General features: G+C 62.3%; 227 protein-coding genes, 5 tRNA genes and 1 riboswitch (1 of these 233 cut by a window edge). Of the genes, 167 read left to right on the top strand and 65 right to left on the bottom strand.

Annotated features, from left to right (window positions below):
- Positions 1-224 carry the start of a hypothetical protein gene (locus BN3266_RS05770; RefSeq protein WP_059004394.1) on the bottom strand. It extends 310 nt beyond the left edge of the window, so the window shows 224 of its 534 coding nt (coding positions 1-224); its start codon is at positions 222-224; the stop codon falls past the left edge of the window.
- 186 nt (positions 225-410) lie between these two features.
- On the opposite strand from BN3266_RS05770, the gene BN3266_RS05765 reads away from it, so the two are divergent.
- Together BN3266_RS05765 and BN3266_RS05760 are read left to right on the top strand one after the other, a co-directional pair.
- Positions 411-1,544: an aldo/keto reductase gene (locus tag BN3266_RS05765; protein ID WP_059004393.1), complete on the top strand. Its 1,134-nt coding sequence runs from the start codon at positions 411-413 to the stop codon at positions 1,542-1,544.
- Between the two features lie 29 nt (positions 1,545-1,573).
- Entirely contained in the window at positions 1,574-2,683 is a 1,110-nt protein-coding gene (locus tag BN3266_RS05760) for an aldo/keto reductase (protein WP_242861723.1), read from the top strand.
- Positions 2,684-2,752: 69 nt separating this feature from the next.
- Here the strand turns inward: BN3266_RS05760 and BN3266_RS05755 are convergent, their stop codons facing one another.
- From BN3266_RS05755 to argH, 7 genes are all read right to left on the bottom strand, one after another.
- Positions 2,753-3,595 (bottom strand): polysaccharide deacetylase family protein, encoded by an 843-nt coding sequence (locus BN3266_RS05755; RefSeq protein ID WP_059004391.1) that lies wholly within the window; start codon positions 3,593-3,595, stop codon positions 2,753-2,755.
- Positions 3,596-3,607: 12 nt separating this feature from the next.
- Entirely contained in the window at positions 3,608-4,459 is an 852-nt protein-coding gene (locus BN3266_RS05750) for a polysaccharide deacetylase family protein (protein ID WP_059004390.1), read from the bottom strand.
- A gap of 29 nt (positions 4,460-4,488) precedes the next feature.
- Positions 4,489-5,211, bottom strand: a complete 723-nt coding sequence (locus BN3266_RS05745; protein WP_021658129.1) for an amino acid ABC transporter ATP-binding protein — start codon at positions 5,209-5,211, stop codon at positions 4,489-4,491.
- Positions 5,198-5,863, bottom strand: coding sequence for an amino acid ABC transporter permease (locus BN3266_RS05740; RefSeq protein ID WP_059004389.1), 666 nt, complete (start codon positions 5,861-5,863; stop codon positions 5,198-5,200). The genes BN3266_RS05745 and BN3266_RS05740 overlap by 14 nt, the downstream gene beginning before the upstream one ends.
- A gap of 84 nt (positions 5,864-5,947) precedes the next feature.
- Positions 5,948-6,781 carry a transporter substrate-binding domain-containing protein gene (locus tag BN3266_RS05735; RefSeq protein ID WP_059004388.1) on the bottom strand — a complete coding sequence of 278 codons (834 nt, stop codon included), beginning with the start codon at positions 6,779-6,781 and terminating at the stop codon, positions 5,948-5,950.
- Between the two features lie 29 nt (positions 6,782-6,810).
- On the bottom strand, positions 6,811-7,548 hold the full coding sequence (locus tag BN3266_RS05730; protein WP_059004387.1) for an aspartate/glutamate racemase family protein: 738 nt from the start codon (positions 7,546-7,548) through the stop codon (positions 6,811-6,813).
- Positions 7,549-7,581: 33 nt separating this feature from the next.
- Positions 7,582-8,916 (bottom strand): argininosuccinate lyase, encoded by a 1,335-nt coding sequence (gene argH / locus BN3266_RS05725; RefSeq protein ID WP_059004386.1) that lies wholly within the window; start codon positions 8,914-8,916, stop codon positions 7,582-7,584.
- A gap of 348 nt (positions 8,917-9,264) precedes the next feature.
- Here argH and BN3266_RS05720 point away from each other — a divergent pair, with 348 nt between their 5' ends.
- The 5 genes from BN3266_RS05720 to BN3266_RS05700 are packed head-to-tail and all read left to right on the top strand — an operon-like array spanning position 9,265 to position 15,393.
- Positions 9,265-10,491, top strand: a complete 1,227-nt coding sequence (locus BN3266_RS05720) for a nucleoside hydrolase (protein WP_059004385.1) — start codon at positions 9,265-9,267, stop codon at positions 10,489-10,491.
- A gap of 24 nt (positions 10,492-10,515) precedes the next feature.
- Entirely contained in the window at positions 10,516-11,658 is a 1,143-nt protein-coding gene (locus BN3266_RS05715; RefSeq protein WP_059004384.1) for a nucleoside hydrolase, read from the top strand.
- Positions 11,659-11,682: 24 nt separating this feature from the next.
- Positions 11,683-12,972: a nucleoside hydrolase gene (locus tag BN3266_RS05710; RefSeq protein WP_059004383.1), complete on the top strand. Its 1,290-nt coding sequence runs from the start codon at positions 11,683-11,685 to the stop codon at positions 12,970-12,972.
- Positions 12,973-12,994: 22 nt separating this feature from the next.
- Entirely contained in the window at positions 12,995-14,128 is a 1,134-nt protein-coding gene (locus BN3266_RS05705) for a nucleoside hydrolase (RefSeq protein WP_059004382.1), read from the top strand.
- A 44-nt stretch (positions 14,129-14,172) separates the two neighbouring features.
- Positions 14,173-15,393, top strand: a complete 1,221-nt coding sequence (locus BN3266_RS05700) for a hypothetical protein (RefSeq protein ID WP_059004381.1) — start codon at positions 14,173-14,175, stop codon at positions 15,391-15,393.
- Positions 15,394-16,465: 1,072 nt separating this feature from the next.
- Here BN3266_RS05700 and BN3266_RS05690 read toward each other — a convergent pair.
- The 3 genes from BN3266_RS05690 to BN3266_RS05680 are packed head-to-tail and all read right to left on the bottom strand — an operon-like array spanning position 16,466 to position 21,374.
- Positions 16,466-19,177, bottom strand: coding sequence for a transglutaminase-like domain-containing protein (locus BN3266_RS05690; protein ID WP_059004379.1), 2,712 nt, complete (start codon positions 19,175-19,177; stop codon positions 16,466-16,468).
- A 16-nt stretch (positions 19,178-19,193) separates the two neighbouring features.
- Complete coding sequence (locus BN3266_RS05685) at positions 19,194-20,384, bottom strand: DUF58 domain-containing protein (protein ID WP_059004378.1); 1,191 nt, start codon at positions 20,382-20,384, stop codon at positions 19,194-19,196.
- Positions 20,385-20,408: 24 nt separating this feature from the next.
- Positions 20,409-21,374, bottom strand: coding sequence for an AAA family ATPase (locus tag BN3266_RS05680; protein ID WP_059004377.1), 966 nt, complete (start codon positions 21,372-21,374; stop codon positions 20,409-20,411).
- 277 nt (positions 21,375-21,651) lie between these two features.
- On the opposite strand from BN3266_RS05680, the gene BN3266_RS05675 reads away from it, so the two are divergent.
- From BN3266_RS05675 to BN3266_RS05630, 10 genes are all read left to right on the top strand, one after another.
- A tRNA-Pro gene (locus BN3266_RS05675) sits at positions 21,652-21,728 on the top strand.
- A 57-nt stretch (positions 21,729-21,785) separates the two neighbouring features.
- Positions 21,786-21,861 (top strand) — tRNA-Thr (locus BN3266_RS05670).
- 40 nt (positions 21,862-21,901) lie between these two features.
- A tRNA-Tyr gene (locus BN3266_RS05665) sits at positions 21,902-21,986 on the top strand.
- A 503-nt stretch (positions 21,987-22,489) separates the two neighbouring features.
- Positions 22,490-22,882: a Fur family transcriptional regulator gene (locus BN3266_RS05660; RefSeq protein WP_059004376.1), complete on the top strand. Its 393-nt coding sequence runs from the start codon at positions 22,490-22,492 to the stop codon at positions 22,880-22,882.
- 72 nt (positions 22,883-22,954) lie between these two features.
- Positions 22,955-23,527 carry a 6-carboxytetrahydropterin synthase gene (locus BN3266_RS05655; RefSeq protein WP_021658110.1) on the top strand — a complete coding sequence of 191 codons (573 nt, stop codon included), beginning with the start codon at positions 22,955-22,957 and terminating at the stop codon, positions 23,525-23,527.
- Positions 23,528-24,224: 697 nt separating this feature from the next.
- Positions 24,225-25,049, top strand: a complete 825-nt coding sequence (locus tag BN3266_RS05650; protein ID WP_044991752.1) for a tyrosine-type recombinase/integrase — start codon at positions 24,225-24,227, stop codon at positions 25,047-25,049.
- A gap of 354 nt (positions 25,050-25,403) precedes the next feature.
- Entirely contained in the window at positions 25,404-27,149 is a 1,746-nt protein-coding gene (locus BN3266_RS05645) for a hypothetical protein (RefSeq protein WP_059004375.1), read from the top strand.
- A 272-nt stretch (positions 27,150-27,421) separates the two neighbouring features.
- A complete protein-coding gene (locus BN3266_RS05640; RefSeq protein WP_059004374.1) occupies positions 27,422-28,369 on the top strand; it encodes a diguanylate cyclase domain-containing protein in 948 nt (315 codons plus the stop codon).
- Between the two features lie 137 nt (positions 28,370-28,506).
- A complete protein-coding gene (locus tag BN3266_RS05635; RefSeq protein WP_059004373.1) occupies positions 28,507-29,799 on the top strand; it encodes a sensor histidine kinase in 1,293 nt (430 codons plus the stop codon).
- Between the two features lie 87 nt (positions 29,800-29,886).
- Positions 29,887-30,666, top strand: coding sequence for a LytR/AlgR family response regulator transcription factor (locus BN3266_RS05630; RefSeq protein ID WP_059004372.1), 780 nt, complete (start codon positions 29,887-29,889; stop codon positions 30,664-30,666).
- Between the two features lie 98 nt (positions 30,667-30,764).
- Here the strand turns inward: BN3266_RS05630 and BN3266_RS05625 are convergent, their stop codons facing one another.
- The gene (locus BN3266_RS05625) at positions 30,765-32,126 is read right to left on the bottom strand and encodes a hypothetical protein (RefSeq protein ID WP_059004371.1); all 1,362 of its coding nucleotides are present in this window, start codon (positions 32,124-32,126) and stop codon (positions 30,765-30,767) included.
- Between the two features lie 278 nt (positions 32,127-32,404).
- Here BN3266_RS05625 and BN3266_RS05620 point away from each other — a divergent pair, with 278 nt between their 5' ends.
- The 14 genes from BN3266_RS05620 to hflX all read left to right on the top strand — a co-directional run bounded on the left by BN3266_RS05620 (position 32,405) and on the right by hflX (position 49,073).
- Complete coding sequence (locus tag BN3266_RS05620; RefSeq protein ID WP_059004370.1) at positions 32,405-33,784, top strand: glycine--tRNA ligase; 1,380 nt, start codon at positions 32,405-32,407, stop codon at positions 33,782-33,784.
- 416 nt (positions 33,785-34,200) lie between these two features.
- The gene (locus tag BN3266_RS05615) at positions 34,201-36,423 is read left to right on the top strand and encodes a bifunctional metallophosphatase/5'-nucleotidase (RefSeq protein WP_059004369.1); all 2,223 of its coding nucleotides are present in this window, start codon (positions 34,201-34,203) and stop codon (positions 36,421-36,423) included.
- A 258-nt stretch (positions 36,424-36,681) separates the two neighbouring features.
- A complete protein-coding gene (locus BN3266_RS05610) occupies positions 36,682-38,145 on the top strand; it encodes an amidohydrolase (RefSeq protein WP_021658094.1) in 1,464 nt (487 codons plus the stop codon).
- A 391-nt stretch (positions 38,146-38,536) separates the two neighbouring features.
- The gene (gene rsxC / locus BN3266_RS05605) at positions 38,537-39,871 is read left to right on the top strand and encodes an electron transport complex subunit RsxC (RefSeq protein WP_059004368.1); all 1,335 of its coding nucleotides are present in this window, start codon (positions 38,537-38,539) and stop codon (positions 39,869-39,871) included.
- Positions 39,872-39,889: 18 nt separating this feature from the next.
- Positions 39,890-40,855 carry an RnfABCDGE type electron transport complex subunit D gene (locus BN3266_RS05600; protein ID WP_044991745.1) on the top strand — a complete coding sequence of 322 codons (966 nt, stop codon included), beginning with the start codon at positions 39,890-39,892 and terminating at the stop codon, positions 40,853-40,855.
- Positions 40,856-40,857: 2 nt separating this feature from the next.
- On the top strand, positions 40,858-41,400 hold the full coding sequence (locus BN3266_RS05595) for an RnfABCDGE type electron transport complex subunit G (protein ID WP_021658090.1): 543 nt from the start codon (positions 40,858-40,860) through the stop codon (positions 41,398-41,400).
- On the top strand, positions 41,400-42,113 hold the full coding sequence (rsxE, locus tag BN3266_RS05590; RefSeq protein ID WP_021658089.1) for an electron transport complex subunit RsxE: 714 nt from the start codon (positions 41,400-41,402) through the stop codon (positions 42,111-42,113). Before BN3266_RS05595 ends, rsxE begins: the two co-directional genes overlap by 1 nt.
- Complete coding sequence (gene rsxA, locus BN3266_RS05585) at positions 42,113-42,703, top strand: electron transport complex subunit RsxA (protein WP_021658088.1); 591 nt, start codon at positions 42,113-42,115, stop codon at positions 42,701-42,703. Before rsxE ends, rsxA begins: the two co-directional genes overlap by 1 nt.
- A gap of 14 nt (positions 42,704-42,717) precedes the next feature.
- Positions 42,718-43,518 carry an RnfABCDGE type electron transport complex subunit B gene (locus BN3266_RS05580; protein WP_059004367.1) on the top strand — a complete coding sequence of 267 codons (801 nt, stop codon included), beginning with the start codon at positions 42,718-42,720 and terminating at the stop codon, positions 43,516-43,518.
- Between the two features lie 156 nt (positions 43,519-43,674).
- Positions 43,675-44,403 carry a helix-turn-helix domain-containing protein gene (locus BN3266_RS05575; RefSeq protein ID WP_059004366.1) on the top strand — a complete coding sequence of 243 codons (729 nt, stop codon included), beginning with the start codon at positions 43,675-43,677 and terminating at the stop codon, positions 44,401-44,403.
- Between the two features lie 157 nt (positions 44,404-44,560).
- Positions 44,561-45,208 (top strand): hypothetical protein, encoded by a 648-nt coding sequence (locus BN3266_RS05570; RefSeq protein WP_059004365.1) that lies wholly within the window; start codon positions 44,561-44,563, stop codon positions 45,206-45,208.
- A gap of 161 nt (positions 45,209-45,369) precedes the next feature.
- The gene (alr, locus tag BN3266_RS05565; RefSeq protein ID WP_242861722.1) at positions 45,370-46,530 is read left to right on the top strand and encodes an alanine racemase; all 1,161 of its coding nucleotides are present in this window, start codon (positions 45,370-45,372) and stop codon (positions 46,528-46,530) included.
- 52 nt (positions 46,531-46,582) lie between these two features.
- Positions 46,583-47,776: a M20 metallopeptidase family protein gene (locus tag BN3266_RS05560; RefSeq protein ID WP_059004363.1), complete on the top strand. Its 1,194-nt coding sequence runs from the start codon at positions 46,583-46,585 to the stop codon at positions 47,774-47,776.
- A 31-nt stretch (positions 47,777-47,807) separates the two neighbouring features.
- Positions 47,808-49,073, top strand: a complete 1,266-nt coding sequence (gene hflX, locus BN3266_RS05555) for a GTPase HflX (RefSeq protein ID WP_075109685.1) — start codon at positions 47,808-47,810, stop codon at positions 49,071-49,073.
- Between the two features lie 153 nt (positions 49,074-49,226).
- Here hflX and BN3266_RS05550 read toward each other — a convergent pair whose 3' ends face one another.
- Positions 49,227-49,622, bottom strand: coding sequence for a DUF2127 domain-containing protein (locus BN3266_RS05550; RefSeq protein ID WP_059004362.1), 396 nt, complete (start codon positions 49,620-49,622; stop codon positions 49,227-49,229).
- A gap of 263 nt (positions 49,623-49,885) precedes the next feature.
- On the opposite strand from BN3266_RS05550, the gene BN3266_RS05545 reads away from it, so the two are divergent.
- From BN3266_RS05545 to BN3266_RS13165, 3 genes are read left to right on the top strand one after another with little or no spacing between them, the layout of a single operon-like run.
- A complete protein-coding gene (locus BN3266_RS05545) occupies positions 49,886-51,031 on the top strand; it encodes a cysteine desulfurase family protein (RefSeq protein ID WP_059004361.1) in 1,146 nt (381 codons plus the stop codon).
- Between the two features lie 3 nt (positions 51,032-51,034).
- Positions 51,035-52,207: a tRNA uracil 4-sulfurtransferase ThiI gene (gene thiI / locus BN3266_RS05540; protein ID WP_059004360.1), complete on the top strand. Its 1,173-nt coding sequence runs from the start codon at positions 51,035-51,037 to the stop codon at positions 52,205-52,207.
- 33 nt (positions 52,208-52,240) lie between these two features.
- Complete coding sequence (locus BN3266_RS13165; protein ID WP_075109684.1) at positions 52,241-55,156, top strand: competence/damage-inducible protein A; 2,916 nt, start codon at positions 52,241-52,243, stop codon at positions 55,154-55,156.
- A gap of 295 nt (positions 55,157-55,451) precedes the next feature.
- On the opposite strand, the gene BN3266_RS05530 is transcribed toward BN3266_RS13165, so the two are convergent.
- Positions 55,452-55,769 carry a hypothetical protein gene (locus BN3266_RS05530; protein ID WP_059004359.1) on the bottom strand — a complete coding sequence of 106 codons (318 nt, stop codon included), beginning with the start codon at positions 55,767-55,769 and terminating at the stop codon, positions 55,452-55,454.
- Positions 55,770-55,892: 123 nt separating this feature from the next.
- Here BN3266_RS05530 and BN3266_RS05525 point away from each other — a divergent pair, with 123 nt between their 5' ends.
- Entirely contained in the window at positions 55,893-57,239 is a 1,347-nt protein-coding gene (locus tag BN3266_RS05525) for an amidohydrolase family protein (RefSeq protein WP_021660259.1), read from the top strand.
- Positions 57,240-57,311: 72 nt separating this feature from the next.
- Here BN3266_RS05525 and BN3266_RS05520 read toward each other — a convergent pair whose 3' ends face one another.
- Together BN3266_RS05520 and BN3266_RS05515 are read right to left on the bottom strand one after the other, a co-directional pair.
- On the bottom strand, positions 57,312-57,929 hold the full coding sequence (locus BN3266_RS05520; RefSeq protein ID WP_242861721.1) for an HD domain-containing protein: 618 nt from the start codon (positions 57,927-57,929) through the stop codon (positions 57,312-57,314).
- Entirely contained in the window at positions 57,926-58,471 is a 546-nt protein-coding gene (locus BN3266_RS05515; protein ID WP_059004358.1) for a DUF1836 domain-containing protein, read from the bottom strand. Before BN3266_RS05515 ends, BN3266_RS05520 begins: the two co-directional genes overlap by 4 nt.
- A 144-nt stretch (positions 58,472-58,615) precedes the next feature.
- Here BN3266_RS05515 and trhA point away from each other — a divergent pair, with 144 nt between their 5' ends.
- From trhA to BN3266_RS05495, 5 genes are all read left to right on the top strand, one after another.
- Entirely contained in the window at positions 58,616-59,269 is a 654-nt protein-coding gene (trhA, locus tag BN3266_RS05510) for a PAQR family membrane homeostasis protein TrhA (RefSeq protein ID WP_059004357.1), read from the top strand.
- Positions 59,270-59,494: 225 nt separating this feature from the next.
- A complete protein-coding gene (locus BN3266_RS05505) occupies positions 59,495-60,322 on the top strand; it encodes an undecaprenyl-diphosphate phosphatase (protein WP_059004356.1) in 828 nt (275 codons plus the stop codon).
- Positions 60,323-60,445: 123 nt separating this feature from the next.
- Entirely contained in the window at positions 60,446-60,568 is a 123-nt protein-coding gene (locus BN3266_RS14420) for a hypothetical protein (protein ID WP_278275373.1), read from the top strand.
- A 38-nt stretch (positions 60,569-60,606) separates the two neighbouring features.
- Entirely contained in the window at positions 60,607-61,125 is a 519-nt protein-coding gene (locus tag BN3266_RS05500; RefSeq protein WP_059004355.1) for an L-2-amino-thiazoline-4-carboxylic acid hydrolase, read from the top strand.
- A 102-nt stretch (positions 61,126-61,227) separates the two neighbouring features.
- Positions 61,228-62,565, top strand: a complete 1,338-nt coding sequence (locus BN3266_RS05495) for an amidohydrolase family protein (RefSeq protein WP_059004354.1) — start codon at positions 61,228-61,230, stop codon at positions 62,563-62,565.
- Between the two features lie 66 nt (positions 62,566-62,631).
- Here the strand turns inward: BN3266_RS05495 and BN3266_RS05490 are convergent, their stop codons facing one another.
- From BN3266_RS05490 to secA, 3 genes are all read right to left on the bottom strand, one after another.
- Positions 62,632-62,895: a metal-sensing transcriptional repressor gene (locus BN3266_RS05490; protein WP_059004353.1), complete on the bottom strand. Its 264-nt coding sequence runs from the start codon at positions 62,893-62,895 to the stop codon at positions 62,632-62,634.
- A 4-nt stretch (positions 62,896-62,899) separates the two neighbouring features.
- Entirely contained in the window at positions 62,900-65,506 is a 2,607-nt protein-coding gene (locus BN3266_RS05485) for a heavy metal translocating P-type ATPase (RefSeq protein WP_059004352.1), read from the bottom strand.
- Positions 65,507-65,722: 216 nt separating this feature from the next.
- Positions 65,723-68,458 (bottom strand): preprotein translocase subunit SecA, encoded by a 2,736-nt coding sequence (gene secA, locus BN3266_RS05480; protein ID WP_059004351.1) that lies wholly within the window; start codon positions 68,456-68,458, stop codon positions 65,723-65,725.
- A 458-nt stretch (positions 68,459-68,916) separates the two neighbouring features.
- Here secA and BN3266_RS05475 point away from each other — a divergent pair, with 458 nt between their 5' ends.
- Both BN3266_RS05475 and BN3266_RS05470 read left to right on the top strand, forming a co-directional pair.
- Positions 68,917-69,609, top strand: coding sequence for an iron-sulfur cluster assembly scaffold protein (locus BN3266_RS05475; RefSeq protein ID WP_021660272.1), 693 nt, complete (start codon positions 68,917-68,919; stop codon positions 69,607-69,609).
- A 30-nt stretch (positions 69,610-69,639) separates the two neighbouring features.
- Positions 69,640-70,638, top strand: a complete 999-nt coding sequence (locus BN3266_RS05470; protein WP_044992972.1) for a GGGtGRT protein — start codon at positions 69,640-69,642, stop codon at positions 70,636-70,638.
- A gap of 125 nt (positions 70,639-70,763) precedes the next feature.
- On the opposite strand, the gene BN3266_RS05465 is transcribed toward BN3266_RS05470, so the two are convergent.
- Positions 70,764-74,081, bottom strand: coding sequence for a hypothetical protein (locus BN3266_RS05465; protein WP_059004350.1), 3,318 nt, complete (start codon positions 74,079-74,081; stop codon positions 70,764-70,766).
- Between the two features lie 636 nt (positions 74,082-74,717).
- Here BN3266_RS05465 and BN3266_RS05455 point away from each other — a divergent pair.
- From BN3266_RS05455 to BN3266_RS05430, 7 genes are all read left to right on the top strand, one after another.
- Positions 74,718-75,911, top strand: coding sequence for an RNA polymerase sigma factor (locus tag BN3266_RS05455; RefSeq protein ID WP_082671671.1), 1,194 nt, complete (start codon positions 74,718-74,720; stop codon positions 75,909-75,911).
- Between the two features lie 614 nt (positions 75,912-76,525).
- A complete protein-coding gene (locus BN3266_RS13780; RefSeq protein ID WP_154668989.1) occupies positions 76,526-76,783 on the top strand; it encodes a hypothetical protein in 258 nt (85 codons plus the stop codon).
- Positions 76,784-76,903: 120 nt separating this feature from the next.
- Positions 76,904-77,746 carry a hydroxyethylthiazole kinase gene (gene thiM / locus BN3266_RS05450; RefSeq protein ID WP_059004347.1) on the top strand — a complete coding sequence of 281 codons (843 nt, stop codon included), beginning with the start codon at positions 76,904-76,906 and terminating at the stop codon, positions 77,744-77,746.
- Positions 77,721-78,371 carry a thiamine phosphate synthase gene (gene thiE, locus BN3266_RS05445; protein ID WP_242861720.1) on the top strand — a complete coding sequence of 217 codons (651 nt, stop codon included), beginning with the start codon at positions 77,721-77,723 and terminating at the stop codon, positions 78,369-78,371. Before thiM ends, thiE begins: the two co-directional genes overlap by 26 nt.
- Entirely contained in the window at positions 78,362-79,006 is a 645-nt protein-coding gene (locus BN3266_RS05440; RefSeq protein WP_154668988.1) for an HAD family hydrolase, read from the top strand. Before thiE ends, BN3266_RS05440 begins: the two co-directional genes overlap by 10 nt.
- Positions 79,007-79,478: 472 nt before the next feature.
- On the top strand, positions 79,479-80,645 hold the full coding sequence (locus BN3266_RS05435; protein WP_059004344.1) for a P-loop NTPase family protein: 1,167 nt from the start codon (positions 79,479-79,481) through the stop codon (positions 80,643-80,645).
- The gene (locus BN3266_RS05430) at positions 80,638-81,483 is read left to right on the top strand and encodes an ABC transporter substrate-binding protein (protein WP_059004343.1); all 846 of its coding nucleotides are present in this window, start codon (positions 80,638-80,640) and stop codon (positions 81,481-81,483) included. The genes BN3266_RS05435 and BN3266_RS05430 overlap by 8 nt, the downstream gene beginning before the upstream one ends.
- 75 nt (positions 81,484-81,558) lie before the next feature.
- Here the strand turns inward: BN3266_RS05430 and BN3266_RS05425 are convergent, their stop codons facing one another.
- Genes BN3266_RS05425 through BN3266_RS05415 form a run of 3 tightly spaced genes read right to left on the bottom strand, consistent with a single transcriptional unit; the run spans position 81,559 to position 84,370 of the window.
- Positions 81,559-82,233: a Crp/Fnr family transcriptional regulator gene (locus BN3266_RS05425; RefSeq protein ID WP_059004342.1), complete on the bottom strand. Its 675-nt coding sequence runs from the start codon at positions 82,231-82,233 to the stop codon at positions 81,559-81,561.
- Between the two features lie 25 nt (positions 82,234-82,258).
- Positions 82,259-83,890: a restriction endonuclease gene (locus BN3266_RS05420; RefSeq protein WP_195891606.1), complete on the bottom strand. Its 1,632-nt coding sequence runs from the start codon at positions 83,888-83,890 to the stop codon at positions 82,259-82,261.
- Between the two features lie 42 nt (positions 83,891-83,932).
- The gene (locus tag BN3266_RS05415; protein WP_059004340.1) at positions 83,933-84,370 is read right to left on the bottom strand and encodes a GNAT family N-acetyltransferase; all 438 of its coding nucleotides are present in this window, start codon (positions 84,368-84,370) and stop codon (positions 83,933-83,935) included.
- 129 nt (positions 84,371-84,499) lie between these two features.
- On the opposite strand from BN3266_RS05415, the gene BN3266_RS05410 reads away from it, so the two are divergent.
- Positions 84,500-85,681, top strand: a complete 1,182-nt coding sequence (locus BN3266_RS05410; protein ID WP_059004339.1) for an adenosylhomocysteinase — start codon at positions 84,500-84,502, stop codon at positions 85,679-85,681.
- Between the two features lie 61 nt (positions 85,682-85,742).
- Here BN3266_RS05410 and BN3266_RS05405 read toward each other — a convergent pair whose 3' ends face one another.
- A complete protein-coding gene (locus BN3266_RS05405) occupies positions 85,743-87,266 on the bottom strand; it encodes a phosphohexomutase domain-containing protein (protein WP_059004338.1) in 1,524 nt (507 codons plus the stop codon).
- 3 nt (positions 87,267-87,269) lie between these two features.
- Entirely contained in the window at positions 87,270-89,780 is a 2,511-nt protein-coding gene (locus BN3266_RS05400; RefSeq protein ID WP_242861738.1) for a YfhO family protein, read from the bottom strand.
- A gap of 269 nt (positions 89,781-90,049) precedes the next feature.
- Between BN3266_RS05400 and yfbR the strand changes: the two genes are divergently transcribed.
- From yfbR to BN3266_RS05385, 3 genes are read left to right on the top strand one after another with little or no spacing between them, the layout of a single operon-like run.
- Positions 90,050-90,634, top strand: coding sequence for a 5'-deoxynucleotidase (gene yfbR / locus BN3266_RS05395; RefSeq protein ID WP_059004336.1), 585 nt, complete (start codon positions 90,050-90,052; stop codon positions 90,632-90,634).
- A 10-nt stretch (positions 90,635-90,644) separates the two neighbouring features.
- Positions 90,645-91,121: a VOC family protein gene (locus BN3266_RS05390; protein ID WP_059004577.1), complete on the top strand. Its 477-nt coding sequence runs from the start codon at positions 90,645-90,647 to the stop codon at positions 91,119-91,121.
- 31 nt (positions 91,122-91,152) lie between these two features.
- The gene (locus BN3266_RS05385; RefSeq protein ID WP_059004335.1) at positions 91,153-91,947 is read left to right on the top strand and encodes a class I SAM-dependent methyltransferase; all 795 of its coding nucleotides are present in this window, start codon (positions 91,153-91,155) and stop codon (positions 91,945-91,947) included.
- Positions 91,948-92,168: 221 nt separating this feature from the next.
- Here the strand turns inward: BN3266_RS05385 and BN3266_RS05380 are convergent, their stop codons facing one another.
- On the bottom strand, positions 92,169-92,450 hold the full coding sequence (locus tag BN3266_RS05380; protein ID WP_059004334.1) for a hypothetical protein: 282 nt from the start codon (positions 92,448-92,450) through the stop codon (positions 92,169-92,171).
- Between the two features lie 207 nt (positions 92,451-92,657).
- Here BN3266_RS05380 and BN3266_RS05375 point away from each other — a divergent pair, with 207 nt between their 5' ends.
- Positions 92,658-92,846, top strand: coding sequence for a hypothetical protein (locus tag BN3266_RS05375; RefSeq protein ID WP_059004333.1), 189 nt, complete (start codon positions 92,658-92,660; stop codon positions 92,844-92,846).
- A gap of 279 nt (positions 92,847-93,125) precedes the next feature.
- Here the strand turns inward: BN3266_RS05375 and BN3266_RS14230 are convergent, their stop codons facing one another.
- Positions 93,126-93,290 carry a helix-turn-helix domain-containing protein gene (locus BN3266_RS14230; RefSeq protein ID WP_278275376.1) on the bottom strand — a complete coding sequence of 55 codons (165 nt, stop codon included), beginning with the start codon at positions 93,288-93,290 and terminating at the stop codon, positions 93,126-93,128.
- A gap of 393 nt (positions 93,291-93,683) precedes the next feature.
- On the bottom strand, positions 93,684-94,664 hold the full coding sequence (gene dusB / locus BN3266_RS05365; RefSeq protein ID WP_368013944.1) for a tRNA dihydrouridine synthase DusB: 981 nt from the start codon (positions 94,662-94,664) through the stop codon (positions 93,684-93,686).
- Between the two features lie 191 nt (positions 94,665-94,855).
- Here dusB and polA point away from each other — a divergent pair, with 191 nt between their 5' ends.
- The 9 genes from polA to BN3266_RS05325 all read left to right on the top strand — a co-directional run bounded on the left by polA (position 94,856) and on the right by BN3266_RS05325 (position 104,687).
- Positions 94,856-97,387, top strand: coding sequence for a DNA polymerase I (polA, locus tag BN3266_RS05360; protein WP_059004331.1), 2,532 nt, complete (start codon positions 94,856-94,858; stop codon positions 97,385-97,387).
- Positions 97,388-97,421: 34 nt separating this feature from the next.
- Positions 97,422-97,853: an arsenate reductase/protein-tyrosine-phosphatase family protein gene (locus tag BN3266_RS05355; RefSeq protein ID WP_021659654.1), complete on the top strand. Its 432-nt coding sequence runs from the start codon at positions 97,422-97,424 to the stop codon at positions 97,851-97,853.
- The gene (locus tag BN3266_RS14415; protein WP_278275372.1) at positions 97,843-97,968 is read left to right on the top strand and encodes a hypothetical protein; all 126 of its coding nucleotides are present in this window, start codon (positions 97,843-97,845) and stop codon (positions 97,966-97,968) included. The genes BN3266_RS05355 and BN3266_RS14415 overlap by 11 nt, the downstream gene beginning before the upstream one ends.
- Before the next feature lie 219 nt (positions 97,969-98,187).
- Positions 98,188-99,198, top strand: a complete 1,011-nt coding sequence (gene tsaD, locus BN3266_RS05350) for a tRNA (adenosine(37)-N6)-threonylcarbamoyltransferase complex transferase subunit TsaD (protein ID WP_059004330.1) — start codon at positions 98,188-98,190, stop codon at positions 99,196-99,198.
- A gap of 166 nt (positions 99,199-99,364) precedes the next feature.
- Positions 99,365-100,348 (top strand): nucleoside hydrolase, encoded by a 984-nt coding sequence (locus BN3266_RS05345; RefSeq protein WP_242861719.1) that lies wholly within the window; start codon positions 99,365-99,367, stop codon positions 100,346-100,348.
- 153 nt (positions 100,349-100,501) lie between these two features.
- A complete protein-coding gene (locus BN3266_RS05340; protein WP_059004329.1) occupies positions 100,502-101,074 on the top strand; it encodes a TetR/AcrR family transcriptional regulator in 573 nt (190 codons plus the stop codon).
- Positions 101,075-101,150: 76 nt separating this feature from the next.
- Complete coding sequence (locus BN3266_RS05335; RefSeq protein ID WP_059004328.1) at positions 101,151-102,650, top strand: phytoene desaturase family protein; 1,500 nt, start codon at positions 101,151-101,153, stop codon at positions 102,648-102,650.
- Between the two features lie 132 nt (positions 102,651-102,782).
- The gene (locus tag BN3266_RS05330) at positions 102,783-103,712 is read left to right on the top strand and encodes a nucleoside hydrolase (RefSeq protein WP_059004327.1); all 930 of its coding nucleotides are present in this window, start codon (positions 102,783-102,785) and stop codon (positions 103,710-103,712) included.
- A 15-nt stretch (positions 103,713-103,727) separates the two neighbouring features.
- Positions 103,728-104,687, top strand: coding sequence for a nucleoside hydrolase (locus tag BN3266_RS05325; RefSeq protein ID WP_059004326.1), 960 nt, complete (start codon positions 103,728-103,730; stop codon positions 104,685-104,687).
- A gap of 97 nt (positions 104,688-104,784) precedes the next feature.
- On the opposite strand, the gene BN3266_RS05320 is transcribed toward BN3266_RS05325, so the two are convergent.
- Positions 104,785-105,963, bottom strand: coding sequence for an SDR family NAD(P)-dependent oxidoreductase (locus tag BN3266_RS05320; RefSeq protein WP_082671668.1), 1,179 nt, complete (start codon positions 105,961-105,963; stop codon positions 104,785-104,787).
- On the bottom strand, positions 105,960-106,412 hold the full coding sequence (locus BN3266_RS05315) for a MarR family winged helix-turn-helix transcriptional regulator (protein ID WP_059004324.1): 453 nt from the start codon (positions 106,410-106,412) through the stop codon (positions 105,960-105,962). Before BN3266_RS05315 ends, BN3266_RS05320 begins: the two co-directional genes overlap by 4 nt.
- Positions 106,413-106,688: 276 nt before the next feature.
- Here BN3266_RS05315 and pepD point away from each other — a divergent pair, with 276 nt between their 5' ends.
- Positions 106,689-108,140, top strand: a complete 1,452-nt coding sequence (gene pepD / locus BN3266_RS05310) for a beta-Ala-His dipeptidase (protein ID WP_059004322.1) — start codon at positions 106,689-106,691, stop codon at positions 108,138-108,140.
- Positions 108,141-108,240: 100 nt separating this feature from the next.
- Here pepD and BN3266_RS05305 read toward each other — a convergent pair whose 3' ends face one another.
- Genes BN3266_RS05305 through BN3266_RS05290 form a run of 4 tightly spaced genes read right to left on the bottom strand, consistent with a single transcriptional unit; the run spans position 108,241 to position 110,925 of the window.
- Complete coding sequence (locus BN3266_RS05305) at positions 108,241-108,777, bottom strand: hypothetical protein (protein ID WP_059004321.1); 537 nt, start codon at positions 108,775-108,777, stop codon at positions 108,241-108,243.
- A 27-nt stretch (positions 108,778-108,804) separates the two neighbouring features.
- Positions 108,805-109,575 (bottom strand): class I SAM-dependent methyltransferase, encoded by a 771-nt coding sequence (locus tag BN3266_RS05300; protein WP_059004318.1) that lies wholly within the window; start codon positions 109,573-109,575, stop codon positions 108,805-108,807.
- Between the two features lie 29 nt (positions 109,576-109,604).
- Positions 109,605-110,108, bottom strand: coding sequence for a shikimate kinase (locus tag BN3266_RS05295; protein WP_021659667.1), 504 nt, complete (start codon positions 110,106-110,108; stop codon positions 109,605-109,607).
- Positions 110,098-110,925: a shikimate dehydrogenase family protein gene (locus BN3266_RS05290; protein WP_059004316.1), complete on the bottom strand. Its 828-nt coding sequence runs from the start codon at positions 110,923-110,925 to the stop codon at positions 110,098-110,100. Before BN3266_RS05290 ends, BN3266_RS05295 begins: the two co-directional genes overlap by 11 nt.
- Positions 110,926-111,277: 352 nt before the next feature.
- Between BN3266_RS05290 and acpP the strand changes: the two genes are divergently transcribed.
- The 35 genes from acpP (at position 111,278) to BN3266_RS05120 (ending at position 130,239) form a co-directional block, all read left to right on the top strand.
- On the top strand, positions 111,278-111,505 hold the full coding sequence (acpP, locus tag BN3266_RS05285; protein WP_021659671.1) for an acyl carrier protein: 228 nt from the start codon (positions 111,278-111,280) through the stop codon (positions 111,503-111,505).
- Between the two features lie 172 nt (positions 111,506-111,677).
- Entirely contained in the window at positions 111,678-112,808 is a 1,131-nt protein-coding gene (locus BN3266_RS05280) for an RCC1 domain-containing protein (protein ID WP_059004314.1), read from the top strand.
- A gap of 435 nt (positions 112,809-113,243) precedes the next feature.
- A complete protein-coding gene (rpsJ, locus tag BN3266_RS05275) occupies positions 113,244-113,555 on the top strand; it encodes a 30S ribosomal protein S10 (RefSeq protein ID WP_044992681.1) in 312 nt (103 codons plus the stop codon).
- 69 nt (positions 113,556-113,624) lie between these two features.
- Positions 113,625-114,254: a 50S ribosomal protein L3 gene (gene rplC, locus BN3266_RS05270; protein WP_021659675.1), complete on the top strand. Its 630-nt coding sequence runs from the start codon at positions 113,625-113,627 to the stop codon at positions 114,252-114,254.
- Between the two features lie 18 nt (positions 114,255-114,272).
- Positions 114,273-114,896 carry a 50S ribosomal protein L4 gene (gene rplD / locus BN3266_RS05265; RefSeq protein WP_021659676.1) on the top strand — a complete coding sequence of 208 codons (624 nt, stop codon included), beginning with the start codon at positions 114,273-114,275 and terminating at the stop codon, positions 114,894-114,896.
- Positions 114,896-115,189, top strand: coding sequence for a 50S ribosomal protein L23 (gene rplW / locus BN3266_RS05260; RefSeq protein ID WP_021659677.1), 294 nt, complete (start codon positions 114,896-114,898; stop codon positions 115,187-115,189). Before rplD ends, rplW begins: the two co-directional genes overlap by 1 nt.
- Before the next feature lie 87 nt (positions 115,190-115,276).
- Positions 115,277-116,110 carry a 50S ribosomal protein L2 gene (rplB, locus tag BN3266_RS05255; RefSeq protein ID WP_021659678.1) on the top strand — a complete coding sequence of 278 codons (834 nt, stop codon included), beginning with the start codon at positions 115,277-115,279 and terminating at the stop codon, positions 116,108-116,110.
- 31 nt (positions 116,111-116,141) lie between these two features.
- The gene (gene rpsS / locus BN3266_RS05250; protein ID WP_021659679.1) at positions 116,142-116,420 is read left to right on the top strand and encodes a 30S ribosomal protein S19; all 279 of its coding nucleotides are present in this window, start codon (positions 116,142-116,144) and stop codon (positions 116,418-116,420) included.
- Positions 116,421-116,440: 20 nt separating this feature from the next.
- Positions 116,441-116,776, top strand: coding sequence for a 50S ribosomal protein L22 (gene rplV / locus BN3266_RS05245; RefSeq protein WP_021659680.1), 336 nt, complete (start codon positions 116,441-116,443; stop codon positions 116,774-116,776).
- Between the two features lie 20 nt (positions 116,777-116,796).
- A complete protein-coding gene (rpsC, locus tag BN3266_RS05240; RefSeq protein ID WP_021659681.1) occupies positions 116,797-117,465 on the top strand; it encodes a 30S ribosomal protein S3 in 669 nt (222 codons plus the stop codon).
- Positions 117,465-117,890 carry a 50S ribosomal protein L16 gene (gene rplP / locus BN3266_RS05235; protein WP_059004312.1) on the top strand — a complete coding sequence of 142 codons (426 nt, stop codon included), beginning with the start codon at positions 117,465-117,467 and terminating at the stop codon, positions 117,888-117,890. Before rpsC ends, rplP begins: the two co-directional genes overlap by 1 nt.
- Positions 117,890-118,093: a 50S ribosomal protein L29 gene (gene rpmC / locus BN3266_RS05230; protein WP_021659683.1), complete on the top strand. Its 204-nt coding sequence runs from the start codon at positions 117,890-117,892 to the stop codon at positions 118,091-118,093. The genes rplP and rpmC overlap by 1 nt, the downstream gene beginning before the upstream one ends.
- Before the next feature lie 21 nt (positions 118,094-118,114).
- On the top strand, positions 118,115-118,372 hold the full coding sequence (gene rpsQ / locus BN3266_RS05225; protein ID WP_059004310.1) for a 30S ribosomal protein S17: 258 nt from the start codon (positions 118,115-118,117) through the stop codon (positions 118,370-118,372).
- A gap of 40 nt (positions 118,373-118,412) precedes the next feature.
- On the top strand, positions 118,413-118,772 hold the full coding sequence (gene rplN / locus BN3266_RS05220; protein ID WP_021659685.1) for a 50S ribosomal protein L14: 360 nt from the start codon (positions 118,413-118,415) through the stop codon (positions 118,770-118,772).
- Between the two features lie 15 nt (positions 118,773-118,787).
- The gene (rplX, locus tag BN3266_RS05215) at positions 118,788-119,102 is read left to right on the top strand and encodes a 50S ribosomal protein L24 (RefSeq protein WP_021659686.1); all 315 of its coding nucleotides are present in this window, start codon (positions 118,788-118,790) and stop codon (positions 119,100-119,102) included.
- A gap of 17 nt (positions 119,103-119,119) precedes the next feature.
- A complete protein-coding gene (gene rplE, locus BN3266_RS05210) occupies positions 119,120-119,659 on the top strand; it encodes a 50S ribosomal protein L5 (protein WP_021659687.1) in 540 nt (179 codons plus the stop codon).
- A 14-nt stretch (positions 119,660-119,673) separates the two neighbouring features.
- Entirely contained in the window at positions 119,674-119,859 is a 186-nt protein-coding gene (locus BN3266_RS05205; protein ID WP_044992686.1) for a type Z 30S ribosomal protein S14, read from the top strand.
- A 25-nt stretch (positions 119,860-119,884) separates the two neighbouring features.
- On the top strand, positions 119,885-120,283 hold the full coding sequence (gene rpsH, locus BN3266_RS05200) for a 30S ribosomal protein S8 (RefSeq protein ID WP_021659689.1): 399 nt from the start codon (positions 119,885-119,887) through the stop codon (positions 120,281-120,283).
- Positions 120,284-120,298: 15 nt separating this feature from the next.
- The gene (gene rplF / locus BN3266_RS05195) at positions 120,299-120,841 is read left to right on the top strand and encodes a 50S ribosomal protein L6 (protein ID WP_021659690.1); all 543 of its coding nucleotides are present in this window, start codon (positions 120,299-120,301) and stop codon (positions 120,839-120,841) included.
- Positions 120,842-120,861: 20 nt separating this feature from the next.
- A complete protein-coding gene (gene rplR, locus BN3266_RS05190; protein ID WP_021659691.1) occupies positions 120,862-121,221 on the top strand; it encodes a 50S ribosomal protein L18 in 360 nt (119 codons plus the stop codon).
- A gap of 15 nt (positions 121,222-121,236) precedes the next feature.
- Positions 121,237-121,737, top strand: a complete 501-nt coding sequence (gene rpsE, locus BN3266_RS05185; RefSeq protein WP_021659692.1) for a 30S ribosomal protein S5 — start codon at positions 121,237-121,239, stop codon at positions 121,735-121,737.
- A 15-nt stretch (positions 121,738-121,752) separates the two neighbouring features.
- Positions 121,753-121,932 (top strand): 50S ribosomal protein L30, encoded by a 180-nt coding sequence (gene rpmD / locus BN3266_RS05180; protein ID WP_021659693.1) that lies wholly within the window; start codon positions 121,753-121,755, stop codon positions 121,930-121,932.
- A gap of 19 nt (positions 121,933-121,951) precedes the next feature.
- Positions 121,952-122,395, top strand: a complete 444-nt coding sequence (gene rplO / locus BN3266_RS05175) for a 50S ribosomal protein L15 (protein WP_021659694.1) — start codon at positions 121,952-121,954, stop codon at positions 122,393-122,395.
- Between the two features lies 1 nt (position 122,396).
- Entirely contained in the window at positions 122,397-123,695 is a 1,299-nt protein-coding gene (gene secY, locus BN3266_RS05170; RefSeq protein WP_021659695.1) for a preprotein translocase subunit SecY, read from the top strand.
- A gap of 25 nt (positions 123,696-123,720) precedes the next feature.
- Complete coding sequence (locus BN3266_RS05165) at positions 123,721-124,353, top strand: adenylate kinase (RefSeq protein ID WP_021659696.1); 633 nt, start codon at positions 123,721-123,723, stop codon at positions 124,351-124,353.
- 3 nt (positions 124,354-124,356) lie between these two features.
- On the top strand, positions 124,357-125,103 hold the full coding sequence (map, locus tag BN3266_RS05160) for a type I methionyl aminopeptidase (RefSeq protein ID WP_059004308.1): 747 nt from the start codon (positions 124,357-124,359) through the stop codon (positions 125,101-125,103).
- Between the two features lie 12 nt (positions 125,104-125,115).
- Positions 125,116-125,382 carry a KOW domain-containing RNA-binding protein gene (locus BN3266_RS05155; RefSeq protein ID WP_059004306.1) on the top strand — a complete coding sequence of 89 codons (267 nt, stop codon included), beginning with the start codon at positions 125,116-125,118 and terminating at the stop codon, positions 125,380-125,382.
- 12 nt (positions 125,383-125,394) lie between these two features.
- Positions 125,395-125,613, top strand: a complete 219-nt coding sequence (gene infA / locus BN3266_RS05150; protein ID WP_021659699.1) for a translation initiation factor IF-1 — start codon at positions 125,395-125,397, stop codon at positions 125,611-125,613.
- A gap of 37 nt (positions 125,614-125,650) precedes the next feature.
- Complete coding sequence (rpmJ, locus tag BN3266_RS13160) at positions 125,651-125,764, top strand: 50S ribosomal protein L36 (protein ID WP_073261210.1); 114 nt, start codon at positions 125,651-125,653, stop codon at positions 125,762-125,764.
- A 39-nt stretch (positions 125,765-125,803) separates the two neighbouring features.
- Positions 125,804-126,172: a 30S ribosomal protein S13 gene (rpsM, locus tag BN3266_RS05145; RefSeq protein WP_021659701.1), complete on the top strand. Its 369-nt coding sequence runs from the start codon at positions 125,804-125,806 to the stop codon at positions 126,170-126,172.
- A 16-nt stretch (positions 126,173-126,188) separates the two neighbouring features.
- Positions 126,189-126,581 (top strand): 30S ribosomal protein S11, encoded by a 393-nt coding sequence (gene rpsK, locus BN3266_RS05140; RefSeq protein WP_021659702.1) that lies wholly within the window; start codon positions 126,189-126,191, stop codon positions 126,579-126,581.
- Between the two features lie 22 nt (positions 126,582-126,603).
- Positions 126,604-127,233: a 30S ribosomal protein S4 gene (rpsD, locus tag BN3266_RS05135; RefSeq protein ID WP_021659703.1), complete on the top strand. Its 630-nt coding sequence runs from the start codon at positions 126,604-126,606 to the stop codon at positions 127,231-127,233.
- Positions 127,234-127,304: 71 nt separating this feature from the next.
- The gene (locus BN3266_RS05130) at positions 127,305-128,255 is read left to right on the top strand and encodes a DNA-directed RNA polymerase subunit alpha (RefSeq protein ID WP_021659704.1); all 951 of its coding nucleotides are present in this window, start codon (positions 127,305-127,307) and stop codon (positions 128,253-128,255) included.
- Positions 128,256-128,298: 43 nt separating this feature from the next.
- A complete protein-coding gene (rplQ, locus tag BN3266_RS05125; protein WP_044992691.1) occupies positions 128,299-128,634 on the top strand; it encodes a 50S ribosomal protein L17 in 336 nt (111 codons plus the stop codon).
- A gap of 549 nt (positions 128,635-129,183) precedes the next feature.
- Complete coding sequence (locus BN3266_RS05120; RefSeq protein WP_059004304.1) at positions 129,184-130,239, top strand: NADH:flavin oxidoreductase; 1,056 nt, start codon at positions 129,184-129,186, stop codon at positions 130,237-130,239.
- A gap of 90 nt (positions 130,240-130,329) precedes the next feature.
- On the opposite strand, the gene BN3266_RS05115 is transcribed toward BN3266_RS05120, so the two are convergent.
- A complete protein-coding gene (locus BN3266_RS05115; protein WP_021659708.1) occupies positions 130,330-131,064 on the bottom strand; it encodes a DeoR/GlpR family DNA-binding transcription regulator in 735 nt (244 codons plus the stop codon).
- 258 nt (positions 131,065-131,322) lie between these two features.
- Here BN3266_RS05115 and deoD point away from each other — a divergent pair, with 258 nt between their 5' ends.
- Positions 131,323-132,039: a purine-nucleoside phosphorylase gene (deoD, locus tag BN3266_RS05110; RefSeq protein WP_044992692.1), complete on the top strand. Its 717-nt coding sequence runs from the start codon at positions 131,323-131,325 to the stop codon at positions 132,037-132,039.
- Between the two features lie 1,378 nt (positions 132,040-133,417).
- Positions 133,418-133,606 (top strand): hypothetical protein, encoded by a 189-nt coding sequence (locus BN3266_RS13775; RefSeq protein ID WP_154668986.1) that lies wholly within the window; start codon positions 133,418-133,420, stop codon positions 133,604-133,606.
- 65 nt (positions 133,607-133,671) lie between these two features.
- Here the strand turns inward: BN3266_RS13775 and BN3266_RS05105 are convergent, their stop codons facing one another.
- The 8 genes from BN3266_RS05105 to asnA form a co-directional block, all read right to left on the bottom strand.
- Positions 133,672-134,433, bottom strand: a complete 762-nt coding sequence (locus tag BN3266_RS05105) for a helix-turn-helix domain-containing protein (protein ID WP_059004302.1) — start codon at positions 134,431-134,433, stop codon at positions 133,672-133,674.
- A 403-nt stretch (positions 134,434-134,836) separates the two neighbouring features.
- Positions 134,837-135,307, bottom strand: a complete 471-nt coding sequence (locus BN3266_RS05100; RefSeq protein ID WP_059004300.1) for a hypothetical protein — start codon at positions 135,305-135,307, stop codon at positions 134,837-134,839.
- 30 nt (positions 135,308-135,337) lie between these two features.
- A complete protein-coding gene (locus BN3266_RS05095; protein WP_059004299.1) occupies positions 135,338-136,099 on the bottom strand; it encodes a hypothetical protein in 762 nt (253 codons plus the stop codon).
- Complete coding sequence (locus BN3266_RS05090) at positions 136,099-136,968, bottom strand: ABC transporter ATP-binding protein (protein WP_059004297.1); 870 nt, start codon at positions 136,966-136,968, stop codon at positions 136,099-136,101. The genes BN3266_RS05095 and BN3266_RS05090 overlap by 1 nt, the downstream gene beginning before the upstream one ends.
- A 23-nt stretch (positions 136,969-136,991) precedes the next feature.
- Positions 136,992-137,366 carry a GntR family transcriptional regulator gene (locus tag BN3266_RS05085; protein ID WP_021658427.1) on the bottom strand — a complete coding sequence of 125 codons (375 nt, stop codon included), beginning with the start codon at positions 137,364-137,366 and terminating at the stop codon, positions 136,992-136,994.
- Between the two features lie 160 nt (positions 137,367-137,526).
- A complete protein-coding gene (locus BN3266_RS05080; protein ID WP_059004295.1) occupies positions 137,527-138,162 on the bottom strand; it encodes a flavin reductase in 636 nt (211 codons plus the stop codon).
- A 213-nt stretch (positions 138,163-138,375) separates the two neighbouring features.
- Positions 138,376-139,980 (bottom strand): peptide ABC transporter substrate-binding protein, encoded by a 1,605-nt coding sequence (locus BN3266_RS05075; RefSeq protein ID WP_021658429.1) that lies wholly within the window; start codon positions 139,978-139,980, stop codon positions 138,376-138,378.
- Complete coding sequence (gene asnA / locus BN3266_RS05070; protein WP_044991981.1) at positions 139,977-140,990, bottom strand: aspartate--ammonia ligase; 1,014 nt, start codon at positions 140,988-140,990, stop codon at positions 139,977-139,979. Before asnA ends, BN3266_RS05075 begins: the two co-directional genes overlap by 4 nt.
- Positions 140,991-141,333: 343 nt before the next feature.
- On the opposite strand from asnA, the gene murD reads away from it, so the two are divergent.
- The 6 genes from murD (at position 141,334) to BN3266_RS05040 (ending at position 146,932) form a co-directional block, all read left to right on the top strand.
- The gene (gene murD / locus BN3266_RS05065; protein ID WP_021658432.1) at positions 141,334-142,722 is read left to right on the top strand and encodes a UDP-N-acetylmuramoyl-L-alanine--D-glutamate ligase; all 1,389 of its coding nucleotides are present in this window, start codon (positions 141,334-141,336) and stop codon (positions 142,720-142,722) included.
- 22 nt (positions 142,723-142,744) lie between these two features.
- Positions 142,745-143,779 carry a M42 family metallopeptidase gene (locus BN3266_RS05060; RefSeq protein ID WP_059004293.1) on the top strand — a complete coding sequence of 345 codons (1,035 nt, stop codon included), beginning with the start codon at positions 142,745-142,747 and terminating at the stop codon, positions 143,777-143,779.
- Positions 143,773-144,783 (top strand): M42 family metallopeptidase, encoded by a 1,011-nt coding sequence (locus BN3266_RS05055; protein ID WP_059004291.1) that lies wholly within the window; start codon positions 143,773-143,775, stop codon positions 144,781-144,783. The genes BN3266_RS05060 and BN3266_RS05055 overlap by 7 nt, the downstream gene beginning before the upstream one ends.
- A gap of 216 nt (positions 144,784-144,999) precedes the next feature.
- Entirely contained in the window at positions 145,000-145,464 is a 465-nt protein-coding gene (locus tag BN3266_RS05050) for a GNAT family N-acetyltransferase (protein ID WP_059004289.1), read from the top strand.
- Complete coding sequence (locus tag BN3266_RS05045; protein WP_242861718.1) at positions 145,461-146,726, top strand: methionine gamma-lyase family protein; 1,266 nt, start codon at positions 145,461-145,463, stop codon at positions 146,724-146,726. The genes BN3266_RS05050 and BN3266_RS05045 overlap by 4 nt, the downstream gene beginning before the upstream one ends.
- Positions 146,727-146,845: 119 nt before the next feature.
- Positions 146,846-146,932 (top strand) — tRNA-Leu (locus tag BN3266_RS05040).
- Positions 146,933-147,698: 766 nt separating this feature from the next.
- Here the strand turns inward: BN3266_RS05040 and BN3266_RS13770 are convergent.
- A complete protein-coding gene (locus BN3266_RS13770; RefSeq protein ID WP_059004285.1) occupies positions 147,699-151,178 on the bottom strand; it encodes an SEL1-like repeat protein in 3,480 nt (1,159 codons plus the stop codon).
- Between the two features lie 154 nt (positions 151,179-151,332).
- Positions 151,333-152,172, bottom strand: coding sequence for a LicD family protein (locus tag BN3266_RS05030; RefSeq protein WP_082671666.1), 840 nt, complete (start codon positions 152,170-152,172; stop codon positions 151,333-151,335).
- Between the two features lie 338 nt (positions 152,173-152,510).
- Here BN3266_RS05030 and BN3266_RS05025 point away from each other — a divergent pair, with 338 nt between their 5' ends.
- Positions 152,511-153,644: a hypothetical protein gene (locus BN3266_RS05025; protein WP_059004281.1), complete on the top strand. Its 1,134-nt coding sequence runs from the start codon at positions 152,511-152,513 to the stop codon at positions 153,642-153,644.
- Positions 153,645-153,724: 80 nt separating this feature from the next.
- On the opposite strand, the gene gluQRS is transcribed toward BN3266_RS05025, so the two are convergent.
- Positions 153,725-154,690, bottom strand: a complete 966-nt coding sequence (gluQRS, locus tag BN3266_RS05020) for a tRNA glutamyl-Q(34) synthetase GluQRS (RefSeq protein ID WP_059004278.1) — start codon at positions 154,688-154,690, stop codon at positions 153,725-153,727.
- An 88-nt stretch (positions 154,691-154,778) separates the two neighbouring features.
- Positions 154,779-155,735: an L-lactate dehydrogenase gene (locus BN3266_RS05015; RefSeq protein WP_075109683.1), complete on the bottom strand. Its 957-nt coding sequence runs from the start codon at positions 155,733-155,735 to the stop codon at positions 154,779-154,781.
- 250 nt (positions 155,736-155,985) lie between these two features.
- On the opposite strand from BN3266_RS05015, the gene BN3266_RS05010 reads away from it, so the two are divergent.
- From BN3266_RS05010 to BN3266_RS04985, 6 genes are all read left to right on the top strand, one after another.
- A complete protein-coding gene (locus BN3266_RS05010) occupies positions 155,986-158,073 on the top strand; it encodes an elongation factor G (RefSeq protein WP_059004276.1) in 2,088 nt (695 codons plus the stop codon).
- A gap of 825 nt (positions 158,074-158,898) precedes the next feature.
- Entirely contained in the window at positions 158,899-159,885 is a 987-nt protein-coding gene (locus tag BN3266_RS14225) for a nucleoside hydrolase (protein ID WP_059004274.1), read from the top strand.
- Between the two features lie 68 nt (positions 159,886-159,953).
- Positions 159,954-160,943 carry a nucleoside hydrolase gene (locus tag BN3266_RS05000; RefSeq protein ID WP_059004273.1) on the top strand — a complete coding sequence of 330 codons (990 nt, stop codon included), beginning with the start codon at positions 159,954-159,956 and terminating at the stop codon, positions 160,941-160,943.
- Positions 160,944-161,151: 208 nt separating this feature from the next.
- Complete coding sequence (locus BN3266_RS04995; RefSeq protein ID WP_059004271.1) at positions 161,152-161,856, top strand: Crp/Fnr family transcriptional regulator; 705 nt, start codon at positions 161,152-161,154, stop codon at positions 161,854-161,856.
- A 172-nt stretch (positions 161,857-162,028) separates the two neighbouring features.
- Entirely contained in the window at positions 162,029-162,514 is a 486-nt protein-coding gene (locus BN3266_RS04990; RefSeq protein WP_195891605.1) for a DUF4830 domain-containing protein, read from the top strand.
- 384 nt (positions 162,515-162,898) lie between these two features.
- The gene (locus BN3266_RS04985) at positions 162,899-163,744 is read left to right on the top strand and encodes a YitT family protein (protein WP_021660184.1); all 846 of its coding nucleotides are present in this window, start codon (positions 162,899-162,901) and stop codon (positions 163,742-163,744) included.
- A gap of 72 nt (positions 163,745-163,816) precedes the next feature.
- Here BN3266_RS04985 and BN3266_RS04980 read toward each other — a convergent pair whose 3' ends face one another.
- From BN3266_RS04980 to BN3266_RS04955, 6 genes are all read right to left on the bottom strand, one after another.
- Positions 163,817-165,535, bottom strand: a complete 1,719-nt coding sequence (locus BN3266_RS04980) for an ABC transporter ATP-binding protein (protein ID WP_059004268.1) — start codon at positions 165,533-165,535, stop codon at positions 163,817-163,819.
- A 191-nt stretch (positions 165,536-165,726) separates the two neighbouring features.
- Complete coding sequence (locus BN3266_RS04975; RefSeq protein WP_154668982.1) at positions 165,727-166,881, bottom strand: DUF4179 domain-containing protein; 1,155 nt, start codon at positions 166,879-166,881, stop codon at positions 165,727-165,729.
- On the bottom strand, positions 166,868-167,428 hold the full coding sequence (locus tag BN3266_RS04970) for an RNA polymerase sigma factor (RefSeq protein ID WP_059004264.1): 561 nt from the start codon (positions 167,426-167,428) through the stop codon (positions 166,868-166,870). Before BN3266_RS04970 ends, BN3266_RS04975 begins: the two co-directional genes overlap by 14 nt.
- Before the next feature lie 159 nt (positions 167,429-167,587).
- Positions 167,588-167,983, bottom strand: coding sequence for a D-ribose pyranase (rbsD, locus tag BN3266_RS04965; protein ID WP_059004262.1), 396 nt, complete (start codon positions 167,981-167,983; stop codon positions 167,588-167,590).
- Between the two features lie 325 nt (positions 167,984-168,308).
- Complete coding sequence (locus BN3266_RS04960; protein ID WP_059004260.1) at positions 168,309-169,871, bottom strand: sensor histidine kinase; 1,563 nt, start codon at positions 169,869-169,871, stop codon at positions 168,309-168,311.
- Complete coding sequence (locus BN3266_RS04955; protein ID WP_059004258.1) at positions 169,858-170,535, bottom strand: response regulator transcription factor; 678 nt, start codon at positions 170,533-170,535, stop codon at positions 169,858-169,860. Before BN3266_RS04955 ends, BN3266_RS04960 begins: the two co-directional genes overlap by 14 nt.
- Before the next feature lie 167 nt (positions 170,536-170,702).
- Between BN3266_RS04955 and BN3266_RS04950 the strand changes: the two genes are divergently transcribed.
- A tRNA-Leu gene (locus BN3266_RS04950) sits at positions 170,703-170,784 on the top strand.
- A 59-nt stretch (positions 170,785-170,843) separates the two neighbouring features.
- Here the strand turns inward: BN3266_RS04950 and BN3266_RS04945 are convergent.
- The 3 genes from BN3266_RS04945 to BN3266_RS04935 form a co-directional block, all read right to left on the bottom strand.
- Positions 170,844-171,950, bottom strand: coding sequence for a tyrosine-type recombinase/integrase (locus BN3266_RS04945; protein ID WP_059004257.1), 1,107 nt, complete (start codon positions 171,948-171,950; stop codon positions 170,844-170,846).
- 108 nt (positions 171,951-172,058) lie between these two features.
- On the bottom strand, positions 172,059-173,024 hold the full coding sequence (locus BN3266_RS04940; RefSeq protein WP_059004255.1) for a 3'-5' exonuclease: 966 nt from the start codon (positions 173,022-173,024) through the stop codon (positions 172,059-172,061).
- 526 nt (positions 173,025-173,550) lie between these two features.
- The gene (locus BN3266_RS04935) at positions 173,551-173,916 is read right to left on the bottom strand and encodes a helix-turn-helix domain-containing protein (RefSeq protein ID WP_059004253.1); all 366 of its coding nucleotides are present in this window, start codon (positions 173,914-173,916) and stop codon (positions 173,551-173,553) included.
- A 169-nt stretch (positions 173,917-174,085) separates the two neighbouring features.
- Between BN3266_RS04935 and BN3266_RS04930 the strand changes: the two genes are divergently transcribed.
- Positions 174,086-174,331, top strand: coding sequence for a helix-turn-helix domain-containing protein (locus BN3266_RS04930; RefSeq protein ID WP_059004250.1), 246 nt, complete (start codon positions 174,086-174,088; stop codon positions 174,329-174,331).
- Positions 174,332-174,524: 193 nt separating this feature from the next.
- On the opposite strand, the gene BN3266_RS04925 is transcribed toward BN3266_RS04930, so the two are convergent.
- On the bottom strand, positions 174,525-174,908 hold the full coding sequence (locus BN3266_RS04925) for a hypothetical protein (RefSeq protein WP_059004248.1): 384 nt from the start codon (positions 174,906-174,908) through the stop codon (positions 174,525-174,527).
- A gap of 296 nt (positions 174,909-175,204) precedes the next feature.
- Between BN3266_RS04925 and BN3266_RS13760 the strand changes: the two genes are divergently transcribed.
- From BN3266_RS13760 to BN3266_RS04825, 19 genes are all read left to right on the top strand, one after another.
- Positions 175,205-175,360, top strand: a complete 156-nt coding sequence (locus BN3266_RS13760; RefSeq protein WP_154668981.1) for a hypothetical protein — start codon at positions 175,205-175,207, stop codon at positions 175,358-175,360.
- A gap of 97 nt (positions 175,361-175,457) precedes the next feature.
- Positions 175,458-175,694 (top strand): hypothetical protein, encoded by a 237-nt coding sequence (locus BN3266_RS04920; RefSeq protein WP_059004246.1) that lies wholly within the window; start codon positions 175,458-175,460, stop codon positions 175,692-175,694.
- 46 nt (positions 175,695-175,740) lie between these two features.
- Positions 175,741-176,076, top strand: coding sequence for a hypothetical protein (locus tag BN3266_RS04915; RefSeq protein WP_059004245.1), 336 nt, complete (start codon positions 175,741-175,743; stop codon positions 176,074-176,076).
- 157 nt (positions 176,077-176,233) lie between these two features.
- Positions 176,234-176,428 (top strand): hypothetical protein, encoded by a 195-nt coding sequence (locus tag BN3266_RS14045; RefSeq protein ID WP_059004242.1) that lies wholly within the window; start codon positions 176,234-176,236, stop codon positions 176,426-176,428.
- A gap of 4 nt (positions 176,429-176,432) precedes the next feature.
- Complete coding sequence (locus BN3266_RS04905) at positions 176,433-176,942, top strand: helix-turn-helix domain-containing protein (protein WP_059004240.1); 510 nt, start codon at positions 176,433-176,435, stop codon at positions 176,940-176,942.
- A 372-nt stretch (positions 176,943-177,314) separates the two neighbouring features.
- Positions 177,315-177,941 carry a Sak single strand annealing protein gene (locus BN3266_RS13445; RefSeq protein WP_021661134.1) on the top strand — a complete coding sequence of 209 codons (627 nt, stop codon included), beginning with the start codon at positions 177,315-177,317 and terminating at the stop codon, positions 177,939-177,941.
- Positions 177,922-178,452, top strand: a complete 531-nt coding sequence (locus BN3266_RS04890) for a hypothetical protein (RefSeq protein ID WP_059004235.1) — start codon at positions 177,922-177,924, stop codon at positions 178,450-178,452. Before BN3266_RS13445 ends, BN3266_RS04890 begins: the two co-directional genes overlap by 20 nt.
- Positions 178,449-178,712 carry a hypothetical protein gene (locus tag BN3266_RS04885; protein WP_059004233.1) on the top strand — a complete coding sequence of 88 codons (264 nt, stop codon included), beginning with the start codon at positions 178,449-178,451 and terminating at the stop codon, positions 178,710-178,712. The genes BN3266_RS04890 and BN3266_RS04885 overlap by 4 nt, the downstream gene beginning before the upstream one ends.
- Before the next feature lie 13 nt (positions 178,713-178,725).
- Entirely contained in the window at positions 178,726-179,121 is a 396-nt protein-coding gene (locus BN3266_RS04880; protein WP_075109682.1) for a single-stranded DNA-binding protein, read from the top strand.
- Between the two features lie 12 nt (positions 179,122-179,133).
- On the top strand, positions 179,134-179,841 hold the full coding sequence (locus tag BN3266_RS13755) for a hypothetical protein (RefSeq protein WP_059004229.1): 708 nt from the start codon (positions 179,134-179,136) through the stop codon (positions 179,839-179,841).
- The gene (locus BN3266_RS04870; RefSeq protein ID WP_082671664.1) at positions 179,771-180,580 is read left to right on the top strand and encodes an ATP-binding protein; all 810 of its coding nucleotides are present in this window, start codon (positions 179,771-179,773) and stop codon (positions 180,578-180,580) included. The genes BN3266_RS13755 and BN3266_RS04870 overlap by 71 nt, the downstream gene beginning before the upstream one ends.
- A 9-nt stretch (positions 180,581-180,589) precedes the next feature.
- Positions 180,590-181,228, top strand: a complete 639-nt coding sequence (locus BN3266_RS04865) for a hypothetical protein (protein WP_059004226.1) — start codon at positions 180,590-180,592, stop codon at positions 181,226-181,228.
- Entirely contained in the window at positions 181,228-181,572 is a 345-nt protein-coding gene (locus tag BN3266_RS04860) for a RusA family crossover junction endodeoxyribonuclease (RefSeq protein WP_059004223.1), read from the top strand. The genes BN3266_RS04865 and BN3266_RS04860 overlap by 1 nt, the downstream gene beginning before the upstream one ends.
- Positions 181,573-181,574: 2 nt before the next feature.
- A complete protein-coding gene (locus BN3266_RS04855) occupies positions 181,575-181,943 on the top strand; it encodes a peptide chain release factor family protein (RefSeq protein WP_059004222.1) in 369 nt (122 codons plus the stop codon).
- A complete protein-coding gene (locus tag BN3266_RS04850) occupies positions 181,940-182,125 on the top strand; it encodes a hypothetical protein (protein WP_059004220.1) in 186 nt (61 codons plus the stop codon). Before BN3266_RS04855 ends, BN3266_RS04850 begins: the two co-directional genes overlap by 4 nt.
- Positions 182,122-182,541: a 3D domain-containing protein gene (locus BN3266_RS04845; RefSeq protein WP_059004218.1), complete on the top strand. Its 420-nt coding sequence runs from the start codon at positions 182,122-182,124 to the stop codon at positions 182,539-182,541. Before BN3266_RS04850 ends, BN3266_RS04845 begins: the two co-directional genes overlap by 4 nt.
- A complete protein-coding gene (locus BN3266_RS14220; RefSeq protein WP_059004214.1) occupies positions 182,529-183,596 on the top strand; it encodes a DNA cytosine methyltransferase in 1,068 nt (355 codons plus the stop codon). Before BN3266_RS04845 ends, BN3266_RS14220 begins: the two co-directional genes overlap by 13 nt.
- Positions 183,597-184,402: 806 nt before the next feature.
- The gene (locus BN3266_RS14525; protein WP_059004213.1) at positions 184,403-184,645 is read left to right on the top strand and encodes a DUF551 domain-containing protein; all 243 of its coding nucleotides are present in this window, start codon (positions 184,403-184,405) and stop codon (positions 184,643-184,645) included.
- A 173-nt stretch (positions 184,646-184,818) separates the two neighbouring features.
- The gene (locus BN3266_RS04825; RefSeq protein ID WP_059004211.1) at positions 184,819-185,289 is read left to right on the top strand and encodes a hypothetical protein; all 471 of its coding nucleotides are present in this window, start codon (positions 184,819-184,821) and stop codon (positions 185,287-185,289) included.
- A gap of 574 nt (positions 185,290-185,863) precedes the next feature.
- Here BN3266_RS04825 and BN3266_RS04820 read toward each other — a convergent pair.
- Positions 185,864-186,091 (bottom strand): helix-turn-helix domain-containing protein, encoded by a 228-nt coding sequence (locus tag BN3266_RS04820; RefSeq protein WP_059004209.1) that lies wholly within the window; start codon positions 186,089-186,091, stop codon positions 185,864-185,866.
- Positions 186,092-186,161: 70 nt separating this feature from the next.
- Here BN3266_RS04820 and BN3266_RS04815 point away from each other — a divergent pair, with 70 nt between their 5' ends.
- The 19 genes from BN3266_RS04815 (at position 186,162) to BN3266_RS04720 (ending at position 202,371) form a co-directional block, all read left to right on the top strand.
- Positions 186,162-186,464 carry an HNH endonuclease signature motif containing protein gene (locus BN3266_RS04815; RefSeq protein WP_059004206.1) on the top strand — a complete coding sequence of 101 codons (303 nt, stop codon included), beginning with the start codon at positions 186,162-186,164 and terminating at the stop codon, positions 186,462-186,464.
- A 115-nt stretch (positions 186,465-186,579) separates the two neighbouring features.
- Positions 186,580-186,918, top strand: coding sequence for a hypothetical protein (locus BN3266_RS04810; protein WP_059004205.1), 339 nt, complete (start codon positions 186,580-186,582; stop codon positions 186,916-186,918).
- Positions 186,911-188,557, top strand: coding sequence for a terminase large subunit (locus BN3266_RS04805; RefSeq protein WP_059004202.1), 1,647 nt, complete (start codon positions 186,911-186,913; stop codon positions 188,555-188,557). Before BN3266_RS04810 ends, BN3266_RS04805 begins: the two co-directional genes overlap by 8 nt.
- Positions 188,558-188,579: 22 nt before the next feature.
- Positions 188,580-189,761 (top strand): phage portal protein, encoded by a 1,182-nt coding sequence (locus tag BN3266_RS04800; protein WP_059004200.1) that lies wholly within the window; start codon positions 188,580-188,582, stop codon positions 189,759-189,761.
- On the top strand, positions 189,748-190,383 hold the full coding sequence (locus BN3266_RS04795; protein WP_059004197.1) for an HK97 family phage prohead protease: 636 nt from the start codon (positions 189,748-189,750) through the stop codon (positions 190,381-190,383). The genes BN3266_RS04800 and BN3266_RS04795 overlap by 14 nt, the downstream gene beginning before the upstream one ends.
- A 2-nt stretch (positions 190,384-190,385) precedes the next feature.
- Entirely contained in the window at positions 190,386-191,504 is a 1,119-nt protein-coding gene (locus tag BN3266_RS04790; protein WP_059004195.1) for a phage major capsid protein, read from the top strand.
- A gap of 157 nt (positions 191,505-191,661) precedes the next feature.
- Positions 191,662-191,934, top strand: a complete 273-nt coding sequence (locus tag BN3266_RS04785; RefSeq protein WP_059004193.1) for a head-tail connector protein — start codon at positions 191,662-191,664, stop codon at positions 191,932-191,934.
- A gap of 301 nt (positions 191,935-192,235) precedes the next feature.
- Positions 192,236-192,619, top strand: coding sequence for an HK97 gp10 family phage protein (locus tag BN3266_RS04775; RefSeq protein WP_059004188.1), 384 nt, complete (start codon positions 192,236-192,238; stop codon positions 192,617-192,619).
- The gene (locus BN3266_RS04770; protein WP_059004185.1) at positions 192,616-192,921 is read left to right on the top strand and encodes a hypothetical protein; all 306 of its coding nucleotides are present in this window, start codon (positions 192,616-192,618) and stop codon (positions 192,919-192,921) included. Before BN3266_RS04775 ends, BN3266_RS04770 begins: the two co-directional genes overlap by 4 nt.
- Positions 192,922-192,923: 2 nt before the next feature.
- Positions 192,924-193,484, top strand: a complete 561-nt coding sequence (locus tag BN3266_RS04765; protein ID WP_059004183.1) for a major tail protein — start codon at positions 192,924-192,926, stop codon at positions 193,482-193,484.
- On the top strand, positions 193,485-193,865 hold the full coding sequence (locus BN3266_RS04760) for a hypothetical protein (RefSeq protein WP_059004181.1): 381 nt from the start codon (positions 193,485-193,487) through the stop codon (positions 193,863-193,865).
- Positions 193,866-194,063: 198 nt separating this feature from the next.
- Positions 194,064-196,391, top strand: a complete 2,328-nt coding sequence (locus BN3266_RS04755; RefSeq protein WP_059004179.1) for a phage tail tape measure protein — start codon at positions 194,064-194,066, stop codon at positions 196,389-196,391.
- Positions 196,388-197,095, top strand: a complete 708-nt coding sequence (locus BN3266_RS04750) for a hypothetical protein (RefSeq protein ID WP_059004176.1) — start codon at positions 196,388-196,390, stop codon at positions 197,093-197,095. Before BN3266_RS04755 ends, BN3266_RS04750 begins: the two co-directional genes overlap by 4 nt.
- The gene (locus BN3266_RS04745; RefSeq protein ID WP_059004175.1) at positions 197,092-198,999 is read left to right on the top strand and encodes a phage tail spike protein; all 1,908 of its coding nucleotides are present in this window, start codon (positions 197,092-197,094) and stop codon (positions 198,997-198,999) included. Before BN3266_RS04750 ends, BN3266_RS04745 begins: the two co-directional genes overlap by 4 nt.
- Positions 199,000-199,011: 12 nt before the next feature.
- Positions 199,012-200,352, top strand: coding sequence for a pyocin knob domain-containing protein (locus tag BN3266_RS04740; protein ID WP_059004173.1), 1,341 nt, complete (start codon positions 199,012-199,014; stop codon positions 200,350-200,352).
- 15 nt (positions 200,353-200,367) lie between these two features.
- Positions 200,368-200,652 (top strand): hypothetical protein, encoded by a 285-nt coding sequence (locus BN3266_RS04735; RefSeq protein WP_059004170.1) that lies wholly within the window; start codon positions 200,368-200,370, stop codon positions 200,650-200,652.
- Between the two features lie 10 nt (positions 200,653-200,662).
- Positions 200,663-200,938, top strand: coding sequence for a hypothetical protein (locus BN3266_RS04730; protein WP_059004168.1), 276 nt, complete (start codon positions 200,663-200,665; stop codon positions 200,936-200,938).
- A 58-nt stretch (positions 200,939-200,996) separates the two neighbouring features.
- Positions 200,997-201,293, top strand: coding sequence for a phage holin family protein (locus BN3266_RS04725; protein ID WP_059004166.1), 297 nt, complete (start codon positions 200,997-200,999; stop codon positions 201,291-201,293).
- Position 201,294: 1 nt separating this feature from the next.
- Complete coding sequence (locus BN3266_RS04720) at positions 201,295-202,371, top strand: N-acetylmuramoyl-L-alanine amidase (protein ID WP_059004165.1); 1,077 nt, start codon at positions 201,295-201,297, stop codon at positions 202,369-202,371.
- 53 nt (positions 202,372-202,424) lie between these two features.
- On the opposite strand, the gene BN3266_RS04715 is transcribed toward BN3266_RS04720, so the two are convergent.
- The 4 genes from BN3266_RS04715 to BN3266_RS04705 form a co-directional block, all read right to left on the bottom strand.
- Positions 202,425-202,817 (bottom strand): type II toxin-antitoxin system HicB family antitoxin, encoded by a 393-nt coding sequence (locus tag BN3266_RS04715; protein ID WP_059004163.1) that lies wholly within the window; start codon positions 202,815-202,817, stop codon positions 202,425-202,427.
- A gap of 19 nt (positions 202,818-202,836) precedes the next feature.
- Entirely contained in the window at positions 202,837-203,025 is a 189-nt protein-coding gene (locus tag BN3266_RS04710) for a type II toxin-antitoxin system HicA family toxin (protein WP_059004161.1), read from the bottom strand.
- 335 nt (positions 203,026-203,360) lie between these two features.
- Positions 203,361-203,825 (bottom strand): type III toxin-antitoxin system CptIN family toxin, encoded by a 465-nt coding sequence (gene cptIN / locus BN3266_RS13750; protein WP_021660819.1) that lies wholly within the window; start codon positions 203,823-203,825, stop codon positions 203,361-203,363.
- A 686-nt stretch (positions 203,826-204,511) separates the two neighbouring features.
- Complete coding sequence (locus BN3266_RS04705) at positions 204,512-204,952, bottom strand: hypothetical protein (RefSeq protein ID WP_059004159.1); 441 nt, start codon at positions 204,950-204,952, stop codon at positions 204,512-204,514.
- Positions 204,953-205,080: 128 nt separating this feature from the next.
- Between BN3266_RS04705 and BN3266_RS04700 the strand changes: the two genes are divergently transcribed.
- The gene (locus BN3266_RS04700) at positions 205,081-206,211 is read left to right on the top strand and encodes a DUF4317 domain-containing protein (RefSeq protein ID WP_059004156.1); all 1,131 of its coding nucleotides are present in this window, start codon (positions 205,081-205,083) and stop codon (positions 206,209-206,211) included.
- 345 nt (positions 206,212-206,556) lie between these two features.
- Here the strand turns inward: BN3266_RS04700 and BN3266_RS04695 are convergent, their stop codons facing one another.
- On the bottom strand, positions 206,557-207,618 hold the full coding sequence (locus BN3266_RS04695) for a cation diffusion facilitator family transporter (RefSeq protein WP_075109681.1): 1,062 nt from the start codon (positions 207,616-207,618) through the stop codon (positions 206,557-206,559).
- Between the two features lie 324 nt (positions 207,619-207,942).
- Here BN3266_RS04695 and BN3266_RS04690 point away from each other — a divergent pair, with 324 nt between their 5' ends.
- The gene (locus BN3266_RS04690) at positions 207,943-209,253 is read left to right on the top strand and encodes an MFS transporter (protein ID WP_059004154.1); all 1,311 of its coding nucleotides are present in this window, start codon (positions 207,943-207,945) and stop codon (positions 209,251-209,253) included.
- Between the two features lie 57 nt (positions 209,254-209,310).
- On the opposite strand, the gene BN3266_RS04685 is transcribed toward BN3266_RS04690, so the two are convergent.
- Positions 209,311-211,245 (bottom strand): putative bifunctional diguanylate cyclase/phosphodiesterase, encoded by a 1,935-nt coding sequence (locus BN3266_RS04685; RefSeq protein WP_075109680.1) that lies wholly within the window; start codon positions 211,243-211,245, stop codon positions 209,311-209,313.
- A 253-nt stretch (positions 211,246-211,498) separates the two neighbouring features.
- Between BN3266_RS04685 and BN3266_RS04680 the strand changes: the two genes are divergently transcribed.
- The 9 genes from BN3266_RS04680 to BN3266_RS04640 all read left to right on the top strand — a co-directional run bounded on the left by BN3266_RS04680 (position 211,499) and on the right by BN3266_RS04640 (position 225,911).
- Positions 211,499-212,623, top strand: a complete 1,125-nt coding sequence (locus tag BN3266_RS04680; RefSeq protein ID WP_059004151.1) for an Mbeg1-like protein — start codon at positions 211,499-211,501, stop codon at positions 212,621-212,623.
- Between the two features lie 870 nt (positions 212,624-213,493).
- Positions 213,494-213,685, top strand: a riboswitch (cobalamin riboswitch).
- A gap of 139 nt (positions 213,686-213,824) precedes the next feature.
- The gene (locus BN3266_RS04675; protein ID WP_059004148.1) at positions 213,825-215,927 is read left to right on the top strand and encodes a ribonucleoside triphosphate reductase; all 2,103 of its coding nucleotides are present in this window, start codon (positions 213,825-213,827) and stop codon (positions 215,925-215,927) included.
- Complete coding sequence (locus tag BN3266_RS04670; RefSeq protein ID WP_021659857.1) at positions 215,924-216,613, top strand: anaerobic ribonucleoside-triphosphate reductase activating protein; 690 nt, start codon at positions 215,924-215,926, stop codon at positions 216,611-216,613. Before BN3266_RS04675 ends, BN3266_RS04670 begins: the two co-directional genes overlap by 4 nt.
- A gap of 346 nt (positions 216,614-216,959) precedes the next feature.
- Entirely contained in the window at positions 216,960-218,513 is a 1,554-nt protein-coding gene (locus tag BN3266_RS04665; protein WP_368013946.1) for a diguanylate cyclase, read from the top strand.
- Between the two features lie 162 nt (positions 218,514-218,675).
- Positions 218,676-218,816 carry a hypothetical protein gene (locus BN3266_RS13745; RefSeq protein WP_154668978.1) on the top strand — a complete coding sequence of 47 codons (141 nt, stop codon included), beginning with the start codon at positions 218,676-218,678 and terminating at the stop codon, positions 218,814-218,816.
- A 236-nt stretch (positions 218,817-219,052) separates the two neighbouring features.
- Positions 219,053-220,528 (top strand): extracellular solute-binding protein, encoded by a 1,476-nt coding sequence (locus BN3266_RS04655; RefSeq protein WP_242861717.1) that lies wholly within the window; start codon positions 219,053-219,055, stop codon positions 220,526-220,528.
- A gap of 39 nt (positions 220,529-220,567) precedes the next feature.
- Positions 220,568-223,576 carry an EAL domain-containing protein gene (locus BN3266_RS04650; RefSeq protein ID WP_059004143.1) on the top strand — a complete coding sequence of 1,003 codons (3,009 nt, stop codon included), beginning with the start codon at positions 220,568-220,570 and terminating at the stop codon, positions 223,574-223,576.
- A gap of 271 nt (positions 223,577-223,847) precedes the next feature.
- Positions 223,848-225,062: a glycoside hydrolase family 25 protein gene (locus tag BN3266_RS04645; protein WP_059004141.1), complete on the top strand. Its 1,215-nt coding sequence runs from the start codon at positions 223,848-223,850 to the stop codon at positions 225,060-225,062.
- A gap of 306 nt (positions 225,063-225,368) precedes the next feature.
- A complete protein-coding gene (locus BN3266_RS04640) occupies positions 225,369-225,911 on the top strand; it encodes a DUF1062 domain-containing protein (protein ID WP_059004139.1) in 543 nt (180 codons plus the stop codon).
- A 69-nt stretch (positions 225,912-225,980) separates the two neighbouring features.
- On the opposite strand, the gene BN3266_RS04635 is transcribed toward BN3266_RS04640, so the two are convergent.
- The gene (locus tag BN3266_RS04635) at positions 225,981-226,232 is read right to left on the bottom strand and encodes a hypothetical protein (RefSeq protein WP_021661325.1); all 252 of its coding nucleotides are present in this window, start codon (positions 226,230-226,232) and stop codon (positions 225,981-225,983) included.
- Positions 226,233-226,382: 150 nt separating this feature from the next.
- Between BN3266_RS04635 and BN3266_RS04630 the strand changes: the two genes are divergently transcribed.
- Together BN3266_RS04630 and BN3266_RS04625 are read left to right on the top strand one after the other, a co-directional pair.
- Positions 226,383-226,856, top strand: a complete 474-nt coding sequence (locus tag BN3266_RS04630; RefSeq protein ID WP_059004137.1) for a MarR family winged helix-turn-helix transcriptional regulator — start codon at positions 226,383-226,385, stop codon at positions 226,854-226,856.
- Between the two features lie 3 nt (positions 226,857-226,859).
- Positions 226,860-227,176 (top strand): MBL fold metallo-hydrolase (locus tag BN3266_RS04625; RefSeq protein ID WP_154669002.1); only part of this gene is annotated, 317 nt, incomplete at its 3' end.

Raw genomic sequence — 227,176 nt, 5'->3', positions numbered from 1 at the left:
GGGAAGTAGGCGGTGTCCTCTCCCTCCCCCACAGCGAGGATCAGGAGGGACATCCCCTCCCGGTTGGCCTGCCCCACCGCCCGCAGGGTGGTGGTCTCGTTCTCGGCAATGGGGAGGTGGGGGCGGGCCAGCGCCACCATCTCCTCCTGGGTGCTGGCGGTCTTGGTGCAGCCCGGCAGCGCCAGGCAGAGTAGGGCAATCAACAAAACGGCGGTCTTGCGCATCTCGTTTGCTCCTCTCGCGCCCAGAGGGGCGCTTTTTCTCACCATACCCCACACCGGGACAGCCTGTCAAGGCGCGGCGGAAAAAAAGGGGGGATCCCCCCTTGACTTGGAGTGGACTCCAGGGTGTAAGGTGAAAAAAAGCGGCCCGGCAGCGGCGGGCCGCCCTGTTGAGAGGAGAGAGAGACCGTGATCTACAAGGCATTTGGGGACCTGCAACTGTCGGCGCTGGGGATGGGCGCCATGCGCCTGCCGACCATCGGCGGGGAGGATGGAAAAATCGACGAGGCCCAGACCGGCCAGATGGTGGACTTTGCCATGGGACAGGGGGTCAACTACTACGACACCGCCTGGGGCTACCACGACGGCCAGTCGGAGATCGTGCTGGGCCGGGCACTGCAGAAGCACCCCCGGGAGCGCTTCTACCTGGCCGACAAGTTTCCCGGGTACGACCTGGCCAACATGGGCAGGGTGGAGGAGATCTTCGAGCGGCAGCTGGAGAAGTGCGGGGTGGAGTACTTTGACTTCTACCTCTTCCACAACGTCTGCGAGATGAACATCGACGCCTATCTGGACCGGCAGTACGGCATCTACGACTACCTGATGGCGCAGAAGCGCGCCGGGCGGATCCGGCACCTGGGCTTTTCGGCCCACGGCAGCAGCGCGGTGATGCGCCGCTTTTTGGAGGCCTACGGCGAGGGGATGGAGTTTTGCCAGCTTCAGCTCAACTACCTGGACTGGACCTTCCAGGATGCAAAGGGCAAGGTGGCGCTGCTGGCGGAGTACCAGATCCCCGTGTGGGTGATGGAGCCGCTGCGGGGCGGTCGGCTGGCCGCCCTGCCGGAGGAGAGCGCCGCGCGGCTGAGGGCCCTGCGCCCCGACGAGGGGGTCCCGGCCTGGGCCTTTCGCTTTTTGCAGACCCTCCCCGAGGTGGTGGTGACCCTGTCGGGGATGTCGAACCCCGCCCAGCTGGAGGAGAACATCCGCACCTTTTCTCAGGAGCGGCCCCTGGACGAGGGGGAGATGAAGGCCCTGCTGGAGGTGGCCGACGGCCTGCTCGAGCGCAAGGTCCTGCCCTGCACGGCCTGCCGCTACTGCACCAGCCACTGCCCCCAGGGGCTGGACATCCCCTCGCTGTTGTCCCTCTACAACGAGCACAGCTTTACCGAGGGCGGCTTTTTGGCCCCCATGGCCCTGTCGGCCCTGCCGGCGGGAAAGCAGCCGGGCGCCTGCATCGGCTGCAGGAGCTGCGAGGCGGTCTGCCCCCAGCAAATCAAAATTTCTGAGGCGATGGCCGATTTCGCCGCAAAGGTGCGGGCCTGACAGGCCCTTTGCACAGGGAGGAACAGAAGATGGCAACAATGCAGTACCGAGCGCTGCCCCACGGCGGCGAAAAAATCAGCGTCATCGGCCTGGGGATGGGCTCGATCCACGCCGGCAGCGAGGAGGAGATCGAGCGCACCGTCGACCGGGCCATTGAGGCGGGCATCAACTACTTTGACATGGCCGCCTCGGAGGGGAAGCCCTACCCCTGCTATGCCCGCGCCTTTGCCGGGCGAAGGGAGAAGCTCCTCTTGCAGATGCATTTCGGCGCGGTGTATGAGGGCGGCAGGTACGGCTGGACCCGGGAGCAGTCAAAGATCGAGGAGAGCTTTCGGGAACAGCTGCGGCTGTTGGGCACCGACTACACCGACATGGGGTTTGTCCACTGCATCGACGAGGAGGACGACTGCGACCAGGTGCTGAGCGGCGGCCTCTGGGATTATATGAAAGCCCTCAAGGCAGCCGGCGTGATCCGCCACCTGGGCCTCTCCTCCCACAACCCCGAGATCGTCCGCCGCTTTTTGGAGACGGGGCTGGTGGACATGGTGATGTTCAGCATCAACCCGGCCTACGACTACTCCACCGGCACCTACGGCATCGGCAGCGCCGAGAACCGGAGCCGCCTCTACCGGGAGTGCGAGCGGGAGGGGGTCGGCATCTCGGTGATGAAGCCCTTTGGCGGCGGGCAGCTGCTGGGGGAGAAGACCTCCCCCTTCCGCCGGGCCCTGAGCAAGACCCAGTGTATCCAGTACGCCCTGGACCGGCCGGGGGTGCTCACCGTCCTCCCCGGGGTGCGGGGGGAGGAGGACCTGCAGGCGGTGCTGGCCTACCTGGATGCCGGCGCGCAGGAGCGGGACTACTCGGCCATCAGCGCCTTTGCCCCGCCGAACGCCGAGGGGGTCTGCGTCTACTGCAACCACTGCCAGCCCTGTCCGGCGGGGCTCGACGTGGGGCTGATCAACAAGTACTACGACCTGGCCCGGGCGGGGGACGTGCTGGCGGCGGGGCACTACCAAAAGCTCTCGCTGAAGGCAGACGCCTGCCTGCGCTGCGGCCACTGCGAGGCCCGCTGTCCCTTCCACGTCAAGCAGGAGAGCCGGATGGAGGAGATCGCCGCCTATTTTCAGGGACAGCTGTAAAGGGGCAAAATGAGAGAGGGACCGGGGAAGAGACGTCTTCCCCGGCCCCTCTTCTCTTTGGGGGGAGCTCTATTGTTTGAGGGCCTCTTCGCAGTAGGCGTGCAGCTCGCTGCCGGTGGCAAACCAGACCCCCTCCATGGCGGTGGCGTAGTCGAAAAACTCCTCCAGCACGGCGGTGCGGCCGGGGTTGCCGATGGTCTGCGGATCCAGCTGCATCACGTAGCAGAGACCGTGGTTGTAGTGGCCGAGGAACTCGTCTTTCCAGTTGGAGAGCATGTTGGTGTAGTTTGACACCCGCCCCTGCCCAAAGGGGAAGGCCGGCCGGTAGTTGAAGGCCAGATAGGGGAAGTCGAAATTGGCCCACTGCATGGGGATCTCGAGGATCTCCTCCCCCGGCCGGGCCAGGGGGAGGTAGTAGGGCCGGTCGTCGTCAAAGAGGTCGCTGGAATAGACCATCCCCAACTCCTTGGCGATGGCGAGGGTCTCCAGGGTCAGGTCCCCCTCGGGGGCGCGAAAGCCCCGGCAGGGCCGGCCGCTGACGGCCTCGATGGCGGCCACCGCCCGCGCAAGCCGCCGGCGCTGCTCCTGGGCGGAGAAGAGGGAGAGGTTTTCGTGCTCGTACCCGTGGCAGCCGATCTCGTGGCCGGCCGCGGCGATCTGCCGCAGCTTGTCGGGGTACTCCTCCGCCACCTTGCCGGGGCAGAAGAAGGTGGCTTTGATTTGGTAGCGCGCCAGCACATCCAGCAGCCGGTCCACCCCCCGCAGCATGCCGTACTGGCCCATGGAGAGGGTCTTGGGCATCTCTTTGGCCGCCGGATCGAGCTGCAGCCAGAAGTACTCGGCGTCCAGGTTGACGGTGATGAGGGCGGCGCAGCGCTTGCCCTGGGGCCAGGTCATTGTCTCGGTGTACATCTGCCATTCCTCCTATTGTGGGTCGGTGGGGTAGGTGGCGCGCCACCAGTCGGCGATCTCTGCGCCGGTGGCGATCCAGACGTCGGGGTGGGAGGTGACTTCCTTCAAAATCTCCTCCAGGATCAGGTTGCGGCCGGGGGCGCCGGAAATCTGCGGGTGCATCAAAAAGGAGATGCAGAGGCCGTAGCGGTGGTAGCCGCGGAATTCCCGCAGGTAGGTGTCCTGCACGTTGCGGTAGCAGGAGATGCGGTCGAGGCCGGCGGGCTCGGCCGGGTAGATGCTGTAAGCCTGGGCCACGTAGTCGTCCAGCTCCCACTTGGAGGGGATCTCGATGAAGTCGGTCACCCGCCCGTCGAGAACGGTGTGGTAGGGGCGGTCGTCCCCCCGCATCGAGCTGGAGTAGGAGAAGCCCCGCTCCTCCAGCAGGTAGGGGGTCTCCACCGCCCAGTCGCCCGAGGGGGTGCGAAAGCCCACCGGGGCCTTGCCGGTGATCTCTTTGATGATTTTCTGGGTCTTTTCGATGATCTCGATCTGCTCCTCCCGACTCTTCTCCACAAACCGCTCGTGGGTGTAGCCGTGGTTGCCGATCTCGTGTCCGGCCGCGGCGATTTTTTGGATGACCGCCGGGTTGTGTTCGGCCACATAGCCGGGCACAAAAAAGGTGGCCTTGACCCCGTATTTGTCCAGCAGGTCCAAAATCATGTCGACGCAGCGGTTGGGGCCGTACTGGCCGATGGAGCGGGCGCGGATGAGCTGGTCGGCGTGGGGCTCGCCGGCGGACATGTTCTGCCAGATGATGTCGCCGTCCAGGTCAAAGGTGAACATGGCGGCGCTTTTGCAGCCGTTTGGCCATTTGATTTGCATAGATGGATCGTCCTTTCGTGCGGCGATTTTTACAGCACCTTCTCCAAAAATTCCTTGGCGCGGGGGGATTTGGGGCTGGAGAAGAAGCGCTCGGGCGGGGCGTCCTCGATCAGGCGGCCCTCGTCGAGAAAGCAGATGCGGTCGGCCAGCTCCCGGGCAAAGCCCATCTCGTGGGTGACCAGCACCATGGTGATGCCGGTATCGGCCAGCCCCTTGATGACCCCCAGCACCTCTTTGACCATCTCCGGGTCGAGGGCGGAGGTGGGCTCGTCGAAGAGGATGGCCTCCGGGTCCATGGCCAGGGCGCGGGCGATGGCCACCCGCTGTTTCTGCCCGCCCGAGAGGGTGGCGGGGTAGACCCCCGCCTTGTCGGCCAGGCCGACCCGCTCCAGCAGTTCCATCGCCTTTTTCTCGGCGGCCTTCTTGTCGGCCTTTTTCACCTTGCGGGGGGCGTAGGTCATGTTTTCCAGCACCGTCATGTGGGGAAAGAGGTTGAAGTGCTGAAAGACCATCCCCACCTTCTCCCGCACCGAGAGGATGTCGACTTTTTTCTGGGTGATGTCCACCCCGTCGATAAACACCTGGCCGGAGGTGGGGGTTTCCAGCAGGTTCATGCACCGCAGCAGGGTGGATTTGCCCGAGCCGGAGGGGCCGATGATGGCCACGATCTCCCCCTTTTGAATGTCCAGGGAGACGTCCTTGAGGACCCCCAGCTCACCGAAGTCCTTGCTGACATGCTTAACGCTGATCACTTTTGCGCACCTTCCTTTCAATGCGTTTGGCGATGAAGTTGAGGATGGTCACGATGACGTAGTAGATGAGGGCGGCCACCAAGAGGGGCTCAAATTGGCGAAAGGTGGCGCTCATCACCATTTGGGCGGTGCGCATGATGTCCACCATCCCGATGGTGGAGACCAGCGAGGTGCCTTTGAGGAGGTTGATGATTTCATTGATGATGCTGGGCAGCACGCTCTTGATGGCCTGGGGAAAGATGATGTCCCACATCATCCGCGGGTAGGAGACCCCCAGCGCCTGGGCGGCCTCCTTCTGGCCAACATCCACTCCAGCAAAGCCGCCCCGCAGGTTCTCCGAGAGGAAGGCCGCCGAGTTGAGCCCGAAGGCCAGCACCGCCGCTTGCAGGGAGGTGATTTTGTAGGCAAAGAGCTGGGGGACGGCGAAGTAGGCCATGGCGACTTGCACCAGCTGGGGCACCCCGCGGAAGATGGAGGTGTAAAACTGAGCAAAGCCCCGGAGGATGCGGCTGCGGGAGATTTTGCAGAGGGTGAGGGGGATGGCCAGCACAAAGCCCACCAGCAGCGAGAGCAGGGTCACCTGCATGGTGACGCCGATGGAGCGGAAAAACATGGGCAGGTACTTGGGGATGATCCCGAAGTCCAGATTCATGGGGATTCTCCTTTCGCGCAGGCAGACCACGGCGGCCGGCGCCGTAGTCTGCCTTTTTGGTGTAGGGGGGAAGAAGGGAAGGGGCTACTCGCCGATATAGGCCTCGCCCAGCCACTTGGTGACGATCTCGTCCATCTTGCCGCTGTCCTGCAGGGCCTTGATCTCGGTGTTGAAGGCCTCGATCAGGTCAGAGCCCTTGGGGAAGGCGATGGCGAACTCCTTGTCCACGTCCTTGTTGATCTCGCTGTCCTTGGGGATCATGAAGCCGTCCAGGTCGGGGTTGTCGTTGATGAAGCCCTGCAGCAGGGAGCCGTCGGTGCACATGGCGTCCACCCGGCCGCTCTTGAGTTCAGCCAACACGGCGGGCTGCCCGTCAAAGGTGGTGACGATGGCGCCGGGGACTTTATTGGCGGTGATTTCGTAAGAGGTGCCGGCAGAGCAGGCGACTTTCTTTCCACTCAAATCCTCCACCGTCTTGATGCCCGAGTCCTTGCTCACCAGAAAGGCGTCGCGGCTCTCGATGTAGCCGATGGAGAAGTCAACATTTTCGCGGCGATCGTCGGTGGCGGTCATCCCCGAGAGGACGAAGTCGGCCCGGCCGGACTGAAGGGCGCCGATGAGGCCGGAAAACTGCATGTTGGAAATTTCGTAGGTGAAGCCCATGTCCTCGGCCATCTGGTCGAGGAAGTCGATGTCCAGCCCCTCGTAGACCTCCTTGCCGCTGTCGTCCACGGTGACGGTCTCGAAGTTTTTGAAGGAGGCGCTCATGGCGACGGTGAAGTGTTTGCCCGCCAGGGGTTTGCCGCTGGTGTCGTTCCCGGTGTCGCCGCCGGCGCTCTTATCGGTGCCGCAGCCGCTGAGGGCCCCCAGGGTCAGGACGCCCGCCAGGGCGACAGCCAATACTTTTTTCAGTTTCATAGTCGATTCCTCTCTCTTTCTCTATTTATTTAATCAATTGTCCCGCCCGACCAGGCGCGAACTGCCCGGGGTGGGAGGGGATAGGCCAACTTGCTGTGGCAGAGGCCCTGGCGCACCAGCAGCTCCGCAGTGCCCACCAGGGTGAAGGCCGGGTCGATGACCGGCAGCCCCGCCAGGGCGGAGACCTGCGCCCCCAGTCCGGCAAAGCTCAGGCAGCCGAGGATCACCGTGTCGGCCCCGTCCTCCTCGGCGCATCTTCGGCAGGTCTGGGCCAGCTTCTTGACCAGGGCGCCGTCGGTGGCCGGGCTGCGCCCCTCGCTGGGGCCGTGCTCGGCGCTGCGCACCGAGGCCAGTGCATTCCCAAAGCCCAGGGCGCGGACAAAGGCGGCCTTTTGGGGGATGCGGCCGGCGGCGGTGGTGAGGACCGAGAAGCGGTGTCCCAGCTGCGCCGCCAGGGCCAGGGAGGCCTGGGCCCCGCCCACCACCGGGATCTGCAGCAGCTCCCGGCAGGCCGACAGGCCGGGGTCGGAGAAGCAGTAGAGGCAGACGGCGTCGAATCCGTCGGCCTGCGCCTGCAGGGCCATCTGCACGATCTCGGGCGCGGCCACCGCCACATCCAGGTCGGAGTCGATGCAGACCTGGGTGCGCTGGGGGCAGTCCATCGAGATGGCTGTGTCCGGGCCCGCCGCCCGGGAGAGAAGGGCCTCGCGGGCGGCGAGTTCGGCCCGGCTCATCCCCGAATCGGGGTTGATGAATTTCAGTTTCACCTGCGCTTCCTCCTTTCCGCCAGGGCGGCGGTTTTAGAGCATCTCCTTTTTGATGCCCTTGTGCAGGATGTTCTCGTAGTCGATATAGGGGTAGATGTCCTCCCCGATGGCGGGGCAGAACTGCTTGAGTTCTGAAAGGGTCAGCTCCTCGATGCTCGTCTGCCGGTCCTCGCAGTAGAGGACGATCTGCCCGACGATGCCGTGGGCATCCCGGAAGGGGACCCCCTTGGCCACCAGGTAGTCCGCCACCTCGGTGGCGTTGAGAAAGCCCTTGGAGACCGCCCGGCGCATCTTTTCGGGGTGGACGGTGAGGGTGGCCACCATCCGCTCCATCATGGTCAGGGAGAGGAGGACGGTCTCCAGCCCGTCGTGAAAGAGATCCTTGTCCTCCTGCATGTCCTTGTTGTAGGCCAGGGGCAGCCCCTTCATCACCGTGAGGAGGGCCAGCAGGTCGCCGTAGACCCGCCCGGTCTTGCCCCGGATCAGCTCGGCCCCGTCGGAGTTTTTCTTCTGCGGCATGATGCTGGAGCCGGTGGTGTAGCGGTCGTCCAGGGTGACAAAGCCAAATTCCTGGGTGCCCCAGAGGATCATCTCCTCGGCCAGCCGGGAGAGGTGCATCATCAAGATGGAGAAGGCGGCCAGGACCTCCAGCTGGTAGTCGCGGTCGCTGACCCCGTCCATAAAGTTGTCGTAGACCCCGGCAAAGCCCAGCTTCTCGGCGGTGAAGGCCCGGTCGATGGGGTGGGTGGTCCCGGCCAGGGCGCCGCACCCCAGGGGGGAGAGGTCCATGTTTTCCAGGGCGCTTTGCAGCCGGTGCCGGTCCCGCTGCAACATCCCGTGATAGGCCATGAGGTGGTACTTAAAGGTCACCACCTGGGCCCGCTGCAGGTGGGTGTAGCCGGGCATGATGTAGGGGTTTTCGTCCGCCTTTTTCCGCAGCGTCTGCAAAAACGCCTCCACCAGCTCGACGACGTGGGCGGTCTCCCTCTTGACGTAGAGCTTCATGTCGGTGTTGACCTGGTCGTTGCGGCTGCGGGCGGTGTGGAGTTTTTTCCCCACCTCCCCCAGCCGGTCGATCAGGTTGGCCTCGACAAAGGTGTGCACGTCCTCGTAGCGGTCGTCCAGGGGCAGGGCGCCGCTGTGCACGTCGGCCTGTATCCCCAGCAGCCCCTCGGTGAGCTGGGCGCCCTCCCCCTCGGTGAGGAGGCCGCACTCGACCTGCATGGCCACGTGGGCCAGGCTGCCCTCGATGTCGGGGTCGCAGAGCCAGTGGGTGTCTTTGAAATTGTTGTTGAACTGCTCCATCAGGTCCTCTTCGCCCGCGCGGAACCGGCCCCCCCAGAGCTTGTGAATGCCGTTAGCTGCCATCTGTCTGGCCCGCCTGCCTTTCTGCTGCAGATATTTGCAAGTTATTCATTCGATATGCATGATTATACCTCTTTGTGCGGGAGGATGCAAGGGGAAATTGCGTATAAAATATCGTTTTTACTCTGTATATACAGTATAAAACCCTAAAAATATTCAAAAACAGGAAAGTTTATAACTATTCAACAAAAAGAAAAAGCGGGGGTTTTTCAAAAGACAGCAAAGTTTAAAAAAGGATTACAATTGGTTACAAGTTTGCTAGAAAATTGCTACTGAAAAGCAATCATGTTAAAATGATTTTAGGAAAAATGCGAGATGGCCGCCGTCAGGCGGCAGAGGAGGGCGACGGCTGTGCGGGAGAGAACCAGAGCGCTCTGGCGCAAAAAGGCGGTGCGGCGGGGCCTGTTGGCGGCGGTGGCCGCTCTGGTGGGCCTGGGGCTTTTGTGGGGGGTGGCCCGCGCCATCCCCGGCGCGCCCATCGGCACCACCCTCACCGAGCGGGTGCCGGTGGTCATCGACAGCGACGGGGGGCTCGACGACCTGACGGCCCTGTTGCTGGCCCGGCAGGTGGACCGTCTCGAGGTGCGGGGCCTCACCGCCTCCTACGGCGCGGTCTCCCTGCCCCAGGCCGGGCGCAACCTGTTGGCGGCGGCCGAGTGGATGGGGGAGGACTGGCCGGTGGCCCTGGGGGCCAAGAGCGCCCTCGACGGTTCCCTGCCCGCCGGGATCCGCACCCTGGGGGAAAATGGGCTCTACGGCACGGTGCTGCCGCCGGCCACCCGACAGACCGACCCCCGTACCGCCAGCGACTTCCTCTACGACCTGGCAGTGGAGGAAGGGGGGCAGTTGCAGGTGATCTGCCTGGGGCCGGCGACCAACCTGGCCCGGGCGATCGAGGAGCACCCCGACCTGCCCGGCCTGTTGGCGGGGGTCACCCTGGGGAGCACCCGCCTCCCCATCTCCGAGGTGGAGGTGGAGCGGCTCAAGGGCGAGAGCGAGGAGGCCTGGCGCAAGCGCTGGGAAGAGGCCCAGTTAAAGCACGAGCAGGAGGAGGTGGGGGCCCACCCCGACTTGCTGTGGGAGGCCGACGGAGCCGCCCTGCAGGCGGTGGTGGAGAGCGGTGTCCCCCTGACGGTGGTGCCGGTCTCGGCCCTGGAGGGGATGGAGGCGGGCAAAAAAGACCGCTGGGACACCCTGACCCCCCTGCTGGAGGACACCGGCAAAGCCGCCCCTCTCTACGCAGGGGCCAAGGAATACTTGAATGAGGAGTACCGCAAGGGCAGCCCGAGCATTGCAATGGACTTTTCGGCGGTGGCGGTGCTGGCCGCCCTGGTGGACGAGAGCGCCTTCACGGTGGAAGAGGGGGGCATCGCCTGGGCGCGGTACGGGCCGGTGGTGGAGCCGGGCGGCGAGGGGGTCCGCTGCCGGGTGGCGAGCGAACTGGAAATGGTGACGGACGAGGACTACAAGTGGGCCAAGGACACCGGGCCCAGAACTGGGACCACGGCGGTGGCGACCGAGCGCATCCCCATCCCCAAGCTCTTTTTGGTGATGGAGAAGGCCTTTCGGCACTGGTGATTTCCCCGACGGGAGGGTTTTGAGATGGCACTGATCGGCACAGCGGGCCGCCGGCGCGGGCGGAAGATCGGAACGGCGGCAGCGGCGATCGCCCTGGCTGCGCTGATGGTGGTCGGCGGCGGGCGGCTGCTGCCGGGGAAGGCCATCGGCGCCACATTGACCGAGCGCACCCCGGTGCTCATCGACAGCGACGGGGGGCTCGACGACCTGACGGCCCTGCTGATGGCCCGGCAGATCGGCTGCCTGGACGTGCGGGGGATCACCGCCAGTTTCGGGGTGGTCCCCCTGCCCCAGGCGGCCCGCAACCTGCTGTCGGCGGCGGACTGGATGGAGCGGGACTGGCCGGTGGCCCTGGGGGCCGGGGCCTCGCTGGACGGCCGCCTGTTGACGCAGGAGAGCCGGTGGGGGAAGACCGGTCTCTGCGGGGCCGCCCTGCCCCCCAGCGGCCGCAGCTTTGACGCCCACACCGCCAGCGACCTCCTCTACGACCTGGCGGTGGAGGAGGGCGGGCGACTGCAGGTGGTCTGTCTGGGGCCCCTCACCAACCTGGCCGTCGCCCTGCGTGAACACCCCGACTTGGCGGGGAGGATCGCCGGGGTGACCCTGGGGGCGGGCCTCCCCCTCCCCGAGGAGGGGCTGGACGAAGAGGGGGAGAGCGCCTACTGGGCGGCCGTGGCCGAGGGTGATTACACCCTGCAGGCCGATCCCGCCGCCCTGCGGGAGGTGGTGGAGAGCGGCATCCCCCTGACGGTGGTGCCGGCCCCGGTGCAGGCGGAGATGGCGGCGGTTCGGCAGAGAGATAGGGACACCATCAGCCCCCTCTTTCAAGACCTGCGGGAGACAAAGCCCGTCTACGGGCAGATGCTCTCCTTCCTCAAGGAGCAGGGGAGCACCAGCGACCGGGTCTCGCTGGAGCTGGGCGGGGTGGCGGTGCTGGCCGCCCTCACCGACGAGAGCGCCTTCTCCTTTCTCCCGGCCGATCTGCAGTGGCGGCAGGGGGCGCTGGCATACGCCCCCGCCGAGGGAGAGGGGGAGTGCCGGGTGGCGGCGGCCCTGACGGCGGTGACCGACGAGAAGTACCGGCGGGTCTCGGCATCCGGCGCCGGTGAGTTGATCCCCGTTCCCCAGCTGTACGGGACTTTGGAGCAGACTTTCCGATACTGGTAGACCGGGCGCAAAGGGGGAAGCGAGATGGCAGGCGGGCAAACCGTTCGGCGGGGGCCGCGAAGGGCCCTGCGCCGGCATCTGATCGAGGGGCTGGCGGTGCTCTATGCGGCGCTCCTCCTCTTCTCTCCCCAGTGGGGCATCCCCACCGGGCTGACCGAGCGCACCCCGGTGGTCATCGACTGCGACCCGGGCAGCGACGACGTGTTGATGTTGGGCTATGCCGCCGGGGCCGACCTTCTGGACGTGCGGGGGATCACGGTGGTGGGGGGGACGGGCACCCTGGCCCAGACCGGGCGCAACGCCCTCACGGCGGCAGCCCACTTTGGCCTTCACTGCCCGGTGGCCCTGGGGGCCGCGCAGACGGTGCGGGGGGTCCCCTTCACCTGGGCGCAGGACGCGGGGGCCAACGGCGCCAACAACCTGACCCTCCCCTGGGAGGGCGGCCGCTCCTTTGACCCCCGCCCCGCCTGGGACCTGCTCTACGACCTGGCGGTGGAGGAGGGGGGGCAGTTGCAGCTGGTCTGCACCGGGCCTTTGACCAACCTGGCCCGGGCGCTGGAGGAACACCCCGACCTGCCCGGCTATTTGAAGCGGGTGGTGGTCTCGGCCGGCAGCGTCGATCTCTGGGCGGTGAACGCCGCCGGGGAGTACACGGCGGGCGGCGCGGGGAGCAGCCTGATCTTGACCACCCCCGATCCCAACGGCCAGGCGGACCCCGGCGCCCTGGAGGCGGTGCTGGCGAGCGGCCTCCCCCTCTACATTGTGGGCAACGACAGGTACACGGCGGGGGCTCTTTCGGTGTGCAAAGACAGCTGGACCACCTTTGCCAGCGAACCGCAGCTCTACGGGGCCATCTGGACCTACCCCATGAACATCTACAAAAGCGGGGGGGAGGATGGCGGGGTACCGCTGTACGGTCTCGCCGCCCTCTACGCGGTGCTCGACGAGGGCGCCTACCGCTTTGCACCGGCCCAGCTGTGCCCGGCGGAAGGGCTGCTGGAGCGGGCGGTGCCGGAGAGGAGCGTGGTCGTCTACGACCCCGCGGGGCAGATGCGGATGATGGACCCCACCAAGGAGCGGGAGACCAGGGAGCCGGTCGAGCCAAACCTCCCCAGCGGGATGTTTTTCTGGGAGGAGGCGGACTACCTGACCCCCGCCGATCTGGAAGGGCGGACCCTGGTGCGGCTCACGGGGGAGGAAGAGGCCAACTGTCACCTGGCGGTGGAGCAGCGGGTGGGGACATCGGGCGCTGGAGAATGTGCGGTATTGGGTCCCATTTTTGACTGCCGGAACCAACTTGGAAAAAAGAGCTGACCTGCCAGAGAGGAAGAGAGAGATGCAGATGTTTTGGGAGAGAGGACGCCGCCTGGCACAGGCGGGGCGGGCGCGGGCGGGGCGGGTTTTCTGCGGGGTCCTCGCCCTCTGGGTGGGGGTGATGGCCTTTTCGCCCCAGAGAAACATCCCCACCACCCTGACCGAGCGCACCCCGATCCTCATCGACTGCGACCCGGGGGGAGACGACGTTCTGGCCATCGGCCTGGCCGCCGGGACGGCGCTGCTGGACGTGCGGGGGATCACCCTCTGCAGCGGCGCGGGGACCCTTGCCCAGACCGGCCGCAGCGGGCTGACGGCAGCGACCTACTTTGCCCTTCACTGCCCGGTGGCCCTGGGTTCCACCCGCAATTCGGCGGGAGAGGCCGTCGTCTGGGGGGAGGACACCGGCCCCACCGGCGCCGGAAACCTGGTCCTCCCCTTTGGGGGGGAAGAAGACTTTGACCCTCGCCCCGCCTGGGAGTTGATGTACGAGACCGCTGTCCAGGAGGGGGGCGCGCTGCAGATCCTCTGCCTGGGCCCCCTGACCAACCTGGCCCGGGCGCTGGAGGAACACCCCGACCTGCCGCAGTACATCCAGCGGGTCGTCTTTTCGGCGGGGAGCGTCTCCCTGACCGAAAATGGGGCGGTGGCCGGGGTGGGGAGCGACGCCAACGGCCCGGCCGACCCGGCGGCCCTGCAGAAGGTGTTGGCCAGCGGCATCCCCTTGGTGATGATAGACGCGTCGATCTCTTTAGGCGATCACGGCACCCAGAAGGACCTGTGGACCCTCTTTGCCAGCCAGCCCAGGCTGTTTGACGCCCTCTGGAGCTATTGGGATGAAAAGGGGAAGCGCAACTTTGCCGCCGGCACCCTCCCGCTGGACGGTATTGCGGCGGTCTCCCTGCTGATCGATGAGACGACCCTGGTCCTCAAACCGGCCGACCTGGGCTATTGCGAGGGGCCGGTGACAGGGCTCGACGGGGAGCCCCTAGACGGGCGGGGGCGGGTGACGGTCATATCCGCGGCCGAGGGGGGGAGCCCCCACCGGGTGGCTGTGGCCTGCGCCATGTGGGACTGGCAGGGAAAGACCGCCCCGGCGCCGGTGGTGCTGCTCCACCAGTGCCGCAACCTTTTGGGCAGTGCAGCGGCGCTGTGACGGTGAACGGCAGACAGAAGAGAAGATAAAGACGGGGTGTTTGTATGAACCTGCTCAAGAAGGGAAAAAGCAAAAAACAGGTGCTGGCGGTCTGCGTGGCCACGGTGGCCTGTGCGGCCGCAGCGCTGGCGCTGACCGGCAAGGTGGCCGCCAAAAAGATCCAGGACATCCCCGAGGTGGCGGAGCGAAACGGCCTGACCCACATTGAGTCGGTCTTTCGCCGGCAGAACGGCGAGGGGTATGTCCTGTTGACCCGGGTGTTTCGCTGCCCCAACCCCAAGGGCCCGGGGCAGGCCTACAACTTGAGCGACGAGGAGATCAGCTACCTGCTCATCGACCTGCAGAGAAACATCCCCCAGGTGGCACTGGAGGTGGGCGGTCAGCGCGTCGAAAGCGACCCGGAGCAGGTGGACGTCCACTACAACTGGGTGGCCGATCAGTTCTTCGCCTACTACACGGTGCCGGTGGGGCAGATCGGGGAGGCCGAGAGCGCCTACCTCACCCTGAACGACAGCAGGCAGAAGGAGCGGCCGGTCATCGACCTCTCCGACCAGCCGGAGGCGGTGCAGACGGTGCAGTTAGAGGGGGGGCGTTCGGTGGAGATCCGGGTGCAGTCGGCCAGCGCGGATGGCCGCAACCTGCTGGTGGAGTGCCTGTCCGACGGCGAGACCCAGATGGTTTACCCCGCCCTGGCCGACCTGGGGATGGCCGGCACCAACTGGCGGGCCCAGGAGACGGTGGAGAGCGTGCTGGAGCAGAGCGAGGAGAGGAGCCTGTCCCTCTACACCCTCAAGCGGGTCCCCTCCCTCTACGAGCTCTTCTACCGCACCCCCAAGGTCTGGTACATGACCTTTGACAACCTGGCGGAGACCGTCTACGCCACCGCCGGCGAGGCGGTGTCCATCCCCAACCCGGCGGAGGGGGAGACCATCGAGCTGAACACCCCCTTCACCGTGGGCGGTCAGCGGTACCGCCTGAGCGCCGTCAAGCGCTCTAATGGGACGGTCTTCACCACGGTGGAGACCTACGGCGAGACCTCGTCCATCGTCACCCTCAAGGCCAATGTGGGCCCCGCCGGCAAGTGGGCGGAGTACCAGCAGCCCGCCATCACCTACGAGCTGCGGGGGGAGGCGGCCAAGGGCACCTCCAGCCAGCAGTTGGAAGTTCTCGCCTCCCAGCCGGAGGGGATCGCCCTGGAATTTATGCCCTATGAGGCGCAGATCAAGTGGGGGTGGCCCGGCATCGTCCTTCCCCCGGAAAAATAAGTTCCCATAAAGACAGCGGCCTGTCGCCCCACACCCCGGGCGACGGGCCGCTGTCTTTTGCGCCTGGAGATGATGGGGCTGCGGGGAGAAGGGGCTGCTCAGATGGAGGGGAAGCCACTCGATTGGGGAGAGAAGAGGGGGAGCCCCAATCGGCGGCTGGTTTTGCGTTTTTGGAGGCGAGAAGACGGCGGGGGGTGATCTCCCCGAACTCTGGCGGAATTGCCCCTTTTTCAATCAGCGGGTCAGTTCCCCTCTTGGTCTGGGGCATAATAAAGGGCTCGTCCGGCCAAAGGCGCTGAGGAAAGCGGAGGGTCGATGCTCCCGACAGTGGGAGGAGAGGTTGGCGAGGAGGGCGCTGCGGCGGCAGTGTCTGTGGGAGAGGGGAGGTTTCTCTCGGCCTCGGGGGGCGCTCGCCGCCCAGCGGCTGTCGTCCTGCCGATGGGGCCAATGGGGGCCAATTGAGAGCGCCGGGAGAGGAACAGACAGCATCCTGCTCCCGGCGAAGGGGCAAAAGGCTGGTCGGGAGGGGAGAAGATCCTCAGCAGCAGTTGAAGTGGGTCCGGCATTCGCCCAATCTGGGGCGATCCCGCTTCACCGGTGGGTCGCCTCTGTGGCGGTGGGGGACAGGCCGCTGGGAGGAGGCGGCCCGCCCGATGGAAGGGAGCGGTCCCTGCGGTGGCGGGAAAAAGCCCCTCTATTTTTTTGCCTGTGGGGTGGGGAAGGTTGTCCCTCTTGATATTGGGGGGCAGAAAATATGGAGCGGTCTCGGTTGTGTGCTGTGCAGCCAGGTGCACTCCATTAAATATGGGAGCCCTCTCCTTTGGGTGCTGGGCCGGCCGGCGCACCTGTCGAGAGGGGAGGGGGAAGCCGCTTTCCGGCCGCCGCTATTCTGAGCAGGGTGGCCCTCTGCGAGGGGGAGATGGGGATGCCCTCTCTCCCCTATGGCTGAAACGACCCGCCCCCCGCGGGGACGAAGGGAAAAACGCAGCAGCGGGCCCGGCGGCCTGCCGTGTGGCAGGTGCCGGGCCCGCTGTGTGAAAAAGGAGGAGGAAAGGCAACGGTAGGGGACGTCTCACCAGAGCGCGTGGAGGAAGCGGAAGGAGAGTTTCTTAAAGATGTTTTGGCCCTTGGACACCGAGCGGATGAACCGGTCGACAAAGACCAGAAATTCGCGGAACTGCTCCGGCGTCATCTGGTGTTGGCTGAAGCCGGCTTCCAGCACCAGCTCGATGATGGGCAGGGCCTCGCCGTGCTCCAGGTGGTCGCCAAAGGCCACCTCGATGCTGCTGGCCATCCCGTAGTAGGAGTGGGCGTGGGTGTAGCCGAAGGAGAAGAAGTCCAGCGCCTGCAGCAGGTAGCGGTAGAGGCGGATGATGTTGCGGCGGGGCTCGTCGGTCTCCAGGGAGCGCTTGAAGCGGTGGATGCGCACAAACCGGCGCAGGGCCAGAAAGACGGCGGCGACGGCGATCAGGCCGCCCAGCCAGACGATGCCGGTCCAGACGATGGTGGTCCAGGGGGCGTTTTTGAGGGGGCGCCGCCAGGTGTCGAAGATGGAGAGGGGATCGTCCACCCCGTCAAAGGTGACGCTGCCCCCGCCGATGCTGTCGCTGGGGTCGCCGCTGCCGGTCCCGCCCCCGCCCCCGCCGGAGATGATGGGGGGCGCCACCTCGCCGTCCACCACGGGCAGGGTGTCGTACTCGATAGAGCGGTAGGGGGTCATCTCCACCGGCACCCAGCCAAAGCCGTCCAGGTAGATTTCCACCCAGGCGTGCATGGTGCTGCCGCTGACCATGGTGCCCCGCCGCTCCACCAGGGCGGTGACCCCCAACAGAGGCTGTTCGATGGGGACCTTCTCGTCCTCCAGCCCGCGACCGCTCAAGGTCTGGGGGGTGAGGGCGTAGCCCTCCACATAGCGGGCGGGCACGCCGGCCGAGCGCAGCATCATGGCGCCCGCCGAGGCGAAGTGGGTGGCAAAGCCGCTGTCTCGCTGGGTGAGGAAGTACTCGACAAAGTCCTGCCCGTCGGGGGTGGAGCCGGGGGCGGGGTTGTAGTGGTAGTGTTCATTCAAATAGCTGCGGACCCAGTCGGTGTAGGTGGCCAGGTCGCCCGCCTCCGCCAGGGCCTGGGGGGTGAAGAGCTCGTCGGTGAGCACCTTCTGAATGTTCTCGGGCACCTGGGTGTAGGTCTGGTAGACAAAGCGGCGGTAGGCCGCCTCCCGCCGGGCGTAAGCCGCCGCGTCGCGGTCGCGCTGCGCCGCCTCCTGCAGGGGGGTGTCCATGTCCACCCCCAGCAGGTTGGGGGTGGTGTAAAAGTCAAAGTCGTAGGAGCCGGCCCAACGGTTGTTGTCGGTCCAGATGGTGCTGTCCAGGTCGGTCTGGGTGGTCTCCCGCTCGGGCAGCTCCTCCCCTTCGAGAAGGAGGGAGGGGTCGATCTCCTCCCCGATGTACCAGGGGTAGACCGCGCCGTAGGGCACGTAGGTGAACTGCTTGAGGGCGGTGTCCTTGAGCCCTTCCACCGAGATGGTGGCGTGGGAGAGGTAGACCCCTTTGAGCACCGGGTTGTCGATGGTGTCACAGAGGGCGATGTAGTCGCTGGGGAGGTTTTGGGGAGAGGTCTCCGCCTCGGAGAAGAGGGTGCCGAAGGCCTGCCGACCCGTCTGCTCGGCCTCCTCGTCCAGGGTGTCCCACCGGTCCCCCCGGTAGATCCCGCCCACATACCCCTTGAGGTAGATGGACTGGCCCAGGGTGGGGGTGCGGATCATCAGGTCGTTGGCGGCGTCGTAGTTGCGCCAGATGCCCAGGCGGCTCAACTGCCCGTGGTAGAGGTTGAGGATGCGGCTGGGCTCTTTCTCCATCGACACCTCGGAGAGCTTGTGTCCGGCGCCGTTGCGAAAGGAGGTAAAGGCCTGGCTGTTGTACAGCGGCGGCGAGATGATGAGCCCGCCCGCCGCCAGGCAGCAGAGGCAGAGGCCGATGAGGACACAGCCGCTCTTGAGGGCAGTGGCGTAGCGGTAGCTGTAATTTCGGTAGTCCACCCGAAAGGCGCGGGTCTTTTTTTCGATTTTTTCGGAGAAATCCCTCTTGGCGCGGGGGTGCCGGGTGGCTAGGTGCAAAGAGAGCACCAGCGCGTAGGAGGCGGCCAGCAGCAAGAAGGGGAGGTAGGAGGGGGTGAGGCCGTAGAAAAGCCCTGGGAGCAGCGGCAGGAAGGTGGCCGCCAGGTAGAGGAAGATGTTGGGCCGGTAGAGGATGGCCACCCCAATGACAAAGAGGATGCAGCAGAGGGCAAAGTTCACAAAGAAGCGTTCGCTGGACGGCTGGTCGTAGAGGGGCGGGATCCGGTAGGGGATCAAAAATTCAAAGGTGTGCCAGTTGAGCAGCTCGATGACCCGGTTGAAAAACATCTCAAAGCCGAAAAAGAGGGCGTCGCTTTTGAAGAGGCCGAAGGAGACGGCGGCAAAGAGGACCGCCCCCGTCCCCGCCAGGGGGTATTTAAAGAGGGTGTAGAGCAGGCAGACCCCCACCAGGCAGACCCCCAGCGCCACCGGGGAGACAAGGCTCACCGGCAGCTGGTAGAGGGTGAGGAAGCTGGCCAAAAAGGAGAGGGTGCAGAGCCCCAGCAAAAACAGCCGCACATACCACCTGGCCTGGGGGGCGCGCCGCTCCAGGGCGAGGGAGGTGTCCCGCAGAAGGACGATGTCGTCCCCCTCCAGCGGGGGGAGGGGCGCCGGGTGGCGCAGTTTGTAGAGGAGGGAGGGTTTCTTGCCGCGCTTTTTCTTCGCTTTCAAAGTCCAGTCCCCCCCTTCACAGGATCAGGGCCTGCAGGGCCCCTTCCGGGTGGTCGGAGTCCACGCAGATACAGCGGATGCCATACCGGTCCAGCACCGGCATGTCGCAGTGGTCGAAGTCGTGGATGTAGAAAAAGGTAAAGGGCTCCCGGTGCTCCATCCCCATCTGCTCGATGGGGCCGGTCTCGATGATGGGGGCCAGGTAGAGGACCTGGGCGCTCTTGGCCACGGTGAAGTTCTGGCAGTAGGCCTGCAGGGCGTAGATCTGTTCGGTGTAGCTGGCGGCGTCAAAGAGGTCGTCCAGGCAGCCAAACAGGTCGGCCTCATCGGTGATCCGGTGGGAGGCGAGCCCCCCATTTTGCAGGTCGTACCAGTAGACGGTGTGCTCGATCCCCTCCTGCAAAAAGAGGGGGGAGAGGACACAGAGGGTCTCCAAGATGGCGTCAAGGTAGTTCTTGTCCTCCCGCGAGCCGGAGACCCGGTAGAGCTCCAAGAAGATGCAGGTGGTGTCCTGCAGGGGGAAACTGGACTCCTTGACGATCATCTCGCCCACCTTGGCGGTGAGTTTCCAGTGGATGTGGTTGATCCGGTCGCCGGGCTGGTATTCCCGCAGCTTGAAGGTCTCGGAGGAGTCGTCCCCTCGCCGGTGGCGGGAGAAGGTGTTGCTGTCGGGCACGTGGCGGAAAAAGTCCACCCCGATGCGGGCGGCCGAGTCCACAAAGGCGGGCAGCACCGGCAGCACGAAGCGGCTGTTCGGCTCCAGCCGGATGCAGGTGATCCCCAAAAAGTCGTACAGCCGCACCTCGCCCAGGGAGAAGGTGATCTTCCCGGTGTGGCGGGGGGCCACCGAGTAGGAGATGGTCTGGGTGTTTTTGGAGAAGACGGGGGTCTCCACCACCGTTCGGTTGGGGTCGCCGTAGAACTGGTGGCGGGCCAACAGCTCCACCTGGCAGCGGGCGATGGGCAGCCGCCCCCGGTTTTTGATCTGCAGCTGCAGGGAGAACGACTCGCCCCGCCCCAGGGAGTGGGGGCCGGGCAGCAGCTCCACCTTGACTTTTTTGGCGCAGTGGCGCAGCAGCAGATAGAGCCCCAGAGGGAGCAGCAGCGCCATGGCGAAGGCCAGCATGGACAGGTACTCCCGGTAGGAGAAGGCGAACACCGCCATGGCGACGCAGAACGCCCCGTAGATGATGCGCGCTTTTTTCACGGGAACATCCCCTTTCGGCGTCTTCTACTGTTGGTCGAGCAGGCTTTCGGTGATCTGCGGGGCCGGGGTGTCGTTGAGGATCTCCTGCAGCAGGGTCTTGGCGGTGACCCCGCCGACCCGCGCCTTGGAGCCCAGCACCAGCCGGTGGGCGCCCACGTCGAAGAAGGTCTCCTGTACGTCGTCGGGCACCACGAAGTCGCGGCCGTAGAGGTAGGCCATGGCCTTGGCCATCCGGATATGGGCCAGGGCGCCGCGGGGGCTCATCCCCAGGGTGATCATGGCGTGGTTGCGGGTGGCCTCGGTCAACTGGGCCACATATTCGTAGATGGCCTTGTGTACGGTGACCAGCTGGGTCTCCCGCTGCATCTGCAAAATTTCCTCCCGGCTGGCCTGGGGGATGACCTCGTCCAGCGGGTTGCTGTCGTGGCGGCGCTCCATGATGGTGATGGTGCTCTCCACGTCGGGATAGCCCATAGAGAGGCAGATGAGGAACCGGTCCAGCTGCGACTCGGGCAGGATCTGGGTGCCCGCCGAGCCCACCGGGTTCTCGGTGGCGATGACGATGAAGGGCTTGGGAGTCTCGCGGGTGACCCCGTCGACGGTGATGCGGCCTTCCTCCATCACCTCCAGCAGGGCCGACTGGGTCTTGGAGGAGGTGCGGTTGATCTCGTCGGCCAAAAAGAGGTTGCAGACCGCCGCGCCGGGCTTGTACTCAAAATCGCCCAGCTGCTTGTTGTAGATGGTGAAGCCGGTGATGTCCGAAGGCATGACGTCGGGGGTAAACTGCATGCGGTGGTAGTCCAGCGAGAGGGCCTTGGAGAAGGCCATGGCCAGGGTGGTCTTGCCCACGCCGGGGATGTCGTCGAGGAGGACGTGACCCTGTGCCAGCAGGGCCATGAGGATCTTGGCGGCGATGTCGTCCTTGCCGACCACTGCTTTTTTGATTTCAGAAAGGATGCTTTGCGCCTTGGGGTTGTACGTGTGCTCCATGCTTTCACTCCCTTTTTGCTCTGTCCGCGCGGCCGCCTCCCCGCGGGGCGGGGCGGCAGGGCGGCCGTTTGCTATAACAACAGTATACATGAGCAAATTTTTTCATACAACCTGACGGAGGTTACAAAGTGTTACAGTTGGGTTACAGCGCGGACGGAGCAGGGAAAAGAGGGAGGCAGATCTGGTTGACAAACGGGCGCGGATGGGCTAAAATATAAAAGCTGTGTTACGAATATCCAGCAATTTTTGGTGTGCTGCGCTGTAACACAAAGGCTGACGAGGCGTAGCTCAGTTTGGTAGAGTGCCTGGTTTGGGACCAGGATGCCGCAGGTTCAAGTCCTGTCGCCTCGACCAATTTTTTTGTTGACAACGCAAAAAGAAGATGGTATAATCCATACCGTTGTCACATTTGCTGGTGTAGCTCAGTTGGTAGAGCAGCTGATTTGTAATCAGCAGGTCGGGGGTTCAAGTCCGTCCACCAGCTCCATTGAAAAGGGCCGGCCAATGTGGCTACTAAAATAAAATATGGTGGAGTTCCCGAGTGGCCAAAGGGGGCAGACTGTAAATCTGTTGCGTTTCGCTTCGATGGTTCGAATCCATCCTCCACCACCAAACCTGCGGTGAGCAATTCGCACTCCGTAGGTTTTTTCTTTTTGCAGCAATGCTCCCGCGCTCGGGCAACACCTAAAGTGTCCGCCCCTTTCAATAAATCAATCGCCGTATGGTTGCGTTTTGCAGCTGTATGGCGATTTCTTTTGTGTTTTTCTGCCGTGTGTATCCCAACAGAGCCGATCTGGCGGCCAACACAGTTTAGAAGGTCCTGGTGCAGGGATTTCAATCCTTCCTTCAGTTTCTCACGCGCCTTTTTGCGCCCTTGTGGCTGGGATATGGGCGGGCCTCTCGATCGTTTTTCCCACTCAAACGGGCCGGTCCCCCTGGGATGACCGGCCCGTTTTTAGTATTCGTGCGGACTTGCAGGCTTTTTATCAGTATGCGGAATATGGTCGGAAAAGAGGATTGTCAAAAATTTCATAGAAAGACTTGACATGCTGTTCTAATTGGATTATTATTCTAATTAGAAATAAATTCTAATTATAGATCAAGGGTCAAGTGAAATGATAAAGCGAAATACGATTCAGAGGGCTTTGGTCTTGAAGGCGGTCAATACCTTACAGTGCCATGCCACCGTTGAAGAAATTTACAATTTGGTTGTCAAAGAGTACCCCAATATCAGCAAGGTGACTGTCTATCGGAATTTAAATCAGCTTGCGGAGAACGGGGAGATCCGAAAGCTGGAGGTTCCGGGCGACGCCGATCGGTTCGATCACCTATGTCACGATCACTATCATGCGAGATGTTTAAAATGCGGTCGGGTTTTTGATGTGGATATGGACTACATTGAAGATTTGGAAAAACGGATCAAGGATGCCCACGGTTTTGAGTTTAGCGGCCATGACCTGATGTTTAAAGGCATCTGCCCGGATTGCAAAACCAAGTCTCAGTCATAGCCCTTTCGCAAATTCAATGTGCCATACGGGGTGTACGATCCCGTAAATAATAAATTAGGAGGATATCAGCATATGAGAAGCATTACAACATTGGACCTGCAATATGCGCACAGATTTTACGGCTTTAAGGGAGAAGCTCAGTACTTGCACGGGCACACCGGTGTTCTGACCATTGAGGTTGAGGATTCGGTGGAATCTGGTGTAAATATGGTTTTCCCTTGCAACGAGATCCAGAAAACCGCTTGGGGAGTTCTGAAGAATTTTGACCACGCGCTGATCCTCAGAGAGGATGACCCCCTCCTTCCCGCCGTTCTTGACGTGTACGAAAAGCAAGGCATCCGCAACGGCGCACCGCAGAATCAGATGAAAGGCCCGGCTTTCAAAACAGAGTTGGCCACCGCTTATCCGGACTGCCGGTTGGTTGTTACAAAAGAAACCATGACGGTAGAGGGCATGATCAAAATCGTCTATGATTTGCTGAAGGATAAACTCAATATTGCCAAGATCACCTTTACCAGTGGTGTCAATGCAGCTTCTGCTGAATTCCAGACGGACAACAAGATCGATCGCTGCCCCTTGTGCGGCATCGCCCTCGATGAGAACGGCGTATGCCCCAAGTGCGGATATAGAAAAGCCGACAAATAAGTGCCGTGATATGTACAACTGAATGGCATGGAAACCGGGGCAACGCAGAAGTTGCCCCGGTTTTCCTTTTGAGAAACACTTTTTGTTCTGGGTGGCTAAAGTGCCCGCCCCTTCAAACCTGCGGTGAGCAATTCGCGCTCCGCAGGTTTTTCTTTTTGTAGGATAGCGCCTGCGCGTGGGGCGGTGCCTCGCCTGTTCGCACCCAACATTGCTTTTTTGGGGTGCATTTCATATGGGGAGGATACTTATCTCTTTTCATTGCGTCTGTTTGCCGCAGGGGGGCAAGAGAGCGGGGAGGGACAGGGGCTGCTCTTGCTGGAAGTAGAGAAAGCTCTTTGAAGTGCCTGATGGGGAGGGCAGAACGTTTTTTAAGTCAAAGAGGCGGCCGCTTTTTCGAATCGGCCGCCTCTTTCTTTATATGGGTAGCAAAAATAAAGTTTGCCGGGCCGACGGGGGCCCGCTTGAGAAAAAAGCCGCTCACCCCGCAGGGGAGCAACTCCGACCATGTGGGGGAAAGATGGCCGGTTTTGCCCCTCCGGATCAGGCGCGCTTCCTGGAGATGAGGGAAAAACCGCTTTTCATAAAGAATTTTCCATCATTTACCTGTACGCAAAATTCGACAAAATCCCCTACAATCAAACAGGTGGACAAACGGGTCAAAAGGAAGGAATTTGCAGAGAGACAAGGGGATGGCGACATGTGGAAAGCAGTCGAAGGGTATATAGAGCATCTAGAGTGGGGGGAGAGAAGCCCTGCCACCCGCGGGCAGTACCGCCGGGACATCGAGGCATTCCTCCGCTGGCTGTCGGGGCGGGAGCTCACCAAGGAGCGGGTGATCGGCTACAAGAGGCACCTGCAGGAGGTGTATCAGCCAGCCAGCGTCAACGCAAAGCTGGCGGCGCTCAACGGCTTTTTCTCGTTTTTGGGCAGACACGACCTGCGGGTGAAACAGCTGAAAATCCAGCGACAGGCCTTTTGCTCCAGAGAAAGGGAGCTGTCAAAGGCCGAATACCTGCGCCTGGTCCGCGCGGCGGAGACCCGGCGTGGCGACAGGCTCTCGCTGCTGATGCAGACGATCTGCGCCACGGGTATCCGCGTGTCGGAACTGCACAGCATCACCGCCGAGGCGGTGGAGAGGGGGGAGGCGGTCCTCCAGCTCAAGGGGAAGACCCGGGTGATCTTGCTGACGGGAAAACTGCGGAGGAGGCTGCAGTGCTATCTGCGCCGGCAGGGGATCAAGAGCGGCCCGGTATTCATCACCCGCACGGGGCGGCCGCTGGACCGCTCGAGCATCTGGCGGATGATGAAATCGCTCTGTGCAGAGGCTGGGGTGGAGCGCAGCAAGGTCTTTCCGCACAACCTGCGGCACCTGTTTGCGCGCTGCTTTTATGCCGTCGACCGGGATCTGGCGAAACTGGCCGATATTTTGGGACACTCCAACATCAACACCACCCGCATCTACATCATCTCCTCCGGCAGAGAACACCGCCAGCGGATGGACGCCCTAAAACTGGTGCTTTAAAAACAAAAAAAACTACATAATCTGCATTATGTAGTGGGTGTCAACCGAAAACTTTTTTAACTTTTAATTCATATTACCATTCTCTTCCTGCCACAGTCAAGGGCCCCGTGGATATTTTACAGATACAGGCGTCAGAAAGAGACCTTCCGATCCTCTTTTTCGGGAGGTTTGATTTGCTGCGCGCAGATAGCTGTCGGTCCTGCTGCGAATGCCCTTTTGCGGGGCCGATGGGCAATGTCCATGCTCCCTATTTTCTCCAGGTGCGCACATAATGCAGATTATGTGGCAATTTGGTGGGGAATTCAATGGGAGCCGCCAACAGGTTCTCTTGAAGAATAAAAAGGAGGCATACATATGGGCAAAGTAAAGATGCCAAAGAAACTCTTGTCCCTGGCGCTGTGTGCGGCGCTGGCCATATCCATGGGCAGCGTCACCGCATTTGCGGCAGAGGCGACGGTTTCCACGGCGGACGAGCTAACCAGTGCTGTCCAGAGCGGCGGCACAGTCAAACTCGGGGCGGACATCGAGCAGAGCGTCGTCGTTCCGACGGGGGTCACTGTCACCCTGGACCTGAACGGCAAGACCCTGACCGCCAAGGACAAGGACGCCATCTACGTGAGCGCCGGTGCCACCCTCGAGGTGATCGACTCGGTGGGCGGCGGCAAGGTGCAGGCGGCGGTAAAGGGCTATGCCGCGGTGTTCAACAGCGGCAAGACCACCCTGTCCGGCGGGTACTACACCCGCAGCGCCAACCAGTGGTACACCATCTGCAACCACGGCGAGATGACCATCAACAAGGGCGTCACCGTAAAGACCACCGTCGACACCGTTTCCAGCTTGATTGAGAACGGCTACTCCTCTTATGCTGCGGCCAAGCCCAACGAGCGCAACAACTACGTGGAGGGCGCCAACAGCGCCAGCCCGACGCTGACCATCAACGGCGGTTCCTTTACCAGTGCCGGCTACAACCCCGTCAAAAACGACGAGGGCGGCGTTCTGAACATCTACGACGGCGCGTTCAGCTGCCCGACCTATGAGGGGGCTGTGGTGCAAAACTGGAACATCGCCAACATCTATGGCGGCACCTTCACCGCCAGCGGCGATGTCGCCTGCGTCGTCTCCAACGGCAGTTGGGGCGACCACGCCAAAGGCCAGTTGGCCATTTCGGGCGGCACCTTTGTGGTGGACGAGCAGGCCACCAGCGCCAAGCTGTTCTCCTACGGCCAGGGCTCTGGAGCGGGCGGTTCGGTCGCCATCAAGGGCGGCGACTACACCGGCGAATTTGATAGCGCCCTCATGGACGACTACTACGACACCAGCATTTCTGCCGGCACCTTCACCTCTCCCGACGCGGCGGACTACGCCGTGCAGAGCGCCGTTGCCGCCTCTCTGAACTCCACCGGCAAGACCTACATCGGCACCGCTGCCGAAATCAACGAGACCCTCAACGAAAAGGCCGCCAAGGGCGACAAGGTGACCGTTCTGTGCGGCGATGCGGACCTGACCGGCCTGGACCAGGTCGCCGTCACCAACACCGGCAGTGGCAATGTCACCGTCAATGACGTGCCGGTCACCGACACCCCTGTCACCACCCATGGGGCCGTCACTGCTGTTGCGGAAAAAGCGCCCACCTGTACCGAGGATGGCAATATCGCCTACTGGTACTGTGCTGACTGCGGGAAGTACTTTGGCGACAAAGAGCTGACCAAAGAGATCGCCCAGGCGGACACTGTGGTGAAGGCCGTCGGCCACTCCGCAGGTGCTGAGTGGGTCTCTGACGGCAACCAGCACTGGCACCTGTGCACCGTCTGCGGCGAAAAGGTCGAGGCGGCCGAGCACACCTTCAAATGGGTGGTCGAAAAGGAAGCCACCGCCACCGAGAAGGGGAGCAAGTACGAGGCGTGCACTGTCTGCGGCTTCAAGAAGGCGGCTGTGGAGATCCCGGCCACCGGTGAAGCGGGCGCCGAGGATGAAAAGTCCGACACGGCGCAGACCGGCGACTTTGGCAGCGTTGGGCTGTGGGTCACCCTCCTGCTGGTATCCACCGCAGGGCTGACCGGCGCCGCCGTCTACGGCAAGAAGAGAAAATACAACAAATAGCGCCATTTAAGGGAGCGCCCGCGGCCGGACCGCCGGGCGCCCCTTTTTTGTTTGGGCGGCGGAAGGGAGGTGCCGGGCTGGGCGGGGTGCCGAACAGCGCCCTGCGGCAGACGGGCGGCCGTTGTTTGACAGGCCTGCCCGATGGATGATTTTCCCCCATAAAAGGGCGCTGTAAATTTGCAGCGCCCCCTTTTAATGAGGGCGATTTCCTGATAAAATAAGGCAAATGACAAACGCCTGCCCGCGGTGGCGGCAGTGAAAGGAGGGCGAAGATGAACGGTCCCCAAACACCGGAGGAGTTTTGCCGGTTTCTCTGGCACCAGTATCTGGAGGAGCGCCGCTATGACTTTCTTGCAGAGGTCGTGGACCCCGCGCTCAGCGTCATCGGCACCGGGGCGCACGAGGTCAGCCGCAATGTCCAGGCATTTGAGGCGGCCATGGCGCGGGAGAGCGGGGAGTGGAACGGCACCTTCCTCATCAAGGACCAGTGGTATCAGACGACCGCCCTCTCGGACGGGTGCTGCCTGGTGATAGGGGAGCTGGTGGTGCGGGAGAGCACCGGCGACGGCATCCCCTACGACCTGCACTTTCGCTTTACCGTGGTGCTGCGCAAGGGGGATGGGGGCTGGAAGCTCGTCCACGTCCACCAGTCGGTCCCCGACCCCAACCAGACCCAGGACGAGTTCTTCCCCCACCGAATGGTGGAGCAGACCGGCCAGCAGATCATCTACAACCTGCGCCACGACTCGCTGACAGGGCTGCTCAACCGCCTGTATTTGACGGAGACGGCCAGCCGGCTCATCGGCAACGGCCCCCAGGGCTGGCTGCTGGTGCTGGACATCGACCACTTTAAGGACATCAACGACAGCCTTGGCCACCCCTTTGGGGACAAGGTGCTGATTTCGCTGGCGCAGAGCGTCAAGAGCGCCTTTTCACAGGCGGTGGCGGGCCGGGTGGGGGGAGACGAATTTGTCGTCTACCTGCCGGGCGAGATGCCGCAGGCGGCGCTCGAGAGGCTGTTGGCCCGCTTTAAAGGGGATTGGGAGGAGAGCCAGCAGGCGCTGCAGGCGGGCCGCCCCATCACCGTCAGCATCGGCATCTCCCAGTGTCCGCGGGACGGGGCGGATTACGAGACCCTCTGGCAGCGGGCGGACGAGGCCCTCTACACGGCCAAGAAGGGCGGCCGAAATCAGGTCTGCTTTCGCCGCGGCGGGGAGTGATGCCCCGGCGCGCAACTGAACAAACGGCCTGCACGCGGCGCAGGTCGTTTTTTCACCGGGCGGTGTGCGCCCGTTCCTTTGACCAAACAATCAGTGCCCCCACAGCGCCGCGGGCGGGGGGAGAAGGAGGCCCTTTTGTGAACCAGCCGGAACAGCTGTCCAACTGGCTGAACTATCTGATCATCGCCTTTTACATCTATCTGCTCGTGCCCAGCCGCTTTTCGGGAAAGCGGGCGGTGGCGGTGCTGACGGCGGGGAGTTTGGCGATTTTTTTGCTCAGCCTCTCCCTGTATCTCTACAAGGGCCGGGCCTTCGTCATGACCTTCAGCGCGCTGATCATCGTGTTGCCGGTGGTCCTGCTGTCCCTGTTTTACGCCAAATACCGGGACGCGCGAACCATTTTTACGGTGGTGACCATCTGCTCGATCATGATGGGGGTGGGGGTGATCGGGGAGATATGGAAGCGCTTTTTGAGCCCCTGGGTGGAGATACCGCTGGAACTGGCCCTGCACCTGGTCCTGCTGACGGCCATCGCCCGGGTGTTTCAGGAGCAGTTTTTCCTGATCCAGGAGCGGTTTCGCCGCCTCTGGCTCCTCCTCACCGCCATCCCCTTTCTCTACTGCGAGATTTTTGACCTGCTGGCGGATTCGGCGCGCCTCTCCCTCTACCGCGGGGAGGGCACGGCCGTTGTGCTGATGGTGGTCTGCGCCATGATGGCCACCTATGTGCTGCTGCTCCTCTTTTTCCGCCAGCTGCGGATGCAGTTGGAACAGGAGCGGGCCAACCAGATCTTGATGGCCCAGGTCGAGGTGATGAAGGCCCAGGAACAGGCCATTTTGAGCAGTGAGGACCGCATCCGCATCTACCGGCACGACCTGCGCCACTACCTGCAGATCGCCGACGAGCACCTGCGGGGCGGGCGCTATCAGGAGGCGCGGCAGATCGTAAACGACCTGGACGAACAGGTGTCAAAGAGCACGGCCGTGCACTGCTACTGCAAGAATCTCACCGTCAACGCCGCCCTTATGGGGTACCTGCGGCGGGCCGAGGAGGAGGGGATCGCCGTCCGCTCGGCGCTGGAGTTCCCCGACCCCCTGCCCGCAGAGGAGTTGGAGTTGGCGGTGGTGCTGGCCAACGCGGCGGAAAACGCCCTGCACGCCTGCCAGAAGATGCCCGAGGGGACCCAGCGCAGCATCGTGCTCAGCGGCCAGGTGGTGGGGGACAGCTTTTTGCTGGAGATCGCCAACACCTACCGGGGGGAGATCGCCATTGACCCCAAGACAGACCTCCCCCTCCCCGAGGGGGAGGAGCACGGCGTCGGCACCAAGAGCATGATCGCCTTTGCCCGCAAGTACGGCATCCTGCTCGACAGCAGCGCCGAGGGGGGCTGGTTCGTACTGCGGCTGCTCTTTCAGATGGGGGGGCGCTAGCGGGCGCATTTGTGCCGGTGCCCCGCTTGTGGTACAATGGCTGCAACCACCCGCGCATCGGCGCGGGCGAAAAGAGGGGGTGACAGGGTGAAGATCGCCATCTGCGACGACGACCAGGAGCAGTTGCGCGCGCTGGAAGAGAGCTTCTCTCAGTACCGGTGGGAGCGCGGCTGCGAGATGGAGCTGTGCCGGTACGGCTCCTCCGCCCAGCTGTTGGGCGAGATCCAGGGCGGGGCGCGCTACGACCTCTACCTCCTGGACGTGTTGATGCCGGAGGTGGACGGCATCCGTCTGGGGGAGGAGATCCGCCGGACCGACTGGGAGGCGGCGCTGGTCTACCTGACCTCCTCCCGCGACTTTGCGCTGGAGGCCTATGGGGTGAGCGCCTTTCAGTACCTGCTCAAACCGGTGGAGAGGCAGACCCTCTTTTCCCTGCTGGACGCCCTTCGCACCTGGCGGCAGACCGGCAGCGCCCCCCAGTTTGCCTTTAAGAGCAAGGCGGGGCTCACGGCGGTCTACCAGAGCGAGATCCTCTATGTGGAGTACCGCAACCACATCCTCTATTTTCACCTGGAAAACGGTGAGACGCTGCCCTCCCTGCACATCCGCGTCCCCTTTGAGCAGGCGGTGGCCGTCCTCCTGGAAAACGAGGACTTTCTCCACCCCCACAAGTCCTATGTGGTGAACATGAGCTGGGTGCGCCAGCTCACCTCCAACGCCTTTGTGATGGGCGACGGCTCGCTCATCCCCATCCCCAGAAAGAATTTCAGCGCGGTCAAGAGCAGCTATATCCGCTTTCTCGCGCAGAAGAGTCGCCGCCGGGGCCCCTTTGTCTTTGCGGGTCCCGCCGGAGAAGCGACGGTTTGACAGAGAAAAAAGGCCCGCGGGCGCAGCGCGCTCACGGGCCTTTTTTGCCTTTTGGCGGAGAGGGGGGCGATGGGGAAACCCGGCTTTTTGTCCGCTCCTCACCGGTAGAGGAGGCGGGCGCCGGTGTTGACGTGGATCATCTCCGGCGCGCTCCAGCCGCTGAAGCAGTAGATCCCCGCCCGGCGGCCGTTGTACCAGCTGCCGCCGAAGATGACCGCCCGCAGCCCCGGCCGCTGCCAGTAGAAGTCGCCGCAGTAGCGCTCCGGGCCGCCGTCCTCCCCCGAGCGGGTGGGGAAGCGGGCAAAGGGGAGGCGGGGGTCCTCCCCCCAGGCGACGATGGGGGACTCGTCGGTGGGGCTGTCGCAGTAGTTCACCATCCGGTAGGCGCCGGTGATGGAGCAGTCGCTGTAAGCGCCCGGGTCGGTGCAGACATAGGGGCGCAGGTCGAGGATGTTGACCCCGTCGATCCACTCCCAGATGTTGCCGTAGGGGTTTTCGATCCCCCGCCAGAGGATGGGGGCTTGCCCCTGCGCGTCGGCAAAGGCCGCGCCGGAGGAGGCGGCCACCCCGTCGGCGCCCCCGTTTATCCAGAGGGAGGAGTAGAGGAGCATCCCCGCCTCCAAGTCGGCGGGCGGGCCGTCAAAGGAGACGGCGGCCCGTCCCCCGCCCAGGGGGGTGACGCCGGTGACTGCGGCGTGGGGAACCACCCGGTTGTCCCCCAGCGCCCAGCCCAGGGCGATCCCCTGGCCGGGGCGAAACTGCCGGGCATACCCCTCCGCCACCACGGCGCGGTTGGCCGCCTGCTCGGACAGGAGCAGGGGGGATTCGGCGCTGTATGGCAGGTCGGTCAGCCCGGTCATCACCGACTGGGAGTTGAGGGTGGCAAACTCCACGGTGAAGAGCAGTTGCAGCACGTCGCAGAGGAAGACCGCGTCCATCATCCCCCAGCGGGGGCCCAGGTTGCGGCAGAGGCCCCGCCAGGTGGGGCGGTCGGTGCGGATGCGGCCGTACCGGCCCGCGGCACTGACCACCCCGCCCCGCCCGTCGGGGGCGCAGAGATAGGCGCCGATGTAGATGTGCTCCAGCGGCTGCCCCCGCGCGTCGAGAAAGGCCGGCGAGAGGCGAAACCCCTCCTGCCGGCAGGGGCTGACCAGCCAGTACTCCCAGCCCTCCCTCTCCAGGTGGAGCTGATAGAAGCGAGGGATCTCCACCATCACCTGGCCCCCCTCGCCGTCGCTTCGGTAGCCGGGCTCACCGAAATAGGCGCGCACCCGGCCGTCGGGGCCCAGGTTGCAGCGGCGAAAGCCGCCCCAGGGGAGGATCTGGTCAAAGTCGTTTTGCACCCGCTGTCCGCCCACGCCCACCCGGGCTGTGAGCCCGGCGCTGTCGCAGACGCGCTCCAGGGTGGGGGAGGGGTCGCCCACCCGCCGCCGAACGCCGTGAATACCGCTGTTTTTCAAGAGGATCGCCTGCCCTTTCCACTGCGATTTTTCTCTACTCTACCACGGAAACGGCGGCGGCGCAATCGGGGCCTTCAAACTTTGGCGAAAGGGCCTCGGCGGCGGGCTTTCCGCCTTGACTTCTGCGCGGCCAGACTTTACAATAGGAAGCGTACTGCCCCCGCTTCGCCGGGGGCTTTGTCGGATGGGCGCACCGCCGCCTGCGAGACCGACCGCGGCCGCAGGGCCGGCGAAACAAGAAGTCTGGCCCCAGGGGCTGGAAAATGGGAGGATTTGCAATGCTGCAAAACAGTGAAAAGAGCATGGACAAGGTGGTCTCTCTCTGCAAGAGCAGGGGCTTTGTCTACCCCGGGTCGGAGATCTACGGCGGCCTGGCCAACGCCTGGGACTACGGCCCTCTGGGGGTGGAGTTCAAAAACAACCTGAAGCGGGCCTGGTGGAAGAAGTTCGTGCAGGAGAGCCCCTACAACGTGGGGCTGGACTCGGCCATCCTCATGAACCCCGAGACCTGGGTCGCCTCCGGCCACGTGGGGGGCTTTTCTGACCCCCTGATGGACTGCAAGGACTGCAAGAGCCGCCACCGGGCGGACAAGCTCATCGAGGACTTCACCGGCGAGTCGGCCGACGGCTGGTCGGAGGAGAAGATGCTGCAGTTCATCGCCGACAACCACATCAAGTGCCCCAACTGCGGGGGGGAAAACTTCACCGACATCCGCAAGTTCAACCTGATGTACAAGACCTACCAGGGGGTCACCGAGGACTCGAAAAACGAGATCTACCTCCGCCCCGAGACCGCCCAGGGCATCTTTGTCAACTTCGCCAACATCGCCAGGACCACCCGCAAAAAGCTGCCCTTCGGCGTCTGCCAGGTGGGCAAGAGCTTCCGCAACGAGATCACCCCCGGCAACTTCATCTTCCGCATCCGGGAATTTGAGCAGATGGAGTGCGAGTTCTTCTGCAAGCCCGGCACCGATCTGGACTGGTTTTACTACTGGAAGGACTACTGCAAAAACTGGCTGCTGAACCTGGGGATGAGGGAGGAGAACATGCGGCTGCGCGACCACGAGCAGGAGGAGCTGTCCTTCTACTCCAAGGCCACCACCGACATCGAGTACCTCTTCCCCTTTGGCTGGGGCGAGCTGTGGGGGATCGCCGACCGCACCGACTACGACCTGACCCAGCACCAAAACCACAGCGGCAAGGATTTGAGCTACTTCGACCAGGAGGCGAATGAGCGCTACATCCCCTACGTGGTGGAGCCCTCCCTCGGCGCCGACCGGGTGGCCCTGGCCTTCCTCTGCGAGGCCTACGACGAGGAGCAGGTGGGGGAGAAGGACAGCCGGGTGGTCATGCACTTCCACCCCGCCCTGGCCCCCTTCAAGGCGGCCGTTCTGCCCCTGTCCAAAAAGCTGGGCGAGCAGGCCGGCAAGGTGCGCGAGCAGTTGGCCGGAAAGTTCATGGTGGACTACGACGACGCCGGCTCCATCGGCAAGCGCTACCGCCGCCAGGACGAGATCGGCACCCCCTTCTGCATCACCTACGACTTTGAGAGCGAGCAGGACGGCTGCGTCACTGTCCGCGACCGGGACACCATGGCCCAGGAGCGGATCGCCATCGACCAGCTGGAGCGATACATCGAGGAAAAGATCCAATTCTAGATCGCCGTCGCCCCCCGGGCGAAGGGATAGAGGCGGCCCCTCCCTTTTGGGAGAGGGGCCGCCTCTTTTTGCGAAAAAGGGAGATGGTTTTGGAAGGCCAAAAGGGAAATGTTCTGTCCATTTTGCCAAATATGCGAGAAAATACGTCTACAAACAGGCGAAAATTATACAGGGTGAATAATTTTGCGAGGGAAAGATTGTCATTTCGACTGCAACAAAAGAACACTTCTTCCATCCCTTTTGTGATAAAATACGTATAATTTTTCTTTCAGCAACGAAATATCCTATTTTTTTGAAAAAACTGGGCTGGTTTGCCAATGGCAGACCAGCTTTTTTGTGCGCAAATTACAAAATCATCTGCCGAAAGAAAATCTATAATTTATCATCGCTGCTTGCAGCGAAAAGGGGAGGAAGAAATGAACCGAACGCTCAAACGGGCACTGGCCTCGCTCCTGTCGGGGGCGCTGGTGCTGACCATGGCGGTGGGGGCGCCTGCCCTCGCGGCGGAGCCGGACACCGTCACCATCTACCACACCAACGACATGCACGCCTCGATGATCAGCGACGCCTTCAACCTGGCCCACGTCACGACCATCAAAAAGAGCACCCCCAACAGCCTGCTGCTGGACGCGGGCGACGCCACCCAAGGGCAACCCTTCTCCATGCTCACCAAGGGCAAGAGCGTCTTTGAGCTGATGAACGCCGCCGGGTACGACGCCATGGTGCTGGGCAACCACGAGTTTGACTACCCCCAGGAGACCCTGCTGGAAAATGTCAAGACCGCCAACTTCCCCGTTCTGGCGGGCAACCTGCAGTTTGGCAACGGCTCCAACCAGGAGCTCAAAAATGAGCTGGTGCGCGACTACATCGTCGAGCCGGTGGGGGGCCACAAGATCGCCATCTTCGGGATGATCTCCCCCGAGACCTCCAGTCTGGCCTCTCCCGACAAGCTCAAGGGGCTGGACTTCCTGGACGTCAAGGCCGAGACCACCCGCATCCTAAACCTCATCGACACCAAGGAGACGGACATCGACGCCATCGTCTGTCTGGCCCACTGCGGCTGGTCCACCGAGGAGAAATACTCCTCCAAGGCCATCGCCGAGGCGGGGGCCGGCAAGATCGACGTCATCATTGACGGTCACACCCACCAGGACATGCTGGAGGGAAAATCGGAGAAGGTCGGCGACACCCTCATCGTCTCCTCCGGCAGCACCCTGGCCAACCTGGGCAAGCTGACGTTGACCTTTAACGGCCACGACCTCACCGGCGTGAGCACCGGGCGGATCAACAAGGCCACCGTTGAGGCCGAGGGGATCCAGCCCGACCCCACCTGCCAGGCGGCCATCGACAAGGTCAAGGCCATGCAGGAGGCCAGCAAGACCCAGAAGGTGGGCAACACCCAGTCCACCCTCTACGCCAGCAAGATCCAGGCCCGCACCCTGGACGAGCAGGGCAATGTGGTGGACACCGAGTACAGCGTCTCCGGCACCACCGAGGCAAACCTCTACGACCTGGTGGCCGACAGCCGCCGGTGGGAGGCGAAGGAGGCCCTCTCGGCCAACGCCGCCTACAAGGACTACAACTATATCGGCTATATCTGCAGCGGCAACGTGCGGGCCACCATCCCCGCCGGGGAGATCACCATGGAGAACGTCTACCAGATCCTCCCCTGGAGCGACTCGCCGGTCATCTATGTGGCCATCAGCCCCAAGACCCTCTACGACATGGTGGAGGTCGGGGTCAGCAGCGTCACCTCGCAGGATGCCGCCACCGGGCAGATCAGCGGCGGCCACGGCCACTTTTTGATCCCCTCGGGCTTCACCTACACCTATGACCTCTCCAAGCCCGCCATCGCCTACCAGGAGTACACCAAGCCCGACGGCACCAAGGCCGGCCGCAAGACCCAGGAGGGTCAGCGGGTCACCGAAATCAAGCTGGAGGACGGCACCGTCCTCGACCGAAACGACGACGTGAAGTCGATCGTGGTCACCAGCGGCACCTACAACCTGGGCGGCGGCGACGGCTTCTGGGGCCTCACCGAGGACGACGCCTACACCAAGATCGGCAGCGGCGACGGGGAGAAGGGGATCTTCGTGCGCTATCTGGAGCACCTGAGCGCCCAGCCGGAAAATAAGGACGGCATCCGGGTGCCGGTCAACGGCGGCCGGATCCGGGCCATCGGCGGCGGCTACACCGCCGAGAGCTACCAGGTGTCCATCACCGCCCTCGGCGCGGGGGAGCGGGCGGCCGGCGCCACCTTCCAGGTGCGCATCGACGGCGGCGAGGCCAAGGCCTACAAGACCAACGACAAGGGCCAGTTCGCCCTCACCCTCTCCAACGGCCCCCACGAGGTGACCATCTTTAAGGAGGGCGCAGTGGAGGAGACCCTCTTCTACCTGGACAACTACGCGGGCATCCTCTCGGCCGTGGTGGAGAGCGAGAGCGCCATCCCCGCCGACAAGGACGAACCCTCTGGCGAGGAGGGCAGCCAGGGCGAACAGAACAACCAGGGCGAGGAGGAGAAGCCCGCCGGCGATCCCAGCGTCAACACCGGCGACGCCTTCCGCCCGGCGGCCGTGGCCGTCGCCCTCTCCGGGGCGGCCATCACCGCCTTCCTGCTGCGCAAAAAGCGCCGCTAGTTCTCGCAAGACCGGGCACACCTTTTAAAGGGGGCCGGCGATCCCCGCCAGTGGGCGGGGGCGTCGGTTCCCTTTGCCTTTGGGGGGGTATGCCTTGTGAAAAGCGCCAAAAAATAGCGCGGTTCCTGGTCATCCGTCCAAAGTTGGAAGAAAGGGGCCGCCGTCCCTTCCTCCCGGCGCCCCGGGGGTGATACAATGGGGGAAAGAGATCCATCTGCCCCGCCCGACGGGGCCGAATGCGCGAGGAGGTTTGCGAGAATGGAAGCGAAGAACATTGTCAAAGAGGCGGTGGCCAAGCGGGCGTCTGCCCTGCGGGAACTGCACAAAAGGATTTGGGAGAGCGCCGAGCTGGGCTACGAAGAGGTCCAGTCCGCCCTGGCCCTGCGGGACTTTATGGCGGCCGAAGGCTTTGCGGTGGAGACCGGGGTGGCCGGCATCCCCACCGCCTTTGTGGCCAGCTACGGCAGCGGAAAGCCGGTCATCGGCATCCTGGCCGAGTACGACGCCCTCTCCCAGCTCAGCCAGCAGCCCGGCTGCCCCACCAAAGACCCCATCCCCGGGCAGGAGGGCGGCCACGGCTGCGGCCACAGCGCCCTGGGCACCGGTTCCGCGGCGGCGGCCGTGGCGATCAAGGACTACCTGGACGCGACCGGGAAGAGCGGCACCGTCCGCCTCTACGGCTGCCCGGCCGAGGAAAACGGCTGGGGCAAGACCTTTATGGCCCGCGCCGGCCTGTACGACGATCTGGACTGCGCCCTCACCTGGCACCCCTTTGACAACAACGCCGCCTGGACCTTCAGCTCCCTGGCCAACGTCAGCGTAAAGTTCAAGTTCTTCGGCCGCACCGCCCACGCGGCGGCCGCCCCCCACGCGGGGAGAAGCGCCCTGGACAGCTGCGAGATCATGAACGTGGGGGTCAACTACCTGCGCGAGCACGTCATCCCCGAGGCGCGGATGCACTACGCCTACCTGGACGTGGGCGGCACCTCCCCCAACGTGGTGCAGGACCACGCCTGCGTCCACTACTTCCTGCGCGCCCCCAAGAGCGCCCAGGTCCAGGAGATCCTGGCGCGGGTGAAGGACATCGCCAAGGGCGCCGCCCTCATCTGCGGCACCGAGTGCGTCTGCGAGATCCAGTCGGGGATGAGCGATTACATCCCCAACCCCACCATGACCAAGCTCCTCTACGACTCCCTGGCGGAGCTGGGCGCCCCTGCATTCGACGGGGCAGACAGGGAGCTGGCAGCCAAGTTCTTTGCCTCCTTTGACGAGGGGAGCCGCCAGCAGGTGGTCAGTGGCCTGGTCAAGCGCTACGGCGAGGAGCGGGCCAAGGAGATCGTGGCCGCCCCGCTCAATGACACCGTCGACCCCCTGGACCTCAACGCCACCCCTGTCGCCGGTTCCACCGACGTGGGGGACGTGAGCTACGTGACCCCCACCGCCCAGGCCATGATCGCGGGCTTCTGCATCGGCACCACCCCCCACACCTGGCAGGTCACCGGGCAGACCGGCTCCTCCATCGGCGAGAAGGGGTACCTAAAGGCCGGCGAGGTGCTGGCCCTGACGGCGGCCAAGGTCATCGACTGCCCCGAGGTGACGGCCAAGGCCAGAGAAGAGCTGGTGGCCGAGACCGGCGGCGGCTACAACTGCCCCGCCCCCGACGACGTGCTGCCCCCCATCCCCGAAGGGGTGGCCCAGCGGGCAAAAGAGGCGGGCCTCTAAACCGACTGTCCCACAGAGCAGAGTTTTTGCGCCCCCGCCGGCCGGTGGGGGCGCTGTTCTCTGTTCAGAAGGGATGCTTGCCCGGGCGGAGCGAGTATCCATCCGTTTTTTATCGATAGGGAAAATTTATACACTCCGACAAACTTTTAACAAGAGTTCTGTGCACCTGCCACAAATTGCACAGAAACCCTTTGCACTTTTCGTGGTTTTCCCAATTCGACAGCAAATTGGTGTACAGCGGCGCGGGGAAATGCTATAATATCCAATTGTAAATAAACCGTGAAACCGGCGGGGAATGGGGCTTTGCCCCCTTTTTGCGCGCAGCCTGTCCGGCGTTTTTGCCGCCGGGGTCTGCGCGCGCCGACGCGGTCAGTACGGGAGGGTACAATCTGTGTTTTCGTTTGGTAAGAACGCGTTCAAAAAAACCAGGGGCGGCGTTTTGCCGGGGCACTTCAAGAACACCAGCGGGTGCGCCACCGAGGCAATGCCGGTCCCCAAAACCGTCCGCATCCACCTGGCGCAGCACGTGGGCAAACCCTGTGAGCCCGCGGTCAAGCCGGGGCAGGAGGTGTTTGTGGGCACCGTCATCGGGCGGACAGAAGGGGGACTTGCCTCCGTCGTCCACGCCAGCGTCTCGGGCAAGGTGAGCGCCATTGAGGAGTTCATCCTGCCCAACTCTATCCGCGCCAAGGCGGTGGTCATTCAGGCCGACGGGGCCCAGACCCCGGACCCCGCCATCGCCCCCCCGGAGGTGCGCGACCGGGAGAGCTTTTTGGCCGCCGTGCGGGAGTCGGGTCTCATCGGCCTGGGGGGTGCGGGCTTCCCCACCTATGTCAAACTCGCTCCCCCGAACCCCGAGGCCATCGACACCCTGATTGTCAACGGGGCCGAGTGCGAGCCCTTCCTCACCGCCGACTACCGCGAGTGCCTGGAGCACGGCGACGACGTGCTGGAGGGGGTGCGGCTGGTGCAGAAGTACCTGGGCATCCGCACCGCCCTCATCGGCATCGAGAGCAACAAGCCCGAGGCCATCGCCGCCCTGACCCAGAAGGCCGAGGGGGACGAGCGCATCCAGGTGCGCACCCTGGTCACCCGCTACCCCCAGGGGGCGGAGAAGGTGATCGTCAACGAGCTCACCGGCCGGGTCATCCCCAAGGGCAAGCTGCCGGCCGACGTGGGGGTGGTGGTGCTCAACATCTCCACCGTGGCCTTTATCGCCCGCTATTTAAAGACCGGCATGCCCCTGGTGGAGAAGCGGATCACCGTGGACGGCGACTGCATCAAGACCCCCAAAAACGTGCTGGCGCCGGTGGGCGCCTCCATCGCCGACGTGGCGGCCTTCTGCGGCGGCTATGTCGAGGAGCCCAAGAAGATCTTGCTGGGCGGCCCGATGATGGGGATGTGCGTCTACACCGACGCCTACAACGTGGCCAAAAACACCAACGGCCTCCTCTTTTTGGGGGACAAGTATGTCAAGAGCCAGGCGGTGCTGGCCTGCATGAAGTGCGGCCGCTGCGCCGACGCCTGCCCCATGGGGCTGATGCCCCCGCAGATCTACGAGGCCAACAAGGTAAACGACCTGGAAGAGGTGGCCCGGCTGCAGGTGGACGCCTGCATGGAGTGCGGCTGCTGCTCCTTTGTCTGCCCCTCCAAGCGGCCGGTGACCCAGGCCATGCGGGAGGCCAAGGCCAACCTGCGCGACTACCGCGCCGACAAGAAGAAATAGAGAGGGGGAGGAGACAACTTGAACACCCAAACAACCGAAAACAAACTCATCGTTTCCTCATCGCCCCACCTGCGGGACAAGCGCACCACCTCCTCGGTGATGCGGGACGTGGTCATCGCCCTGATCCCGGCAATCGTCGCCTCCGGCGTCCTCTTCGGCACCAAGGCGCTGATCCTGATCGCGGTCTGCATCGTCTCCTGCGTGGGCTTTGAGTATCTCTGGAACCTGCTGATGAAAAAACAGCAGACGGTGGGGGACTTCACCGCCGTCATCACCGGCATCCTGCTGGCCTTCAACCTGCCGGCCACCCTCCCCATCTGGATGGCGGTCATCGGCTGCTTCGTGGCCATCGTCGTGGTCAAGCAGCTCTTTGGCGGCCTGGGGCAGAACTTCGTCAACCCGGCCATCGGCGGGCGGATCGTCCTGGCCCTCTCCTTCACCTCGGCCATGACCGCCTACCCCAACGCCTTTTACTTTAAGGCCGGGGTGCAGACCATGGCCAGCGCCACCCCCCTGGTGGCCATCAAGAACATGTTTGCCAACGGCACCTGGGAGAAGCTGCCCAGCAACCTGGACCTCTTTTTGGGCAACCAGCCCGGCGTGCTGGGCGAGACCTGCGCCCTGGCGCTGATCCTGGGCGGGGTCTACCTGGTGGTCCGCCGGGTCATTAACCCCATCATCCCCCTGAGCTTCATCGGCACCGTCTTTGCCCTCACCGCTGTGGCCGGGGCCAACCCCCTGCAGCAGATCCTCTCCGGCGGGGTGATGCTGGGGGCCATCTTCATGGCCACCGACTACTCCACCAGCCCCATGACCAACGGGGGCAAGCTGATCTTCGGCATCGGCTGCGGGCTGATCACCGTGCTCATTCGCCTATTCGGCTCCAGCGCCGAGGGGGTCAGCTACTCCATCATCTTGATGAACATCCTCTCCCCCCAGATCGACCGGCTGACCCGGCACAGAGTGTTTGGAGGTGGCAAGTAGGAATGGAGAAGAAAAACACCTTTCGAGAGATCGTCTGGCCGATCCTCTCCCTGACCATCATCTGCCTGGTGGTCTCCCTGGCCCTGGGAGGGGTCAACATGCTGACGGAAAAGAAGATCCAGGACAACCTGGACGCGGTGGCCAACGCCGGCCGCCGGGAAGTGCTGCCCGACGCGGCCGACTTTGAGAAGATCGAACTCACCCCCGAGATGGAGGCCCTGGGCGTCACCGAGGTGTACAGCGCCGGCGACGCGGGCTTTGTGATCTCCGCCTCCCAGAAGGGCTACGCCGGCCAGGTGCCGGTGATGGTGGGCATCGGCGCGGACGGCGCCATCACCCGCATCAAGGTGATGGACAACGAAGAGACCCCGGGCCTTGGCAAGCGGGTCGAGGAGGAGAGCTTCTGGGGCAAGTTCTCCGGCAAACAGGGGAGCGTGGCCGACGTGGCCACCCTCACCGGGGCCACCTTCTCCTCCACCGCGGTGCGCGACAGCGTCCAAAACGCCCTGAGCGTCTACGAGATGGTGAAAGGAGGGGCAAACTGATGGCAGAACAGAAAAAGGGAGGCCACCTGAAAAACCTCACCAACGGCCTCTTAAAAGAAAATCCGGTCCTGCGGCTGGTGCTGGGCACCTGCCCGACCATGGCCGTCACCACCATGGCGGCCAACGGCCTGGGGATGGGCATTGCCGCCACCGTGGTCCTCATCGGCTCCAACCTGGTCATCTCCCTGCTGCGCAACTTCATCCCCAAACAGGTGCGCATCCCCGCCTACATCACCGTGATCGCCGGTTTCGTGACCATGGTACAGCTGATCGTCAAGGCCTTTGCCCCCGATTTGGACAAGGCGCTGGGCATCTTCCTGCCCCTGATCGTGGTCAACTGCATCATCCTCGGCAGGGCCGAGATGTTCGCCTCGAAACACGGGCCGCTGGACTCGGTTCTCGACGGCCTGGGAATGGGCGTCGGCTTTACGGTGGTGCTGGTGATCATGGGCTCTATCCGCGAAATCATCGGCAGCGGCACCTGGTTTGGCATCGCCCTCACCGCCGACCTCATCACCCCCATGGGGATCATGAAGCTGGCCCCGGGCGGTTTCTTCCTCTTCGGCTGCCTGATGGCCCTGGCCAACAAGATCACCGAGAAGAAGACCGGCAAGCCCGCCGTGGGCAAGATGGACGGCTGCGCCGGCTGTGCGGGCTGCGCCAACAAGGAGATCTGCGGTGAGATCGAGAAGAGAGAGGAGGGCGAGAACTGATGAAACAGATCTTTGTCATTTTGGTCAGCGCCATCCTGGTGGACAACTTCGTCCTCTCCAAATTCCTGGGCTGCTGCCCCTTCCTGGGGGTCTCCAAAAAGATGGATTCCGCCCTGGGGATGAGCGGCGCCGTCATCTTCGTCATGGGTCTGGCCTCGGCGGCCACCTGGCCCATCCAGCACTACCTGCTGGAGCAGATGAACCTGGAGTACATGAACACCCTGGTGTTCATCCTGGTCATCGCCGCCCTGGTGCAGCTGGTGGAGATCATCCTCAAGCGCTATATCCCCAGCCTGCACAAGGCCCTGGGCATCTACCTGCCCCTCATCACCACCAACTGCGCGGTGCTGGGGGTGACCATGCTCAACGTGGACAACAAGTACGGCTTTTGGGAGTCGGTGGTCAACGGCGTCGGCGCGGGCGTCGGCTTTATGCTGGCCCTGGTGCTCTTCGCCGGGGTCCGCCGCAAACTGGAGAGCTGCGATGTCCCCAAGGCCTTTCAGGGGCTCCCCATCACCCTGGTGGCCGCTTCGCTGGTCTCCCTGTCCTTCATGGGCTTCGCCGGTCTGGCGGAGAACATGTTTAAGTAAGGGGGGCTGAGAGAATGAATATCCTGCTCAACGGGGTCATGGTGGTCACCGGCCTGGGGCTGGCCGCCGCCATCATCCTGGTGGCCTTCTCCAAAATCATGGAGGTCAAGACCGACGAGACGGTGGAGCGCGTCCGCGAGGCCCTGCCGGGGGCCAACTGCGGCGCCTGCGGCTACGCCGGCTGCGATGAGTACGCCAAGGCGGTGGCCGCAGGTCAGGCCGAGGGCAATCTCTGTGTGCCCGGCGGGGCCAAGACCGCCGAGGAGATCGCCGGGATCACCGGCCGCTCCTCCGGCGCGGTCGCCAAGCGGGTGGCCATTGTCGCCTGCCGGGGCAACGCCCAGCACACCCGCACCAAGATGACCTATCAGGGCATCTCCACCTGCCACGCGGCCAACCGCTTCTTCGCCGGCGACTGGGTCTGCCCCGACGGCTGCCTGGGCCACGGGGACTGCGTCTCCGCCTGCATGTTCGGCGCCCTCTCGGTGCAGGACGGGGTCGCGGTGGTGGACAGGGAGCTCTGCACCGGCTGCGGGGCCTGCGTCAAGCGCTGCCCCAACCACCTGATTCAGCTGGTGGACGACTCCAAGGCCTCGGCCTATGTCCTCTGCCGCAACCACCAAAAGGGCGGCGTCACCCGCAAGGGCTGCGACGTGGGCTGCATCGGCTGCCAGAAGTGCGCCCGCACCTGCCCGGTGGAGGCCATCCACATGGAGGAGAACCTGGCGGTGGTGGACCCCGCCGTCTGCATCGACTGCGGCAAGTGCATCGGCGAGTGCCCCACCGGGGCCATCACCCGCATCCTGGCCGACTGATTTTTGATTGCCAAAAGAGGCGCTGCCCGCCGGGCGGCGCCTCTTTTCTGCCCTTTTCCAGGGGCGGAAGGCCGGGGAGAGTTCCCTCGACTGCCGGTCGATTGCCAGTTTGCCCCCGCCTGTGCTATGGTGGAGAAAAGGAAGGGAGCGGGGAAGATGGACAGTGTGCGCTTTGGACAGTTTGTGGCGCGGTGCCGCCGGGAGGCGGGCCTCACCCAACGGGAGCTGGGCGAGCGAGTGGGGGTCACCGACAAGGCGGTCTCCAAGTGGGAGCGGGGGCTGAGCCTGCCCGACGTGGCCCTGCTGGAACCCCTGGCGGGGCAACTGGGGGTGTCGGTGGCCGAACTGCTGCGGGGGGAGCGGCGGGAGTGCCCCGCCCCCGAGGTGGAGGAGGCGGTGGAGAGCGCCCTCGCCCTCTCCCAGCGGGAGCTGGCCCGCCGCCGCCGCCAGCGCCGGGCGCTGCTGCTGGCCAGCGGTCTGCTCCTGCTCGCCTCCCTCTGCCTGGCCGTCCTGTTTTACCGCACCTGCGTGGCCCCCTACCCCCAGGCGCTCCACTACTTCTCCCCGCCGGCAAGTTGGAGCGCGGGGGACACCAGCCGGTGGGAGGAGCGGTTCCCCCCTCACTCCGCCTACGCCATGGGGCTGGATGAGCGGGGACGGCCGGTCTTTCAAAACCCCTCCGCCGCCCTGAAAAAGGTCTCGTCCGACTGCAGCGACGCGGCGGCCTACCTCCGCAAGGAGTACCACCTGCTCCCCCTCTCCCGCTTCACCCTGCAGAGTTACGGCATCTACGGCTGGCAGATCGACACTGGGGAGGAGCGGGTGGCCGCCCAGGGGCGGATGCTCACCAGCTTTTGGGACATCTACCAAAACAGCTACGACTGAGAGGGGATGTCCACCCTGTGCAAGCTGCCTGTTTTTTGCCCCCCTCTTTGCCCATTTTGACACTAGGCATGTACTGCGCGATGCGCTATACTGTGTATAGAAAGGTATAATGCGCGGCAGTGTATGGCTGCCCTGTCCAGAGGGGAGGAAGACAGCGGTGAAACGGATGCGTTGGCCCATCTTTTTGTTGGCAGTGGGGATGGCGGTCGCCCTGACCGGCTGCAGAGGGGGCACAGGGGGAGAGGAGGGGGTGACCCCGGTCTCCTCCGCGCCGCCCTACCTGCGGGTGGAGGAGGCGGGACAGGAGCTGGCCCTGCCGCCCGAGGCCATTTTCCGCCACCAGTCCACCTGCAAGGAGGAGGGGGTCTTTCTCTGGAAGGTGATCGCCGCCCGGGATGTGGCCGACCCCACCTACCTGGCGGTGGAGATGGAGATCCCGGTGCTGGTCCACTCCTGCCGATCGGGCGAACACTTTGTCGTGACCGACGAAAAGCCCAGCTACCGGCTGTCGGGTCAGCTTCGGTTTGAGCAGACGGGGGAGCTGACGGTGGATTTCTGGAACAAAGACGGCAGATTGCAGCTCTTTTACGAGCTGCAGGCAGAGGTGGACTACGGCTATCCCAGCAAAAGGTCCTCCACCCAGGCCCAGCGCGACGCCCGGGACGCGGCGGCCGACCGGCTGGGACTGGGGCGAAACGCCCATGCCTTCCGGCGGCAGTTGCCGCTGGAACTGGAGGGGCTGCACTACTACGACAGCTCGCCCGACATCTATCCCCGCACCCTCTCCGGCGCGCTGGCGGGGTAACACCAGGTCTTGAATGGGCCGCCCGCCCCCCGCCGCCGCGGGGCCGGGCGGCCCGTTTTGCCGCGCTTTTTCGCCTTTACGAACCGGGGCAAAGGGGCTATAATAAAAGCGGCTTGCAAGCGTTTTGCCTGCTAGACGGCTGTGTGATGGGAGAAGATGCTGTGAAGAGACAGATCAAGCGCACCTGGGCCGAAATCGACCTGGATGCCATTGAAGAAAACTACCGCGCCATCCGGTCCCTGCTGGGGCCCCAGACCAAGCTGATGGCGGTGGTCAAGGCCGACGCCTACGGCCACGGCGACGCGGAGACGGCCGCAGCCCTGCAATCCCAGGGGGCCGACTGGTTCGCCGTCTCCACCCTGACCGAGGCCATCTCCCTGCGGGAGGGGGGGATCCACCGCCCCATCCTGATTTTGGGCTTCACCCCGGTGGAGTGCGTGGGCGACTTGGTGCGCCACCGCATCGCCCAGACGGTCTTCTCCCTGGACTACGCCAGGGAGTTGGAGCAGGCCCTGGCCGGCGGGGAGGAGCGGCTGGACATCCACATAAAGGTGGATTCGGGGATGAGCCGCCTGGGCTTTTTTGGCCCCCAGGCGGTGGAGGAGATCGCCCAGGTCACCGCCCTGCCCCACCTGCGGGCGGAGGGGATCTTCACCCACTTTTCGGTGGCGGACGAGGAGGGAACGGCCCCGGAGGAGCACACCCGGCTGCAGTACCGCCGCTTTATGGAGGTGGTCGAAGCCCTGGAAGGGCGGGGAATCACCTTCCCCCTGCGCCACTGCTGCAACTCGGCGGGCACCCTCAACTGGCCGGCGTTTCACCTGGACATGGTGCGCCCGGGGATCATCCTCTACGGCATCGCCCCCTGCAAAAACGAGCGCATCCCCCTGCGCCCGGCCATGCGCCTGAAAACGGTGGTGACCCTGGTCAAGACGGTGGCCCCGGGGGAGTTTGTCAGCTACGGCAACACCTATGAGACCCAGCGGCCCACCCGCATCGCCACCCTGGCGGTGGGGTATGCCGACGGCTACCAGCGGGCCCTCTCCTCCAAGGGATCGGTGGTCCTTCACGGCCAGATCGCGCCGGTGTTGGGCCGGGTCTGCATGGACCAGATGATGGTCGACGTCTCCCACATCCCCGGCGTCTGCCGGGGGGACGAGGCCATTTTGTTTGGCGCCGAGGAGGACGGTCTCACCGCCGCCCAGTTGGCCGAGACCTGCGGCACCATCCCCTACGAGCTGACCTGTATCCTGGGCCGCCGGGTCCAGCGCATCTACCTGCGGGGGGGACAGGTGGTCGACGTGTTGGACTACATCTGCTAAAAAAAGTATAATCGAATTAAAATACAACGGAATGTATAAAAGGAGGCCGCTTATGGAGCTGAAAACCGCTGTCAAGACCCTGGCCGAGGAGAACCTGCCCTTTGTCAAAGAGACCTTTTTGGACCTGCACCGCCACCCGGAGTTGAGCATGAAGACCGAGCGCACCTCGCGCTTTGTCCAGGCCGAGCTGGAGCGGCTGGGCTTTGCCTGGGAGCGGGTGGGGACGCACTCCATCGTCGCCTTTTGGGACACCGGCCGCCCGGGCAAGACCCTGCTGCTGCGGGCCGACATGGACGCCCTGCCCCTGGACGAGGAGCCCCAGAACGACCGCCGGCCCAAGGCGGCGGTGTCGGAAAATCCCGGCGTCTGCCACGCCTGCGGCCACGACGCCCACACCGCCATGCTGCTGGGGGCCTGCCGGGTCCTCAAGGGGATGGAGGAGGAGCTGTCGGGCAAACTCTATATTGTCTTTGAAGAGGCGGAGGAGAACGGCGGCGTCTGCGACGAGATGGAGGCCTACTTTGCCGACATCCACCTGGACGGGGCCTGGGCCATCCACGTCTACGCCAAGCTGGAGACCGGCAAGATCAGCGTCACCCCCGGCCAGCGGATGGCGGGCTTTGGCCAGTTTGCCTTCAAGGTGCACGGCAAGGGGGGCCACAGCTCCCGCCCCGACCTCTGCAAAAACCCCATCTTCGTCACCTCCGCCATCCTGCAAAACCTGCAGAGCGCCTGGGTCAACATGCGGGACGTGACCAAGGTGGTGCCCCTGTCCATCGGCATCATCCAGTCGGGCACCAAGCCCAACATCATCCCCGAGACCTGCGAGTTCTGGGGCAGCATCCGCTACTTTGAGGTGGAGACCGGCCGCCGCTGCCAGGAGATCATCAAGCAGGTCACCGAGGACACCGCCAAGGTCTTTGGCTGCGAGGTCGAGCGCTTTGGCTACATCTTCGGCGAGAACATCGCCGAGACCGACCCCGCCTGCTCGGCCCTGGCCACCAGGGCCCTGAGCGACCAGTTGGGGGCCGAGGCCCTGCAGGACACCGACCCCTGGTACGCCTCGGAGACCTTTGCCATCTACACCCGCCACTGCCCCGGGGTCTTTGCCTTTTTGGGCTGCAAAAACGAAGAGGCCGGCTACACCGCCGACCACCACCACCCCCGCTTTGAGGTGGACCCCGACTGCCTGCTCATGGGGGTCGAGGCCACCAGCCGCTACGCCCTCGACTTTCTGCGGGGCTAGGCGGCGGCGACTGCCACAGTAAGGAGAGCACATGTACGAGACTGAAGAAACCCGCCCCCGCGCCCTGGCCGTGGCCCTGGACACCGGCGCCTACGACGCGGAGGCGTCCCTCCACGAACTGGCCCAGCTGGCCGACACCGCCGGCATTGAGGTGATCTGCACCGCGGTGCAGAAGAAGGACACCCCCGACAACGCCACCTTTGTGGGCCCCGGCAAGCTGCGGGAAATCGCCCAGCTCTGCCAGGACGAGGAGATCGACGTCCTCCTCTTTGACGACGAGCTGTCCCCCATGCAAATTCGCAACATCGAGCAGGTGGCGGGGCTGGCCCCGGTGGACCGCACCATGCTGATTTTGGACATCTTCGCCCGCAACGCCCGCACCCGGGAGGGGGCGGTGCAGGTCGAGCTGGCCCAGCAGCGCTACCGGCTGCCCCGGCTGGCGGGGGCCGGCGTCGCCATGAGCCGGCTGGGCGCCGGCATCGGCACCCGCGGCCCCGGCGAGAGCAAGCTGGAGACCGACCGCCGCCACATCATGCGGCGGATCAAGTACCTGCAGCAGGACCTGCGCCAGATCGAGGCCCAGCGCCAGACCACCCACCGCACCCGCCAGAAGAGCGGGATCAAGACGGTGGCCCTGGTGGGCTACACCAACGTGGGCAAGTCCACCCTCCTCAACGCCCTCACCGGCGCCGAGGTGCTGGTGGAGAACAAGCTCTTTGCCACCCTGGACCCCACCGCCCGCAAGCTGCCCCTCCCCGATGGGACCACCGCCCTGCTGGTGGACACGGTGGGCTTTGTCTCCCGGCTGCCCCACCACCTGGTGCAGGCCTTCCGTTCCACCCTAAAGGAGAGCGCCTACGCCGACTTGATTTTGCAGGTCTGCGACGCCCAGGCGGACAACCTGGAACTGCAGTTGGCCACCACCCGCGAGACGCTGGAGAGCCTGGAAATCGGCGAGACGCCAATACTAACTGTATTTAACAAGTGTGACAACACAAAGTGTATAGAATCTCTCCCGGCCGGCATCAGTCGGGAGGGGGCGGTCTTTGTCAGCGCCAGGACCGGCTACAACCTGGACGGCCTGCTGCAAAAGATCGCCGAGCTGCTGCTGGCCGACTACCTGCCGGTGGACTGTCTGTTGCCCTTCTCCCAGGCGGTGTTGGAAAATACCCTGCGGGAAAAGGGGCAGCTTCGCCAGAGCGAATACCTGGCCGACGGCATCCACCTGGTGGGCAGCTGCCCGCAGGAGATCTTCTACCTCTTTGCGCCCTACCAGCGCGAAGGGGCGGGGGAGTAGCGGCCGCCTGTGCGCAAAAGGAGGGCCCGGCGCAGAGAGATCTCTCTGCGCCGGGCCCTCTGTCATCATCCGCCGGTGGGGCCTGCGCCCAGACATCCGGAGGGATCGTTGTCCGGAGAAAGGCGAGCGCTGTTGGCCCGGCCGGGGAGAAGCCTATTCTTCAACGATTTTTTTGTTCCCGAAATACTGTGTCAACATGATAATCAAAGCGCTGCAAGCGAGGATCCCGTCCAGTATCCCCGCCGGCAACATGAACATCATCAAAGCCATTGTGACAACGCAGTTTATGACTGACAAAACCAGTCCCCACAGTCGGTTTTTCCACAAGCCGACGGCGCCGATGACCCTCACTGTCCCGTAAAGCGCCCCCGTGACGAGCATCAAATGCATATTGTCTTTGAAATACGGGACAACAAACGAGAACGGTTGGCTGACATCCAATCGGCCATTTCCCAGAACAAGAATGGGGATCAGGGAGAGGCACCCCCCGATTTCCATAAAAAGCCCGTGGATCAGCATGAGGAGCGATGCGATTTTATATTTTTTCATAGAATTTCTTTTCTCCTTGCTGCCGATTGTGGGCATCCCCTTGCGCCGGGGTCGCGCGAATATCTTATTTTCATGCTACCACACAAAATCGTTTCCCGCAAGGCGGTTTGGCGGAGCGGACGGCGCCTTTCGACAGCCGCCGGCAAAGGGGAGACGCCGCCCGCCGGGGTTTGCGAAACCGATGAAAATAGAGTATACTAAAACCATCTGACGGCTGCCGGCAGCGGGCGGCAAAGAGAATTGGTGAGGAGGGCGATGCGGCTGTGCCGAGAGAACACTATTTGGACAACAGCGCCACCACCCAGGTCTGGCCCGAGGTGGCCGACCTGGTGCGGGAGGTGTTGGTGGAGCGGTATGGGAACCCCTCCTCCCTCCACTCCAAGGGGCTGGAGGCGGAGCTGCTTATGAAGTCGGCCGCCGCCGACCTGGCCCGCATCCTGAACTGCGCGCCGGAGGAGCTCTATTTCACCTCCGGCGGCACCGAGGCCAACAACTGGGCCATCCTCTCGGGGTATGAGAGCCGCCGACGGCGGGCGACCGGGGTCATCACCACCGCCTTTGAGCACTCCTCGGTGCTGGAGCCGGTGCAGTACCTGGCCGAGCGCCAGGGGGCCCAGGCGGTCTTTGTCGCCCCCGACGGCGAGGGGCACATCCGCCCGGCCGACGTGTTGGAGCGGGTGGACGGGAACACCGCCCTGGTCAGCCTGATGGCGGTCAACAACGAGATCGGCACCGTCCTGCCCATCCAGGCCCTGACCGCCGCCATCAAAAAAAAGGCCCCCAAGGCCCTGGTCCACTGCGACGGGGTGCAGGCCTTCGGCAAGCTGCCCATCAACCTAAAGGCCTGGGGGGTGGACCTCTTCACCTTCACCGGCCACAAGATCCACGCCCCCAAGGGGGTGGGCGCCCTTTACATCAAAAAGGGGGTGCACCTGCCCCCCCTGGTCCGGGGCGGCAAACAGCAGCGGGGGCTGCGCCCGGGGACCGAGAACGTGGCCTACGCCGCCGCCCTGGCCCTGGCGGCAAAGCGCTGCGCGAAGGACCGCGCCCGGAATATGGAGCGGGTCACCGCCCTGCGGGACCGGCTGCTGGCCTGGGCCGCGGCGGACGGCGGGGTGCAGATCAACTCCCCGCAGGACGCCCTGCCCTACATCGTCAACCTCTCGGTGCCGGGCTTTCGCAGCGAGACCCTGCTGCACTTCCTGGCCGAGCGGGGGGTCTATGTGTCCAGCGGGTCGGCCTGCGCCAAGGGCGGCCCCAGCCATGTGCTGGCGAGCATCGGCCTCTCGGGTCCCCGGGGGGACAGCGCCCTGCGGGTGAGCATGGATGCGGGGAACACAGAAGAAGACATCGACGCGCTCTGCGCCGGGCTCGAAGCGGCCCGACAGAGCCTGGTTGGGAGAAGATAGGGTTTGAAAGAGATCATTTTGTTAAAGTACGGGGAGATCGCCCTCAAGGGCCTCAACAAGCAGAGCTTTGAGTCGGTCCTCCTGAAAAACGTCCGCCACCGGCTGCGGCTGCTGGGGCGCTTTGAGACCCGGGCCGCCCAGTCCACCATCGTGGTGGAGCCGCTGGAGGAGTGCGACCTGGACCTGGTGGAGGAGCGGCTGAGCCACGTCTTCGGCATCTCCACCATCACCCGGGCCGCCGTCGCCCAAAAGGAGATGGGGGACATCGCCCGGGTGGCGCTGGAATACCTGGCCGACAGCCTGCCCCTGGTCTCCACCTTCAAGGTGGAGGCCAAGCGCTCGGACAAGACCTTCCCCCTCAAGACCCCCCAGATCTGCGAGGAGATCGGCGGCCTGCTGCTGGAGCGCTTTGACAACCTGTCGGTGGACCTGCACGACCCCGAGTACCGGGTGGTGGTGGAGGTGCGCGACTTCGGCGCCTACGTCCACGGGGTGGCCCACAAGGCCGCCGGGGGGATGCCGGTGGGCTCCTCGGGGATGGGGATGCTGATGCTCTCGGGCGGCATCGACTCCCCGGTGGCCGGCTACATGATGGCCAAGCGGGGGGTGCAGCTGTGCTGCATCCACTTCGAGAGCCCCCCCTACACCAGCGAGCGGGCCAAGCTGAAGGTGCTGACCCTGGCCGACAAGATGACCGAGTACTGCAACACCTTCGAGGTGCACGTGGTCCCCTTCACCCGCATTCAGGAGGAGATCAAGCGCGGCTGCAAGGAGGAGTACTTCACCGTCATCATGCGGCGGGTGATGATGATGGTGGCCAACCGGGTGGCAAAGGCCCGGGGCTGTGGGGCCATCATCACCGGGGAGAGCCTGGCCCAGGTGGCCAGCCAGACCATGCAGGCCATCGGCTGCACCGACGCGGCCAGCGAACTGCCGGTCCTGCGCCCCCTCATCGGGATGGACAAGTTGGAGATCGTGGACATCGCCCGCAAGATCGACACCTTCGAGACCTCCATCCTCCCCTATGAGGACTGCTGCACCGTCTTTACCCCCCGGCACCCCAAGACCCGGCCGGTGCTGGAACAGATCGTCCGGGAAGAGGAGAAGCTGGATCTGGAGCCCCTCATCGAGGAGGCCGTCTCCGGCACCGAAAAACTGGTGGCCATCCTGCGGTAGGGGCACCGAGAGAGAAAAAGGGGGAAACCACACGTGAAAGCGGAAATCATCTGCGTCGGCACCGAGCTGCTGCTGGGCGACATCGTCAACACCAACGCCCGCTACCTCTCCCGCCAGCTGGCCAAGCTGGGCATCGACATGTACTACCAGAGCGTGGTGGGGGACAACGGCGCCCGGCTGCTGGAGGCGCTCAAACAGGCCCTCTCCCGCAGCGAGCTGATCCTCTTCATCGGCGGGCTGGGCCCCACCAAGGACGACCTCACCAAGGAGACCATCTGCAGCGCCCTGGGGCTGGAGATGGAGATCCACCAGCCCTCCCTGGACAAGATCAAGGAGTACTACGCCCACCTCTGCGCCCAGATGACCGAAAACAACGTCAAACAGGCCCTGGTCCCCAAGGGGGCGGAGATCTTTGAAAACCATCACGGCTCGGCCCCGGGCTGCGCCATCCACAAGGGCAACCAGTACATCGTGATGCTGCCCGGCCCCCCCTCGGAATTTGAGCCGATGGTGGAGGAGTGGGTGGTCCCCTACCTGCAGTCGGTCACCGGCTGCACCATCTGGTCCACCACCCTGCGGGAGTTCGGCATCGGCGAGTCCCTTTTGGAGACCAAGATCGATGACCTGTTGCAGGGGCAAAACCCCACCGCCGCCGTCTACGCCAAGGAGGGCGAGGTGGAGGTGCGCATCACCGCCAAGGCCGCCAGCGAAGCGGAGGCGAAGTCCCTCTGCGCCGGGGTGGTGGAGGAGATGAAGACCCGCCTGGGCGACGCGGTCTACGGCCAGGACGTGGAGAGCATGCAGGAGGCGGTGGTGGCCGCCCTCAAGGAGAAAAAGCTCACCCTGGCCACCGCCGAGTCCTGCACCGGCGGCCTCATGAGCCAGCGGATCACCCAGGTCCCTGGCGCCTCGGCGGTCTTTGGCTTTGGCGCCGCCACCTATGCCGACTTTGCCAAGCAAAACACCCTGGGCATCCGCCGCAGCTACTTCAAAAAGTACGGGGCGGTCAGCGAACAGGTGGCCTGCCGGATGGCCCTGGGGGCCCGCCGGCGGGGGCACAGCGACATCGGGGTGGGGATCACCGGGGTGGCCGGCCCCGACAGCGACGACCGGGGCAACCCGGTGGGCACCGTCTACATAGCCGCCGCCTTTGGCAAACAGCTCTACGTGCGCAAGTTGGAGCTGAAAAACGGCAACACCTCCCGCGAGAAGATCCGCCACCTGGCCTGCATGCACGCCCTTGACCTGGTGCGCCGCCTGGCCCTGGGGCTGGACCTGTCGGCCTACACCTCCTACAAGATCGCCAGCTACACCCGGGGCGACCGGGCGGTGCGGGCCCTGGACGGGGTGCGGGTGCTGGCCTTCTACCTGGCCCTTTGCGTCTTTATCGGCTCGCTGACCCTGGTGGGGCAGTACCTCTACGAGGGGTGGCAGAACAAGAACAAAAACAGCGAGCTCACCAGCCTCTACACCTCCGGCGCCGACGTGGATGTGGAGCTGCCCGAGGGGTATCTCGACGACTTCAAGGCCCTCTACCTGAAAAACAGGGAGGTGGCGGGCTGGATCAAGGTCCCCAACACCCAGATCGACTACCCCATCGTCCAGACCACCGACAACAGCTTCTACCTGAAAAACGACTTCTTCAAGGAGTACTCCAAGTACGGCACCCTCTTTTTCGACTACCGCAACGACCTGCAAAACCCCGCCGAAAACCTGGTCATCTACGGCCACAACATGAAGGACAGCCAGATGTTCGGCGACCTGACCAAGTTCCGGGATCTGGAGTTTTACAAGGCCAACCCGGTTTTTGAGATGAACACCGTCTACGAGAAGTCCCAGTACAAGGTGTTGGCCATCTTCACCGCCAACACCGAACCCAGCCAGGGCGAGGTGTTTGACTACTACAACTCCCTGAGCTTCCTCACCGAGGAGGGCTTTGACGAGTTTGTGGGGGAGATCACCAGCCGCTCCCTGATCGAGACCCCGGTGGACACCCAGTACGGCGACACCCTGGTGACCCTCTCCACCTGCCTCTACGACTACGACGGCCAGCGGCTGGTGCTGGTGGGCCGCAAGGTCAGAGAGGGGGAGGAGGCCACGGTGGACGTGGAGCAGGCCCAGAAAAACCCCAGCCCGGTGCAGCCCAAACTCTATAAAAACGGGGACCTGGCCTCGGTGGATTTGAACACCGACCTCTCCCACCTGACCCAGACCCAGGTGAGCAAACCCACCCCCGGCGGCAGCTCCAGTTCCCCCGCCCATTCCGGCGGACAGGGGAGCGCCTCCTCCGCGCCCACCGTTCCGGTGGACGGCAGTTCCTCCAGCTCCTCCTCCAGCACCCCGTCGGGGGGCGGCTCCTCTTCCGGCAGCGCCTCCTCCGGGGGCAGCAGCTCTTCGTCTTCCAGCAGTTCCCAGCCCGAGGCGGAGCCGGAAGAGCAGCTCCCCCAGAGCATCTACGGCCTGAGCATCATGGGCGAGAGCTCCCTCACCGCCGACCAGCTGGCCGCCTACGTGCTGGCAAACAACCCCTCCCCCCAGCTCAACTGCTCGGTCAAAGAGCTGGCCAGCTACTTTTTGAGCGAGGGGCGGGCCGAAGGGGTGCGGGGGGACATCGCCTTCTGCCAGGCCATCCACGAGACGGGCTTTTTCCGCTTCACCGGCGATGTGAAGTGGACCCAGAACAACTACGGCGGCCTGGGGGCCACCGGGGGCGGCGAGCCCGGCCTCTCCTTTGACAGCCCCCGCATCGGGGCGCGGGCCAATATTCAGCACCTGAAGGGGTACGGCTCCGCCGCCCCCCTCAACCAGGCCTGCGTCGACCCGCGGTACAAGTACATCTCCCCCAAGGGCAAGGCCCCGCTGTGGGAAAACCTGGCCGGCACCTGGGCGGCCGACTCCGGCTACGCAGCAAAGCTCAACAGCCACTACCAGCGGGCGCTGCAGTACTGACCCAGTCAACCCAATATTGCAAAGGCCGGACAGGCGGGGATGCCTGTCCGGCCTTCTTTTCTGCCGATTCGGCCCGGGCCCTCCCGGCGCCCCTGTAAGATGTGCGGCCGGTTTGCGGCGGTTGGCCGCCCGAGCGATGCCACACCCCGATTTGCTGTGTGCGGAGAGGGTCTGGCTGTTCGTCCTCCGGCACGGCTGCCGGGCAAAAGGGGGAGGTCGGCCACAAAGGCCCCTTGCCGCCGTGCCCGGCTCAGCACTGCCGGACAGAGGGGGGGCCACTTGACCGGGGCTTTCTCTAGAGGGCGAGAGGGCGGTCAATGCCCTTCATCTCAGCCCGCGGCCCCACATGAGCGCCGGATGAGGGGTTTCTGCCGGTGGGCACATGGTCGGTTTGCAGGATTTGGTCACCCGAGCCGTTTGGCATCTCGATTTGCCGTGGCAGGGAGAAGTTCCCGTTCATCTCCGGGTAGAAAAAGGGCGGCCCGCACAAAGGCCTTTTGCCGCTGCACCCGGCTTCGGCGTTGCCGGACAGGTGGATCTTGTGCCCGCACGAGAGGGCTTTCTCTGGAGCGGGGAGACAGCCGCCGTCCCGCCCTTTCAGCGCTCTGTCCATAAACAAATCCGCCCTTTTGTGGCAGATGTATAAACGCGCCCCCCTCTCTTGAAAGGGGGCGCGTTTTGTGCGATACTGGTACAGGATCGAGACAGCAAACGACAAGAAGGGGGATTTTATTCAATGGGCAAAACCGTCATCCAAAACGGCATGATCATCACCGTGGACAGGGACGACCGGGTGCTGGACAAGGGCTACCTGGTCATCGAGGGCAACAAGATCACCGAGATCGGCGCGGGGGACTACCAGGGCGAGGCCGACTGCGTGGTCGACGCGGCCGGCAAGGCCGTCCTCCCCGGCATTGTGGACGCCCACTCCCACGTGGCGGGCAGCCTCTTCAAGGCCCTCACCGAGGACCCGGAAAACGGCTTTTACGGCCTCTCCCTCCCCATGGAGGGCCAGCTGACGCCCGAGACCACCTACCACCTCTCCCTTCTGGGCGCGGTGGAGCAGATGAAGGCGGGCATCACCTGCACCAACGACATCTACCACTACATGGACCGGGTCACCCAGGCCTTTTACGACATCGGCATGCGGGCGGTGGTCAGCCAGAACATCGTCGACGTGGACATTGCCGCCCTGCGCTACGACGACTACACCCGCTACCCCAAGATGGGGCAGGATTTTGTCGAGCAGAACATCCGCCTGATCGAGGACTGGAACGGCAAGGACGACGGCCGCATCACCTGCCGCTTCGGCCCCCACGCCACCGACACCGTCTCGCTGGAGCTGGCCAAACAGATCGTCGAGCTGGGCGAGAAGTACGGGGTGGGCTTTCACACCCACATCTCCCAATCCCCCCGCGAGGCGAAGTACGTGCAGGAGACCTACGGCTTCAGCTGCCTGGGCTACCTCAAGGAGAGCGGCCTGCTGGGCGAGCACCTGATGGGCGCCCACTGCATCTACATCAGCGACGACGACGTGAAGATGCTGGCCGAGAGCCGCACCCCCATGCTTCACTGCGCCGAGATGCTGGGCAAGCGGGGCCATGTGCCCCCGGTCAAGCGGATGTTTGACGAGGGCGTCCGCCTGATCCTGGGCACCGACTGGGTCACCCAGGACTGCTGGACCAACATGCGCGCCGCCATCTCCATGGACCGGATGGCCGGCTGCACGGTGCACGACATGAACGCCAAAAAGGCGCTGCGCAAATCCACCATCGAGCCGGCGGAGGCCCTGGGCCTCGACGACAAGATCGGCTCGCTGGAGGCGGGCAAACAGGCCGACATCATCCTCATCGACCTGCAGAGCCCCAACCTGACCCCTATGTTCGACGACCCGGTGGCCACCCTGGTCTACAACGCCAACCGGCACGACGTCTGCGACGTGATGATCGCCGGCCGCTGGACGGTGCGGGATCACCTCCTCAAGACCGCCGAGGAGAAGGAGATCCTCGCCAACGGGCAGAAGATCGCCAACGAGATCTACCAGGCCCATCTGGCCAGCAAGAACGCCGACTGGAACCACTGATTGGCCTTTGAAAAAGAGCGGGCGCACCCTTTGTGGGTGCGCCCGCTCTTTTTTCTGTCGGGGCGTCCGAAATCAGCGCTCGTACACCGGGCGGACGATGCCGGGGTCCAGGGCCTTTTCGGCCTCGATCTTCGCCACCGTCTCCTCCCGCACCAGTTCCCGCAGGGCCGTGAGGGCGGGGAAGGGGGCGCACTCCTTGTCGGCGTAGTGCAGGTTGAGCTGGTATTCCAGGGGGATCCAGGTGGAGATGTCCGAGAAGTTGTGCTGAATGAGGGCTTCGATTTTGTCCAATCCTTTGTAGAGGCGGCTCTCGGGGGTGCACTGCTGCTCCATCTCCCGGTAGAGTTCCCGCCAGCGCGCCCCCAGGGCGGGGGGCAGGGCGTCCACCATGGCGTCCACGGCGCCGTCCTCCACCGCCCGCTGGCCGTCGGTCTTGAGGAAGGTGGGGATGTCGCCGGTAAAGGCCTCCCCCATGTCGTGGAGGATACACATCTGCAGCACCCGCTCCATCTCCACCCCGGGGCAGCTGTCCCAGAGCAGCATGCAGAGGAGCCCCAGCTGAAAACTGTGTTCGGCCACGCTCTCCTGCCGGCCGCTGGTGGTAAAGCAGTGGCGGGTGGCGCACTTGAGCTTCTCCCCCAGGGAGAGGTAGTCCAGGATCTGGCGGGGGGAAATCGCTTCGACGCTCATCTCTCCACCCCCTTTTCCGGCCCGAAATGGGCCTCGACCAGGGCCTTGGCCATTTTGTCGGCGTACTGCGCCACCCGGGAGAGCCCCAGCAGGGCTGCCAACAGGTCGGTGCTGTCGGAGAGGGCGCTCTCCGGCAGGAACTGGTCAAAGCAGTCCTTCACCGCCTCGTCCAGCAGGGGCTTTTGCTCTAAAAACTCGCGGTAGACCCGGGTGAGGGCGTTGTCGTAGCCGGGGGAGACATAGCACTCCTCCATCACCTGGGCGATCTCCCCGATGGAGAGGATCCCCTTCAGGTGGTAGATGAGCAGCATCTGCACGATGTGGTTTTTGGTGTAGCGCTTCCCGTCCAGGGGGCGGATGATGTTTTCCTTGCGGTAGTTGTTGATCATGGTCTTGGTCAGCAGGGGCTCCTCCCCCTGGCGGGAGAAGAGGGTCAGCACCTGGTCCATGTAGAGGTCCAGGTCGGGGAGTTCCTCCAGGGTCAGCTCCCCGGTGTTTGTCATCTTGCGGTACAGCTCTTCGACGGCGGGCACCAATATCACCTCACAGACTCATTTTGTCACAATTAGTTTACAACAGCAGAGGGCAAAAAGCAATATCTCGACTTGTATCGGCATAGGATACGTGGTATATTAAATACATATAAAGTAGTATTTGAAACTATATTATAAAAAGGAGACCATACAATGCCATCTTTTTTCAGCAGAGCGCGGGACCCGGTGGACAGCTACACCCACTTTATCGGCATTGCCCTGGCCGGACTGGGGTCGATCCTCATCGCCGTGGGGGCGCTGGTCAACCACACCCCTCTGCGCTACGCCCTGCCGGCGCTGGTGTTCTGTCTCTCCATGCTGGCCCTCTACACCGCCTCTACCGTCTACCACTACTCCAACGGCGACCCGGCGCGGGTGCGGCGGCTGCGCAAGCTCGACCACTCGATGATCTACGTCCTCATTGCCGGCACCTACACCCCCATTTTTTTCCGCTTTCAGCCCTTTGAGCGGGCGGCCCTCTTCATCGGCATCCTCTGGGGGGTGGCCCTGGCGGGGATCGCCGTCAAGCTGGTCTGGATCACCGCCCCCAACTGGGTGTCCGCCCTGGTCTATTTGGTCATGGGCTGGTCCATCCTCTTCGACCTCTCCATCTTCTCCCGGATGGGCGGGGGGATGATCGCCCTGCTGGCCATCGGCGGGGTCTGCTACACGGTGGGGGCGGTGATGTACGCCCTCAAGCGGCCCAACCCCAGCCCCCAATTCGGCCATCACGAGCTCTTTCACATCTTTGTGCTGCTGGGCACCTTTTTCCACTTCATGGCGGTTTTGTTCTACGTGGTCTTTTAGCGATCATCGCTCCCGGCGCGCCCCCGGATTTTCCGGGGGCGCGCCCTTTGCATCGGCATAACTGCCCGCCCTGCCGCCATAGGGATGGGGAAGGGGAAAATCTGAAGTTTTTCTGATTCTTGCAAAATTGTCACCCGCAGCGGGGCAAAAGGGTGTATACTAAGACTTGCATTGCGCCGGCGGCCAGCCGGCAAAAATACCGACCGAAGAGAGGGATCACCTGCCATGTGGGACATTTTAAAAGCAATCATCTTGGGGATCATCGAGGGACTGACCGAGTGGCTGCCGGTCTCCAGCACCGGCCACATGATACTGGCGGACGAGTTCATCCACATGGACATCACGCCGGCGTTCAAGGAGATGTTCCTGGTGGTCATCCAGCTGGGAGCCATCCTCTCCATCGTGGTGCTGTTCTGGAATAAGCTCTGGCCTTTCTCCTTCAAAAAGGGCCAGCCCCACGTCAAGAAGGACACCTTCCAGCTCTGGTTCAAGGTGTTGGTGGCCAGCATCCCCGCCCTGATCGTGGGCCTGCCCTTCAACGACCAGATCGACGCCCTCTTTTACAACTACATCACCGTTTCCATCACCCTCATCCTCTACGGCATCCTCTTCATCTGGATGGAAAACCGCAACCGCCGCTACCAGCCCCGGGTGAGGAACCTCGGGCAGCTCACCTACAAGCACGCCTTCATCATGGGCTGTTTTCAGGTGCTGGCGCTGATCCCCGGCACCTCCCGCTCCGGCGCCACCATCCTGGGGGCGGTGCTGGTGGTGGGCTGTGCCCGCCCGGTGGCCGCCGAGTTCTCCTTCTTCATGGCCATCCCCGCCATGGCGGGGGCCAGCCTCCTCAAGCTGGTGAAGTTCGGCTTCTCCTTCACCGGGATGGAGGTGGCCATCCTGGCAGTGGGCTCTCTGGTGGCCTTTGTGGTCTCCATGCTCTCGGTGGGCTTTTTGATGAACTACGTCAAGAAACACGACTTCAAGGTCTTCGGGTGGTACCGCATCGTCCTGGGTGCGGTGGTGCTGGCCTATTTCCTCTTGTTTGCCAAATAGTGCTGAAAAAAGGGCGGGAAACCGCTCTTTTTTTGTCGCCCAAAGGGCGGGGGACGGCCTTGCGAAACCGGCGGCAATCCGCTACACTGGGTTTGTGAGAACAGATGAAAAGGGGAGTTTGCCGTGGAATTTCAAATCGAACATCACGCCGCCCTGTTTGCCTACCTGGCCCGCGAGGCCCTGCAGCGCTGCGGCGTCGCGGGGGAGGAGGCGGTGCCGAGGCTCTTGTCCACGTCGAGGCAGTAGAGCTTGCCGTATTCCAGCGGGACGGGGAGCCCCTGAACATGACCAGCTACCTGCTCTACGGCGAGTGGGCCGACAGAGAGGGCAAAAACCGGCAGGAGCTGCTGGGCCTTGCCCCCTACGCCACCGCCTGCCTCACCTGTGGCTGGTGTGCCTGCTGGCAGGAGCTGGGGCTGCTGGAATACGGCAAGCTCTACTGCCTCGACGTGGACAAGAGCCTGGTGGAGGGCTTCAACCCCGACCTGGTGCTGGACATCCACAGCACCCTCTCCGCCGGGGCGGAGCGCTGCCACTTTGTCTGGAACGGCGCCTCCTTCGACGGGGAGAGCGCCGCCGCCTTTGCGGCCAAAAAGGCGGCCATGGGGGAGAAGAACCAGCGGGACTTCCTCTACCACACCGCCCACCTGCTGCACGCCATGGGGGAGACCTTCGCCCAGCTGCTGCCGGGCGAGAGCGAAGCCATCTGCCAGGGGGCCCTGGCGGCCTTTGCCGGCCGATATGGCCAGCCGGCGGCCGACGCGGTGAAAGCCGCCGCCCAGGCCGATTTCGAGGCCGTCTAGCGGAGAGAGGAAGAGCCATTTGTGGGAAGTGCGGCCCGCCCCAAGCGGGGAGGGCCGTCTGTCCGGGCGGGAGACCGCCCGGGGATAAGAAGGAGGAATTTCATGCACTGCGACATCCTGATCACCGGAGCCGACCTGCTGACCCCCGACTACAAGGTGGAGCACGACCGCGCCATCGCCATTGTCGGCCAGCGGATCGCCGAGATCGGCCCCACCGCCGAGATGGCGGCCAAATACCAGCCCGCGCAGCTGGTGTCCGGCGAGGGCAAGCTGGCCATGCCCGGCCTGGTGGACGCCCACACCCACACCTGCCAACAGCTGCTGCGGGCCCGCGCCACCGACGAGTACCCCATGATCTGGACCCGATTCCTGGTCCCCTTTGAGTCAAACCTCACCCCGGACGACGTCTACTGGTCGGCCCAGCTGGCCTGTTTGGAGATGATCAAGTCGGGCACCACCTCCTTTGCCGATTCGGGCGGAGTGCACATGGACCGGGTGGTCCAGGCGGTCCTGGAATCGGGGATGCGGGCGGCCATCGCCCGCTCCACCATGGACCAGGAGGGGGTCATCCCCGACAGCATGAAGGACACCACCCAGAGCGCCATGGAGAAGGCCGAGAAGCTCTTTGCCGGCTACAACGGCGCCGGGGACGACCGGGTGCGTATCTGGTTTGCCATGCGGCAGGTCATGTCCTGCTCGCCCGAACTCATCCGCCAGACCGCGGCCCGGGCCAAGGAGCTGGGCACTGGGGTGCACGCCCACCTCTGCGAGCACAAGGACGAGGTCAGCTTCTGCCTGAAAAACTACCAGAAGCGCCCCGCCGCCTTCCTGGACGAGATGGGGATGGTGGGGGAGAACTTCCTCACCGCCCACAACGTGGTCCTCTCCGAGGGGGACATCACCCTGCTGGTGGAGAAGGGGGTCAAGATCGTCCACTGCCCCCGGGCCAACCTCTCCAACCACGGCTTCCCCAAAACCCCCCGCATCCTCGAGTGCGGCGGCTCGGTGGGGATGGGCAGCGATGGCGCCTGCTCCTCCAGCCTGAGCCTCTTTGACGAGATGAAGGTGATGCGCAACGGAATCATCGCCTACTGGGGCCTGCCCATCTTCGACCCGGTGGTCATCCGGGTCGAGGAGCTGGTGAAGATGGCCACCCAGGGCGGCGCCAACGCCCTGTTACAGGGGGACGACCTGGGCAGCCTGGAGGCGGGCAAGAAGGCCGACGTCATCCTCATCGACATCGAGCAGCCCCACATCCTCCCCACCCACAACCTGGTCAGCACCCTGGTGGAGGCAGTCACCGCCGGCGACGTCAACGACTCCATCATCGACGGCAAACTGGTGATGAAGGACCGCCAGGTCCTCACCCTGGACGAGGAGAAGATCCTCGCCGAGGCAAAGAAGCGGATGGTGGACATCTCCGCCCGGGCGGGGATCTAACCGGCCAAAAGAAGAAAAAGGGCCCAGGGAGAACGCGTTCTCCCTGGGCCCTTTCTCTGCGGGCGATCACTTCGCCAGCTTGTCAAAGAGGGTCATCAGCTCCTCCACCTTTTCCCCGGCGTCAGGGCCGCCCACCGCGCCCTTGACGCAGCTCTGCATGTGGGCGTGGACGATCTCCCGGTTGACCTTTTTGAGGATGGATTCGGTGGCCAGGATCTGGTTGGAGATGTCCAGGCAGTACCGGTCGTCCTCCACCATCTTGAGGATCCCGTCCAACTGTCCGCGGGCGGTTTTCAGCAGCCGGGTGACGGACGCTTTGTCGGCCTTCATCGCCCTAGCGGATTTCGGCGACTTCGTAGCCGGCGTCCTCCACGGCGGCCTTCAGGGCGCTGTCGGGCACCTCTTTGGCCAGCTCGATGAAGGCGATCTTTTTGTCCAGGTCAACGGTGGCGGTGACCCCGTCGATGGCGTTCAGGGCTTTTTCCACCCGGGCGGAGCAGTGTCCGCAGCTCATTCCCTCTACCAGCATCTCTTTTTTCACGGTGTTTCCTCCTGTCTGTCTCGTGTTTGTGGTCGTTTCAGGGGCTTTATCGTCAGCCGCCGGCTGGGCCGGCAGAGCTTTCGCAGCGGGGGCGGCAGGCTGTGCACCGTGCACATCGCCGTGGTATTTGGGCTTAAAGAACCGCAGCCGCAGGGCGTTGGTCACCACGCAGACCGAGGAGAGGCTCATGGCGAAGGCGCCGAACATGGGGTTGAGCTTCCACCCCAGCAGGGGGATGAAGAGCCCCGCCGCCAGGGGGATGCCGATGGAGTTGTAGATCAGCGCCCAGAAGAGGTTCTCCTTGATGTTTTTCAGGGTGGCCTTGGAGAGCTGAATGGCCCCCACCACGTCCAGCAGGTCGCTGCGCATCAGCACGATGTCGGCCGATTCAATGGCCACGTCGGTGCCGGCGCCGATGGCGACCCCCACGTCGGCCCGGGCCAGGGCGGGGGCGTCGTTGATGCCGTCGCCCACCATGGCGACCTTCCGCCCCTGCTCCTGCAGGGCGCGCACCTGGGCCTCTTTGTCCTGGGGCAGCACCTCGGCAATCACCTGGGAGACCCCCACCTGCCGCCCCATGGCGGCGGCGGTCTTGCGGTTGTCCCCGGTGAGCATCACCACATCCACCCCCATCTGCCGCAGTTCCGAGACGGCGGCGGCGCTGGTGGGTTTGATGACGTCGGCCACGGCGATGGCCCCCAGCAGCTTCCCTGCTTTGGCAAAGTAGAGGGGGGTCTTGCCGTCTTCGGCCAGGGCCTCGCCGGCCTCGGCCAGGGCGCTGTCGTCCACCCCGGCTTCGGCCATCATCGCCCGGTTGCCCGCCAGGCAGCTCTCCCCCCCCAGGGTGGCCCGCAGCCCCCGGCCGGAGACCGCTTCAAACCGCTCGGCGGGGGTGAGCTCCAACTCCTCCTCGGCGGCCCGCTGCACGATGGCGTCGGCCAGCGGGTGCTCCGAGGGCTTTTCCATCGAGGCGGCCAACTGCAACAGCTCCCTCTCGGAGACGCCGGCGGCGGGGAGGATGTCGGTCACCTGGGGCTTGCCCTCGGTGACGGTGCCGGTCTTGTCGAGCACCACCGTGTCGATGGAGTGGGCCGTCTCCAGCGCCTCGGCCGACTTGATGAGAATGCCGTTTTCCGCCCCTTTGCCGGTGCCCACCATGATGGCGGTGGGGGTGGCCAGCCCCAGGGCGCAGGGGCAGGAGATGACCAGCACGGCGATGCCGATGGACATGGCGTACTCAAAGGTGTGGCCGGTGAGCAGCCAGACGGCGGTGGCCAGCAGGGCGATGCCGATGACCACCGGCACAAAGACCCCGCTGACCTTGTCGGCCAGCTTGGAGATGGGAGCCTTGGAGGCGCTGGCCTCCTCCACCAGGTGGATGATCTGGGCCAGGGCGGTGTCGTCGCCCACCTTGGTGGCGCGGAAGGTAAAGGCGCCGGTCTTGTTGACCGAGGCGCCGGTCACCTTGTCGCCGGGGCCCTTCTCCACCGGGATCGACTCGCCGGTGAGGGCGCTCTCGTCCACGGCGGTGGCGCCGGATTCCACCACCCCATCCACCGGGATGGAGGCGCCGGGCTTGACGGCGATCAGGTCGCCGATCTGCACCTCCTCCACCGGGATCTCCCGCTCCTCCCCGTCGCGGATGACCAGGGCGGTCTTGGGGGCCAGGTCCATCAGCTTGGTGATGGCCTGGCTGGTCTTCCCCTTGGAGCGGGCCTCGAGGAACTTGCCCAGGGTGATGAGGGCCAGGATCATCCCCGAAGTCTCAAAGTAGAGGTCCATGGAGTACTGGTGCACCAGGTGCATGTCGCCGTGGCCCAGCCCCCAGCCGATCTTGTAGATGGCGAAGATGCCGTAGACGATGGCCGCCGTCGAGCCGATGGCGATCAGGGAGTCCATGTTGGGGGAGCGGCGAAAGAGGGTCTTGAAGCCGTTTGTGAAGTAGTGCTGGTTGACCCAGACGATGGGCAGGGAGAGCAGCAGCTGGGTAAAGGCAAAGGTGATGGCGTTTTCATTGCCCAAAAAGAGGCCCGGCAGGGGCCAGCCCATCATGTGGCCCATGGAGAGGTAGAAGAGGGGGATCATAAAGGCAAAGGAGACGATGAGCCGGCGCTTCATGGCGCGCATCTCCTCCTGCGCCCGGTCCACCGCCGACTTGCCGGCGGCGGCCTTGGCGGAGCGGCCGTTGCCCGCGGCGGGGAACGCGCCGTAACCGGCGTCGGCCACCGCCTTGGAGATGGTGTCGGGGCTGATCTGTCTCTCGTCGTACTCCACCACCATGCTGTTGGCCAGCAGGTTGACCGCCACTGCGGAGACCCCCTCCACCTTGGCGACGCTCTTTTCCACATGGGCCGAACAGGCCGAGCAGGTCATGCCGGTGACATCGAATTTCTGTTTCATGGCAGCCTTCCTTTCTATGGTACCCCACCCCCGGGGGGGTGTTAATTTCCAAACCCAGCATACACCTTCACCGGGCAAATGTCAACCGATTTGGTGTAGTTTTGTTCTGGCTTTTTCCTCTAAGAGGTTCGGCTGTTTGGGGCCCCACTATGCGGGTGCGGGCGCAAAAAAGCGGGCCCGCCCGAAGGGGCGGACCCGTTTTGTCAGTGTGTGGGACTAATTTTCAAACCGGCCGCAGCACTTTTTGTACTTTTTGCCGCTGCCGCAGGGGCAGGGGTCGTTGCGGCCGACCTTTTTCTTGCGCACCGGCTCCTTGGCGGCCGAGCCGTCGCCGGACTGGTTGGTGGCGGGCTTCATCACCGCCTCGCGCTTGGGCTCCTCCTGGGTCTTGATCTGCACGGTGAGGAGCATCTTGACGGTGTCCTCCTTGATGGATTCGACCATGGCGTCAAACATGTCGAAGCCCTCGATCTTGTACTCCACCACCGGGTCTTTCTGGGCGTAGGAGCGCAGGTAGATGCCCTTTTTCAGCTCGTCCATGGCGTCGATGTGGTCCATCCACTTGGTGTCCACCACCCGCAGCAGGACCACCCGCTCCAGCTCCCGCATGATGGGGGAGCCGTACTTCTCTTCCTTCTCGAAGTAGATGTTCTTGGCCTTCTCGATGAGCTGGGCGGCGATGTCGTCGGGGGTCAGGCCCGCCAGCTCCTCGGAGGTGTAGTCCAGGTCGTCCTCCCCGGTGATCCAGCCCAGGTAGTGGTCTTTGAGGCCCTTGAGGTTCCAGTCGGTCGGGTCGCTGTCGGCGGCCAGGTAGGTGGAGACCACGTCCTTGATCCCCTCCTCGAGCATGGTGAGGACGTACTGCTTGAGGTCCTCGCCGTTGAGGACCTTGTCCCGCTGGGCATAGATGATCTCGCGCTGTTTGTTCATCACGTCGTCGTACTGGAGGACGTTTTTGCGGATGCCGAAGTTGCGCCCCTCCACCTTGCGCTGGGCGCTCTCGATGGCGTTGGTCAGCATTTTGGTCTCGATGGGCTGGTCCTCCTCGAGGCCGAGGGAGTTCATCAGCGCCTGGACCCGCTCGCCGCCGAAGAGGCGCATCAGGTCGTCTTCCAGCGACATGTAGAAGATGGTCTCGCCCGGGTCGCCCTGGCGTCCGGCGCGGCCCCGCAGCTGGTTGTCGATGCGGCGGGACTCGTGGCGCTCGGTGCCGATGATGAAGAGCCCGCCCGCGGCCTTGACCTCTTCGGCCTCGGCGGCGATCTGCTCTTTGTACTTCTGCTCCAGTTCGGCAAAGGTCTTGCGGCATTCGATGATCTCTTCGTCGTCGGTGTCGGAATAGCCGGTGGCCTCCACCAGCAGCTCCTCGTAGTAGCCCTTTTTGCGCATCTCGTCCTTGGCCATCATCTCGGCGTTGCCGCCGAGGATGATGTCGGTTCCGCGGCCGGCCATGTTGGTGGCGATGGTGACGGCGCCCTTCTTGCCGGCCTGGGCCACGATCTGGGCCTCTTTTTCGTGGTATTTGGCGTTGAGGACCTGGTGGGGGACCCCCCGGTGTTTGAGCATTTTGCTGAGCAGCTCCGACTTTTCGATGGAGATGGTGCCCACCAGTACCGGCTGGCCCTTGGCGTGGCTCTCCACCACCTGGTCGATGACGGCGTTGAATTTGGCCTGCTCGGTCTTGTAGACTTGGTCGTCGTGGTCCTTGCGGACATTGGGCTTGTTGGTGGGGATCTCGATGACGTCCAGCTTGTAGATCTCGTTGAACTCGTTTTGCTCGGTCATGGCAGTACCAGTCATGCCCGAGAGCTTTTGGTAGAGGCGGAAGAAGTTCTGGAAGGTGATGGTGGCCAGGGTCTTGGACTCCCGCATCACCTTGACGCCCTCTTTGGCCTCGATGGCCTGGTGCAGCCCCTCGTTGAAGCGGCGGCCGATCATCAGACGGCCGGTGAACTCGTCGACGATGATGACCTCGCCGTCCTTGACCACGTAGTCCACGTCCCGCACCATGATGCCGTGGGCGCGGATGGCCTGGTTGATGTGGTGGGCGATGGTCATGTTGTCGGCGTCGTTGAGGTTTGCAAGGCCAAAATAGGCCTCGGCCTTTTTGATGCCGGCCTTGGTGAGGGTGGCGGTTTTGGCCTTCTCGTCGACGATGTAGTCGCCCTCCAGCTCGTCGTTGTCCTCTTTGGCGTTGAGCTCGGTCACCTTGGTGACCTTGAGGGTGCGGGCAAACTTGTCGGCGGTCTGGTAGAGGTCGGTGGACTTGTCGCCCTGGCCGGAGATGATGAGGGGGGTGCGGGCCTCGTCGATGAGGATGGAGTCCACCTCGTCGACGATGGCGAAGTTGAAGCCCCGCTGCACCTTGTTCTCCTTGTAGATGACCATGTTGTCGCGCAGGTAGTCAAACCCCAGCTCGTTGTTGGTGCCGTAGGTGATGTCGCAGTTGTAGGCGCGGCGCCGGGCCTCGTTGTCCATCCCGTTGACGATCAGCCCCACCGAGAGCCCGAGGAAGCGGTAGATCTTGCCCATCCACTCACTGTCGCGCTTGGCCAGGTAGTCGTTGACGGTGACGATGTGCACCCCCTTGCCCGAGAGGGCGTTGAGGTAGGCCGGGAGGGTGGCCACCAGGGTCTTGCCCTCACCGGTCTTCATCTCGGCGATGCGGCCCTGGTGAAGGACGATGCCGCCCACCACCTGCACCGGGAAGTGGCGCATCCCCAGCACCCGGTCGCCCGCCTCGCGGCAGGCGGCGAAGGCGTCGGGGAGGATGTCGTCCAAAGTGGCGCCGCCCGCCAGCTTCTCCCGCAGGGAGACGGTGGTCTGGCGCAGTTCTTCGTCGGTCTTTTTCCTGTACTCGTCCTCCAGCGCGTAGACCTGCTGCGCGATGGGGTCAATGCGCTTGAGCTCTTTTTTGCTGTAAGAGCCAAACAGCAAATCCTTTAATCCCATTTCATCACCTCAAAAGATACAGCCCTGGTGTGGCGGGCCGCTTTGCAATTCGACGTTAGACAATAAACCGACCTATATTATAAGGGGCCGAGCCGGCAAAGTCAACGCGGCGGACAGAACTTCCCCCCGTCCGGGAGGGGGAAGTTCTACTCCCTGCCGGGTTTGTCCATGATTTCTGTTGCGGGCAGCCGGGTCGCGCGGCAAAATGGGGCACTCTACTAGGGGAAGGGGAGGACGCCGTGTCCGGGCGCAGCAGCGGGCTTTTTTGATGGGGTCGGCCTGTGGGACAACGCCGCGCCGGGACCGCGGCGACGGGATGGGGCCATCCGTTGTGAATTTTTTGACACGCCCTTGCGAAACCGGGACAGGCATACTATAATGTATTGTAGATTGGACTGCGCGCAGGGCGCAGCTCCATCTGCGGTTTCTGTCCCCAAAAAACCGAAAGGAGTTTTGATATGAACTATTCTCATGAAGTCGAGAAAATGTGCGTTGTGGCCAAGGGCCCGCACCACGGTCCCGCTCCCATTCCCGAGGAGGGCAAATGGGTAAAGGCCTACCAGATCCCCGACATCTCCGGCCTGACCCACGGCGTGGGCTGGTGTGCCCCCCAGCAGGGCACCTGCAAGCTGACCCTCAACGTGAAAGAGGGGGTCATCCAGGAGGCTCTGGTGGAGACCATCGGCTGCTCGGGCATGACCCACTCCGCCGCCATGGCCGCTGAGATCCTGCCCGGCAAGACCATCCTCGAGGCGCTCAACACCGACCTGGTGTGCGACGCCATCAACGTGGCCATGAGAGAGCTGTTCCTGCAGATCGTCTACGGCCGCACCCAGACCGCCTTCTCGGAGGACGGGCTGCCGGTGGGCGCCGGGCTGGAAGACCTGGGCAAGGGCCTGCGCAGCCAGGTGGGCACCATGTACTCCACCGCCGCCAAGGGCGTTCGCTACCTGGAGATGGCCGAGGGCTACGTCCTCTCCACCGCCCTGGACGAAAATGACGAGGTCATCGGCTACAAGTTCTGCCGCCTGGGCAAGATGATGGAAGATATTCGCCGTGGAGCAGACCCCAAAGAGGCTTTCGAAAAGAACGTCGGCACCTACGGGCGCTACGACGGCGCGGCCAAGTACATCGATCCCCGCGAAGAGTAAGGGAATACGGACAGAAGGAGGTTTGCGAATATGGCACAATTTGAAGGTAAAGAGAGAAGAATGGCGAAGATCGACGCCTGCCTGGCCGAGTACGGCTTCAAGACCCTGGAGGAGGCCGACGAGCTCTGCAAGAGCAAGGGCATCGACGTGGGCGAGATCGTGAAGGGCGTACAGCCCATTGCCTTTGACAACGCTGTGTGGGCCTACACCCTGGGCACCGCCATCGCCATCAAGAAGGGCATCAAAAAGGCCGCCGAGGCCGCCGAGGCCATCGGCATCGGCCTGCAGGCGTTCTGCATCCCCGGCTCGGTCGCCGAGCAGCGGGATGTGGGCCAGGGCCACGGCAACCTGGGCGCCATGCTGTTGAGAGAGGAGACCGACTGTTTCTGCTTCCTGGCTGGGCACGAGTCCTTCGCCGCGGCCGAGGGCGCCATCGGCATTGCCCGCACCGCCAACAAGGCCCGCAAGAAACCCCTGCGGGTCATCCTTAACGGGCTGGGCAAAGACGCCGCCTACATCATCTCCCGCATCAACGGCTTCACCTATGTGGAGACCGAGTACGACTTCAAGACCGGCGAGCTGAAGGTCGTGCGGGAGATCCCCTACTCCGAGGGCGAGCGGGCTGCCGTTCGCGTCTACGGCGCCAACGACGTGCTCGAGGGCGTTGCCATCATGAAGTCGGAGAAGGTCGACGTCTCCATCACCGGCAACTCCACCAACCCCGCCCGCTTCCAGCACCTGGTGGCCGGCACCTACAAAAAGTGGGCCATCGAGAACGGCAAGAAGTACTTCTCCGTCGCCTCCGGCGGCGGCACCGGCCGCACCCTGCACCCGGACAACGTGGCTGCCGGCCCGGCCTCTTACGGCCTGACCGACTCCCTGGGCCGGATGCACGGCGACGCCCAGTTCGCCGGTTCCTCCTCTGTGCCGGCGCACGTGGAGATGATGGGTCTGATCGGCATGGGCAACAACCCCATGGTCGGCGCCACCGTCGCCTGCGCGGTTGCCGTGGAAGAGCACAACAACTAAGCGAGAGAGTTCATATCATCAAAAAGGGCCCCCGGCTGGTAAAAGCCGGGGGCCCTTTTGCGCGCTGTGAGGGGCTTGTCCGTGCGCCTTCCCTTCTTGTCAGGCGGGGAGAGGGGGATCAGAGCTTAGTGGCGGCGCCGGTAGGGCCGCGGGGAGAGGGCGAAGACCCCCGCCAAAACGGCTGCCATCAAAGCGAAGATGGCGAGGTGGTCCAGCGGGCAGTCCGCCAACAGAACGAGGAGGGCTGCTGACCCGGCCGCCAGGAGATGGACGAGCAGGTCAAACCACCGCATCTTTATCTCCCCTTGGGCGCGCTGCCAACTGCGGCGGACGAGGGTGTAGCCGGTGACCGCCAGGGCTGCCAGCAGGGCCAGCCAGTGGATGGAGCAGTTCCCCACAGGGCTGCCGTCCTGGTCGCCCAACCACCCGCCGGAGAAATCGCCCGTGTTGGGGAGTCCCCCGTGGCCGGTGCTGCCACCGCCGCCGTCTCCGTCGCCGTCAAGGGCGCCGTCCACCTCCAGCCGGCGGAGACTGTACTGCAAGAAGAGAGAGGTGCGGTTGCCGGAGGAGTCCTCCAGGGTGTAGGCGATGACGTATTCCCCGGGCTGGGTGGTGTCGATCCCCTCCACCGCCTTCCCGTTTTGGATCACGGCGAAGCGGATCTCCTTGAGGGCCCCGTCCGGCTGGGCCGAGGTGAACTTATATCGGCCGGCAATCAAGTCGCGGATTTCTCCCTCGTCCAGCCAGCCGCCCGACAGGGGTGGGTCGGAGACCACCTGCACCAGCCGGTCCTTTACGGTGGCGTACTTGGTGCCGTTCTGCCAGTCCTCCACCACCTCCGGGGCGTCGGGGCGGCTCCCCGGCTCCACCGTGGGGTCGCTGGGGTCGTACTCCACCACCGGCGGGGCCCCCTGGCCCACAAAGGTGTAGGTGAGGTGGACGGTGGTTTGGTTCCCTTGGCTGTCGGTGACGGTTTGGGAGATGACACAGCTGCCGGGTTTGGCGGTGTCGAGGCTGCCTGCCTGCCCCTCCACCGTCACGGTGACCGGGCCGTAGGTCAACACCCCGTCCCCCTGGGCGCTGCCGAACTGGTAGCGCCCGGAGAGGATCTCTGCCGCCACCTGGGCGGTCAACTTGCCGCCGTAGGCGGGGGGCGTGCCCACCACCTCGGTGATGCTGTCGTAGAGGTGGGCGTGCTTCTTCCCGGTCTCCGGGTCATCCTTGACGGTCGGCTTGGGGAGGGGCTTCAGGGGGTCAAAGGAGGGGCCTACCGGCGGGGCGGGGTCCTCCCCCCAGTCCACTGTGGGCGGGGCCTCCCGGTCGATGAGAGTATCGGTGAGGACCACTGTGGTGGTGTTGCCTTCGGCATCGGTGACCAGGCAGGTGACGGTGAAGGCGCCGGGCTGGGTGGTGTCCACCCCTTCCCCGGTGACGTCCTTGCCCCCCTGGGCGATGGTGTAGGCATAGGTGAGGTCGTTGCTTTCCGGCACGTTGGAGGAAAAGCCGTAGCGGCCGTCAAAGAGGTCCTTGGCGTCCTCCACCGTGAAGCGGCCGCCGTAGAGGGGGGCCTCCCGGTCGATGACCTCCTGCATGCTGTCGCGGATAACGGTGTGGACCAGGCCGTTTTCATCGGTGGTCTTCTCCGGCTCGGAGGGGGTGACATCGGGGTCGCTGGGGTCGACCGAGGGCGGGTCGTTGACGGTGACCGCCAAGGCGGGGGAGGCATTTCCCGCCGCGTCCACCGCCCGGTACTTGCCGTTTTGGCTGGCGGCAAACGTCTGGCTGGCGACGCCGTTGCCATCGGTGAGGGAGAAGGTCTTCGCGCTTACCCACCTAGCCGCCTTGGCGTCATACCGCTCCACCTTCCAGACGCCCGAGAGGTTGTCCGACAGGGTGAGGGCCTTCCCCGAGGCGGTGAGGGTGGGGGCGGTGGCGTCGATCTTCACCGCGTCCTCCACCGTGGTAGACAGCTCCCCCGTCACGGTGTTTTTGGCCTGATAGGCCGTCTGGGTCCCCCCGGTCTCCTGGCTGTAACTGGTCTTGCGGTTGACTTGGTCGAGGGTGGCGGTGACCGCCTCCCCCTCTTTGATGAGGAATTGGTTGAACTGGTCGGGATAGAAGGTGATCTCCACCGGGCCGGCGTTCCAGCCGTTTTCATTGGCCGGGGTGCGGGTATAGTGGTAGTCCTTCCCCGCCTCGCCCTGCTCCTCCGCCGGTTTCTCCGGGTCGTAGGGCACCAGGGGGAAAGCCGGCGCCAATTCTGTTTTGGAGTACTGTTTGGAGAGGAAGAAGTCGTCCTCTATCATCTGCCCCACCGTCACGGCCTTGCCGTTGGGGTTTGCCACCTTGGCCCGGTAGGTGACCACCGTTCCCCCCGGCTTGCAGTAGAGGGGGATGCCGTTCCCGGTGATGTTGACGTCCGGCACCACGACCCCGTCCACCGTCACCTTCTGCGCCTCCCCGGCGCCCCAGGTGCTGCTGTCGAAGTTGAGCATGGCGGTGGGGTAGTCGGCGCTGTCGGCGAGCTTGAGGTGGACCGGCACCGGGTCTCCGCCGACAAAGGTGTTGTTCACCTTGGCCTGCACGGTGACGATGTCCCCGTCCCGCACCTGTTTTTTCTCCTCCTCGCTCATGGGCTGACCGCTGTCGTTGAGGATGGTGGTCTCCACGAATTGAGGGGTGTATTTGGTGTACTTGAGCGCTTCAAAGGTGGCGCGCACCAGGGTGTCGGGGACCGGCGAGGTCTTCAGCCAGGTCGTCTGCCCACAGAGCCGAAGGGAGGAGCTGTCCTGCTGCAACACATCGCAGTCCTCTTTCTTTAAGGAGATGGTCGTGTCGCCGTAGGTGCAGGAGAGGACCCCCGCCGTTGCGTCGTAGGCAAGGACCAGGGAGGTGTTGTCCACTACTTTGGCTGCGGGGACCACCTTTGACTCATACGTTGCCACAATGGTGCTGCTGCTGTTGCTCCACTTGCGAAAGCGCAGTGTCAAATCCGGGCTGCCGTTTATAAATTCCGCTGCAATCAGCAGTTGACTGTTGTCCACAAGGCCGTTGATCGAGTATTTGAAGATGGTCTCCGTCGAATTGGGGCTGCCTTTCATGGTGAATTTGCAGCTCATCTCCCAATTGGCCTTCAGCGAGATTTTCCGCTTGCTGTTTACCAAAGTCAGTTGGGCCATGTAGGAGGGCGAATGCGCGACGACCACATTCTGTTCGGGATGCCCCACCGGGTCGCTGAAGAACAGGTCGTTTTTGTTCATCTCCAGCGGAATGTATTGTGCATCACTGGCAGAAAAGATATCCTGCAGGTCAAAGCTGCCCACAAAGCTGCTGTCCTCTTCCGCCCCGACCCCCAGCAAAAGATTGCACAGCAGACCCGCCGTCAATGTCACGGCCAGGACGAGTGCGGCCAGACGCCGCTTTGCCTTTTTGGCGTATTTCACTTTGTTCTCCCCCTCATTGAGGGCATAAATGCCCCCGCTTTAAGTTTGTATCAGGCGGGTTTCGCCTGTTGAAAGATGGACGGATCCGACGGGGTCAATAGCGTTATTTTCTGCCATCCTCTAAAATGCGTTGTTTTTCGTTTAAAAGTAGTGTACACTTTTCGACAGACAACGACAAGATTTGGAAGCATGGGAAATGGTGGAAGTCGACCGGTCCAAAACGGACGGCATCCCCACTGCCGGGGCGGCCGTATTTGCAGGGGAGTTCCCATCCCCCTTCCTTCCAACTGTCCAATCAGGCGGCCCGGCCGCGCCCGACCTGGGGCTTAAAGTGGCCGTCGGGTACGGCAAATTGCGGCGATCGCCGCAGCGCCCCTTTCTTTTCAAGGGGCGGGCGGCCGGGTGACAGGCGGCCGTCCGGCGACCGGGAAGGCCGACTGGTGCCGCCTGTCGCTCTGCTCGCCGCCTTTTTGGGGAACAGTTGACGGTGGCGGAATGACCCATACAAATAAAATGTGTTGAAAGTTGGAAAAAGCGCTCACCTTTTTTGAAAAAAGATGAGAATTTGTTTCTCGAGAAGTGGAAATGGGGCGTGCAGAGTAAAATCTGCCTTTTGCAGACAGGGGGGAAAGCCGGGTGGAGTTGACGTACAGGGAGCTGGCAGAGCTGTTGCAGCGCGCAGCCGGTGGGGACCGGGAGGCCTTTGCGCAGTTTTACCGGGAGACGGTCCAGGCGCAGCGCTATCAGGCCCTGACCTACCTACAGGATGAGGACCTGGCGGCCGAAGCGGTGCAGGAGGTCTATGCGACCCTGCTTTTCAAGCTGCCGGAACTGAAAAATCCGCGGGGGGCGGTGGCTTTTCTCAACAAAACTACCTACTTTGTCTGTCAGAACATCCGGCGGGAACAGCAGCGCCGCAGCCACCGGCAGAGCGAGTTGGGAGAGGGGCTGATGGATGTCTCGTCCGCCGGGCAGGTGGAGGAAGCCTACCAGGCGAAAGAGGAAAACGCCGCCCTGCAGCGGGCGCTGGGGGAGCTGCCGGCGCGCCAGCGGGCGGCGGTGACAATGCGGTATTTGCAGCGGATGTCCTCCCGGGAGACGGCGGAGGCGCTGGGGATATCAGAGGCGACGCTGCGCCGGGATCTGGCGGCCGCCAAAAAGGCCCTGCGAGAGAGGTTGAAGGGGCAGCTCCCGGCACTGGTCCCGCTCGGTCTCTGCCTGCGCCGGGGGACGCGGCTGAGGACAGGCGGAGAGCGCTCCAAACCGCTGCAGATGGGCCGAGCCGCCGCTCTCGCGGGGGTGGGGGCGGTCTTTGTCGTTACCCTGCTGGCGGGGGGACAGCTGCTGCCGCACATCGCCGATGCCGGTTGGCTGGTCGAGGGGTGGCAGACGGCCCAGATAGAGGCGCGCATAGAGGGCGCGCCGAAGAGCGTTCGCCTTGTCGGGGCGGAGGGCGAAGTCCCGGTCGCGCTGGACGGGGGCAAACTCTTGGCGCGGGTGGAGAGAAACGGCCTGTACACCCTGCAGGTGGACTGGGGGTTTCGCCGGGAAGCGCGGGAGCTGGCAGTGACGGGAATCGACGAGGAGGGCCCGACCCTCGCCGCCTGTGAGGAGCGGGACGGCCTGATTTTGGTCCGGCTGGACGACAGCGGCGCCGGGGTCGACTGGGAGCGGGTGCGGCTGTGCCGGGAGGATGGGGAGGAGATGCCCCGCCGGCAGCTGGACCGGCAGGCGGGGGAGATCCTCTACGCTTTGCCGCCGGGCCGGTATCAGCTGGAGGCCTGGGACCTGGCGGGCAACCGGAGTCAGGGGCCGCTGGAAGTGCGGTGAGTGGGGTTGCAATCGCCCCAGGGCTGTGATAGACTTTGGAGAGAAAAAGAGAATACGTCCGGGAGTCCGCAAACGGGCTGAGAGGACACTGGCGAAAAGAGAGCGGTCGCCGCGCGCGTCGTCCGGCTTTCAAAAGAGTTTTTTGAAAGCCGGTGGGCATCCGCTGGCGACGACTCGTCTCACGGAAGCAGGGGCCAAGGTGAGAAGCAGAGGATGGTTGTTATCGTGCCATCTGATGGTTTTGCCCAACGGGCAAAATCGAGGTGTTTTACACCTCGAAGGTCAGATGGGGACACGATGGCGACTATTCATCTCACGAAAGCAGGGGCCAAGGTGAGAAGCAGAGGACGGTTGTTACCGTGCCATCTGGCGGTTTTGCCCAACGGGCAAAATCGAGGTGTTTTACACCTCGAAGGTCAGATGGGGACACGCTGACGACTACCCGTCTCACGGAAGCAGGGCCAAGGTGAGAAGCAGAGGACGGTTGTTATCGTGCCATCTGGCGGTTTTGCCCAACGGGCAAAATCGAGGTGTTTTGCACCTCGAAAGTCAGATGGGGACACGGTGGCGACTACTCGTCTCACGGAAGCAGGGGCCGAGGTGAGAAGCAGAGGATGGTTGTTATTGTGCCATTTGTAGGTTTTGCCCAACGGGCAAAATTGAAAACTTTTGTTTTCAAAAACAAATGGGGACACGATGGCGACTACCCGTCTCACGGAAGCAGGGGCCAAGGTGAGAAGCAGAGGACGGTTGTTATCGTGCCATTTGTAGGTTTTGCCCAACGGGCAAAATTGAAAACTTTTGTTTTCAAAAACAAATGGGGACACGATGGCGACTACCCGTCGCCATCGTGTCGACCGGTTTCAACCTGATTTGGATCATGCCAACGTAGGGAAAAGAGCGCCGCCTCAACAGGGGGGCGCAGGGGTGCATTCAGTCGGGTGCATCCTCTTTTTTTGTACCCAAAATTGTGCGGAGAGGGAGCGATCTTTTTGCTGGGACAGTATTTAAACGCCCTGCGGGAGCAGGGGCCGCTCATCCACTGCATCACCAATACCGTCACCATGAACGACTGCGCCAACGCCCTGTTGGCGGTGGGGGGCAGCCCCATCATGGCAGACGACCCCGACGAGGTGGCGGAGATCGCCGCCCTGGCCGGGGGGGTGGTGCTCAACATCGGCACCCTGCGCCGGCAGAACTTAAACGCCTTTTATGGGGCGGGGCGGGAGGCGGCCCGCCGGGGCATCCCGGTGGTTTTGGACCCGGTGGGGGCGGGGGCATCCCGCCTGCGCACCGAGACGGCCCGCGGCCTTTGGAAGGAGCTGCCGCTGGCGTCCATCCGCTGCAACCTGTCGGAACTGCGGGCCCTGCTGGGCGAGGGCGGCGGGACCCGGGGAGTGGACGCGGCGCCGGAGGACCTGGCCGCCAGCGCCTCCCTGCGGGAGCGGGCGGCCCAAATCGGGGCCCTTGCCCGCCGCGCGCAGACAGTGGTGGCGGTCACCGGCGAGGTGGACTTTGTGAGCGACGGGGCGCGGACCTTTGCCATCCGCGGCGGCCACCCCCTGATGGCCCGGGTCACCGGCACCGGCTGCATGCTCACCGCCGTCACCGGCGCCTTTCTGGCGGCTTCGCCCCAGCAGCCGCTGGAGGCTGCGGCGGCCGCCGTCTGTGCCATGGGGCTGTGCGGCGCCCGGGCGCACCGGCGGCTGCTGGAGGAGACGGGACGGGAGGGCACCGGCAGCTACCGGGTGCTGCTCATGGACGAATTGGCCTGCCTGACCGGCGGGGAACTGGACGGAGGAGAGGACATTGAAATTTTCGAGAGAGCAGATTAGAAGCGCCATGCGGCTGTACGCCGTGACCGACCGGGCTTGGCTGCGGGGGCGCACCCTGGGACAGATGGTGGAGGACTGCCTCAAGGGCGGCGCCACCTTTGTGCAGCTGCGGGAGAAGGAGGCCGGCGACCGGGAGTTTTTGCAGGTGGCAAGAGAGGTCAAGGCCGTGACCGACCGCTACGGGGTGCCGCTGGTGATCGACGACAACCTGACCATTGCCCAGGCGGTGGACGCCGACGGGGTGCACATCGGCCAGACCGACCTGCCCTGTGACCTGGCGCGCAAGATCCTGGGCCCGGACAAGATCATCGGGGTCTCGACCAAGACCATCGCCCAGGCCCGCGAGGCAGAGGCGCAGGGGGCCGACTACCTGGGTACCGGCGCGGCCTTCTTCACCACCACCAAGCAGATCGACGGCACCATGTCCATGGAGGAGATGAAGGCCCTCTGCGAGAGTGTCTCCATCCCGGTGGTGGCCATCGGCGGCATCCACCCGGAAAACCTGCTGGAACTGGGGGCAAGCGGGGTGGACGGCGCGGCGGTGGTCTCGGCCATCTTCGCCCAGGACGACGTGCTGGCCGCCACCAGAGAGCTCGACGAGCTGACCCGCCGGCTGTGGAAGTGACGCCCAAGGCCGCGGCCTTTGATCTGGACGGCACCCTGCTCTGGACCATGGACGTGTGGTCGGGGGTGGGGGAGCGCTACCTGGTGGAGCAGGGGCTCCCGGTGCCGAGGGACCTGAACGAGCGGCTGACAGCCATGAGTCTCGAGCAGTCGGCCGCCTGGTTTTCCCGGGAGCTGGGGGTGCCCTATCCCCCGGAGGAGATCTTGCGCCAGATCGACGGGATTGTCGCCCGCCGCTACCGGACGGCGGTGCGCGAGCGGGGCCGTTCGGTGATCCTGCCGGGGGCGGAGGCATACCTGCAGTCCCTGGCTGCGGCGGGGGTGCCCTGCTGCCTGGCCACCGCGGTGGAGCGGGAAACCGCCGAAGCGGTGCTGGACGAGTTGGGCCTGCGCGGCTACTTTGCCTTTGTGCACAGCTGCACCGAGGCCGGCTGCAACAAGGAGACCCCGGATTTCTATGCGTCGGCGGCCGCCCGCCTGGGCGCGGCGCCGGAGGAGACCTGGGTCTTTGAGGATGCCCCCCACGCCCTGGCCGCCGCCAGGGCCGCGGGCTGCCGCACGGTGGCGGTGACCGGCGGCGAGGGGACGGTCTGTGTCGCCGACCGGACGATTGCGGACTACCGGGAACTGCTGTAACTGTCAATAAAGAGGACACCGCCTGTGCGGTGTGAAGCGCGCTGTCTCCAACAGGGGAGGGGGCGCGCTTTTTGACGCGTGCGACTGCCGGCAAAGCCCCTGGTCGCGGCCGAAAACGGGCGGGGCGCTGCCGTGCCGCCGTGCCTTGCCCCCGTCTCCCCGCAAAAGACAGCCACGTGGAAGGGCGGTGCGTGGGGGAAAAGACGGGCGAGGGTGGACAGAGGCAGACAGGGAAAGACAGGGGAGGACGGCAACCGGGGGCGGCGGAAAAAACTCCCTTTGGCCGGGCCCCCGCGCAAGGGGAGGCAGGGGAGGCTTTGTCAGGGGGAGAGAGCCTCTTTCTCTCGCTGCCCCGGGACAGGCGGTGTTCCCCGCCTCGTCACGGGGGGGGCCGGAATGGGCCCTTTGGTTGACGGTGGGGGGCAAACCCGGTAGAATAAAAGAAAATAAAGACGAAAAGGAAGCCGCCTACATGAGCAAACTCAACCGCTTTGAATCCCTCCACCTCTACATCCAGTCCATCTCCCTCTACCGGGAGACCGCCGAGAGCCCGGCCCTGCGGGAGCTGGAGCGCCTCTGCTCCCTCTTCGGGGGGGACTTTGACCAGGTCTGCCGGGCCTGGTGCGGCTTCTACCGCGCCCTCTGCGAGGGGGACGGCCAGGGCTCGCTGCCCGACTACCTCTTCGGCCGGGCGCTGCGGGACGAAAACCCCTTCTCCGCCCTCTGCGCCAGAGAGGGCTTTTTGGCCACCCCGTCCCACCTGCGGCAGGCGGCCAAGAACGATTTGAGCATGCTCTGCGCCCTCTCTAAGGCCTCCGCCAAGGAGCTGAAGGTGCTCCTCTTCTCGGCCTACGGCGACAGGGAGCGGGTCATCGACGTGCTGCCCGAGTGGACCGAGGGACACAAAAAATACCGGGCCGAGGGCGACTGGGGGGACGAGCTGGTCCGCCTGGCCGAGCACTACCGGGAAAACGGCTGCGGCTTTGCGGCCCAGTGCCCGGTGTTTTGCTACACCGAGGAGGGGGAGTTGGTGCCCCAGCCCCAGTCGGGCCCCAGCCGCCGGGAGACCCTGGCCGGGCTGGACGGGTGCTATGAAAAGGGGCAGGCCCTCTTCTCCCTGGCGCCCCAGGGGGCGATGCCCCGGCTGCTCATCACCGGGGAGGAGGGCGCGGGCAAGACCACCCTGGCCAAGACCTGCTGGTTTGAGTGCGCCCAGGGCACCCGGCTGGTCTGGTGTCGGGGGGAGGATGTGGAGTCCCTCTTTGCGGCGCTGGGGGAGATGCCCGCCCGGTTTTTGGTGCTCTGCGACGACATCACCGACGCCCAGCTGCGCGCCATCGCCCACTACTTTACCCAGGTGGGCTCGCTGCCGGAGAACGTCTCGCTGGCGGCCACCGCGGTGAGTGCCGAGGGGCTGGCCGATGCGGGCATCGTCTTTGAGCGGGTGCTCCCCCTGCAGAAATTGACCCAGTTGGAGTATTTGGAGCTGCTCTACAAGCTGGCCCCCCTGCGGGGGCTGGAGATGCCCCGGGACGAACTCAAGCGCCGGGCGCTGGAGTGGGAGCTCAAGCAGACGGCCTTCACCCCCCAGTCCGCCCAGCGGCTGCTGGGCACCCTGCTGGTGGAGGCGGATGGCTAGGCGGCGAGGGCTGGCCCTGCTGCTGGCGGCCGCCCTGCTGCTGGCCGGCTGCGGCAAAAAGGGGTTCCCGGCGACGGTGCAGGGGGTGACGATCTCTGGCGCGCCGAAGCGGGTGGCGGTGCTCTCAGAGCACCTGGCGGAGGCGGCCGTGGGGATGGGCTACGGCGGGCAGATCGCCGGGGTCTGCGACGGCAGCCAGCTCCCCGGGCTGGAGGACGCCCAGCCGGTGGGGACCGCCCTCCTCCCCGACGGGGCGGCCCTTGCCGAGCTGAAGGCCGACCTGGTGCTGAGCACCCAGCCCCTGCCCGAGGGGACCGTGAACTGCCCGGTGGTGGTGCTTGCCGCCCCCACCACCCTGGAGGGGCTGTCCGGCTTTTACCGGGACATCGCCGCCTGTTTTGCCGGCGAACGGGCGGAGGAAGGTCGCCTCTTCGCCGCGGACGCGGAGAGCTGGGTGGCCGCCCTGAATGAAAAAATCGGCGATGCGGACCGCCCCAGCTTTGCGGTGCTCTGCGACCCGCGGGGCTACCTGGCGGGGACGGGGACGCTGGAAGCCGACCTCTTCGGACGGCTGCTGGGGGAGAACACCGCCGCGGCCGCGGAAGGGTATGCCACCCTGGAGGGGATGGCCGAGCCGGAGGTGCTCTTTTGCACCGACGCCCTGACGCTGGAGGAGCTGCAGCGGCTGCCGGGCTTTGCCGAGATGGCCTGCGTGCAGGAGGGGCGGGTGGTCTTTTTGCAGATGGCCCCCTTTGAGCGGTGCAGTTCAGCCCTGTTTTTGCAGCTGATCCCCGCCGTCACCGCCCAATACCCCCAGGTGTTTGGCGGGGCAAACTGACCTTGTTTTTTGTGAAAAGAGCGCCGGACAGGTTTCTGTCCGGCGCTCTTTTTGGCGGGTGGGATGGGGGCAGGGTCAAGCGTACTCGTAGCCGCCCCCCTCGATGGGGGCAAAGAGGGCGGTGTCCAGCAGGAGGATGCGCCCCCGCTCCCGGCGGAGGGCGCCCGCCTCTTCCAGCTGGCGCAGACAGCGCTGCAGATGGCGGTAGCTGGCCCCCAGCAGGGCGGTGGCCGCCGATAGGTTGACCTGCACCAACAGGCTGCCCTGCTGGCGGGCCTCATACCCCAGATAGGCGCAGACCCGGGCCTTGAGGGGGTAGGAGAGGTTGATGGCGGTGTTCCCCCCGTTGCGGCGGACCATCCGCGCCAGGTCCTGGCCGATGGCGCGGTAGAAGCGGGCGTCCCCCTCGACTGCGCGGAGGACCGCTTCCCGCGGCGCGCCCAGACAGAGGGAGGGGGCGAGGGCCTGCACGCTGGAGAAATAGGTGTCGCAGAGGAGGATCTCGGCGTCCCCGATCCACCGGGGCCGGGTGTAGTACCCCTGCAGGAGGAGGGCGCCGTTCTCCAGCGGGGTATAGACCTGGGTGCGGCCCTTCACAAAGTAGTAAAAGGTGGAAAACGGCGCCCCCTTCTGGCAGAGATGGGCCCCCTTGGGAAAGGGGCGGAGGGTGAAGAGGGGGCGCAGGTCGGCGGAAAAATAGCGCTGCAGTCCGCACTCGTCGTAGAGCTGGGCGGCGGTGGCAGACAACATGATCCCTCCTTTTTGTGCCGGCGCTCTATGCGCCCAGCAGTGCGATGTCGTCGCTGATGCTGTCAGTCAGTGTGTCAATTTTGGCGAGGAGCAGGTCATAAACATCTCGTGTGGTTTGCAGTTGCATCAATTCACCCCAAGTGAAGAGATAGATGTTTTGCCCTTTTAGGGCCTGCTGAAAAATTTCTTGCTCGGCTTTTTTTGTAATTCCGTTTTTGGAAAACAGCAGTGCGGCTGTGAGTCCCTTTGCAGACATGATATGGGCCAGCTGCCGAATGACGGGAATTCCCACCGGGCCTTTCCAGCTTTTGCACTCGACCAAAATCAGAGCTCCTAGCTGCCAGAGGCACTGATCAGTAGAGGTGTTGCAGTAACAGAGATCGATTTCCTCTCGGCCTGTTATCAATCTCTTGCCAGTCTGCAAGAGGCCGGGGATACAGTTTAGAATGTATTGGGCTGTGTTCTCCCAGGCGATTCCCTTGCGGTTGGCGTCTGGGCTGTCAATCTCTTGTGCAATCTCCCACAGCTTTTCACGGCAAAAGGGGTGGGGGAGATGGGCAGCGGTGTGGAACTCGGGGCAGCTCTTCTCAATTACTGGATACAAAACATCTAGATAGATATACCTTGTCTGTAGCAGGAGGAGTAGATCTTTTGAGATTACTTGCTCCTCTTCTCCCTTCAAAAAAGCGCGCATATTTTCTATCTGCACGAGCAATGTTTGATAAAACAGTTCTTCTTTCCCTGGGAACATCACCTCGGCAGGCAGAGTATCGCAGACAGCTTGTTGGATAAAGTCTATAAAATCGCTGTAGATTGCCCGGATTGTCTGGATACTCCATTGCTCAGAACGAATGGCGAGGGCGTAGATCAGTACCTTATGCCAGTCATCGAATAGGGGATGGGGCACGAAAGCCAGTCCAAAGTGATAAATGGGGTTAGATACGATGCTGTCAATGTCACTGGGGCTAAGAAGATCGATGTCTCGGATTCCTACCCGTTCTCTGATATAGGGAATCTGACTATCCAGATACAACTTGACACCGCCCTCCAGGATGAGGTAGGGAATGGTCTCATCAAATTGATGGGCGATGACTCGACGACCGTGAAGGTCCCCGAGGAGAAATGAGCGGGTGACCAACTGTTTGCCCAGAAAAAAGGGATTTTCCTGAGCGGACCAGAGGAGAGGGAGGGCGTCGGCGTGGGACTGTCGATCTTCGCCGGAGGAGAAGGAAACCAGATGCACCTGCTCTAGGCAGAGGCAACTGCTACAGGGAATGTGGAGAAATGCTTCATCTGCTAGGTGGTCGAGGAAGAGCTGGGCGAGAATTTGCGCTGGCGGAGCTCCTTGCTCTACAGGGGGGAGAAATGGGACTTTGCCCTCTGTGGCAATCAATTTATCAAGGTAGTTTCTGATAGATTGTCGAACTGTTTCTTGGCAGCACTCTACCTCTTGCCTCTTGCCGAGGGCACAGAAAACTTCCACCATCTCTCCATTCATCAACTCATCGCGGTGTTCCGCCTGAAAGTCATCCACCCTTTCTAAAAATTCACAGATGGTGTGTCGAGTGGTGTCTACCCATTCCGCAACGGCTCTTTCAGTTTCGGAATCTGCGCGACCAATCAGGTAGAGGAGCTCAAGTCCAGGATGAGAAGTCATTAGATATTCCCCCATTTGAGAAATATACAGATAGAAAATAATTTAGAACCGCCGAATAAAAGCAGTTTTCTCCCCGCTGTCAAAGCCCGCCTTGCGGTAGAAGGAAAGGGTGCCCTCGTCCTTGGCGCCGCTCATCAGCATGATTTTGTAGCAGCCCGCCCGGCGGGCAATCTCCTCTGCCCGGCGCAGGCAGGCTGTGGCGCAGCCTCGCCGGCGGTGGGCGGGGTGGGTGACCACGTTTTCCACCAGGGCAAAGGGCCGGGCGCCCCGGGTCAGGTTGGGGAGGAGGTAGCAGGTGCAGGAGGCGAGGATACACCCCTCCTCCTCGGCTATGATCAGGTGGCAGCCGGGGTCGTCCAACAGTTGCCGCCAGGCGGCGCGCAGCCCTTCCCCCTCCGGGGGGAGGGCGGTCTCGTGCAGGTGGAGATAGAGGTGCAACAGCGAATCCAAATCGCCGGCGGCAGCTTCTCGCAGGGTCACGGCAGATCGCCCCTTTCTGTGCCCCCATTATACCCCCAAGGAGGAAAAAGAGAAAGTGTGACCTTTGTCCTAACGGCCCGGCGGGGGAGGGAGTATGATGGAGAGAGAAATGCGAAGGAGGACGAAGAGATGCTGCGATCCAAAATCGACGACCGGGCCCTGGCGCCCCAGGGGGAGGCGGAAGTCGCCTGGCGGCGGGCCAAGATGCCGGTGCTCCGCCAGTTCGGCGAGCGCTACGGGCGGGAGAAGCCCTTTGCGGGGCGCTCCCTCCTCATCTGCATGCACTGTGAGCCCAAGGCCGCGGTGCGCACCGAAGTGCTGCTGCGGGGCGGGGCCGAGCGGATCGTCTTTGTGGGGAACCTGGGTTCCACCAAACCGGGGACGGCCGCCTACCTGGCCGGTCTGCCGGGGGTGACGGTGCTCGCCGGCCGGGGCGACCGGCTGGAGGACCTGCGGCAAAACCTCCGCGCCGCCCTGGCCGAGGGGCCCTATGACCTGTTGATGGACAACGGCGCGGGCATCCTGCAACAGTTTGCGCGGGAGGCCCCCGCTTGGCGGCCCCTGGGGGGGATCGAGGAGACCCGCTCGGGGCGGCTGATTTTGGAGCGGGAGGGGATCGCCCCCGACTTCCCCCTGCTGGTGATCGACGACTCGCCGGTGAAGCGGCTCATCGAAAACGAGGCCGGGGTCGGCCAGTCGGTGGTGGACGGGATCTTGCGGGCCACCTCGATGCTGCTGGGGGGCAAGCCGGTGCTGGTGGTGGGCTACGGCTACTGCGGCGCGGGGATCACCCAGCGGCTGCGGGCCCTGGGGGCCCAGACCATGGTCTGGGACACCGACCCGGTGCGGCTGCTCAAGGCCCGGGTGGAGGGGCATCGCACCGGCGCGCTGGAGGAGCTGCTGCCCCGGGCGGAACTGGTGGTCACCGTCACCGGCCGCTTCGACGTGCTGGGGCCCCGCCACCTGCCCCTGCTGCGGGACGGGGCGGTCCTCTGCAATGCCGGCCACTACAACATGGAAATCGACGTGGAGGGATTGCGGGCCACTGCCCGGGAGGTCCGGCGGCTGCCCGGCGAGATCGAGCAGTTTTGCTTTGCCGACAGAAGCGCCTACCTGCTGCAGAGCGCCAACCCCATCAACCTGGCGGCGGGGGCCGGCAACCCCCTGGAGGTGATGGACCTGGGGTACGCCCTGCAGCTGTTGAGCCTGGAGGAGATTTTGGCCGGTCGGGCCCGGCCGGGCATCCAGCCCCTGCCCCCCTCGGTGGACCGGGAGGCCTGCCGCCTCTGCCTGGAGAGCTGGCCCCAGTAGGGCAATGAAAAAAAGAGAGAGCCACCGCCCGGTTGGCGGCCGCTCTCTCTTTTTTTGCGCGTCAGAGGCCCAGATAGGTTTTCAGGGGCTGAATGTCCAGTTGGTCGTAGCGCTGGATGAAGCCGTAGACCTTCTCGGCGATTTTTTTGGCCCCGCCGCAGTCGTCGCTCTCGATGTTCAGGGGCAGGATGGGGTCGTGCAGGGACATCCGCAGCAAGAACCAGCCCCGCTCCCCCTCGTCGGAGAAGCTGACCCGGATGCCCTCGTGGTTCTGGGGGGCCTTTTCCCAGCCGGGCTGGGCGTCGACATAACTTTCCAGGTCGGCCAGCACCTGCTTGCCGTAGGCGGCAAAGTCGGGCACCTTGATTTTGAAGCGGAGCTCGACCGCCTCGGCCGGTTCCTGCAGGTCGGCCAGCAGGGTGTCGATGGTCTTGCCCACCTGCCGCAGGGTGGCGGCCTTGATGAGGATCTTGGCGCAGAGGTAGGCGCCGTCGTCCAGGTAGTAGTTTTCCTTGAGGGCGCCGTGGCCCGAAGTCTCGATGGCCAGGGGGGAGGGGACCCCCTCCTTCGCTAGGCGGATGGACTCATTGATGACGTTTTTGTAGCCTCGCTTGAAGCGGTGGTGCACCCCGCCCAGCTCCTCGATAAAGGCGCCCAGGTGGCTGGAGGTGACCGAGTCGGTGACGATGGTGCCGCCGGGGCAGTCCTCCAGCACGATGCAGGAGAGCAGGGCGATGAGCCGGTTGCGGTTGATCTCCTTGCCGTTTCGGTCCACCGCGCCGGCCCGGTCCACGTCGGTGTCGAAGATGAGGCCCAGGTCACAGCCCCCCTCCTTCACCGCCTCGATGATGGACTGCATGGCGGCCGGGTCCTCGGGGTTGGGCACGTGGTTGGGGAAGCGGCCGTCCGGGTCGAGGTAGCGGGAGGCGGAGACGTCGGCCCCCAGGGGGCAGAGCACCTTCTGGGCGAAGAAGCCGCCCGCGCCGTTGCCCGCGTCCACCGCGATCTTAAAGCCCTGCAGGGGCTGGTTGTAGTGGTCGGGGTCGTCGATCCCTTCGCGGATCTTCTTCACCAGGTGCAGGGCGTAGTCGGAAATCAGGTCGGCCTGGCGCACAGGGGCGCTCTGCCCGCTGGGCAGTTCGCCCAGGGCCAGCTCGGTCAGGGCCTCGATGTCCTCGTGCTCCAATCCGCCCTCTCTGGTGAAGAATTTGAGCCCGTTGCGGTTGTAGGGCAGGTGGCTGGCGGTGATCATGATGGCCCCGTCGTACCCGTGGCCGGGCAGGACGGTGGACATGAACATGGCCGGGGTCGAGGCCATCTGGCAGTCGACCACCGATACCCCGGCGCCCTGCAGCCCTTCGGCGGCGGCCGCCAGCAGGGCCGGGCCGGAGAGGCGGGAGTCCCGCCCCACCGAGACGGTGAGTTGGGACAGGGGCTTGCCGGTCTTCTGGGACAGCCAGAGGGCGAAGGCGGCCGCCAGTTCCCGGGCGGCCTGCTCGGTGAGGTTCACCGGCTCGCCGGCGACCCCCTCCAACGCAACGCCGCGGATGTCGCTTCCATTTTGCAGTGCTCTGTAATCGCCCATCTGTCAGGCCTCCTCATATCGCATCGCGAATTTGTCTGTGTCCATTGGCGGGGGAAATAGATTCCCTCCCATTTTGTACCTTTCATCATAGCCGGTTTGCCCGGTCTTTTCAATTGCCCTTTCCGCCAAAAAAAGGGGCCATTTTTTGAAGCGCCCTTCAGCGCGCCCGCCGGGGGGGCCGGGGCGGCGGGCCGAGCGCAGGCAGAGGGGGAGGTAGAGCAGGTAGATGCCCGCAAAACCCACAAAGGCCCATTTCCCCACCGTGAGGCCGGGCGGGTCGTAGGAAAAGACGATCTCGCACTCCCCCGCCGGGACCCGCACCGCCATGAAACCGGCGTTGGCCCGGTAGATTTTTACCGGTTTGCCGTTGGCGGTGGCGGTGAACCCCTTGTCGTAGGGGACGCTGTAAAAGACCAGGGATTCCCGCGCCAGGTCGGTGCGGGATAGAAAGCCGGTCCGGGTCTCCTCAAAGGCGTAGGCGGACTGGGCGCGCAGGGCGTCGCAGTCGGCTTTCAGGTTGTAGCTCTCCAGCTCGGCGTTCAGCATGTCCGGCGCGGGGGAGAGCAGGTCCTGGTTCTCGTTGATCCCCTCCTCGTCCAGCAGGACGGCCTGGAGCATGGCCCGGGAGCGGATGGACTGGGCCAGGGCGTCGCACTGGGACTGGGTCATGTACTGGGAGTAGGCAAAGCCCATGGGAAGGTAATTTTGGTTTTGGTACACCTCAAAGTCGCCCCGCCGCCCCAGCGAGAGGTAGCCCGGCAGCTGCCCGATGGGGGCGGACTGGGCAAAGCTCTGGTCGTCGTAGAGGTATTTGACCGAGAGGAGGTTTCGCAGGGCGTACTGCTCGATGGGCGGGTTGGAGTGAACGTCCCGGGTGACGCCCAGGTACTCGTAAAACTCGATGAGGGAGACCGGCACCACCGTGTGAAAGCACTGGATGGTGTTGGTCTGCCAGAACATCCCCAAATTGTCCATGGCGCTGTAGTAGTCGCTGCGGTAAAAGCCGCTGTCGTCCTGCTGGACGATGCCCGCCCCGCCGGCGAGGGCGGTGTTTCGCATGTAGTCGCTGCCGTAGGAGTACTTGCGCCCCCAGCTGAGATAGACCAGGGAGTAGGCCACGCTCACCGCGCAGAGGCAGGCCAGGGTGGCGCGGAAGAAGAGGGGGTGCTCCCGCCGGCGGCGCAGGAGCAGGCAGAAAAGGGCCAGGCAGGCCGCCGAAAAGGCGATCCAGACCCAGAAGCGAAGGGTGTCCGCCTCGGCCCCGAGGACGATCTTGCCCGACTTTTTGGCCGGCACCAGGCCGATGAGGGCAAAGCAGCCGATGGCCACCCCGGTGGCGATCGCGGGCTTGCGAAAGGAGACCCCCGGCAGTTCCAGCGCCTTGACCGAGCCCAGGCACATCAGGAGGATGGGCATGTAAAACCAGCGGGCGTAGTAGGAGTTGTTGAAGGCGTAAAAGGCGCTGTTGAGGATGGGGACGGCCGCCATCACGGCGCAGACGACGAGGGCCCGCTTGACAAAGCTCTTTTTGACGGTGCGAAAGTAGGCGATGAGGGCGGTGAGGGAAAAGAGGGGCAGCCAGGCCGACATGGAGGACCACTTGGCCCACTCCTGGGGGAAGAAGTTGGGCCGGGAGGGGACTTCCGGCATGAAGAAGAGGGAGGAGAGCAGCCCGCCGTAGCGCTGGGTCTCGCCGTAAAACAGCAGGTTTTGGCCAAAGAGGAAGTTGTCCACCCGCGGGTTGCCGAGGACGGCGAGGATGCCCGGCAAAAAGAGGACCAGCCCCCCCATGCAGCCGAGAACGGTCTCAAAGGCGAGGCCGAAGAAGACCCGGGGGGTGACGCGGAATTCCCGGCAGGGCAGGCGGCAGAGGAAGTAGAGGAGCAAAAAGACCGCCTGCCCCACAAAGAAGAAGTAGTTGAGCATCATGTTCAGGGCCACGGCGATGGCGAAGCCGCCCTTTTTGCCGTCGACCACATACCGCTCCAGCCCGATGAGGAGGAGGGGGAAGATGGCCACCACGTCCACAAAGTGGTTGAAGAAGATGTTGTAGACGGTGAAGCCGGAGAAGGCGTAGAGGACGGCCCCCAGCATGGCGTAGTCGCGGTTTTGCACAAACCGGCGCAGGTAGACGTAGGCGGTGAGACCGCAGACCCCGAATTTGAGGCAGAACATGGGGGCCATCAGGTAGGGCACCCAGCTGGTGGGGAAGGGGAGCATCAGCCAGAAGAAGGGGCTGCCCAGCATGTAAAAGCTGTATGAGCCGATGAAATTGACCCCCAAGTCGGTGCCCAGGTCCCAGAACCAGCGGCCGCTGCGCACCAACTGGTGGACGCGCTGGTAAAAGGGGATCTCCTGCACGTTGTAGTCGCCAAAGTAGAGGAAGACCCCTCCGTCGGCCACCACAAAGGGCAGCAAAAAAAGGGCCGCCATCAGGCAGCAGAGAAAAAAGACCGCCGCGGTGCGCTCTTTCTGGCCGGCGGCATTGCCGGCGAGGGGGGAGGTTGGCTGCATGCTCACTTCCTGCTTTCTCTCTTTCATGGTATAATGGCCGCAAAACGGCTGTGCGTGCGGGGGAGGGCGAGGGCGAGGGCCGGGCAGGTGCAAACGCCGTCTGCTCCCTGCCCTGCGGCCAGATACCGCCGCCAAAGGGCGGCCGCCCGGGGCGGGCGACAACCGCTTGCGGCCATTATAGCACATTTTTCCGTCGGATTTGGGCCTTTTGGGCCGCTTTGTGCAACCTGTGAAAAACCGGCGGCCGATTTTGGGAAGGATGGTTTGGAATGGCAGAGTACAACTTTTACGGGATGGTCTCCCGGATGAAATACATTGCCCGCTGGGGGCTGATGCGCAACAACCGCACCGAAAACCTGTCGGAACACGCCCTGGAGGTGGCGATGATCGCCCACGGGCTGGGGGCGGTGCGCAACCGCCTCTACGGCGGACGGGTGGACCTGGGGCAGTTGGCCCTCTGCGCCATCTACCACGACGCCAGTGAGATCATCACCGGCGACCTGCCCACCCCGGTCAAATATTACAGCGACGAGATCCGGGGGGCCTACAAACAGGTGGAGCGCATTGCCGACGAGCGGCTGCTGGGGATGCTGCCCGAAGAGCTGCGCCACGACTTTGCCCGCTACTTTGAGCCCTTTGCCGACCCGGAGGTGGAGCAGTTGGTAAAGGCGGCGGACAAGCTGTCGGCCCTGGCCAAGTGCATCGAGGAGGAAAAGAGCGGCAACACCGAGTTCGGGGCGGCCAAGGCCGCCCAGGAGAGGGACCTGCGGCAGATGCGCCTGCCCGAGGTGGACTATTTTTTGGAAAAGCTGATGCCGGGCTACTACCGCAGCCTGGACGAGATGGAGGGGTAGAGAAATGGAGATCAAATACCGGCTGCCGCTGTTGGCGGTGCAGGACGTGGAGCGCTCGAAGGCCTTTTACGGGGCCCTTTTCGGGCAGAAGGTGAGCCTGGATCTGGGCAAGAACGTCACCTTTGACGGCGGCTTTGCCGTGCAGGAGGACTTTGCCTGGCTGACCGGGCTGGAACCGGCGTCGGTGGCCTCGCGCAGCCACAATATGGAGCTCTACTTCGAGGTGGACGATTTCGACGCCTTCCTCGCCCGGATGGAGGGGTACGGCGGGGTCGAGCTGGCCGGTCCGCCAAAGGAGCAGGAGTGGAAACAGCGGGTGGTGCGCCTCTACGACCCGGACGGCCACCTGATCGAGGTGGGGGAGGACATGGGGGTGATTGCCCGGCGCTACCTGGCTGCGGGCCACAGCGCACAGGAGGTGGCGGCCCTCATCCAGCACCCGCTGGAATTTGTGGAGGAGGCCGCCGCGCAGAAGGCGTTCGGGTAGAGCGCCCCGCACAGGGAAGGGGAGAGGAAAGATGGCGAGGAACGAGGGCCGGATCCGGGAGAAGTACCGGGGCGGCGAGGAGGAGGGCCGTGCCACCCAGTCTCGGTACGCCGGGCTGGAATTTTACTACACCAAGCGCCACCTGGACGGGTATGTCGGCAAGGACGCGTCGGTGGTTGAGCTGGGCTGTGGCACCGGCTACTACGCCCTGCACTTCGCCGACCGGTGCCGGGAGTACCTGGGGGTGGACCTGGTCCCGGAACACGTCGCGGCGCTCCGGGAAAAGGCGGCCAAGAGGGGGCTTGCAAACGTGCGGGCGCAGCTGGGGGACGCCACCTGTCTGCGGGAGATTTCGGGCGGCGCCTTCGACGTCGTCCTCTGCCTCGGCCCCCTGTACCACCTGCCCCCGGACGAGCGGGAACTGGTGTTTTCCGAGTGCAGGCGGATCTGCAGGCGGGGCGGGGTGGCCGCCTTTGCCTACATCAGCCGGGTCGGCGTCTATGCGGGCGGCTGCGTGCACGACCAGCTCAGAGAGCGCTACCCCAACGAGCGGGCAAACGCGTTTTTGCTGGAGCAGAGCAGGGACGACCTGAACCCCGACCTGTTTTTCTACACCATGCCCGAGGAGATCGAGGCGGTCGCCCGGAGATACGGCTTCGAGAAGGTGAAAAACCTCGGCACCGATTTTTTTGTGACCATGAGCGCCGTCGAGGCCATGGACGATGAAAAGTTCGAGCGGATGAGACCGCTGCTGGACAGCATGGCGAACAGCGAGTCCTGCACCGGGATGAGCAACCACGCCCTGCTGGTCTGCAAGAGGGGGTAGCCCCGGCCAAAAGACGGGCGGCGCGCACTTTCGCCCCGGGCTCGCTGCCCGGTGAAGAAGGGGGCGGCCCGAGAAATTGGCGGGAGGGGTCGCCGCGGGGGACGCCCCCACATCTGTTGGAGTTGGCGGGGGAAGCCGCCGATGTGGTCATTTTATCTGTCAAATGAAAGGGAACTGCACCGATTCGGCGCAGTTCCCTTTTGTTTACCAAAGTTGTTCTTTTAAAAATTCTTGCAGGGCAAAATAGCGGGCGTAAAAATACATTTTTTGGCGAGGAGTTCTTGCATCCATTCGCAGCTGCGCACGATGGTCATCATGTCTTCGTCTTCATTTTCAATTCCAAAGCGCTCTTCCAGCTTGCTTCTGGCGTCTCCGATTTCTCGCTCCAGCGTGCCGCAAGAGCGAAAATAGGCAAATTCATCTTGCGCGACTTTGCCTTCTGGACATTCGTTGGGGCGTATCTGCCCTGTCAACAGCAGGTAAATTGTTTCTGACCGTTCCATGCAGATCCACCTTTATTTTGGCTTGTCTCACTTTTGCAACCGCTTGTATCCCTGCTTTCTGTTAAAATGAAACAAAAGTGGGTAACGCGAGACAGGGAAGCTGGAATTGTGTGGAGAAAGCGAAAATTATTCTTGGCCCTAAATTGAAGTTTTTAGGGGAAGGGTGCAGGTCGTCTCACAACGCAATTTGCAAGAAAGGAGGTTGCGGTGTTTGAAGTGAGAAAAGAGGAGTACGTCAGTAAGACCTTCCGACTGAAAAAAGAACTGGTGGACGAGCTGGCAAAGTGTGCTTCAAAAAACGACATTTCGGTCAACGAACTGGTCTCCCAGTGCTGCCGCTACTCCCTCGACAATATGGAGGTCAAGCACTCTGCGGACTGCCGCGGTTTTTCGTAGGGGTGCCGGCTGACAGGGGAGGGCGTGACAGACTGCCAGACACCGCCCGCCGCGGGCCATGGTGCGGGGGAGGCGGTCTTCGTCCAGCGTCTGTGGGGATTGGCGGAAGGGGTATCCAGACAGGTTCAAGCAGATGCGTTTAATAGTAAATAGGAGAAGGGTTTGGGGGCATAACAGACAGTTTGCCTCCAAACCCTTCTCCGATAGAACATCTTTTTGAGTGCAGCGCAGAAAACGGACGCTTAAAAAAGCAAGCGTATTTTGCCCAGAGAAGATGAGCTACTTTTCGTATACAAATAGATCTCCGGGCTCGCAGTCCAGGACATTGCACAAGAGTTCCAGATTGCTGAATTTGATGGATTGGGTTTCGCCGTTTACCATCCTACTAAAGTTTTGATAGCTCATCCCCATCTGTTTGTAGAGCCAATATTTTGTTTTCCCCATCTGATTCAATTTTTCAAGCACGCACAATTTTAGCATAACTCTCCCCCCAAATGGTTGCCCTGTATGTTTGAATAAAAGCAAGTATAAAATATGATAAATAATAGACCATTGCATTGAATAATGCAATGGTCTATGGCCGTTGTAGAATAACCGGCGGGGAAAGGGCGCGGGACGCCGCCGATTTTTCGCCAATCAGCTGCCAAAGAGCTGGCTGCCATAACGGTTCGCCACACTGAGGCAATATACAGAAAACTGCTGCAAACCAAGGAAGAGGTGGGGACCTCGCTCAACTCGTTGATTTTGCAGTGCTGCGAGTGGGCGCTGAAAGAGGCGCGGCCGGGGAGAGAAGAAGGCCCCCTTTTTAAAGGGGGCCTTCTTCTGCGGGTGCAGACTTTATCCGTTTTCCAGGCAGCCCAAGTCCAGGGCCTCCTTGGTCATCTCCTCCAGGGCTTGGTAGGTGGTGAGGGTGCCGGCCTTGGCCCGCAGTTTGGAGGCGCTCCGCCCCCCCTTAAAATACCAGGCGGCGTGTTTGCGCATCTCGGCCATGGCCCGCTTTTCGCCCTTGTGGGCAATGGCCAGTTCGGCCTGGCGCAGCAGGCAGGCCATCTTCTGGCGGGGGGTGGGGCGGGTGCGCACCTCGCCGGTCTGCAGGTACTCGTTTATCTGGGCAAAGAGCCAGGGGCGCCCCAGGGCGCCCCGCCCCACCATGATGCCGTCGCAGCCGGTCTCGGCAAACATCTGCGCCGCGGCCTCGGGGGAGTCGATCTCGCCGTTGCCGATGACCGGCACCGAGAGGGCCTCCTTCACCTGGCGGATGACGGCGCGGTCCACCGGGGGGGCGTACATCTGCTCCCGGGTCTTGCCGTGCACGGCGACGGCGGCGGCCCCCGCCTCCTGGCAGAGAAGGGCCACCTCCACGGCGTTGACCGAGTGCTCATCCCACCCCTTGCGGATCTTGACGGTCACCGGCACCTCCACCGCGGCCACCACCGCCCGCACGATGGCCGCCGCCAGGGGCGGGTTTTTCATCAGGCTGCTGCCGCTGCCGTTTCCGGCGATCTTGGGGGCGGGGCAGCCCATGTTGATGTCGATGAAATCGGGTTTCCAGGCCATCACCAGTTCGGCGGCCCGGGCCATGATCTCCGGGTCGTCGCCGAAGAGCTGAATGGCAAAGGGGGCCTCGATGGGGGCGCGGCGCAACAGATCTTTTGTCTTGCGGTCGCTCATGGTGAGGGCTTTGGCGCTGACCATCTCACTGGTGAGGAGGCCGCAGCCAAACTCCTTGCAGAGCTGGCGAAAGGCGCTGTCGGCCACCCCGGCCATGGGGGCCAGGCTCACTGGGCAGGCGATTTCCCTGCCGCCGACTGTCAACACGGCGATCCCTCCTCTTTTCAGGTGCTCGAAATTTGGCCCGGGGCCGGCCGGCCCCGGGGCACACGCTGTATTTTACCAAAAAAGCCGGCGGGATACAACCAATCGGGCGGTTTTTGTGGTATACTAATACCATCTGTTTTTGCGCGCATATCGCCCCGGGCCGAACGGCCGCCGGGGGAGGGGAGACTGGGATGAAATTCGTTTGCATCGACGGCAACAGCATCGTCAACCGGGCCTTTTACGGCATCAAGCTGCTGACCACCAAGGACGGCAGCTACACCAACGCCATCTACGGCTTTCTCAACATCCTTCTGGGCATCCGGCAGGAGGTGGAGCCGGACGGCATCGCCATCGCCTTTGACCTGCGGGCCCCCACCTTCCGCCACCTGCAGTACGACCAGTACAAGGCCGGTCGCAAGGGGATGCCCGACGAGCTGGCCCAGCAACTGCCCCTGCTCAAGGAGATTTTGCAGAAGATGGGCTACCCCCTGCTGGCGGTGGAGGGGTTTGAGGCCGACGACATCCTGGGAACCTTCGCCCGCCTCTGCCGGGAGGGGGGGGAGGACTGCGTCCTCTGCACCGGGGACCGAGACAGCTACCAGCTCATCGGCGAGCGGGTGTCGGTGCGCCTCTCCACCACCCAAAAGTCCGAGGTGCTGACCCCCGAGTCGATCCGGGAGCGCTACGGGGTCGAGCCCATCCAGATGATCGAGGTCAAGGCCCTGATGGGGGACAGCTCCGACAACATCCCCGGGGTGGCGGGGATCGGGGAGAAGACCGCCCTGAGCCTGATCGCCCAGTTCGGCACCCTGGACGGGGTGTACGAGCACCTGGACGACCCGGCCATCAAACCGGGGGTGCGGGCCAAACTGGAAAAGGGGCGGGAGACGGCCTACCTCTCCCGCCAGCTGGCGGAGATCCGCACCGACGTCCCCATCGACGGGGACCTGAGCCACTACAAGACCGCCCCGGCGGACGAGGGCTGGCTCTACCAGACCCTCTCCCGGCTGGAGATGCAGTCGCTCATCGGCCGCCTGGGGCTGCACCCCGACGGCGCGGCCCCCGCCCCCGAGGGCGAGAAAGAGGCCGCCCCTCTGCCCTCCGCCCGGGTGGCCGACGCCCTGCCCGCCGGCGAGGGGCCGGTGGGGGTGCTGGCGCTGGAGGACGGCCGCTGGGCGGCGGTGCGGGGGACGGACGTGGCCCTCTACCCCGGCCTCGCCGAAATCGCCCCCCTGCTGGCAGATGAAACGGTCGCCAAATGGGTGTTTGACAGCAAGGCCCTCTACCACCTGCTGCCCGAGGCGGCGGGGATCGCCTTTGACGGGATGTTGGCGGCCTACCTGCTCAACCCCACCGCCAGCGCCTACCAGCTGGAGGCGCTCATCGGCGAGTACGGGGCCGCCCCGGCCTTTTCATTGGAGGAAGAGCTGCCCCAGAAGGGGGAGCTCGCCGCCCTGATGCCCCTGCTCGCCACCCTGCAAGAGAAGCTGGCGGCAGCGGGGGAGACCGAGCTGTTGGCGCGCATCGAACTGCCCCTGGCCCAGGTCCTCTGCGACATGGAGGAGACCGGCGTCGCGGTGGACTGCGAGGGCATCCGCCAGTACGGGGAGATGCTCGACCTGGACATCGCCCAGGTGCAGCAGCGCATCTTCGACCGGGTGGGGCGGTCGTTCAACATCAACAGCCCCCAGCAGTTGGGCGTCGCCCTGTTTGAGGATCTGGGGCTGCCCCACGGCAAGAAGACCAAGACCGGCTGGTCCACCAACGCCGACGTCCTGAACGGCCTGCTGGGCAAGGACCCGGTGATCCAGGACATCCTGGACTACCGCAGCTACACCAAGCTCAAATCCACCTATGTGGAGGGGCTGTTGAAGGTGGTGAGGGAGGACGGGCGGATCCACTCCCGCTTCAACCAGACCGAGACCCGCACCGGGCGCATCTCCTCCACCGAGCCCAACATGCAAAACATCCCGGTGCGCACCCCCCTGGGCAGCGAGCTGCGCAAGTTCTTTGTGGCCCGGCCGGGCTACACCCTGGTGGACGCCGACTACTCCCAGATCGAGCTGCGGGTGCTGGCCCACATGGCAGATGACGAGCGGATGATCGAGGCCTTTCGCAGCGGGCAGGACATCCACACCATCACCGCCTCCCAGGTGTTTGGGATGCCGCTGGACTTCGTGACCCCCCAGATGCGCCGCCGGGCCAAGGCGGTCAACTTCGGCATCGTCTACGGCATCGGCGCCTACTCCCTGGCGCAGGACATCGAGGTATCGGTGGCCGAGGCGGACGCCTACATCAAGGGCTACCTGGAGACCTACCAGGGGGTGCGCGCCTTTATGGAGAGAACGGTGGAGGACGCCCGGGACTGCGGGTACGTCACCACCCTCTACGGCCGCCGCCGGTACATCCGGGAGCTGGCCAGCAAGAACAAGGTGTTGCAGGCGCTGGGCAAGCGGATGGCCATGAACTCCCCCATCCAGGGGACGGCGGCGGACATCATCAAGATCGCCATGTGCCGGGTCTGGGAGCGGCTGCGCGACGAGGGGCTGGACGCCAAACTGATTTTGCAGGTGCACGACGAGCTGATCGTGGAGGCGCGGGAGGAAGACGCCCAGCGGGTGGCCGACCTGGTGACCGAGGAGATGCAGGGCGCGGCCGCGCTGGCGGTGCCCCTGGTGGTGGACGCCCACACCGGCGTCAACTGGTACCTGGCCAAGGGATGACAGAGACAACGAGAGTGACGGAGGGAAGTGCGAAATGAAAATCCTGTTCGCCTGTACCGGCAACACCTGCCGCAGCCCCATGGCGGAGCTGGTGTTTCGCGCCCGGTGCAGGGATGAGAGCATCACCTGCGCAAGCTGCGGGTTCTCCGCCTTTCCGGGGGACACCATCACCCCCGAAGCGGCCGCCGCCCTGGCGGAGATCGGGATCGACAGCGGGGACTTTCGCTCGAGCACCCTGACCATGCGGGCGGTGGAGGACGCCGACGAGATCTACGTGATGACTGAACAGCACCGGGAGATCTTGGAGGCGGTGCTCGACAGCGGCAGCATGAAGAAGGTGCACCTGCTGGGGGGCGGCGTCTCCGACCCCTACGGCCAGGGGATCGAGGCCTACCGGGCCTGCCTGTCGCAGATCTCGGCGGCGGTCAACGGCATCTTGCAGGAGCTGGGCGCCGATGGCCGCTAGCTGGACAGTGCTCCCCGCCGAGGGAGCGCTGCTGGAAGAGGTGGCGGCCATCGAGGCGGCGACCTTCGGCCCCAGCCCCTGGGGCTGTCTCTTATACACATCTAGATGTGTATAAGAGACAGGCCCACGTCGGACACGCGCGCAGCAGGGCCAGAGTGTAGGGCCGCCCTCTGCTCGCTGGAGGTGCGGGCCTCCAACCGGGGGGCGGTGGCCCTCTACCGCAAGCTGGGGTTTGCGGCGGCGGGGCGGCGGCCCCGGTTTTACCGGGCGCCGGACGAGGACGCCCTGATTTTGAACCTGCGACTAGAGAGTGACGGAAGGAGCGCGGCAGAGGATGCTGGTACTGGGAATTGAGTCGTCCTGCGACGAGACCGCCTGCGCGGTGGTGAGAGACGGGAGAGAGGTGCTCTCCAACGTGGTGGCCTCGCAGATCGAGGAGCACCGCCTCTACGGCGGGGTGGTGCCGGAAATCGCCTCCCGCCGGCACGCCGAGGCCATCTCGCAGATTTACCGCCAGGCCCTGGAAGAGGCGGGGGTCCCCCTGGAGGAGATCGGCGCGGTGGCGGTGACCTATGCCCCGGGGCTGATCGGCTGCCTGCTGGTGGGGCTCAACTTCGCCAAGGGGCTGGCCTACTCGGCGGGGAAACCCCTGGTGCCGGTGCACCACCTGCGGGGGCACATCGCCGCCAACTACATCGCCCACCCCGACTTGCAGCCGCCCTTTCTCTGCCTGGTGGTGTCGGGGGGGCACAGCCACATCATCGAGGTGCTCTCCTACACCGCATTTCGGGTGGTGGGGCGCACCCTGGACGACGCCGCGGGCGAGGCCTTTGACAAGGCCGCCCGCACCCTGGGCTTCCCCTACCCGGGGGGGATCGCCCTGGACAGGGCCGCCCAGCGGGGGGACAAGGGGGCCTTCTCCTTCCCCACCCCCAAGGTGGCGGGGAAGTACGACTTCAGCTTTTCCGGCCTCAAGACAGCGGTCATCAACACCGCCCACAACGCTGCCCAGCGGGGCGCCGAACTGCCGGTGGACGACATCTGCGCCAGCTTTCAGGAAAAGGTGGCCGACATCCTCTGCCACAACCTGCTGGCGGCGGCCCGGGACCTGGGCTACAAGACCCTGGCGGTGGCCGGGGGGGTCAGCGCCAACTCGGGGCTGCGGGGGAAGTTGAGCGAGCGCTGCCGGGAAGAGGGGTTGGCCCTCTACCTGCCGCCCCTCTCCCTCTGCGGGGACAACGGGGCGATGATCGCCTCCCAGGGGTACTACGAGTACTGCGCCGGCAACCTGGCCGGACTGGGCTGGAACGCGGTGGCCAGCCTGCCCATCGACCTGGTGGGGTAAAAAAGAGAGAAAAACGGCCTGTCCCTTGCGGGGACAGGCCGTTTTTTGCCCGAAAGGGGGAATTTTTTCGCCGGGTACAGACAGCCGGCGGCGGATGTGGTAGAGTGAGGGCAGTGAGGGACCCCACTGGGGCAGGCAAGCCCTGCCGGAGAAAGGAAGGCTTTTCATGCGCTATCACAGTTTGCTGGAAGAGTTTATGGACATCCACTACGACCACCCGGCCCCGGCCCACGACATCCCGCCGGAATTCATCGTGAGCCGGCTCAAAAAACCCGCCGGGCGGGTGAGCGCGGTGCTGGACACCGACCCCTTCAACGAGGTGGACGACCAGTTCGCCCTGGCCTACATCCTCCGCTCCCCCGAGCGGATCGACCTGCAGGCCATCTACGCGGCCCCCTTTCACAACGAGAAGGTGGCCAGCGCCGCCGAGGGGATGGAGCGCAGCTATCAGGAGACCCACCGCGTCCTGGCGCTGATGGGGCGGGAGGGGGACTGCGGGCAGATGGTCTACCGCGGCTCCGACCGCTTTTTGGCCGACGAGGAGACCCCGGTGGACTCGCCGGCCGCCCGCGACCTGGTGGCCCGGGCCATGGCCCGCCCCGACGGCGACCCCCTATACGTCATCGCCATCGGCGCCATCACCAACGTGGCCTCGGCCCTGCTGATGGAGCCGGCCATTGCCCGCAAGGTGGTGGTGCTCTGGCTGGGGGGCCACGCGCTGGAGTGGTTCAACACCAAGGAGTTCAACATGCTGCAGGACGTGGCCGCCGCCCGCGTCCTCCTGGGGTGCGGGGTGCCGGTGGTGCTCTTCCCCTGCAACGGGGTGGTCTCGGCCCTGACCACCACCGGCCCCGAAATCGAGTACTGGCTGCGGGGGAAAAACCAGCTCTGCGACTACCTCTGCGACATCACCAGGGAGGAGGCGGAGCGAAACCGCCAGGGCCCCTTCTGGAGCCGCACCATCTGGGACGTGGCCCCGGTGGCCTGGCTGCTGGAGATGGACTGCACCGAGACCCGGCTGGAACCCGCCCCCATCCCCTCCTACGACGGGTATTACAGCATCTGCCCCTGCAACCACCCCATCCTCTACGTATACAGCGTCCGCCGCGACCGCATCATCGGCGACCTGTACACCAAGCTGGCCCGGTAGGGACCCAAACACCGAGAGCGGTCCGCCCCAGAGAGGGCGGGCCGCCTTTTTGCACCCATTTTACCCCGGTGCAAAATGGGAGTTGACAGGGCAGGGGAGAAGGGGTACACTAAGTTTGTTAAATAAATATTCAATGAATGGAGATTTAATAAAATGAACAAGCGGGAGGAACAGCGGGCGCGCCGCCGCCGAGAGATTTTGGGGGTGAGTTTGGACCTCTTTGTTCGCCGGGGATACGCGGCCACCAAGGTGGGGGACATCGCCGCCGCCGCGGGGATGAGCGCGGGGCTCCTCTTTCACTACTTCCCCTCCAAAGAGGCGGTGCTCGAGGAGCTCATCGACCTGGGGCGGCGGGGCCCGGCGCAGATGATGGAGCTGCCCCAGGTCGACCCGGAGCAGTTTTTCTTGCGGGCGGCGGAGGGCATCTTCGGGGCCATCGCCCAAAACCCGGCGGTGGCCAAGGTCTTTGTGCTGATGGGCCGCGCCCAGTACAGCGAGGAGTTTCCCCCTGCCGTGCGGGAGCGGGCCCAGGGGGTAGACAACATCCGCCGCTCGGCGCCGCTGGTGGCGGCGGGGCAGGCCATGGGGGTATTTAAAGAGGGGGACCCCTTGGCTCTGTCGCTGGCCTTCTGGACGGCGGTGCAGGGGGCGGCGGAGGAGCTGGCCCGCTGCCCGGAGGAGCCCTGCCCCGAACCGGGGTGGCTGGTGGACATCCTGCGGCGGTAGCGGGGAAGAGAGGGGCGTCCTGCCTTTGGGCGGGCCTGAGGGCGGCCGGACGGCCGCCGAGAGAGGAGTGCAAGCGGTGAAAAAGATCGCCATCGTCGGGGCGGGGGTGGCCGGAATGGCCGCCGGCATCTACGCCCAAAAGAGTGGGTTTCAGACGATCATCTGCGAGAAAAACCCCCTGCCGGGGGGCGAGTGCACCGGCTGGGACCGGCAGGGCTACCACATCGACGGCTGTATCCACTGGCTGACCGGCACTCGAGAGGGCACCCCTCTGCGGCGGATGTGGGAGGAGGTGGGGGCCCTGGACGGGGTGGCGCTTCACCAGCCCGATTCCTTCTGGCGGTTTTATCATCCGGACGGCGACTTGACCTTCTGGCGGGATTTGGAGCGGACCGAGGAGGAGCTCTGCCGCGCTGCCCCCGAGGACGAAGCCCGCATCCGCGAGATGTGCGCGGCCATCCGCACCCTGGAGGGGATGGAGATCCCCTCCGGCAAGCCCATGGATATGATGAACCCCCTGGAACTCTGCCGGATGATGGCCTCGATGGCGGGGGCGGCGGCGCCGATGCAGAAATACGGCAAGCTGTCGGTGGCGGCGTTTGCCGGGCGGTTTCAAAATCCGGCCCTGCGGGCGATGATGGGGCACTTTCTGCCGCCCGGATACGCCGCCAGCGCCTTGCTCTTTTCCCTGGCGACCTTTACCGGCGGCAACGGGGACGTGCCCGCCGGGGGCTCGCGGGCCCTGGCCCTGCGAATGGCGGAGCGCTACCGGGCGCTGGGGGGCGAACTGCGCCTTTCCTGCCCGGTGGAAGAGGTCTGGGAGGAGGACGGCCGGGCCCGGGGGCTGGTGCTCGCGGGCGGCGAGCGGCTGGCGGCGGACTGGACGGTGGCGGCCTGCGACGCCCACTTTGCCCTGCACCGGCTGCTGGGGGGCAGGCACCCGGCTCCCGCCTGGGACAGGCGGTTTGCCGCTGAGGAGAAAAATCCCCGCCCCACCTCGGTGCGGGCGGCGTTTGGGGTGGCGGCGGACCTGCGGGACTGGCCCCGCACCCTGGGCTTTTTGGTGGAGCCGCTTTCGGTTGGGACCCAGCGGGCAGAGCACCTGGGCATCACCCAGTACAGCGACGAGCCGACCTTCGCCCCTGCGGGGCAGACGGTGATGGTCTGCAACCTGGACCAGTCGGCGGCCGAGGACTACCCCTATTGGCAGTCCCTTGCCCGGGACCGAACGGCCTACCGGGCCGAGAAGGCGCGGCTGCTGGAGGAGGTGCGCCGCCGCGTCGAGGGGCAATTCCCGGAATTGGCGGGGAAGCTTTTGCCCCTTGACCTGACGACCCCGGTGACCTACCACCGATGGTGCAGCGCCTATCAGGGGGCCTGGATGTCCTTTGTGCTGACACCGGGCGCGGGGCAGATGGCGGCCGCCGGCCGGGTCAAGGGGCTGAAAAACGCCCTGCTTGCCAGCCAGTGGTGCCAGACCACCGGCGGACTGCCCATCGCCCTCATCTGCGGCAGTCAGACGGTCCGTCGCATCTGCCGGACCGAAAGGATGCCCTTTGTCGGCGGGGAGAAGTGAGGGCAAACTAGCCAAAAAAAGAGGGCGATTCCCGTGGGAACGCTGAAAAAAAGGGGCCGTATTGTCTGTGCGGCCCCTTTGCTGATACAATGAAACGGTACGAAAAAAGGTTAGGCAAAGGGAGGATGAAAGATGAACCGAATTCCGCTTTTGATGGACTGCGACCCCGGACACGACGACGCGGCCGCCCTCTTCATGGCGCTGGGCAGCGGGGTGTTTGACCTGCAGGGGATCACCACCGTCCCCGGCAACGGGCTGCTGCCCAATGTCACCGAAAACGCCCTGCGGCTGGTGGCCTTTCTGGGGGAGGAGATCCCGGTGGTCCCCGGCTGTGTCAAACCCCTGGCGGGGGAGTGCCGGCCGGCCCTCTCCTACCACGGCGCCACGGCGCTGGACGGGGTGATCCTGCCCCTGTCGCAGCGGGGGCCCCTGGGGGAAAATGCCGTTGACTTCATGGCGGCCAAGATCAGGGAGGCCGCGGGGGAGATGGTGATCGCCGCCCTGGGCCCCCTGACCAACATCGCCGCCCTGCTCCTCTCCTACCCCGAGCTGAAGGGGAAGATCAAGCGGCTGTGCCTGATGGGGGGCTCCACCTCGGGCGGGAACATCACCCCGGCGGCGGAGTTCAACATCTGGCACGACCCGGAGGCGGCGGCCATTGTCTTTAGCAGCGGGCTGCCCATCACCATGTGCGGGCTGGACGTGACCGAGAAGATGGCCCTGCGCCCCGAGGAGATCGAAGAGGTCCGCCGCAGCGGGCGGGTGGGGGCTCTCTGCGCCCAGCTCTTTGACTACTGCCAGGACACCTTTGGCGGCAACGGCCGCGACCTGGTGGTGCACGACGCGGTGGTCAGCGCCTGGCTGATCAAGGAGGGGCTCTTCGACACCCGCCGGTTTTACGTGGAGGTGGACACCGGCAAGTCCCTGAGCCGGGGCTGCACCGCCACCTACATCCGCCCCTTTGGGGTGGGCTGCAAAGAGGCCAACATCGACGTGGTGGTGGGCGGCGACCGGGACGGGTTTGCCCGGCTGTTCATCGACTGCATTGCCAAATTGGGTTAGAGGAGGGGACAAGAGATGGAAAAGCGCCCATTTATCATTGACTGCGACCCGGGGATCGACGACGCCGTCGCCCTGTTTCTGGCCGCCAGCCGGGAGGAGTTCGACATTCGCGCCGTCACCTCGGTGGCGGGGAATGTGAACATCGACCTGACCACCCAGAACGCCCTCGACCTCTGCCGGGAGGCGGGGCTGTCCACCATCGTCGCCCGGGGGGCGGCGGCGCCGATGCTCTACCCCGCGTCGGACGCCTCCTTTGCCCACGGGGTGCGGGGGCTGGGGACGGTGACCCTCCCCGCCTCCCCCCAGCAGGAGGACCCCCGCCACGCCTGGGACGTGATCTACGACGAGGCGGCCAAGGCCGGCGGCCGGCTGGAGATCATCGCCCTGGGGCCCCTGACCAACCTGGGCATCCTGCTGACCAAATACCCCGACGCCGCCCGGCTGATCGCCAACCTGACCATCATGGGGGGCTCGCGCATCTACGGCAACCAAAACGCCTACGGCGAGTACAACCTCTGGGCCGACCCCACGGCGGCGGACATCGTCTTTCGCAGCGGGGTGCCGGTGGACATGGTGGAGCTGGAGACCATCTTCCGCGCCAAGCTCACCAGCGGCGACTGGGGCGACCTGCTGGCCTGCGACCACCGCATCGCCCGGCTCACCGGGGAGATCATGCGCTATAAGACCGAGCGGGGCGAGGGGATGCAGGACCTGATCACCGCCAAGTCCGACGACCCGTCCCCCTTCCTCTGCGACTGCATGACGGTGGCCTGCGTGGCCGACCCCTCCATCGTCACCTGGAAGCGGTGTCACGTGGACATCGAGACCGAGGACGGCCCCAGCCGGGGCCGCACCCTGGTGGACTTCTCCCCCCGGCCCAGCGGCTTTCGCAGCTGCCGGGTCTCGATGGAGGTCTCCCGCGAGGGCTTCAAGCGGGTGATGGAGGAGATGTTCCGCTTTTACGAGGGCAAATAAGAGGGCAAAATCAGAGCGCGCCGGCTATGACAGCCGGCGCGCTCTTGTCTGTGCCGAGATGCTTTTTGGGGGGGACAGGCTCTGTCCGCCACCCTTTCTAGGGCAGCAGGGCGAGGAGGGCGGCCACCTCCTCCACCCAGCCCTGCACGATGCGGCTGTTTTCCGCCCGGCGGGCGGGGTCGCGCTCGTAGCCCTGCAAAAGGGTGTACTGCCGTTCCCAGTAGCCCTGCAACCGCTGGAGAAACGCCCGCTGGGCGCCCAGGGCGGCCGGTCCCGCCCGCAGCAGTTCTCGCAGGGTTTCGGCCGCCCCGTCGGCGGGCAGCCCCACCGACTTTTTGAAGTCCCGCAGCACCCACTGGCGCTCGAAGACGTTCATCCCCTTCCAGCCTCGATACTGGGCAAAGAAGGTGTCGGCCACCCGCTGTAAGGCCTGGGCGGCCGCCTGCCCGTCCACCGGGGCCCCGGCAGGCGGCTCCGGCACCCCCTCGGGGGAGAGGCCGCAGTCCCCCAGCACCTGGACGGAGGCGATCTCCTGCCCCCGGTAGCGCTGGGCGAAGAGGACCGAGAGGGCAAAGCCCCAGCCCGCCGCCTCGGCGCTGAGGAGGTGGCTCTCGTTTTGGCGGTAGAAGGCGGGCAGGCTCATCCCCATCCGCCCGGCCACGATTTCGATGGCCGCCTCGGCGGTGGCGGTGCGCACCAGCCCGGGGCCGATGGTGTAGGCGTGGATGCCGGTCTCCTCCAGCTCCATTGCGAGGGTGGAACCCAGCTCCGCCTGGGCGGTCTTAAAGACCTCGTAGGCCCCCATGTGGGGGGCCGCCCCGGAGGAGGAGACAAAGGCGATCACCCCGCTGTCCCGCTCCCGCATGGCGGGGAGGAAGGCCCGGGTCAATTGCACCGGGGCGAGGAGGTTGACGGCGTAACTTCGGTTCCAGGCGTCGAGGGGCAGTTCTTCCACCGCCCCCATCTGCGCCAGGGTGGCGTTGTGAAAGAGGACGTCGGGGCAGCCGAAGCGGGCCGCCACCTCCCCGCAGAGGACCTCTACATCCCCTTCGTCGGTCAGATCGACGGGCAGAAAGACGCCGCTGCCCGGCCGCCGGTCGCACAGCCGCCGCTGGGCGGCAAGGCCCCGCTCCCGGTCGCACTCGGCGAGGAGGACGGTGGCCCCCATCTCGACAAAGGCCAGGCCGGCCTCGACGCCGATCCCCCCGCCGCCCCCGGTGAGGAGGACGACCTTCCCCGCCATCCGGCCGGCAAACCGCTCGCCGCCCCGCATCATCTCGCCCCCTCCTGGCGGGGGAGCATGTAGGCGGCGACTGTTTGCAACAGCGCCGCCAACTGCCGCTGCTCCTCCGGGGCGAGGCCGCCGAGGATCCGCTCCCCCATCCCCCGCTGGTAGTCCAGGTAGCTGAGCAGAAAGGCCTGTCCCCGCTCCCCCAGTTCCAGTTGAAAGGAGCGCCGGTCCCGGGGGCTGATGACCCGGCGGAGATAGCCCTGCCCCTCGAGCCGGTTGAGGGCGCTGGTGAGGGTGCTCTTGGGGATGTGGAGGGCCGCCAGGTAGTTCCGCAGCAGCAGGTGGGGGGCCGCGCCGGCCATCAGCAGCAGGCGCATTTCGAGGGGGGAGCGGCCCATCAGCTCGGGGTAGCGGGCCACCTCTTCGGGGGTGGAGCTGTACATGAGCACCTCGTGCCAGAGCTGCGCCACCTGGAGGGGATCGGGGTTTGCCATATTTATAACCTTCTTTCGTATTATACGATAATCGTATAAATAGAGTGTAAGGTAGACCGCCCTGCCTGTCAAGGGGAAATTGACCGCCGGGGAAAAAGGGGCAAAGTAGACAGATGCGACGGCGGGGCGGGGTGAAATTTCTCCTGGCGATTTGCCGCTTTCCACTGGAAAAATGGCGGGGGAAAGAGTATACTGTTGGCAAATGCCATCGGACAGGCCGGGCGGTCTTCCCCCGGTGCGGTGGCGCAATTTCAGAGAGAAAGAGGCGAACCCCCCATGGAGTATGTGACCAAAGGATACGAGCCGGCCGACGCGCTGCGCTATTTTGAAGAGCTTTCCGCCATTCCCCGGGGCAGCCGCAACGAAAAAGCTGCCGCCGAGTTTGTGATGCAATTTGCCAAGGACCTGGGCCTCTGGTGCCGGATGGACGACGCCTACAACGTGGTGGTGAAGAAGCCCGCCTCCCCCGGCTGCGAGGGGCTGCCCACCGTCATGCTGCAGGGCCACCTGGACATGGTCTGCGAGAAAAACCAGGCCACCGAACACGACTTTGAAAAAGACCCCCTGAAGCTGCAGGTGAAAGACGGCATCCTCCGCGCCTCGGGCACCACTTTGGGGGCCGACAACGGGGTGGCGGTGGCCTACATGATGGCCGCCCTCGCCCGGGACGACTACCGCCACCCGGCGCTGGAGTGCGTCTTCACCTCGATGGAGGAGATCGGCCTGCTGGGGGCCATTGCCCTGGACTGCTCCGACTTGGAGGCCAAGTACCTGCTGAACATGGACTGCGGCCCCGAGGGGACGATGATCGTCTCCTCCGCCGGCGGGCTGCTCATCGACTTTGAGAAGTCGGCCGAGCTGGTGCCCTTTGCCGGAGAGGCCGTCTCCCTGGCGGTGCGGGGGCTGCTGGGCGGCCACTCGGCCATGATGATCGACCAGGAGATGGGCAACTCCATCAAGCTGATGGGTCGGGTGCTGCACAACATCAAAAAGGCGATGCCGGTGAACCTGGTGAGCCTCTCGGGCGGCTCGAAGATGAACGCCATCCCCCGGGAGGCCGACGCCCTGATCGCCGTGCCCGCCGGCAGGGCCGACGAGGCCATTGCCATCGCCCAGCGGGTGGCGGCGGAGATCTCCTCCGAGCTGGCGGCCAGCGACCCCGGCTTTGCGCTGCAGGCAGCCGCCGCCGAGCCCGCCGCCCAGATGATGGACAGCGCCTCCAGCGACGAGCTGATCCGCTTTGTCTACCTGCTCCCCAACGCCGTCTACACCATGAGTATGGAGATCCCCGGCCTGGTGGTCACTTCCGGCAACCTGGGGGTGGCGGTGAGCGAGGGGAACACCGTGAAGATGACCGAGTTCATCCGCTCCAGCGACCCCACCGTCCGCGACCACATGGCCGACGAGATGGCGACCCTGGCCGAGATGTGCCGGGTGAAGGCCGACATCAACGAGCCCATGGCCGGCTGGAAGTACGAGGCCAACTCCCCCCTGCGGGAACTCTGCATGAAGATCTACAAGGAGCAGACCGGCAAGGAGATGGAGATGAAGGCCGTTCACGGCGGCCTGGAATGCGGCATTTTGAAGGACAAACTGCCTGCGCTGGACATTATCGCCTTCGGCCCCACCGCCGACGGGGCCCACACCCCCGACGAGTGCCTGGACCTGGCCTCCTTCCAGCGGACCTTTGCGATGGTGATGGCCGTGTTGGAAGCCCTGGCCGAGTAGCCCCTTCCACTGATCAAACAAAAAAAGAGAGCAGCCCGACCGGCGGCAGATCGGTCGGGCTGCTCTTTTGCATTGGGAGGGGCGCCTGCCGTTCACCCCTTTACAGGAGCTCGTTTCCCTCGGCGTCGAAAAACTGGTATCGCGACGGCAGCGTCTCGCTGTACAGGATGTAGGGGTACCCCTCTTGCCCGATGGAAAAGAGGCGGGTCCCCTCCCCGTCGGAGAGGCGGACCGTGGTGCAGCGCGGGTCGTTGATCAAAAGGGCGAGCCCCCGCTTCCACTGCAGGGCGACGATGTCCCTGCCGCCGCGGGGGAGGGGGCGGTAGCTCCGCACAAAGACATACTCCCCCTCCCCGACCACGGTGCACTCCATGGGCAGGTAGCTGTGCGCCTGGTGCTCGTTGCCCGAGATGAACCAGAGGAGGGCGTCATCCCCCTGCGCGCACTGCCCGGCGTACCGGATCTCGGTGTTCTCCGCGTCGGCAATGGGGATTTCCGCCCGCGCCTTTTCAACCAGCGCATCGGTCCCTTTGAGGGCCTTTTGGCAACCGGCGAGGGAGAGGGAGAAGGCGAGGGCCAAGACGAGGACCAGGAGACGGACGGGTGAGAAAAAGGCGGCGGACAGGTGCTTGCTCATCGGCGGCACTCCCTTCTCTGCGGCCCCCTAGAGGGCTTTGCAGAAAGTCAGACAGTAGAGGCTGCCCCGGCGGACGTCGGCCAGGGCCACATCGGTGACATTGGGGGGAAGGAGGTCCACCGGGGGGACGATCTCCTCCCGCCCCCGGAAGGGGGTGCCGAAGAAGGGCAGGTGCTGGTAGCGGCGGGCCACCCGCTCGGTCTCGTCGGCGATGAGGAGGGGGGCGCCGGGCCGGGCGACCCGCACCATCTCCCGGATGGCGGCCTCCCGGTCGGAGAAGAGGTTGATGCCCCCCACGTGAAAGACCGCGTCGAAGCTCTCGTCCCGAAAGGGGAGGGCCTCGGCGTTCGCCTGGCAGAGGTGTAGGGGGAGCCGGCGCCTCTGCTTCTGCAGAAAGCACTGCTCGAGCTGCCCTGTCGACAGGTCGATGCCGTAGTAGTCGGCCTCGGGCGGAAGGCAGCGGATGTTGGCCCCGGTGCCCACCGAAACCTCCAGCACCCGGTCGCCGGGGCGGATGTGCAGGTATTGCAGGTAGTCGTTTCGGGCCTTCCGCTCGCCGCCGTAGAGGCTGTAATAGAGTTTCTGTCCCCCCTCGTAAAAGGGGGCGAACCGATCGTAAAAGCGGGTGCTGGCGGCATCGGGGCCGACGGCATCCTCCGCCCCGCAGAAGTGGAGGATGCCCCGGCTGTCGGCGGGGTAGAGCCGGCCGGTGCGGGGATTTTCAAAGCCGCGGCGGGCGCGGTTGAAGGAGAGGGGCTCCCCCGTCTCGGGGTCCTGCCAGATGGAAAAGTCGATCATGTCTTGAAGCGCTTCCTTTCTCGGCTGTCCTAGCGGTGGCGGCGGCGCTGCTTGAGGATCTCCTGCACCACCATAAAGGGGGAGTGGGCCGCGTTTACCTGCAGGTCGCAGCAGGCCTGGTAGATGGGGTAGCGGCTCTCAAAGAGGGCCCGCACCTCGGCCTCGCTCTTGTCCTGCACCAGGGGGCGGGAGGAGGCGCGGATGCGCTGGTAGCAGGTCTCAAAATCGCAGTCCAGAAAGACGGTGGTGAAGTGGCGGCTGAGCACCTCCCGGTTGCGGGGGAAGAGGGCCAGCCCCCCGCCGCAGGAGAGGACCCCCCGCCGCCCGGCGGCCCGTTTTAGATAGGCGTGTTCCAGCTCCCGAAAACCCGCCTCCCCCTGCTGGGCGAAGATCTCGGGGATGGTCCGGCGCTCCCCCTGGGCGATGGCGGCGTCCAGGTCCCAGAAGGGGCACTGCAGCCGCTTGGCCAGTTCCCGCCCCACGGTGGTCTTGCCGCAGCCCATAAAGCCCACCAGGGCGTAGTTATCCCGCATGGCTCGTCCCCTCCAGCGACCGGACCAGCTCGCCGGTCAGCTCGCCGTCCACCGGCCGGCCCAGCCAGATCTCCTGGGCGGCGGCGGCCTGGAGCACCAGCATCCCCATCCCCCCCAGGGCGGGGATGCCCAGGGCGCGGGCGGCCTGCAGCAGCCGGGTCTCGGCGGGGTTGTAGATGGCGTCAAAGATAAAGCCGCAGCGGGCGATGACCGACTCGTCCACCGGGCAGCCCTCCACCTGGGGCCACATCCCCACCGGGGTGGCGTTGAGCAGGGCGTCGTATGCCCCCTCGATCTGTCCCAGGGGGACAAACCGCACCGCCGCCCCCGCCAGCTCCTGGCGCAGGGAGGCGGCATTTTCGCTGCCGGGGTCGCGCACCGCCACCGTCAGGGAGCGGCAGCGCCGCAGGGCCTCTTTGGCCATCATCCGCGCCGCGCCGCCGGCCCCCAGCAGCAGCACGTCGCCGGAGAGGGCCTCGACCCGCTCTCCCAGGGAGCGGAGGAAGCCGGTCACGTCGGTGTTGTGCCCGGTGCGGGCGGCGCAGTCGACGGTGTTGACCGCGCCGTAGTCGGCCGCCTCGGGGGAGAGGGCCTCCAGGTAGGGGAGGACCGCCCGCTTGTAGGGGATGGTGACGTTGAGACCGTCGTACTCGGCCAGCAGCCGGGGAAAGGTGTCGGCAAACCCCTCCCGGGGGATCTCGATGAGGTCGTAGCGGGCCTCCGCGCCCAGTGCAGCGAAGAGGCGGCTGTGGATCTGGCCGGAGAGGGAGTGGCCCAGCTTCTCCCCGATCAGGCCGAAGGTCTTGCCCTGTTTCATAAGTTCCTCCAAATGTCAGTCGTGTGCGGCGGGATGGGGCGGGAAGCGGGGGCACAGCGCCCTGACCGGCATCTCGACACAATGGCCGCGTTGCGGCCATTATACCACAAATTGAGCGGCGAGGAGGGCAGGGGAAGATGAAATTTTTTTGAATTCTGGGCCAAAGGGGGCGGCCTGGAGAGCAGTTGGCCGGCGGGGTGGGGAAAAGCAACGATTTTTCATCCTTTTTCCAAATACCCATTGACAGCCGCTGCCAAAACGTGTATACAAGTATGTAGGCAATCGCCACCCGCTTTGGCGGCGATGTTTTGCAATCTTGCAGACTGGTATTTTCTTATAGGAGGAAAATGATATGGTATTCGAGAAAGTCAAAGAGATCCTGTGCGATCAGCTGGACGTGGAGGAAGAGAAGGTCACCATGGAGGCCAACATCATGGAGGATCTGGAGGCCGACTCCCTGGACGTGGTCGACCTGGTGATGAGCCTGGAAGAGGAATTTGACATCGAGATCCCCGACGAAGAGGTGGAGAACATCAAGGAAGTCGGCGACATCGTGAAATACATCGAGTCCCACATCTAAGGACTCGCCGGAAACAGGGGGGGCGCCTGCCGCGGGGATGCGGCGGGCGCCCCTCTGTTTTTTCAGGCAGAGGGCCGCCCCCGATTTGACGGCAGGGCCGCGGCACACTATAATGGGGACAGCGAAAAAGGGCAGCCGGGCCGCGGGGCCCGGCAGAGAGGGGGCGAGGGAGATGGCGATGGTGCGAACCAGCAAAAAGGGGCCGCTCTGGCGGCGGGCCCTCTCCCTTCTCATGGCCCTCTCCCTTGCTCTCTGCCTCCCCGCCCCGGCCCGGGCGGCGGACAAGGTGCAGGTCACCCCCTACACCTCCCCCGTCAACGGCGGGCGGGACTACCTGGTGGTGTTGGGGAGCGACAACACCCTTTCGGTCTCCTCCGGCTGCCCGGAGGAGTTGGCCACCGCCCTCAAACGGCAGAAAAATGTCACCCAGTTCGACCAGTTCCGCGACCGGGTGGGCCTCCTCTACGCCGACGGCTCGGTGGCCCTCTTCACCCCCAGCGGGGAGACCGCCTTCACCCCCCGGGGAAAGGTGGAGCAGATCGCCGTGGGAGGCACCTTTGTGGCGGCCCTCCTCAAGGACGGGACGGTGGAGCTGCTGCAGGTGAGCGAGGGGCTCTACGAGGACCAGCTCCTGCGGGCGGAACAGTGGCAGGGGGTGGAGACCCTCTCGGCCGGACGGGGCCACCTGCTGGCGGTCACCGGCGGAGGCAAGGTGCTGGCGGCCGGGGCCAACGAATTCGGCCAGCGCAGCATCAGCGGGGAGACGGGGGTGGTGGCCGTCTCGGCGGCCTACAACCACTCCATCGCCCTGCGCAGGGACGGCACCCTGGTCAGCGCCGGGGACAACACCTTCGGCCAGTGCGAGGTGGGCTCCCTCCGCCAGATCATCTATGTGGCCACCGGGATGAAGAACACGGTGGCGGTGGACAGCGCCGGAAACGTCCACCTGCTGGGGGAGGAGTCCGCCGGGATGGAGGCCGCCGCCGGCTGGGAGAAAACGACCTTCTTATATATAGGAAGCAACTTTCTCTGCGGGATCGGGGCCGAGGGCGAGGTGCGGGGCGCCGGCGAGCAGGGACAGGCCATCGCCGCGGAGCTGAGCGAGACCCGGGCCAGCTACCGCTATGTGGGTGAGTTCATCCGCCGGGCCAAGCGGGACCGGCAGCGGGTGCTGGCCGGCGGGGTGCAGCCGGGAGGCTTTTGGCGCACGGTGATGAAGGCCTGGCACATCCTGGCCCTCTTTGGCCTGTTTTGGGCGGTGGTCTTCATCGACATCCGCTGGAAGCGCCGCCACGGCGGCTGAAGGGCGGCAAAGAGGGCGCGCCGGACAAAGGTTGGAGAAAATTCTCCAACCGGGGCAAAAGGGAGGGTGAAAAATCTCTTTTTTGCCCAAAAAACTTTGAAAAAAGCCTTGCAATGGGCCCGGCGCTGGTGTATTATAATAAAGCGTGACTGCACAAGATATGCGTTGAAGCGGGAGGTTGCCACACATCTGTGTGGGTTTTTCCGTGGAGTATGTCCGATTTTAAACCGGGCGACAGTAAATACTGAACACAGCGAGAAGGGGACAGCTATGCCCGTTCCCTGCCGCTGAAAGGGCGTTTCATGCCCATTCCCGGATATGCTTGCACACGTCAAGTGTATTCGTTTTTTTATGGCCCAACATGAAACACCCGGGTCAGTGTTTAGTTTTTGAAACCGCCCCAAAAACATGTATTCTAATAGGAGGCGATTTAAAGTGGCAGTCAAGGAGAAAATTCGCATCAGACTCAAGGGGTACGATCACAATTTGGTCGACAAATCGGCGGAGAAGATCATCGAGACCGCAAAGCGCACCGGCGCTCGGGTCTCCGGTCCCATCCCCCTGCCCACCAAAAAAGAGGTCGTGACCATCCTGCGGGCCGTCCACAAGTACAAGGACAGCCGCGAGCAGTTTGAGCGGAGGACCCACAAGCGGCTCATCGACATCCTGCGGCCTTCCAACAAGACCGTCGACAGTCTGATGAACCTGCAGCTCCCTGCTGGTGTGGACATCGAGATCAAGCTGTAAGCGCGATTTCCTGCCCAGCAAGCAGGTCATGTCGGCGCAAGCCGACCAATAACCGAAGGAGGGAAAAACATGAACAAAGCGATTCTCGGAAAAAAAGTTGGCATGACACAGCTTTTCGACGAAGCGGGAAAGGTCATCCCGGTGACTGTTGTCGAGGCGGGCCCCTGTGTGGTCGTGCAGAAGAAGACCGCCGAAAACGACGGCTACTGCGCCCTGCAGATCGGGTTTGGCGACGCCTCTGTCAAGAGCACGAACAAGCCGATGAAGGGCCATTTTGACAAAACTGACGTGGCTCCCAAAAAGCACCTGAGAGAGTTTGCCCTGGAGGGCAGCGATCTGGAGGTCGGCGCCATCATCAAGGCCGACGTCTTCCAGGTGGGCGACCACGTAGACGTAAAGGGGACAAGCAAGGGCAAAGGGTACGCCGGCACCATCAAGCGCTACGGCCACCACCGCCTGAAGGAGTCCCACGGCTCCGGCCCTGTGGTCCGCCACGCCGGTTCCAACGGTTCCACCTCCACCCCCTCGCGGGTGTTCAAGGGCAAAAAGCTGCCCGGGCACATGGGCGCCGAGACGGTCACTGTGCAGAACCTGGAGATTGTCAAGATCGATACAGAGAATAACCTCATTGCGCTCAAAGGTGCGATCCCCGGCCCCCGCGGCGGCCTGGTCGCCATCACCGACAGCGTCAAAGCCTAGTGGAAGGAGGAGAAGCACATGCCTAAAGTCAAAGTTTTGAATATGGCCGGCAAAGAGGTCTCCGAGATCACTCTGAGCGACGCCGTATTTGGTATTACCCCCAACGAAGCGGTCATGCACGCGGCTGTGGTCAACTATCTGGCCAACCAGCGCCAGGGCACCCACTCCACCCTGACTCGCACCGAGGTCAGAGGCGGTGGCCGCAAGCCCTGGAGACAGAAGGGCACCGGCCGGGCCCGCCAGGGCTCTACCCGGGCCCCCCAGTGGACCCACGGCGGCATCGTCTTCGGGCCCAAACCCCGCGACTACAGCTACTCCCTGAACAAGAAGGTCAAGAGACTGGCCCTCAAGTCCGCCCTGTCGGCCAAGGCCGCCAGCGAGAGCGTCGTGGTCGTTGACAAGATCGAGCTGGAGGGCTTTAAGACCAAGGCCGTCAGCGAGATGCTGGGCGCCCTGGGCGCCGGCAAGAAGGCCGTGATCGTCATGCCCGAGAAGTGCGATAAGCTCGTCAAGAGCGCCGCCAACATCCCCGGCGTGAAGACCGCCCTCATCAACACCCTGAATACCTACGACATCCTGAACTGCGATACCTTCATCATCGCGCAGGACGCCGTCTCCAAACTCGAGGAGGTGTACGCATAATGCGCCTGGCACAGGACATCGTCATCAAACCCGTCATCACCGAGGCCAGCATGGCCAATATGCAGCTGAAGAAATACACCTTCAAAGTTGCCAAAGACGCCGAGAAGGTGGAGATCGCCAGAGCGGTGGAAGAGCTCTTCGGCGTGAAGGTTGCGAAGGTCAACACCATCAGCGTGCGCGGCCGCGAAAAGAGAATGGGCCGCAACTCCGGTTACACCCCTTCCTGGAAAAAGGCCATCGTCACCCTGGCTGAGGATTCCAAGGGGATCGAGTTCTTCGACAACATGATGTAACCGCCCGCCCGGCCCGCCGAGGCCGGGGGCAACGTATGGGAGGGCAAACCCCTTCCGCTAAGCCTGATAATAGGAGAGTGAAACCCAATGGCGATTAAGAAATACAAACCGACTACGCCGGGCCGCCGCGGGATGACCGTCACCGATTATTCCGAGCTGTCCAAAGTAGAGCCGGAGAAGAGCCTGCTGGCCCCCCTGAAAAACCATTCGGGCCGCAACAGCTACGGCCGCATCACCGTCCGCCACCGCGGCGGGAAGCAGAGAAGAAAGTACCGCATCATCGACTTTAAGCGCAACAACTTCGGCGTGGAGGGGACCGTCAAGACCCTGGAGTACGACCCCAACCGCTCCGCCCACATCGCCCTCATCGAGTTCGTCGACGGCGACAAGCGCTACATCCTGGCCCCAGTCGGCCTGAAAGTCGGCGACAAGGTGATCGCCGGCCCCGACGCCGACATCAAGCCGGGCAATGCTCTGCCCCTGCAGAACATCCCCGACGGCACCGTCATCCACAACATCGAGCTCTACCCCGGCAAGGGCGCCCAGCTGGTGCGCTCCGCCGGCAACTCCGCCCAGCTGATGGCCAAAGAGGGCAAATACGCCCTGGTCCGCCTCCCCTCCGGAGAGCTGCGCAACGTGCCCGCCAGCTGCATGGCCACCATCGGCCAGGTCGGCAACGTGGATCACGAGAACGTGAACCTGGGCAAGGCCGGCCGCAAGCGCCACATGGGCATCCGCCCCACCGTCCGCGGCTCGGTCATGAACCCCTGCGACCACCCCCACGGCGGCGGCGAGGGCAAATCCCCCATCGGCCGTCCTTCTCCTGTGACTCCTTGGGGCAAACCCACCATGGGCCACAAGACCCGCAAGAAGCACAAGCAGTCCGACAAGTTCATCGTCAAGCGCGCCAACTCCAAGTAGGCGTCTGTAATCGAAAGGAGGCAAATAGAAAATGGGCAGAAGCGTTAAAAAAGGACCTTTCGTACAGGCTTCCCTGCTGAAGAAGGTTTTGGCCATGAACGAGGCCGGCGAGAAGAAAGTCCTGAAGACCTGGAGCAGATCCTCCACCATCTTCCCTGATTTCGTTGGACATACCTTCGCCGTCTACGACGGCCGCAAGCACGTACCGGTCTATGTGACTGAGGACATGGTTGGGCACAAACTCGGTGAGTTTGCCCCCACCCGGACCTACAAAGGCCACGCCGGTTCCAAAACATCCAACAGAGGTTAAGGTCGAAAGGAGGATTCCAAATGGAAGCAAGAGCTTATCTTCGCCATTTGCGCATTGCGCCGAGAAAAGTGCAGATCGTTTTGGACCTGATTCGGAACCAGCCCGCCGACAAGGCGATGGCCATTCTGAAGCACACCCCGAAGTCTGCCAGCGAGCCCTTACAGAAGCTCCTCAAATCGGCCATGGCGAACGCTGAGAACAACCACAACATGGACAAAAACAGCCTCTACGTCGCAGAGTGCTTCGTTTGTCCTGGCCCCACGCTCAAGCGCATTCGCCCGAGAGCACAGGGCAGAGCATTCCACGTCCTGAAGAGGACCTCGCACGTGACGATGGTTCTCAAGGAAAAGGAATAAGCTGAAAGAGGAGGTAAACTATGGGCCAGAAAGTAAATCCCCACGGTCTTCGGGTGGGCATTATCAAAGACTGGGACTCCCGCTGGTTTGCTAAGGATAACGCTTTCGGCGATATCCTGGTAGAGGACTACAAACTCCGTAAATTCATCAAAAAAGAGATTTACGGCGCCGGCGTCCCCCGCATCGAGATCGAGAGAACTGCCAACAAGATCCGCATCCACATCCACTGCGCCAAGCCGGGTATGGTCATCGGCAAGGGCGGCAGCGAGATCGATAAGCTGCGCAAGAACATCGAAAAATTCATCGGCAAGCCGGTGAACATCAATATCGTTGAGGTCAAGCAGCCCGACGTCAACGCCCAGCTGGTGGCCGAGAGTGTCGCCAAACAGCTGGAGAAGCGCACCTCGTTCCGCCGGGCCATGAAGATGGCCATCGGCCGGGCCATGCGCCTGGGCGCCAAGGGCATCAAGATCCAGGTCTCCGGCCGTCTGGGCGGTGCGGACATCGCCCGCACCGAGCAGTACCACGAGGGGACCATCCCCCTGCAGACCCTGCGCGCCGACATCGACTACGGCTTTGCCGAGGCGGACACCACCTACGGCAAGATCGGCGTCAAGACCTGGATTTACAGAGGCGAAGTGCTGCACGACGCCAAGAGAACCACCCGGAGGGAAGGAGGCAAACGGTAATGCTTTTGCCAAAGAGAGTCAAGTATCGCCGCGTGCACAGAGGTCGTCTGACCGGTAAAGCGTACCGCGGAAACAAGGTGACCTACGGCGAGTATGGCCTGGTTGTCCTGGAGCCCGCCTGGATCACTGCCAACCAGATCGAGGCCGCTCGTATCGCCATGACCCGTTACACCAAGCGCGGTGGTCAGGTCTGGATCAAGATTTTCCCCGACAAGCCCATCACCGAGAAACCCGCCGAGACCCGCATGGGCTCCGGTAAAGGGTCCCCCGAGTACTGGGCTGCCGTCGTGAAACCCGGCCGGGTCATGTTTGAGATCGCCGGTGTTTCCGAGGAGATCGCCCGCGAGGCCCTTCGCCTTGCCAGCCACAAACTGCCCATCAAGTGCAAGTTTGTCAAAAAAGAAGAATTGGAGGGTGAAGAGTAATGAAAGCGTCTGAGATCCGTGAGATGAGCGCCGACGAACTGAACGCGAAGTTGATTGACCTCAAAGCCGAGCTCTTCAACCTGCGCTTCCAGCACGCTGTGAACCAGCTTGAGAATCCCATGCGGATCAAGGCTGTGAAAAAGGACATCGCCCGCGTCAACACCCTGCTGCGCGAGCGGGAACTGAAAGACAGCGCGAACTAACGAGAAAGGGAGGCAAGAGCTGTGAGCGAAAGAAACCTGAGAAAATCGAGGGTCGGCAAGGTCGTCAGCGACAAGATGGATAAGACCATCGTCGTCGCCATCGAGGACAATGTCCAGCACCCCCTGTACAAAAAGATCATCAAGCGCACCAGCAAGTTCAAGGCCCACGACGAGAAGAACGAGTGCGGCATTGGCGACACTGTTGAGATTATGGAAACACGCCCCCTCTCGAAGGACAAACGGTGGAGGCTCGTCAGAATCATCAACAAGGCGAAATAAAACCTGTTAAAACCGAAAGGAGGAACGCACTGTGGTACAGATGCAAACTTACCTCAAGGTGGCCGACAACACCGGCGCCAAAGAGATTATGTGTATCCGCGTGCTGGGCGGTTCCCGCAGAAGATATGCCAACATCGGCGATGTGATCGTCGCTTCTGTAAAGAAGGCCGCCCCCGGCAGCGCCGTGAAAAAAGGCGACGTTGTCAAAGCTGTGATCGTTCGTTCTGCCAAGGGTGTTCGCCGCGAGGACGGCACCTACATCCGGTTCGATGAGAACGCGGCAGTTCTGATAAAGGAAGACCAGAACCCCAGAGGCACCCGTATTTTTGGGCCCGTGGCCAGAGAGCTGCGCGAGAAGAACTACCTGAAAATACTCAGCCTCGCACCCGAAGTTCTGTAAGGAGGAGGAAATCTCATGGAAAAATTGCATGTCAAGACCGGCGATACCGTGGTGATCCTCTCCGGCAAGGACAAGGGCAAGCAGGGCAAAGTCCTGCAGGTCAGCCCCAAAGAGGGCAAAGTCATCGTGGAAGGCTGCAACATGGTCACCAAGCACGTCAAACCCCGCCAGATGGGCGAGGCCGGCGGCATTGTGAAGGCCGAGGGCGCCCTGTACGCCAGCAAAGTGATGCTGGTTTGCCCCAAGTGCGGCAAGCCCACCCGGCTGGCCCACAAGGTGCTGGAAGACGGCAAAATGCGGCTGTGCAAACACTGCGGCGAGACTTTCTAGAGTAAGGAGGAAACAACATGGCTAGAATTAAAGACCTTTACGAAAAAGAAGTCGCGCCGGCTCTGATGAACAAATTCTCCTACAAGAGCGTCATGCAGATCCCCAAGCTGGACAAAGTCGTCATCAACGTGGGCTGCGGGGAAGCGCGCGACAACCCGAAGGTCGTCGACTCCATCGTCAGCGACTTGATGCAGATCACCGGCCAGCGGCCCATCGTCTGCAAGGCCAAGAAATCGGTGGCCAACTTCAAACTGCGCGAGGGGATGAACATCGGCGTGAAGGTGACCCTGCGGGGCGACCGGATGTACGAGTTCGTCGACCGCCTCTTCAATGTGGCGCTGCCCCGCGTGCGCGACTTCCGCGGAATCAACCCCAACTCCTTTGACGGCCACGGCAACTACTCCCTGGGCATCACCGAGCAGCTGATTTTCCCGGAGATCGACTACGACAAGATCGATGCGATCCGCGGCATGGACATTGCGTTCGTGACCACTGCGAAGACCGATGAGGAGGCCCGCGAGCTGTTGAGCGCACTGGGCGCTCCCTATGCGAAGTAAAGGAGGAATCTGTTGTGGCAAAGAAATCGATGATCAATAAACAGCAAGGGCCCCAGAAGTATTCCAGCAGAGAATACAACCGGTGCAAAATCTGCGGCAGACCTCATTCATATCTTCGCAAATTCGGCATCTGCCGCATCTGCTTCCGGGAGCTGGCCTACAAAGGCGAGATCCCCGGTGTGAAGAAGGCCAGCTGGTAAAAAACAGCCAAAGGAGGTTCACGGTATGCAAATCACCGACGCGATTGCAGATTTCCTGACCCGGATCCGGAACGCGAACTCTGCAAAACACGACACGGTCGACATCCCCGCTTCCAACATCAAAAAGGCCATGGCCCAGATTTTGGTGGACGAGGGATATATCAAGAAATTCACCGTCATCGATGACAACAAGCAGGGGGTCATCCGCATCACCCTGAAGTACGGTGAGAACAAATCGCAAGTCATCACAGGGCTGCGCAGGGTCTCGAAACCCGGCCTGCGCATCTACGCCAACTGCGAGGAGATGCCGAAGGTCATGGGTGGCCTGGGTATTGCCATCGTCTCCACTTCCAAGGGCATCATGACCGACAAGGCCGCCCGGAAGGCAAACGTGGGCGGCGAAGTCCTGGCATTTGTCTGGTAAGGGGGTGCAGTAGAGATGTCTCGTATTGGTAGAAAACCCATCGCAGTCCCCGCCGGCGTGGAGGTCAAGATCGAGGGCAACACCGTGACGGTGAAGGGCCCCAAGGGCACCCTGACCAAGTCCTTCCACCCCGACATGAAGATTGCCATGGAGAACGGTGAGATCACCGTGACCCGCCCCTCTGACAACAAGGAGCACCGCTCCCTCCACGGCCTGACCCGCACGCTGGTCAGCAACATGGTCGTGGGCGTCACCGAGGGCTTCCAGAAAGAGCTGGAAATCAACGGCGTCGGTTACCGCGCCGCCAAACAGGGCACCAGTGCCAACCTGACCCTGGGCTTTTCCCACCCGGTCATCATCGAGGAGACCGAGGACATCAAGATCGACGTCCCCGCCCCCAACAAAATCGTGATCTCCGGCCCCGACAAGCAGAAGGTCGGCCAGTTCGCCGCCGAAGTGCGGGAGAAACGCCCGCCCGAGCCCTATAAAGGCAAAGGCATCAAGTATGTGGACGAAGTGATCATCCGCAAAGAGGGCAAGGCCGGTAAGGGCAAATAGAGGAAAGGAGTGACCAAATAATGGTGAAGAAGCCAGACAGCAACAAAGCTCGGCTTAGAAGACATCGCCGGGTGCGCGGCCAGATTGCCGGCACTCCCGAGCGTCCCCGCCTGAATGTGTTTCGCTCCGCAAAGCACATTTACGCGCAGATCATTGACGACAAGAACGGCGTGACGTTAGCCGCTGCCTCTTCCATGGACAAGGACTTCGAGGGCCAGGGTGGCAACAGAGAAGCCGCACAGAAGGTCGGCGCTGCCATCGCTAAGAAGGCCATCGAAAAGGGCATCACCGAAGTGGTGTTCGACCGCGGTGGTTACATCTACCACGGCCGCGTCCAGGCGCTGGCCGAAGGTGCCCGCGAGGGCGGCCTGAAATTTTAGTGAGGGGGTATACTTTTGGCTAAAATCGACGCAACAGCTCTTGATTTGCAGGAGAAAGTTGTTTCCATCAACCGCGTGTCCAAGACCGTAAAGGGCGGCCGGATCTTCAAGTTCTCCGCTCTGGTCGTCGTGGGCGACGGCAAAGGTTCCGTCGGCTACGGGCTGGGCAAAGCTTCTGAGGTTCCCGACGCCATCCGCAAGGGCATCGAAGAGGCCAAGAAAAACATGATCAAGGTCTCCCTGTACGGCACCACCATCCCCCACGAGGTCGTGGGCGAGTTCGGCGCCGGCAGAGTGCTGCTCAAGCCCGCTGGAAAAGGTACCGGCGTTATCGCCGGCGGCGCTGTCCGCGCAGTCGTGGAAGCGGCTGGCATCAAAGACATCCGCACCAAATGCCTGCGCTCGAACAACCCGTGCAACGTGGTGACCGCCACCATCAACGGGCTGAAGTCCCTGCGGGATGCCAAGCAGGTCGCCGCCATCCGCGGCAAGAGCGTCCGGGAAGTATTGGATTAAGGAGGGTCACGCTCCATGGCTGATTACAGAATCAAGTTGATCAAAGGCTTTCAGGGCCGGAAAGACGACCAAATTGCCACCGCTCACTCGCTGGGCCTGCGCAAGATCGGCGACGTCACCATCCAGCCCGACAATGAGGCCACCAAGGGAAAAATCGCCAAGATCGCACATCTGATCGAGGTTACCGAAGCGTAAAAAAGGAGGTGCAAGCAAAATGAAACTGCATGAACTGTCTCCGGCTCCCGGCAGCACCAAAGAGCCCAAGCGCAAGGGCAGAGGCGCCGGTTCCGGCAACGGCAAGACCGCAGGCAAGGGCCACAAGGGCCAGAAGGCCCGTTCCGGCGGCGGTGTCCGCCCCGGGTTTGAAGGCGGCCAGATGCCTCTGCAGCGCCGGCTGCCCAAGCGCGGCTTCCACAACCACTTCGCCACCGTTTACGCCAACGTGAACGTTGCCGACCTGGAAAAGAAGTTTGAAGACGGCGCGGTCGTCGACACCGAGGCCATCCTGGCTGCCGGTCTGGTCAAAAAAGAACTGGACGGCATCAAGGTCCTGGGCGACGGTGAACTCACCAAGAAACTGACCGTGAAAGCGGCCAAATTCTCCTCCTCCGCGAAGGAAAAAATTGAAAAGGCAGGCGGGAAGGCTGAGGTGATGTAAGGTGTTTGAAACCTTTAAGAATGCGTGGAAGATCGCGGATTTAAGGAAGAAAATCCTTTACACCATCATGGTCATCGCTGTGGTCCGCCTGGGCTCTGTGGCTCTGCCCGTGCCCTTTTTGGACCCCTCCTCCCTGCAGTCGATGGTCAACCAGACCGGCAGCATGCTGGGCTACATCGACATCCTGACCGGTGGCGCCTTTGCCAACGCCACCATCTTTGCCCTCTCCATCACCCCCTACATCAACGCCTCCATCATCATCAACCTGCTCACCATAGCGATCCCACCTCTGGAGCGGTTGTCCAAGGAGGGGGAAGAGGGGAGACGCAAGCTCAACAAGATCACCCGCTACACCGCCCTGGGGTTGGCAGTGGCCCTCTCTGTGGCCTACTACTTCCTCCTCAAGCGGCAGGGCGCTCTGCTCTACACCGGCGGCTTCGCCGGCATCTTCTCGGCCATCGTCATCATCACCGCCTTTACGGCTGGCGCCATGCTGATCATCTGGCTGGGTGAGCAGATCGACAAAAAGGGGATCGGCAACGGCATCTCCCTCATCATCTTCGCCGGCATCGTCTCCCGCGGCAAGCAGCTGGTCTCCGCCATCATCGCTTACTTCAAGCTGGCGGCACAGGGCGAGTGGAAGTTCTACATCTACATCCCCCTGATCCTGGTGCTGGCCGTCGTCATCATCGGCTTTGTGGTCATGATGACCGAGGCGGAGCGGCGGGTCCCCGTCCAGTACGCCAAGCGCGTGGTCGGGCGGAAGATGTACGGCGGGCAGAGCTCGTTCATCCCCATCAAGGTGAACATGTCCGGCGTGCTGCCCATCATCTTCGCCAGCTCGATCATCTCGATCCCTGGCACCATCAAGGCGTTTTTCGACACCGACGCCTCCACCTGGTGGGGCAAGTTCCTGTCGATCTTCGACTACAACTCCCTGGCGTATGCCATCATCTATTTCTTGCTCATCATGGCATTTAACTACTTCTACGTGGCGGTCCAGTACAATCCCCTCGAGATCGCCAACAATCTCAGAAAGAACAACGGCACCATCCCCGGCATTCGCGCGGGCAAACCGACTGTGGATTTCATCACCCGGATCCTGTCCAAGGTGACCCTCATCGGCGCCCTCTTCCTGGCGGTCATCGCTGTCTGCCCCATCGGCATCAGCGCGGCCACCGGAATGAACATCGCCCTGGGCGGCACCTCGATCCTCATCGTGGTGGGCGTTTCGCTGGAAGTGGTCCGGTCGCTGGAGGCGCAGATGATGATGCGCCATCACAAGGGCTTTTTAGAGTAAACGGGCAAGAGTAGAGGAGGCAGCTATGAATCTCATCTTTTTGGGCGCTCCCGGCGCGGGCAAAGGCACCCAGGCCGAAAAGGTCTGCGACCTGCTGAAGATCCCCGCCATCAGCACCGGCAACATCCTCCGCGAGGCTGTGAAGAACGGCACCGAGATGGGCCAGAAGGCCAAGTCCTACATGGACGCGGGCAACCTGGTCCCCGACGACGTGATCATCGGCATCGTGAAGGAGCGGCTCGCACAGAGCGATTGTGAAAACGGATTCGTTCTAGACGGCGTCCCCCGCACAGTGGCGCAGGCCGAGGCCCTGGACGAGGCGGGCGTGAGAATCGACCGGGTGGTCAACATCCAGGTCGAGGATGACGCCATCGTCCGGCGGATGTCCGGCCGGCGCGTCTGCAGCGACTGCGGCGCGTCCTACCACACCGACTACAAGCCGTCCAAAATCGACGGCGTCTGTGACAAGTGTGGCGGAAAATTGGTGATCCGGAAGGATGACCAGGAAAGCATCGTGAAGGACCGCCTGCAGGTCTATCACGATTTGACCGAGCCCCTCATCGCCTACTACGAGAAGAAGGGTGTTTTGAAAACAGTCATCGGTCAGGAGCGCGTAGAGGATACCAGCGAGCTGGTCCGCCGCGCCCTGGGGGTCTAGGGAATGATCGTTCTCAAGAACTCCCGGGAACTCACCGCCATGCAGAAGGCCTGCCGCCTCTCGGCGCAGGTGCTGAAGCTGGCCGGCGAGATGGTCGAACCCGGTGTGACCACCGGTGAAATCGACCGGGCGGTGAAGAAATTCATCCTCTCCCACGGGGCCAAGCCGTCCTTTTTGGGATACGGCGGATTCCCCGGCAGCGCTTGCATCTCGATCAACGACCAAGTCATTCACGGCATTCCCGGCGGACGGGTCATCCAGGCGGGCGACATCGTCAGCGTGGATGTGGGGGCCTTCATTGGGGGCTTTCACGGCGACAACGCCGCCACCTTTGCCGCGGGGGAGGTCTCCCCAGAGGCCCAGCGCCTGATGGACGCCACCCGGCGTTCGCTGGAATTGGGCATCGAGGCCGCCGTGCCGGGCAACCGGATCGGCGACATCGGCTTTGCGGTGCAGTCGTATATCGAGAGTCAGGGCTTTTCGGTGGTGCGGGAATTTGTGGGTCACGGCGTCGGCCGGGACCTGCACGAGGAACCGGAGGTGCCCAACTACGGCCGTCCGGGCCACGGGGCCCGGCTGGTTCCCGGCATGACCATCGCCATCGAGCCCATGGTCAACCAGAAGGGCTATCAGGTGGAAGTTCTGGGGGACGGATGGACCACCGTCACCAAAGACGGCGGGCTGTCTGCCCACTTTGAAAACACGATTGCGATCACCGAGAACGGTCCGGTGATTCTGACCCGCCCTTAGGAGGTGCACCAGATGGTGACGATCCGAGAGGGAAGTGTGGTCAAGAGCATTGCCGGCCGCGACAAAGAGCGGTACTACGTGGTCGTGTCCCCTGCGAACGGATACGTTTTTATAGCCGACGGAAAAGTGCGAAAGCTCGAACACCCAAAGAAGAAGAATATACGACACGTCTGGCCGACAGAGGGGGTCATCTCCCTCGGCCCGGAGACGACCAACCGGCAGATCCGGACCATGCTGTCCGGATACAACGATGGAACATCCATCTGTCACGAAGATTAGGGAGGTATTCGCTTGTCCAAGGAAGACGTCATTGAAGTCGAAGGCATTGTCGTGGACGCACTGCCCAACGCCACCTTTCAGGTGGAACTGGAAAACGGGCATAAGATACTGGCTCACATCTCCGGAAAGCTGCGGATGAACTTTATCCGCATCCTGCCTGGGGACAAGGTGACGGTGGAGATGTCTCCGTACGACCTCACCAAAGGGCGCATTACCTGGCGCTCGAAATAAGCAACCGAAACGTCTAGGGTACTAGGAGGTAATAATCGTGAAAGTAAGACCTTCCGTAAAACCCATTTGCGAGAAATGCAAAGTCATTAAACGCAAGGGCCGCGTAATGGTAATCTGCAAGAACCCGAAGCACAAACAGCGTCAGGGCTAAGTGCTTGGCATACCGAGATAATGGAGGTGCAACGAACACATGGCGCGTATAGCTGGTGTTGACTTGCCGAAAGAGAAGCGAGTCGAAATTGGTCTGACCTATATCTACGGCATCGGCCGTAAATCCGCAGAGAAGATTCTCGCCGCCACGGGCATCAGCCCGGACACCCGTGTCAAGGACTTGACCGAGGACGACGAGATCAAGCTGCGCGAATACATCGACAAAAACTTTGACGTGGAGGGCGATCTGCGCCGCGACGTGGCGCTCAACGTCAAGAGACTGGTGGAGATCGGCTGCTACCGCGGCGTCCGCCACAGAAAAGGGCTGCCCTGCAGAGGGCAGAGAACCAAGACGAACGCCCGGACCTGCAAGGGCCCCAAGAAGACGATCGCCAACAAGAAGAAATAAGGGAGGGGTGTAACAGATGGCACAGAAGAAACCCGTCATTCGCAAGCGCCGTGAGCGCAAGAACATCGAGCGCGGCGCTGCACATATCCAGTCCACCTTCAACAACACCATTATCACCATCACCGACGTTCAGGGCAACGCGATCTCCTGGGCTTCCGCCGGCGGACTGGGCTTTAAGGGCTCTCGTAAGTCCACCCCCTTCGCCGCGCAGATGGCTGCTGAAACCGCTGCCAAAGCCGCTATGGAGCATGGCCTGAAGACCGTTGAGGTCTTCGTCAAAGGCCCCGGTTCCGGCCGTGAGGCCGCGATCCGGGCCCTGCAGTCCGCCGGGCTGGAGGTCAACATGATCAAAGACGTGACCCCCATCCCCCACAACGGCTGCCGCCCGCCCAAACGCCGTCGGGTCTAATCAAACATCAGGAGGTGTCATAATGGCTAGATATACTGGTGCGGTGTGCCGTCAGTGCCGCCGTGAAGGTCAGAAGCTGTTCCTGAAAGGGGAACGCTGCTATTCCGATAAATGCGCCATCTCCCGTCGGGCTTACGCCCCGGGCGAGCACGGCCAGAACAGCAGAAGAAAGGTGTCCGAGTACGGCCTGCAGATGCGCGAGAAGCAGAAGGCCCGCCGCTACTACGGCGTTCTGGAGAAGCAGTTCGCCGGCTACTACGAGGAGGCCGCCCGCAAAGAGGGCGTGACCGGCAGCATCCTGCTGCAGATCCTCGAGAGCCGTCTGGACAACGTGGCCTACCGCTGCGGCTTCGCCTCTTCCCGCAAAGAGGCCCGTCAGCTGGTGCTGCACAACCACTTCACCATCAACGGCAAGAAGGTCAACATCCCCTCTTACCGGGTGAAGGCCGGCGACGTCATCGCTGTGAGAGATTCCAGCAAGGACAGCGTCAAGGTCAAAGAGCTGGCGGAGGCCAACGCCTCCCGCCCGACCCCCATCTGGCTGGATGTGGACAGAGAGAACCTGAAAGCCACCGTCACAAAGCTGCCCGCCCGCGAGGACATCGACTTTGAAGTCGACGAGCAGCTGATCGTCGAGTACTACTCCAAATAAGTGAGGGTTCGGCGAGAAACGGCGATGGCCCATGGGCACATCGACACAATCTGTCTGAAGGAGGGTCATAAATGATTGAGATCGAAAAGCCGAGAATCGAGACGGAAGAACTGGCTTCTGACGGTTCTTATGGAAGATTCGTGGTAGAACCCCTCGAGCGCGGCTATGGGATCACCCTGGGCAACAGCCTGCGGCGGGTCCTGCTCTCCTCGCTGCCCGGAGTTGCCGTCACCTCTGTCAAGATCGACGGCATTCAGCACGAGTTCTCAACCATTCCCGGTGTGAAGGAAGATGTCACCGAAATCATCCTGAACATCAAAGGCCTCACTGCCAAACTGCACTGCGACGAGCCGAAAGTGGTCTACATTGAGGCCAGCGGCGAGTGCGAGGTGACTGCCGGCAGCATCCAGGCCGACAGCGAGGTGGAGATCCTGGACCCCGACATGCACATTGCATGGCTGGGCGCAGGCGCCACCCTGAGCATGGAACTGGTGCTGGAGAAGGGCCGCGGTTATGTGCCGGCTGACAAGAACAAGCAGAGCCAGCATGTGACCATCGGCGTCATCCCGGTGGACAGCATCTACACCCCGGTGTTGAAGGTCAACTACAAGGTGGAGAACACCCGCGTAGGCCAGATCACCGACTACGACAAGCTGACCCTCGAGGTCTGGACCGACGGCACCATCTCCGCCAAGGAGGCTGTCTCTCTGGGCGCCAAGGTGATTATTGAGCACCTGAACCTGTTCGTCGACCTGTCGGGTGAGGCGTACAGCGCGGAAATCATGGTGGAGAAGGACGACAAGGGCAAAGAGAAGGTCCTGGAGATGACCATCGAGGAACTGGATCTGTCCGTCCGCTCGTCCAACTGCCTGCGCCGCGCGGGGATCAACACCGTTGAGGACCTCACCAACAAGACCGAGGATGAGCTGCTGAAGGTCCGCAACCTGGGCCGCAAGTCCTTTGAAGAAGTTATCAACAAGCTGGACTCGCTGGGAGTCAGCCTGAAGGAGAGCGAGGAGTAAACCTCCCTCCTCCTTTCAAATCCCGCAAAAGGAGTGAATTTCTATGCCTAGAAAATTGGGCAGGGCAAGCGACCACAGAAAGGCGATGCTGCGTGCCATGGTCACCTATCTGCTGGAAAACGGCAAGATCGAGACCACCGTCACCCGCGCCAAAGAGGTCCGCTCGGCTGCTGAGAAGATCATCACCACCGGCAAGGAGAACACCCTTCACGCCAAGCGCCAGGTCTACTCTTACGTGACCAAAGAGGGCGTTGCCAAGAAGGTGTTCGACGAGATCGCCCCCAAGTACGCCGAGACCAAGGGCGGCTACACCCGCATCATCAAGATCGGCCCCCGCCGCGGCGACGCCGCCGAGATGGCCATCATCGAGCTGGTCTAAGAGACGGGCTTTTTACAGATGCGCAGTCCTGCGAGCAGGACTTTAAAAGAGGGACAGGCAGAGATGCCGGTCCCTCTTTTTTGTTGTGTGCAGCCGGTACTCAGGTGGAGAGGAGGCTTTGAAGAAGAAACCACCTCTGTGGGAGGGGCGAGGGCGGTAGGGGGGAGATAAAGGAGTGGCAGATATGCAATACAAATTGTAATATATAGTATGAAAAATACAAAAACAGGAGAATCTTGTCCAAAGGGAAGGAGAAAGAGAGGAAGCAGGCGCTTTCTCGCGCCTGCTCCTCTCATTCGACAGTTGTCGGCCCATGTCTTTGCAATAGGAGAAAAAAGTGTATAATAAGCGTATGAATCATTACTACAAGTATTAGATGAATAGAAATATACAGAAACAAAGGGTATATTGACGCAACAGGGGAAAAAGAGGAGCGGCCCGCTGCAACTTTTTTGCCGCTCTTTTGCCGCCGACGGGGCATTCTTCCTTTGGCAGCATGGAGGAGTTGTGGTACAATGAAACCAATTCAAAGAGAGAGGGAGATTTGCCATGCACCCCGTTTTTACCCCGGTGACCCTGCGGACCATGACGGTGAAAAACCGGATCGTCCGTTCCGCCACCCACGACTATGTCGGCAACGAGACCGGCTATGTGAACGACTTGCAGGCCGACATCTGGGAGGAGCTGGCCCAAAACGACCTGGGCCTCTTCATCACCGGCCACCTCTATGTGGATGTTCTGGGCCAGGCGTCGGCCAGCCAGAACGCCCTGGACCACGACCGCTATATCCCGGCGCTGGCGAGCGCGGTGAAGCGGGTACAGCGCCACGGCTGTAAAGTGGTGGCCCAGCTCAGCCATGCCGGGGCCAAGGCCACACCGGAGGTGCCGCTGGCCCCCTCCGCCATCACTCTGGAGCCGGGGGCGCCGGCCCGCGCCATGACCAAAGAGGAGATCGGTCGGGTGGTTGCGGCCTTTGCCGCTGCCGCGGGTCGAGCCCAGGCGGCCGGATGCGATGGGGTGCAGATCCACTGTGCCCACCTCTACCTGCTCAGCCAATTCATCACCCCCTGTTGCAACCACCGCAGCGACGAGTACGGCGGCAGCCGAGAGAACCGCTTTCGCATCGTGGAGGAGGTATTGGCCGCTGTGCGGGCCCGCTGTGGAGAGGACTACCCGGTCTTTGTCAAAATCAACAGCAACGCCCCCGAAGGGGACGAGGAGTACGCCGCCGACCTGCCCTACATGATGGAGCGGTTTGCCGCCTGGAAGGTGGAGGCGGTGGAGTTCAGCGGCTGCGATTTCTACCAGCGCAAGGGACAGCACAACTACTACCTGGAGCGGGCCGCCCAACTGCGAAAGGCCGCCGATCAGCCGGTGATGCTGGTGGGGGGCGTACGCACCCTGGAGGACATGGCGGCGGTGCTCGACCAGGGCATTGAGATGGTCTCCCTCTGCCGCCCCTTTATCCGCCAGGCCGACCTGATCCCCCGCCTGCGGGCCGGGGAGGGGGCCGCCTGCGTCAGTTGTGGCCAGTGCAGCAGCAAGGGCAGCAAGCCGGGCCAGGCCCGCTGTATCTTCAACCGCAAGGTTCCCGGGGCGGTTTGAAAAATGAGGCCCTGAAAAGGCAAAAAAGCGCTCCCAGCCGGAAACGCGGCGGGGAGCGCTTTTCTTGTAACGGAGTCAAAAAGAAGGGGGTCAGGCCAGACGGAGGGAGACCCCCGCCTCCACCAGGTCGGCTTGCCACTGGGGGGAGAGCTGGGTGTCGGTGACAATGGTGTCCAGTTGGGAGAGGTCGCAGAAGTGGGAGGAGCGCACCTGGCCGAACTTGCCCGAGTCCGCCACCAGGATCTTTTGGGAGGAGGACTGAAGGACCGCCTCCTTCACCGCCACCTCGTAGGGGTTGGCGCAGGTGACCCCCAGGGTCTGGTGGATCCCGGCGGCCGAGAGAAAGGCCTTGTTGACCCGGATGCGGCGGATGAAGGAGACCCCTTCGGCGGATTCCAGCATCTCGGTGTTGGGGTGGTAGACCCCGCCGCACATCAACAGGCGGATGCCCGGCCGGTTGCGCAGGGCGAAGAGGACGTTGGCGTTGTAGCAGAGGACGGTCAGGTCGTAGTTGGTGGGGATGTGGGACAGAATCTTGGCGGTGGTGCTGCCGGTGTCGATGGCGATGACGTCCCGCGGCTCGATGAGGGCGGCGGCGGCTCGGCCGATCTGCTCCTTCTGGGCGTTGGCCTTTTCCAGCTCCTGTAGCAGGGAGTAGCCCCCTTCTTCCCCGTCGGAGGGGTGGCCCAGCTCCAGCTCGGCCAGGTCCCGGCGCACCGTCATCTCCGACACCGCCAGCCGGGAGGCCAGGGTGCGGATAGGCAGCATCCCCTGGGCGGATATCATCTGCAGCAGAAGACTCTGCCGCTGTTCCTTTTTTGTCATAAAAACACCCCATTTGTTTCCGATCTTCTCTCAATTTATCATGTCTGCCGCGCTATGTAAATAGAAAATGGGTCAGCTTTTTGTGTGGCTTTCACAACTCTTTGTCAAACCGTTTCCTTTTTGTTGACGATTGTATTTTACCATGTTATGTTGTAAATAACAAATGTTATATTTTAAATATCATTTGTTTTTAATGCAGTCACGTCGGCCGGGCAGGAGCCTGCTTGCCCGGCGGCAGAACAGAGGAGGATATGAATGATGTCAACGCCACACAACACAGCTGAAAAGGGACAGATCGCCAGCACCGTTCTCATGCCGGGGGACCCCCTGCGCGCCAAGTACATTGCAGAGACCTACCTGGACAATGTGAGCGAGTTCAACCACGTGCGGGGGATGTTGGGCTTTACCGGCACCTACCAGGGCAAGCCGGTCTCGGTGATGGGCAGCGGGATGGGGATCCCCTCCATCGGCATCTACTCCTACGAGCTGTTTCACCACTACGGGGTGGACAATATCATCCGCCTGGGATCTTCCGGCTCCTATGTGGAGGGGCTCAACCTCTTTGACGTGGTGATGGCCACCGCTGCCTGGAGCGCCTCCACCTATGCCCTGGCGCAGAGCGGGTACGACAAGGACCTCACCTACCCCAGCACCCAGCTCAACGCCCAGCTCAAAGAGAGCGCCCAGCGCCTGGGAAAGGAGCTGGTGGAGGGGGTCGTCCACTCCAGCGACGTCTTCTACTACCACGGCGTCGACAAGGCTGCCTACATCGAAAAGCTCAACCGGGAGCACGGCTGCATCTGTATCGATATGGAGAGCTTTGCCCTCTTTCACAACGCCGCCCTCAACGGCAAGAGGGCCGCGACCCTGCTGACCATCTCCGACACCCTGAAGGGGGAGAAACAGTCCATCTCCTCGGCGGACCGGGAGCTGGCCCTCACCAACATGATGGAGATCGCCCTGGGCATTCTGTAAGGGATCGTCCCCGCAAGAGCTCCTGTCAAGAGCCCTTCCCCCTGAGCGGGGTAGGGCTCTTGACGCGCGTGGAGAGGGGGGCCCCTGGCCGAGGGAAGGCAACCGCTGAGGATTTTTTGCGGGAATGGCCGTCTTGTGTGAGGCGACCGCCCCGCCCACCTGCCCTGTCGAGGCGAGAGGGGAAGATGGATACTCCTCCTGGCACAAAATCCCCCTTTGAGGGGCGTGTTGCCCTTCCTGTGCGGCGGGATCGGGAGAGCGCTAGGGGGGAGGTTCCGGGCTAGAAGAAGACAGCTTGTTGGAACCTTTTGACAGGGACTGTTTGCCCCCCATCTGCCCTGCCGGGGCGAGGGGAAACGGGCTCGTTCCTTCCGGTGCACTCCTCCCTTTGGGACAGGCTGCTCCCCTTGTGCGGTGGGGCGGAAGAGATTTGGAGGGGGAAGAACTCCGCGCCAGAGGGGAGGTCGCTGCTGAGGTATCCTTGTGAGACTGACTGGCATGGCGGCGGCTGGAGTGTTTTGCGGGGCTGCCGCCTAGGGCAGGGGACGATTGCCCCGCCCATCTGTTTTGTCGGTACGAGGGGAGTCAGACACACTTCTTTCGGTGTAAAATCCCTTTTTGGGGTGTGCCGTCTCTCTGTGCGTTGGGGGAGTGAAAGAGCATTGGGGAGAGCCCCGGGCCAGGGCAGCGGCGACTGCCGGAACATTTTTGCGGGGCCACCTGTCTGGTGTGGGAGTGACGGCCCGCCCATCTGCCCCGTCGGGGCGAGGGGAGGCAGACACACTTCTTTTGGTGCAAACGCCCTTTTGGAGTGAGCTTTCCCCCTGTGCATTGGGGGGCGGAGGAGCGTTGGGAAGAAAAGAGCTCCGAGCCAAGGGGAAGGCAGCTGCCGGAGCATTTCCGAGGAGGTGGCCGCCAAGTGATGGGCAGTTCGCCGTCCATCTGCCTTGTCAGAATGAGAGGAGACAGGCACACTTCTCCCGGCGCAAAATTTCTTTTGAGGCGTGCTGCCCTCCTATGCGTTGGGAGCGGAGGAGCCCTTGAGAGGGAAGGGTCTCGGGCCAGAGCAGAAGGCAGCTGCCGGAGCGCTTTGCAGAGAGGCTGTCCTGGTGTGGGGCAACTGCTGTCCATCTGCTCTATCGGGCGAGAGAGGTGGGTCCGCTCTCCCCGGCTTATCTCTCCTTTTTTGAGAGCGCGCCGCCCTCCCTTGCGGCGGGAGAAAAGGGTTCCCTGATAAATTGACATCTGGCCATTGAGGGACGACAGATACAGGTGGTATGGCCCGTCCCCCTCATCCCCCTATTTAGCAGAAGGTCACCAACCGGATAAAATTCCCCCCCAGCGGGCGAGTCTGCACAGAGAGGAGGTGGAAAACAGCGTGAAAAAAGGAGAAAGGGCGATGGCCCTGGCCGCTGTGGCGGCCGGACTCTGCTGCCTGATCGGCGGGTCGCTTCTGGCGTCGCCCGGGAGTTTTGCCAAGGGCTTTTGGGAGGGGGCCGGCGGCACCCTGGCCATTGCCGGGGCGGCGGCGATGGTCTGGCAGTTTTTCGGGGCGCGGGCGAAATAGCGCCAGAAGGGGCAGCGCCCCGGCGGATCGTTTTCCGCCGGGGCGCTGTCTTTTCTCGATAGACGCTATTCCAAAAAGAGGGTGAGAAAGTCGACGAGGGCCTTCCAGGTGTGGGGGTACTCGTCTAAAATCATCCGGCGCAGCAAATCAGGGGTACAGGTCGCGCGGGAGTACGCCAAGCTTCCCCGCGCCCGTTCACCGAGGGCGATGTGGCCGGAGGCAAACCCGCCGATGGCCACCCGGTCAGCCAGGGCCGCGCCCCCCACCGCGTAGACGCCGATGGAGAGTCCGCCCAGGGAGACCACCCCCACCGCCAGCCCGCCGATGGCCAGCAGCCCTATCGCGACGCCGCCCAGGGCCAGCCCACCCAGAGCCAGCCCACCGAGGGCCAACAGCCCCAGGGAGAGCCCGCCGAGGGAGAAGAGCCCTGCCGAAAGTGCCCCCAGGGAGAAGAGGCCGGTGGCCAGATTGCCGATGGCCAGTATCCCCTTGGCCCGGCAGAGCCCCCACCCCAGGTGGATGTGCACCAGGGGCAACCCGAAGAGGGTCCGCTTGCTCTTGTACTCCCACTGGAAGCGGCGGGGGAAGGGGCCCACATCGTCGGCCGGAGGGGGCGACGGCTGGGGCTGTTTTTCCCCCTTGACCAGTTCGTCCAGACTGACGCCAAAGTAGTCGCTCAGGGCGACCAGATTGCCCACGTCGGGAGTGGAAGCGCCGGACTCCCACTTCTGCACCGCCTGGCGGGAGACCCCCAGGATCTCGGCCAGCTCCTCCTGCGAGAGTTGGCGGCCCCTGCGCAGGGCGTACAGCTTTTCAGATATGTCCATCGATTTCATCCACCTTGTTCATTGGTTTGCCGGGTGCTGTCGCCGCGGCTGTCTCCACCATAGGGGAAAAGCCCCCTCTCCTTCCACCAACCGGGGGAGGCAATTTTGACAACCGCTGGTTGCAACCGCATGGCGGCGCGGTTTTTTAGGAGAAGGTCCCGCCATTTCAGTATACCCCATCTGCGCGGGGAATCAAGGGGGGAAGGGGAGGGTCCCCCTTTTTTGATAGGGGGAAGGGCGGGCTGCCCATTGGCGGAAAGGCATCTGTGGGGAGGGCGGCAGCTGGCTGCCAAGCGAGGTGCCCTTGCCGGCAGCGCTTTAGCGGCAAGGGGCGCCCAAAGGAAAGACAGAAAAAAGCCGCCCCTTTTGGGGGCGGCTTTTTGAAGAAGGGGGGGAGAGGGATTCACCCCTCGATCTCCCGGCGGTGTTGCAGGTGGATGCCGATGTGCCCCACCCCCAAGACCAGGGCGGCCAACACCATCCAGACCACCCGGCCGTAGATGCCCAGGGCGAGGAAGGCCAGTACCGGCAGGGTCGCCCCGGCCACCGGGACGCCCAGCAGCGGGCGGTAGAAGTCCCGCAGGGTGCGCCCACTGCGAAAGTAGCGCACCCACCAGAACTCGTAGGCCATCATCAGGGCGAGGGAGAGGGCCAGCCAGAGGCTGCGGGGGGAGAGGGGGCGCAGGTTGAAGTCGGAAAAGACCAGGGCGCAGCAGGTGACGCCGGCTTCCCCTATCCGCTCCAGGGCCACCAGCAGCCGGTTCTCCCCGGCGGCGATGTAGCCGGTGGGCTGGCGCTTGACCCAGTACAGGTTGGGGACGAAGAGCATTGCCAGCCAGAGCAGGCCGATGTAGGAAAAGCCCAGGTGTCCCATACCAATTCCCCCTTTCTGCCGCCCAGGCGGCTATTTCTTGAGGACGGCCCGCCGGGTCAGCAGCCAGCCGCAGAAGGTGAGGAGCAGCGCCAGCACCATGGCGGTGCCCATGGCGGGCCAGGCGCTGTGAGAGGTGATCCCCAGAATGGCCGCAAAGAAGCGGATCACACTGCCGGTAAAGGACTGGGGCAGGGTCGGCCACAGAAGGGAGAGGAGGACCACCAGCAGCCAGGGGATGATCCAGAGGGTCATCCGCAGGAGTTTGTTCATCCGGTAGAAGAGGGCGCTGATGAAAAAGCCGACCAGGTAGATGGAGAAGCCCAGCACCGCCAGGAAGAGGAAGCTCATCAGCAGGGTGAGGGCCTCTTTGCCCGCGCTCTGGGCGACGATGGCGATGCCGTCCGGGCCAAAGACCAGCCGCTCCCGCTCAAAGCAGAGGGTGTACAGGGTGGGCATGGGGTAGAAGAGGCTGATGAGGCGGTTGATGACGATCATCACCGCCGCCGAACCGATGGACGGCAGCAGCCCGCTGAGGGCGGTGCCCAGGAAGAAGTCCCGGCGGGAGATGTTGTTGGCCATGGCGAAGAAAAAGTTGTAGCGAAAGCCCACCACCCCGCAGACAAAGAGGAAGATGAGGATGGCCAGGTCGCTGCCGACGGTGTTCCCCCCGGGGATCAGGTAGGAGAGCAGGGCGTTGAGGAGGACGAAGGCGGTGTAGATGGAGAAGAAGATGGCCGTGGGCCGCAGGGAGTCGGACAGATTGTACCGCATGACGGTGAGGGTGTGTTTCATTACAGTGTACCTCCTTTGCCCTGGGTCAGGTGGATGAAGAGATCTTGCAGTTTGGGTCGCATCAGGGTCAGGTTCAGCCGGTCGGCCTGCTGGCGGTCGGCCGGGCCGGCCACCGTGGCCGAGAGGTAGGGGCCCATCCGCTCGGTGTGGACGACTTCTCGCCCGGAGAGGTAGCCCATCACCTCGCCCTCGGCGCCGGAGACGCAGTGGTAGCGCTCCAGCAGCCCGTCCACGCTCTCACTTGCCAGCACCCGGCAGTCCTCCAGAATGATCACTGACTCCAGCAGGTCGGAGATCTCCTCGATGATGTGGGTCGAGAGGACCACCGTGCAGCCTTTCTCCCCATAGAGGGAGAGCACCTCTTTGTAAAACAGGCTGCGGTGTCCCGCGTCCAGTCCCAGCACCGGCTCGTCGAAGATGAGCACCTCGGCGCCGGAGGAGAGGGTGACGATCAGCTTGACGATGGAGGCGTAGCCGGTGGAGAGGGACTTGATCCGCTTTTTGGGGTCGAGACCGAAGGCGGCGGTGAGCCGGTCGGCCCGGGCCCGGTCGAAGTGGGGGTAGAAGTCGGCCGTCCAGCGGTAGAGCTCGGCCACCCGCATGTTCTCGGGGTAGAGGGCGGCCTCGCTCATGCAGTAGATTTTGCGCAGGGGGTCCCCGGGTCCGCCCACGGGGACCCCGTCCACCGCGATCTCCCCCCGGTCGGGGAAGATGCGCCGGGTGATCAGGTTGAGCAGGGTGGATTTGCCCACCCCGTTGCGCCCCAACAGGCCGTAGATGCGTCCCTCTTCAAAGGTCAGGTCGATGTCTCTGAGCACTTCGGTCTTGCCGTAGCTCTTGCAGAGGCCGTGAATTGCAATGGTTGCCATAATCAGACTCTCTCCTCTCTCTTTCAGCCGCGGTCGGCTTTGGCGCGCTGCAACAGGGCGATGACGTCGTCCACGCTGATTTGCAGCTTTTCGGCCTCTTTGAGCAGGGCGCTCACATAGGTGCCGTAAAAGTCCTCTCTCCTCTTGGCCAGGAGGATCTCCCTGGCCCCCTCTTTGACAAACATTCCCACGCCTCTTCTCTTGTATAAAATTCCCTGTTCCACAAGGAGGTTATACCCCTTGGCCACGGTGGCGGGATTGACCTTGTAGCCCACCGAGATCTCGGTGGTGGAGGGGATCTGTCCCTCTTCCGGCAACACCCCCAGGACGATGTCGTCCTCGATGGAGCGGGTGATCTGCTGATAGATGGGCAGATCGCTGCCAAAGTCCAGGTGCACGGCGATCCCTCCCTCTTGTTATTTAGTTAATTACTTGTGTAACTAACTATATAACTTTGCGCTCCCTTTGTCAACTGTTTTCTTCCTGAAATTTTGGTCGGGGGGTGGCAGACAAAAAAATCCCCCGCCCGGAAGGGCAGGGGAGAGGGGGCGGAAGGGGTCACAGCTTGACGAACTTGTCGGCCCCCTGGTGGCAGATGGGGCAGACAAAGTCGGGGGGCAGGGTCTCCGACTCGAGGATGTAGCCGCAGACAGTGCAGCGCCAGCCCGTGACGGCGGGCTGGGCGGCCGCCTCTCCCTTGTAGGAGGGGGCGTTTTTGGGGGTGCCGCCCTTTTTGACGGTCTGGTAATAGGTGTAGGTGAGCACCTCGTCCTGGCTCAGGGTCTCGGCCTCCTCCGCCTCGCCGATAAAGAGGATGTGGGTGCCCAGGTCCAGCTGGTCGATGACCTTGCAGCTGACAAAGGCGGCGGCGCTCTCGGTCACGTAGGGGATGCCCGCCCTGTCCCGGGCGTGGGGGGTGGCGGCAAACTTGTCCTCGTCGGCGCTGGAGCGAAAGCCAAAGCGCCCGATGAGGTCCATGCTGGCCTCCTGCAACAGCGAGGTGGCGGCAAACCGCCCCGACTTGGCGATGATCTGGGTGGTGAAGTTGTCCTTACTCACCGCCACCGCCACCTTGACGGGCTCGGCCGTCACCTGGGTGAGGGTGTTGACGACGCAGCCGGCCGCCTTTCCCTCAAACTCGCTGGAGAGGATGTAGAGCCCATAGGTGAGTTTGTAAAATGCTTTTAAGTCCATACCTGCGCCTCCATTATGACAATAATAGGAATCATTCCTGTTTCTGGTATTAACTATACTATGTTTATCCAAGAAATGCAAGGGGTTTTGCAAAAAAGAGGGGAGAGACAGACATCCCCCCTTCCAGGATAGGCCGCCGGGGGGCAATTTATGAGGGGGGCGGACCGATCGGCGCAAAAAAACCGCCCAGCAGGTGCGGGCGGTCTTGGAAAATCAGCCCTTGCGGGCCTCTTTGAATTTGACGTAGCCGAAGAAGGGGTTGTACTCGATGTGTTCGGCCTTTTCCCCCTGCACAAAGAACTGCGCCTGGTAGTAGAGGGGGATGATGCAGCCGGTGTGGAGGACGACCTCCTCCAGCTGCTTGCAGAGGGCCTCCTTCTCGGCGGTGGAGGTGGCGTTGTTGATCTGCTCCAGCAGATTGTCCACCGTCGGGTCGGAGAGGCGGGGCAGGTTCCACTCGCTGCCGGTGGCAAAGTCGCCCAGGTAGGCCTCGACGCTGTTCTGGGTGGAGGTCACCGGCATCAGAGCGATGTCGAAGTTGCCGGCATCCACCAGGGCCTCCACCTCCGACAGGGGCTGGGCGGCAGCCTGGACGGGGAAGAAGTTCAAATCCCGCTGCCAGAGCTGCATCAGCTCGCTGAGATAGCCCTCGCTCCCCTCGGGGCAGAGGACGGTGAGGGACTCGGGACGGTCTTTGCCCAGGGCCGCCAGCCCCTGGGAGAAGAGCTGCTTGGCCGTCGCCGCGTTGGGGGCCTCGATGACGGTGGCCCCGGCGTACTCCCGAAAGGACTGGCCCATCATGGTGACGCTGGGGGGCACCAGGCCGCCGGCCACCTTCAGGTAGTCGGGCAGCAGGTCTTTGATGGCGCTGGTGTCGGTGGCCAGCATCAGCCCGCGGCGAACGGACTGGTTTTGCAGCATCCCCCGCTGGGTGTTGAGCACCAGACACCAGGTGGTGTTGTCGTAGGTGAGGGCCCGCTCGGCCAGCTTGCCCCCCGGGTGTTCCCGGTACAGGAAGCAGTCGCTCTTGCCGCTCTCAAAGCGGGCCTTGCGCTCGCCGTAGCCCCCCTCCACCGAGAGCAGCACGCTCCCCGCCACCACCGGCGAGTCGGACTTGTAGGTGCTGTTGGCCTTTAAGAAGAGGTAGTTGGCGTCCTCGTTGTCGATCCAGGTGTCCAGCAGGAAGGGCCCGTTGGAGAGCAGGTCTTTGCTGCTGAGGCCGTAGCCGCCCTTGGTCCCCTCGAAGAAGGCCTGGTTGCAGGGGAAGGCCGCCGGGGTGGTGAGCAGGTCGGTGAAGAAGGGGTCGCTGTGCCAGAGGTCGATGACCAGGGTGCGCTCGTCCACCGCCTTGACCCCCAGCCCTTCCAGCGAACCGGTGCCCTCGTAGTAGGCGCGGCTGCCGGAGATGGAGAAGAAATCCCCCGCGTAGGGCGAGCGGGTGGCCTTGTCGAACAGGCGCTGGAAGGCAAAGGCGAAGTCGTAGGCGGTTACCGGGGTGCCGTCGGACCAGGTGGCGTCGGCGCGCAGGGTGAACCGGTAGCGCTTTTCGCTGTTTTCGGTGGTGTAGGATTCGGCCACCCCGGGCACGATCTCCCCGCTGGAGGTCTTGACCAGCAGCCCCTCGAAGATGTTCCCCACCACCGTGAGGGAGGCGCTGTCACTGGCCAGTTGGGGGTCGAGGTTTTCGGGGTTTTGCTCCAGATCGTAGACGATCTTTTTCCCCCCGCCCCGGTTGCCGCAGGCTGTCAGCGACAGGCAGAGGGCGGCGGACAGCAGGGCGGCCGTCCACCGTTGCAGCCCCTTTTTGAGCGCCCTCACAGCAGGTGGATGCCGTGGCGCGCGCAGGCGGCCACGTCCTCCTCCGGCCAGACGCTGGCCTGCACCTCGCCGATGTGGGCCTTTTGCAGAAGCAGCATGCAGATGCGGGACTGGCCGATCCCCCCGCCGATGGTCAGGGGCAGGGTCTCGTCGATGAGCATCCGGTGGAAGGGGAACTTCACCCGGTCGGTGGCCTTTCGCTCGGCCAGCTGGTAGAGGAGGGCCTCCCTGTCCACCCGAATGCCCATGGAGGAGATCTCCAGCGCCCGCTCCAACAGCGGGTACCAGACCAGGATGTCCCCGTTGAGGGACCAGTCGTCGTAGTCGGGGGCGCGGCCGTCGTGGGGCTCGCCCCCCCGCAGCTTGCCGCCGATCTGCTGCAAAAAGACCAGCTTCTTCTCCCGGCAGATCAGGTCCTCCCGCTCCTTGGGGGTGCGATCGGGCCAGCGGTCTTCCAGCTCCTGGGTGGTGACAAAGGCGATTTCGCTGGCGATCACCGGCTCCACCTGGGGAAAGGCCTCGCAGAGTTTTTGCTGGGTGGTGTAGAGGGCGTCCACGATCTGGTTGACTGTCTCCCGGAGGGTGTACTCGTTGCGGGTCTGGCGGGTGATGACCTTCTCCCAGTCCCACTGGTCGACGTAGACCGAGTGCAGGTTGTCCAGCACCTCGTCCCGGCGGATGGCGTTCATGTCGGTGTAGAGGCCGGCGTCCGGCCCAAATCCGTATTTTTTGAGGGCCACCCGCTTCCACTTGGCCAGGGAGTGGACGATCTCCACGTCCGACCCGGCGTCGCGGATGTCAAAGGAGACGGGGCGCTCCACCCCGTTCAGGTTGTCGTTGAGGCCGCTGTCCTGGGTGACGAAGAGGGGGGCCGAGACCCGGGTCAGGTTGAGGTTTTGCGCCAGCTCCCGCTCAAAGGTGTCTTTGATCAGCTTGATGGCCACCTGGGTCTCCATCACCGAGAGGGGGGCGCAGTACCCCTCGGGAAAGATGAGGGCTTGTACAGACATGGGCATTCTCCTTTTTATAGGGACAGGGGTCGGCTGCCCGGCAAACAAGTTGCACAGGAACGGCCCTTGATATTTGTGACATTTATGGATAAAAATATCATACCATCCCCACCCGCCGATTTCAACCGCAACCGGCGCTCTTTTGCCCTTTTTCGGGGGATTTGGTTGCCTTTGGCAGGGGGAAAACGTATAATAAAAATATCTGTGGGCAGCGCGCCGCGGGTCTGGCCCCGCCGGCTGCCGAAAATCGCGTGCAAACGGGCCGGGAGCCGGGGCGGATCGTCCGCACCGGCGATTGCCGTGCGCCCGGACGGGCCAGAATCAATGCAGGGGGGATTTGCCGATGAAGAGCAAAGCAGCGCTTTTTTTTGAAGAGATGAAGGGGAAGACCGTCTCCTTCGTGGGGGCCGGGGTCAGTCATTTTGACTGCATCCGCCTGTTTCGCGAGAAGGGGATCCGGGTGCTGGTGCGCGACCGCGCCGACCGAGAAAAGATGGGGGAGACCGCCGACCGGCTCGAGGCCATGGGGGTCTCCCTGATCCTGGGGGAAGACTACTTGAAAGACATCCGCGAGGACGTTCTCTTTCGCACCCCCGGCATGAAGTTTTACACCCCCGAGCTCACCGAGGCCCGGGCCCGCGGGGTGGCGGTCACCTCTGAGATGGAGGTGTTCTTCGCCCTCTGCCCCTGCACGATCATCGGGGTCACCGGCAGCGACGGCAAGACCACCAGCACCACCATCCTCTCGGAGTTTTTGAAGGCCGAGGGGAAGACTGTCCACCTGGGGGGGAACATCGGCCGGGCCCTGCTGCCCATCGTCGAGGAGATCGCCCCCGAGGACTTCGCGGTGGTGGAGCTCTCCAGCTTCCAGCTGATCTCCATGCGTCAGAGCCCGGACATCGCCCTCATTACCAATGTGGCCCCCAACCACCTGGATATGCACAAGGACATGGCCGAGTATGTGGACGCCAAGCGCAACCTCTACCTCCACCAGGGGGCCTTCTCCAAGACGGTGCTCAATTTTCACAACGACATCACCCGCTCCTTCGCCGAGGGGGTGCGGGGGGACCTCTACTGGTTTGACCGCTTTGCCCCGGTGGCGCGGGGGGCCTTTTTAAGCGAAGAGGGCGTGCTCTGCATGGCCGACGGGGCGGGGGTGCACCCCCTCTTCCACAAGTCGGAGATCCGCATCCCCGGGGAGCACAACGTGGAAAATTACCTGGGGGCCATCGCCGCCGCCTGGGGCCTTGTCTCCCCCGAGGCGATGCGGAAGGTGGCCGCGGCCTTCGGCGGGGTGGAGCACCGCATCGAATTTGTGCGGGAACTGGACGGGGTGCGCTACTACAACGACTCCATCGCCAGCAGCCCCACCCGCTCCATCGCCGGGCTGCGCTCCTTTGACCGGCGGATCATCATGATCGCCGGGGGGTACGACAAGAAGATCCCCTATGAGCCCCTGGGGCCGGTGGTGGCCGAGCGGGTCAAGGTGCTGGTGCTGATGGGCGCCACCGCCGAAAAAATCGAGGCGGCGGTCACCGGCTGCCCCGCATACGACCCCCAAAAACTGCAGATCCTGCACGCCGCCGACATGGCGGAGGCGGTGGCCAAGGCGCGGGCAGCCGCCCAGCCGGGGGACATCGTCAGCCTCAGCCCGGCCTCGGCCAGCTTTGACCTCTACAAGAATTTCGAGGTGCGGGGCAACCACTACAAGGACATTGTCAACGCCCTCTAGGGCGCCGGAAGGGAGAGAGAAGATGGACACGTTTGAACTGCTGAAGGCCCTCTGCGACGCCGACGGTCCCGCCGGGGACGAGGTGCGGGCGGCCGACTGGGCGGCAAACTGGCTGGCCGACTGCTGCGGCCCGGTGGAGCGCAGCCCCCTGGGCAGCGTATGCTGCACCGTCGTGCCCCCGCAGGAGGGCAGGCCCCACCTGCTGCTGGACGCCCATCTCGACGAGGTGGGCTTCATCGTCACCCACATCGACGAGGACGGCTTTGTCAAGATCGCCCCGGTGGGGGGGATCGACCACCGGCTCCTCCTCTCGGCGCGGCTGAGCATCCTGGGGCGGGAGGAGGTGCCGGCGGTGGTCAGCTGCCTGGCGCCCCATCTCTCCGCGATGGAGGGGTTCAAAAAGACCCCTCCTGTGGACAAGCTCTACCTGGACACCGGCTTTGGGAAGGAGGAGCTGGAGCGGCTGGTCGCCCCCGGCGACCGGGTCTGCTACCGGGCCCCCCTGCGGCGGCTGCTGGGCGGCCGGGTCACCGGCAAGGCGCTGGACGACCGGGCCGGCTGCGCTGCCGTCTGCCTGGCGGCCAAGGCCATCAAGGAGGCGGGCTTTGCCGGCTGCGGGGTCACCGCCCTCCTCTCCACCCGGGAGGAGGTGGGCGGCCAGGGGGCGGCCACGGCGGCCTTCCTCGCCGCCCCCACCCACTGCGTGGCGGTGGATGTCTCCTTCGCCCTCTCTCCCGGCTGTGACGCCGCCGACTGCGGCGAGCTGGGAGCGGGGCCGATGATCGGCTATGCCCCCACCCTGGACAGGGGGATGTACCGGGCCCTCTGCCGCGCGGCGGAGGGGGAGGGCATCCCCTTCCAGCGGGAGATCATGGCCGGGCGCACCGGCACCAATGCCGACGGGGTGTCGGTTGCCGGGGGCGGGGTGCGCTGTGTCACCCTCTCCATCCCCCAGCGGTACATGCACACCCCGGCCGAGGTCTGCGACCTGGCGGACATTGAGAACACCGCCGCCCTGCTGGCGGCCTATGTGAAAGGGGGCGAGTGGTCGTGCTGAACACCCTCAAACAGCTCTGCGCCCTGGACGGCGCGTCCGGCAGCGAAGAGCAGGTGCGCTATTTCGTCACCGACCGCTTGAGCGAGATGGGGCTTTCCTACCAGGTGGACGCCCTGGGCAGCGTGATCGTCGAGAAGAAGGGGGCCCGCACCCCCGCGCAAAAGCGGATGGTCTGCGCCCACATGGACGAGGTGGCGCTGATCGTCACCGACGTCGACGGGGAGGGCTATCTCCGCTTTGACTGTGTCGGCGGGATCGACGAAAAGGTGCTCCCCGGCAAGGCGGTGCGGGTGAACGACCTCGCCGGGGTCATCGGCGCGGTGCCCATCCACCTGCAAAAGGCGGAGGAGCGGGAGGGGGAGATCCCCCTGCGCCAGCTGCGCATCGACATCGGCGCCGCCAGCCGCGAGGAGGCGGCCCAGCGGGTGCAGCTGGGGGACATCGCCTATTTCGACACCCCCTTTACCCCCCTGGGCGAGGGGCGGATCGCCGCCAAGGCCATTGACGACCGGGCGGGGGTCGCCATCCTGCTGGCGCTGCTCAAACAGCCCCTGCAAAACGACTGCACCTTTGTCTTTACCACCCAGGAGGAGGTGGGCTGCCGGGGCGCCCAGGCGGCGGCCTACACCGTGGCCCCCGACGTGGCCCTGGTGCTGGAAGCCACCACCGCGGCCGACAACCTGGGCCTGCCCGAGGGGCAGCGGGTCTGCACCCTGGGCGGGGGCGCGGTGGTCGGCCCCATGGACCGGGGGACCATCTACGATCGGGAACTCCTGCAGCTGGCCCGCCGGATCGCAGAGGAGCGCGCGATCCCGATCCAGCAAAAGCAGGGGGTGTTCGGCGGCAACGACGCCGGGCAGATCCACCGCAGCCGGGGCGGGGTCAAGACCCTGGCCCTCTCGGTCCCCTGCCGCAACCTGCACACCGCCAGCTGCGTGGCCAGCGCCGCCGACATCCACGCCGTCTACGAACTGGCCAAGGGGCTCATCGATGCCGTCGATTGACCCCCTGGCCCCCGGCGGCGCCCTCCCCCTGAAGGGGCGGGAGGGCTCGTTGACCGCCGTCAAGCTGGCCGCCCTCTACCGGGTGTGGGAACCGGCCCTGGGGGCGCGATTTTATCGTTTTTCGGGCGGAGGGGCCCTCTGCACCCTGGGGGAACAGGCGACGGTCTGTCTGGCGGATGCCGGGCAGTGGCCCCAGGCGGAGGAGTTCCTCCGCTTTTGCGGGGTGCGCCGCTACCTGGTCGACCTGCCTGTCGGGGGGGAGGAGCGGCGGGTGCTCGCGCGGAGGGGCGACCCGCCGCCGAGGGCCCGCCCCTGGCCGAGGTATCGGCCCTGCTGGCCCGGTGGGACGCGGCCTTTGGCGGCCCCGCCTTCTACGGCGAACTGTCCCACCGGCTGCGCCACGGGGCCGCCCTGCTGGCGGGGGTGCGGGCGGACGGGGCGCTGCGGGCCACCGCCGGGGTCTACGCCCTGGACCCCGTCTCCCGCCAAGGGGTGATCGAGCAGGTCTACACCCAGCCGCAGTACCGGGGCCGGGGCTTGGCTGCCCGGGCGCTGGCCGATCTGCGGGCCGCCCTGCCCGGCTACCGGCTGCTCCTCTGCTGTGCGCCGGAGCGGGTGTCGTTTTATCAATCCCAGGGCTTCACGCCCTGTCAAAGTACATGGGAGGGAATCATACAGTGACAGCATTTTTCCATTTTTCCGAGCGGGTCGAGGTCCTTGCAGAGGCCGCCGAAAAGCGGTGCCGGGGGGCCTTTGACCGCATCGAGGAGATACAGGCCTACAACCAGCAGAAGATCCTCCACGCCTTTCAGGAGCAGCGCATCGGCGGCTCCCACCTGACCGACACCACCGGCTACGGTTACGACGACCGGGGCCGGGACGCCCTGGACCAGGTCTTTGCCACCGCCGTGGGGGCGGAAGACGCCCTCTTTCGCGCCGGCTTTGCCTCGGGCACCCACGCCATCACCGTCGCCCTCTTCGGGGTGCTGCGCCCCGGCGACGTGATGCTCTCGGTCTCCGGCAAGCCCTACGACACCTTGGAAGAGGTCATCGGCCTGCGGGGGGAGGACAACGGCTCCCTGAAGGACTTTGGGGTGGAGTACCGCCAGCTGGAACTGCGGGAGGACGGCCGCTTCGACCTGCCCGCCATCGCCGCGGCCTGCAGGGGGGTCAAGCTCTGCTACATACAGCGCTCCCGCGGGTACAGCCTGCGTCCCTCCTTCACGGTGGAGGAGATCGCGGAGGTCTGCCGCGCCGCCAAAGAGGCCAACCCCGACTGCATCGTCATGGTGGACAACTGCTACGGCGAGTTCTCCCAGAAGGTCGAGCCGGTGCAGGTGGGGGCCGACATCATGATGGGCTCCCTCATCAAAAACGCCGGCGGGGGGATCGCCCAGTCGGGCGGCTATATCGCCGGCCGCCACGACCTGGTGGAGCTCTGCGCCTACCGGCTCACCTCCCCGGGGACAGGGCGGGAGCTGGGCTGCTCCCTGGGGCAGAACCGCGCCCTCTACATGGGGCTGTTTCACGCCCCCACCGTCACCGGCGAGGCCATGAAGGTCTCCTGCTTTGCAAACGCCCTCTTCGAGGAGCTGGGCTACCAGGTCTACCCGGCGGTGGACGACACCCGGGCCGACATCATCTCGGCCATCTGCCTGCAGGACAAAGAGCGGCTCTGCGCCTTCTGCCGGGGCATTCAGGCCGGGGCGCCGGTGGACTCCTTTGTCACCCCCGAGCCCTGCCCCATGCCCGGGTACGAGGATGAGGTGATCATGGCGGCGGGGGCCTTCACCATGGGCTCCTCCATCGAGCTGTCGGCCGACGCCCCCATCCGCGAGCCCTTTGCCGTCTGGTTCCAGGGCGGGCTCAACTACGCCACCGGGAAGATCGGCATACTCAAGGCAGCGGAAGAGGTGCTGAAAGTCAATGGGCAAACCGCCTAAGGTTGTGGCCGATGTGGAAAGGGCTTTGGGCAGAATCTGAAAACGCACAAATTTCCTAAAAAAATTACAAAAACCCCTTGCCAAAGCCGGGCGAGCGCGCTATAATAACAAACGTACTCGCGGATGTGGCGGAATTGGCAGACGCGCTAGATTCAGGTTCTAGTGGTAGCAATACTGTATGGGTTCAAGTCCCTTCATCCGCACCAAAAGAGAAGCCTCAGAAATCGCATTGTTAAGCGGTTTCCGGGGCTTTTCCTTTTTGTGTATGACAGGCGTTTTCTGTTTCATTGGTTCACGCTTGAACTCGACGACTTTTGACGACTTTTGAACGGGGTTTTCGATTGCCGCCCTCAGGTCTTCCCTCCATAAATGGGCGCAGTGTTTTTGGGGGACACGTTGCTGCTTTGTCCCATCAGTCGGGCGATTGCCATGTCATCTGCCCCTCTTGAAATAGGTTGAAGAGGGATGTCGCATTTTATTGAAGGTGGGGGGGAGACCAGCCTTACCCTGTACTCTCATCACCCGCCGACTGCGTTTTGGGCCCAGGCATTGGATCCCTGGTTGGAAGTCACCTGTTCGGCTGCCCCCGGCAACCAAAGTGGAGGGAGTCGTCCAGCCGGATAGGGGAGAGTGCCATGGCCTTTTCCTCTATACAAATAGGGCTTCCGTTCTTTAAAACGGGCTGCAGCTGACAGAACGGGCCTTTGTTTCCGTCTGCACTCTGTATCTGTCTTGACTTCGCCCTCGCCCTCTTGCGGGTGGAAGGCCCCCGGTCCCAGCGCCTGCGAGCGCGGGGAGAGGGGCGCACATTCCGCCGGGGTGGGATTTTGCGCAGGGAGAGGGGGCTTTCTCCCGCCCTGGCGTTTAAAAAGTGGAGAGACCGTCCACCTGCTAAAGACGACGGGACGGCAGGAAAACAAAAGAGGGGGAGCCCATCCCGTGGGCTCCCCCTCTTTTGTTTGGTTACTTTGCCTAGTTTTTCCCTTTGCGCCGGAAGAGCCCGCCCAATTTTTTGGCCAGGGAGCCGCCGCCGGCTCCCTTTTTCAGCTCTTCAGCCGCCTGGCTGCTGCCGTTGTCGGCGGCCTTTTGCAGCCAGTACTGGGCCCACTGCTGGCTGTCCGGCTGAGACGCCTCATCCCGGTACCACAGCCCCAGCCAGAGCATGGCCTCCTCGTCGCCGTCCTCCGCCGCCCGGGTGTAGAGTTCGGCGGCCTTCTGCCGGTCCACCGGCACCCCGACGCCCTGGGTGTAACAGCGGGCCAGGTCGGTCACTGCGGGGGAGAAGCCCATCTCCATCGAGCGGGTGTAGCAGGCCACCGCCTGTGCGGGGTCGCGCTCGACCCCCAGCCCGTCGCGGTAGCAGTCCCCCAGCAGGTCGATGGCGCGAGAACTGCCGTTGTCGGCGGCCTTTTGCAGCCAGGGAATGGCCTGGGCCGGGTCCCTGGCCACCCCGATGCCCCGCAGGTAGCAGTACCCCAGGTTGCACTGGGCGGCCACGCTCCCCAGGTCGGCGGCTTGGCGGTAGTACTCCGCCGCTTTGGCCTTGTCCATCTGCACGCCCCGCCCGTTTTCATAGCAGAGTCCCAGGTCGCAGACAGCGGTGGCGTACCCCTGGTCGGCTGCCTGGCGGTAGAGTTCCACCGCCTTGCCCTTGTCCACGGCGACGCCGTCCCCGTTGAGGTAGCAGTCCCCCAGCAGGTCGAGGGCGCGGGGATAGCCGCGGCCGGCTGCCCGCTCCAGCCAGAGGACGGCCTCGGCGGCGTTCGCCTCGCAGCCGAGGCCCCGCAGGTAGCAAAAACCCGCGTTGGTCTGGGCGGCCAGGTTGCCCAGCTCCCCGCTCTGCAGGTAGAGCTGCAGGGCCCGGGTCTTGTCCATCTCCACCCCGGTGCCGTTTTCATAGCAAAGGCCCAGGTCGCACAGGGCCACCGAGTAGTTTCGCTCTGCCGCCTGGCGGTAGTAGTCGGCGCCCCTCTGTTCGTCCTTTTCCACCCCGTCGCCGTAGAGGTAGCAGTCCCCCAACAGGTCGAGGGCACGGGGGTGGCCCTGCTCTGCCGCCTGCTCCAGCCAGGGGATGGCCTTGGCGGCGTCCGTCTCGCAGCCGATGCCCCGCAGGTAGCAGTAGCCCAGGTTGCACTGGGCGGCGGCGTTGCCGAGTTCGCCCGAGCGGGTGTAGTACTCCACCGCCTTGGCCTCGTCCTTTTCCACCCCGTCGCCCATCTCGTAGCACAGCCCCAGATCGCAGAGGGCGGGGGCGTAGTTCATCTCCGCGGCCTGGGCGTAGCGGCTTGCCGCCTCGGCGGCGTCCTGTGCCACCCCTCTGCCGTCGCGGTAGCAGCCGGCCAGCAGGGCGATGGCCCGGGGATAGCCGTCCTGGGCCGCCTTCTCCAACCACTCGACGGCCTTTTGCTCGTCCACCTCGCAGCCAATGCCCTCCAGATAGCAGTAGCCCAGGTTGCACTGGGCGGGTACATAGCCCCGCTCGGCGGCCTGCAGGTAGTAGGAGACCGCCTGGGCCTTGTCCATCTCCACCCCGTCGCCGTTTTCATAGCAGAGCCCCAGGTCGCACAGGGCGGTCAGGTAGCCCAGATCGGCGGCCTTGCGGTAGCAGGCCACCCCCTGCGCGGGGTCCTTTTCCACCCCGTCGCCGTAGAGATAGCAGTCCCCCAACAGGTCGAGGGCGCGGGGATAGTCCTGCTCGGCGGCCTTCTGCAGCCAGGGGACGGCCTTGGCGGCGTCCGCCTCGCAGCCGATGCCCCGCAGATAGCAGTAGCCCAGGTTGCACTGGGACGGGGCGTGCCCCAGTTCCCCCGCCTTGGTGTAGAGTTCGACGGCCCGGGGCTGGTCCTGCTCCACCCCTTCGCCCATCTCGTAGCAGAGCCCCAGGTCGCAGAGGGAGGGGGGATAGTCCAGCGCGCTGGCCTTTTCAAAGTAGCCGGCGGCCCGCGCCAAGTCCTGCTCGACGCCGTTTCCATCCCGGTAGCAGCTCCCCAGCAGCCCCAGGGCGCGGGGGTGTTCCTGCTCGGCGGCCTTTTCCAGCCAGGGGATGGCGGCCTGGGGGTCTGCCTCGCAGCCCACCCCCACCAGGTAGCAGAAAGCCAGGTTGCACTGGCCGGGGGCGTACCCCTGCTCGGCCGACTTTAGGTACTCGGCCACCGCGGCTTCGGCGTCCTTCTCCATCCCCAGGCCCAGCTCCAGGCAGAGCCCCAGGTTGTAGTTGGCGGGGGGGTGCCCCTGCTGGGCGGCCTGACGGTAGCACTCCGCCGCCTGGACCTGGTCCTCCTCCATCCCGATGCCGTGGAAGTGGCAGTCCCCCAGGATGTTCAGCGCCCGGGGAAAGCCCTGGTCGGCGGCCTTTTGCAGCCACTGCACCGCGGCGGCCTCGTCCTTTTCCACCCCGATCTCGTTGAGGTAGCAGACGGCCAGGTTGCACTGGGCGGGGGCGTAGTCCTGGTCGGCGGCCCGCCGGTAGAGCTGGGCGGCGTGGACCTTGTCCATCTCCACCCCGGTGCCGAACTCATAGCAGAGCCCCAGGTCGCAGACGGCGGGGGCATACTCCTGCTCCGCCGCCATCTGGTAGAGGCGCACGGCCTGCTCCTCGTCCTTCTCCACCTGTCCGCCGGCCTCGTAAAAGCCGCCCAGGATGCTCTGGGCGCGGGGGTTTTCCTGGGCCACGGCCCGCTCCAGCCACTCCATCCCCAGGGCGTCGTCCTTCTCCACCCCGATGCCGTTGAAGTAGCAGACAGCCAGGTTGCACTGGGCGGGAGCATAGTCCTGGTCGGCGGCCAACTGGTAGAGGCGCACGGCCTGTTCCTCGTCCTTCTCCACATGGGCGCCGTTTTCAAAAAAGCTGCCCAGAATGGTCTGGGCCCGGGGGTGGTTTTGGGAGACCGACTTTTCCAGCCACTCCATCCCCAGGGCGTCGTCCTTCTCCACCCCGATGCCGTTGAAGTAGCAGACGGCCAGGTTGCACTGGGCGGGGGCATAGTCCTGGTCGGCGGCCTGGCGGTACCACTCGGCCGCGGCCCTGGGGTCGCGCTCGGTGCCGTCGGCGTTTTCATAGCAGAGCCCCAACTCGCACTGGGCCGAACAGCTGTCCTGCTCGGCGGCCTGGGTGAGGAGTTCCAGCCCCTTTTTCTCGTCCTTCTCCACGCCGCGGCCCTCGAAATAGCAGCGGGCCAGGGCCTCGATGGCCCGCAGGTCCCCCACCTCGGCGGCCTGGCTGAACCAGTAGACCGCCTTTTCAAAGTCGGCCTCCACCCCGTCGCCGCTGGCGTAGTGCTCGCCCAGGTCGTATTGGACCGAGGTGTCGCCCAGCTCCGCCTGCTCGAGCAGGGACTGAAAGTCCTCTTTGGACTGTTTCAGCTCCTTGGCCGCCCGCAACAGGTTCTGGGTGTCCACCAAGACGATGTTCTGGTCTTCAAACAGGTTGTCCCCGTTCTGTGTTGCCTCCATCTCTACCCATCCTCCTCTTCTTGTGCATTCGACAATCTTCTATTAAAGAATGGTACCAGCCGGGGCTGGTAAAGTCAATGCAATTGCCGCGATAAAGGGGGGGTAAACAAAAAAGTAGGGCCTGCCCATTTGGAGCAAACCCTGTTTGATTTTGTTATTTGGCCCAGAATTCCCGATAGGGCTTGTGAAAGTCGATCAAAATATCGTTTCGCTCACAGTGGTTGGCCCGCTCGGCAAGGGGGGGAGGGGTCATGTAGTCCCCATAGGTGGTCTTGAGGTACTCGTCATACCCAACAGGGGCGGGAAAGGACACCCCTTCAAAGGGCAGTTCCACCGTCGTTTCAAAAATTTCGCTAGAAAAGACAGCGGGCAGCGACCCTGTACTGTAGTCAGCAAGATATGTCCTTGTTTTTCCCTGAAGGTTTATCAGCTTGGAAAGGGCCTTCTGGGACCAGCGGAGATTCAGCCGATCCGGCACGAGTGCATGAACCATCTTTTTGCATTTCCCCACCAAACTGGGCTCCCTTTTGAGGGTGTGCACGTGGAGGTATTTCTCACAGAGCAACTGGTAGCGCTTCATCAGGCGGTGATAGGCGGGCCACTGGGACTTGTCATCGGGCAGCGCAAATAGAGGGAAGATGTCGATGCAGATGCCGTTGTCCGAAGGGAGGTCTAGGCGCTCGCGTATATTGCAGGTGGTCCCCTTTAAACCGATGCGGTGCCAGAAGATATAGTTGTACTTGTTTTGGCTGCGGCTGAGGTAGTAAAACTCCTCTCCCAAATCCCGCCGGCAAGCTTCTTCAAAGCGGAGCATGTCCTCGATGCTCATGCAGACGTCCACGTCGTCGTCCCAGGGGATAAATCCCTGGTGGCGCACAGCCCCCAACAGCGACCCCCAGGCCAGGTAGTAGGTGATGTCGTTTTTTTTACAGATGCGGTCCATCTCTTTTAGTACTTGCAGCTGAGTTAGCTGCAGCTCACGAAATGTTTCCATACAATCCCCCGATGGTTTAGGTAAACCAATCCATTCTGCTATAAAATGGACCGGCGCCGGCGATTTTTGCGGCCTGATCTCCCATATTTCCCCCGAAAGAAAAGGTTTAGGTTTTCATTCAGGGAACAAATCGATTTGTTTCAGTATAACAAGGATTTACAGACAGAACAAGATGGACGACTAAATTTGTCGAATAGGGAGCGATTTTTCGGCTGATTCATTGCCTCCGCGGTGCGTGTGAGACAGAAAAGAGGCAGCGCCCTTCCTCTTTCCTCCCCTTTGCGGTATAATAAAGGTGTTTTCAAAAAGGCGATCTCGCCAAAAAGAGGGGGAGCACCGTGAAGAAAAATCGCTGGGTCGGCGCACTGCTGGCCCTCTGTCTGTTGCTGGGCACCTTGCTGACCGGCTGCGGCAGGGACAAGGAGTACCAGTACAACTTTGACAACGGCTGTATCAAGGCCCAGTACGACGAGAGCTACTGGGAATACCTGGACGCCGGCAAAAGTGGGGACTACTACGAACTGCTGTTTTACGAAAAGGGGCTGGACGAGGAGGACACCTACGAGGAGGGCAACCTGGTTGTCGTTTACTACACCGACCGCCTCTCCGTCGACGAGGAGGATTATGTCGATGAGACCAAGGCGGACGAGAGGGACGACGGCTATACCGTCAGCCGGGAGAGCCACCGCAGCGGCAGTGTGAACGGCGCCTCCACCAGCACCTACAAGTACCGCCTGAACGGCGGTGTCGAGCGCACCATCATCTTCCACAGGGATGAGGCGGGCGGCCTCATCATCGACGTCTGGATGGGCGCCCCCGACCGGGCGGTGGGGGACGAGGACCTGGTCAACAGCATCCGCAAATACGGCCCCCTGTCCGACTACGAGTGGAGCTTTGGGGGCCAGACCGCCCCCGGTGGAAACTCCTCTTCCGGGAGCGGCAGCCAGTCCTCCGGCTCGGAAAGCAGCGCCCCCAAACCGGCGGACGGGTTTACCTATCTCTCGCAAATCACCCTGCAGGCCGACGGCAAGTCCCTGGGCGTCTACTGCCTCAAGGACGAGGACATCTACCTCAACGGCGACTACGCCTCCACCTCGGCCGCCGGCATCGAGCTCACCACCTACCTCTTCACCAGCAGCGGCGCGGGGGCCGACACCCCCAAAGAGCGGGTGGATGCAGATGTGAAGGGGACCCTGGCGGTCAAGGGTTCGCTTGACTTTTACAGCGATGTCGCCGCCGAGGAGCTGCTCACCGGCGACGGCTGGGCCCTGCAGCAGGTCAACTTCAACTATGTCGGGTTCGATGGGGAGAAGTACCCGGGTTTTGTCATCCACAAGGTGGACCGGGTGGGGACAGACACCTTTTTGAGCATCGAGGTGGAAATCAACAGCTACGACGCAGAGACCACCACCCGTCCCGCTTTTGAGGAGGTCTGCAAGGCCTTTGGCATCCACTTTGACTTTGGCGACTAGGCGGGCCGATTCATAAAATCGGTTGCAGACAAAAAGAGAGAGGCCATTTGGCCTCTCTCTTTTTACTCGTCTGCCTCGTTTCACCCCAGCAGCTCCCACAGCGCCGCGGGCAGCGGCAGGTCCCCTTGGGGGATCTTGTCCCAGGAAAAGAGTGGGACAAGGTTCTGCACGCGCACCGGTTCCGGTCGTTCCAGCAGCCCGCAGAGCCAGCCCAGCAGCCCCAGCAGCGGTTCGGGGCCCGGCAGCCGGTGGCGGATGGACCCCAGGTCCAGGTCCCCGTCCCGCTTGGAGAGGCGCCGCCCGTCCGGCGCGGTGAGGAGGGGGATGTGGGCAAAGGTGGGGGCGGGCAGCCCCAACAGACGGTGGAGGTAGAGCTGCCGCGGGGTGGAGGAGAGCAGGTCCGCCCCCCGCACCACCTGGGTCACCCCCATGGCCGCGTCGTCCACCACCACCGCCAGCTGGTAGGCAAACACCCCGTCGGAGCGGCGGATCAAAAAGTCGCCGCACTCCCGCTGCAGGTTTTCTGAGTAGGGGCCCAGGTGCCGGTCGACAAAGGAGACCGTCTCGTCCGGCACCCGCAGCCGCAGGGCAGGGGGGCGCTGCCGCCGCCGCTGGATGACCTCCTGGGCGGTCAGGTCCCGGCAGGTGCCGGGGTAGAGCACCCGCCCGTCCGAGAGGTGGGGCGCCTGGGCCGCGTGGAGCTGGGCGCGGCTGCAAAAGCAGGGGTAGACAAGCCCCTGCTCCTCCAACCTGGCCAGGGCGGCTTGGTACAGGGCGGTGCGCTCGCTCTGGTAATAGGGCCCATCCGGCCCGCCGGAGGAGCCGCCCTCATCCCAGAAAAGGCCCAGCCAGCGCAGGTCGTCCTCCAGCAAGTCGGCGTATGACCGGGGGCTGCGCATGGCGTCCAGGTCCTCGATGCGCAGCACCACCCGGCCCCCCTCGGCCCTGGCCGACAGCCAGGCCAGCAGGGCGCACAGCAGGTTGCCCAGGTGCATCCGCCCGCTGGGGGTGGGGGCAAACCGCCCCTTGACCGCCCCTTTCTCCATCTGTCATCCCCCTTTTGCGCTGCGCGTCTCTGGGGGTATTGTACCACCGCTCAGGGCCGCTGAAAAGGGGGGACTTGCCGCAGGGCGTTCAGAGTCCCGCCTGGCCGAGGGTGGCCTTGAGATGGGCGGCGCACTGCTGCAACTGGTCTCGCTCCCCCGACTGCAGGGGGACCTCGATGACCTGCTCCACCCCGTTTTTGCCCAGGATGCTGGGCAGGCTTAGGGCCACCCCCGAGAGCCCGCAGGCCCCATTTTGCACGGTGGAGAGGGGGAGGATGCAGCGCTCGTCCAGCAGGATCCCCTTGACCACCCGGGCCACGCTGGCGGCGATCCCGGCGCTGGTGTAGCCCTTGCGGGTGATGATTTCAAACCCGGCCGCCTTGGTCTTTTCCAGCAGCTCTTCCCGGTTCAAGGGGGCGGGGAGGTCAAAGGCGGTGTGCAGCTTGTCCACCGGCACCCCGGCCACGTCCACCAGCCCCCAGGGCACAAAGGCCCCGCCGCCGTGTTCGCCCAGCACATAGCCGTGCACGTTTTTGCCGTCCACATGGCAGCTGGCGGCGATCATCTGCCGCAGGCGGGCGGTGTCCAGCAGGGTGCCGGTGCCGATCACTCGCTCCCGCGGGTAGTCAAACTCGGCCTGGGCGCAGTAGGTGACGATGTCCACCGGGTTGGTGACGGCGATGAGGATGGCCTCGCGGGTGTAGCGGGTGATCTGGGCCATCACCTCGCGGGTGATCTGGGTGTTCTGCCCGGCCAATTTCAGCCGGTCGGGGGTCTCGCCGGGCTTGATGCTGGGCCCGGCGGTCATCACCACAATGCCCGCGTCGGCGCAGTCGGCGTAGTCCCCCGCGCGGACTTGTGCCCTGGCGGAATAGGCAAAGGCGGTGGTGTGGCTGGCGTCCAGGGCCTCGCCCGCGGCGCGGTCCCGATTTTGGTCGATGAGGACGATTTCCGAGAGCAGGTTGTCGCCCAGCAGGGCGCCCAGCACGGCGGCCCCCACCATTCCCGCCCCGACGATGACGGCCTTGTTTGGATTTTTCTCCACTTCGTTTCCCTCCTGTTTTTCGATAGATCCCTGTCAGGGCGGGAAGGTCTGCCCTCCCGCGGCCTGCGCGCCCGGGGGATTTTGTGACATCCTACAATCCGGCGCGCCATATTTGTGACAGGATATGAATAGTTATTTTCCCCAAAGGGTGGTAGTATATACTAAAATATGACTGGAATACGCTCTGCGATTCAGTAACATTCACAACATGGCCGGGGCTTCCGGCCAACGACTTGGAGGGAAGACAACCATGAAAAACTATCGACCGGAGCAGATCAAAAACGTCGCTGTACTGGGCCACGGCAACGCGGGCAAGACCACCTTGGTGGAGGCCCTGCTGTGGAAAGCCGGCGCCAGCGACCGGCTGGGCCGGGTGGACGACGGCACCTCCTTAAGCGATTATTCCGACGAGGAGTTGAGCCGCAAGACCTCGGTCTTTTCATCGGTTTTGCCCTTTTCCTGCGCCGTGGAGGAGGAGGAGTACAAGTTCAACCTCATCGACGCCCCGGGCCTCTTTGACTACGAGATGGGCCAGTACGAGGCGCTGATGGCCTGTGAGAGCGTCCTCATCGCCGTGTCCGGCAAGTCCGGCGTCTCGGTGGGCACCGAGAAGGCCTACAAGATGGCGGTGAAAAACCAAAAGTCCAGCATCTTCTTTGTCTCCAAGATGGACCGCCCCCACGCCGATTTCTACAAGGTGCTCGAGGAGCTCAAGACCCACTTCGGCCCCTCGGTCTGCCCGGTGGTGGTCCCCTACAAGGACGGCGAGAAAAACGGCTACATCGACCTGATTTCCGGCCAGGCCTACCAGTACGACGACAAGGGCGCCCCCTCCAAGGTGCCCATGCCCGACCTGGAACACCGGGTCGACGGCCTGCGGGAGGCCATGAGCGAGGCGGTGGCCGAGGCCGACGAGGAGCTGTTTGAGAAGTTTTTCTCCGGCGAGGAGTTCACCGAGAAGGAGCTCATCCGCGGCATCAAAAAGGGCGTCAAGGCCGGCAGCATCACCCCGGTGGTCTGCGGCAGCGCCCTGATGATGGAGGGGATTGACCTGGCCCTTGAGATGATGGCCGAACTGCTCCCCACCGCCGCCGACGCGGCCCCCACCGCGGCCGAGAACGAGGCGGGCGACCTGGCCGAACTGCCCTGCGACCCCGCGGGCGACCTGGCGGCCCTGGTCTTTAAGACGGTCAACGACCCCTTTGTGGGGCGGCTCTCCTTCGTCAAGGTGTTCAGCGGCACCCTGCTGCCCGAGACAAAACTCTACAACGCCACCCAGCAAAAGGGCGAAAAGATGGGCAAGATGGTCTCCCTCTTCGGCAAAAAGCAGAGCGAGGTCAAGGCCATCGCCGCCGGGGATATCGGCGCGGTGACCAAGCTTTCAGGGGTCCTCACCGGCGACACCCTCTGCGCCGAGGGCAAGGTCTACAAGCTCGACCGGCCCGCCTTCCCCACGCCCACCCTCTCGATGGCGGTGCACCCCCTCGACAAGGGGGATGAGTCGAAGATCGGCCAGGGCATCCTCCGCCTTTGCGAGGAGGACCCGACCCTCCACTTCGCCACCGACCGGGAGACCAAGGAGCAGGTCCTCACCGGCCTGGGCGAGCAGCACCTGGACGTGGTGATCGCCCGCCTGAAGGCCCGTTACGGGGTGGACGCCAAGCTGGAGGTGCCGATGGTCGCCTACCGCGAGCGGATCAACAAGAAGGTCAAGGTAGAGGGGAAATACAAAAAGCAGACCGGCGGCCACGGCCAGTACGGCCACGTCTGGATCGAATTTGAGCCCTGCGACAGCGAAGAACTGGTCTTTGAGGAGAACGTCTTTGGCGGCGCGGTGCCCAGAAACTACTTCCCCGCCGTGGAAAAGGGGTTGCAGGAGGCCGTTCGCCACGGCGTCATCGCCGGGTACCCGGTGGTGGGCCTCAAGGCCACTCTCCTCGACGGCTCCTACCACCCGGTGGACTCCTCCGAGTTGGCCTTTAAGACCGCCGCTTCCCTGGCCTACAAAGAGGGGATGAAGCAGGGGGCCCCCTCCCTGCTCGAGCCCATCGGCACCCTCAAGGCCTACCTGCCCGAGAGCTATACCGGCGACATCATGGGTGAGATCAACAAGCGCCGCGGCCGGGTGCTGGGCATGAACCCGGCAGAGGACGGCCTGCAGGAGATCGTGGCCGACGTGCCCATGGCCCAGATGGCCGACTTCTCCACCGTCATGCGCTCCATGACCCAGGGCCGGGGCAGCTTTACCTATGCCTTTGCCCGCTATGAGCCCCTTCCTCCCCAGTTGGAGGAGAAGGTGGTGGAAGAGGCCAAGAAGTTCTTCCAAAAGGGCGAGTAGTCGTATACACAAGACCCTGTTTGAACCGTTTCAAGAGAGCAGACCGGTGCGGCCGGTCTGCTCTCTTTTTTCCCTTGCAGCCGGTGGTGCCAAAAGGACCAAAGGGTGCCCGCCGCCGGGTGGGGGATGCTGCGCACTCGAAGGGGGGGGGACACCTTCGAGCGCCGGGCTGCGCCGTCGGGCGGGGATGGGGAGAGGGAGAGGGGCTGCGACCGGCTGCAAAAGGGACTCATCATCGGAGATTTGAGACGCCCTCCCGCTGAGAGGTGGTGGCCGCTCTGCCCCCCTTTGCCCAGGGACGACCCGACAGGTGAGGAGAGCCGCCATCTTTTCCCCGCAAAAAGGCCAGGCAGGCGCGGTGTGGCCGGCGGTTGGCGGGGGGCACAGCGCCAATCGATTGCGAGAGGGGGAAGAAGGCCTCCCCAGCGGCGGAGAATCGCCGAGGAGGAGCGGGCCCATCTGCAAGAGAGCCTTTTTCTTTTTTCTCTTTTTCCCCCTCCATGGCGGAAGGGCGTTCCTCCCGGGAGAAAAGGCCGTCGTCCTCTCCTGCAGCCTAAAGGGGCGTGCGTGCGGCGGGTGCTTTCCGCGGCGGTTTGGCCGCTTTGCGCCGCCAGGTCGGGTGTGGGTTGGTGGGGCGGATGGGGAAACAGGCCGCCCTGTCGGCGGAGCGGTCAGGACCGCTGCCGAGGGCCGGGGACAGGGCAGCCCCGGCCCCTTTGCCGGCCTGCGGCGGGTCGGACGGATGTCCTTGTAAACGGCCGGTTTCGCGCTATACTGAAAGGCAGGAGACACCCCCACGCCAACACGAGAAGGAGGTTTTCCCCCGTGGAGAAGAGAAAGGTCATTTTGGATGTGGACACCGGTTCGGACGACGCCATCGCCCTCATCTGTGCCCTGGCCAACCCCGATTTTGAGGTGTTGGGCATCACCACCGTCAACGGCAACCGGGCGGTCCCCATCACCACCGAGAACACCCTGCGCATCAGCGAGCTGATGGGGGGCAAGGTGCCGGTCTACCGGGGCTGCGCCCTGCCCTGGGTCAGTGTGATGATGGGGCTGCGCCCCTACATCCCCCAGTACGAGCCGGCCGACCCGGCCTATGCCGGCATCCACCGCACCTATATCGAGCAGTGCCCGCCCGCCACCATCCGCGAGGAGGAGACCCCGGCGGTGGTCTGGCTGATCCAGACCCTGATGGCCGCCGAGGACGGGGAGATCACCCTCATCCCCCTGGGGCCGATGACCAACATCGCCTATGCCCTGCGCATCGAGCCCCGCATCGCCCCCAAAATTGGGGAGATCGTCTACATGGGCGGCGGCTACAAAATCGGCAATGAGACGGCCGCCGCCGAGTTCAACGTCTGGGTCGACCCCGAGTCGCTGCAGGCCGTGCTGGATGAAAACATCCCCTTCACCTTCATCCCCCTGGACGCCACCCACCAGGCCTACCTCACCGAGGAGGACGCCCAGCGGCTGCGGCGGGTCGGCACCCGCCCCGCCCAGGTGGCAGCCGACCTGGTGAGCCAGCGCATCCGGGGGTACAGCACCTGGCAGAAGGTGGCCGAGGAGCCGGCCGCCCCCATCCACGACCCCCTCTGCGTGGCTTACCTGGTGGACCCGGCGGTCATCACCGAGTTGATCCCCGCCCACTGCCAGGTGGACTGCGGCCGGGGCGCAGCCTATGGGCAGACCATCTTCGACATCAAAAACGGGCGGCTGGGGGCCAAAGCCCCCAACTGCAAGGTGGCCCTGGGGGCCGACCGCGTCCGCTTCGCCCAAATTTTGGAGGAGCTGTTGGAGCACACCCGCTGACCCCCCGCGCGCGCCCAGCGGCCGCGCAGAAAACATAGAAACCGAGATCGCAAAAGGAGAGATGAACTGTGGAAAAGAGAAAGGTCATTTTGGACGTGGACACCGGTTCGGACGACGCCATCGCCCTGGTGGTGGCCATGGCCAACCCCGCTTTTGAGGTGCTGGGTATCACCACCGTCAACGGCAACCGGGCCGTCCCCATCACCACCGAAAACAGCCTGCGCATCAGCGAGCTGATGGGGGGCAAGGTGCCGGTCTTCCAGGGCTGCGCCCTGCCCTGGACCTCCTGCATGCTGGGGCTGCGCAAGAATTACCCCCAGTACAAGGCGCCGGAAGAGGCCCTCTACAAAAACATCCACGGCACCTACATCGACCAGTGCCCCCCCGCCACCATCAAGGCCCAGCCCCAGAACGCCGTCAGCTGGCTGGTGGACACCCTGATGGCCGCTGAGGACGGGGAGATCACCCTCATCCCCCTGGGCCCCCTGACCAACATCGCCCACGCCGTGCGCATCGAACCCCGCATCATCCCCAAAATCAAGGAGATCGTCTACATGGGCGGCGGCTTCCGGGTGGGCAACAAGTCGGCCCTGGCCGAGTTCAACGTCTGGCTCGACCCCGAGGCCGCCCAGGCGGTGATCGACGCCAACATCCCCTTCACCTTCGTCACCCTGGACGCCACCCACGCCGCCTACCTGAACATGGAGGACGTGGCCCGCATCCGCGCGATCGGCACCAAGCCGGCCGAGGTGGTGGCCTCCCTCTGCGAGCAGCGCATCAAGGGGTACAGCACCTGGCAGAAGGTGGCCGAGGAGCCGGCTGCCCCCATCCACGACCCCCTCTGCGTGGCCTATCTGGTGGACCCCACCGTCATCACCGAGCTGGTGGACGCCCCCTGCGAGGTGGACTGCGGCCGCGGCAGCGCCTATGGCGTGACCATGTTCGACATCAAAAACGGCCGGATGGAGGCCAAAGAGCCCAACTGCAAGGTGGCCCTGGCCGCCGACCGGCAGAAGTACGTAGACATCCTCTGCCAGCTGCTGGAATACACCAAGTAATCAGAGCACGCTGTGAGAAAAGGGCCGCCCCGCCCACTGCTGGGGCGGCCCTTTTGCGGCCCCTTCCAAAAAGAGGGGGGCGGATTTGTGAAAAATCACCCCCTTTCAGAGCCGGTCCCCCCCTTTTTTTGAAAAACCGTTTTTGCTATACTTGTTGTGAACGCTGATACACAGCGCCGGCAGGACCGGCAGAGAGAGGGGGTCCCCGTTGGACAGCAGAGAGTTGGAGCGGCTTTTGGCCACCTGTCCCCAATCGGTGAAAAACCGGATGGAGCGCTGCCACTACGCCCAGGGGGAGTACATCATTCGCGCGGGCGAGACGGCCCGCTGGGTCTACCTTTTGGCCAAGGGGCGCATCCGGGTGTTTTACTACACCGGTGGCGGCGACCTGGTCATCAACTACCTGGGGCACAAAAACCGCACCATCTTCGGCGAGTCCGAGGTGCTGCAGGAGCTGCCCACCATCTTTTACAACGTCCAGGCAGAGACTGACTGCGACACCCTGCGCCTCTCGAAGGACGACTTCTGGCGCTGGCTGGAGAGGGACCACGCCTTCTGCATCTACCTCATCCGCTGGCAAAACCGCCGCAGCAGCGACGCCTCCCGCTTTGGGGTGATGGCGGCCCTGCTCCCCCTGCGGGTGCGCACCGCCGTCCTCATTCAGGAGAACCTGGCCCCCGACGGCCGGGTGAAGATCGACAAGACCACCCTGGCGGGGCTGCTGGCCACCAGCATGCGCAGCACCAACCGCATCGTCAAGACCCTGCGGGAAGAGGGGGTGCTGGCGGTGGACGGCGAAAACCTGCGGGTCCTCGACCCGGCGGCGCTGCAGGCCATCGTCGACATCCGGGCCGACTTCGAGCCCGACCAGGACTACACCGTCGGCCCCGACCCCGACGGGCTGGACGACTAGGGGCGTTTCATCGAAAAGACGGCCGAGCGCAGGAGGGCATCCCCCTCCTGCGCTCTCTCCTTTTCTCCTGCCCTCTGCCTGCCCTGTGTCCCCCTTTGCCCGGCATACCCGCCGCCCGGCACGCATACACTTGATAACAGAAATGAGACAGTGGGGAAGGCGGGGAACGGCGATGTTCGTTTGTATGATCAAGGCCAAAAAGCTGGCGCTGGGGGCGGGCTGTTTTGCCCTGGCCCTGCTCTGTACGGCGGGGGCGTTTCGCTATGCCGCCGACCGCAAACAGCTGGGGGAGGCCAGAGAGACCGCCACCCAGCAGGTGGGCTATTCGCTGGACGGCAAGACCGCCGAAAAGCGGCTGCAGTTTTTGGAGAGCGTGGGCCTGCAGGTGGAGTCGGAGCCCCTGGAGGTGGTGGAGGTGAAGGTCCCCTCCGCCTTTGACGACACCTATGCCGCCTACAACGAGCTGCAAAAGCAGGCGGGGTTCGACCTGAAGAAGTACGCGGGCAAGACCCTCAAGCGCTACCGCTACCAAAAGACCGCCGAGAAGGGGGCCCCGGCGGAGTACGTCCACCTCCTCCTCTACAAAAACACCATCGTCGGGGGCGACGTGACCCCTGCCGAGGCGGGGAGCGCCAGCGCCCCCCTGGTGCAAAAATAGCGGGCGTGCAGGCAGGGCGCGGGGCCGGGCAGGCCGCCGCCTCTCGCTGCAAACGGGCGGGACAGCCGGAAAAGAGGGCTGTCCCGCCCGCTTTTTGCGCCCCCACAGCGAAAAACCAAAAAAATTTTCAGAGGGGATAAATGCAGATTTAAAAAACAAATCGCCCAAAATAGAGCACGTTTTTTTGGTGAAAAGGGAGAATGCGGGAGACGGTGCAGGATGCAGGAAACCGGCTTTCAGCCGTCGCCCTCCCGGGGGGAGAAACGGGCGGAAATGGCTTTGCGGCGGGGAGAAAGGCGGTTGCAAAAGGATCTGGTTGTGGTATACTGATACCGCAAATCCGGGGCCGCGGCAGTGACGGCCCCGCAGCGGGAGGCAATTTTCATGAAGAAAAAAGCGACCGATTTTCTGTTGATGACCTTTGGCACCGTCCTGGTCTCGGTGGGGACCTACTTCTTTAAATTCCCCAACCACTTCTCCTTTGGCGGGGTCAGCGGCCTCTCGGTGGTGCTGGGGCAGGCGTTTCCCTTTCTCAGTCCCGGCGCCTGGAACACCATCTTCAGCCTTCTCTTTCTGGTGCTGGGCTTTGTCTTTCTCGACCGGGGGTTTGGCTTCAAGACCGTCTATTGCAGCCTGCTCTTCGCCGGGCTCACCCAGGGGCTTGAGTACATCTTCCCCCTGGCCGGGCCCCTGACGGACCAGAAGATGCTCGAACTCATCTTCGCCGCGGCCCTGCCGGCGGTGGGGTCGGCCATCCTCTTCAACATCGACGCCAGCTCGGGGGGCACCGACATCCTGGCCATGATCATGCGCAAGTTCACCCGGCTGAACATCGGCAAGGCCCTCCTCCTCAGCGACGCGGTCATCGCCCTCTCGGCCCTCTTTGTCTTTGACATTCAGACCGGCCTCTACTCCATCGTGGGCCTGGTGATGAAATCCTTCCTGGTGGACATGGTGATCGAGAACATCAACATGAAAAAGAGCTTCACCATCGTCACCACCCACCCGGAGGAGGTCTGCGAGTTCATCAACAAAAACCTCCACCGGGGGGCCACCATCTGGCAGGCCAAGGGGGCCTTTACCGACAAGCCCCACTGGGTCATCCTCTCGGTGATGAGCCGGATGCAGGCGGCCGCCCTGCGCAACTACGTCAAAAACGCCGACGCCCACGCCTTTATGCTCATCTCCAACGCCACCACCATCGTCGGCAAGGGCTTTCGGGAGATGTAGCGCGCCCCTTCACCAAAAAGAGCACCCGCCCCCCTGACGCCAGGGGAGGGGTGCTCTTTTTTGTGCCGGTCGCTATTCGGCGAACTGGGAGTTATAGAGTTCGGCGTAGATGCCGCCCTGTTCCAGCAGCCGGCGGTGGTTGCCCTGTTCGGCGATCCCCTCGGGGGTGAGGACCACGATCTCGTCGGCGTTTTTGATGGTGGAGAGCCGGTGGGCCACCACCAGGGTGGTCCGCCCCTGGGACAGCTCGCCCAGCGACTCCTGGATCAGGTGCTCGGTGGCGTTGTCCAGGGCGGAGGTGGCCTCGTCCAGGATGAGGATGGGCGGGTTTTTCAAAAAGACCCGGGCGATGGAGATGCGCTGTTTCTGCCCGCCCGAGAGGCGGACCCCCCGCTCGCCCACATAGGTGTCGTAGCCGTCGTCCAGGGAGAGGATGAAGTCGTGCAGGTTGGCCCGCTTGGCCGCCTCCACGATCTCCTCGTCGGTGGCCCCCAGCCTGCCGTAGGCGATGTTGTCGCGGATGGTGCCGGTGAAGAGGAAGATGTCCTGCTGGACGATGCCGATGTGTTCGCGCAGCGAGTGGCGGGTGTACTGGCGGATGTCCCGCCCGCCGATTTGGATCGAGCCGTCGTCCAGTTCGTAGAAGCGGGGCAGCAGGTGGCAGAGGGTGGTCTTGCCACCGCCCGAGGGGCCCACCAGGGCCAGGGTTTTGCCGCTGCCGATGTGCAGGTCGATGTCCCGCAGGATCTGGGTGTTGTTGTCGTATGAAAAGCGCACCCCCTCAAAGGCGATGTCGCCCCGGGCCTCCTCGTCGCCCATGGGGACGGCGCCGGGGTCGTCTCGCTCCTCGGGCTGGTCCATGATCTCGCAAAAGCGCTTGAAGCCGGTGATCCCCTCCTGGAACTGCTCGACAAAGGCCAGCAGCCGGCGGATGGGGTTTAGGAACATCGAGACGTAGAGCAGGTAGGCCACAAAGTCCCCCACGGTAATGGCCCCGGCAAAGAGGAAACAGGCCGCAGCGATGAGGACGGTGAAGTTGAGGGCGTCGGTGAAGAAGTTGGTGCTGGCCGAGAACTGGCCCATCACCTTGTAGGCGTCGGAGCGGGCCTCCACAAACTCCCCATTGCGGTGCTCGAACTTGCGGATCTCCCCCTCCTTGTTGGTGAAGGCCTTGGCCACCCGGATGCCGGAGATGCTGTTTTCCAGCTCGGCGTTGACCTCGCCAGTCTTTTCCCGGGTGACGCGGAAGGCGTGGTTCATCCGGGTGCGGAGTTTGGCCACCAGAAAGACGCCGACGGGCAGCAGGGCAAAGACGATGAGGGTCAGGGGGACGTTGATGCCGCAGAGGATGATGAAGGAACCCAGCAGCATGATCAGGGAGATGAACAGGTCCTCCGGCCCATGGTGGGCCAGCTCGGTCACCTCCATCAGGTCGTTGAGGATGCGGGACATGATGACGCCGGTCTTGTTCTCGTCAAAGTAGGAGAAGGGCAGCTTTTGCAGGTGGGTGAAGACGTCCTTTCGCATGTGGGCCTGAATGCGCACCCCCATCACGTGGCCGTAGTACTGGATGAAGTAATTGAGCCCGGCCTTGAGCAGGTAGATGCCCAGCAGCACCGAGGCCCAGACGATGATCAGCCGCAGGTTTTTGTTGGGCACGTAGTCCTGGATGATGCTGCGGGTGATCATGGGGTAGAAGAGATCGCAGACCGCCACCACCAGGGCACAGAGCATGTCCGCAAAAAAGAGCTTTTTCTGCGGTTTGTAATAGCCGATGAACTTCTTTAACATCTTGGCACTCCTCTTTTTAAAATGTCAATACAAAATTTATTATAAAAGCCGGGGTGGGGAAAAGCAACCGCTCCCGCGAGAACCGGCGATATGCCCCCGGATTTCCTGCTTTTTCTGTGCCTTTTGCCGGGGCGAGCAAAAGGGAAGAGCCCGGCGCAAACTTTGCGCCGGGCTCCTGGGGTGCTGGGTGGCTACTTTAAGAAATAGTGGATGGGGTAGTCCTCCGGGTTTTCTCTGGGCTCGTAGAAGGTGATGCCGTTGATTTTGGTCATGGGCCCAACGGCGATGGCCCGAATCTGGCTGGTGTCGATGGCCCAGTAGGGTCTGCCAAGGAAGACGGCATCATCGCCTCCTATACCAGCTGAAGAGCCGCTGGTGTTGAGAACGCGCACCGACCCATCATCCATGTAGTAGACAATTTCACTGGCCTCCCCCGCCGTGAAGTTTTCATCGTCAAAGTCGATTCCCTCATTGGCAGGGTCAAAGATAGCGTTTTCAGAAGGGGGAAGCAACACAACTTTCGCCGATAGGGGGGAGATGGAGATTTGGTGGAGGGTCCAAGTGTCACCTACTTTCACTGGTTTGTTGGGATAATAGGTATCAGTTTTGGTGAGCAGACTGTAATCCACCCGGAAAGAGGCCTGCCAGGTTTCGGCAATGTCGGGAGAGGCGGTTTGCCAGTCGATCCCCGCCTGCTGTAGACTATAGGGCTCTTCACGGAAAAAATCCTTTACCCGCACAGTGATGACCCGCCCGTCAATCGAGGTGACAGGGTTGATGAAGAGTGCGAAGTCCTGCACCGCCGCACCGCGCTGTTTGTCCCCCTGCGAGGTGTCGCCGACAGTCTGCCAGCCCCCCATCTGACATACTCTGTAGTCAGGGCTCACTCCATCCAGGAAGTACTCGATGGTGCGAAAACCGCCCTGCCACCCTCTGCCGTCTACGCTCTCGACCTGGCAGAGCACCTTGATCTCATTCTCGTCCCCAATCACCTGCTGAAAGGTGACGGCCACCCCGTCGTGTTCCACCCGGTAGTTGAGGTCTTTGCCGGTCTGGATCAGCTCCTCGCGGATGGTCTCGGGCGGGTTGTACTGCTCCACCAAAGGCTGGTTCCAGCGAAAGATCGCCGCCGCCAGGGCGGTCCCCGCTGCCGCCACACAGACGGCCGCGGCGATGAGCAGCCCCCGCTTCCAGCGCTTGGCGTGCTGCTTCTCTGCCTTTTTTACCCGCTCGGCCCGCCGCTGGGCCTTGTCCCAGATGGCGTCCAGGGGCGGCTCCTCTTCCTGCCGGATCAAGCGCGCCATCTCCTCCGCCGGGAGGAGGTCCATCCAATTAGACAGCTTCAATGTGATCGATCCCCCTTTCCGCCAGCTTCTTTTGCAGGGTCTTACGCCCCCGCAGCAGCCGGCTCTTGACGGTGTTTTCGTTGAGCCCCAGCAGTTGGGCGATCTCGTTCACCCGCTGGTAGAAGTAGTAGTGGCGAACGAGGATCTCCCGGTCCAGTTCCTCCAGTTCGTCCAGGGCCTCCCGCAGCAGTTGGGTCTGCTCCCTGGCCTCCAGTTGGGCGGCCGGGGTGTCCAGTTCGGGGTCTTGCACCCCCTCTTCTAGGGGAAGGCCGGGGGTAAAGCGTCGCAATTTATTCCTGGACAGGTTGCGGGCGGTGGCGGCCAGGTAGGCTTTCAGCCCTCCCGGGCGGCCGTCCAGCCGTTCGGCCACCCGCCAGAGGTTGGCGAAGGCGTCGGCCGCCACCTCCTCGACGTCCTCCTCGGCCATCCGCCCCCCCAGCACCGCCTTGACGATGGTGTAGACGTAGCCGCCGTACTGGTAGACCACTGCCTTTAGCGCTGTGGCGTCGCCCGCTTGCAGCCGGGCGACGAGCTCGCTCTCCTTCAAGACAGCTCCCTCCTTTCCAAAAGCTCTTCACCCTTCAATACACCGTCCGTCCGCATTTGGGTGCACCGTTTATGCCTTTTTTTGCCGGCTGCGCAAAAAAGAAAGGGCCAAACAGCCCGCTGCTGTTTGGCCCCAACGCGAAGGACACCGTCCCCGCCTTCAATAGACCACCGCCGCCTGCAAGATCACGTTGGGGTAGGGGGTGAACTCCCCGGTGCGCACGGCAAACTTGATCTGCTTGGACATCTCCTTTAAATCCACGTGGTCGATCATCTCGTGGCTGACCCCCGGCAGCTTTTCCTGAATGTAGGACCAGATCACCGGGTTGTGCTCGCCGATTTCTTTGGCCACGGTGTAGTGCTCCACCTCCACCTCGCCCAGGACCGCGTCCATCACCTGGCGGAAGGTGGGCACCCCGCCGCAGACCGCCAGATCCACCACCGGCACCCCCTTGGGGATGGGCATCCCCGCGTCGGTGACCATAAAGCACTCCTTGTGGGCCAGCCCGGCGAGATACCCCGCCAGTTGGGCGTTGAGAACTCCCTTTTTCTTCATGCCATCGCACTCCTTTCAGCCCGGCGGCAGGGAGGATGTCTCCCCTTTGTCGAACCGTTTTTTCACACCTTTGATTATAGCCGATTTGGCCGATTTGGCAACCGTTTTGTCCCAACAAATCCGGCGTTTCCGACGATTTTGGCGGCTTGGCCAAACCCGGCTGTCTCCGCCTGGGCAGATTGGCGCAAAAAATGAAAAAACGGCCCGTTTTGACAGGCCGTTTCGGGGCTGGGGGCTGCTCCCGATAGGGGATGGAAAATTGGGAGGAATGCCCAGGGGAGCCTGCCCCCGGCGAAAGGCCTGCTTCGGGGGGATCTGTCCGCCCCTACCCATCGGCCGGGGGGGCATCCCCCTCTGCCAGGGGGATGGCGAACCAGAAGGTGGTCCCGGCGGAGCTGCTCTCCACCCCGTAGGGCAGTTGGTGCAGTTCCAGCACCCCCTTGACGATGGAGAGCCCCAGCCCGGTGCCCACGGTGGGCCGCTTGTGGCTGCCGGTCTGCTTGTAGTAGCGGTCCCAGATATAGGGCAGGTCGTCCGGGGCGATGCCCCTGCCGGTGTCCCGCACCTGCAGGTAGGCCATCCCCTCCCGCACCGTCTGGCTGACAAAGACGGCCTTGTCCGCCCCGGTGTAGGTGACGGCGTTGTTGACCAGGTTGTAGAGCACCTGGTAGATCTTGTTCTCGTCGGCCTGCACCTGCACTTCCCGGTCGGCCGACCAGATGAGCCGGTAGCCCTGGGGGGCCAACAGGGCCCCCAGCCGCTCCACCGTCTCCCGCCCCAGCTCGGTGAGGGAGAAGCGGGTGGGGGTGAGCTTCTGGGCTCCCGCCTCCAGTTGGGAGAGGTCGAGGACGTCGGTCACCAGGCTGCTCATCCGGTTGACCTCCTCTAAGATCACGTTGAGGTTTTCCGGGGTGTTCTCCCCGGGCAGGTCCCGCATCATCTCGGCGTAGCCGGCAATCAGGGTCAGGGGGGTGCGCAGGTCGTGGGAGATGTTGGCCACCAGCTCCCGCCGCAGGTGGTCCACCTTGGAGAGCTCCCCGGCGGCGTAGTTGAGGGTCTCGGCCAGTTCGCCCGCCTCCCGGTAGCCGCTCTCGTGGAAGGTGACGCTGTAATTGCCCCCGGCCAGCTCCCTGGCCGTCTGGCTGATGCTGACGATGGGGGAGGTGATCCGCCGGGAGAGGAAGAGGGCCAGCACCGCCGAGAGGGCCACCAGCAGCAGGCTGATGTAGATGAGCTGCACCTGCAGTGTCTGGGTGGTGGTGCTCACCGGGGTCAGGGCGGTGCTCAAAAAGAGGTAGCCCTCCTCCCCGCCGGGGAGGGAGACCGCCGTCCCCAAAATCAGGGTCTGGATGTTGTCGATGGTGCTGTCGCGGGGCTGGATATTCAGTTCGGGCGGGGAGAGCTGGGTGGGGAACTTGCTCTTGCCGAAGAGGTAGCCCCCGCCGTCGTCCGCGGCCATCCAGCTCTTGTACTGCAGCCGGGGGGCGGAGACGAAGAGGATCTCCCCCGACGCCTCGATCTGGGCGGCCAGCTGGTCGATGGTGTTGCTCCCCAGCCGGGTGATGGTCTCGCCGGGGCTGGTGACCACGCTGTATCGCAGCTGCCCCTGGGTGGTGTAGATGGCCGCGGCCACCCCCTCCTTTAGGGCCAGGGTGGCGAGAAAGTCCTCCGGGCTCTCCTGGCGGGCCAGCTGCCGCACCACCTGGGCCCGGCAGTCCTTCAGGTTTTGCTCCTTGATGGACTTGTAAAAGCTCTCCAAAAACACCACCTGAAACAGCCAGAGGCAACCCAGCATCACCGCCACGAAGCAGAGCAGGTAGACCAGCAGCTTCCACTTGATGCCCAGCCGCCGGCGGCCCCGGCGCCGGGGGCGGTCAGCGGTCTTCAAAGCGGTAGCCCACCCCGCGCAGGGTGGTGATCAGCCCGGCGCAGTCGCCCAGTTGGCGGCGCAGCAGCTTGATGTGGGTGTCCAGGGTCCGCTCGTCCCCAAAGAAGTCGTAGCCCCAGACGGTGGTGATCAGCCGCTCCCGGCTCAGGGCGATGCCCCGGTTTTTCACCATGTAAAAGAGCAGGTCGTACTCCTTGGGGGAGAGGTCCACCGGTTCCCCCTTTACGTAGACCAGGCGGCCGGTGAAGTCCACCGTCAGCTCGCCGCTGGTGTAGATGTCCTTCTTGGCCCCCTCGGCGCCGCCGGTGGTCCGCTTGGCAATGGCGGCGATGCGCAGCATCAGCTCCTTGGGGGAAAAGGGCTTGCAGACGTAGTCGTCCACCCCCGCCTCAAAGCCGCGGATGCGGTCGAACTCCTCCCCCCGGGCCGAGAGCATCAGCACCGGGGTGTCGGTGAAGGCGCGAATCTTCTGGCAGGCGGCAAACCCGTCCATCCCTGGCATCATCACGTCCAGCACGATCATGTCGAATGGCTCGCTCCGGCAGAGGGCCACCGCCGTCTCGCCGTCGGCCGCCTCTTTCACCTGGTGCCCCTCGTGCCGGGCGTACTTGGCCACCAGTTCGCGGATGCGCGCCTCGTCATCGACCACCAATAGGCGCATCAAAACCCCTCCTCCACCTGTTTTTCTGCTATTATACAGCATATCGGCACAATGTGAAACCCGTGTGAAGGGGCCCTCTTTTCGCCCGGGGAGGAGATTGACAAAGCGGGGGAATGTGGGGTATCATAAAGGGGCACAAGGCGGCCGCCGGCCGCCTTGTGCCCCTGTGTGCGGGAGTGGCGGAACGGCAGACGCGCTGGTCTTAGGAGCCAGTTCCTCGGAGTGTGGGTTCAAGTCCCATCTCCCGCACCAAAAAGAACCGCTTGACAATGCGATTTGTCAGGCGGTTCTGTCTTTTTGTAACCCACTTTTTAACCCACTTCGTTTTTCAGGATGCCGTCAAAGACTCCTTCTATCAGCTTCCCGGCTTGCTTGAGTTCGCCGTCTACCTCATGCCCGTAGACCCCGAAGGTGTCCATGGATTCGCTGTGCCCCACAACGAGCTTGAGCAGCTCCGCAGGCACGGCTGATTTTGACACCGAAATGAAGGTGTGCCGCAGCTCATAAGGGGAGCATGTTAGCCCGTGCTGATCGGCGTACTTTTTCCACCGCTTGTATAGTTTTTTGGGGTTGAGGGGCTCACCGTCGGCGTCCGGGAATAGCCATTGGCAATCCTCCAACCCATGGGCCTTGAGGTTCTCCATCTGCTGCTTGATAAGGGTGTTGATGTATGTGGTTCTGGGGAGTTTTCGACGCGCCCGCTCATTCTTCCCGGCGGTGAGTTCCCCGTATATGTTAATGCTGTTGGTGAATTTCAGATATGTTTTTTTGAGGTCCGTTTTCCGTAACCCGCACATTTCTCCCGGCCGGTATCCAGAGACAGCGAGAAAACGAAAGGCGTAAATATGGAAACACGGCCCAACCTTCCCGCGAGTGGTTACTGTGTCCTCTGTGAACAGGGTTCGCAACTGCGACGGCTGCAAGATGTTCTTCTCCTGTTCTGGCGCATCATCTGGTATTTTTAGCTTTCTAGGGTATTTTATCGGTACATCGCAATCTTCCATGTACCCGCAAAACGAGGTGATGTATCCCCGTATGTTTTTCAGGGTCTTTTTGCTTCTCCCGGCGGTGTAGGCGTCTTTGATGATGTTTTTCCAGTCCTGCTGGGTCATGTCTGCCGCCTTTTTGTGCTCATACTTAGGGGCGATCCAGTTGCGGTATATGCTTTCGTGCTGCCGGTTGTTTCCTGTCCCGTACATGGCGGATTCGTACTCTGCAAACTCTTTGGCGAGAGCGCCAATTCTGGCCGCCTCTTTTCGGCTTCCTGTCTCAAGCCAGCGATCGGCCTTCCTCTCTGCTTCGGCCTTTCCCTTTTTTCTGGGGTCAGGCGAGTAAAATGCCCTGCGTACTCCATCCTTCTGAACTTTGATTTGCCAGCGTTGGCTTTTTTCGATCCAAATGGCTTCATTTTTTCTCATGGTTGCTCCCTCCTGCCAATTTGTGCTATAATGACAGGGCAGATGGCTCCCAAACTATCTGCTCTGTTCGTTGCCCGTCCAGCGCCTTACCGCTGGGCGGGTCTTTTTTTATTCTTGTTTTAATTTTATGAGTTCAAGAAACACTTCTCCGGCCATGTAAGCGTCGATAAGTGAATCGTGAGCAGATGGCTGAATAATATTGAAATATTCGCATATCGAAGAAAGCTTATGGTCGTATACATCCCAGTCGCTGTCATAGTCTGGCTCGTAACTTTCTAATTCTTTATCCCATTTCATTTTAGGCTTTTTAAGCATTTTCTGAGACTGTTTTAGAGTGCAAAATATTTTCCGCTTCTCGTCTAGTATAGAACTCCCGCTAGCAAATAAGAATTTAATATCAAACTCTGCGTTGTGAGCTACCAACGGGCTGCCGCCAACAAATTTATCAAAGCTTGGAAGAATTTCGTCTATTTTGGGGCTTTCTTGAAGAAGTTCGTCAGAAATACCAGTTAATGATTTAATGTTATCGGGCAAGCTTCGGCCGGGATTCACAAAAGAAGTGAACGCTTCTTTGGCTTCGCCGCGCTCAAATCGAATTGCGGATATTTGAATGATTCTGTCTTTTGCCGCAGAAAGACCCGTAGTTTCAACATCAACTGAAACGAATTCTTGATATGTGCCCTTAGGCGTTATATTGTTAAATGTCAATTCTGGAATGTGAGAAACCGGCCTTCGCTTAACTGGAATGTCGCTCAGAATAGGCTTAATTCTGCTGATGGAATATATATCATTTAGCTTTTCTTTCTCTTTTTGCTCAATATAGCGAATCCTCTGAGCAAGAATTTCCTCTTTGTCCAACTCCTGCGGATCATCGTGCAAGGTCTCTGATTCAAGGCTTTTTTTGCGAGTTTTTTTACCACTTCCCTTGACGGCGTTTTTCTTTTTCCGAGCAAAGAAGAATAGAACAACGCTGATAGCCAACGCCCCTAAGGCGGCTTCTATTTCTGTTTGTACAATAAAAACAATAAATAAAACCAACAGAACAATCGAAGCGGCAAGAAATCCATAGCTCATAACGCCTACCCCCTAAATATATAGAAATTATTATAGATCGTTTCATTTTTGTGCCATTACCCGATTTGTTGGCGCAGCTAAAATTTGAACTTCTCCATGTTTTGCGAAACATTGTGCAAGGCAATATTTACCTGTTGTATATCCACAAGAAAATATTTTGCATTGTTGTCGAAAAATAGCATCCTGCCGCCGTTTTTAAATACATTTTGCCGGAGATGGCAAAACATAGAATTTGCGCATCGGTTGCGTGTGCAACTTGTCTAATTGATATGACTTACAATCAACTGTAAAATATAGACAAGAAAGGAGAAGGGGAAGAACGAAACGCTACAATATTATATCGTTTCATTTGTGCATATTTCCCTCTCGACAAAAAAGAACAAATGTTTTATTATGAAGATGCTACCAAGTGCGGAAAGATTGCGAGGGAAAGAAAATGGAAGCTGTACCTGAAAATGTGAGAGAACTAGCCAGACGAATTATGATGAAGAAGCATTCTCGCAAGACGCTTGATGCACTGTGCGAATCAATCTCCAAAGGTTGCATCGATTATAGTTGCAATGGCATCCAGGATTTCGACCTGCTTGCCCGTGAGGTCTCCCCCGGGTGGGATGATCCCGCCAGAAACTAGCGCTCTATATAGTTTCAGCTCAAAAGCCTCTGCCGTTGGCTCTTCTGCCAAGGCGGGGGCTTTTTCTATTTTGTCGTCAAAGTCGTCGAGAGAGCATTCTAGGGCTCTGGCGATTGATTTCAGGGTTTCCAGATTTGGGTTTTTAGTAATCCCTGCACTAATCTTGCTCAAAGTGCCCTTCGGGACACCTGACTTGCGTGAAAGATCGTCTATGCTAAGCCCTTTTTTCTTACGAAATTCAGCTATTTTTTCTAAGCCCATTTTTGGCCCTCCTCTTTCCATTATTATAGATGCTTGACGCATTATAGTCAAACAAAAAATTCCGCAAACGGTATTTTTTTGTCCTAAAACTCATTGACAAATTCCTTTTATGGAATTATAATCTGATTAGAAGTTCCATCAATGGAATAAAGAGAAAGGAGCAACGGTAATGTATAAACGACTAAACGACGAGATTCTTGTTCGCGGGATTAAAAAAATCGCCATCGCCAATTACCTCGGGATTTCGCCCAAATCGCTCAAGCAAAAAATTGATGGGGAGAGCCCGTTCACATGGGAACAGGTCAGAAAAATACAATCACACTTTTTCCCCGATTTGGCTAAAGACGAGCTGTTTTTGTCCGACAGCCACGAGAAAACATCCACAGGAGGAAAACCAAGTGAAAAAGTGACATAAAAACCCCGGCGAAATTGAAAAAAGGAAAAGAAAAGCCCGCCTGATGGCGGGGGCAGAAAGGGGAATCCGATGATAATCGCAATTATATGGCTCATTGCGCTAGCGGGAGTTTTTATGATGCAAAAAATTGCGCCAAAGCAATCTGCAATCTATACGGTGTATGTCCTAGTGGTGTGCGTTATTTTTACAATCGTCACATTATTTGCCTGAGATTGACGGATAGCATCTTCAAATTTTCGGATGCTTCTTCAAAATTCGAACCCCTGATTTGATTTTCTAGCGTTTTTATATCTCCAACCAGTTCTTCAGGGGCATAGCAAAGAACAACATAAATGTGCTTTCCAATTTCTTTTAGAGCATCCCCATCGGAATAATAAATGCACGCACCAGCCGCACGGATGAAATCTTCAAAGATTACTTTTTTGTGCTTTTCAAGATTTCTTTGGATCTCATATTCTAACTCTACTTTTCGCATGGTCTTCTGGTGATGATTGTTGATCAAGCTGGTAGCAATGGGAGAGATAATTGCGCAAACAGCAATAATACTGGTTATGGTTATGGACGCATCGAAATGCATTATAAATTCTCCTTTGTAAAAATTGCGTCTTTATAGCCTCTAAAGGATAACACAAACCAGCTATACAGGCAAATAAAATCCCCGCCGAAGCGGGGAAGGAGATAACAAGAGGAGGAGCAGATTATTGAAAGACCCATTAAGCGGGTGGAGATCTGTTGCCTGGTACATCGCAGGCGGGATTGTCGGGCTAGTTATCTTAAAACAAATTCTTATCTGACTGCCGCGAGGGATTTCCATCAAACCCAGTCCGGCAAAACGAACAAAACCCCGCCGAAGCAAGGAAGGAGGCGAAGAACGTGGAAAAGCAAATTGATGTTTTGGTATCTGTATCTGGAGTAGAAGAAGCGGTCGAGAAGCTTGAAAAGTTGAATGAACTTGCGAAAGAGGCTAATTCGTTGGCGCTCGAATTAGCCTCTAACATCGCTGGCCTAAAAGTGAATGTCCAGATTTAGGTCAATCTCTCCCTTGCAAAAGAGAAATCAGAAGCCTAGTTTTTTAGCGGCGTATTGGGAAGTTGCTTCACCGACCGAAGCGAGGAAGGAGAGGAGGGTGGCTGACGTGGACCACAAAATAAAATTGGAAGTCGACCAAATCGAGGTGATGAACACCCCACAGCCAAACACGATTTCGATTGACGGGGTGGAAATAACAACCCTTTCCTATGTTTTTAATCTCTACACGGACGCAATCGAAAAGATTGAGAAATTGCAAGTCGCGTCGATAGTGGCTTGCGTTTGGGCGACATTTGCAACGGTATCGATTATTGCTTTAGCAGTAGCGAGATGATGGAAACCAATAGTGCAGAAACGGAAAGAAAAGGAGGTGAACACCAATGGGCAAACCCCTTGATACATACCGCTACCTCCGGAAAAGACTCCGGGAACTCGGCATAGACCTCCCGTATTTTGCGGAGCTGATGGATTTTTCGACCCAGCAAACAATCTATGACCGCCTCTCCGGGAGAACCCCCTGGAAAATCCGAGAAATATACCAAGTCATGGACATCATCAAGGAACCTTATGAGCGAATTCCAGTGGTTTTCCCGCCAGATGGTGTGGAGTACAAGCAGAGAGGCCGCCCAAAAAGGGAGCGGCAAAAAAGCCCCAAGGAACTGCTTATTGAGGCACTTGGCCTCATGGAAGCGGAAGAAAGGAAGGAAACAGCATGACCCCCACAAAACTAACCGCCATCGGCTCGGCGATCTTGCTATTAGCCGGCGGCATGAGTGACGCAGGAACCGGTCTGACCCACGTAATTGGGCTTGTTGCTTGTGGCCTTGGCTGCATTGTGGCGGCACTGTTGGTCTGGAGAGGGGAGGCGAAAAGATGATCTACCCCTGTATGGATTGCCCCAAGCACAACGAGTGTTGGGATCACGACAGGTGCATCCACTACCGCAAAGCCAAGCAGACGGCAGAGGAGCTCAAGCGCAAGGAGCGGGAGTGGAGGGATGGCTATAACGCCAAAACCGTCATCGAGATTGAGAGGACGGAGAGGATCAGAAAGAGGAAAGGGAGGTGAGAGAATGCCAAAGTACAGAGAGGCGCGAATTGCCAAAGGACTAAAACAGGCGGATATTTCTGCCGCCCTTCGACCGTTTGGGGAATACGTACCAGTGCCTGTAATCTCAAGGTATGAGACCGGCCAGTCTCTTCCAACACCGCGCCAGCACGAAATTATGTGCAAGGTTTTGGACAGCGAGAAGCTACTGTCGACGCAGGAGGTCAAATTCTCGTTTATAAGACGGGCCAAGCCGCCAGTAGGGCCTGGGACATCAATTTATAGATTGACGGCGGATACGCCCCAAAAACTAGCCAACAAGTACGCCCCGCTCGGAGTGAAAATCAGAGTTTGTGGGTTGAAGTCTCTATCCCACGCTGCGGCCCTTTGCCTGCGGTGCCTAAATTTGAGGTATTTGCGGGCGGTAAAGAAAAGGGCCGCCCACGATGATACAAACATCGCGGACGGCAAAACAAAGAAAGATAGCGTCTCCGACACTATCTTAACCCATAGGAGCGAAAAAGTCAATGTGTGATATTTGTAGACAGACAATTTGCCCCTCTGGATGCCCGAATGCCCCCCTCTGGGAGCCGCCCGCCTGTGACCTCTGCGAAAACGAAGCGCGCTGGGAGTATGACGGATTGCATCTCTGCACCCGATGTCTCCACGAGAGCATCACAGAGGACGCGGAGTTTGAGGATATGACCGCCTTTGTGAGTGAGAGCCGCGATCAGTGGCACAACTTTCTGGACTTCCTCCTTGATTCCGGAGAACTGGGAGCCGATACCCTCCGGAAGACGCGGTTTGACTGGCCCAGGGCGGCCCAAACATATTGTCTTGGCAATGACTATTTTTTTGAGTATTTGGAGGCCAAAAAAGACTTGGAATACAGGGGGTTGAATGATTGATGGAGAACTATTTCGCGGAGCTGAACGCCTTAAATGTGGGCGACAAAATTGAGAAGAAAAACGGCCTATCTTATCTCTCCTGGGCGTGGGCCTGGGGAGAGGTGAAAAAGCTCCATCCGGACGCGCAGTACCGAATCTACGAGAACGCCGACGGCTGGAACTACCACACCGACGGGCGCACCTGCTGGGTCAAGACCGGCGTCACCGTAGCAGGGATTGAGCACATCGAATACCTGCCGGTCATGGACAACCGCAACAAGTCCATCCTGGCTGAAAATGTCACCTCTTTCGACGTCAACAAGGCCATCCAGCGCAGTCTTACCAAGGCGCTTGCCCGGCACGGCCTGGGCCTCTACATATACGCCGGGGAGGATTTGCCGGAGGACGCCCAGAAGGCGGCCAAGGAGGAGGAGAAGAAAGCCAATGCGTCCAAAATCGACGAGATCAAGCAAGCGTCTCTCCTCGGCGAAATCAAGCGCACCGGCTGGACAGTGGAGGGGATGCTCGACTGGTTGTCCAGCAAGACAGAGACCCCCGTCAACAGCGTCAAAGACATCACCCTGGCCCAGTACGTGGGCGTGATGCAGAGATTGGAGCGCAAGCCAGATGCAGCAGCTGGAGCTTGATTTTTCGGCGGCCCAGTGCTGGGACGGTAACGGCTGCTGGCTGATGCTCAAGGTGGCCAACGCCCCGGCGGCCCGCCGGTGGGTAGACCAGATGTCGGGAGACTGTACCGCCGTCCTTGGCCCCAAACGGCGCAAGCGATCGCTGGACGCCAACGCCTACTTGTGGGCGCTATGCGACCAGATTGCCAAGGCCGTGCGCTCCACCAAGGAGGAGGTCTACTGCGCCGCCATCAAGCGGGTGGGGGTGGTTGATGTTATCCCGATGCGGGAGGACGCCGCCGCAGAATGGTGCCGCCGCTGGCGCTCACGAGGCATTGGCTGGGTGGCAGAGACCGCAGACATGGGGCTGGATGGATGGGTCACAGTGATGGCCTACTGGGGATCAAGCGCTTACAGCACTGCCGAGATGTCCCGGCTGCTGGACGATGTGGTGGAGGAAGCCAAGGGGTTGGGGATAGAGACCGCCACCCCGGAGCAGTTGGCCTTGATGACAGAGGGGCGCGGGCAATGATTGGCGAGTGTCCCCTCTGCCACCGCTGGCTGCCGCTTGAGCGCCACCATATTTTCGGGGGCTCCTGCCGTCGGAAAAGCGAGCAGTACGGCCTTGTGATCGGCCTCTGCCACTGGTGTCACAATGAGCCGCCGATGGGCGCTCACCACAACGCACAGACCGCCCTTGCCCTCCACCAGTACGGGCAGCGCAAGTGGATGGAGGAGCAAGGCAAGACAATAGACGATTTCCGACGAGAGTTCGGTATCAACTACCTTTAGGGAGGATTACAAGATGCTTAATATAGCCGCAATTATGGGCCGCTTGACAGTCGACCCGGAACTTTGCCAGACCCCCAACAACGTGCCCGTTACCAGCTTCACCGTAGCGGTGGCCCGCTCCTTCGTCCGCCAAGGGCAGGAGCGCGAGACCGACTTCATCAACGTTGTGGCCTGGCGCAAAACCGCCGAATTCGTCTGCCGCTACTTCAAAAAGGGAAGCATGATCGCCGTCAACGGGTCGATTCAGACCCGCAAGTATCAGGACCGCGACGGCAACAACCGCACTGCCTTTGAGATCGTGGCCGACAACGTGCATTTTTGCGAGAACAAATCATCCGGCCCGGTCGTGGACGCCCCGAAAACGCCGCTGGTTGACTTTGAGGACGTGCCCGGCGACCTGCCGTTTTAAGGGGGCGTTGACATGGAACACAATTTCAACGTGGATGTTGCCTGCGTTTACGGCCTTCCTGCGGCGGTGTTTATCCATAATCTGTATTTTTGGATTCTCAAAAACGAGGCAAACGGGCGGCACTTCTACGACGGTCGCAACTGGACCTATAATAGCGTTTCCGCCCTTGCAAAGCTGTTCCCTTATTTCTCGCAAAAACAGATTAGGACAATCATAGACAAGTGCGTTGCATCTGGTGCGATCGTCAAGGGCAATTACAACAAGTCTGGTTACGACCACACCAACTGGTACGCCCTTGGAGACGATGTTTTGGAAATTTATGGGGGTTACACAGAGGGCAAAACGATCAGCCCAAGTAGGCAACACGATTTGCCCAAACAGGCAAATCAAATTGCCCAAACGGGCGAACCAATACCAGATAATAAACCAGATAGTAAACCAGATATAGATAAAAAATATAAAGGGGCCACAGCCCCCAAGTTCAAACAACCGTCGGTTTTCGAGGTGCGGGACTACTGCCGGGAAAAGGGCTACCAAATCGACCCAGAGGCATTTGTGGACTACTACATCGCCAAGGGCTGGCGAATTGGGAAGGCCCCAATGAAGGACTGGAAAGCAGCTGTGAGAAATTGGGAGAGGAGACGCAAAGATGGAAGCGATGGCAGAAGCGCTCAAAAACCTCAAACTGACTGGGGAATCAAAAACGGTCTGGACTTATGAGCAGATGCTGCAAAACCGCTGTGACGTCTACAACAGCAAGTCCGGGGCGCTAGATGGAGTGGATTGCCCCATCTGCAAAAACAAGGGCTCGGTCATGGAAATCATCAACGGATATGTAACAACAAGAGAGTGCCGGTGCATGGCCGCTCGGAAAAGCCTCTGGCGCATCGAACGGAGCGGCCTGCGGGATGTGGTCGACCTCTACACGCTTAAAAATTACGAGACCCGGGAGCCCTGGCAGGGCAAAGTCATGGAGACGGCCAAGCGCTTTCTGGCGGACGAGGATGCCCGCTGGTGGTACTTCGGCGGGCAGGTTGGGGCCGGAAAGACCCATATCTGCACGGCAATCACCACCGAGCTGATGCGCCGAGGGATGGCAGCAAAATACATGCTCTGGCGGGACGAGGTAGTCCAGCTCAAGGCCTGCGTCACCGACGATCAGCAGTACAACGCCATTATCTCCCCGCTAAAAACCGTTCCCGTCCTGTACATAGACGACCTCTTCAAGGCCGAGAAGGGCAAATTCCCCTCGGCGGCGGACGTCAACATCGCCTTTGAGCTGCTCAACTACCGCTACAACAACCGCGAATTGTACACAATCATTTCCAGCGAAAAAACCATGAACGACCTGTTGGACATTGACGAGGCGGTGGGAAGCCGCGTCTACGAGCGAACCAAGGCGGGAGGATACCAGCTCTCCCTCTCACCCGACAAAGCCAAAAATTACCGGCTGAAATAGGAGGACAGCATGAACGAAATTGCGAAAGACCTCGCGGACAGCATCCGCGAGCAGAGGAGCACCGGCAGTGGGGCCCGCCACAAGGCCCCGTCCAAGCGAGGCCCGAGAGGGGCGGTCAAAACGCCGGTGGATACCATGACCGCCCAAGAGCGGAGAGAATACACCAAGCCAGGAGCCCTGGTGCTGGACAATATGGCCCAGCCGCTTAAATGGGCCGTCTACAAGCAGTTGTCGGAGGGAGACAAGCACGAGCGGTTGCGCTACTGGGCCGCCCACTATGGTATCTGGTCAGCGGGCAAAATGTCAAGACTGCTGGGATGTTCCCGACTGACCGCGTGCAAGGAGTTTGAGCGCCTGGGGATTGGAGCCGCGCTCAAGCACATTGCCAGCGAGCTTACCCCGGAGGAGGTGCAAGCAGCCACAGAAAACTACAAGGCCCTGAAATTAGCCCAGGAAGGCGCGAAAATAGGAGAGGCAGAAACGGATACCAGAAACGGCAGATATGCGCCTTATCGAGGCGAAAATCGGCCTCTCGTGTCGATTGAGTGGGACGGCAAAGATGGGGTGGACGTCAGACAAGTTGGCCGAATGATCGCAGAGGTGCCGGAGGGTCGGTACACCCTGCGGCTGACATTGGAGGCAGTGTGATGGTCTACACAATCCCAGAGATACCGCCCAGCAATAATCGCTACATAGGGCGGGACGCGCGGTGGAAATACCAGACCGAAAAGAGACGGTGGGCAGACCTGATTGCGCTGCACTGCCGTCCACGCCCGCAGAAGCCGATTTACCGAGCGGTGGTCACCATTTGCTATTATTTCAAGGATGCCCGCCGAAGAGACCCGGACAACTACAGCGGCAAGATGATCCTGGACGGGTTGGTGCGCTGCGGGGTGTTGGAGGACGACAGCTTTTTTTGTGTCTCACTTCGGCTAGAGGCGCGGAAGGACAAGGATAATCCAAGGACGGAGATTGAGATCGAGGAGAGATAACAATGGACGAATTGCTATTTTCGCTGTCAAAAAAGAGGGGCGATTTTGTTGTGCAGCCTTTCAAAGGCTCTGGAAAGGGTGGGCAAAAAAGAAACAAAACCATGTCTGCCTGCCGCATTATCCACCCAGAAAGTGGGGCGGTCGCGGAGTGCCAAGAGGAGAGGAGCTACCACCAAAATTTGAAAAAGGCGTTTAGACGACTGTTAGAAAAACCGGAGTTTGTGCGTTGGCATAAGGCAAAATGCGCGGAAGTAATGGGGATAAAAGCAACAACAAAGGAAGAGGTTGACAGGATGATGCGCCCAGAAAACCTGCGAATCGAGCAGTGGGATGGAAAGCAGTGGGCAGAAATTGAGGAGGGCAAAAAATGAAAGTCTATGAATTGATGAACGAATTGGGCAATATGCCAGCGGGAGCCGAGGTGAGGTTTCGGCGGGTGCTCGAAAAAGGGGAGCTGAACAAGATGGAAGGCAGCCTCTATGAGGTCAACCTGCCAGTCCGCTGGGTGGAGCCGGAGGAAGAGACGGTGATGCTGGAAGGTTGGAAATCGTGAGGGAGGCGGCCCAGTACCTGATCATGCTGCTGGCCCTGCTCACCATCCAGCGGCCGGCGACTGCCACCGAACCCAGATCGCCGGAGCCGGTGATGGCTCATGTGGAATCTCAACAGCGAATTTTCGCCGGTGAGTTTGCGGTCTACGCCTACTGCGCGGAGCAGTACCCACACATCTGCGGCGGAAACCCTACCACTGCCAGTGGGGAGCCGGTGACGCCGGGAGTGACGGTCGCCGCAGACCCGGACGTGCTGCCGCTGGGGGCGCGGGTCTACATAGACGGCATCGGGGAGCGGGTGGTACAGGACACCGGCGGGGCTATCAAGGGGCGCAAAATTGACCTCGCGGTGGAGAGCCACCGGGAGGCGGTGGAATGGGGAGTGCAGCACAAGGGGGTGTGGATATGCTCCAACTAGGGGACGTGACCCGCATCAACGGCGAGGAAATCGAGCCGGTGGACGTCATCACATTCGGGAGCCCGTGCCAAGACCTATCGATTGCCGGCGGTCGGTCGGGTCTTGGCGGAGAGCGCAGTGGACTATTTTTCGCCGCCACAAGAATTATCCGAGAAATGAGGGAGGCAACAGACAATGAGTATCCAACTTTCGCTGTTTGGGAAAACGTTCCAGGAGCCCTGTCCAGCGCCAAAGGAGAAGACTTCCTCGCGGTCCTCCAAGAACTCGCCGCCGTCGCGGGAGAAACCGTACCTATCCATCGACCTGCGGGGAAATGGACAACCGCAGGAGAGATCATGGGAAACGATTACTCGATTGCCTGGAGAATACTGGACGCGCAATACTGGGGAGTGCCCCAGCGTCGTCGTCGCATCTACCTTGTCGTCGATTTTGGAGGCCACCGTGCCGCCGAAATATTATTTGAGCGCGACCGCCTGCCGAGGAATTTTGGCGCGGGCCGAGCAGAAGGGCAAGCCGTTGCCGCCACTGCTGGAGGAGGTGCTGCGCTGGCAGGCGGAGCACTACGACCAGATGATGGATTGGCTTACACGATCAGAGAGAGGGGAGGCTGCCCAGGCGGCGGGAAGGGGCCGCTGGTACAGGAGGAACGCACGGGAACACTGTCCTGCCGGAATGACCAGTACCTTGTGACCAGAGGGTTTGCTCGCCGTCTGACCCCACTAGAGTGTGAACGCCTCCAAGGCTACCCAGACGGCTGGACAGACATCCCGGACTACATAGACGGCAAGGGGCGCACCAGACAGGCGGTGGACACTGCCAGATACAAGGCCCTGGGCAACTCCATCGCCTTGCCATGCGCAGAGTATGTGCTGCAAGGCATCCTGGACCAGCTCGGGAGAGGAGCCACCCTGGGCAGCCTGTTTGACGGCATCGGCGGATTTCCGTTGATTTGGGAGACCATCAGCGGGCCAGGGACCGCCAGATGGGCGAGCGAGATAGAGGATTCCCCGATGGCGGTGACGGCGCACCATTTTGAGGAGGAACCAGATGAATGACCTAATCAGACGCGCCCTGCTGGGCGACAGGGAGGCGCAGGAGGAGTGCACCCGGCAGGGGATTGTGCTGCCATGCCCATGCTGCGGGGGAGTGGCAAGACTATCCGTGTTTTTGGGGAACCCGGTTGTGACATGTACTGGTTGCAGTATGTGTACAGCTCCGGTGGCAGGTGGAACGAAAGGGGAAGCTCTCGCCGACTGGAATACCCGCCATGCCCCGCCGATTGGCCGGTGCGAGACGTGTAGATATTGGATTAAAACGACATGCTATTGCTGGAAATCTAAAATTTTTGGGCAATCGTGCAGAAAGGACGAGTATTGCAGTTCTTGGGTACCGAGAGAGGAGGAAGACTATGAGACCGATTGATGCAGACGAAGCAAAGCGCTTTGCGGCAGAGTGCTGGCCTAATCCAGTACACCGGTTGGCAATTGATGCTCTGCTTGATAATTGCCCCGCCATCGACCCCAAAGACCTGCAGCCGCACGGCCACTGGATTGAGCACCCCACCGGCGGGCTGGTATGCTCTCACTGTGACAGGTACAAGCCAGACGAGTGGCGGAGTATGTGCTGCCCCAACTGCGGGGCGAGGATGGAGGATAAAAATGACGGTTGAAGAATACAGGAAAAAGCACAAAAGTTGCAGATACTGCGAACACAATCATGCTGAATACCCAGAATTAGAGATGGAATGCCGGGCAAAAACCAAATATGGGTCAAATCGCCTCCCTCATAGTTGGTTGAGAGCGTATTTGTGCAAAATGTACAGTCCAGAGGGATATTGGAGAAACAGAAAGCGGGTGGAAAAATGATGTGGATTAAGTGCGAAGACATGATGCCGGAGCAGATGACCGAAAACCAAGGCCGCAAAAAGGTCAAGGTGCTGGTGGCCATCAAAAACAAAAACGGGGTAACCCTCCGAACACAGGAGAGGTGGATAAGTTCGAGCGGAAATTGGATGTGGAGATGCTCTCCCGGGGAGGTCACCCACTGGATGCCGTTGCCAGACCCTCCAGAAGATGAGGCGGAGGACTATGGGTGCACCCTATAACCTCTACATGGCGACCACGGCGGACGAATTGGAGCTGCCCCTGTGCGTGGGTAAGGCGAAGGAGGTAGCGCAGTATCTCGGAGTGCCGTTGAGCTACATATACCAAGCGGTGTGCCGTCAGAAATCGGGGACAATCAGGGGGTACAGAGTATTTCGGATTAAGGAGGCGGAGGATGGCGAAAAAGACCCTTGACGACGACATCAAGCAGCAGGCCCTGTGGATTGTGAGGGGGTACAAGGCATCCCTCCGCAGGTACATGGCTGCCCGGCAGGATGTCATTCTGGCGACGCCGTGTAGCTTCGGGGAGTATGTGGCAGGGGACGAGACCTGCCGCCAGTATTACCCCCACTCCTCAGATGTCGGGAGGCCGGTCGAAAATATGCAGCAGGCCCTGGAAAGGTTGGAGCGGTCGCCAGATGCCCGCCGGGTGGCAGCCGTGGACAAGGCCAAGCTGTTGATTGGCAATGACCTCCAGGACGAGGAGCTGCGGCGGAAGCTGACCAATGCGATCTTGCTCAACTGCGAGAGCGGGCGCAATTACCCATTCGAGATTTTGGGGGTGGATTTTTTGGGGAGAAGCAACTTCTACGACCGACGCACAGATTTCCTGGCGGATGTTGCAAAAATTTTCGGGATTATCTGAAATCGCGGACTGTGCAGCCAAAACACCTGCTAAAATGTGTATAGTGGGCCAAGTGAGGATGGATCGCGCCTTGCTTGGACACAATGGCCGGAACGCACCGGCCCAGTTAATCAGCCCGCCGCAGTAGCCTCCCCAATATCCGGGGACAGGCGAGACGGCGGGTTTTATGGGCGGGCCGTCTGCATGAGGACGGTTTGCCCGCCAAATGCCAAAGCTGGCAGAGCGCAGGGTTACAGACCCGCCAGCAGGCCCCTATTCCATGGGAACTGGAAGGGTGAGCACTGTCCAAAGCATGTGCGCCGCGTGTCAGCAGCGGGATATAAGTGTCTGACGTGATTGAGATTGTCTCCCCACCGACGGAGACTAAAAAGTAGCCGGAAGATTATGCCTGCCCAGTCGAAGCCTTACGTTCAGCACGCGGGGTATTCATTAGGCTGGGTGGGCCGACAATTCAAGCCTGCACCTGACGGTGTGGGCTTTTTCGTGTCCATTTTTGGGCAACGGGCGTGCCAGCGCAAGCGATTCGCATAGACGCTGGAGGGGTGGGATTAGGGGAAAAGAAAAAGACACCGACTTATTTGGCGTCTTTTTTGGAAAGGCGAAGTGAGCATCCGAGCGCATCTGCCAGAATATCAACGGTTTGGATTGTTGGGGAAATCCGCTTGCTTTCGATTCGAGATATGGCGGTCTGATTTATCCCGGTGAGTGCAGAAAGTTGTTGCTGGGTGACACCTTGGCGTTTTCGTTCCTTGACCAATTGGTCAATAACCAAAATCCCGTAGAAGTTAGAAACTTCTGGCATTTGCTCTCCTCCTTTCGCTATATATAATATGGCATATAAAGTCGAGTAAAATCATGAGGGGATCAGACATATGGCAAAGAAATTCGCAGAGAGATTTTACAAGTCAAAAATATGGCAGATGACCCGTTCGGCCTATGCGGCAAGCGCGGGGTGGTTGTGCGAAGAGTGCCTGCGCAAGGGGATATACAAGGCGGGGGAAATTGTTCACCACAAGCAAGAACTCACGGCGGAGAATATTGACAACCCCAGTATAGCCCTAGCCTGGGATAACCTAGAGCTACTGTGCAGAGACTGTCACGGAAAAGCGCATGGGAAAAGAAGAAGATACAAGGTGGATCCGGCAGGAAGGGTGACGATAGAATTGCAGAGATGAGGGGATAGCCCCCCCTATCAAAAATAAACAGATAATGCCAGGAGACCGGTGGGTGGACTTCTTTTTTTCTCTCTCGAACGTATAATCCCCCTGCCTCTCCAGAAAGGAGCGAGAAATGGCAAAACCTATTACCGAACAGTCAGAGATCAAAAGACTTACCGATATTTACAAAGGCCTTCCTCAAAACCAATTCGCTGTTGCTCAAGGGCTGATTGTACAAGCGGCTCGTCTCCGAGTTCGGCTAGACCAGCTGTGGGCGGAAATCCAGAAGAACGGAGAAGTGGAGATGTTCTCCCAGTCGGAAAGGACCGAACCATATGAACGGGAGAGGCCGGCAGCTCGATTGTTTACATCGACCGACAAAAATTACCAAAGCATCATCAAGCAGCTGAATGAACTGACGCCTCCAAGCGCAGCAAAAAGCAAATTAGCAGAGATGATGAAGGATGGATAACTATATCTTCACATACTACCAGGCCATCCAGGATGGAAGCGCGGTGGTTGGGAAATGGGTTCGCCTATTTTTTGAATATATTGTGCGCGGGCTAGGAGACCAATCTTTTTTCTTTGACCAAAAAAAGGCAAACAGAGCAGTTAAATTCATCGAGACGTTTTGTCATCACTGCGAGGGAAGAGACGACCTATTAAAGTTGGAGCTTTGGCAAAAAGCCATTGTGTCTGTGATTTTTGGAATTGTGGGGGAAGATGGATTTCGGCAATTTCGAGAAGTTGTTATCGTTGTGGCCAGAAAAAATGGGAAAAGCCTATTTGCGGCGGCAATTATTGCCTACTGCGTTTTTCTAGATGGGGAATACGGTGCAAAAGTATTCTGCGTGGCCCCAAAACTCGATCAAGCCGACCTTGTCTATTCGGCGTTTTGGCAAACGATTCAGAAAGAGCCAGAGCTGGCGGCGCTGATAAAACGAAGAAAATCAGACTACTACATCGAAAGCAGCAACAGCAGTGTAAAAAAACTAGCTTTCAACGCCAAAAAGGCGGACGGATTCAATCCGCACCTCACGGTTTGCGATGAAATTTCAAGCTGGCCAGGAGACAATGGTTTGAAACAGTATGAAGTCATGAAATCCGCTCTTGGCGCCAGAAAGCAGCCGATCCTCTTGTCCATTTCCACATCTGGGTATATCAATGAGGGGATTTACGATGAGCTTATCAAGAGGTGCACCCGTTTTTTGCTTGGCGATAGCAGGGAGCGAAGGCTTGCCCCATTCCTCTACATGATTGATGATCTACAAAGGTGGAATGACATAAACGAGTTGAGAAAGTCAAACCCAAACCTAGGGGTTTCGGTGTCGGTTGACTATTTGCTGGAAGAGATTGCCGTGGCAGAAGGGAGCCTATCCAAAAAAGCGGAGTTTCTCACGAAATACTGCAACATCAAGCAAAACAGCAGCCAGGCGTGGCTCACAGCACAAGACGTGGAAAAGGCAAGCGGGCCGGCGATGTCCCTGAACGATTTCCGGGATTCTTACTGCGTTGGCGGAATCGACCTTTCGCGCACCACAGACCTAACGGCATGCACAGCAATCATAGAAAAAGACGGAAGGCTATATGTATTTGCGCAATTCTTTTTACCGGCAGAGCGAATAGAAGAGGCGACCATAAAAGATGGGATGCCGTATTCCGCTTACGTTCAGCGCGGCATTTTGAAGCCTTCGGGAGATAACTTTGTAGATTATCATGATTGCTTTAACTGGTTCAAGATGCTGGTGGAAGAATACCAAATTTATCCGCTGAAAGTCGGGTATGACCGATACACCGCCCAATACCTTGTCCAAGACATGAGAGCATACGGGTTTCACATGGACGACGTTTGGCAGGGGTTTAACTTAACTCCGGTCATCAGAGAGACAGAGGGCCTTATACGAGATGGAGCCTTTTCCATCGGGGACAACGATCTGCTGAAAGTGCATCTGCTTGACACCGCCATGAAGACAGAGCCCGAGAGCGGCCGGTGCAAGCCCATAAAAATGAACGCCGCAGCTCACATAGATGGGTGTGCGGCGCTGTTGGACGCGATGACGGTTCGCCAAAAATACTATTCGGAAATTGGGGAACAGCTAAAGAATGAGTAGAACCAAATAGAGGGGGAAAAGAATGGGGCTATTTGAAAAAATATTTAAGCGGCCCTCGCCCAGAGGGGAATCGGACGGATTTTTCAAGACCCTTACAGCGTATTCTCCGGCATTTACTACATGGGGCGGCAGAATCTATGAAAGCGAACTTGTTCGTTCGGCAATCAATGCCAGGGCCACCCATATCAGCAAATTGTCTGTGCAGGCGCACGGCGCGGCAAAACCAAAACTCCAGGCAAGGCTCAGGACGGGGCCAAACGAATGGCAGACGTGGGGGCAATTTTTGTACCGTTTATCTACTATTCTGGATGTAAACAACACCGCCTTTATTGTCCCGGTGATAGATGATTATTTGGAAATGAGCGGGATCTTTCCAATTTTGCCAATTCAATGCGAAATCGTCCAGTACGGGGGAGAACCGTGGCTTAGGTATCAATTTCAGGCCGGCCAATATGCCAGCGTAGAAATGCGGCATTGCGGGGTTATGACAAAATTTCAGTATGCAGATGACTTTTTCGGAGAGGACAACCTGGCCTTGGCTCCAACAATGGAACTTATCAACATTCAGAACCAAGGGATCACAGAGGCAGTAAAAAGCGCGGCGACTTTCCGGTTCATGGCTAAAGTCAACAACTTTTCAAAAACGGAAGATTTGGCGAAAGAACGCCAACGGTTTACGCGGGAAAACTTACAAGGCGGAGACGGCGGAGTGCTGTTGTTCCCAAACACATATTCAGAAATTCAACAAATCAAAGGTGCTCCCTTCGTAGTAGACGCTGAACAGATGGCAATCATTCGCAAAAATGTATTCGACTATTTTGGGGTAAATGAGGAAGTCTTGCAAAACAAGGCCTATGGAGACGCCTGGAGCGCGTTTTACGAGGGGGCTATTGAGCCGTTTGCCGTCCAGTTTTCGGATGTAGTCACCAAAATGCTTTTCACAGAGCGAGAGCGCGCATCTGGCTCTTTTTTAATGGCTACCGCCAACCGACTACAATATATGAGTAATACCGAAAAGCTGAATGTGTCGGCTCAGATGGCAGACCGGGGGATCATGAACCGGGACGAGATTCGCGAAATCTGGAACTTGCCTCCGTTGCCGGACGGCCAGGGCCAGGCATACACCATCCGAGGAGAATATTATCTGCTGGGCGCAGACGGAAACGTAGGGAAGGAAGGAGATAGAGCGAGTGGAGCTAAATGACAGACAGATCCGGCGACTGGAAGATGGCAGAGAATACAGGGGAATGAAAATGGCGGCCAAAGCCTCCGATGACGCCGAGGAGATGGTTGTGGAAGGATATGCAACGACTTTTGACCAATCATATATTTTGTTCGACGGGAATGATTATAGGGTATTTGAGAAGATTGCGCCAACCGCCTTTTCGGAATGCGACATGAGTGATGTAATTATGCAGTATGACCATGGCGGCCGCGTTTTTGCTAGAAATAAAAATGGTACCCTGGCCCTGACTGTGGACACTGTTGGGTTAAAAGTATCCGCAAACCTCGGGGGAACAGACATTGGGCGACAACTATACCAGGAAATCGAAGGTGGCTACACTGACAAGATGTCGTTCGGGTTTGTGGTTGCAGAGGATAAAAGAGAAAGCGTATTTGACAGAGAAAGCGGATTGGAAATTATAACCAGGACCATAATCAAAATTTCAAAGCTGTACGACGTCAGCGCCGTGTCTACCCCGGCCAATGACATGACGTCGATCAGCGCCCGGAGATTTGCCGACGGAGTGATTGGCGAAATCAAGGCGGAGAGACTGGAACGGGCGAGTAAAATCAAAAAATTAAAACTTATGCTGGAGGTATGAACATGAACAGAAGAGAAGAGATCGAAGCCCGCCTCGCCGCTATCCGCGGTGAGATGGACAATGAGAACGCCGACATTGACGCCCTGACCGAAGAGGTGCGTACCCTGAAAAACGAGATGAAAGGAATCGACGATGCCGCAGAGAAGCGAGCCAAGTTGCGTCAGGAAGTTTCTGACGGCTCTGGCACCCCTGTTCGCGTATTTAGCGGAATGCGCGAAGAGCGCGTAGGTGGCGCGGAAAGCAAAGAATACCGCAGCGCCTTCCTGAAAGATTTGCTCGGCCTTGAAATGAACAAGGAAGAGAGGGCGGCCTTTGTCCATACCACTGCAAACACCTCCGCCCCTCTGCCTACCACCATGCTGGACAGCATCTGGGACTTGGTCTCTAAGCGCCACTCCATTATGGGGGACATCACCATCTACCGGACCGGGACTATCTTGGACGTGGTAAAGCACACCGCCGTTGCCCAGGGCGAGGCAAAAACTGTGGCTGAAAACGCTGCGAACGATGATGAGCAGAACACCTTCGTGAAGGTCACCTTGTCTGGAAAGGATTTTTCCAAGCATGTGGACATTTCTTATGCCATGGAGAGAATGAGCATCGACGCGCTGGAGCGGTACCTGATTGATGAAATCAGCGCAAGCCTTGGAGATGCTATGGCCTCTGATGTGATTTCGCAGATTGGCACTGACATGGCCGCCGGGAACAAGGTAAACAGCGCCGCAAATGGGGCCATTACCTTCAAGGAGCTGGCCGCTCTGTTTGGGAAATTGAAAAGAGTTGGGGCCGTGTCTGTGTATGCTACCCGCGCCACCATCTATAACCATCTGGTTGGGATGGTCGATACCACCGGTCGCCCTATCTTCCAGCCATCTGCTCAGGCTGGCCAAGAAGGGGTCATCTTGGGCGCTCAAATCAAGGTCGAGGATGCCGTAGCCGACAATGTCGTATTGATTGGCGACGGCCGCAGAGTGGTCTACAATATGATCCAGGACATTATGATCGAGAGCGACAAAGACATTAAAAAGCACGTGACCACCTACTCCGGATATGCTCGCGGTTCTGGCGCTTTGATCGACCCGGATTCCTTCGCCCAGCTGACGGTGACCAGCGAGGGGTAAATGGCTATAGCCTCCAGAGCGAGTTTGGCGCAGGGGAGTTGAGAAAAATGACCATCAGCCAAATCAAGTCCCTGGCGTCTAACTTAGGTTATAGCATTCGCAAAACTGCAAAGGCTGATATAATCTCCGAATTTTTGGCCGAACAGGAGGCGAAGAGATGCTAGAAAAGGTAAAGCTGGCCCTGCGAATCACAACTACCGCATTTGACGAAGAAATCTCCGATTTGATTGCGGCGGCCATAGCGGACCTCAGAATAGCCGGAATCGTCTCTCTGGAAGAAACAGACCCTCTTATCATCCGGGCAGTCACAACTTATTGCCGGGCAAACTTCGGAAGCCCGGATGAATACGACAGGCTCAAAGCGGCATATGACGAGCAAAAGGCCCAGTTACAAATTGCAACTGGTTATACCGACTGGGGGGATATATAGTGGACAGGTCGCGAGTGCTCACCCTTGTTGGGGTCTCCTACATAGAGGACAACATTGGGCAGCGTGTCCCTCAAGAGGCTCCGAGAAATGTTTTTTGCGACATCACTAGCGTGTCCGCCAGCGAATGGTTCGACGGTGGAAAGGCGGGGCTAAATCCGGCTTACCGAGCCATCGTATTTGCCTCCGATTACCAAGGAGAGCAAATTGCAGAGCTGGACGGGGTGCGATATGGGATTTACCGCACCTTTTTAGGGAGAGGGGACACAATAGAGCTCTACATGGAGAGAAAGGCGGGGATTTAATGGGCGTGAAGACAGACAGCTTGGCGTCCGCAATCGCCAAAGAGTTGGCCGAGTACAGCCAAGACGTCACTGATAGCCTAAAAGAAGAAATCAAGCAGGCCGCGAAGGAGTGCCGCCGAGAAATCCAGGAGAAGAGCCCTGTGCTGACAGGAAGCTACCGGAAGGGATGGAGAGACAAGGTTGCGTACGAAAGCACCGAATACATTCGCGTTGTGATAAGAAATCGGACTGATTATCAGCTTACCCACTTGCTGGAGGACGGTCACGCAGGGAGGGGAGGCACGGCAAAGGGCGCCGCCCCACCGCACCCCCATATAGGCCCAGCAGAAAAAAACGTAGAACAGAAATTGATACGAAAAGTAAAGGTGATCGTAAAAAAATGACGCTTGAAGAACTAAAAAACACCCTAAAAACTACAGGGATTCCAGTGGCTTACGGGTATTTCGAGGAAGAGCAAAACGCGCCATACATTTTGTATCGAGAGGCTTACACAAACAACTTTTCTGCTGACGGAATAGCGTATTGCCCAATCAGTCATGTACAAGTCGAGCTTTACACAAATCTAAAAAGCCCAGAAGCGGAGGACAAGGTGGAGGATGCCTTGTCCTCTTTCTTTTGGGAAAAATCGGAAACCTATCTTGATGGCGAACGGTGCTATCAAATACTCTACGAAATTGAGGTGTAAAAATGCCTGATAAAGTAAAATTCAATATCAAAAACGTGCACTATGCTGTCTTTACCGATGGCGCAGAGCCTGCCTGGTCCACGCCGGTGAAAATCCCTGGTGCTGTTAGTTTTTCTCTGGAGCCGCAGGGAGATGTGTCGCCCTTTTATGCGGACGGAATTGTCTATTATCAGTCCAGCGCCAACAACGGGTACACGGGCGACCTGGAGATGGCCCTTTTCCCGCCAGAGTTTCTCAAAGAGATCTATGGCGTGACCGAGGGTGCAACCTCCAAAGTGCTGACCGAGAACGCCAGAGTGGAGCCCAAGCCATTCGCGCTCCTCTTTGAGGAAGACGGAGACACCAGCGGCACAAAATTTGTGCTGTACAATTGCAACGCCACCCGGCCCAGCCGGTCGTTTGCGACTACGTCTGAATCCAAGGAGCCGCAGACCCAGTCCATTTCGGTCACCGCGTCCCCGTTGGAAAACGGGAACGTGCTGGCAATGACGCAGGACAGCACCCCGGCGGAGACTGTGAACAACTGGTATAAGTCAGTTTTCGTGGAAGGAGCTGTGGCATAAATGGACAAAGTGCTGACCATTTCGGGAAAAGAGGTGGGGTTTCGGGCAACCGCCCTTACCCCGAGGATCTACCGGCACAAAATTGGCCGGGACATCATCCAAGACCTGAACCGCCTGCGCAAGAGCTATGCCAAGGCCATCAATGGGGAAAACGCCAAAACCGAAGAGGAGCAGAGGGACGCGCAGCTGTCGGTGCTAGATTTGGAGATTTTTGAAAATGCCGCCTATGTTATGGCAAAGCAGTATGACCCGGACGCGCCGGCGTCTTTGGACGATTGGCTGGACGGGTTTGAGACTTTTTCGATTTATGAAATTTTGCCGGAAATATTACAGCTGTGGTCCCTGAACGAACGCACCACCGCAAAACCTAAAAAAAAATAATCCCAAGGGATAGAGAGCCGAACGGCTCTATTTTTATGCTTCGGTGCGCAGAGCTGGGTCTGTCAGGGGATGATCTGGACGATATGTCCGTCGGGATGATCTATGACATGATGACCGAAAAGGCAAACGATATGGAGAATTACAGCTACAAGCCAGCGCCCGGAAGCATGAAGTCCTTTTTTGGGGGGGGTGGGAAGATTGGCTGACAGAATCAAGGGAATCACTGTCGTTTTGGGGGGAGATACAACCGGCCTGAACAAAGCCCTGGCCGGAACAAATAAGGAAATCAGGAATACCCAGACCCAACTAAAAGACGTGGAAAGGCTCCTGAAACTCGATCCCAAAAACACGGAGTTGCTTGCCCAAAAGCAGAGGCTGCTTGCGGATTCTGTGGAAGAGACGAAATCCAAACTGGAAACCCTAAAAACCGCGGAGAAGCAGGTACAGCAACAGTTTGCGGAAGGGAAGGTCACACAGCAGCAATATGATGGCCTGCAAAGAGAGATTGCCGCCACTGAACAGAGCCTAAAAAGCCTTGAAAGCGCCGCAAAAGAATGCAATCAGCAGGTGTCAAAGGTTGGGCAAATAGGAGACGCGATGCAGGCGACCGGCTCAAAGATGGAAGCTGCCGGAAAAAAGATGCTGCCGGTAACCGGGGCGATTGCAGCTGTCGGAGCCACGTCCATCGCCGCCATGGACGACGTGGACGAAGGGCTTGACACCATTGTGCAAAAGACGGGGGCGACAGGAGCCGCGGCCAAAGAACTTGAAGCGGTATACCGAGAGGTGGCGGCAGAGGTCCCCGGAGATTTTGGGGACATCGGCGCAGCGGTTGGCGAAATCAACACACGTCTGGACTTCACCGGCGAAAAGCTGAAAACGGCTTCTGCGGATTTCCTGAAATTCGCCAAAGTGAACGGGATGGACGTCAACACCTCTGTGCAGCTGGTCACTAGGGCCATGGGGGACGCCGGGATCGCAGCGGACGAATACGGGTCTGTCCTCGATATGCTGACGGTTGCCGGGCAGAAAAGCGGGATCAGCATTGACAAGCTGGCCGAAAACCTGGCGAAGTATGGTGCACCCATGAGGGCACTGGGAATCGACACAGAACACGCCATTGCCCTATTTGCCGGGTGGGAAAAGGCTGGCGTAAACACCGAAATTGCTTTCTCGGGAATGAAAAAGGCGATTTCAAACTGGGGGAAAGCCGGGAAAGACAGCACTGTTGAGTTCCAGAAAACCGTAGATGCGATCAAAGCGGCACCCGACATCGCCAACGCAACCTCCATCGCAATCGACGCATTTGGGGCAAAGGCGGGGCCGGACCTCGCGGACGCAATACGCGGAGGGCGGTTTGAGGTAGATGAATATGTTGCTGCCCTGGAATCAGCTGGAGGAGCGGTTGAAAGCACATACGGAGGGATTGTGGATGAGGTGGACGACACCCAGCTTGCCATGCAGACAGCGAAGCTGGCGCTCCATGATTTCGGAGAGACCATAGCCAAGACCGCCGGGCCGATCCTGTTGACGCTGGCGCAGAAATTGCAGGCAGTTGGAGATTGGTTTTCCAATCTGGACGAACGAGGGCAGAAAATTGTGTTGACCGTTCTGGCAGTCGTCGCCGGGATTGGGCCGCTGCTGATTATTCTGGGCAAGGTGTCAACGGGCGTGAGCGCGATCATCAGCGTGGCGGGGCAGCTTTCTGGCGTATTTAGCACCATCGCAGGAACTGTAATACCGGTGGTAAAAGGCGCGTTTTCTGGCCTTTTCAACCTGATCGCCGCAAACCCCATTGTGGCGGCCATTATCGCGGTTATTGCTATTGTCGCGCTATTTGGCGATCAAATTCAAGCGATTTTGCAAAAGGTGGATGACTTTTTGCAGGGCGTGTTTATGGTTGACTGGACAACTGTATTTGGGCCAGGGCTAGGAGATGCCATAAACGCATTTTTTGCGAATATAAAAAATATTTGGGACGCGATCAAACAGATTTTCGATGGCATTATAGACTTCATCAGGGGGGTGTTTACCGGCGACTGGGAACGTGCCTGGGAGGGCGTCAAAGAAATATTCGGCGGGATATTCGACGGCCTTATTGCCATCGCGAAAGCCCCTATAAACGGGATCATCGGAATCCTAAACGGGGCGATTAGTGGGATTAACGCCTTGATTAGAGGAATCAACAAGATAAAAATCGACGTGCCGGACTGGGTGCCGCTTCTTGGGGGCAAAACGTTTGGGTTTAATATCCCATCAATTTCGAAAATTCCATATCTGGCGAAAGGAGGAATTTTGTCCAGCGGGTCAGCGGTTGTCGGAGAGGCGGGCCCAGAGCTATTGACCATGATAGGGAACAAGGCGATGGTGCAACCTCTCACAAACCAGACATCAAAAGTGGCGAACTTTGGAGAAACCACAATAAATGTCTATGGGGCTCCGGGGCAAGATGTGCGAGAGCTAGCCGGAATTGTGGCCGATGTGATTGAAAACGAAGTACAAAGGAGACAGGGGGTTTTTGCTTGAACTACTTTTATTTTGGTGGTGGTCGATCTATTGACTACGGAATCAGGATCAGCAAAGAGGCCACCCTGTCGGCACCGGAGAGAGAGGTTGAAGTTTTCAGTGTACCTGGCCGGTCTGGGGAATTGCTCATTGACAAAGGGCGGTTTGGCGCACAAACGGTCACATATGAGGCGTTTTTTCGGTGCCAAGATGGAGAACGTGCTGCCTACGCCCGGCGCATCAAATCCTGGCTGCTGGGCACCCCCGGCTACCGGGAGCTGGCCGACACCTACGACCGGCAATATTACCGGCTGGCTCGGTACAGCGGAGCGCTGGACATCGAGGCCGTGGGCCGCCGGTTCGGCAAGCTCAACCTGACTTTCTCCTGCCAGCCGTTTCGGCTGCGGCAGGATGGCCGGGCGCTGCGGGAGTTGCCGCTGGAGAGCACTGTCTACAACCCCGAAGATTGGCCAAGCAAGCCCTATTTTAAGCTGTACGGTGACGGGGATATTCGGCTGGCAGTTGGGGGGCGCGTGTGGCAGTTTTCGGGGGTCTCTGGCTACATCGAGGTAGACAGCGAGATCATGGAGACCCACAAAGGCCTACTGTCCCAAAACAGCAAAAAGACCGGCGACAGCTACCCCGAATTGGCCCCCGGCTGGAATCTGGTCAAGGCCACGGGGGCGAGCAAAATTGAGATGATACCGAGGTGGTGCGCATTATGATTCCTGTACTTTTCGCCCCCGGCGAGACCGCTTTCGAGAGCGACGGCCTGGGGCTGTTGCCGGATTGCCTGTCCTGCGAGGTGACCGAGGAGCGCAACGGCATTTTTGAGGCCTCCATCCAGTACCCCACCACCGGCAGGCACTACGCCGACATCGAAAACGGCAGCATTGTCAAGCTACTACCAAACGACACCAGTGACCCCCAGCTGTTCCGGGTCTACAAGATTTCGGCCCCCATCAATCAGGTGGTCACCCTCTCCCTGGAGCACATCAGCTACGAGCTGGGGGACACGCCAGTCATCCGCTTCCAGGCCTCCGGCAACGCGGGGACGGCCCTCACCACCCTGCTGCGGGCGGCGGTCGTCCCGCACCGTTTCACGGCCTGGTCGGACATCACCTCCAGCAACTCCACCGAGATCAAGGAGCCGTGCAGCGTCCGGGCCTGCCTGGGCGGCAAAGAGGGCTCCATCCTGGACGTGTGGGGCGGGGAGTACGAGTGGGACAATTTCGAGGTCAAGCTCCACGCCCACCGAGGACAGCAGACCGAAGTGGTGCTGGAATACGGCAAAAACATCGCCGACCTGACGCAAGAACAAAACATCGGGGAGATGGTGACCGCCTTGCTACCCTATGTCAAGCAGACGGTAGACGGGTCGGATGTCTACACCATCCTTCCGGAGCAGTACCTGGAGGCCCCCACCGCCGACAAGTTCCCCCGCCTGCGGGTGGGTGTCCGGGATTTCACCGGCGATTTTTCGGAGGGCGAGCCGGTCACGGTGGACGCCCTGCGGGCCAAAGCCCAGGCTTACATCAAGTCGGCCAACATCGGGGTCCCGTTGGTCAACATCAAGGTGGCGTTTGAGCCGCTGTGGCAGACCGAGGGCAACGAGGCCCTGCGCCCACTGCAAAAGGTTGGGCTGGGGGACACCCTGACCGTGCGCTTCCCGGCCCTGGGGGTAGACGCCACCGCCAAGGTCATCAAGACCATCTACGACCCGTTGGCGGAGAAATACACCAGCATCGAGCTGGGGGACGCCAAAAGCAACCTCGCGGATACCATTGGCGGGGTGCAGAACAGCGTCCACGAGATTGAGAAGACCGTCAGCGGCGTGGACAGCCTGATCGAGGCCGAGGTCAACCGTGCCACCGACATCCTGACCGGCACCGACGGCGGCCACGTGGTCATCAAGCGAGACGACGCTAGGAAGCCGCAGGAAATCCTCATCATGGACACCGAGGACATGGCGACCGCGCGGAAGGTGTGGAGGTGGAACATGGGGGGGTTCGGGTACTCCTCCAACGGCATCAACGGCCCCTATGACACCGCCATCACCATGGACGGCCACATCGTCGGCAAGTTCATAACCGCGTACACCATCATCGGCTCTCAAATCATCGCCGGGCGCATCCAGTCCAAGGATGGCACTATCTATTTTGACCTGGATAGCGGGGACGCGGCGGTGAAAAAGCTCATAGGCGCAGGCGGCTACCAAGTCGATGTTGGGGGGTTCAACGGGTCTGATGGATCCCAACTCTACGGGATTCGTCTCAACAATGCAGAAGGGGTCCCACTCATTAAAATGGGGGGATACTCGGTGGCAGCAGAACATGCCTTTCTCTCCGCTCCTAGGTCATTTGGGATTGATTTTGGAGGCGAGACAGAAAAATACAGTGCGCACCTATATTCGTCGTACGGATGGGCTCTTGGAGACCCCACAGAAGAACATTCTTGCGCTATCCACATGCGCATAGATGATTCTCCGGCCTCCTTTGAACTACGCAGAAATCGAATTTTGATTAGCTCGTCACCAGTCGGTGGCGGAAGGGCGTCAGGAATTGAGATTGACGAAACGGGTGTAAACATTTATGGGCCTAAAGTCACTGTCAATGGCAGAGAAATATAGGGAGGTGAATCCTTGCAAATTACAAATAAAATCACGCTGAACCTCTCCGGCGAGGAGGTTTTCGCGCCGATCGTGGCGCACCAAGGGGACCTGGACAGCCGGGTGGTGGAGTGCACCCTGCAAAAGGATGGGCTGCCTTACACCATCGAGGAGGGGACGACCGCCAGGGCAACCTACCGGGCTGCCTCGGGGGCGAGCGACATCCACGACGCGGAAATCGTGGGGAACGTGGTGGTCGTGCCGCTCATCCCCTCCTTTTTGGCGTCGCCCGGGGATGCTCACTGCGACGTGCTCTTGTCTAAGGGTGGCGCAGTGGTGGGCACTGGTCGCTTCGCGGTGCTAGTCTCGCCCATGGCGGCTGCCGGGCCAGACCTTGAAAAGTCGCCGGAGTATCAGTCTTTCGTGGCCGCCTTGGCCGACGCCGACCAATGGAAAGCAGACACGGCGGAGGCCATCTCCAAGGCCGCCGAGGCGACCGAGGGGGCCAATACCGCCGCCCAGGCCGCAAATGATGCTGCGGCAAGTGTGGACGCGGCGAAGCAGGCCGCGCTGGAAGCTGCCCAGTCTGCGACCACTGCCGCGGGGTCAGCAAATACCGCTGCGAGTGGCGCCGACACTGCCAAGACCCAAGCGGAGGAGGCGGCACAAAGCGCGCAGACTGCCGCCACTAGGGCCAATGAAGCCGCAGAAGGGATCGAGAGCACAGGCATAATCGCCCACATGCAGAGCACCTCCAACCCGCACCAGGTGACAGCGGAGCAGGCGGGGGCAATGGCGTCCAGCGCCACAATTGAGCTCGCCGACGCCGCCCAGACCTATGACCTCAACAACTACTGGACGCCCGGGCAGGTAGTGTACATCCGACAGAATGTAATCGACGGGAAAAAAGTGGCCAACTGTCCGTCCGGAACAAGCGGGGTCATGTCTGTGGAGGGTACGTCGGTGGTGGCAGTACAGACCTATATCGATGTGGCCGGAGGGGCAGTCTACACCCGCCACAAGGCGCTATCGACCGGGAATATGTCTGGGTGGGGGCAGGCATCTGGAATGGTGTCAGAGACCACCAGCAACGGCTCCTATATCAAGTGGCCGGATGGGACGATGGAGTGCTGGGGGCAGGTGAGCGGCACGTCGGACAGCAGCGGCTATCTGACTGTGACTTTCCCGGTGGCGTTCGCGACCACTCCCGCCGCATTTTTGGTTTCCGGGGTTTCGGGCGCGGGCATTGTAGAGCGCGGGACCCTAACAGCTACACAAGGCAAGGTGGGGTTTCGGTCGTATGTCAACGGCGATTTTTTGGTCAATCAAGCATCTCGCGCGGCGGCGTGGCACGCCATTGGCCGCTGGAAATAAGGAGAGAGAAAAAATATGGCATTATCAAAACAAATCACCTATGACAACGGCACCACCGCCAGCTACCACCGCATCGACGGGCTGCTGGTGCACTGCCACCCAGACAACGGGGCGACGGTGACCGCCACCCTGTACAGCTACCTCACCGAGGACACCCGGGCGGCCAACGCAGGCGCGCCGGTCTCGACTGTGGCGGTGACCGCCGAACTGACCGAGACCCAAGCCAACGGTAACCTCCGCAAGACCATGTACGCCAAAATCAAGGCGCTGCCCGAGTGGGCGGATGCCGAGGACTGTTAGGAGGATAAGGATGACCGAGTGGGGCGTTTTTGGGGTGGTGGTGGCGCTGCTCGGCTTTTTGGCGGCTATCGTTGCCCCTATCCTAAAGCTCAATACCAACATTACTCGCTTGACAGTGACGATGGAACACCTCGTCGAGCAGATGGGAGGCCAGAGCAAAAAGATGGAGGAAATCCGGGAGAAAAATCACAAAAGCCACGAACGGCTGTGGGAGAAGAACGAGGAGCAGGACAAGATGCTGGAAAACCATGAGGGGCGTTTGAAAGTCCTCGAAAAAATGAAGTAAGCGCCCATCCAAGGCGCTTTTGTTTTGCCCTCCTGTTGGAGGGAGAAAGGAACATGAAATGGAACAGATTATCAACTACATCAAGCCCGAGCTCATCCCGGTGGCGGTGGTGTGCTACATCATCGGAGCGGCCCTCAAGCGCACCGAACTGCTCAAGGACAAGTATATCCCGGCCGTGCTGGGGGCGTTTTCGGTGCTCACCTGCGCCGTCTATGTCTGCGCGACCTCTGACCTGTCTACCGCTCAAAATGTACTCATGGCGGTGTTTGTGGCCGTGGTGCAGGGCATACTCCTCGCGGGTGGGAGCGTGTACGTCAACCAGATCATCAAGCAGGCCAAAAAGGGGGGGAAATAGCATGGCAACACTGATCGGCATGTTGGCCTACAAGGGCAGCGGCCCCCGCCCAGGGAACACCCTGACCCCCAAGTACATCACCATTCACAACACCGCCAACCGGGGACGCGGAGCTGACGCTGTGGCCCACGCCAACCTGCTGCGCGGCGGCTGGCGAAACAAGGCCATTGGCTGGCACTATGTAGTAGACGAGGGGCAGGTTGTCCAATGCATCCCAGAGGATGAGAGCACCTGGCATGCCGGAGACGGGGCCAACGGCACCGGCAACCGGCAGAGCCTGGCAATCGAGATCTGCGAAAACGATGACGGAGACCTGCGGCAGGCCACCGAAAACGCCGCCCGACTCACCGCCGAGCTCATGCAGAGACACGGTATCCCCCTGGAGCGGGTTGTCCAGCATAACCACTGGTCGGGCAAGGATTGCCCCAACCGCATTCGCCGCGGGGAGCCCTACGACTGGCAGATCTTCCTGGCCCACGTCCAATCCTACCTAGACGGCGGGCAGGAGGCTCCCGCACCCTCTCCCACCGAGGGCACCCTGTCCGTGGCCCCCGGCACCTGGAACGTACGCACCGGCCCCGGCATGGAGTATCCCTCCGCCAAGGTCATCACCGGCAGCCGGGTGCTCACCTATACCGAGATGAGCGACGGTTGGTATCATATTGACGGCGGCTGGCTTGGCCCCAAGGCCGTGGCTGATGCCTCCGCTGCCCCGGTGCCCGAGCGCAAGACCCTCACCATCAAGAGCGGCACCTGGAACCTGCGGGCGGGCCCTGGTATGGAATACGGCGTTGTCAAGGTGACCGTAGGCGGACGCGCCGTCAACTATACCGAGGTGGTGGACGGCTGGTATCACACTGCCGAGGGATGGCTCGGCCCCAAGGGGGTTGTTGGCACAACCACCCAGGCCAAGACCGTGCGGGTCAACTCCGGAAACTGGCGGGTGCGTCAGGGTCCCGGCACCGAGTACGGCACCGTGCGGGTAATGACCGGCGGCTGCACCGTGGAGTACACCGAGATCGCCGACGGGTGGTATCACATTGCCGATGGCTGGATTGGCCCGGCTTGTGTGAGATAGCCCATACATAGAGAGCGCCCCGACTTGCTTTTTGGCAGGCCGGGGCGTTTTTTCTATGCGCGCAGTTTTTCGATGAGCGCCTCTTGAAGAACCTGGGAAAAATTTACTCCTTTAGCGGTGGCCTCCTCGTCGAGCCATCCCGGGATGGTCAATGTCTTTTTTACTGCGCGGGGGTTGGCGCGCTTTTTGTAGGCGAGCATATCAAACTCCACAACTACTAAAAATCCGCCCTCTACGGATACTTTATCGGGTTCTGAAGGTTTGGGCAGGGGCTCTTTGTTCTGCTCCTTGGAGACCAAGCAGAGGCCCAGCGCATCGACCGCCATCTCGTAGGCCTGGGTCATATCGTCCCCCTGGGTCAAACATTCGGGCAGGTCAGGGAAGGAGACCCAGAAGCCCCCTTCCTCGGCCCAATGAAATACTGCCGGGTAAAATAACTTGTTCATGGTGTCCTCCTTCTGGGGCTTATTTCAGCCCCGCCTGTTTCAGTATTGCCTGTTCCAGCCCCTTTTTGAGGTCTTTCGCATGGAGGGGAACCGTTGTCTGCTTTCCTGTCTCGGGGTTTTTCATTTTAACGTGCGACCCGTTTTGGGCGACTACCTGAAACCCGTTTTTGGTGAGAAGCTTTATCATCTCTTTGGCGGTCATCGGCATTTGTTTCCCCTCCCTTACTGTATTCATATTATAACACGTATTAGCACGTATAGTCAAGGGCTTTCGTGAATTTTCCACAACTATTTTTGTACATCAGCAAGTTACTGGCAAGTTAAACTTGATCTATATTTGGGGTATTGGATCTGGATTGGGGATACATCTTGTATCATTGGCGCACTCGAACGCGGCCAGCTTTTTTGTAAAGCAAGTTACCAACAAGTTAAATCATACCGATTTTTGTTTATAAAAACTAGAGCCGTGGATCATATCCACGGCTCTTACAAAACATGAAGTTTTTCTTGGTGTCTATATTATATGCGATTTTTCTCAAAAAGTCAATGAAGAAGCTTTTCGTGGATAGTAAAAATATCTATATTAGGGCGCAGTCGTTTTTGCTTGACCAAGGTCAGATATTTTTTGTGCTTTCTTTTTATATTATTGAGCAGGGCTTGAGATTCGATGACATACGGGATCCCCCTTACAGTATATGCCTGCTTGATATATCTGGGTGAAACGGGAATAGTGTTCCCTACTAAAAATACGCTTTCTTTTCCCATCATTTTGCCTATATGGTAAAAAACACATTTTCCGCGTCCGAACTTTGCTTCGTATTTTTTGATTTTAGCCCGGTAATTCTCTACCTTGGAGCTAAGTGGGATCATCCAAAAAATATTGTCGGATTCTTTTAGAGCATAAAAATAAGGGCGGCTTTCAAGTTTGTTTAACATAAGGTGTTTGTCTTTGAAATCAGAAAAATAAGAGTCCTTTATCACATACAATCCGTTTTCTTCGAGTTCCATCTTACCTCCCTAAAGAAAATGCCCTTCTTTTCAGAAGGGCACCTTTCAAGCCAGACACTTATGAGTCGCTGCTGGCACGCGACAATCTAAAGCACGTCAGACACTTATGAGTCGCTGCTGACACGCGACACACAGAGGACGGCGGTGGGGCCTATCTCTCTGCCTATATAATATACCATCTTCCGCATGGTGTAAAACGTCAAAATAGGTAATGGGTGTTTGAAAGCTCGTTTTAGAGCCGTTTTAATGCTGTTTTTGCTATTTTACACCATTTTACGGGAAATAAAATCAAAATAGCACCCCATTATTTTTCTTAAAGTCTGATGCTTGCTTATAAGAAAAAAGAACTTAAGTTAGCGAGAGTTGAGTGGCACCTCCTCTGCGACTGGATCAAGACCCCGCCCTATATGGCAGAAATTTTAGAGGCGGTAGAGGCAGGAAAATGCCCGAATTTGTAACCCACTTTATAACCCACTTGTATTTACTTTTTTGCTTTTTTGGCAAGTACTCCGCTTGAACAGTTTTGCGAAAAACGGTATAATCATCACGTTTGTGAGCAATTCGGAAAACATCAAGCTTGCTGCATGCTGGTTCAAGTCCCATCTCCCGCACCATCCAAAAAGGGCCGGGAGCCGATGTGCGCTCCGGGCCCTTCCTTTGCCCCCGACCGCCCCTGTGCGGCCGTTTTAGCAGAAATAGGCCGCGGGGGCGTAGTAGGTGCAGGCGGTGGTCTTTCCCGCAAAGTGGAGGGAAAGGCGCACCGTCTCGGCCCAATCGGGGATGGAGAAGGTCGCCATCTGCCGGCTAAAGCAGTAGCAGACCCGGCAGGTGATGACCTCCTCCCGCCGCTCGGTTTGCCCGTTGGGGCCGCAGAACTCGGCCGCCAGGCGGATGTCCTGGGCCTCCACCACCCGCAGCACATACCCCCAGGTGATGGCCTGCTGTCCCCGCACCGGGATGGCGGGGTCGTACTGGTCGTAGCCGCTGCCGCCCTCGGGCAGGGTGGTGGTGCAGGTGCGGTAGCCGCAGACGCAGAGGTTGTCGTAGGTCGCCCCGCTCCCCGAAAAGTAGAGGGGGCCGCCGTCGGGTCCGGGGCACCAGCGCGAATTGCAGATGATGTTTTTCACAGTCACATCACTCCCACAGAATGTTGGGCGCCGCCGGAAGGGGGACGCCCTTTTTACAGGATATTGCAGAGGGGGCCCGGGGGTGTATCGCCCCCGCCCCGGACAGAGCGAAAGGAAGAGAATTTGCCATGACCGAACGGGAAATCGCCGAGATCCGCCGCCGCTACCGGCCGGAAAAAACCAACATCACCCACCTGCGGGGCTGCTATGTCAACGAGAAGCGGGAGATCGTCTCCCAGTTTGACCAGCCCCTCTCGATGATGAGCGAGGAGGAGGCGGAGAAGATCCTCGCCACCCTCAAGCGCACCCTCTCGGGGGCCCAGGGCCGCAACCTCTTTGATGTGGAGTTCGCCACCCAGCAGGTGGTGGACAGCGAGGAGCACCGGCTGCTCATGTCCCTGCGCAGTTCCGGTCTGGGGGACGAGGAGGCGGTGCAGGCCTTTTTGCAGAAGGTCATCGCCTCCCTGTCGATGGAGGGCAGCTACCTCATCCTCCTGGCCCACGAGACCTACGACGTCCCCTACCGCTCGGCCGACGGGGGCCGGCAGGACGACGCCTCCGACCAGGTCTACACCTATTTTCTCTGCAGCATCTGCCCGGTCAAGCTCACCACCCCTGCCCTGAGCTATTTCATCTACGAGAACAAGCTCTCCAACCGGCCGGCGGACTGGCTGGTCTCGCCCCCCGAGCTGGGCTTTCTCTTCCCCGCCTTTGACAGCCGCAGCGCCAACATTTACAGCGCCCTCTACTACACCCGCAACCCCGCCGAAAACCACCAGGAGTTTGCCGACGCCGTCTTCAACCGGGAGATCCCCATGCCCGCCGCCGAGCAGAAGGAGACCTTTCAGTCCCTTTTGGGGGAGAGCCTGGGCGAGGACTGCAGCCTGGAGGTGGTGCAGGCGGTGGAGGGCCAGCTCACCGAGATGATCGAGGCGCACAAGGAGCGCAAAGAGGAGGAGCCCCTGGCCGTCTCCAAGTACGCCGTCAAGCGGGTGCTGGAGGGCTGCGGGGTGCCGGAGGAGCGGTTGAGCACCTTTACCCAGCGCTACGACGAGGCCTTTGGCCCCGATTTGGATTTGAGCCCCCGCAACCTGGTCAACGCCCGGGCGCTGGAGGTCGCCACCCCCGACGTCACCGTCAAGGTGAACCCCGAGCGGGGGGATCTGGTGGAGACCCGGGTCATCGACGGCGTCCGCTACATCCTCATCCGCGCCGAGGAGGGGGTACAGGTCAACGGGATCGACATCCACATCTCCTGATTTCTTGGCCCCGGCAGGGGGGGCTCCGCGGCGATTCGGTTTGCAGGGGAGCAATTTGCCCTGAGGGGCAGGTTGCTCCCCTTTTGTCGGCCGAAGGGGGGGGAGGCGACATTTTGCCGCCATTTTGCAGGAGAAAGGGGGTCTTTTTGCCCCGCGCCCTTCTCCCCGGGCGGAGGCCGACGGGGTCCAGGGTGGCCGGCGGCGCCGTCCCTCTGCCGCGCCCTTCACTGCCCGGCCCCAACGGCGCGGACAGGGCGGTAGGGTGCGGCGCTGTGGGAGATGCCGACGGGAGCGGCCCTGTTCCGGGGAGGGCAGGCCGCCCTGGCCCGAGGGGGCCGGGAGCTGTCACCGGCCGGCCCCCGCCCTGTTGCGGGCGACCGGGGAGCGCTGCAAGGACACCTGCCTTGATTCCCCCTGGGGACCGGGTGTTTGTTCCAGCTGTCCGCAGGCAGCCGGAAGGGTCGCCTTCAACGGGGCCGCCCTCTCTGAAATCGCGTCTCCTTCTCCCGGCCCCGCCTTGCCCCCTGGGCGGGCGGGGTTGACATGCACCATGCAGTGTTTGACCTGGGGGAACCCCGCCTCGACGGCCCGGTGCACCCCCTCGGCGATTTGGTGGGCGGCCTCGAGGGAGAGGCGGCCGTCCACCGCGATCTCCATGTCCACATAGGCCCGGGCCCCAAACTGCCGGGTGCGCATCTCGTCTAGCCCCGCCACCCCCTCCTGGGCGCGGACGGCCGCGGCAATGGCCTGCACCGTCCGGGCGTCGCAGGCTTTGTCCACCATCTTGTCCACCGCGTCGCGAAAGATGTCCAGGGCCGCCTTGCAGATGAAGAGGGAGATGACGGCGCTGGCCAGGGGATCGAGGATCGGCCACCCCAGCCGGGCCCCCAAAATGCCCACAAAGGCCCCCACCGAGGAGAGGGCGTCGGAGCGGTGGTGCCAGGCGTCGGCCATCAGCGCCCCCGAGTGCACCCGCCGGGCCGCCTTTCGGGTGTAGCGAAACATCCACTCCTTCACCGCGATGGAGACGGCCGCCGCCGTCAGGGCCAGCGCCCCCGGCGCTGCCAACGCCTTCCCCCCGCTGCACATCTGGGCGATCCCCTGGGCGCCGATGGCCGCCCCGGTGGCCGCCAAAATCACCGCCAGCAGGATGGCGGCCACGCACTCCAGCCGCTCGTGGCCGTAGGGGTGGTCCTGGTCGGGCTGCCGGGCGGCCAGGTTGATGCCCCCCATCACCACCAGGGTGCTGAAGACGTCGGAGGCGGAGTGGACCGCGTCGGACACCATCGCCCCCGAGCGGGCCAACAGCCCCGCCGCCAACTTGAAGGCCGTCAGCGCCAGGTTGACCGCAATGCTCACCCCCGACACCCGCATGGCCACCCGCCGGTCCTCGTCCGCCTCTCTCACGGCGATCCCCTCCCTTATCCTGCGGCGCCGCCCCTCTTTGCCGGAAGGGCGGCGCCGTGCCCCCTAGCTTATGCGCCGCCCCCGCCATGGTTGACAAAGGGGGGAGGGGGGCGGTACGATAGAGGAAATTTCTTGAGAGAGGGGGCGCCGGCTTTGCGCCTTTGCATTGAGGGAGCTCCGCGCAAGGTCCGCTAGTCGGGCGGCGCTGCGCGGAGCAAATCATTAAGTAGTAAAGATACGCTTTTCGCCCGACAGAGGGATTTTGCGCGTTTGGAACAGCCATCCGGCCCGGCCGGAAATCCAAACAAAGGAGCAAAGTCCATCGTGTTTTCAAAAATCAAAGCCCGCTATCGCGGCCTGAGGCCCTTTTTCGTCCTCTGGTCCACCCAATCCCTCTCGGCCCTGGGCAGCGCCATGACCAGTTTCGCCCTGGTGGTCTGGTCCTACCAGCAGTGGGGCTCGGCCCTCTCCACCGGCCTGCTCTCGGTCTGCTCCTACGCCCCCTATGTGGCGCTGAGCATCTTCTCCGGCGCCCTGAGCGACCGCTGGGACAAGCGAAAGACCATGCTGCTGTGCGACAGTGCGGCGGCCTTCTGCACCCTCTGCGCCCTCGCCCTCCTCTCCACCGGGCGGCTGGCCATGGGGCACCTCTACCTCCTCAACGCCGTGAGCGGGTTGATGAACACCTTTCAGCAGCCCGCCTCCGACGTGGCCGTCAGCCTGCTGGTCCCCCGGGAGCAGTACCACCAGGTGAGCGGGCTGCGGGCCCTCTCCAACTCCCTGGTCACCGTGCTCGCCCCCATCCTGGCCAGCGCGATCTTCGCCTTTGGGGGGCTGGGGGCGGTGATCGCGGTCGACCTCTCCACCTTCGCCGTGGCCGCCGCTGCCCTCTGCCTGGCCGTCCGGCTCCCCCACACCGCCGCCGAGACGGGCCCGCGGGAGCCGACCTGGCAGGTGGCAAAGGCGGGGCTCGTCTTTCTCGCCCGAAATCGGGGGGTGCTCCACCTCATCCTCTTTCTGGCCGCCATCAACCTCACCGCCTCGATGTACAACGCGGCCCTGCCCGCCCTCCTCCTCCCCCGGGCCGGGGGAGGGGAGGTGGCCCTGGGGCTGGTGAACACCTGTGCGGGGCTTGCCAACCTGGTGGGCAGCGCCGCGGTCTCCCTCGCCCCGGCCCCCAAAAGCCGGGTGCGGGTGATCATGGGGGCCCTCCTCTTCTCTATGAGCACCGAAAACCTCCTCCTCTCCCTGGGGCGGGGGCTGCCGGTCTGGTGCCTGGGCTCGGTGCTGGGGTGGCTCTGCATCCCCGCCATGAACGCCAACCTCGACGTGCTGTTGCGGCTGCACATCCCGGTGGAGATGCAGGGTCGGGTCTACTCGGTGCGAAATGCCCTGCAGTTCTTCACCATCCCCCTGGGCTATCTGGCTGGGGGCGCCCTGGTGGACGGGGTCTGCGAGCCCCTGATGGCCGCCCAGCCCGCCGGCAGCCCCCTGCACCTCCTCTTTGGCGAGGGGAAGGGCGCGGGGGCCGCCCTCCTCTTTTTCTTCCTGGCGGCGCTGGGGGTGGGCACCTGCCTCCTCTTTCGCCGCTCCCGGGCCATCTGGGCCCTGGAGGAACGGCTGCCCCGCCGGTAAGCGCGCAGAAAAGAGCGCCCGCCCCCCCTTTTATAGGGGGGCGGGCGCTCTCTGTCTTTAGCGGGCGGGGACTTTGGCGGCAAGGAGGGAGGCGGCCTCCTCCCCGGTCAGGGGGCGGGCGTAGAGGAAGCCCTGGATCAGCTCGATGCCGCAGTCGAGGACAAAGCGGTTTTGCACCTCGTCCTCCACCCCTTCGGCCAACACCCGCATTCCCATGCGGTGAAAGATCTCGGTCAGGGCCCGGACCATGACGGCGGTGTTCTCCTGCTCCACCGCCGCCCAGACGAGACTCTTGTCCAGTTTGACGGTGTCGAAGGGGAGGGCCAGCACCGAGCTCAGGTTGGAGTAGCCGGTGCCGAAGTCGTCCAGCCCCAGGCGGATGCCCATCTGCCGCATCTCCCGGGCGAATTCGCCCACCAGCTCCGGCTTTTCGGCCAGGGCGGTCTCGGTGAACTCGATCACGATTTGAGAGAAGGGGACGCCGCTGTCCCCGATGATCCGGCGCACCCGCTCCACCACCCCCGGCTGCCCGAACATCACCGCCGAAAAGTTGACGTGTATCCCCTCCACCGAGATGCCCCGCTCTCCGAGCGAGAGCAGGTAGCGGCAGACCCGCTCCAACACCTGATAGGTCAGCTCCACAATGTCGCCGGTCTCCTCGGCCAGGGGGATGAACTCCGCCGGCGAGACCGGGTCAGCGGGGGTGCCCTCGATGCGCATCAGCGACTCGGCGTAGGGGAAGCGGCCGCTGGACACGTCGTAGATGGGCTGGTAGCGCAGGGAGAAGGCGCCCTGGGAACAGGCCCGCTTCACCGCTTGCAGCACCTGCTCCCGGCGGCGGATCTCCCCCAGCATGGCGGGCCCGCAGTAGCAGATGTTGCGGCCGGGCCGGCGCTTGGCCTGGGAGACGGCGTAGGCGACCCCACCGGCCAGCCCCTCGCCGGTGTCGGCGCTGCTGGGGTACTGCACCACCCCCATGGCCCAGGGCAGGGGGCGCAGGTAGTTGCCCGCCCGCCAGGGCAGGGCCATCCGCTCCCGGATGGCCCCCAGCACCCGGCCCACCTGCGCCCGCCCGCCGTCGCGGATGAGGACGGCAAACTCGTCCCCGCCGAAGCGAAAGACGTTTTTCTCCCCCGCCAGCTGCCGCAGCCAACCGCAGACCTCTTTTAGAAAGAGGTCCCCCACCGACTGGCCGAAGCGGCTGTTGATCTGCTTGAAGTCCCGCAGGGAGAGGACCGCCACCGTGAAGGTGGGCAGCCGCTTTTCAAAGAGGAGCAGGTCGATGAGGTTGACCAGTTCCTGCCGGTTGGGTGCGCCGGTGAGGGAGTCCAGAGACATCTGCTTGTTCTGCAGGTGCAGGTAGATGATGAGCAGGGCGCAGGTCGCCGCCGAGCCCGAGAGGATGACGGTGGGGGAAAACTGCTGCACCAGGATGACGACGAGGGCCACCGCCGGAAAGGAGAGGAGGATGGTCCTCGTCGAGCGCTCCACCGAGTGCCGAAAGCGCAGCACCAGCAGGATACTGGCGGCGCAGTAGGCGTAAAAGAGCAGGTAGGTCAGGGCGATCCACTCCCCCTGCCGGTAGCCGCCTTCGGGGGTGATGGAGAAGAGCTTGCCGGTGAGGGGGTCGGCCAGGGCCAGCAGGGCGTAGAGGGCGCCGAGGGTGATCCCCCCGGCAAAGACCCAGCGCAGCATGGGCTGCCCCTTGCAGAGGATGGCGGCCGAGTAGAGAAAATAGGCCAGCCCCATCAGAGGGGTGCAGATGAAGTAGAGGGTGGTCACCCCCCAGACCAGCCACTGGGGGGCCAGGCCGGGGCGCATCAGCAGCAGGGTGGAGAGGATGTTGGTGGAGACCGCCAAAAAGGTGATGATCAGGCAGCCCTGAAACACCCGGTTTTTCAAGCTGGGCAGTGGACTGCCCCGACGGGAGTACCCCCAGATGATGAGCAGTATGACTGCCGAAACGCACTCCGGCGCGATGTCCCAGCGCATGCGATCCCTCCGCCGCCCCACAGGGCAAAGAATAAAATCAAGAATCAAAAATCAAAGGATAAAATATGTCAAAACTGTGAAGATACGTTCATCATAATCGAAAACTGCCAAAAAGGCAATGAAAATCCACTGCCGTCATCCCCGCGCCGCCCTGCCCGTTTGGCGAAGGGCGCAAAAAGGGGTATAATGAAAGGCAGAAAGCGCCCCCGCACCGGCTGTCTGCCCGGCGCAGGGGGCGGAGGAGGCAAAAACGGTGGCCAACATCTTTGACTATCTGGAATGGCGGGGCGACCTGCGCTTTGACCAGGCGCCCTTTACCTGCGTGGACGATCTCATCCTCTGCCGGCTGTCCTATGTCCCCTTTGACGGGGTGGTCCCCCCGCCGGGGGAGGGGGGAGCGATTTCCCTGCGCCGGGCGGCGGAACGGCTCCTCTCCCCGGCCTTTGCCCGCCAGACAGAGGCCATGTGGGCGCGCGACCGCGACCTGCTGCGGGCCCTGGCCGCCAGTGCCCGCTTTGGCGAGATGCCCCTTTTGGGCTACGTCAACGACGTGGACGCCGACGAGCAAAAGCAGTTTTCCGCCCTCTGCGCCCTGCCCGGCGACGGCACCGGCTTTGCCGCCTTCCGGGGGACCGACAACACCCTGGTGGGCTGGAAGGAGGACTTCAACATGGGTTTTGCCACCCCGGTGCCCGCCCAAAGGGAGGCGGTCTCCTACCTCTGCCGAGCGGTGGAGCGGGGGCCGGCGAGCTGGCGGGTGGGAGGCCACTCCAAGGGGGGCAACCTGGCGGTCTACGCCGCCGCCTTCGCCCCGGCCCCGGTGCAGGAGCGGCTGCTCTGGGTGCAGAACAACGACGGCCCCGGCTTTGACGGCGGGGTGCTGGACGGCCCGGGCTACCGGGCGGTGCGGGAGCGGGTGCACACCTACCTGCCCCAGTCCTCGGTGGTGGGGATGCTTCTGGAACACGAGGAGGCCTACACGGTGGTCCACAGCAGCCAGGTGGGGCTGATGCAGCACGACCTCTACTCCTGGGAGGTGAAGGGCCCCGGCTTTGTCTGCCTCGACGAGGTGAGCGCCAGCAGCAAGTTCATCGACAAGACCCTCAAGGACTGGGTGGCCGGGATGAACAGGGAGGAGCGGGCCACCTTCTTCGACACCCTCTACCAGCTGCTGGCCGGCACCCAGGCCAAGACGGTGGGCGAGCTCTCCGGCGACTGGCTGCACAGCGCCGGGGCGGTGCTGCAGTCCCTCAAAAATGTGGACGAGGACACCCGCCGCCTGATGGGCCAGGTGATGGGCGGCCTCTTTCGCTCGGCGCGGGAGAACCTCCGCCCTGCCCGCCCCCGGAGCGAGGGCGGGGAGCGGCGTCTGGAGTAGAGTGCCCCTCTCTCCCCGGGGGAGCGGGGCGGTTGCGGCCCGGTCCCCTGTCGCCGCCGGGAAGGGGGGCTCGCTTCCCGGCAGAGGGCGGCGACCTTCTCTTTCAAGAGGGCCGGAGGAGTGGGGCAGGTGTCCGTCTCCTTTTGTGGGAGGCGCGAAAGGGAAAGTGCTGCCAAAGGCCGACGGGTCCCTCCGGCCCTTTCGGTTGCGGGCAGCGCCTCCTGTCATCTGGCAGCCCACCCGGCCCCTGCGCCCGTTTCCCCTTTTTCGCCGGGAGGACCTCCACACCACCCACCCCCGGGGTAAGAAGTCAGGGTGGTGTCTGAAGTAGGGAACCTTTCGCCCCGGAGAGGGGAGAGGGGTCGGCTGCGGCTCGGTCCCCTGTCGCCGCCGGGAAGGGGGGCTCGTTTCCCGGCAGGGGGCGGCGGACGTCTCTGTCAAAAAGGCCGGAGGAACGGGGACGGGTGTCCGTCTCCTTTTGTGGGAGGCGCGAAAGGGAAAGTGCTGCCAAAGGCCGACGGGTCCCTCCGGCCTTTCGGTTGCGGGCAGTGGCCCCTCCTGTCATCTGACGGCCCGCCCGACCTCTGTGCCCGTTGTCCCTTTGCCGCCGGGTGGAAGGTCCACCCGGCGCTCCTGTGGGAGGGACGCGTCCGCTCCCTGGTTGGGGCGGGGCGAAATGGGCCTTCCCCCCGACGCTCTGCCCAAACCCCGCCGAGGGCTTCTCCATGCGCCTCGGCGCTTCGGACCCCCTCTCAAAATACGCCTGTTGTGGCACTCTTTCGCCGCAATATCGGCGAAATGACGGTTGACTGGGTGCACAAGATGTAGTATGATTTGACCAATCTGTTTCAGAATCAAAACTAGATATGGAAACGAAAGCACACGGGTGCCCGGCCTGTCATCGGGCCGGGCGGCAACAGGGAAGACGGGTGAAAAGCCCGCGCGGTCCCGCCGCCGTAAGGAGAGAGCGCGCCCCAACTGCCACTGGTTCCCCCGGGAGCTGGGAAGGCGGGGCGCGCGTGGAATCCGAGCCGGAATACCTGCCCGCTGTGCGCGCGCTGCCACGGTGTATGGCGTCAAGCGGGCTCTGGTGAGTGACTTTTGTCGCGCCCCTGCCTGCCTTTGGCCGGCAGGGGCTTTTCAGCGCTCTGGGCGTCTCCAGCGGTTTTCTGAAACCACTTTGATGGGAGGACACAATACGATGATCGAATCGATTCGCAAGCGCAGCGGGGACATTGTCCCCTTTGATCCGGAGAAAATCACCTGGGCCATCTTCAAGGCGGCCGCCGCCGTGGGGGGAGACGACTGGCATCGGGCGGAGGAGCTCTCCCGCCAGGTGGTGGAGATGGCCACGTCCCGCACCGGCGTGCTGGACGTGGAGGAGGTGCAGGACATGGTGGAAAAGGTCCTCATCGAAAACCGCCACGCCCGCACCGCCAAGGCCTACATCCTCTACCGGGAGAAGCGCCAGGGCGCCCGGGAGGCCAACGCCCTCATCGGCGCCACCATCGACATGTTCTCCCAGTACCTGGACGACATGGACTGGAAGATCCAGGAGAACGCCAACACCCAAAAGTCCATCAACGGGATGAACAACTACATCCGCGAGGCCTTTACCAAGCAGTACTGGCTCCACGAGATCTATCCCGAGGAGATCCGCCGCGCCCACACCTCGGGGGACCTGCACCTGCACGACCTGGGCTTTTTCGGCCCCTACTGCGCCGGGTGGGACCTGCGCCAGCTGCTGATGCAGGGCTTTGGCGGGGTGCCCGGCAAGGTGGAGAGCGGCCCGGCCAAGCACCTGCGCTCCTTTTTGGGGCAGATCGTCAACTCCACCTTCACCACCCAGGGCGAGTCGGCCGGCGCCCAGGCCTGGTCCTCCTTTGACACCTACTGCGCCCCCTTCATCCGCTACGACCACATGGACTACGCCGCGGTGAAACAGGCGCTGCAGGAGTTCATCTTCAACCTCAACGTCCCCACCCGGGTGGGCTTTCAGTGCCCCTTCTCCAACCTGACCTTCGACATCGTGGTCCCCTCCACCCTCAAGGACGAGTGCGTGGTCATCGGCGGCCAGCCCATGGACGCCTGCTACGGCGACTTTCAGGCCGAGATGGACCTGCTCAACACCGCCTTCTGCGACGTGATGATGGAGGGGGACCGCCACGGCCGGGTCTTCACCTTCCCCATCCCCACCATCAACGTCACCAAGGAGTTTGACTGGCAGAGCCCGGTGGTGGACAAATTCATGGAGATCACCTGCAAGTACGGCATCCCCTACTTCTCCAACTACATCAACTCCGACCTCTCCCCCGAGGACGCCCTCTCCATGTGCTGCCGGCTGCGCCTTGACACCAGCGAGCTGCGCAAGCGGGGCGGCGGCCTCTTCGGCTCCAACCCCATGACCGGCTCCATCGGGGTGGTCACCCTCAACCTGCCCCGGCTGTGCTACCTGGCCCAGGACGAGGAGGACCTGATGCGGCGGCTGGACGGGCTGCTGGAACTGGCCAAGAACAGCCTGGAAATCAAGCGCAAGACCATTGAAAAGCAGACCGAAAATGGGATGTACCCCTACTCGGCCCACTACCTCAAAGAGGTCAAGGCCCGCACCGGCTCCTACTGGTTCAACCACTTCAACACCATCGGCCTGGTGGGGATGAACGAGGCCTGCCGCAACTTCCTGGGCTGCGAGATCACCGCCCCCGAGGGGCAGCAGTTCGCCCTGCGGGTGCTGGGCCACATGCGGGAGGTCATCACCCGCTTCCAGGAGGAGACCGGCCACGTCTACAACCTGGAGGCCACCCCCGCCGAGGGGACCAGCTACCGCCTGGCCCAGCTCGACCGGGACCGCTACCCCGACATCCTCACCGCCGGGGAGGAGGTGCCCTACTACACCAACTCCACCCAGCTGCCGGTGGGCTACACCGACGACATCTTCGAGACCCTCGACCTGCAGGACGACCTGCAGTGCATGTACACCGGCGGCACGGTGCTCCACCTCTACCTGGGCGAGCAGATCCGGGACATCGAGGTGGCCAAGGCCCTGCTGCAAAAGGCCTTTACCAACTACAAGCTGCCCTACCTCTCCCTGACCCCCACCTTCTCGGTCTGCCCCGAGCACGGCTACATCAGCGGCGAGGTGTACAGCTGCCCCGACTGCGGCGCCGCCACCGAGGTGTGGAGCCGGGTGGTGGGCTACCTCCGCCCGGTGCAGAACTTCCACAAGGGAAAGAAGGAGGAGTACCGCCAGCGGGTCAAGTACGTCATCAAAGAGGGCGAACTCTCCGAGGCGGCCGCCCAGTGAAGGTCGCCGGCATCCAGCGCACCAGCACCATCGACTTTCCCGGGGTGCTGGCCTGCGTCCTCTTCACCCGCGGCTGCGACACCGACTGCTTTTACTGCCACAACCGCGACCTGTTGGGCCCCGGCGACTGCCTGCCCGAAGGGGAGGTGGAGGCCTTTTTGAAAAAGCGCCGGGGGCTGCTGGACGGGGTGGTGGTCAGCGGCGGGGAACCGCTGCTCCAGCCCGATCTGGAGGGGTTTTTGGCCGCCCTCAAGGCCATGGGCTACCGGGTCAAACTGGACACCAACGGCCGCCAGACCCAGCGGGTGCTGGCCCTGGTGGAGGCGGGGCTCTGCGACTACCTGGCCATCGACTGGAAGGCCCCCCGCCAGCAGTACCTCCAGGTGTGCGGCGTCCCCCCCGAACAGGGGTACGACGCCACCCGCGAGACCCTCTGCCGGCTGGCCGAAAAGGGGGTCCCCTGCGAGGCGCGGACCACCCTCTACCCCGGGCTCACCGCCGGGGCGCTGGTGGAGTTGGCGGGGCAGCTGCCCCCGCTGCCTCGCTACCGGCTCAACTTCTTTCGCACCCCCGCCTGTGCCCGGCAGCGGCACCTCCCCCTGCTGGAGCGCCCCTTCCTCACCCCCGAGCAGGTGCGGGCGGTGGAGCCCCAGCTCCGGGCCGTCCAGCCCGGCCTCACCTTTTAGAGAAACCTGTTTGATATGCGGCCCCGGCGCGGGAGAGCGGCAACGCTCTCCCGCGCCTTTTTGCCGTCTCTTCCCGCCCGGCCAGGGGGAAACGCGGGGCGGCGGGCGGGAAAAAGGGGGGCTTTTTATCCCCCTTTTTCCCGCCGCCAGGGCCGCCGCGGAGGGGAAAGGGCCGCCCCCGCCCCCGGGGGACGGCGAAAGGGCTGGCGCCGTCCCTCTGCCGTCCCCTGCACAGGGGTACTGGGGGGACAAAAAACGCCATTTTTTTACAGCTCCCCTGACTATATTGGGAAGGAGACCCAATTGGGCGTTCACAGCAAAAGGGGGAGATTTGGTGAACGAGAGGATGAGCGGCGAGGCGCTGCTGGCGGCGGCGGCTCGGGGGGTCAAGGGGGGACTGGTCCGACTGCAGCTGGGACAGGCCAAACCCCACTGGTCGCCCGACGGCGGATTTCTGGCCCTGCTGGACTGCACGCCGGAGCTCTTTGCCCGCACCCAGGGGGGAGACCCCTGGTTTTTCCTGGGGGCCCAGGGGCGGCGGCTGGCCGCCCGCAAACTGGCGCGGGCCCGGCGGGCGGGGCGGGTGCAGGCCGACTTTCCCTGCTACACCCCGGCGGGCCAGTTGCGCTGGCTGCGCTGGTGCGGGGTGCTGGAGGCCCCGCACCGCTGGCGGTTTTTCTGCCTGGACATCGGCCGCTGGCGGCAGATGCAGCGGGAGCTGGAGGGGGAGCGGGAGCGGCGTCAGGTGCTGCTGCGCTGCACCGACGGGCTGGCCTTTGAGTACGACGGGGCAGAGGATGTGATGACCTTCTGCGACCGCCGCCCCGGCCGGGCGGGGGGCGGCATCTGGCGGGCGGAGGGCTACCTGGCCGCCCTGGAAGGGAGCGGCTGCCCCGGGACGGCGGACTTTGCCGCCATCTGCCGGGGGAAGAGCGCCGGCCCGGCCGAGGTGCGGCTGGAAGGGCGGGCCTTCCCCGGCCACGAGGGGGGCTGGTTTTCGGCCTCCGGCGCGCCGGTGGAGGGCCCGGGGGGCCGCAGCTGTGTGCTGGGGGTGCTGCGGGACATCAGCGCCCACAAAAAGGAGACCCAGAAGCTGCGCTCCCGCTGCTGCCGCGACCCCATGACAAGGCTCTACAACAAGCTCTCCACCGCCGAGGCGGTGGACGGCTACCTGCAAGGCCCCTGCCGGGGCAGCTCCGGCGCCCTGCTGCTCATTGACCTGGACGACTTCAAGGGGGTCAACGACCGCTACGGCCACCAGTTTGGCGACGCGGTCCTCACCGAGGTCAGCGCCCGGCTGCGGACCAACTTTCGCGCCACCGACATCGTGGGCCGGGTAGGGGGCGACGAGTTTGTGGTCTTTATGAAGGACGCCGCCGCGCCGGTGGTGGGGGAGACGGTGGAGCGCCTCTGCCAACTGCTGGAACAGGAGCTTCCCTCCCGCCGGGGCCTCTCGGTGCGGGGGAGCATCGGCGTCGCCCTCTGGCCCCGGGACGGCGCCAGTTACGAGGCCCTCTTTGCCGCTGCCGACCGGGCCATGTACGAGGCCAAGCGGGCGGGGAAGGACCGCTATCGGATGGCCGCCGGGGCCCCTGCCCCCGCCCTGGGCGAGGGCGGGGGAGGGGAGGTCGGCTGCCCCCTCTGCCTGGGGCGGCTGCTGGAGCGGGCGACGGCCGCCCCCGCCCCGGAGGAGGGGGTGCGCCGGGTGCTGGCCGACCTGGGGGACGCCCTGGGCGCCCACCGCACCTACTTTGTCTGGAAGGGGGAGGCCCCCCTGCACGTCTGGACGGCCCCCGGGGTGGCTGCCGGTCTCCCCGACGGGCCGGCGGCGCCCGCCCTTCTCGACCGGGTGGACCTGCAGCCCTATTATGACCCCGCCGCCGGCTGTTGCCCAGGGTGATCCCATAGCCGCGCTCGAGGGGTTCTACCACGAATCTTCCATAAGAACCGTCAGGGCCCGGTAGGCCTCGATCCCCTGGCCGTAGGGGTCGGAGACGCCGCCCCCCAGCAGGTGCACCTTCTTCATGCTGCCGCTGTCGAGCACCGCCTCCAAGACCGGGCGGTGCTGCAGTGCCGCGTTGCCGGCGGCGGGCGTCTGGGCCTTTTGGGGGCCGAGGTCAACGGCGCCCGGCGCTACTGGAACAAAGAGGAGGTCGCCCTGCTCAAAGGGGCGGCCCACATCTGCCAACTGCTGCTGTGCTAGGGGCGGTTGGGGACCGACCGCTTGCCGGCCTTTGCAAGGAATTTTGCAAAGGCCGGCTTTTCTTGGTGAAAACACAACAAATTTTGTCTATAAATGGCCACTTTCAATTGTAAAGATTGGAAGATAATGATATGATAATAGAAAAATCGGCCGCTCTGCCCGCAGGGCAGAGACGGGCGGGAACGGCGCGATGTCTGGCGTGGGCGCGCCCCGCCCTGCCGAGAGGAGAGAGTACTGTGTCAAAACAAGGAAATTGTCGTCCCCACCGCGGTCTGCGGGCGGTGGCCCTGGTGCTGAGCGTCGCCCTGGCCTCCCTGGGGCTCTTCACCGGCTGCAAGGACAAAAACCACGGGCTGAAAAAAGACAGCCCGGTCTCCATCTCCATCTGGCACTACTACAACGGCGCCCAGAAGCAGATGTTCGACGAGATGGTCACCGAGTTCAACGAGTCGGTGGGGGCCGAAAAGGGAATCGTGGTCCAGGCCTACAGCCAGGGCAGCGTCAACGACCTCACCGCCAAGGTGATGGACGCCATCGACAAGAAGGTCGGCGCCGAAGAGGTGCCCGATGTCTTTGCCGCCTACGCCGACACCGCCTACGAGATCAACCGCCGGGGGATGGCCGCCGATTTGAGCCAGTACCTCACCAAGGAGGAGCGGGACAGCTATGTCTCCGCCTACCTGGACGAGGGGGCCTTCAGCGAGGAGGGGAGCATCAAGCTCTTCCCCACCGCCAAGTCCACCGAGGTGCTCACCCTCAACAAGACCGACTGGGACAAATTTGCCGCCGCCACCGGCGCCAGCGAGGAGGACCTGCGGAGCTGGGAGGGGATCTGCAAGCTGGCCAAGAGCTACTACGAGTGGACCGACAGCCTCACCCCGGAGAAAAACGACGGCAAGGCCTTCTTCGGCCGGGACGTGATGGCCAACTACTTCATCATCGGCAGCATGCAGATGGGGCAGGAGCTGTTCTCGGTCGAAAACGGCCAGGTCACCTACAACCTGGACAAGGCGGTGATGCGCCGCCTCTGGGACAACTACTACACCCCCTATGTCAGCGGCTACTTCACCTCCATCGGGCGCTTTCGCAGCGATGACGCCAAGACCGGCGACATCATCGCCCTGGTGGGCTCCACCAGCGGCAACACCTACTTCCCCACCGCCGTCACCCTGTCCGACGGCAGCAGCTATCCCATCGACGCCAAGACCTACGCCCTCCCCAACTTTGAGGGGACCAAGCCCTATGCGGTGCAGCAGGGCGCGGGGATGATGGTAACCAAGAGCGACGAGACCCGCGAGTACGCCGCCACCCTGTTTTTGAAGTGGTTCACCGAGAAACAGCAGAACGTCCGCTTTGCCATCGGCTCGGGCTACCTGCCGGTGAAAAAGGACGCCAACACCGCCGAGGCCATCGGCGAGGCGGTGGCGACTTCCCCCGAGCCCATCTCCGAATTGATGGAGGAGACCCTCCTCACCGGGGTGGAGATCACCCAGAACTACACCCTCTACACCAACGAGGCGTTTGAAAACGGGACCGAGGCCCGGGCTGTGGTGGAAAAATCCCTTCAGCAGAAGGCCGTCGCCGACCGCGAGGCGGTGAAAGCCCTTTTGGAGGGGGGCAGCACCCTGGCCGACGCGGTGGCCCAGTATGACACCGACGAGAACTTCGAGAGCTGGTACCAGGACTTTTCCGCCCAGCTCGCGGCGCTGTAAGCGGGGCGCCGCCACCAAACCGGGGAAGGAGATGAGGGGATGAAGGCCGGTCGAAAAAGGAGCGGGCGCACCATCTTGCAGAAGATGCTGATCCCGGTCACCGCCATCGTATTGGCCCAGGCGGCCCTCTACGCCGTGGTCTTTTTGCAGGGCGGCGTCCTCTCTCACACCGACGCCAACGCCTACGACATCCTGGGGGAGCGCACCATCAACCGCCAGCTCTACCTGGAAAACGAGATGGTCCACCGCTGGTCCAACGTCAAGGAGCACGAGACCGCCATCCTCTCCTCGGTGGAGGAGACCCTAAAGGCGCAGGGCGCCACCCTGGGCGACATCGCCACCGACGCCACCCTCAATGCCCAGATCCTCGACGGCCTCTCCGACAGCTTGGTCTACATGCTGCGCAAAAACGGGGTCACCGGGGCCTTCGTCGTCCTCGACGGCGTGGGGGTGCAGGGAGACGAGAGCGGCCAGTCCAGGGCGGGGCTCTACCTGCGGGACCTGGACCCGGTCAACAACTCCTCCGGCGTCTCCGACATCCTCATGGAGCGGGGGATGCCCACCACCTCCCGGCGGATGGGGATCCCGCTGGACAGCTACTGGCGGGCCGACTTCCTCTTCACCGGGGAGGAGGGGCGGGCCGACGAGCAGTTTTTCCTCGCCCCCCTGAACGCCGCCCGGGCCAGCACCAACCGCGAGAGCAGCAACTTCGGCTACTGGAGCCCGGCCTTCTCCCTCTCCGGCCAGGACGGGCAGGTCATCACCTACTCCATCCCCCTCATCGCCTCCGACGGCACCGTTTTTGGGGTGATGGGGGTGGACATCACCCAGAGCTACCTCACCTCCCTCATGAACTACGAGGAGTTGGGGGTGGACCACAGCGGCGCCTACATCCTGGCGGTCACCGACAAGGAGGGGCAGCAGTTTCAGACGGTCTTTTCCAGCGGCTCCCTCTACCAGGTGAAATTCGGCGTCAGCCAGGAAATCGTCGGGAAGAAGAGCGAGCACAAAAACATCTCCACCTTCACCCGCGCGGGGGAGGGGGGGAAGAGCGACCTCTACGGCAGTGTGCAGCCCTTTTCCCTGTACAACACCAACACCCCCTTTGAAGGGCAGCAGTGGGTGCTCATCGGCCTCTGCGAGGGGGACACCCTGCTGCAGTTTTCGCACCAGATCCGCCAGATCATCTACCTGTGCACGGTGGCGGCCCTTCTGCTGGGCATCCTGGGGGCCGTCCTGGCCTCGCGGATGGTGGCAAAGCCCATCACCGCCCTGGTGCAAGACCTCAAGCGCAGCGACCCCAACAAGCCCATCAAGCTCAAAAAGCTGGACATCGAGGAGATCGACCAGCTCACCATCTCCATTGAAAACCTCAGCAACGCCGCGGCCGAATCGGCCTCGAAATTCGGGCAGATCATCTCCACCACCAACATCCCGGTGGGGGTGTTCGAGTACGCCCCCCAAGCCCCCTCGGTCTTTTGCAGCACCAACATCTTCCCCATTTTGGGCTGGCCCCAGGAGGAACAGGTGGATGGCCGGCTCCCCCGCGAGGTCTTTGAGCAGCGGATGCAGGCGCTGCAGGAGTGCCTGGTGGAGGACGGGGAGGAGGGGCTCCTCTACCGGCTGCCCTCCGGCCCGGAGGGGGAGCGCTGGGTACGCCTGACCTTCCTCAAAGAAGGGGGGCAGATCCTGGGCGCCATCACCGACGTCAGCAAGGACATGGCCGAAAAGCGGAAGATCGAGTACGAGCGCGACTACGACATCCTCACCAATCTCTACAACCGCCGCGCCTTTGCCGCCAACATGGAGCGGCTCTTCGAGACCCCCGAGGTGCTGGGCACCGCCGCCCTTTTGATGTGGGACCTGGACAACCTGAAGTTTGTCAACGACAACTACGGGCACGACAGCGGCGACCGCTATATCGAGGCCTTTGCCCGCTGCCTCTCGGCCTTCCTCTCGGAGCAGAGCCTGGTGGCCCGCCGCTCCGGCGACGAGTTCTACGTCTTCCTCTACGGCTACCAGAGCAAGGAGAAGATCCGCCAGATCATCCGCAAGGTGTGGATGCAGATCGGCCACACCACCTTCCCCCTGGCGGGAAAGGACTTCAAGATCCGGGTCTCCGGCGGGCTGGCCTGGTACCCCGACGACGCCTCCAGCTACGAGGATCTCATCCGCTACGCCGACTTTGCCATGTACAGCGTCAAACACAGCGAAAAGGGCAGCATTCAGGAATTTGAGCGCACCTCCTACCAGGCCGACTCCTTTTTGGTGCGCGGCCAGGAGGAACTCAATCGCCTCATCGACCACCGGCTGGTGCGCTTTGCCTACCAGCCGGTGCTGGAGGTGGCCACCGGTAGCGTCTACGGCTACGAGCTGCTGATGCGCTCCCAGGTGGAGGCGCTGCGCAGCCCGGTGGACGTGCTGCGCATTGCCAGGGCCCAGTCCAAGCTCTACCAGATCGAGCGCCTCACCTGGTTTGAGGCCATGGCCTCCTTCAGCCAGCAGGTCAAGGCCGGGCAGATCGGGCCGAACGAGCGGGCCTTTGTCAACTCCATCGCCAGCCAGAGCCTCACCGGTTCGGACATCACCGCCCTCGAGGACCTCTACGGCCCCTACCTGGAGCGGGTGGTGATGGAGATCACCGAGCAGGAGCCCTGGGACAACGAGCGCACCCGCTTCAAGATCCGCACCGCCAAGCGCTGGGGCGGCCAGTTGGCCATCGACGACTTCGGCTCGGGCTACAACAGCGAGTCGCTGCTCATCTTCCTCTCGCCGGACATCGTCAAGGTGGACATCGCCATCGTCCACGACATCGACCGGGATGGGGACCGCCTCAGTTTGCTGGAAAACCTGCTCTCCTACGCCCACAGCCGGGGCATCAAGGTGCTGGCCGAGGGGGTGGAGACCCGCGCCGAGATGGAGACCCTGGTCGCCCGCGGGGTCGACTACCTGCAGGGCTACTACGTGGCCCGCCCCCAGCTGGAGATCGCCCCCGTCGAGCCGGATGTCCTCCGGGCAATACAGGCGGCCCGGGAGAAAATACAGTGACACCCCTTTGCAGACGGGGCGGCTTTGGCCGCCCCGTTTGGTCACGGTTGGGTATCGGCGGGGAGGAAGTGGTGACAAAACCGCAGAGCGACGCGGTTTTTGGGCAACATTTCCCATCTGATTTTTTGCGCAAATAGGGGCGAAATGGCAGCGGTTTCCTTGTAAAGAGGGAGAATCTGTGCTACAATTGGGAACCGTCTAGAGAAGTATTTTGCGGGGCATTGCGCCCCTTTCCCCCGCGGGGGTCTGTGAAAAGAGGAGGAGAGAGGCGATGTTTAAAAAGATCGTGTCGGCGGCGGTGGCCTGTGCCATCCTGCTGGCCTTCAGCAGCTGCGGCGTCGACAAGGGTGCCGAGGGCAGCTCCGGCGGGCAGGAGGGCATTGCCCTGGCCGTGAACCGGATCGACACCAAGGAGTACATGGCCGCCCTCTCGGCCGACCTGGAGGAGGCGATGGCCGCCGAGGCCCAGGCGGCGGAAGAGGCCGAGGCCCAAAAGGCCGAGGAAGAGGCCGCCAAACAGCGGGAAGAGGCTGCCGCCAAGGCCAAGAAGGCGGCGGAGGAGGCCCAGAAGGACACCAGCAAGTACAAAAACGACAGCGCCCACAGCTACGAGGACCCGGGCAAGCAGGACAACCAGAAGCAGGAGAGCGAGATCGAGGACTCGGTGGTCGTTCCCCCCACCCCCGAACCCGCCCCTGAGCCCACCCCGAAACCCGACAACGGCGGGGGGAGCGGTTCCGGCGGGAACACCGAGCCCGCCCCCACCCCGGTGCTCAACGGCTGGCAGGTCATCGGCGGCAAGACCTATCTCTATGTCAACGGCAACCCCCTGACCGGCTGGCAGACCCTCGAGGGCATCAAGTACAAGTTTGACAACAGCGGCGTCCTCAAAAGCCGCTGGGGGGTGGATGTCTCCAAGTACCAGGGCAATGTCAACTGGAGTGCGGTCAAGGCCGCGGGCTGCTCCTTTGTCATGATCCGGGTGGGTTACCGGGGCTACGGCACCGGCGCCATCGTCGAGGACCCCTACTTCCGCCAGAACATCGCCGGGGCCAAGGCCGCGGGGCTGAAGGTGGGCGCCTACTTCTACACCACCGCCATCAACGCCGAGGAGGCCGCCGAGGAGGCGGGCGTGGCCGCGGGCATCATCCGCTCCACCGGCTACAGCCTGGACTACCCCCTGGCCATCGACATCGAGTGCACCGAGGGCCGGGTGGCGGATATGACCAAAGCCCAGAACACCGAGGTGGTCAACGCCTTCTGCGCCGCCGCCAAGAGCCTGGGGTACCAGACCATGGTCTATGCCAACAAAAACTGGCTCTACAATAAGTTGGACACCAGCCAGTTCGGCAGCTATAAAATTTGGCTGGCCCACTACACCAACCAGACCGACTACTCCGGCCGCTATAACATCTGGCAGTACACCAGCGGCGGTTCGGTGCCGGGCATCTCCGGCAAGGTGGACATGAACGTGGAACTGCTGTAAAATTTGCCTACATAATCAAACACAGGGTGCGGCCTGCCGGCCGCAGGGAACGAGCGCCAGGGGAGACCGCGGGGTTTCTCCTGGCGCTCCTCTCTGTGCCTCCGCCCGCCTCTGAGAGAGGAGCGCCAAATGGATACGCCGATCTTTTAAGAGCCTGTCATCCCGCCATTCCCTTGAAAAAGGAGGTCGTCTTTTGATGCTGGCTCCCATCTACCAGATTGCATAGCAGGGGCTATTGCAATCTTCCAAAAAAATTGCTGAAATAGCCTCTGCACACCCGATTTTATCAAAATCAGGAGATGCAAGATGAGCTATTTTCCCCTTTCGGGGGCCTTTCGGATGGTCCCTACCGACACCTACACCATTGTGCGCGGCTGCGCGGGCTGCGGCGGCAAGAGCACCTACCGCTGTGCGGACAGGTTTCGCGTCAACGCCAACGGCAAGCGGCTGGATGTCTGGCTGATCTACCGCTGTGAGCGCTGCAAGCACACCTACAATCTGCCGGTCTACTCCCGCGTCTTGCGGGACGCCCTCTCCGCGGAGGAGTACCGGGCCCTGCTGGCAAACGATCCCGCGGCCGTGGCCCGCATCGGGCGGGATCGCGCCTTCTTCCTCCGCTGCGGCGCCCAACTGGGGGGCGAACTGCCCTACCGGCTTTCGCGGCTGCCCGACCGGGCGGGGGAGGAGGGGCTGTGGGTGCAAAACCCCGGGCGGATACGGGTCCGCCCCGACAAGCTGCTGTCCCAGTGCCTGGAGATCCCCCGCGCCCGGGCCAAGGCGCTGCTGAAGGGCGGCGAAGTGGTCGCTGAGGCGACGGAGGACGGCTGGCGGTTCACATCCGCCCGCTGACCCGTTATATAGAGAGAGGCGTCCCGAGGGCCTGTGCCCCGGGACGCCTCTCTCTTTTCCGTCCGCCCCTCAGCCCTTGAGCCCGCGGGACTGGCGGTCCATGTCCTCGATGACGATGTCGAATATCTCTCCCAGCGAGGCGCAGTATTCCAGCACCTTCCAGGGCTCGTTGGTGTGAAAGTGGATCTTGACCAGGTCTTCGTCCCCCACCGCCAGCAGGCAGTCCCCCTGAAAGTGGTCGGTGAAGTAGTCGTTTATCTCGTCCTCGTCCAGGTTTTCCCCTTCCAGCAGCAGTTGGGTGTCGTATTTGAATGTGAGCACAGCAGGGCCCTCCCTCTCGTTTTTCTGCCCCTATTTTACCCGTTTTGGCGCCCTTTTGCAAAGGGAGGTCCCCCTTTTTTCAGTTCACCCCCCTTGCAAATACTTTGACATCAAAGTATAATGGGAGAAAACGGAAGGGGGGAGTAGCCTGTGGAGAGAGACGCGCCCAGTCGCGCCGACTGGAGCCGGGACGACACCGTCAGCCGCATCAGCCGCACCCGGGCGGCGGCCAACGCCTTTTTGCAGGCCCACCTGGCCCGGCTGGGGCTGGGGGGGCTGGCCACCTCCCACGGCGAGATCCTCACCGCCCTGCTGGCGCGGGGGGAGATGCAGATGGGCCAGCTGGCCGGCTGCATCGGCCGCGACCCCTCCACCGCCACCGCCCTGGTGAAGAAGCTGGCGGCCCTGGGCTACCTGCAGACCCGGTCCGCCCCCCACAGCAGGCGGGCGGTGCTGGTCTCCCTCACCCCCCAGGGGCGGGCGCTGGAGGGGGCCTTTTCGTCCATTTCACAGCAGTTGCAGGAGAGCTACCGGGCGGGCATCGACGAGGAGGAGCTGGCGGTCTTTCGCCGGGTCCTCTCCCAAATCGAGGAGAACCTGCGCCGGGCCACAGAGGAGGAGTAAGAGTTGAAAGAGTACACGGGAGAGAAACGGCTGCAGGCCGCCGCCGGAAACGGGGAGGCGCGGGGCGTCTACAAGGTGGGGGAGCGGGTCTGGTTTATCGCCGGGTTCGGCGCCAGCAACGCCACCCTCATCGAAGGGGAGCACAGCTGCACCCTGGTGGACAGCCTCAATGACAGCAAGATGGCCGAGCTGGCCTTGGCCGAACTGGGGGAGCTGTTGGCGGCAAAGCCGGTGCACACCCTCATCTACACCCACCAGCACCCCGACCACACCGGCGGCGCCGGGGTGTTGGCCGCCGGCGCCCGCCAGGTGATCGCCCG

Origin of the sequence: Bittarella massiliensis (ex Durand et al. 2017) (assembly GCF_001486165.1) — a bacterium.
Taxonomy (GTDB): Bacteria; Bacillota; Clostridia; order Oscillospirales; family Ruminococcaceae; genus Bittarella; species Bittarella massiliensis.
This window is presented reverse-complemented; position numbering and strand designations above follow the sequence as displayed.

Coding starts and splice junctions, on each gene's coding strand:
- BN3266_RS05405 (WP_059004338.1), bottom strand. CDS start 87,266: ATGGGCGATTACAGAGCACTGCAAAATGGAAGCGACATCCGCGGCGTT.
- BN3266_RS05295 (WP_021659667.1), bottom strand. CDS start 110,108: ATGCGGGATAACTACGCCCTGGTGGGCTTTATGGGCTGCGGCAAGACC.
- BN3266_RS05320 (WP_082671668.1), bottom strand. CDS start 105,963: ATGATGCGGGGCGGCGAGCGGTTTGCCGGCCGGATGGCGGGGAAGGTC.
- BN3266_RS05120 (WP_059004304.1), top strand. CDS start 129,184: ATGCACCCCGTTTTTACCCCGGTGACCCTGCGGACCATGACGGTGAAA.
- BN3266_RS13755 (WP_059004229.1), top strand. CDS start 179,134: ATGGAACACAATTTCAACGTGGATGTTGCCTGCGTTTACGGCCTTCCT.
- BN3266_RS05410 (WP_059004339.1), top strand. CDS start 84,500: ATGCTGCGATCCAAAATCGACGACCGGGCCCTGGCGCCCCAGGGGGAG.
- BN3266_RS05355 (WP_021659654.1), top strand. CDS start 97,422: ATGAAAATCCTGTTCGCCTGTACCGGCAACACCTGCCGCAGCCCCATG.
- rpsM (WP_021659701.1), top strand. CDS start 125,804: ATGGCGCGTATAGCTGGTGTTGACTTGCCGAAAGAGAAGCGAGTCGAA.
- hflX (WP_075109685.1), top strand. CDS start 47,808: ATGTACGAGACTGAAGAAACCCGCCCCCGCGCCCTGGCCGTGGCCCTG.
- BN3266_RS05105 (WP_059004302.1), bottom strand. CDS start 134,433: ATGGACATATCTGAAAAGCTGTACGCCCTGCGCAGGGGCCGCCAACTC.
- rsxA (WP_021658088.1), top strand. CDS start 42,113: ATGAAACAGATCTTTGTCATTTTGGTCAGCGCCATCCTGGTGGACAAC.
- BN3266_RS04850 (WP_059004220.1), top strand. CDS start 181,940: ATGAAAGTCTATGAATTGATGAACGAATTGGGCAATATGCCAGCGGGA.
- BN3266_RS05115 (WP_021659708.1), bottom strand. CDS start 131,064: ATGACAAAAAAGGAACAGCGGCAGAGTCTTCTGCTGCAGATGATATCC.
- BN3266_RS04650 (WP_059004143.1), top strand. CDS start 220,568: ATGAAGGCCGGTCGAAAAAGGAGCGGGCGCACCATCTTGCAGAAGATG.
- rpsD (WP_021659703.1), top strand. CDS start 126,604: ATGGCTAGATATACTGGTGCGGTGTGCCGTCAGTGCCGCCGTGAAGGT.
- BN3266_RS04760 (WP_059004181.1), top strand. CDS start 193,485: ATGGACAAAGTGCTGACCATTTCGGGAAAAGAGGTGGGGTTTCGGGCA.
- BN3266_RS05090 (WP_059004297.1), bottom strand. CDS start 136,968: ATGGCAACCATTGCAATTCACGGCCTCTGCAAGAGCTACGGCAAGACC.
- BN3266_RS05280 (WP_059004314.1), top strand. CDS start 111,678: ATGGCGATGGTGCGAACCAGCAAAAAGGGGCCGCTCTGGCGGCGGGCC.
- rplX (WP_021659686.1), top strand. CDS start 118,788: ATGGAAAAATTGCATGTCAAGACCGGCGATACCGTGGTGATCCTCTCC.
- BN3266_RS04870 (WP_082671664.1), top strand. CDS start 179,771: ATGGAAGCGATGGCAGAAGCGCTCAAAAACCTCAAACTGACTGGGGAA.
- BN3266_RS05530 (WP_059004359.1), bottom strand. CDS start 55,769: ATGGACAGAGCGCTGAAAGGGCGGGACGGCGGCTGTCTCCCCGCTCCA.
- BN3266_RS05485 (WP_059004352.1), bottom strand. CDS start 65,506: ATGAAACAGAAATTCGATGTCACCGGCATGACCTGCTCGGCCTGTTCG.
- BN3266_RS04735 (WP_059004170.1), top strand. CDS start 200,368: ATGGCATTATCAAAACAAATCACCTATGACAACGGCACCACCGCCAGC.
- BN3266_RS05010 (WP_059004276.1), top strand. CDS start 155,986: ATGAAAAACTATCGACCGGAGCAGATCAAAAACGTCGCTGTACTGGGC.
- argH (WP_059004386.1), bottom strand. CDS start 8,916: ATGGCAGCTAACGGCATTCACAAGCTCTGGGGGGGCCGGTTCCGCGCG.
- BN3266_RS05030 (WP_082671666.1), bottom strand. CDS start 152,172: ATGGAAACATTTCGTGAGCTGCAGCTAACTCAGCTGCAAGTACTAAAA.
- BN3266_RS04980 (WP_059004268.1), bottom strand. CDS start 165,535: ATGTTAAAGAAGTTCATCGGCTATTACAAACCGCAGAAAAAGCTCTTT.
- BN3266_RS04800 (WP_059004200.1), top strand. CDS start 188,580: ATGGGGCTATTTGAAAAAATATTTAAGCGGCCCTCGCCCAGAGGGGAA.
- BN3266_RS04935 (WP_059004253.1), bottom strand. CDS start 173,916: ATGGGCTTAGAAAAAATAGCTGAATTTCGTAAGAAAAAAGGGCTTAGC.
- rplV (WP_021659680.1), top strand. CDS start 116,441: ATGGAAGCAAGAGCTTATCTTCGCCATTTGCGCATTGCGCCGAGAAAA.
- murD (WP_021658432.1), top strand. CDS start 141,334: ATGAAGAGCAAAGCAGCGCTTTTTTTTGAAGAGATGAAGGGGAAGACC.
- BN3266_RS04810 (WP_059004205.1), top strand. CDS start 186,580: ATGGCAAAACCTATTACCGAACAGTCAGAGATCAAAAGACTTACCGAT.
- rpsS (WP_021659679.1), top strand. CDS start 116,142: ATGGGCAGAAGCGTTAAAAAAGGACCTTTCGTACAGGCTTCCCTGCTG.
- BN3266_RS05735 (WP_059004388.1), bottom strand. CDS start 6,781: ATGAAACTGAAAAAAGTATTGGCTGTCGCCCTGGCGGGCGTCCTGACC.
- BN3266_RS05700 (WP_059004381.1), top strand. CDS start 14,173: ATGAACCTGCTCAAGAAGGGAAAAAGCAAAAAACAGGTGCTGGCGGTC.
- BN3266_RS05380 (WP_059004334.1), bottom strand. CDS start 92,450: ATGGAACGGTCAGAAACAATTTACCTGCTGTTGACAGGGCAGATACGC.
- BN3266_RS04890 (WP_059004235.1), top strand. CDS start 177,922: ATGCAGCAGCTGGAGCTTGATTTTTCGGCGGCCCAGTGCTGGGACGGT.
- BN3266_RS04640 (WP_059004139.1), top strand. CDS start 225,369: ATGAGCTATTTTCCCCTTTCGGGGGCCTTTCGGATGGTCCCTACCGAC.
- rpmC (WP_021659683.1), top strand. CDS start 117,890: ATGAAAGCGTCTGAGATCCGTGAGATGAGCGCCGACGAACTGAACGCG.
- BN3266_RS05345 (WP_242861719.1), top strand. CDS start 99,365: ATGCGCTATCACAGTTTGCTGGAAGAGTTTATGGACATCCACTACGAC.
- BN3266_RS04685 (WP_075109680.1), bottom strand. CDS start 211,245: ATGCGCTGGGACATCGCGCCGGAGTGCGTTTCGGCAGTCATACTGCTC.
- BN3266_RS04925 (WP_059004248.1), bottom strand. CDS start 174,908: ATGCATTTCGATGCGTCCATAACCATAACCAGTATTATTGCTGTTTGC.
- rplP (WP_059004312.1), top strand. CDS start 117,465: ATGCTTTTGCCAAAGAGAGTCAAGTATCGCCGCGTGCACAGAGGTCGT.
- BN3266_RS05680 (WP_059004377.1), bottom strand. CDS start 21,374: ATGGAGCACACGTACAACCCCAAGGCGCAAAGCATCCTTTCTGAAATC.
- tsaD (WP_059004330.1), top strand. CDS start 98,188: ATGCTGGTACTGGGAATTGAGTCGTCCTGCGACGAGACCGCCTGCGCG.
- rplW (WP_021659677.1), top strand. CDS start 114,896: ATGCGCCTGGCACAGGACATCGTCATCAAACCCGTCATCACCGAGGCC.
- BN3266_RS05740 (WP_059004389.1), bottom strand. CDS start 5,863: ATGAATCTGGACTTCGGGATCATCCCCAAGTACCTGCCCATGTTTTTC.
- BN3266_RS05060 (WP_059004293.1), top strand. CDS start 142,745: ATGGACACGTTTGAACTGCTGAAGGCCCTCTGCGACGCCGACGGTCCC.
- BN3266_RS05620 (WP_059004370.1), top strand. CDS start 32,405: ATGCTGCAAAACAGTGAAAAGAGCATGGACAAGGTGGTCTCTCTCTGC.
- BN3266_RS05340 (WP_059004329.1), top strand. CDS start 100,502: ATGAACAAGCGGGAGGAACAGCGGGCGCGCCGCCGCCGAGAGATTTTG.
- BN3266_RS05400 (WP_242861738.1), bottom strand. CDS start 89,780: ATGCAGCCAACCTCCCCCCTCGCCGGCAATGCCGCCGGCCAGAAAGAG.
- BN3266_RS05435 (WP_059004344.1), top strand. CDS start 79,479: ATGAGCAAACTCAACCGCTTTGAATCCCTCCACCTCTACATCCAGTCC.
- BN3266_RS04720 (WP_059004165.1), top strand. CDS start 201,295: ATGGCAACACTGATCGGCATGTTGGCCTACAAGGGCAGCGGCCCCCGC.
- BN3266_RS04885 (WP_059004233.1), top strand. CDS start 178,449: ATGATTGGCGAGTGTCCCCTCTGCCACCGCTGGCTGCCGCTTGAGCGC.
- BN3266_RS05165 (WP_021659696.1), top strand. CDS start 123,721: ATGAATCTCATCTTTTTGGGCGCTCCCGGCGCGGGCAAAGGCACCCAG.
- trhA (WP_059004357.1), top strand. CDS start 58,616: ATGCCATCTTTTTTCAGCAGAGCGCGGGACCCGGTGGACAGCTACACC.
- BN3266_RS04825 (WP_059004211.1), top strand. CDS start 184,819: ATGGCGAAAAAGACCCTTGACGACGACATCAAGCAGCAGGCCCTGTGG.
- BN3266_RS13770 (WP_059004285.1), bottom strand. CDS start 151,178: ATGGAGGCAACACAGAACGGGGACAACCTGTTTGAAGACCAGAACATC.
- BN3266_RS05650 (WP_044991752.1), top strand. CDS start 24,225: ATGTGGAAAGCAGTCGAAGGGTATATAGAGCATCTAGAGTGGGGGGAG.
- rplQ (WP_044992691.1), top strand. CDS start 128,299: ATGCCTAGAAAATTGGGCAGGGCAAGCGACCACAGAAAGGCGATGCTG.
- rsxE (WP_021658089.1), top strand. CDS start 41,400: ATGGCAGAACAGAAAAAGGGAGGCCACCTGAAAAACCTCACCAACGGC.
- BN3266_RS04815 (WP_059004206.1), top strand. CDS start 186,162: ATGGCAAAGAAATTCGCAGAGAGATTTTACAAGTCAAAAATATGGCAG.
- BN3266_RS05495 (WP_059004354.1), top strand. CDS start 61,228: ATGCACTGCGACATCCTGATCACCGGAGCCGACCTGCTGACCCCCGAC.
- BN3266_RS04770 (WP_059004185.1), top strand. CDS start 192,616: ATGACGCTTGAAGAACTAAAAAACACCCTAAAAACTACAGGGATTCCA.
- rplC (WP_021659675.1), top strand. CDS start 113,625: ATGAACAAAGCGATTCTCGGAAAAAAAGTTGGCATGACACAGCTTTTC.
- deoD (WP_044992692.1), top strand. CDS start 131,323: ATGTCAACGCCACACAACACAGCTGAAAAGGGACAGATCGCCAGCACC.
- BN3266_RS05095 (WP_059004299.1), bottom strand. CDS start 136,099: ATGAAACACACCCTCACCGTCATGCGGTACAATCTGTCCGACTCCCTG.
- BN3266_RS04765 (WP_059004183.1), top strand. CDS start 192,924: ATGCCTGATAAAGTAAAATTCAATATCAAAAACGTGCACTATGCTGTC.
- BN3266_RS14525 (WP_059004213.1), top strand. CDS start 184,403: ATGATGTGGATTAAGTGCGAAGACATGATGCCGGAGCAGATGACCGAA.
- BN3266_RS04805 (WP_059004202.1), top strand. CDS start 186,911: ATGGATAACTATATCTTCACATACTACCAGGCCATCCAGGATGGAAGC.
- BN3266_RS05420 (WP_195891606.1), bottom strand. CDS start 83,890: ATGACTTCTCATCCTGGACTTGAGCTCCTCTACCTGATTGGTCGCGCA.
- BN3266_RS05755 (WP_059004391.1), bottom strand. CDS start 3,595: ATGTACACCGAGACAATGACCTGGCCCCAGGGCAAGCGCTGCGCCGCC.
- BN3266_RS04990 (WP_195891605.1), top strand. CDS start 162,029: ATGTTCGTTTGTATGATCAAGGCCAAAAAGCTGGCGCTGGGGGCGGGC.
- BN3266_RS14220 (WP_059004214.1), top strand. CDS start 182,529: ATGCTCCAACTAGGGGACGTGACCCGCATCAACGGCGAGGAAATCGAG.
- BN3266_RS14045 (WP_059004242.1), top strand. CDS start 176,234: ATGATCTACCCCTGTATGGATTGCCCCAAGCACAACGAGTGTTGGGAT.
- BN3266_RS05490 (WP_059004353.1), bottom strand. CDS start 62,895: ATGAAGGCCGACAAAGCGTCCGTCACCCGGCTGCTGAAAACCGCCCGC.
- BN3266_RS05610 (WP_021658094.1), top strand. CDS start 36,682: ATGGAAGCGAAGAACATTGTCAAAGAGGCGGTGGCCAAGCGGGCGTCT.
- cptIN (WP_021660819.1), bottom strand. CDS start 203,825: ATGGAACTCGAAGAAAACGGATTGTATGTGATAAAGGACTCTTATTTT.
- BN3266_RS14415 (WP_278275372.1), top strand. CDS start 97,843: ATGGCCGCTAGCTGGACAGTGCTCCCCGCCGAGGGAGCGCTGCTGGAA.
- acpP (WP_021659671.1), top strand. CDS start 111,278: ATGGTATTCGAGAAAGTCAAAGAGATCCTGTGCGATCAGCTGGACGTG.
- BN3266_RS05325 (WP_059004326.1), top strand. CDS start 103,728: ATGGAAAAGCGCCCATTTATCATTGACTGCGACCCGGGGATCGACGAC.
- BN3266_RS04940 (WP_059004255.1), bottom strand. CDS start 173,024: ATGAGCTATGGATTTCTTGCCGCTTCGATTGTTCTGTTGGTTTTATTT.
- BN3266_RS04855 (WP_059004222.1), top strand. CDS start 181,575: ATGGACGAATTGCTATTTTCGCTGTCAAAAAAGAGGGGCGATTTTGTT.
- BN3266_RS05750 (WP_059004390.1), bottom strand. CDS start 4,459: ATGCAAATCAAATGGCCAAACGGCTGCAAAAGCGCCGCCATGTTCACC.
- rplD (WP_021659676.1), top strand. CDS start 114,273: ATGCCTAAAGTCAAAGTTTTGAATATGGCCGGCAAAGAGGTCTCCGAG.
- gluQRS (WP_059004278.1), bottom strand. CDS start 154,690: ATGGAGAAAGGGGCGGTCAAGGGGCGGTTTGCCCCCACCCCCAGCGGG.
- rpsH (WP_021659689.1), top strand. CDS start 119,885: ATGCAAATCACCGACGCGATTGCAGATTTCCTGACCCGGATCCGGAAC.
- BN3266_RS05760 (WP_242861723.1), top strand. CDS start 1,574: ATGGCAACAATGCAGTACCGAGCGCTGCCCCACGGCGGCGAAAAAATC.
- BN3266_RS04700 (WP_059004156.1), top strand. CDS start 205,081: ATGACCGAACGGGAAATCGCCGAGATCCGCCGCCGCTACCGGCCGGAA.
- BN3266_RS04905 (WP_059004240.1), top strand. CDS start 176,433: ATGCCAAAGTACAGAGAGGCGCGAATTGCCAAAGGACTAAAACAGGCG.
- BN3266_RS04645 (WP_059004141.1), top strand. CDS start 223,848: ATGTTTAAAAAGATCGTGTCGGCGGCGGTGGCCTGTGCCATCCTGCTG.
- BN3266_RS04785 (WP_059004193.1), top strand. CDS start 191,662: ATGCTAGAAAAGGTAAAGCTGGCCCTGCGAATCACAACTACCGCATTT.
- rplO (WP_021659694.1), top strand. CDS start 121,952: ATGAAACTGCATGAACTGTCTCCGGCTCCCGGCAGCACCAAAGAGCCC.
- BN3266_RS04775 (WP_059004188.1), top strand. CDS start 192,236: ATGGGCGTGAAGACAGACAGCTTGGCGTCCGCAATCGCCAAAGAGTTG.
- BN3266_RS04710 (WP_059004161.1), bottom strand. CDS start 203,025: ATGCCGATGACCGCCAAAGAGATGATAAAGCTTCTCACCAAAAACGGG.
- BN3266_RS05710 (WP_059004383.1), top strand. CDS start 11,683: ATGGCAGGCGGGCAAACCGTTCGGCGGGGGCCGCGAAGGGCCCTGCGC.
- BN3266_RS05290 (WP_059004316.1), bottom strand. CDS start 110,925: ATGAAACAGGGCAAGACCTTCGGCCTGATCGGGGAGAAGCTGGGCCAC.
- BN3266_RS05550 (WP_059004362.1), bottom strand. CDS start 49,622: ATGAAAAAATATAAAATCGCATCGCTCCTCATGCTGATCCACGGGCTT.
- BN3266_RS04725 (WP_059004166.1), top strand. CDS start 200,997: ATGGAACAGATTATCAACTACATCAAGCCCGAGCTCATCCCGGTGGCG.
- BN3266_RS05315 (WP_059004324.1), bottom strand. CDS start 106,412: ATGGCAAACCCCGATCCCCTCCAGGTGGCGCAGCTCTGGCACGAGGTG.
- BN3266_RS05560 (WP_059004363.1), top strand. CDS start 46,583: ATGGAGCTGAAAACCGCTGTCAAGACCCTGGCCGAGGAGAACCTGCCC.
- BN3266_RS05705 (WP_059004382.1), top strand. CDS start 12,995: ATGCAGATGTTTTGGGAGAGAGGACGCCGCCTGGCACAGGCGGGGCGG.
- rbsD (WP_059004262.1), bottom strand. CDS start 167,983: ATGAAGAAAAAGGGAGTTCTCAACGCCCAACTGGCGGGGTATCTCGCC.
- rpsK (WP_021659702.1), top strand. CDS start 126,189: ATGGCACAGAAGAAACCCGTCATTCGCAAGCGCCGTGAGCGCAAGAAC.
- BN3266_RS05520 (WP_242861721.1), bottom strand. CDS start 57,929: ATGAGCGTCGAAGCGATTTCCCCCCGCCAGATCCTGGACTACCTCTCC.
- BN3266_RS05430 (WP_059004343.1), top strand. CDS start 80,638: ATGGCTAGGCGGCGAGGGCTGGCCCTGCTGCTGGCGGCCGCCCTGCTG.
- BN3266_RS05080 (WP_059004295.1), bottom strand. CDS start 138,162: ATGGACTTAAAAGCATTTTACAAACTCACCTATGGGCTCTACATCCTC.
- BN3266_RS05155 (WP_059004306.1), top strand. CDS start 125,116: ATGGTGACGATCCGAGAGGGAAGTGTGGTCAAGAGCATTGCCGGCCGC.
- BN3266_RS05100 (WP_059004300.1), bottom strand. CDS start 135,307: ATGGGACACCTGGGCTTTTCCTACATCGGCCTGCTCTGGCTGGCAATG.
- BN3266_RS14230 (WP_278275376.1), bottom strand. CDS start 93,290: ATGGGGAAAACAAAATATTGGCTCTACAAACAGATGGGGATGAGCTAT.
- BN3266_RS05595 (WP_021658090.1), top strand. CDS start 40,858: ATGGAGAAGAAAAACACCTTTCGAGAGATCGTCTGGCCGATCCTCTCC.
- BN3266_RS05660 (WP_059004376.1), top strand. CDS start 22,490: ATGATAAAGCGAAATACGATTCAGAGGGCTTTGGTCTTGAAGGCGGTC.
- BN3266_RS13780 (WP_154668989.1), top strand. CDS start 76,526: ATGGTTGTTATTGTGCCATTTGTAGGTTTTGCCCAACGGGCAAAATTG.
- BN3266_RS05475 (WP_021660272.1), top strand. CDS start 68,917: ATGAACTATTCTCATGAAGTCGAGAAAATGTGCGTTGTGGCCAAGGGC.
- rplE (WP_021659687.1), top strand. CDS start 119,120: ATGGCTAGAATTAAAGACCTTTACGAAAAAGAAGTCGCGCCGGCTCTG.
- BN3266_RS05330 (WP_059004327.1), top strand. CDS start 102,783: ATGAACCGAATTCCGCTTTTGATGGACTGCGACCCCGGACACGACGAC.
- BN3266_RS05715 (WP_059004384.1), top strand. CDS start 10,516: ATGGCACTGATCGGCACAGCGGGCCGCCGGCGCGGGCGGAAGATCGGA.
- BN3266_RS04730 (WP_059004168.1), top strand. CDS start 200,663: ATGACCGAGTGGGGCGTTTTTGGGGTGGTGGTGGCGCTGCTCGGCTTT.
- BN3266_RS05130 (WP_021659704.1), top strand. CDS start 127,305: ATGATTGAGATCGAAAAGCCGAGAATCGAGACGGAAGAACTGGCTTCT.
- BN3266_RS04820 (WP_059004209.1), bottom strand. CDS start 186,091: ATGCCAGAAGTTTCTAACTTCTACGGGATTTTGGTTATTGACCAATTG.
- BN3266_RS05525 (WP_021660259.1), top strand. CDS start 55,893: ATGGGCAAAACCGTCATCCAAAACGGCATGATCATCACCGTGGACAGG.
- BN3266_RS04665 (WP_368013946.1), top strand. CDS start 216,960: ATGAGCGGCGAGGCGCTGCTGGCGGCGGCGGCTCGGGGGGTCAAGGGG.
- BN3266_RS04675 (WP_059004148.1), top strand. CDS start 213,825: ATGATCGAATCGATTCGCAAGCGCAGCGGGGACATTGTCCCCTTTGAT.
- BN3266_RS05470 (WP_044992972.1), top strand. CDS start 69,640: ATGGCACAATTTGAAGGTAAAGAGAGAAGAATGGCGAAGATCGACGCC.
- BN3266_RS13445 (WP_021661134.1), top strand. CDS start 177,315: ATGGAGAACTATTTCGCGGAGCTGAACGCCTTAAATGTGGGCGACAAA.
- BN3266_RS05655 (WP_021658110.1), top strand. CDS start 22,955: ATGAGAAGCATTACAACATTGGACCTGCAATATGCGCACAGATTTTAC.
- BN3266_RS05645 (WP_059004375.1), top strand. CDS start 25,404: ATGGGCAAAGTAAAGATGCCAAAGAAACTCTTGTCCCTGGCGCTGTGT.
- BN3266_RS04880 (WP_075109682.1), top strand. CDS start 178,726: ATGCTTAATATAGCCGCAATTATGGGCCGCTTGACAGTCGACCCGGAA.
- BN3266_RS05385 (WP_059004335.1), top strand. CDS start 91,153: ATGGCGAGGAACGAGGGCCGGATCCGGGAGAAGTACCGGGGCGGCGAG.
- secA (WP_059004351.1), bottom strand. CDS start 68,458: ATGGGATTAAAGGATTTGCTGTTTGGCTCTTACAGCAAAAAAGAGCTC.
- rplB (WP_021659678.1), top strand. CDS start 115,277: ATGGCGATTAAGAAATACAAACCGACTACGCCGGGCCGCCGCGGGATG.
- BN3266_RS04860 (WP_059004223.1), top strand. CDS start 181,228: ATGGTCTACACAATCCCAGAGATACCGCCCAGCAATAATCGCTACATA.
- BN3266_RS04715 (WP_059004163.1), bottom strand. CDS start 202,817: ATGAACAAGTTATTTTACCCGGCAGTATTTCATTGGGCCGAGGAAGGG.
- BN3266_RS05300 (WP_059004318.1), bottom strand. CDS start 109,575: ATGATCGACTTTTCCATCTGGCAGGACCCCGAGACGGGGGAGCCCCTC.
- polA (WP_059004331.1), top strand. CDS start 94,856: ATGAAATTCGTTTGCATCGACGGCAACAGCATCGTCAACCGGGCCTTT.
- BN3266_RS05580 (WP_059004367.1), top strand. CDS start 42,718: ATGAATATCCTGCTCAACGGGGTCATGGTGGTCACCGGCCTGGGGCTG.
- map (WP_059004308.1), top strand. CDS start 124,357: ATGATCGTTCTCAAGAACTCCCGGGAACTCACCGCCATGCAGAAGGCC.
- BN3266_RS05615 (WP_059004369.1), top strand. CDS start 34,201: ATGAACCGAACGCTCAAACGGGCACTGGCCTCGCTCCTGTCGGGGGCG.
- BN3266_RS04745 (WP_059004175.1), top strand. CDS start 197,092: ATGATTCCTGTACTTTTCGCCCCCGGCGAGACCGCTTTCGAGAGCGAC.
- rplF (WP_021659690.1), top strand. CDS start 120,299: ATGTCTCGTATTGGTAGAAAACCCATCGCAGTCCCCGCCGGCGTGGAG.
- asnA (WP_044991981.1), bottom strand. CDS start 140,990: ATGTCTGTACAAGCCCTCATCTTTCCCGAGGGGTACTGCGCCCCCCTC.
- rplN (WP_021659685.1), top strand. CDS start 118,413: ATGCAAACTTACCTCAAGGTGGCCGACAACACCGGCGCCAAAGAGATT.
- BN3266_RS05640 (WP_059004374.1), top strand. CDS start 27,422: ATGAACGGTCCCCAAACACCGGAGGAGTTTTGCCGGTTTCTCTGGCAC.
- BN3266_RS04790 (WP_059004195.1), top strand. CDS start 190,386: ATGAACAGAAGAGAAGAGATCGAAGCCCGCCTCGCCGCTATCCGCGGT.
- BN3266_RS05575 (WP_059004366.1), top strand. CDS start 43,675: ATGGACAGTGTGCGCTTTGGACAGTTTGTGGCGCGGTGCCGCCGGGAG.
- BN3266_RS04865 (WP_059004226.1), top strand. CDS start 180,590: ATGAACGAAATTGCGAAAGACCTCGCGGACAGCATCCGCGAGCAGAGG.
- rpsC (WP_021659681.1), top strand. CDS start 116,797: ATGGGCCAGAAAGTAAATCCCCACGGTCTTCGGGTGGGCATTATCAAA.
- rpmD (WP_021659693.1), top strand. CDS start 121,753: ATGGCTGATTACAGAATCAAGTTGATCAAAGGCTTTCAGGGCCGGAAA.
- yfbR (WP_059004336.1), top strand. CDS start 90,050: ATGGCAGAGTACAACTTTTACGGGATGGTCTCCCGGATGAAATACATT.
- BN3266_RS04930 (WP_059004250.1), top strand. CDS start 174,086: ATGTATAAACGACTAAACGACGAGATTCTTGTTCGCGGGATTAAAAAA.
- BN3266_RS05505 (WP_059004356.1), top strand. CDS start 59,495: ATGTGGGACATTTTAAAAGCAATCATCTTGGGGATCATCGAGGGACTG.
- BN3266_RS05425 (WP_059004342.1), bottom strand. CDS start 82,233: ATGTTGTCTGCCACCGCCGCCCAGCTCTACGACGAGTGCGGACTGCAG.
- rplR (WP_021659691.1), top strand. CDS start 120,862: ATGGTGAAGAAGCCAGACAGCAACAAAGCTCGGCTTAGAAGACATCGC.
- BN3266_RS04945 (WP_059004257.1), bottom strand. CDS start 171,950: ATGAGAAAAAATGAAGCCATTTGGATCGAAAAAAGCCAACGCTGGCAA.
- BN3266_RS05305 (WP_059004321.1), bottom strand. CDS start 108,777: ATGAGCAAGCACCTGTCCGCCGCCTTTTTCTCACCCGTCCGTCTCCTG.
- BN3266_RS05500 (WP_059004355.1), top strand. CDS start 60,607: ATGACCAGCTACCTGCTCTACGGCGAGTGGGCCGACAGAGAGGGCAAA.
- BN3266_RS04985 (WP_021660184.1), top strand. CDS start 162,899: ATGAAGAAAAAAGCGACCGATTTTCTGTTGATGACCTTTGGCACCGTC.
- BN3266_RS04915 (WP_059004245.1), top strand. CDS start 175,741: ATGGGCAAACCCCTTGATACATACCGCTACCTCCGGAAAAGACTCCGG.
- pepD (WP_059004322.1), top strand. CDS start 106,689: ATGGAGTATGTGACCAAAGGATACGAGCCGGCCGACGCGCTGCGCTAT.